This window comes from Anaerobutyricum hallii (assembly GCF_900209925.1).
Lineage (GTDB): Bacteria > Bacillota > Clostridia > Lachnospirales > Lachnospiraceae > Anaerobutyricum > Anaerobutyricum soehngenii.
This window is the reverse complement of the sequence record NZ_LT907978.1, coordinates 573,701-737,500: the sequence shown is the minus strand read 5'-3', so window position 1 is coordinate 737,500 and position 163,800 is coordinate 573,701. Positions and strand designations below refer to the sequence as shown.

Annotated in this window: 149 protein-coding genes, 2 tRNA genes, 2 pseudogenes and 2 riboswitches (2 of these 155 only partly in view); of the genes and pseudogenes, 16 read left to right on the top strand and 137 right to left on the bottom strand. The window is 38.4% G+C overall.

Annotation, left to right across the window (positions count from 1 at the left end; genetic code table 11):
• Both EHLA_RS03305 and EHLA_RS03300 read right to left on the bottom strand, forming a co-directional pair.
• Positions 1-1,469: the 5' portion of a ribulokinase gene (locus tag EHLA_RS03305; RefSeq protein ID WP_096239308.1), read on the bottom strand. Its footprint begins 196 nt before the window's first position; 1,469 of the gene's 1,665 nt are visible here — the first part of the coding sequence; its start codon is at positions 1,467-1,469; the stop codon falls past the left edge of the window.
• Positions 1,470-1,515: 46 nt separating this feature from the next.
• A complete protein-coding gene (locus tag EHLA_RS03300) occupies positions 1,516-2,571 on the bottom strand; it encodes an NAD(P)H-dependent glycerol-3-phosphate dehydrogenase (RefSeq protein WP_096239307.1) in 1,056 nt (351 codons plus the stop codon).
• 334 nt (positions 2,572-2,905) lie between these two features.
• Here EHLA_RS03300 and EHLA_RS03295 point away from each other — a divergent pair, with 334 nt between their 5' ends.
• The gene (locus EHLA_RS03295) at positions 2,906-3,982 is read left to right on the top strand and encodes a LacI family DNA-binding transcriptional regulator (RefSeq protein WP_096239306.1); all 1,077 of its coding nucleotides are present in this window, start codon (positions 2,906-2,908) and stop codon (positions 3,980-3,982) included.
• Between the two features lie 225 nt (positions 3,983-4,207).
• On the opposite strand, the gene EHLA_RS16760 is transcribed toward EHLA_RS03295, so the two are convergent.
• The 11 genes and pseudogenes from EHLA_RS16760 to EHLA_RS03240 form a co-directional block, all read right to left on the bottom strand.
• A complete protein-coding gene (locus tag EHLA_RS16760; protein ID WP_278277425.1) occupies positions 4,208-4,336 on the bottom strand; it encodes a hypothetical protein in 129 nt (42 codons plus the stop codon).
• Between the two features lie 165 nt (positions 4,337-4,501).
• Positions 4,502-5,242, bottom strand: a pseudogene (locus EHLA_RS03290) (substrate-binding domain-containing protein); the annotation flags it as partial.
• A gap of 59 nt (positions 5,243-5,301) precedes the next feature.
• Positions 5,302-5,532, bottom strand: coding sequence for a hypothetical protein (locus EHLA_RS03285; protein ID WP_096239305.1), 231 nt, complete (start codon positions 5,530-5,532; stop codon positions 5,302-5,304).
• Between the two features lie 357 nt (positions 5,533-5,889).
• On the bottom strand, positions 5,890-6,387 hold the full coding sequence (greA, locus tag EHLA_RS03275; protein WP_096239303.1) for a transcription elongation factor GreA: 498 nt from the start codon (positions 6,385-6,387) through the stop codon (positions 5,890-5,892).
• Between the two features lie 30 nt (positions 6,388-6,417).
• Complete coding sequence (locus EHLA_RS16550; protein WP_021906763.1) at positions 6,418-7,524, bottom strand: ABC transporter substrate-binding protein; 1,107 nt, start codon at positions 7,522-7,524, stop codon at positions 6,418-6,420.
• On the bottom strand, positions 7,521-8,321 hold the full coding sequence (locus EHLA_RS16545) for an ABC transporter permease (RefSeq protein ID WP_021906762.1): 801 nt from the start codon (positions 8,319-8,321) through the stop codon (positions 7,521-7,523). The genes EHLA_RS16550 and EHLA_RS16545 overlap by 4 nt, the downstream gene beginning before the upstream one ends.
• Entirely contained in the window at positions 8,315-9,130 is an 816-nt protein-coding gene (locus tag EHLA_RS03260; protein WP_096239302.1) for an ABC transporter permease, read from the bottom strand. The genes EHLA_RS16545 and EHLA_RS03260 overlap by 7 nt, the downstream gene beginning before the upstream one ends.
• Positions 9,123-10,196: an ABC transporter ATP-binding protein gene (locus EHLA_RS03255; RefSeq protein WP_096241544.1), complete on the bottom strand. Its 1,074-nt coding sequence runs from the start codon at positions 10,194-10,196 to the stop codon at positions 9,123-9,125. The genes EHLA_RS03260 and EHLA_RS03255 overlap by 8 nt, the downstream gene beginning before the upstream one ends.
• A gap of 59 nt (positions 10,197-10,255) precedes the next feature.
• On the bottom strand, positions 10,256-10,792 hold the full coding sequence (locus tag EHLA_RS03250; RefSeq protein WP_096239301.1) for a helix-turn-helix domain-containing protein: 537 nt from the start codon (positions 10,790-10,792) through the stop codon (positions 10,256-10,258).
• A gap of 757 nt (positions 10,793-11,549) precedes the next feature.
• Positions 11,550-12,785: a serine/threonine transporter SstT gene (gene sstT, locus EHLA_RS03245; protein WP_096239300.1), complete on the bottom strand. Its 1,236-nt coding sequence runs from the start codon at positions 12,783-12,785 to the stop codon at positions 11,550-11,552.
• A gap of 26 nt (positions 12,786-12,811) precedes the next feature.
• Positions 12,812-13,606, bottom strand: coding sequence for a competence/damage-inducible protein A (locus EHLA_RS03240; protein ID WP_021906400.1), 795 nt, complete (start codon positions 13,604-13,606; stop codon positions 12,812-12,814).
• A gap of 244 nt (positions 13,607-13,850) precedes the next feature.
• Here EHLA_RS03240 and sigG point away from each other — a divergent pair, with 244 nt between their 5' ends.
• A complete protein-coding gene (gene sigG / locus EHLA_RS03235; RefSeq protein ID WP_021906401.1) occupies positions 13,851-14,633 on the top strand; it encodes an RNA polymerase sporulation sigma factor SigG in 783 nt (260 codons plus the stop codon).
• A gap of 671 nt (positions 14,634-15,304) precedes the next feature.
• Here the strand turns inward: sigG and sigE are convergent.
• The 15 genes from sigE to lgt form a co-directional block, all read right to left on the bottom strand.
• Positions 15,305-16,048, bottom strand: a complete 744-nt coding sequence (gene sigE / locus EHLA_RS03225; RefSeq protein WP_021907986.1) for an RNA polymerase sporulation sigma factor SigE — start codon at positions 16,046-16,048, stop codon at positions 15,305-15,307.
• 14 nt (positions 16,049-16,062) lie between these two features.
• Complete coding sequence (locus EHLA_RS16195) at positions 16,063-16,221, bottom strand: hypothetical protein (protein ID WP_157908540.1); 159 nt, start codon at positions 16,219-16,221, stop codon at positions 16,063-16,065.
• Complete coding sequence (locus tag EHLA_RS03220; RefSeq protein ID WP_096239298.1) at positions 16,197-16,979, bottom strand: sigma-E processing peptidase SpoIIGA; 783 nt, start codon at positions 16,977-16,979, stop codon at positions 16,197-16,199. The genes EHLA_RS16195 and EHLA_RS03220 overlap by 25 nt, the downstream gene beginning before the upstream one ends.
• 140 nt (positions 16,980-17,119) lie before the next feature.
• Positions 17,120-18,265 (bottom strand): cell division protein FtsZ, encoded by a 1,146-nt coding sequence (ftsZ, locus tag EHLA_RS03215; RefSeq protein ID WP_334293556.1) that lies wholly within the window; start codon positions 18,263-18,265, stop codon positions 17,120-17,122.
• A 302-nt stretch (positions 18,266-18,567) separates the two neighbouring features.
• Positions 18,568-19,341, bottom strand: coding sequence for a cell division protein FtsQ/DivIB (locus EHLA_RS03210; protein WP_096239297.1), 774 nt, complete (start codon positions 19,339-19,341; stop codon positions 18,568-18,570).
• A 31-nt stretch (positions 19,342-19,372) separates the two neighbouring features.
• Entirely contained in the window at positions 19,373-20,503 is a 1,131-nt protein-coding gene (locus EHLA_RS03205; protein ID WP_227082887.1) for an FtsW/RodA/SpoVE family cell cycle protein, read from the bottom strand.
• Positions 20,500-21,861 carry a UDP-N-acetylmuramoyl-L-alanine--D-glutamate ligase gene (murD, locus tag EHLA_RS03200; RefSeq protein WP_096239296.1) on the bottom strand — a complete coding sequence of 454 codons (1,362 nt, stop codon included), beginning with the start codon at positions 21,859-21,861 and terminating at the stop codon, positions 20,500-20,502. The genes EHLA_RS03205 and murD overlap by 4 nt, the downstream gene beginning before the upstream one ends.
• 79 nt (positions 21,862-21,940) lie before the next feature.
• The gene (gene mraY / locus EHLA_RS03195) at positions 21,941-22,894 is read right to left on the bottom strand and encodes a phospho-N-acetylmuramoyl-pentapeptide-transferase (protein ID WP_096239295.1); all 954 of its coding nucleotides are present in this window, start codon (positions 22,892-22,894) and stop codon (positions 21,941-21,943) included.
• Positions 22,895-22,955: 61 nt separating this feature from the next.
• Positions 22,956-24,674 carry a peptidoglycan D,D-transpeptidase FtsI family protein gene (locus tag EHLA_RS03190; RefSeq protein ID WP_096239294.1) on the bottom strand — a complete coding sequence of 573 codons (1,719 nt, stop codon included), beginning with the start codon at positions 24,672-24,674 and terminating at the stop codon, positions 22,956-22,958.
• A 36-nt stretch (positions 24,675-24,710) separates the two neighbouring features.
• On the bottom strand, positions 24,711-26,681 hold the full coding sequence (locus tag EHLA_RS03185) for a peptidoglycan D,D-transpeptidase FtsI family protein (protein WP_173854259.1): 1,971 nt from the start codon (positions 26,679-26,681) through the stop codon (positions 24,711-24,713).
• Between the two features lie 15 nt (positions 26,682-26,696).
• Positions 26,697-27,230, bottom strand: a complete 534-nt coding sequence (locus EHLA_RS03180) for a hypothetical protein (RefSeq protein WP_096239293.1) — start codon at positions 27,228-27,230, stop codon at positions 26,697-26,699.
• A gap of 72 nt (positions 27,231-27,302) precedes the next feature.
• Positions 27,303-28,250 (bottom strand): 16S rRNA (cytosine(1402)-N(4))-methyltransferase RsmH, encoded by a 948-nt coding sequence (gene rsmH, locus EHLA_RS03175; RefSeq protein ID WP_096239292.1) that lies wholly within the window; start codon positions 28,248-28,250, stop codon positions 27,303-27,305.
• 235 nt (positions 28,251-28,485) lie between these two features.
• Positions 28,486-29,223: an ABC transporter ATP-binding protein gene (locus EHLA_RS03170; protein ID WP_021907997.1), complete on the bottom strand. Its 738-nt coding sequence runs from the start codon at positions 29,221-29,223 to the stop codon at positions 28,486-28,488.
• Positions 29,223-30,005, bottom strand: a complete 783-nt coding sequence (locus tag EHLA_RS03165; protein WP_096239291.1) for an ABC transporter permease — start codon at positions 30,003-30,005, stop codon at positions 29,223-29,225. The genes EHLA_RS03170 and EHLA_RS03165 overlap by 1 nt, the downstream gene beginning before the upstream one ends.
• A gap of 74 nt (positions 30,006-30,079) precedes the next feature.
• Positions 30,080-30,967 (bottom strand): prolipoprotein diacylglyceryl transferase, encoded by an 888-nt coding sequence (gene lgt / locus EHLA_RS03160; protein ID WP_096239290.1) that lies wholly within the window; start codon positions 30,965-30,967, stop codon positions 30,080-30,082.
• Positions 30,968-31,331: 364 nt separating this feature from the next.
• Between lgt and ychF the strand changes: the two genes are divergently transcribed.
• Positions 31,332-32,429 (top strand): redox-regulated ATPase YchF, encoded by a 1,098-nt coding sequence (gene ychF, locus EHLA_RS03155; protein ID WP_021908005.1) that lies wholly within the window; start codon positions 31,332-31,334, stop codon positions 32,427-32,429.
• 90 nt (positions 32,430-32,519) lie between these two features.
• Here the strand turns inward: ychF and EHLA_RS03150 are convergent, their stop codons facing one another.
• From EHLA_RS03150 to EHLA_RS03030, 25 genes are all read right to left on the bottom strand, one after another.
• Positions 32,520-33,560 carry a leucine-rich repeat domain-containing protein gene (locus EHLA_RS03150; RefSeq protein ID WP_096239289.1) on the bottom strand — a complete coding sequence of 347 codons (1,041 nt, stop codon included), beginning with the start codon at positions 33,558-33,560 and terminating at the stop codon, positions 32,520-32,522.
• Between the two features lie 101 nt (positions 33,561-33,661).
• Positions 33,662-34,351 (bottom strand): thiamine diphosphokinase, encoded by a 690-nt coding sequence (locus tag EHLA_RS03145; RefSeq protein ID WP_096239288.1) that lies wholly within the window; start codon positions 34,349-34,351, stop codon positions 33,662-33,664.
• A gap of 124 nt (positions 34,352-34,475) precedes the next feature.
• A complete protein-coding gene (gene rsgA, locus EHLA_RS03140; RefSeq protein WP_096239287.1) occupies positions 34,476-35,354 on the bottom strand; it encodes a ribosome small subunit-dependent GTPase A in 879 nt (292 codons plus the stop codon).
• A gap of 27 nt (positions 35,355-35,381) precedes the next feature.
• Positions 35,382-37,487: a Stk1 family PASTA domain-containing Ser/Thr kinase gene (gene pknB, locus EHLA_RS03135; protein WP_096239286.1), complete on the bottom strand. Its 2,106-nt coding sequence runs from the start codon at positions 37,485-37,487 to the stop codon at positions 35,382-35,384.
• 5 nt (positions 37,488-37,492) lie between these two features.
• Entirely contained in the window at positions 37,493-38,224 is a 732-nt protein-coding gene (locus tag EHLA_RS03130; RefSeq protein WP_021908010.1) for a Stp1/IreP family PP2C-type Ser/Thr phosphatase, read from the bottom strand.
• Positions 38,221-39,258 (bottom strand): 23S rRNA (adenine(2503)-C(2))-methyltransferase RlmN, encoded by a 1,038-nt coding sequence (gene rlmN / locus EHLA_RS03125; RefSeq protein ID WP_096239285.1) that lies wholly within the window; start codon positions 39,256-39,258, stop codon positions 38,221-38,223. Before rlmN ends, EHLA_RS03130 begins: the two co-directional genes overlap by 4 nt.
• Entirely contained in the window at positions 39,259-40,614 is a 1,356-nt protein-coding gene (gene rsmB, locus EHLA_RS03120; RefSeq protein WP_173854257.1) for a 16S rRNA (cytosine(967)-C(5))-methyltransferase RsmB, read from the bottom strand. It lies immediately after the preceding gene.
• Positions 40,615-40,643: 29 nt separating this feature from the next.
• Positions 40,644-41,591, bottom strand: coding sequence for a methionyl-tRNA formyltransferase (fmt, locus tag EHLA_RS03115; RefSeq protein WP_096239284.1), 948 nt, complete (start codon positions 41,589-41,591; stop codon positions 40,644-40,646).
• A complete protein-coding gene (gene def / locus EHLA_RS03110; RefSeq protein ID WP_021908014.1) occupies positions 41,582-42,058 on the bottom strand; it encodes a peptide deformylase in 477 nt (158 codons plus the stop codon). The genes fmt and def overlap by 10 nt, the downstream gene beginning before the upstream one ends.
• Before the next feature lie 68 nt (positions 42,059-42,126).
• Positions 42,127-44,379, bottom strand: coding sequence for a replication restart helicase PriA (priA, locus tag EHLA_RS03105; RefSeq protein WP_096239283.1), 2,253 nt, complete (start codon positions 44,377-44,379; stop codon positions 42,127-42,129).
• Positions 44,380-44,394: 15 nt separating this feature from the next.
• Complete coding sequence (locus tag EHLA_RS03100; protein ID WP_096241539.1) at positions 44,395-45,855, bottom strand: UDP-N-acetylmuramoyl-L-alanyl-D-glutamate--2,6-diaminopimelate ligase; 1,461 nt, start codon at positions 45,853-45,855, stop codon at positions 44,395-44,397.
• A gap of 128 nt (positions 45,856-45,983) precedes the next feature.
• Complete coding sequence (locus EHLA_RS03095; protein ID WP_096239282.1) at positions 45,984-46,595, bottom strand: VanZ family protein; 612 nt, start codon at positions 46,593-46,595, stop codon at positions 45,984-45,986.
• Positions 46,585-46,905, bottom strand: a complete 321-nt coding sequence (gene rpoZ / locus EHLA_RS03090; protein ID WP_096239281.1) for a DNA-directed RNA polymerase subunit omega — start codon at positions 46,903-46,905, stop codon at positions 46,585-46,587. The genes EHLA_RS03095 and rpoZ overlap by 11 nt, the downstream gene beginning before the upstream one ends.
• Before the next feature lie 25 nt (positions 46,906-46,930).
• Positions 46,931-47,578, bottom strand: a complete 648-nt coding sequence (gmk, locus tag EHLA_RS03085) for a guanylate kinase (protein WP_096239280.1) — start codon at positions 47,576-47,578, stop codon at positions 46,931-46,933.
• On the bottom strand, positions 47,568-47,837 hold the full coding sequence (locus tag EHLA_RS03080; RefSeq protein ID WP_021908020.1) for a DUF370 domain-containing protein: 270 nt from the start codon (positions 47,835-47,837) through the stop codon (positions 47,568-47,570). Before EHLA_RS03080 ends, gmk begins: the two co-directional genes overlap by 11 nt.
• A gap of 11 nt (positions 47,838-47,848) precedes the next feature.
• Entirely contained in the window at positions 47,849-48,727 is an 879-nt protein-coding gene (locus EHLA_RS03075; protein WP_021908021.1) for a YicC/YloC family endoribonuclease, read from the bottom strand.
• Between the two features lie 86 nt (positions 48,728-48,813).
• Positions 48,814-49,353 (bottom strand): Holliday junction resolvase RecU, encoded by a 540-nt coding sequence (locus EHLA_RS03070; protein WP_096239279.1) that lies wholly within the window; start codon positions 49,351-49,353, stop codon positions 48,814-48,816.
• Positions 49,353-50,498 carry an RluA family pseudouridine synthase gene (locus EHLA_RS03065; protein WP_096239278.1) on the bottom strand — a complete coding sequence of 382 codons (1,146 nt, stop codon included), beginning with the start codon at positions 50,496-50,498 and terminating at the stop codon, positions 49,353-49,355. Before EHLA_RS03065 ends, EHLA_RS03070 begins: the two co-directional genes overlap by 1 nt.
• Before the next feature lie 5 nt (positions 50,499-50,503).
• Positions 50,504-51,265: an SDR family NAD(P)-dependent oxidoreductase gene (locus EHLA_RS03060; protein ID WP_096239277.1), complete on the bottom strand. Its 762-nt coding sequence runs from the start codon at positions 51,263-51,265 to the stop codon at positions 50,504-50,506.
• Positions 51,266-51,276: 11 nt separating this feature from the next.
• Positions 51,277-53,322 carry a YgiQ family radical SAM protein gene (locus EHLA_RS03055; protein WP_096239276.1) on the bottom strand — a complete coding sequence of 682 codons (2,046 nt, stop codon included), beginning with the start codon at positions 53,320-53,322 and terminating at the stop codon, positions 51,277-51,279.
• A gap of 30 nt (positions 53,323-53,352) precedes the next feature.
• Positions 53,353-54,069, bottom strand: a complete 717-nt coding sequence (locus tag EHLA_RS03050; protein WP_096239275.1) for a pseudouridine synthase — start codon at positions 54,067-54,069, stop codon at positions 53,353-53,355.
• A gap of 74 nt (positions 54,070-54,143) precedes the next feature.
• On the bottom strand, positions 54,144-55,544 hold the full coding sequence (locus EHLA_RS03045; RefSeq protein ID WP_096239274.1) for an RsmB/NOP family class I SAM-dependent RNA methyltransferase: 1,401 nt from the start codon (positions 55,542-55,544) through the stop codon (positions 54,144-54,146).
• Positions 55,545-55,589: 45 nt separating this feature from the next.
• On the bottom strand, positions 55,590-56,390 hold the full coding sequence (locus EHLA_RS03040; protein ID WP_005349093.1) for a GTP pyrophosphokinase: 801 nt from the start codon (positions 56,388-56,390) through the stop codon (positions 55,590-55,592).
• Between the two features lie 142 nt (positions 56,391-56,532).
• Positions 56,533-58,002, bottom strand: coding sequence for a stage IV sporulation protein A (spoIVA, locus tag EHLA_RS03035; protein WP_096239273.1), 1,470 nt, complete (start codon positions 58,000-58,002; stop codon positions 56,533-56,535).
• Between the two features lie 58 nt (positions 58,003-58,060).
• Positions 58,061-59,335 carry a M18 family aminopeptidase gene (locus EHLA_RS03030; protein WP_096239272.1) on the bottom strand — a complete coding sequence of 425 codons (1,275 nt, stop codon included), beginning with the start codon at positions 59,333-59,335 and terminating at the stop codon, positions 58,061-58,063.
• Between the two features lie 142 nt (positions 59,336-59,477).
• Between EHLA_RS03030 and EHLA_RS03025 the strand changes: the two genes are divergently transcribed.
• Entirely contained in the window at positions 59,478-59,960 is a 483-nt protein-coding gene (locus tag EHLA_RS03025) for a DUF5721 family protein (RefSeq protein WP_021908030.1), read from the top strand.
• 83 nt (positions 59,961-60,043) lie between these two features.
• Here the strand turns inward: EHLA_RS03025 and EHLA_RS03020 are convergent, their stop codons facing one another.
• The 5 genes from EHLA_RS03020 to EHLA_RS03000 form a co-directional block, all read right to left on the bottom strand.
• Positions 60,044-61,393 carry a S41 family peptidase gene (locus tag EHLA_RS03020; protein ID WP_096239271.1) on the bottom strand — a complete coding sequence of 450 codons (1,350 nt, stop codon included), beginning with the start codon at positions 61,391-61,393 and terminating at the stop codon, positions 60,044-60,046.
• A 78-nt stretch (positions 61,394-61,471) separates the two neighbouring features.
• Positions 61,472-62,560, bottom strand: coding sequence for a PucR family transcriptional regulator (locus EHLA_RS03015; RefSeq protein WP_055299508.1), 1,089 nt, complete (start codon positions 62,558-62,560; stop codon positions 61,472-61,474).
• A gap of 206 nt (positions 62,561-62,766) precedes the next feature.
• Positions 62,767-63,498: an ABC transporter ATP-binding protein gene (locus tag EHLA_RS03010; protein WP_096239270.1), complete on the bottom strand. Its 732-nt coding sequence runs from the start codon at positions 63,496-63,498 to the stop codon at positions 62,767-62,769.
• Positions 63,499-63,835: 337 nt separating this feature from the next.
• Positions 63,836-64,699, bottom strand: a complete 864-nt coding sequence (locus tag EHLA_RS03005; RefSeq protein ID WP_096239269.1) for a WecB/TagA/CpsF family glycosyltransferase — start codon at positions 64,697-64,699, stop codon at positions 63,836-63,838.
• Positions 64,700-64,792: 93 nt separating this feature from the next.
• Positions 64,793-66,253: an LCP family protein gene (locus tag EHLA_RS03000; RefSeq protein WP_162290849.1), complete on the bottom strand. Its 1,461-nt coding sequence runs from the start codon at positions 66,251-66,253 to the stop codon at positions 64,793-64,795.
• 290 nt (positions 66,254-66,543) lie between these two features.
• Here EHLA_RS03000 and EHLA_RS02995 point away from each other — a divergent pair, with 290 nt between their 5' ends.
• Positions 66,544-67,266: an SDR family NAD(P)-dependent oxidoreductase gene (locus tag EHLA_RS02995; RefSeq protein WP_096239267.1), complete on the top strand. Its 723-nt coding sequence runs from the start codon at positions 66,544-66,546 to the stop codon at positions 67,264-67,266.
• A gap of 165 nt (positions 67,267-67,431) precedes the next feature.
• Here EHLA_RS02995 and EHLA_RS02990 read toward each other — a convergent pair whose 3' ends face one another.
• The 17 genes and pseudogenes from EHLA_RS02990 to EHLA_RS02910 all read right to left on the bottom strand — a co-directional run.
• Positions 67,432-69,213 carry an aminopeptidase P family protein gene (locus EHLA_RS02990; protein WP_096239266.1) on the bottom strand — a complete coding sequence of 594 codons (1,782 nt, stop codon included), beginning with the start codon at positions 69,211-69,213 and terminating at the stop codon, positions 67,432-67,434.
• Between the two features lie 79 nt (positions 69,214-69,292).
• Positions 69,293-69,889, bottom strand: coding sequence for an AAA family ATPase (locus EHLA_RS02985; protein WP_096239265.1), 597 nt, complete (start codon positions 69,887-69,889; stop codon positions 69,293-69,295).
• Positions 69,890-70,534: 645 nt separating this feature from the next.
• A complete protein-coding gene (locus tag EHLA_RS02980) occupies positions 70,535-71,779 on the bottom strand; it encodes a nitrogenase component 1 (protein WP_096239264.1) in 1,245 nt (414 codons plus the stop codon).
• Positions 71,780-71,920: 141 nt separating this feature from the next.
• A complete protein-coding gene (locus EHLA_RS02975; protein ID WP_096241538.1) occupies positions 71,921-73,285 on the bottom strand; it encodes a nitrogenase component 1 in 1,365 nt (454 codons plus the stop codon).
• 101 nt (positions 73,286-73,386) lie between these two features.
• The gene (locus EHLA_RS02970; protein WP_021908040.1) at positions 73,387-74,142 is read right to left on the bottom strand and encodes an AAA family ATPase; all 756 of its coding nucleotides are present in this window, start codon (positions 74,140-74,142) and stop codon (positions 73,387-73,389) included.
• A 29-nt stretch (positions 74,143-74,171) separates the two neighbouring features.
• Positions 74,172-74,420, bottom strand: coding sequence for a TM1266 family iron-only hydrogenase system putative regulator (locus tag EHLA_RS02965; protein ID WP_021908041.1), 249 nt, complete (start codon positions 74,418-74,420; stop codon positions 74,172-74,174).
• Positions 74,421-74,438: 18 nt separating this feature from the next.
• The gene (hypE, locus tag EHLA_RS02960; protein WP_096239263.1) at positions 74,439-75,455 is read right to left on the bottom strand and encodes a hydrogenase expression/formation protein HypE; all 1,017 of its coding nucleotides are present in this window, start codon (positions 75,453-75,455) and stop codon (positions 74,439-74,441) included.
• Positions 75,456-75,542: 87 nt separating this feature from the next.
• Positions 75,543-76,598, bottom strand: a complete 1,056-nt coding sequence (gene hypD, locus EHLA_RS02955; protein ID WP_096239262.1) for a hydrogenase formation protein HypD — start codon at positions 76,596-76,598, stop codon at positions 75,543-75,545.
• Positions 76,595-76,804, bottom strand: coding sequence for a HypC/HybG/HupF family hydrogenase formation chaperone (locus EHLA_RS02950; RefSeq protein WP_021908044.1), 210 nt, complete (start codon positions 76,802-76,804; stop codon positions 76,595-76,597). Before EHLA_RS02950 ends, hypD begins: the two co-directional genes overlap by 4 nt.
• Before the next feature lie 3 nt (positions 76,805-76,807).
• Positions 76,808-79,243, bottom strand: coding sequence for a carbamoyltransferase HypF (hypF, locus tag EHLA_RS02945; RefSeq protein WP_096239261.1), 2,436 nt, complete (start codon positions 79,241-79,243; stop codon positions 76,808-76,810).
• The gene (locus EHLA_RS02940; protein WP_096239260.1) at positions 79,240-80,352 is read right to left on the bottom strand and encodes a nitrogenase component 1; all 1,113 of its coding nucleotides are present in this window, start codon (positions 80,350-80,352) and stop codon (positions 79,240-79,242) included. The genes hypF and EHLA_RS02940 overlap by 4 nt, the downstream gene beginning before the upstream one ends.
• Positions 80,353-81,750 (bottom strand): nitrogenase component 1, encoded by a 1,398-nt coding sequence (locus tag EHLA_RS02935; RefSeq protein ID WP_242970663.1) that lies wholly within the window; start codon positions 81,748-81,750, stop codon positions 80,353-80,355.
• A complete protein-coding gene (locus tag EHLA_RS02930; protein WP_096239259.1) occupies positions 81,744-82,523 on the bottom strand; it encodes a P-loop NTPase in 780 nt (259 codons plus the stop codon). The genes EHLA_RS02935 and EHLA_RS02930 overlap by 7 nt, the downstream gene beginning before the upstream one ends.
• A 136-nt stretch (positions 82,524-82,659) precedes the next feature.
• Positions 82,660-83,886: a 6-phosphofructokinase gene (locus tag EHLA_RS02925; protein ID WP_096239258.1), complete on the bottom strand. Its 1,227-nt coding sequence runs from the start codon at positions 83,884-83,886 to the stop codon at positions 82,660-82,662.
• Positions 83,887-83,888: 2 nt separating this feature from the next.
• On the bottom strand, positions 83,889-84,425 hold the full coding sequence (locus EHLA_RS02920) for a GNAT family N-acetyltransferase (protein ID WP_096239257.1): 537 nt from the start codon (positions 84,423-84,425) through the stop codon (positions 83,889-83,891).
• 70 nt (positions 84,426-84,495) lie between these two features.
• Positions 84,496-85,053 (bottom strand): M48 family metallopeptidase, encoded by a 558-nt coding sequence (locus EHLA_RS02915; protein ID WP_096239256.1) that lies wholly within the window; start codon positions 85,051-85,053, stop codon positions 84,496-84,498.
• 31 nt (positions 85,054-85,084) lie between these two features.
• Positions 85,085-85,411: pseudogene (locus EHLA_RS02910) on the bottom strand ((deoxy)nucleoside triphosphate pyrophosphohydrolase); the annotation flags it as partial.
• 90 nt (positions 85,412-85,501) lie between these two features.
• Between EHLA_RS02910 and EHLA_RS16540 the strand changes: the two are divergent.
• Together EHLA_RS16540 and EHLA_RS02905 are read left to right on the top strand one after the other, a co-directional pair.
• Positions 85,502-85,849 (top strand): transposase, encoded by a 348-nt coding sequence (locus tag EHLA_RS16540; RefSeq protein ID WP_229097941.1) that lies wholly within the window; start codon positions 85,502-85,504, stop codon positions 85,847-85,849.
• Positions 85,839-86,657, top strand: a complete 819-nt coding sequence (locus EHLA_RS02905) for an IS3 family transposase (RefSeq protein ID WP_242970654.1) — start codon at positions 85,839-85,841, stop codon at positions 86,655-86,657. Before EHLA_RS16540 ends, EHLA_RS02905 begins: the two co-directional genes overlap by 11 nt.
• Positions 86,658-86,895: 238 nt before the next feature.
• On the opposite strand, the gene drt2 is transcribed toward EHLA_RS02905, so the two are convergent.
• Complete coding sequence (gene drt2 / locus EHLA_RS02900) at positions 86,896-88,188, bottom strand: antiviral reverse transcriptase Drt2 (protein WP_096239254.1); 1,293 nt, start codon at positions 88,186-88,188, stop codon at positions 86,896-86,898.
• Between the two features lie 419 nt (positions 88,189-88,607).
• Positions 88,608-91,742 (bottom strand): DUF3427 domain-containing protein, encoded by a 3,135-nt coding sequence (locus tag EHLA_RS02895; protein ID WP_096239253.1) that lies wholly within the window; start codon positions 91,740-91,742, stop codon positions 88,608-88,610.
• Positions 91,743-92,411: 669 nt separating this feature from the next.
• Here EHLA_RS02895 and EHLA_RS16010 point away from each other — a divergent pair.
• Positions 92,412-92,594: a hypothetical protein gene (locus tag EHLA_RS16010; protein WP_123864832.1), complete on the top strand. Its 183-nt coding sequence runs from the start codon at positions 92,412-92,414 to the stop codon at positions 92,592-92,594.
• Positions 92,595-92,896: 302 nt separating this feature from the next.
• Here EHLA_RS16010 and EHLA_RS02880 read toward each other — a convergent pair whose 3' ends face one another.
• From EHLA_RS02880 to EHLA_RS02860, 5 genes are all read right to left on the bottom strand, one after another.
• The gene (locus EHLA_RS02880; RefSeq protein ID WP_123864831.1) at positions 92,897-93,466 is read right to left on the bottom strand and encodes a hypothetical protein; all 570 of its coding nucleotides are present in this window, start codon (positions 93,464-93,466) and stop codon (positions 92,897-92,899) included.
• Between the two features lie 210 nt (positions 93,467-93,676).
• A complete protein-coding gene (locus EHLA_RS02875) occupies positions 93,677-94,018 on the bottom strand; it encodes a hypothetical protein (protein ID WP_096239250.1) in 342 nt (113 codons plus the stop codon).
• Between the two features lie 132 nt (positions 94,019-94,150).
• Complete coding sequence (locus EHLA_RS02870) at positions 94,151-94,672, bottom strand: hypothetical protein (protein WP_096239249.1); 522 nt, start codon at positions 94,670-94,672, stop codon at positions 94,151-94,153.
• A gap of 90 nt (positions 94,673-94,762) precedes the next feature.
• Complete coding sequence (locus EHLA_RS02865) at positions 94,763-94,990, bottom strand: helix-turn-helix domain-containing protein (RefSeq protein WP_021908055.1); 228 nt, start codon at positions 94,988-94,990, stop codon at positions 94,763-94,765.
• A gap of 62 nt (positions 94,991-95,052) precedes the next feature.
• Positions 95,053-96,021, bottom strand: a complete 969-nt coding sequence (locus EHLA_RS02860) for a ketopantoate reductase family protein (RefSeq protein WP_096239248.1) — start codon at positions 96,019-96,021, stop codon at positions 95,053-95,055.
• Between the two features lie 1,081 nt (positions 96,022-97,102).
• Here EHLA_RS02860 and EHLA_RS02855 point away from each other — a divergent pair.
• A tRNA-Thr gene (locus tag EHLA_RS02855) sits at positions 97,103-97,175 on the top strand.
• Between the two features lie 329 nt (positions 97,176-97,504).
• On the opposite strand, the gene EHLA_RS02845 is transcribed toward EHLA_RS02855, so the two are convergent.
• The 5 genes from EHLA_RS02845 to EHLA_RS02825 form a co-directional block, all read right to left on the bottom strand.
• Positions 97,505-98,035 (bottom strand): EutP/PduV family microcompartment system protein, encoded by a 531-nt coding sequence (locus tag EHLA_RS02845; protein WP_021907302.1) that lies wholly within the window; start codon positions 98,033-98,035, stop codon positions 97,505-97,507.
• 68 nt (positions 98,036-98,103) lie between these two features.
• A complete protein-coding gene (locus EHLA_RS02840; RefSeq protein WP_096239246.1) occupies positions 98,104-98,787 on the bottom strand; it encodes a phosphatase PAP2 family protein in 684 nt (227 codons plus the stop codon).
• A gap of 192 nt (positions 98,788-98,979) precedes the next feature.
• On the bottom strand, positions 98,980-99,912 hold the full coding sequence (locus EHLA_RS02835; protein ID WP_096239245.1) for a putative ABC transporter permease: 933 nt from the start codon (positions 99,910-99,912) through the stop codon (positions 98,980-98,982).
• Positions 99,913-100,075: 163 nt separating this feature from the next.
• Positions 100,076-100,516, bottom strand: a complete 441-nt coding sequence (locus EHLA_RS02830) for an RrF2 family transcriptional regulator (RefSeq protein ID WP_021907299.1) — start codon at positions 100,514-100,516, stop codon at positions 100,076-100,078.
• Positions 100,517-100,555: 39 nt separating this feature from the next.
• Positions 100,556-100,747: a hypothetical protein gene (locus EHLA_RS02825; RefSeq protein WP_096239244.1), complete on the bottom strand. Its 192-nt coding sequence runs from the start codon at positions 100,745-100,747 to the stop codon at positions 100,556-100,558.
• Positions 100,748-100,929: 182 nt separating this feature from the next.
• On the opposite strand from EHLA_RS02825, the gene EHLA_RS02820 reads away from it, so the two are divergent.
• A complete protein-coding gene (locus EHLA_RS02820) occupies positions 100,930-101,283 on the top strand; it encodes a hypothetical protein (RefSeq protein WP_096239243.1) in 354 nt (117 codons plus the stop codon).
• A 222-nt stretch (positions 101,284-101,505) separates the two neighbouring features.
• Positions 101,506-102,597 carry an adenosylcobinamide amidohydrolase gene (locus EHLA_RS02815; RefSeq protein ID WP_157908539.1) on the top strand — a complete coding sequence of 364 codons (1,092 nt, stop codon included), beginning with the start codon at positions 101,506-101,508 and terminating at the stop codon, positions 102,595-102,597.
• 195 nt (positions 102,598-102,792) lie between these two features.
• On the opposite strand, the gene EHLA_RS02810 is transcribed toward EHLA_RS02815, so the two are convergent.
• From EHLA_RS02810 to EHLA_RS02770, 9 genes are all read right to left on the bottom strand, one after another.
• Entirely contained in the window at positions 102,793-103,518 is a 726-nt protein-coding gene (locus EHLA_RS02810) for an MIP/aquaporin family protein (RefSeq protein WP_096239241.1), read from the bottom strand.
• 250 nt (positions 103,519-103,768) lie between these two features.
• Positions 103,769-104,317: a TetR family transcriptional regulator gene (locus EHLA_RS02805; protein ID WP_096239240.1), complete on the bottom strand. Its 549-nt coding sequence runs from the start codon at positions 104,315-104,317 to the stop codon at positions 103,769-103,771.
• 269 nt (positions 104,318-104,586) lie between these two features.
• The gene (locus EHLA_RS02800) at positions 104,587-104,793 is read right to left on the bottom strand and encodes a hypothetical protein (protein ID WP_021907293.1); all 207 of its coding nucleotides are present in this window, start codon (positions 104,791-104,793) and stop codon (positions 104,587-104,589) included.
• Between the two features lie 223 nt (positions 104,794-105,016).
• Positions 105,017-105,289, bottom strand: a complete 273-nt coding sequence (locus EHLA_RS02795) for a metal-sensing transcriptional repressor (RefSeq protein ID WP_096239239.1) — start codon at positions 105,287-105,289, stop codon at positions 105,017-105,019.
• Between the two features lie 144 nt (positions 105,290-105,433).
• Positions 105,434-106,351, bottom strand: coding sequence for a SufB/SufD family protein (locus EHLA_RS02790; RefSeq protein WP_096239238.1), 918 nt, complete (start codon positions 106,349-106,351; stop codon positions 105,434-105,436).
• A gap of 12 nt (positions 106,352-106,363) precedes the next feature.
• On the bottom strand, positions 106,364-107,074 hold the full coding sequence (locus EHLA_RS02785) for an ABC transporter ATP-binding protein (protein WP_096239237.1): 711 nt from the start codon (positions 107,072-107,074) through the stop codon (positions 106,364-106,366).
• A 184-nt stretch (positions 107,075-107,258) separates the two neighbouring features.
• Positions 107,259-109,958, bottom strand: coding sequence for a translation factor GTPase family protein (locus EHLA_RS02780; RefSeq protein WP_096239236.1), 2,700 nt, complete (start codon positions 109,956-109,958; stop codon positions 107,259-107,261).
• 146 nt (positions 109,959-110,104) lie between these two features.
• Positions 110,105-110,194, bottom strand: a tRNA-Ser gene (locus EHLA_RS02775).
• A gap of 237 nt (positions 110,195-110,431) precedes the next feature.
• Entirely contained in the window at positions 110,432-111,973 is a 1,542-nt protein-coding gene (locus EHLA_RS02770; RefSeq protein WP_096239235.1) for an FGGY-family carbohydrate kinase, read from the bottom strand.
• A gap of 323 nt (positions 111,974-112,296) precedes the next feature.
• A riboswitch (FMN riboswitch) is annotated at positions 112,297-112,459 on the bottom strand.
• Positions 112,460-112,675: 216 nt separating this feature from the next.
• On the opposite strand from EHLA_RS02770, the gene EHLA_RS02765 reads away from it, so the two are divergent.
• Together EHLA_RS02765 and EHLA_RS02760 are read left to right on the top strand one after the other, a co-directional pair.
• Entirely contained in the window at positions 112,676-113,479 is an 804-nt protein-coding gene (locus EHLA_RS02765; protein WP_021907287.1) for a DUF4866 domain-containing protein, read from the top strand.
• 36 nt (positions 113,480-113,515) lie between these two features.
• Positions 113,516-114,847 carry a threonine/serine ThrE exporter family protein gene (locus tag EHLA_RS02760; RefSeq protein ID WP_021907286.1) on the top strand — a complete coding sequence of 444 codons (1,332 nt, stop codon included), beginning with the start codon at positions 113,516-113,518 and terminating at the stop codon, positions 114,845-114,847.
• Between the two features lie 10 nt (positions 114,848-114,857).
• Here EHLA_RS02760 and EHLA_RS02755 read toward each other — a convergent pair whose 3' ends face one another.
• From EHLA_RS02755 to EHLA_RS02700, 12 genes are all read right to left on the bottom strand, one after another.
• The gene (locus EHLA_RS02755) at positions 114,858-116,201 is read right to left on the bottom strand and encodes an MATE family efflux transporter (RefSeq protein WP_157908538.1); all 1,344 of its coding nucleotides are present in this window, start codon (positions 116,199-116,201) and stop codon (positions 114,858-114,860) included.
• Positions 116,198-117,283, bottom strand: coding sequence for a M14 family metallopeptidase (locus EHLA_RS02750; RefSeq protein ID WP_021907284.1), 1,086 nt, complete (start codon positions 117,281-117,283; stop codon positions 116,198-116,200). The genes EHLA_RS02755 and EHLA_RS02750 overlap by 4 nt, the downstream gene beginning before the upstream one ends.
• 301 nt (positions 117,284-117,584) lie before the next feature.
• A riboswitch (cobalamin riboswitch) is annotated at positions 117,585-117,760 on the bottom strand.
• Between the two features lie 57 nt (positions 117,761-117,817).
• Positions 117,818-118,393 carry a pyridoxal 5'-phosphate synthase glutaminase subunit PdxT gene (pdxT, locus tag EHLA_RS02745; protein WP_096239234.1) on the bottom strand — a complete coding sequence of 192 codons (576 nt, stop codon included), beginning with the start codon at positions 118,391-118,393 and terminating at the stop codon, positions 117,818-117,820.
• A gap of 15 nt (positions 118,394-118,408) precedes the next feature.
• Positions 118,409-119,293, bottom strand: a complete 885-nt coding sequence (gene pdxS, locus EHLA_RS02740) for a pyridoxal 5'-phosphate synthase lyase subunit PdxS (protein ID WP_021907282.1) — start codon at positions 119,291-119,293, stop codon at positions 118,409-118,411.
• A 183-nt stretch (positions 119,294-119,476) separates the two neighbouring features.
• Positions 119,477-120,790, bottom strand: a complete 1,314-nt coding sequence (locus tag EHLA_RS02735) for a sensor histidine kinase (protein WP_096239233.1) — start codon at positions 120,788-120,790, stop codon at positions 119,477-119,479.
• 21 nt (positions 120,791-120,811) lie between these two features.
• On the bottom strand, positions 120,812-121,483 hold the full coding sequence (locus EHLA_RS02730; protein WP_096239232.1) for a response regulator transcription factor: 672 nt from the start codon (positions 121,481-121,483) through the stop codon (positions 120,812-120,814).
• 18 nt (positions 121,484-121,501) lie between these two features.
• Positions 121,502-123,355, bottom strand: coding sequence for a Na/Pi cotransporter family protein (locus EHLA_RS02725; RefSeq protein WP_096239231.1), 1,854 nt, complete (start codon positions 123,353-123,355; stop codon positions 121,502-121,504).
• Positions 123,356-123,528: 173 nt separating this feature from the next.
• Entirely contained in the window at positions 123,529-124,173 is a 645-nt protein-coding gene (gene phoU, locus EHLA_RS02720; protein ID WP_096239230.1) for a phosphate signaling complex protein PhoU, read from the bottom strand.
• A 1-nt stretch (position 124,174) separates the two neighbouring features.
• Positions 124,175-124,915 carry a phosphate ABC transporter ATP-binding protein PstB gene (pstB, locus tag EHLA_RS02715; protein ID WP_216412264.1) on the bottom strand — a complete coding sequence of 247 codons (741 nt, stop codon included), beginning with the start codon at positions 124,913-124,915 and terminating at the stop codon, positions 124,175-124,177.
• 36 nt (positions 124,916-124,951) lie between these two features.
• Positions 124,952-125,812: a phosphate ABC transporter permease PstA gene (gene pstA, locus EHLA_RS02710; protein ID WP_096241535.1), complete on the bottom strand. Its 861-nt coding sequence runs from the start codon at positions 125,810-125,812 to the stop codon at positions 124,952-124,954.
• A gap of 75 nt (positions 125,813-125,887) precedes the next feature.
• Positions 125,888-126,742: a phosphate ABC transporter permease subunit PstC gene (gene pstC, locus EHLA_RS02705; RefSeq protein ID WP_096239228.1), complete on the bottom strand. Its 855-nt coding sequence runs from the start codon at positions 126,740-126,742 to the stop codon at positions 125,888-125,890.
• Between the two features lie 14 nt (positions 126,743-126,756).
• Positions 126,757-127,638: a substrate-binding domain-containing protein gene (locus EHLA_RS02700; RefSeq protein ID WP_096239227.1), complete on the bottom strand. Its 882-nt coding sequence runs from the start codon at positions 127,636-127,638 to the stop codon at positions 126,757-126,759.
• 929 nt (positions 127,639-128,567) lie between these two features.
• Between EHLA_RS02700 and EHLA_RS02690 the strand changes: the two genes are divergently transcribed.
• The gene (locus EHLA_RS02690; RefSeq protein ID WP_096239226.1) at positions 128,568-129,500 is read left to right on the top strand and encodes an AEC family transporter; all 933 of its coding nucleotides are present in this window, start codon (positions 128,568-128,570) and stop codon (positions 129,498-129,500) included.
• Between the two features lie 203 nt (positions 129,501-129,703).
• Here EHLA_RS02690 and EHLA_RS02685 read toward each other — a convergent pair whose 3' ends face one another.
• The 9 genes from EHLA_RS02685 to EHLA_RS02645 form a co-directional block, all read right to left on the bottom strand.
• Positions 129,704-131,119: a sulfite exporter TauE/SafE family protein gene (locus EHLA_RS02685; protein ID WP_096239225.1), complete on the bottom strand. Its 1,416-nt coding sequence runs from the start codon at positions 131,117-131,119 to the stop codon at positions 129,704-129,706.
• A 303-nt stretch (positions 131,120-131,422) separates the two neighbouring features.
• Complete coding sequence (locus tag EHLA_RS02680; protein WP_162290848.1) at positions 131,423-134,635, bottom strand: leucine-rich repeat protein; 3,213 nt, start codon at positions 134,633-134,635, stop codon at positions 131,423-131,425.
• 691 nt (positions 134,636-135,326) lie between these two features.
• Positions 135,327-136,361, bottom strand: coding sequence for a TRAP transporter substrate-binding protein (locus tag EHLA_RS02675; RefSeq protein ID WP_096239223.1), 1,035 nt, complete (start codon positions 136,359-136,361; stop codon positions 135,327-135,329).
• Positions 136,362-136,381: 20 nt separating this feature from the next.
• On the bottom strand, positions 136,382-137,671 hold the full coding sequence (locus EHLA_RS02670) for a TRAP transporter large permease (protein WP_096239222.1): 1,290 nt from the start codon (positions 137,669-137,671) through the stop codon (positions 136,382-136,384).
• A 3-nt stretch (positions 137,672-137,674) separates the two neighbouring features.
• Entirely contained in the window at positions 137,675-138,172 is a 498-nt protein-coding gene (locus tag EHLA_RS02665; protein WP_096239221.1) for a TRAP transporter small permease, read from the bottom strand.
• A gap of 540 nt (positions 138,173-138,712) precedes the next feature.
• On the bottom strand, positions 138,713-140,008 hold the full coding sequence (locus EHLA_RS02660) for an MFS transporter (protein WP_096239220.1): 1,296 nt from the start codon (positions 140,006-140,008) through the stop codon (positions 138,713-138,715).
• A 111-nt stretch (positions 140,009-140,119) separates the two neighbouring features.
• Entirely contained in the window at positions 140,120-140,995 is an 876-nt protein-coding gene (locus tag EHLA_RS02655; RefSeq protein WP_096239219.1) for a shikimate dehydrogenase, read from the bottom strand.
• Between the two features lie 38 nt (positions 140,996-141,033).
• Positions 141,034-143,004 carry an FAD-dependent oxidoreductase gene (locus EHLA_RS02650; protein WP_096239218.1) on the bottom strand — a complete coding sequence of 657 codons (1,971 nt, stop codon included), beginning with the start codon at positions 143,002-143,004 and terminating at the stop codon, positions 141,034-141,036.
• A 122-nt stretch (positions 143,005-143,126) separates the two neighbouring features.
• On the bottom strand, positions 143,127-143,966 hold the full coding sequence (locus EHLA_RS02645) for a sugar phosphate isomerase/epimerase family protein (protein WP_005344706.1): 840 nt from the start codon (positions 143,964-143,966) through the stop codon (positions 143,127-143,129).
• A 281-nt stretch (positions 143,967-144,247) separates the two neighbouring features.
• Here EHLA_RS02645 and EHLA_RS02640 point away from each other — a divergent pair, with 281 nt between their 5' ends.
• Positions 144,248-145,156, top strand: a complete 909-nt coding sequence (locus EHLA_RS02640) for a LysR family transcriptional regulator (protein ID WP_021907315.1) — start codon at positions 144,248-144,250, stop codon at positions 145,154-145,156.
• Positions 145,157-146,185: 1,029 nt separating this feature from the next.
• On the opposite strand, the gene EHLA_RS02635 is transcribed toward EHLA_RS02640, so the two are convergent.
• From EHLA_RS02635 to EHLA_RS02590, 10 genes are all read right to left on the bottom strand, one after another.
• Positions 146,186-146,827, bottom strand: a complete 642-nt coding sequence (locus EHLA_RS02635; RefSeq protein ID WP_096239217.1) for a hypothetical protein — start codon at positions 146,825-146,827, stop codon at positions 146,186-146,188.
• Entirely contained in the window at positions 146,824-147,492 is a 669-nt protein-coding gene (locus EHLA_RS02630) for a DUF1700 domain-containing protein (protein WP_096239216.1), read from the bottom strand. The genes EHLA_RS02635 and EHLA_RS02630 overlap by 4 nt, the downstream gene beginning before the upstream one ends.
• A 3-nt stretch (positions 147,493-147,495) precedes the next feature.
• Positions 147,496-147,807 carry a PadR family transcriptional regulator gene (locus tag EHLA_RS02625; protein ID WP_021907492.1) on the bottom strand — a complete coding sequence of 104 codons (312 nt, stop codon included), beginning with the start codon at positions 147,805-147,807 and terminating at the stop codon, positions 147,496-147,498.
• Positions 147,808-148,571: 764 nt separating this feature from the next.
• Positions 148,572-149,333, bottom strand: a complete 762-nt coding sequence (aroD, locus tag EHLA_RS02620; protein WP_096239215.1) for a type I 3-dehydroquinate dehydratase — start codon at positions 149,331-149,333, stop codon at positions 148,572-148,574.
• Between the two features lie 19 nt (positions 149,334-149,352).
• Positions 149,353-150,213, bottom strand: coding sequence for a shikimate dehydrogenase family protein (locus EHLA_RS02615; RefSeq protein WP_096239214.1), 861 nt, complete (start codon positions 150,211-150,213; stop codon positions 149,353-149,355).
• Positions 150,214-150,256: 43 nt separating this feature from the next.
• Positions 150,257-151,048 (bottom strand): shikimate kinase, encoded by a 792-nt coding sequence (locus EHLA_RS02610; protein ID WP_096239213.1) that lies wholly within the window; start codon positions 151,046-151,048, stop codon positions 150,257-150,259.
• A gap of 624 nt (positions 151,049-151,672) precedes the next feature.
• Positions 151,673-152,011, bottom strand: coding sequence for a hypothetical protein (locus EHLA_RS16535; protein ID WP_242970662.1), 339 nt, complete (start codon positions 152,009-152,011; stop codon positions 151,673-151,675).
• A 442-nt stretch (positions 152,012-152,453) separates the two neighbouring features.
• On the bottom strand, positions 152,454-153,080 hold the full coding sequence (ttdB, locus tag EHLA_RS02600) for a L(+)-tartrate dehydratase subunit beta (protein WP_096239212.1): 627 nt from the start codon (positions 153,078-153,080) through the stop codon (positions 152,454-152,456).
• Positions 153,080-153,979 (bottom strand): L(+)-tartrate dehydratase subunit alpha, encoded by a 900-nt coding sequence (gene ttdA, locus EHLA_RS02595; RefSeq protein WP_005347024.1) that lies wholly within the window; start codon positions 153,977-153,979, stop codon positions 153,080-153,082. The genes ttdB and ttdA overlap by 1 nt, the downstream gene beginning before the upstream one ends.
• A gap of 143 nt (positions 153,980-154,122) precedes the next feature.
• Entirely contained in the window at positions 154,123-155,391 is a 1,269-nt protein-coding gene (locus EHLA_RS02590) for an SLC13 family permease (RefSeq protein WP_021907432.1), read from the bottom strand.
• Between the two features lie 383 nt (positions 155,392-155,774).
• Between EHLA_RS02590 and EHLA_RS02580 the strand changes: the two genes are divergently transcribed.
• Complete coding sequence (locus tag EHLA_RS02580; protein ID WP_021907433.1) at positions 155,775-156,071, top strand: DUF2442 domain-containing protein; 297 nt, start codon at positions 155,775-155,777, stop codon at positions 156,069-156,071.
• Positions 156,072-156,210: 139 nt separating this feature from the next.
• Here EHLA_RS02580 and EHLA_RS02575 read toward each other — a convergent pair whose 3' ends face one another.
• From EHLA_RS02575 to EHLA_RS02530, 10 genes are all read right to left on the bottom strand, one after another.
• The gene (locus EHLA_RS02575) at positions 156,211-156,855 is read right to left on the bottom strand and encodes a GntR family transcriptional regulator (protein ID WP_021907434.1); all 645 of its coding nucleotides are present in this window, start codon (positions 156,853-156,855) and stop codon (positions 156,211-156,213) included.
• Complete coding sequence (locus EHLA_RS02570; RefSeq protein WP_096239210.1) at positions 156,852-157,478, bottom strand: GntR family transcriptional regulator; 627 nt, start codon at positions 157,476-157,478, stop codon at positions 156,852-156,854. The genes EHLA_RS02575 and EHLA_RS02570 overlap by 4 nt, the downstream gene beginning before the upstream one ends.
• A gap of 550 nt (positions 157,479-158,028) precedes the next feature.
• Positions 158,029-158,442, bottom strand: a complete 414-nt coding sequence (locus EHLA_RS02565; RefSeq protein ID WP_096239209.1) for a M67 family metallopeptidase — start codon at positions 158,440-158,442, stop codon at positions 158,029-158,031.
• Positions 158,443-158,444: 2 nt separating this feature from the next.
• Entirely contained in the window at positions 158,445-159,251 is an 807-nt protein-coding gene (locus tag EHLA_RS02560) for a HesA/MoeB/ThiF family protein (protein ID WP_096239208.1), read from the bottom strand.
• Positions 159,248-159,451 (bottom strand): sulfur carrier protein ThiS, encoded by a 204-nt coding sequence (thiS, locus tag EHLA_RS02555; RefSeq protein ID WP_096239207.1) that lies wholly within the window; start codon positions 159,449-159,451, stop codon positions 159,248-159,250. Before thiS ends, EHLA_RS02560 begins: the two co-directional genes overlap by 4 nt.
• 209 nt (positions 159,452-159,660) lie before the next feature.
• On the bottom strand, positions 159,661-159,975 hold the full coding sequence (locus EHLA_RS02550; RefSeq protein ID WP_096239206.1) for a thioredoxin family protein: 315 nt from the start codon (positions 159,973-159,975) through the stop codon (positions 159,661-159,663).
• Between the two features lie 58 nt (positions 159,976-160,033).
• Positions 160,034-160,279 carry a sulfurtransferase TusA family protein gene (locus EHLA_RS02545; RefSeq protein WP_096239205.1) on the bottom strand — a complete coding sequence of 82 codons (246 nt, stop codon included), beginning with the start codon at positions 160,277-160,279 and terminating at the stop codon, positions 160,034-160,036.
• A complete protein-coding gene (locus tag EHLA_RS02540; RefSeq protein WP_096239204.1) occupies positions 160,272-161,135 on the bottom strand; it encodes a 4Fe-4S binding protein in 864 nt (287 codons plus the stop codon). The genes EHLA_RS02545 and EHLA_RS02540 overlap by 8 nt, the downstream gene beginning before the upstream one ends.
• A gap of 52 nt (positions 161,136-161,187) precedes the next feature.
• Complete coding sequence (locus EHLA_RS02535; protein ID WP_096239203.1) at positions 161,188-162,414, bottom strand: O-acetylhomoserine aminocarboxypropyltransferase/cysteine synthase family protein; 1,227 nt, start codon at positions 162,412-162,414, stop codon at positions 161,188-161,190.
• Between the two features lie 14 nt (positions 162,415-162,428).
• Positions 162,429-163,800, bottom strand: partial view of a sulfate adenylyltransferase subunit 1 gene (locus tag EHLA_RS02530; protein ID WP_096239202.1) — the 3' portion only. 278 nt of this gene lie beyond the right edge of the window; the window shows 1,372 of its 1,650 coding nt (coding positions 279-1,650); its start codon lies off the right edge, out of view; it ends in the stop codon at positions 162,429-162,431.

The window sequence follows — 163,800 nt, the reverse complement described above, 5'->3', positions numbered from 1 at the left end:
ATACGCTCCGGAGCCGCTGCTGCACCTAAAATTGCCGCACCAAGGGCACTTGATTGTGTGGAATCAACAACTTTAATTTTTCGATTACATACATCAGAATATACTTGTACAAGCATTTCATTTTTGATTGGAATACCACCACTTAATGTAATGTCTTTTACTTCTAAGCCAGCTTCCTCGAATCCTTCAATTATCATGCGGGTTCCATACGCAGTTGCTTCAATAAGAGACAGATATATTTCTTCTGGTTTTGTCAATAGATTCATTCCCATAATCAAACCATTTAAATTAAAATCCATTAAAGGAGTACGTACACCATTAAACCAATCTAGTGCTAACAAACCACTTGCCCCTGCTTTATAAGAAGATAACTTTTCAGAAAGAAGCTGATGAATAGAAATTCCTCTTACACGCGCCTCCTGCTCATAGCTTTCCGGTACACAATTTTCAACAAACCAAGCAAAATGATCTCCTACACAAGACTGTCCTGCTTCATATCCAAAATATCCTGGCATAATTCCATCTTTTACTGTACCTGATGACCCTTTGATCGCTGCTTCTTTATCCCCAAGCATCATATGTACGGAAGAAGTTCCTACGATAATCATCATTTTGCCCGGTTCACCAATTCCACAGCCTGGTAAAGAAGCATGCGCATCAATAATACAGGTAGCTACCGGAACGCCTTCCATAAGTCCCATTTCTCTTGCCATAGAAGCTGTTAAATGTCCTGCTTTTTCTCCAACGCCTTTAATCGGAGCATCAAGCTTCTCCTCTACGATGTTTTCCATTCTTGGGTCTACCGCTTTAAAGAAATCTTTTGATGGATATCCTTTTTCATGATGATAATATGCCTTATATCCTGCGCAGCAGGCACTTCTTGTTTCTTCTCCTGTCATCTGCCAGATAATCCAGTCTCCTGCCTCCATAAAACGATCAGCCGCATCATAAACTTCTGGTGCATGACGCAGTGTTTCATAAATTTTCGGATACATCCATTCACTGGAAATTTTACCACCATATGTCGGAAGCCATTCTTCTCCACGTGCTACAGCAACATCATTCATCAATTTTGCTTCTTCTTCCGCACCATGATGCTTCCATAATTTCACATAAGCATGTGGTTCCTCTTTAAATTCTGGAAGATGACATAGCGGTGTTTTATCTGCTTTCACCGGAATTACCGTAGAAGAGGTAAAATCCACTCCAATACCTACGACTTCTCCCGGAAGAATTTTATTTCTTGAAACAACATCTCTTACTGTAACAAGTAATCCTTCCAAATAATCTTGTGGATCCTGTAACGCCCATCCTACCGGAAGCTTTTTCCCTGACGGAATATGTTCTTCCATAACCCCATGTGGATATTCATAAATACTTGCAGCTACTTCCTTCCCTGTTTCTATATCTACAAGAAGTGCACGTACAGATAATGTACCATAATCAATCCCAATCGCATATTTGCTCATAAGTATTCTCCTTCTCTTTCCTAACCGTATTATCCCGATACCTTAATTATTCTGCTAATGAAAAGTCATTCCATGTAAAGTCTTTCCATGGGATATCTACTTCTGCTCCCTGATTGATAATTGCATCTACATGCATCAATAATGGGAAATCTTCTAAAGAAACTATTCCTCTTTCTGCAAGCTTTCTTACCGCTCTCGCTGTTCTTGTGGAAATAACGATGGACTCTAATGTCACTCCCTGTAACTCTGCCATTGCTTCCTCGAAAGAAAGACCTCTTCCTAATAAAGTTCCAATTTTACGAGTTCTTCCACCAAAGATTGTTACATATAAATCGCCTGCACCATGAATAATATTTTCCGGTTTGCCACCAATAAGCTCAAGTAATCTCGTCATTTCTTTTACACTCTGTCCAAATAATGCTGCCTGAGAATTATAATGCTGACTTCCAATCTTTCCATCTCTCTTTTCTGCAAGACCTACTGCAAGACTTACACCTAAAGCATAGGCATTTTTCATTGCAACTGCACACTCCACACCAACAACATCTGTAGAAAGAGAAATATGATAATAATCTGTCTCTAAAAGAGATTTGATATATTTTAATGTCTCTACGTCTTTTCCACAGAAAGCAACGTGGCTATCATCATGGTCTGCTAACTCATAGCTTGTACATGGTCCACCGATTGCATTTAAGTTAAGATGTTTGCCTTCCGGCTGTCTCTGTGCAAAAATATGTGGATACGGAACTAAAGTTCCATCTTCTAAATCAACCATTCCTTTTGTTACCGTAAGTACTGGAACGTCCTCTGGTAATACTGGAAGAATTTCATCGCAGAACCAGTCAAGTCCAAAACTGCTTACACCACCAAGAACTAAATCTGCACCTTTTAAAGCCTCTTCTAGTTCTTCAATCTGATAATATTTGATGCCATCATGAAGCGTTCTCTTTAATGTAATATGAAAATTATCTTTCTTTAATCCATCGATAATGTCTCTATCAAGAGGGGAACCAACTAATCTTACCTCATGACCATTTTCAAAAGCTGGAAAAGTAATTGCTGAATTCATCTGACCTGCACAAACAAAAGTAATAACACTCATTTTAAATCCTCCTGTGAAAAATCTTAAATAAAATCTTTGTTTTGGTTGTTTTGTTTCGTTATCTGATGGCTATATCTAACCATATTTATTTAACAAAGTCAAATGCTAAAAACCGCTTATTTACTAGATATTTTCGTGATTTTTATTAATCATTTCATTTGATTAATCCTCTGTTTTTTCGCTCCATTTTTCTTCCTGTCAAAAAAGGAAAATGCAAACATAAGGAAATACCTTGTAAAATGAATTAATCAATACTATAATATTATTAATCAAAAATGTACTAAGATTAATACGTAACCATTAATTAAAATAAATCAAAAAAGGAGTATTTTTTATGGGAAAAAGGAATCGAGTCACCACCAGAGACATCGCTGAAGAACTTGGTATCTCCCAATCCACCGTCTCTATGATCCTCAGCAATAAACCAAATGTATCCTTTACCGACGAGACCGTACAAAAAGTAAAGGCAAAGGCAAAAGAGCTTGGATACAAAAAACCTGTACCAAAAGAACTGGTACAGGAAAAATCTCTTGCAAATACAATTGTCGTGCTATGCCCGATGGTCACAAACGGCTATTACTCGATGATGATGCAGTCTATCACCGATCACGCAAAGAAATATAACTACACTGTTATGACAATTTCTACCGGAAGAGATGCTGCAACAGAAGAAATCTATCTCGATTTATTTTCCCGCGTACAACTTGCCGGCATCATCAGTCTTTATCCATTGTCAAAGATCCAGAAAATCAACGCTCTTGCAAAGCATTTCCCGGTTATTTCTGTAGGAGACAAACCGCTCTCCTGCCACTTTGATTCTGTTGAACTTGACAGCCGTAAACAGGGACATATTATGGCTAATTATCTACTTTCTTTAGGTCATACAAACATCACTTACATTTCTACTCCGATTCGCGGAAAAGAAATTGGAAGAATCCACCGTCTTGATGGTATCAAATCTAGTTTTCGTGAGTATGGTATCCCCTTAGGACACCTTACTGTTCTCTACCAAAACCAGCCTGCTTTTGATCGCTATCCTCTTGAAAATGCAGAATATCAAAACGGTTATGACCTTGCAACCCGCGCTTTAGAAGAAGAAACTTCCTCTACCGCCTTTATAGGAAATAATGACATGGCAGCCTTTGGAATCATGGCAGCAATTTCCGACCATGGTTATCGCATTCCGTCTGACTTTTCTGTCTGTGGCTTTGATAACATTACCTTATCTGCCATGCCACAGATTTCACTCACTACGATCGACCATGCTTCAGTGCGAAAAGGTGAAGAAGCGGTGGATATGATCCATCGAAAAAATACACAGAAAAAAGAAGACTCCTCTCGTTCTTATATTATGAGACTGGAATATGAACCACAGTTAATCGTACGCAAATCTACAGGAAGAAAATGCTGATCTGTAGATTTGGTATAGACGAAAAAAGAAAAACTACCCTATCCCATCTGCTCTGTAGTCGCTGTATTTAAGATGCTCACCCGCATCTTAAATACGCTCCCAAGCCGCATCTGGGATAGGGTAGTTTTTCTTTTTTCTGACTACTCCAACTCCACAGTTGGTGAGAATGGGGATTCTTCAGAAAATTGTGGCTTTCCATGAAATTAAATAGGGTAATTACAAGATTCACCAGTCCTTTTTCACAGGCTTTGAGAAGTCTCTGCGGATAATTTGTTCAACAGGTAAATGCCACTCTTCTGAAGCAAGCCGGATTAATCTTGTTTGCATGAAAGTAATCTCTGTTTTCTCACTCATAATGAATCCTCCTTAATTTCTTGGTCAATAAAACTGGAAGTTGTTAATTAAAATTGCTCAGTACCGCCATAGGCATAATCATCAACCACCTTTCTGCTGTTAATATATCAGCAAACAGCGGTACATACATAACACCTATTTTATATGATTATCCATAGCCTATGACTATGGATTAGCTGGAGCATATTTCCGTAATTCTTCCAGATAGCTTTTTCCAAGTTCACTTAATTCCTGATTTTCATTCAACACATATCCAATATGCATTGTTTCATTTTCTGCAAGCGGAACAGAGATGATATTTTCTCCGTTCAAATATTTCGGAAAAATGCCACTTGAAATAATATAGGCATTCAGTCCGAGCATGAAGTTGACAATAGCTCCTCTGTCATTGACCCGAATTTCCTTATCCACCGGGATGGAGCTGAATAGTTCCTCTGAAAAATAGACAGATTCATACTCTCCCTGTACAAAGTTTAGCCGCGGATAAGGTGCAAGGTCATGGACGGAAACTACTTTTTTCGATGCCAATGGGTGAGCTTTTTGCAAAAAAACATGAGGCTTTGCTAAAAATAGTTCGGTAAACACCAGATGGTTTTCCTCTATCGCTTTCCGCATGACAATTTCGTTTTCATGCGATAAATAAAGGATGCCTAAATCACAGACACGATTTTTCACATCATCCAATATCTGATGTGTTCCGGTTTCATTATAATAAAAAGCGTATCGTTCTTGTCCAAAACGCTTAACTAACTCCACAAAAGCGTTTTCCGTAAAAGTATAGTGCTGAGAAGATACTCCAAATGTCACTTTTCCCGGAAGATTTGTAACATACCGATCCTCCAGCAGTTCCATCTGCTGTATCACCTGACGAGCATAGCCGAGAAATTCAGCACCATCTTTTGTCAGGTAAAATGGAAAAGAGGATGCTCCGATAAAGGGCAGCCTCTCCAACCATTTACTCTGAATTAGTCAAATGGGATCTCACCATCTGGCCCCTCCATAGCATTTTTCGCTGAAATAATTCTGTCCAATGCCTGCCACATCTCCTGTCCGGCATCTCTGAGGACTGGTTCCAGTATTTCTATGTAATGATGAATTTCTGCTTCCAGAGAAAACATCTCTGGATCCGATTCAAGAAATCTTTCCAGTTCCCGCTGGTATTCTTCATAATAACTTTCAATCAATTCTCTTCTCATATCCGGAATCCCCCTTATTTCAAGAATGCCTCGGCATTTCTGACAGGCTGGTTAATGGTTACCACATGATTATCAAATACATAATTTAACATAAAAGTCAATAAGCATTTGAGACAACATACATCAATTTAAATGTCAATCCTTTAGAATTTATTTTTCTGGGAATCCATATCTTTCTGGAGAATTCCCATTCTCTCTAACTGTGGATTTAGTATAATCAGAAAAAAGAAAAAATGCTCTATCCCAGATGCGGCTTCGGAGCGTATTTAAGATGCGGAGAAGCATCTTAAATGCAGCGACTACAGAGCAGATGGGATAGGGCATTTTTTCTTTTTTCGTCTGTACCAAATTTACAAATCAGTATTGATTCAAAGGTATGTCTTCGTTAAAGGGTTCGATTTCTTTAATTTCGACATAGTATCCATACTGTGGATTTACAGGTATATAAACTCTTTCTCCTTTTTTGTGTCCCAGAAGAGCTTTTCCTAAAGGGGATTCAATGCTGACGCGATTTTGCATCGTATCTACGAGTACGGTAGTTACGAAGGAGAATTTATCGGTTTCGTCATCTTCTTCAAAGTAGAGTGTTACTGTTTTGTTTAAACCTACCTGATCGGCATCAGAGTGATCTTCTACTATTTCGCAGGTTCGAATCATTCTTTCAAGGTAACGGATTCGGCTTTCATTTCTGTTTTTTTCTTTTTTGGCAGCATGGTATTCAAAGTTTTCGCTTAAATCGCCATGTGCTCTGGCTTCTTTTACATGTTCGAGCAGTTCCGGTCTTACTTCGACTTTGCGGCGCTCGATTTCTGCCTTCATTTTGTCTACATCTTGCTGGGTTAATTTATGTTTCATAAGAATTCCCCTTTCTGATATATTTTTTAATTAATATGATTTTAATTCCTTCCACAGCCGATTGTAATACTGGTCGGTCTTTTCACCAAGGTATTTATATACTTCACATTTATTTAAAGTCGCTTCTTCCGGAAAAATCGTGTAATCTTCTTTGGTTTCATCATCTAAGGCATCGTATACGGCTTTATTTGGTGTTCCATAATAAATATAATCAAAGTTTTTCTGGGCAATGTCCTGACGGCTCATGTAGTCGATAAACTTTTCGGCGGCTTCTTTATGTTCAGCTGTTTTAGGAATTAGAAAGCAGTCAAACCATACGTTGGAACCTTCTTTAGGCACAACATAATCAAGATCTTCGTTTTCTTCCATGGCAACGGTGGCATCTCCGGAATAAATAACTGCCATGGAGGCATCTCCGGAAACCATCGCATCTCTTGCCTCATCAACAAGATATGCTTCCACAATTGGTTTTTGTTTTAATAAAAGACTTTGTGCCTGCACTAATTCTTTTGGATTCGTAGTATTTAAAGAAAGTCCTTTCCATTTAAGCGGAACCATAAATGCATCTCTCATACTATTTTGCATAATGATCTGATCATCATACTTTTTATTCCATAGAATGCTCCAGCTATCTACTTTTTCTTTTACTACTTTTGTATTATACAGGATTCCTACTGTTCCCCACAAATACGGAACGGCATATTCATTGGTTGGATCAAATACTTTACAAAAATCAAGATACTTCTTGTCAATGTTTTTATAATATTCCATAGAAGATGTATCAATTTTCTGTACTTCTCCTTCCTGCATCATTTTTTCCACCATATAGTCCGAAGTACAGATCACATCGTAATTGATCACTCCTGATTTATATTTGGTATACATATCTTCCGGCGTAACGTATTCTTCATATTTCACCTGAATTCCAGTTTCTTTCTCAAATGTTTTTAAGACATTTACATCAATGTAATCGCCATAATTAAATACAGTAACTGTATTTTCATTGTCATTTTTTTGATTCGAAGAGAAGCAGCCGGTAAACATTACCGTCGAAATAATGAAAAGAACGATCAATGCAAAAGTTCCAAGTATAATCTTGCCTTTTCCCTGCAGATAATATTTTTCCAGTATATTCATCGTTCTTCCCTCCTGTCTGCTTTTTTTTGTTTTGTTGCGGACATATGGTTAATGAGTCCGAGTAAAATAAGAATCGTCAAAAATAAAAGGGTCGAAAGTGCATACATCTGTGGATTGATTCCTCTTCGAAGCTGCTGATAAAGCATTGTAGAAATTGTATTGATTCCTGCCCCTTTTGTAAAATAAGTTACAACAAAGTCATCCATCGATACGGTAAAAGCAAAGAAAAATCCTGAGACAATTCCCGGGATAATTTCCGGCAGGACAACTTTGACAAAGGCATATACTGCAGATGCCCCTAAATCCTGCGCTGCCTCGTATACATTTTTATCAAGCTGCTGAAATCTCGGCATAACATTCAAAATAATATAAGGCAGCCCCAGCGTTACATGAGCTATCAACATGGAGGTAAATCCTAATGACATGAAATGCACAAACAAAAGCATGATAGCCACACCTGTTACAATATCTGCATTTAATAACGGGATATTCGCAAGTCCTTCCATTACCTTTTGAAATCGTAACTTCATTGCTGTCATTCCAATACAGGCAAGTGTCCCAATTAATGTTGCGATCAACGCTGCAAGTGTCGTAAGCAGCAGCGATGTTCTTACTGCTGAAAGTACTTCCTCATTCTGAAATAAGTCTGTGTACCAGTGAAGAGTAAACCCTCCCCATATTGTTCTTGCTTTTGAATCATTAAAGGAACATACAAAAAGTACAAGTAATGGTGCATAGAGAAGGAAACCTATGAATGCCACGTAAAACTTTTCAATAAAACTTTTTACTTTTACCATATCATACTATCTCCTTCCTCTGATGCATTCCGATTCATGATCGCCATACTGATGAAAATAAATATCATAAGTACGATAGACAGACCAGATCCTAAATTCCAGTTATTTGCCACATCAAATTCCTGGTCAATGACATTTCCAAAAAGAAGTACTTTTGAGCCTCCTAAAATATCTGCCACAACAAATTCAGAAATACTTGGAATAAATACCATAATAATTCCGCTGATAATTCCCGGCAAGGACAATGGGATTATTATTTTCTGAAATGTTACTCTGGCGCTGGCTCCTAAATCATGCGCTGCCTCAATTACATCTTTATCAATTTTACAAAGCGCATTATAGATTGGCAAAATCATAAATGGAATATAATCATAAACCATTCCAATCAGTACGGCTCCTTTCGTATACATTAACTTCTGCAAAGGTAGTCCGAAAAAGCCAAGGATTGCATTTAAAATTCCTGTTTTTGATAAAATAACCTGTAATGCCAGAACACGAAGAAGAAAGTTGATCCACATCGGCAAAACAAAAAGCATAATAACAACACCAGAACCTCTGTGCTTTCCTTTACTTAAAATATATGCTAAAGGGTAAGATATCACCAGACAGATCATTGTACTTGCCATCGCAATCCAGACAGAATTCCAGAATGCTTTGTAATGAACCGGATCTGCCATTGCTGTAATATTGGATAGCGTAAAACTTCCGTCACTTCCTGTACACCCATAGTATATCACCATAAATAATGGCAAAATAATAAATGCTGCTCCCCAGACAATATACGGAGATGTAAGAACCTTTCTACTCATCCACTACCACCGCCTTTTCATCTTCTGATTCCGGCTTATGCATGATCTGAATATTAAACGGAATTACAGAAATACTGACTCTAGAACCTACCGGATAACAATTTGTACTGTGAACAAGCCATTCATATCCGTTCGCCTCTACTTCCATCTCATAATGCACACCTTTGAAAATAAGAGAAGTTACAATTCCGTCAATGATTCCTTCTCCTTCTCCTTTAAGAACAACATCCTCTGGACGAATTACGACATCGACAGGACGATTTTTTCCAAATCCTTCATCCACGCATGGAAACTTCGTTCCAAGAATCTCCACGAGACGATCTTCTAACATAATTCCATCAATAATGTTGCTGTCACCGATAAAATCTGCTACAAAGGCATTTTCCGGCTCATTATAAATATCTTCTGGTGTTCCCATCTGTTGGATATATCCCTTATTCATAACGATGATCTTATCTGACATCGTAAGCGCTTCTTCCTGATCATGTGTAATATAAATAAATGTAATTCCCAGCTCTTCTTTTAAACGCATTAACTCATACTGCATATCCTGACGCAGCTTTAAATCAAGTGCACCTAACGGTTCATCTAATAAAAGAACTTTCGGTTCATTTACAATCGCTCTTGCAATTGCAATTCGCTGCTGCTGACCACCACTTAATGAAGTTGGTTTTCTCTTCTCAAACCCTTCCAGATTTACAAGCTTTAACGCATACTTAATCTTATCTTTAATATACACATCCGATTTATTTTTAATTTTTAATCCAAAGGCAATATTTTCTTCAATTGTCATATGACCAAACAATGCGTATTTCTGAAACACCGTATTTAAGTTTCTTTTATTTGCCGGAACGTTCGTAATATCTGTTCCATCAAACAGTACCTTTCCACTGTCCGGTCTCTCAAACCCACCGATAATCCGTAATGTTGTTGTCTTTCCACAACCTGACGGTCCAAGTAAAGTAAGGAATTCATTTTCCTTTACCTCTAAACACAACTCATCTAATACTTTGGTCGAACCAAAAGATTTTGAAATATTCACCAATTCAACTAATTTATTTTTCATTCCCTGTTCCTCAATAAATTTTATTAAATTTTTCAAGAATGTCTCAACATTCTTGCTGCTTAAAAACTCGGCGGAGAAGTCACCCATATTAATTCTGTCTGCTCAATACCCTTTAAATAATGTGTCTTATCCGCTTTATAATAAAATGCATCTCCCTTTTTCGCAATATAACTTTTCTTCCCAAGATGGATTTCCACTTTACCTTTTAATACATAGCCAAATTCTTCTCCTTCATGTGGATTATCCAGACAGGTCTCCCCACCTTTTTCTAAAATCAAATGTATTGGCTCCATGCAATTCTTCTGTGCATTCGGAATAATCCACTTAATCTGATTCTTATATTCCTCATCCTTCTTTACAAAAAAATCCTCCTCCGTAAACACAATCTGTTCCTCTTCCTGTTCCTCCATGAAAAATTCACCGAGAGTCGTTCCAAGACATTGAAGAAGGTCTTCTAATGTTGCGATGGAGGGAGAGGTCATATCTCTTTCCAACTGAGAAATAAAGCCCTTACTAAGCTCTGCCCGGTCAGCAAGTTCTTCCTGCGTAAGTCCCTGTTTATTCCTCAATTCTTTAATCTTCTCTCCTAGTTCCATGATTCATGACTTCACACCTTTCTATTTATGTAATATTCAAGTCGAGCAGCCGCGAGACTTGGCGCGTGATTCTGGTCAGCGTAAGCTGACATATTCTTTACAGAATCACTGCGCATCCTCGCGGAGCGTTTATCTCAGTCGAAGATTGGACTCCCACTGAGACAAATTTGCTGTCACTCACCACCTGAAAGATGTGAGAGCCTTCTCGACTGAGATAAACTTAAAGTTTAGTATAGTTAAACTTCCAAAGGCTATTATGGCAGAAAGAAGTGTGCTAGTCAAGAGGGAATTAATTTCGAATTTGCCGCAGGCAAAGAGACGCCTCCGAAGCGAGCCGATAGCCTATATTTGTGACTCTATCACTGCGGGTTGAATGTTCGCTTCCATGCTCACATTCAATCCTTGCTCTAAGGCCACAAATATAGGCTATCGGCTCGCTTCGGAGGCTGTCTTTGGCTGTTGGAGTGAAATCGAAATTTAAGTTTTGCTTCGATACTATATACTGACTAGACACTTGCGGAATGGGTTGGGAATGGGGACAGGAGAAATAGGAACTCTGATAAATTCTGCGTTTGCATAGACGGCCAACAAACAGAACCCAGAAAGAAAAATAAAACATATTTGTGACCTCGGAGCAAAGGATGAATGCGAGCGGTTAAGCGAACATTCAACCTGTAGCGACTAAAGCCACAAATATGCTTTATTTTTCTTTCTGGGTTCGTCTGTTTCGTCTACCTTGCCTGCGGCAATTCAAGCTTTAAAATGGTAATTCTTTTCCTGCTTTTCTCCACTGCATAAATTCTGCTGTTGCAGTAAGTAATACGTCAGAAGATGAATTCAGTGCTGTCTCACAGGAATCCTGAATTACACCGATGATAAATCCTACACCTACTACCTGCATAGCAATGTCATTGGAAATTCCGAAAAGGGAACATGCTACAGGGATTAAGAGGAGAGAACCTCCAGCGATTCCTGATGCTCCACATGCGGAAAGTGTTGCTAAAATACTTAACACGATTGCCGTTGGAATGCTTACGCTGATTCCCAGTGTATATGCGGCTGCTAAGGTCATTACTGTGATTGTGATTGCTGCTCCATCCATATTAATCGTAGAACCAAGCGGAATGGATACGGAATAATTATCTTTATCTAAGCCCATTTTTTCGCAAAGTTCCATATTTACAGGAATGTTTGCTGCAGAACTTCTTGTAAAGAATGCTGTTAATCCACTTTCTCTTGCACAGCGGGAAATTAACGGATATGGATTTTTCTTAAGACAAAATCCTACAATAATACCATTTGTGATGAATTCCTGAAATAACATACATCCTACGAGTAAAAGTATGAGCTTTCCATACTGTGTGAAAATCTGAATACCACTTGTCGATACCGCATTAAATACAAGTCCTAAAATACCAAATGGTGCAAGGTTTATAATCCATCGTACTGCCTGAGATACCGCATCAGATGCATCAGAAAGCATCTGCTTTGTTCCTGGTGTTGCCTTTTTTAATGCAATTCCAAGAATAACAGCCCAAGCAAGCACGCCAAGATAGTTTGCATTTACCAATGCATCAATTGGGTTTGCTACAATTTTTAAAAGGAGATTTTCAAGAACTTCTACAACTCCTTTTGGTGCTTCCTGCTGTACAGCATCTGCTAATGTAATTTTTAATGGGAATAAAAAGCTTCCTGCTACCGCTACGATCGCTCCCATTACGGTACTGAACATATAAAGGATTACTACAGTTTTCATGTTCCCGTTATGTCCTTCTTTTGTCTGAGCTAAAGAACTCATAATTAAAAGACATACAAGTAATGGAGCGATTGCCTTTAATGCTCCTACAAAAAGGTCTCCAAGAATCTTGATTCCTGTAAATTCAGGCACAGTAAGTGCCAGTACCACACCGATTGCCATACCGATTAAAATACGTAAAATCAGACTGGTCTGTGTGTATTTGTTTGCTATTCTTTTTAAACTAGATGTTTCCACTTTTTTCCTCTTTCAATTTAATATTTTTATACTTCTTCCTTTACCCACGCAATCTTTCCGGCAAGTATTTCCGCAATCTTTGTTACAACTGGCTGCATAGCTGTAAGAGCCTCTTCTCTTGTCTTTCCGGAAGCAGTTACACGTATTAACACTCCATCTTCTTTTGCATATGTTGCAACAGTAGGATTCTCATTATCAAGAATATCACCTAATAAATCAGCTACCGGTGCTTCCCCAATTTCTTTTAATGGAAGTTCATCCGGCCCCTTACACTTGATATTGATTGATACAAATACCTGATCTGAAAGGCGATTAATAAAAAGATGACAACACTCTGAAAGAACCGCTTTCATTTCTTTTGGAGGTCCCGGCAGCATAACAATCGCCTTATCTCCCTGTGCCATAATAATTCCCGGAGCAAGTCCTGCCGGATTCGTAACTATAAGGGCACCTTCCGGAACTAATGCCTGCTTTTTCTGACTTTCTGTCATCTCACTAATTCCATAAGATTCTAATCTTTTTCTCACATGTTCATATGTCTGCTCATGAAAAACTAACTTCTTCCCAAAAAAAGAAGCTGCCACTTCTTTTGTAAGATCATCCTTTGTCGGTCCTAATCCACCAGTCATAATAATGAGATCAGCACGCTTTAAAGCAGTGTCCAATACATTCCACACACGTTCTTTATTATCTCCCACTACCGTCTGATAATATAAGTCTATTCCTATATGAGCAAGTTCTTTTGATATATGCTGTGCATTCGTATTTACGATATCTCCCAGCAGAAGTTCAGTTCCCACACATACAATTTCTGCAACCATCCTGCATCCTCCTAACCAATCTAAAAACTAATCTAAAATTCAATCTGAACTTTTCCATAAAAATGTGCAGCCATTTTTCTTATTTTTTTCATTATAACAGATTTTCTAAATATATTCACCTTTTATATGAATATTTTTACTTTTTTAAGTTCATCCTTTTATACAGATGCATTTTATTATACTCTAAGAATCTTTCTCATTGATTTTATATGCTTTCAAATTTTTTCACCCTGGGAGGATAGCGATGTTTTTAAACAAAGTTGAAATCTGCGGAGTAAATACTTCAGAGCTGCCACTTCTGTCCAATGAAGAAAAAGAAAATCTTTTTCTACGAATTGAACGCGGCGATAAAGCGGCTCGCGAAAAATATGTAAAAGGGAACCTTCGCCTCGTTTTAAGTGTCATTCAACGTTTTTCTAATAACCATGAACATGCTGATGATCTGTTTCAAGTTGGCTGTATCGGTCTTATGAAAGCGGTGGATAATTTCGACCGTAGTTTAGATGTTAAATTTTCCACTTATGCTGTACCCATGATTCTTGGAGAAGTAAGACGCTATCTTCGAGATAATAACAGCATACGGGTCAGCCGTTCTTTGCGGGACACCGCTTACAAAGCGATTTATGCAAAAGAACAGCTCACAAAATCTATGAATCGTACACCTACGATAGAAGAAATTGCAAAAGAAACAGATATTTCTGAAGAAGATATCATTTACGCTCTTGATGCTATTGCCACACCCATGTCTTTATTTGAACCGGTCTATCAAGATGGAAACGATCCACTTTTTCTAATGGATCAAATCTGCGACAAAAAGAACAAAGAAGAAACCTGGGTAGAGCACCTCTCCCTCCAGGAAGCAATGAATCAACTTCCGGGTCGGGAATATCATATTATTAAAAAACGTTTTTTTGAAGGAAAAACCCAGACAGAAGTTGCAAACGAAATCAGTATATCGCAGGCGCAAGTCAGCCGCCTTGAAAAAAATGCACTGAAATCCATAAGAAATTTTATTGAAAAATACTAATTTGAAGGGCTAAAGAAACGAAAACCAGAAATTTGAGATAGAAGAAAAAGTGAAGATAGTCGCTTCGTAGAAAATGCCTGTTCGGCATTTTTACTCGCTCCGACATCACTTTTTCTTCTATCTCAAATTTCTGGTTTTCTGCTTTTTGGCTCCAGAAGGAAATTAGTATTTGGATTTGAGGAAGAATAAGGGGATTGCCCAGAAGGCTATGGTTTTCATTAGAAGGAACATCACCCAAAGAAGACACTTTCTTATTTGGGTGTATAAAAATTACATTTACCTACTCTTACCTTATGAAAAATTTTTCTCTGGTTAGCTCACATCATCTTTTGGAGAATCCCCCTCTCTTTCCAACATAAATTACTAATTTGTTATCAAAAATAGACAGCCGCTGAAACAAAATTTTATGCTGAATTGAAGGAAACCTAATGATAAAGAAAAAAGAATTGTTATAAGTATTGTATTTTGTGACTTTGCGCTGTGGAATTCTGACCATAGGAACTTGGGACTCGTTTTTCCCAAGTTCCTGTTTTTCTGGGCAGAATGGAATGCTTAGCGCAATGGAACAAAATCTAACTTATAACAATTCTTTTTTTCTTTAGAAGACTAACTACAATTCAGCTCAATATCTTCTACTAAAGCGGCGTCTGTGCCCCCAGCAAATTAGTATTTTATTCCATTTTTATTATTTCTCTTTTTAGTCGATGGATTATTTTCTTTTCCAGTCTGGATATGTAAGACTGGGAGATTCCCAGAAGATCTGCTACTTCTTTCTGTGTTTTTTCTTCATTTCCGTCTCCGCCTATACCGAAACGTAACCGAATAATCAGTTTTTCTCTTTCTGATAATATTTCCATTGCTTTATTCAGCATTTTTCTATCTATCTCGTCTTCAATATCTTTTGAAATCACATCGTTGTCTGTTCCTAAGATGTCTGATAGTAAAAGTTCGTTCCCATCCCAGTCTACGTTTAATGGCTCATCGATGGATACTTCTAGTTTTGTTTTATTTGTTCTTCTGAGATACATGAGAATTTCGTTTTCTATGCAGCGTGAGGCATAGGTTGCCAGTTTTATTTTTTTATCTAATTTAAAGGTATGGATTGCTTTGATCAGTCCGATCGTTCCAATTGAAATTAAATCTTCGACTCCGATTCCTGTATTTTCAAATTTCTTTGCTATGTAAACAACTAATCGTAAATTTCTTTCAATTAAAAGTGCTTTGGCTTCTTCACTTCGTTTTGTATCTAGCTGACTTAACACGTATGCTTCTTCTTCTGGTTCTAATGGCGGCGGAAGGATGTCTGTTCCTCCAATATAGTGTATTTCCCGCTGTGGATGAAATAGTGACTTCATATTATTTATCACTGTAAATCTTACTCTGTTTACTCCTGATGCATTTAATACAACTGCCATACTTTTACCCTCCATCAAATGATATTTCGATTTTTTTCTCTTTCAAAAATATCGGCCGGAAGTAATATAGAAAATGTATTCTGTTCTACGAATTTTTCCGAACTGATACCAAGCATTCCTTTTGTTTTTACAAGCACCTCCTCATTTTTCAACACAACAATCTGTTCTGCCATGACTCCGGGCATTTTTGCATTTTTTTGCCAACGGAGGAATACTGCAATATATACATCCCTTCCTGAAACTGTTTTGCCCACATTCTCCATGAAAGACTTTCCGATGAGTCTGTAAGAATTTTCTTTACTTCTTGCTGTTCTTTTGGCATTAATATTTCCCTTGCTTTTTCTTGTGTTATAATGCATACTCCCTGTCCGGTAATACGACTTGTTAAAAGATTTCCGGAATCATAAAACCCTCGACATGTTATTGTTTTTCCTTTTCTTGAAATCTGTATATCGTATATATTTTTCCAGGCTTCTTCTTCACGCTTTTCCTGTTTTTGTTTTCTTTTATATGCTAAAAGAATTCCTGATGATAAAAACAGTACAGCGATTGCTTTGTACGCTTCTTTTATTGCTTTTACCTGGTCAATCTGTATACATGTAAGAAAAAAAGTGACGCTTCCTCCCATCAAAAACAAGTAACAGAAGAATACTGTTATTGTTTTTCTAAAAAGTGAAACAGAAGTAATTTTAAAAAATCGACAAATTAAAGCAAGGATACTACACCATTTAAGAATCTCTCTTGTAACTGGGGACATTCCTGTTGTTGTCCATTCCCAGATTACATAAGTCATTGAGAAAATAGCGGCTGCCTTTATTATTTGAGATTGTTTCTTTTCTGGAAATAAATCTCTTTTTATAAAGAACAGTATAATATAGTCTGCCACAAAGTTGTAACAAACCTGCAATAGAATCGGATGAATTTGCTTCATAGCATCTTTTACTGTTATGTGGTTAATTTATTATATAAATTTGCATAAAAAAATGAGGTCGAAATAATAAAGAAAAATTCTTTATTATTCGACCTCTGGCGACATTGTCTGCCTAAAAGAGGAAAACTCTTACTTATGTATTATCTTCTTTTCTGTAAGAATTCCGGAATCTTAATCTCCATGTCTCTGTTATCATAAGTTCGTGTTGTCTCATGATTCTCTGAAGTTCTGCTACTCTGCGCTGACTTAATTGCCTGTCCGCTATAAGTAGGTCCATTCCCTTCTACATTCTTATCTGCTGCTGGTTTTCGGTTCACTCTTACAGCAGATGCTCCCTTTCCGGAAACATCGTGGAGTCCTGTCGCAATGATCGTAATACTTACTTCATCATCTGGTACATCTTCGCTCTCTACATTACCAAAGATAATGTTCGCTTCGTCACCGGCAACTTCTGTGAGATAAGATACTGCTTCATAAACTTCCTGAATTCCAATATCACCAGAGAAGTTGATAATAATGTCGGTAGCTCCACTAACTGTTGTCTCAAGAAGAGGACTTTCCATGGCGCTCTTAATCGCATCGACTGCCTTATCTTCACCACTTCCAACACCAATTCCGATATGAGCAATTCCTTTATCACGCATTACTGTCTGGATATCTGCAAAATCCAGGTTGATAAGACCTGGCTTAAAGATTAAGTCTGTAATGCCCTGTACACCTTGCTGGAGTACTTCATCTGCTTTACAAAAAGCATCTTTAATAGATGTTCTCTTATCACAAATCTGTAACAGCTTATCATTAGGAATAATAATTAATGTATCTACATTCTCTTTAAGACGTTCGATTCCGCTGAGTGCATTATTCATACGAGGTTTACCCTCAAAAATAAATGGCTTTGTTACGACACCGACCGTAAGGATTCCCATGTCCTTTGCAATCTTCGCTACAACAGGTGCAGCACCAGTTCCGGTTCCACCACCCATACCACAGGTAACGAATACCATATCTGCTTCTTTTACAAGTTCTGTGATCTCATCGCGGTTCTCATCTACTGCTGCTGCTCCGATTTCCGGCTTCGCACCAGCTCCCAGTCCCTTCGTCAGCTTCTCACCAATCTGTACTCTTGTAGGAGCTTTACATAAATCAAGAGCCTGTTTATCCGTATTAATTCCAATTAATTCCACACCCTCGATAGCTTCGTCAACCATTCGGTTAACTGCATTGTTACCGGCTCCACCAACACCGATAACTAGGATTTTAGCTTGTGCTAATTCTTCGTTTGACATAATTTCCAACAAGGTTTTACTCCTCCTTATTCTATGTAAATATATAAATTCGCAAATTTCAAGAATGCCCCGGCATTCTTGCTACGAGATGCGCATCATGCAATGCATGACATACTTCTTCTGTGCATCTCACATCTGATATAATTCACCCGATTTTAAAATGTATGTAGTTATATAATACGGTTTTTTATAGAAATAATCAACTAGAAAAATTGAATTTTTGCTTTTTTTTCTGACTTCTATCTAAATTTCCATAATTGCCTTGAGAAATCAGGAGAATGTTTACAGATACTTTGAATTATTTACTTCATATTCTTGAAAGTAATGATCGGCTTTTCATCTGTATACAACTGCATATCAATTGTTCCCTGTTTATAACTTGACGAAATTGTCTTTAATATAGATGGGATTTTTGATATTTTACCATCAAGATAGGAGGAACTTCCCAAATATATCTTGTACTTTGAGGAAATCAGCGTAATATCATCTTCTCCTTCAAAATGTATTTCAGAAACTGTCAGCTTGTACGTCGCAATCTTTTTCGTAATAGATACGATGGTATTAAAGTAACTTTCCTTTACCGGGACTTTATTTTCGAGTATTTTCTTTTTCAGTTTCATTTCATTAAACTTTACACCGGTAACAACCGGAACGCCGTTAAAAAGGGTATTCCCGCTCTCCATCGCAATTCCATTTTCGTTGAAGTAAACATATTGATTCATATATTGAAAAACGCCTGCCCGCAGCTTCTCTTTTACACGTACTTTAAGGATATGGCTGTCATCATAGTCCATAGATATCTTGTCGATAAACGGCAGGTAGGTTTGTCCAAATATCTGATTCTGCGCAATCATAAGAAGGGTGTTATTCACATACCCATCTTCTTTCATTGCATCCAGTATTTCTGTATTTGTATATGTATCATTCCCCTTTATTTCTACTTTTTGAATAGAAAAGTCTGTAAGCAGAAAATATATTCCCAATCCGATAATTACTACAAGAGCAACCAGAAGCAGGAGGAGATGTCTTTTTCTTGGATTATTGTCTGCAACCAGTTTTAAATTTCTCTCTTCCATCTTTCTATTTCTTTCCCCGTCTTTTTACTTTTTATTTTTTTATTTTTATATATCTGGATACAGAAAGTACCAAGCCCATCTCTAATAAAAGAAAGACCAGTGAACTTCCACCATAACTAATAAATGGAAGAGGAATTCCTGTATTTGGCATTGTATTTGTCGCAACAGCAATATTAATAAAAACCTGGATACCTATATGAGCAATCACACCTATCACAAGCATGGAGCCATAAAGATCCGGTGCATTAATCGCTATTACCATAAAACGCCAGAGCAAAGCAAAGAATAATGCCAGAACGCACAGCGCACCAAACAATCCCAGTTCTTCACAGATTACCGAAAAAATCATATCATTATTCGCTTCCGGAAGAAAACCAAGCTTTTGCATGCTCTGCCCAAGTCCTTTTCCAAAAAGGCCGCCAGACCCTATGGCATAAAGTCCCTGCATGGTCTGTTCCCCTTTATCAGAAGATGCCGGGTCCAGCCACACTGTAATACGTTCCATTCGATATCCCTGTGTAAGGATAAGTAAAACAGCTCCGGCTACACCAATTCCGATCAAACCAAGAAATGGCTTATATAATGGTGTTGCAACAAATATCATAATAAAGGAGATTGCAAGTAATATAATACAGGTACTTAAATTTTCAATACCTACGATGCCTACAATCGGAAGTACAAGAAGAAATGGCTCCAGAAGTCCCTTTCCTGTGCGCATCTGTCTCGCCCTGCTGCTTATATATGCAGCTAGAAACAAGTTCAACGTAATCTTTGCAAGCTCGGATGGCTGAAAACTGATCGGACCAAGTGGCAGCCATCGCTTTGAGCCATGACTTGCGGCTCCAATTACAAAAGTAAGAAGCAGTAAAGCAATTGTCCCACCGTAAACAGCCCATATAAACCACCATTTTTTCTTCCAGATATGATAATCCAGTCTGGAAATAATCATCATTCCTGCAATTCCGATCACTGCAAAAAATGCCTGTTTTTTCAACCAGTATGCTGTGTCATTATGTAGCAGACTTCCTTTGTAGGAACTGGTTGAATACAAGATGACCAGTCCAAACCCTACAAGAAAGAGTACCAGAAACAATATGGAATAATCTATGGCCTGCGCCCGCATCTTTTGACTTTCCCATGACTTTTTTTGCACAGCATTCACCCCTTAAACTTTCGGACGATCTCCTTAAATACTTTTCCTCTGACTTCATAGTTTTTAAACATGCCCCAGCTTGCACATGCCGGAGACAGTAATACTGCATCTCCCGGTCTTGCCTTTTCTCTTGCAATATCCATAGCTTCTTCAAAGGTCTCTGCAAAAATCACATTATGAAAACCATGTTTCTTTGCAGTATCCGCAATAGCCTGCGCTGTTGCCCCCATTACAATGAGATATCGTACTTTACCATGGAATGCATCAATCCATTCATCGTACGTAGACTTCTTATCATAACCGCCGCCTAATAAAATCGTTGGTTTTGTCATGGCAGAAATCCCCTTAATCGCAGCATCTGGGTTTGTTCCTTTGGAATCATTGTAATAATCTACTCCATCTACTGTATCGACATATTCTATACGATGTTCTACTGCAGTAAACTTCATAACTGCATCTCGGATTTTCTCTACTGGAACTCCCATATAATATGTTATGCCGATAGCTGCCAGAATATTTTCATGATTATGAGAACCAAGCAATTTAATTTCCGAAGTTGTACATACCGGCATTTCTTTGCCATTTTCTTTAATGATAAATGTATCATCTCTTAAAATAATACCTTCAGCAAGTTCCTCTAAACGACTAAACATTACCGGATGTGCCGTTGCTTTTTCTGCCATAGCTCTTGTAATCGGATCATCATAATTCAATACGATCACCTGATCTTTATTTTGTTTCTTAGAAATAGAAAACTTCGTATCTGCATACACTTCCATTGTTCCATGGCGATCAAGATGATCTGGCGTCACATTTAATACCGCACTGACTTCCGGCTGAAAATCAATTGTAGTCTCTAACTGGAAGCTGCTTATCTCTGCTGCGATCGCAGAATCTTCTGTTGTATCTAATGCTACAGAGGTAAATGGAATTCCGATATTTCCTACAACAAAAACAGATTGATAGTACTCACGTAAAATACTTCCTACTAAAGCCGTTGTTGTCGTCTTACCATTTGTTCCCGTAATCGCTGCAATCTTTCCTTTTGCAAAATGTGATGCTAACTCAATCTCTCCCCATACAGGTTTATTTTTTACATAAAATGCCTGTGCTACAGGCTGATGAATGGAAATTCCCGGACTTAAGATCAGCATATCATATTTGTCTGCTAATTCTTCTTTAAATTCGCCTAATTCAAAAGATACTTCCATTCCTTCCGGCAATTTTGCTGCAACTGCTGCCTGATCTAGTGCTTCATTCCCATCATAGATTGCCGCTGGAATTCCTGCTTTTCCTAAAAGAGCTGCCGCGCCAATTCCACTGATTCCAGCTCCGGCAATGAGTATTTTCTTACTTTTTAAATCCATGTTAAACCTCCAAGTTTCTCTGTGTCTTTTCACTTTTCTATTGTCATATCTCGTATTTTTCAGATGCTATCCTTCTAAATTAGTACGCGAGCATACCGATCAGACATAATACTGCTGTTACAATTGAGAAAATAGAAACAACCTTTGTCTCCGGCCATCCTGATAACTCAAAATGATGGTGAATCGGCGCCATCTTGAAAATACGCTTTTTGGTCTTTTTATAATAGGTTACCTGAATGATAACAGACAGTACCTCAATAAAATAAATAAATGCAACGATTGGAATAAACAGCGGAATCTTTAACATATATGCTGTAGATACAACAAAGCCACCAAGCGCCAGAGAACCGGTATCTCCCATAAATACTTTAGCCGGATGTGTATTGAAGCATAAGAATCCCAGCAAGGCACCGATAACCGCACAGATTACCGGATGGATTCCTGCATTTGTTCCTACAGCGATTACTGTTAAAAATACAGCGATTAAAGTTGTCACGCTTGCGGCAAGACCATCAAGTCCATCTGTAAAGTTCGCTCCGTTCACTGTTCCAAGCACAACAACGAATAATACTGGAATATATAAAATTCCGAGATGCCATTCTTTTCCTCCGGAAAACGGAATAATCACGTCTGTTCCTAATCCTGAATGGTTCACCATATAAAATGCAAAAACAGCAGTAATGACAATCTGTCCAAGCATTTTCTGTGCCGGTGTCAGCCCGAGATTTCTCTTCATTACTACTTTGATATAATCATCAAGGAATCCGATCAGTCCGAATCCAAGAGTAACGAATAAAACAGGAATGATTCTTTTATAATCCGGGATATAAAAAGCACATCCTACTAAAATTCCAACAAGAAATAAAATTCCACCCATTGTAGGTGTTCCGGACTTCTTCAGATGAGATTCCGGTCCCTCTTCTCTGATAAACTGACCAAACTTCAGCTTATGTAAAAAGCTGATGAGTCCCGGTCCTAATATTAATGTAATAAAAAATGCAACTAATGCTGGTATTGCAATTGAATGATCCATAATTTAACCTCCATTTTATCTATTGTAGTTTAAGACATTCTTACACAGTATAATCCTCTTTTCACAGATTATCAAGATAGGGCAGGACATTTTGAAAAATTTCTGCCATGACCGGAGCCGCAATTACACCACCATAATAGACTCCCTGCGGTTCATCGATCAATACAAGTCCCAGAATCTTTGGACAATCTGCTGGAGCAAATCCCAGAAAAGAGGAAATATACTTTCCGCTTCTTCTCGGAAGTTTTTCACTTGTTGCAGTCTTTCCTCCCACACGATATCCTGCAACCTGCCCATTCTTCCCTGTTCCCTCCGCCACTACTGCTTCTAAAAGTTCTCTTAATGTCTGTGAAGTTTCTTCTGAAACCGCACCCGGCTTTATAGGATATTCATACTGTGTTATTTCTTTCGTAATGCTGTCTTTCTTTTCCATTGCCAGATGCGGGGTTACAAGCTTTCCTCCATTAATTCCTGCGCTTACTGCCCGAAGCAGCTGCAAAGGTGTAATCTGTATCGACTGCCCAAATGACATTGTGGCAAGTTCTACCGCACCTATTTTACTAAGTTTATGCATAATGGAGTTTGCCTCTCCCGGAAGATCCACTCCTGTTCTTTCGTAAAGCCCCAGCTTCTGATAATACTTCAGCATGTCTTTTGCCCCGACTCTTGCTCCGATTTCCATAAAAACCGGATTACAGGAATTCATAAATCCCTGCTGAAATGTCTCCGCCCCATGCCCCTGCGTTTTATGGCAGCGTATTTTTCTATCCTCCACAAGCTTAAATCCTGAGCAGAAAAAAGAATCCTGTAAAGTTACTTTCTTCTCCTCTAATGCTGCCGTCGCTGTTACGATTTTGAATGTTGATCCAGGCTCATAGGAATCACTGATCACAGGATTTCTCCACATATTATTTAACTTATCATTCTGAGTCTTCCCTTGATCTTTATATTCTTCAATTAAAGTAAACGGTTCATTTAAATCATACTCCGGAAGGCTGACAAGCGCATAGATTTCTCCATTTTGTGGATTCATTAAAATAGCTGAGACTCTTTTCGCCTTTTTTGCTTTTAAAACTTTCTGCGCTGCCTGCTGTACATAACATTGTATATTATAATCAAGTGAAAGATACAGATCATCACCACTTACCGGCTCGATTCGATCCTCTGCAAGGTTCTCCACTTCAATTCCCTGATAATCTGTCATAGTAAGTATCTTGCCATCTGTTCCTTTTAATGTAGAATCATATCGGGACTCCAGCCCTAAAATACCCTGGTTATCTGCTCCTGCAAATCCCAATACTTTAGATGCCAGTGTGCCAAATGGATAGTAGCGCTTATAATCTTCATCTACTTTGACCCCGGAAAGTCCCGCTTCCCGAATCTCATCTGCTATCGCTTTTGGTACATTACTTTTTATTTTTTCTCTTGATGATATCTTCTCTACCTTTTTTCTTACTTCTTTTTCGGGAATCGCAAGCTTTTGTGATAAAAGCCGAATTACTTTTTCCGGTTCTTTTATCTGATAGTAAATGACAGAAACAGAACATACCGCTTGATTATCTGCTAGCACCACTCCATTCCTGTCATAAACTTTCCCTCTTGCTGCCTTTATCGTTCGTTCTCTTTGCTCAATGCTTAATGCTCTTTTACTTAATTCTTCTGAGCGAAAAACAGTTAGGTAGATCAATCGTCCAGTCAGAAGTAAAAATGCCAGGAAAAAGCATAAGAAAACAAGATTGTATTTTCTTTTCTGAAATAAATGAATCTCTATATCGCTCACCTCAGAAATAGTTTATTAATCAGTATACGCAAAAACTTATTCCTTAGTACTTGTTGCCGGTTTAATTCCAAGAACATTTACTATTTCTTCCATACAGGACTTCTCAAGTTCTACTGCTAAACCTGCATTCGCCTGGAATGATACATTCGGTTCATCAATCGTTACATAAACCAGTAACTCTGGCTTTTCTACCGGAGTAAATCCAATAAAAGAAACATAGTAATCTTTTTTATTTCTTGGTATCTTTTCAGCGGTACCAGTCTTTCCTCCGATTGTATATCCTTCAATCTTCGCTTTCGTACCGGTTCCGTTCTCTACCGTTTCCTGCATATAGGAACGGATCGATGCTGATGTTTCTTCGGAAACGGTCTTTCTTAATACTTCTTTTCCAACATCTTTTACGACATCTCCGCCATCACTCTGAATCTGTTTTACGATATGTGGCCGGTAATAATTCCCCCCATTAATGAGAGAACAAAAACCTGCTGCCATCTGCATCATCGTACAGTTGAAGTTCTGACCAAAAGCATTCGTTGCAAGCGTGACACTATTGGAATAATTCGAGGCATTATATACAAGATTCTTTGTTTCTGCCTCACCTGGAAGATCAATTCCTGTACTTCGTCCAAAGCCAAAAAGATTCTGATAATTATAAAATGTTTCTGCACCTTCATTAAATGCGATATTCATCATAGCAACATTACAGGACTTGGCAACTGCATCTTTTAAAGTGATATTTCCATGTATATGCGAACATCCAATGTTACGCTTTCCGACCATAAGAGAACCCGTACAAAAATAACTTTCATTTCCGGTAAGTACTCCACTTTCCAATCCTGTCGCTACAGTAAATGGCTTATAAGTAGATCCCGGCTCGTTTGTATCACTGATGATCGCATTTCTCCAGAGTTCATAGAACGCATCATAAATCGTCTTTTTCTTTTCTGTATCTTTATCTTCCTGTTCCGTTTCTGCTTCAGAGGATTCTTCTCCTGACTCCTCTTCTTCTGCTTCTTCTGCTTCTTTCTCTTTGGTGTATGCTTTCATTTCATCAATCTCACTCTGAGAATATAAAGATAGCAGCTTCTTTTCATCCATTGGTTCATTTAAATCATATGGATTTGAACTTGCCATTCCTAAAATCTCACCATTTTGTGGATCCATAACTAAAACATTTGTTATCTTACTTCCAATCTTACTGTCAAAATCATTTAACTTTTCTTCTATGATTTTCTGGATCTGCATATCAATCGTACTCACTACGGAGTTACCGTTCTTCGCTTCTTTTACAGTCTGTTCCTGATCTAACTCCTCATTAAAATAATAGTATGCACGTCCATTCACTCCATTAAGCTGTTCATTATAAGACTGTTCAATTCCCCAGTTTCCTACATTGCCTGAAGATGTAAAGCCTAAAATACGACAAGCAAGAGAATTATATGGATAAATTCTTTTATAATCTTCTTCAAAAGAAATTCCCTTTACTTGTTTAGCACTTTCAATCTTTGCCTTTTTAGCATCCGACACCCCTTTCGTTGAATCATCTGCCATATCAAGGAACTTCTGAAACTTTGCAACTTCATCATAGGTCATATTCTTTTTATAAACTACATAATAGGAATCTTTATTCCCTTCGATTACTTTTTTTAAGTTCTTTTTACTAAATCCAAAGTATTCATGTAAAGCGTTAATTGTTGCAGCTTCATATTTCTTCTTCCGAAGCAGAATATTCTTTGGTTCTAATACCAGCGTGTAAATCTTTTCATTTGTTGCCAGAATATTTCCATTCCTGTCATAAATCTTTCCACGCTCAAAAGGAATGACCGAGCTGTCATGTTTTTGTTGTCCGAGTACCTTTGTCTCAAATTCACTGCCTTTGTTTACTGTCCAATATGTAAGCCTTACTGCCAAAATGAAAAAGAGGCAGATGATACCTATAAATACCAATATCAGCTTACCTCTCATCTGGTCAGTCAGGCGTTTCATCTTCTTTACTTTCTTCGCCACTTTACCACCTGCTTTTTACTTTCCTGAATTTACACTCTCATATTGTCTGAAATAATCATCAGACTCTCCTTTATAGAGGAGTATGTTTGAATCTTCCGGGTAGATCATATGTAAATTCTTTTCTACATATTCTTTAATTTCATCTAAATTAATGGACTTATCAATCTCTGCTTTTATTGCATTCTGCTTGCTGAGTAATGTTGCCTTCTCTGTCTTTAAATCTGAAATCTGCTTTTCCATTACATTCAACTGTACGGTTCCATGCAGATAAAACATTGCCGCGGAAGCACATAAAACTACTGCGATTACAGCAATCAGCGTATACTTCCAGTCAAATGCCAGAAATCGGGCCGTATTCTTCTGAATTGCCGTTTCTGAATAAGCACTTGCTGCCTTACTTCGTTCCACTGCATATTCTGATTTACGAGCAGTATTCCCTGCACGCTTTGGACTGCCGGACTTTGTACTGCCTGCAGTTTCTCTATCTAACTTTTTAACGTTACTTCCGTAAATATACTCGTAACGTTCTGATGTATCACGAAACGCCATATTCTAACCTCCAACCTTCATTCTTCACTCATAAAAAAGGAGATTTCTTCTCCTGTGATTATGATGCATATTCTATTCCTTTGTAATTCTCCGCTCAAAAACACGAAGCTTTGCGCTTTTCGAGCGGCTGTTCTCCTCCAATTCTTCCCTTCCAGGCACAATCGGCTTTCTTGTGATTACCTTACCTTTTGATTCTCTTCCGCATACACATACCGGAAATTCCGGAGGACAGATACAAGGACGTTCACAGGTTCTAAAAATATTCTTTACAATGCGGTCTTCTAAAGAATGGAACGTAATGATCGCAATTCTTCCTTCATCGTCTAAAATGTCGATCATATCTTCTAAATTATTCTTCAACACATCCAGCTCATGATTCAGTTCAATACGAATTGCCTGAAAAGTCTTCTTTGCCGGATGTCCACCTGTAGCACGTACCTTTTTCGGTATAGCCGCCTTTATAATCTCGATAAGCTGTCCTGTGGTCTCCACCGGTGCCTCCTGTCTTGCTGCAACAATATGCTTGGCAATATTCTTGGCAAACTTATCTTCTCCGTAATTACGAATCATATGATACAGTTCCATCTCACTGTACTCATTCACAATGTCCCTTGCCGTCTTCGTCTGACGCTGATCCATACGCATATCCAGTGGAACATCTTCACGATATGTAAAACCACGCTCTGCATTATCAAGCTGATAAGAAGAAACTCCAAGATCAAGAAGAATCCCATCTACTTTGGAAATACCCAGTTCTTTAAGCACCTGACACATCTGTGCATAATTGCTTCTGACAATCGTTACTCGATCCTTATACGGTTCCAGCCGCTTTGTTGCCGCCGCAATCGCCTCTCCATCCTGGTCAATCCCAATCAGTCTGCCTTCCGGCCCCAGCCTTTTTGCAATTTCAGAAGAATGTCCTGCACCACCTAAAGTTCCATCTACATAAATTCCATTTGGCTTAATTGCCAGAGACTCAATGACTTCCTCTAGCATGATTGATTTATGAACAAATTCCATTTTTACCTCCGTATCCCATTTAAATTTTATTTTATATCATCAATGTCTGTAATGCAATATAAATATAGTGTTATTTTCAATGTTTTACCTGCAAAATTCTAAAGAAAAAGAACGATTGTCTATCAAAAAACAACCGTTCCCCTTTTTCTGTTATATGTACTCTCGGAATCTTTTTGTACTTGATTTTGTGAAAAAGACTCCGAGAGTACATTTATTTATTCTTATAACATTTAACTTATCTCATGAAATCTGTATAAACAGGAAGTACAATCTCCGGTTTATCATACATTACGATTTCTCCATCATGCATCCAGATAATCTGGTCACATAAATCTTCTAACGTAGACATACTGTGTGAAACAATAACTACCGTACGGTCTCTTTTAGAGATCAGCTCCTTCATCTTATTATAACTCTTCTTCTTAAACTTCTGGTCACCTACACTAAGCACCTCATCAATAAGCATAATCTCTGTTTCAAGAATCGCTGTAATTGAGAAAGCAAGCTTAGAATACATACCACTTGAATATGTTTTTACCGGCATATCAATAAAGTTGCCAATTCCAGCAAATTCTATGATTTCCGGCATCTTCTCCATAATGAAGTCTCTTGAGAATCCAAGGAGCATACCAGATAAAATAATATTCTCTCTTCCTGACAGTTCATTTTTAAAACCAACACCGATTGACAGAAGGGAAATGGTATGTCCATGAAGATCAATCTCTCCACTGTCTGCCGAAAAGATTCCGGCAATCGCCCGGAGCATCGTTGACTTTCCGCTACCGTTCTTTCCGGTAATTCCAAGAATCTGTCCTTCCGGAACTTCAAAAGAAACATTTCTTACTGCATGGAATATTTCCTGCTCAACTTTTTTTATTTTGAACAGATTTTCTTTAATTGAACCTGTCTTTAAACTCTTATAATCAATGCATACATTTCTTACGCTAATTGCACTGTTTCTATTCTCTTCCATTAAATCACCTTTACATAGCTGTTTTCGTTCTTATAAATCTTACGAATTCCCAACGCAGCAACAATTATACCGATAATAAACCATATAAAAAGCCACTTCACATCCGGTGCCTGACCATATAAAATGCACTTTCTAATACCACTTAACACAAGTGCCATCGGATTTCCTTTCATCAGGATTCCTGTATATTTCGCAGGTAATCTTTTCTCAATGTTATAAAAAATACCCGTCAAATAAAATACCATACGAAGAACAATATTCGTTACATTCGCTAAGTCCTGAATAAATACTCCGTAATGCATCAGATGTGTCATGCAGGCAAATGTCACTACAAACAACACGATAAATATCGGAATAACATATAATACATTCAACGTAATCGGTATCCTGAAATAAATAACCATGATCACGATAATCGCAAAAGAAAAAAGCATCTTATATCCATTAAAAAACATCTTGGATATGAGTAAAATAAACTTTGGTATATATACCTTCGTTACAATAGACTTATTATTCTTTAAAAGCTTTACACTCTGTGTCAGACATCGGTTGAAAAAATCCCAGGCGGTAATACCAAGGAAGATAAATACCGGGAAATACTGTTCGCTTGCATTAAACACAACGCCAAAAATAAACGCATAAATCAGCATAAAGCAGAATGGTTCTAACACCCACCAAATCCAGTTCAGGTAGGAATTGGCAACCTCTGATTTTAATTCTGACTTTGCAGAATAAATGGCGTAGCGATAGTGACTCTTTAAATCCTTCCAAAATCGCTTCATAACATCCTCCAGCCCATTGGCTTTTTGCTTATTTTTTGTAAAAACCTAAGGAATTATAGCATAAACAGGCGACTTTAGCAAGCCTTACTCTTTCTATGCCCAAGAACCATCCCAATCAGTCCTCCAACAAAAATACAAATACATACAACCTGTGTAACTGCTATTCCCGTATGACCGATAAGCAGCTGATCTACTCGAAGTCCCTCAATAAAGAAACGTCCTAATCCATATCCCATCAGATAAATACATAAAAGTTCTCCATCAAACTTCTTATGTTTCCGATAAATAAAGATAAAAAGCAACAGAAGAAGATTCCACATTCCTTCATAAAGAAAAGTAGGATGTACCTGAATATAAGACAGCTTCTCCCCATGAACAGTAAGTGTAACAAGATGCTTAAGGATTCCTGAACTCTCAAGTTCTGACACCCTGCCATACTGTTCAAAATACTTTAGCGGAATCTGCATAGCAAGTGGTCCGTTGGTATAACCTCCAAAAGCTTCTCTGTTGAAAAAGTTTCCCCATCGTCCCATAATTTGACCGATAAGCAGTCCCATTGTCAGCGTATCAAGCATTAAAAGCGCACTCTGCTTTTTTGCTTTTGCAAAGAGAAAAAGGACAAGAACCGCCATAGCCACGCCTCCTACAATTCCAAGTCCTCCATGTCTTAAATTAAATATCTCCGGAATATTGTCTTTATAAGAATCCCATGAAAATACAACATAATAAATTCTTGCACCAATAATCGCCGGAATCATCATAACAAGCAGGTAATCCATGTAAATTTCCGAATTCTGCCCTGTTCTTTTTGCCTCCTGTTGCGCCACCCACAAACCGACAAGAAATCCGCATGCAATGATAATTCCGTAAAACATAATCTGAAAATCCCCTATGGAGATATATCTTCCCACATGGGAAAGAACAATTCCAAGATGCGGAAATCGAATATCTGTGTACTGCATAACTTCCGTTCACTAACCTCCTGTTCTTATTAATGTACTCTCGGAGTCTTTCTTGGAGTACATATTATTTTATTTATTATATCCCTCCCAAAGAAATTTTTCAATTTAATTCACCGGAGAGAAAGGAAAAAAGAATTTCACCGAATTCTATAGTAAAACTTCTGTCTTTTTCTTGCTTTCTATGTTAGAATAATAGATTGAAATTATGAATTTAAGATGTACTCCTAAAGACTTCCATTCTTGATTTCCAGATTTTCTAAAATGTACTGGCAGAATTTTTGATGTGTACGTAATACTCACATTAATGGGATTTGAGAATAGGAAAAGCTACAGGAGTACATAAAACAACATAGGAGGAATTTTTATGAAATTAGGTATTGTTGGCCTTCCTAACGTTGGAAAGAGTACATTATTTAACTCTCTGACAAAGGCTGGAGCAGAGTCTGCCAATTATCCATTCTGTACTATAGATCCGAATATTGGTATTGTTGCCGTTCCGGATCAGCGTCTTAAAGTACTGTCTGATATGTATGATTCTGCAAAGATTGTTCCGGCTACAATTGAATTTGTTGATATCGCCGGACTTGTAAAAGGTGCTTCTAAAGGAGAGGGTCTTGGAAACCAGTTCCTTGCAAATATTCGTGAAGTAGATGCGATCGTTCATGTGGTACGTTGTTTTGAAGACAGTAATGTTATTCATGTTGATGGAAGTGTCGATCCTCTTCGTGATATCGAAACAATTAACTTTGAGTTGATTTTCTCTGATATCGAAGTATTAGACCGCCGTATTTCCAAGTCCGCACGAGCAGCTCATAATGATAAGAAGATTGCTGCAGAAGTAGAATTTTTAAAGAAAGTAAAAGCACATCTTGAAGATGGACAGCTTGCTAAAACATTTGTTACTGAAGATGAGGACGAGCAGGCATTATTAAGCGAATGTAATCTTCTTACAGATAAACCTGTTATCTTTGCGGCTAACGTTTCTGAAGATGACCTGGCAGATGATGGTGCAGAAAATCCTTTTGTACAAAAAGTCAGAGAATATGCGAAGGGCTGTGAAGCAGAAGTATTTGTTGTATGCGCTCAGATCGAGCAGGAGATCGCAGAACTTGACGATGATGAAAAAGCAATGTTCCTTGAAGATCTCGGCTTAAAAGAGTCTGGACTTGAAAAGCTCATCAAAGCAAGCTATTCTCTGCTTGGTCTTATCTCTTATCTTACTGCCGGTCCGATCGAATCAAAGGCATGGACAATCACTCGTGGCACAAAAGCTCCACAGGCAGCCGGAAAAATCCATTCTGATTTTGAACGTGGATTTATCAAAGCTGATGTTATCAGTTATCAGGATTTAATTGAAAATGGAAGCATGACTGCTGCAAGAGAAAAGGGTCTTGTACGTTCTGAGGGAAAAGAATATGTCATGCAAGACGGAGACGTTGTATTATTTAAATTTAATGTATAAAATGATAACAGGGTCAAAACAGCATTAAAAATAAAAAAAGGAAATCTTACTTGGACAAATACCTAAGTAAGATTTCCTTTTCTCTTTTCTTTACCGGATTATCACTTTTCCTTTAAATCCAGCTTTTTTGACCTGATTTTTTACATTTTTACTCTTTACATATACTTTGCATTTTTTCGGAAGACTTTTTAAATTACTCTTCTTTAAATTTACCGCATTGATATATATTTTTTTAAGATAGCAGTTTTTCTTTCCTCCAAAGTTTCCGCGAATCGTCTGAATTCTTTTTGGAAGCTTGACTGTTTTTAACTTTTTACACTTATTAAACATTGCATAGTCTAATTCACTGATTGATCTGCTAAAGCGGATTGACTGGAGGTTCTCCATGTCTCCAAACGCTTCTTCTCCGATTTCTTTTATAGAATCCGGAAGATAAATACTCTTAATGCTGTCATTTTTGTAAAAAGCACCATCTTCTATTTCTTTTACAGACTTCTTTACTTTATACTTTGTTTTTGTGCTTGCTACACTATAAAGAACTTTTCCATTCTTTGAGTAAATGTCATTATTGATTACTTTTAAATACGGATTAGCAGAAGATGCTGTAATCTTTACTTTTGGGCACTTTCTCACCGTTGGCCAGTATTTTACTTTTTTAGGAATGTAGAGGCTCTGAAGCTGTGGACAATCATAAAATTCTGTTCCGGAAACTCCTGCCGGGTCTTCAAAAATAATTGTTTTAAGCTTCTGATAGTGGCATGCTGGTTCAGAAACACGAACGCCTTTTGCAATAGTGATCTTTTCAAGTACGGCCTGATAAGAACCGGCTGCTGGTTTATATGTACGACTTGTCTCTTCTTTCCAGTCCTGCTCCCAGTCATCCCAGCTAAAGAAAGTTACTTTATAAGTATCTCCCTGATAGGAAACTTTATTTGGAATTGTTACCTCGCTCTTTCCCTGTGTTACATTCAGACTGGCTTCACATTCACCTGTCATTCGGTTTATTTCGTAATTGACTCCATTGATCTCAACCCATTTTGACTTTGCCTCTACTTTGGAAAAAGGGAAAGCTGTTGTTGCAAGTAATGCAGACAGCAGACAGGCAGAAATTGCTTTTAGTTGTTTTTTCATTATTTTTTTCCTCCTGTAAATATCATGTACTTTCAAAACTTTCACAGGGGTTATTATAGCACAATTTTTTCTAAAAACAACGCCTTTTTACACTGTCTTTTCTAATCTGTTGTTCTCATAACGATAAGATATCCACTTTGTAATCGTAAAGTAGCTTCCTTCTCCACAATTTCGTTGCTGACACCGATGCTTTCTTTGTTATAAAGGGCTGCCTGATGTAAAGGATAAGAAAATCCCTCTTCATCAATGCCTGTTACCTCTGGTGAAAATGCAATAATAGAGAAGTATTCTTTCTTTTGCTCTGTTTCGCTGCCTTTCCGATGATATTTTTTCTTATATTTTTTCTCGGCCGGACCACGAAGGATTTCTATTTCGTTATGGGCATCAACAATCTGTGCGTCGATTCCTTCATCACGTAATAATGCCAGCAGACTGATATTGGCAAGTGTATGATCATATCTCGTTCCCGTTGCTCCTAAAATGGTTACTTCTTCTGCTTTTAGGTCTATTGCATACTTCACTGCAAGATGTGTATCGGTATAATCTTTTCGTGTTGGAAATTCACGTAATGGTATTCCTTTTTGTCTGTAGTATTCTAACAATTCTAAATTTCTAAGGCTGTCAAAGTCTCCAAGGATATCTGTTGGTTCTATTCCAATCTCTTTGCAGTGTGCAAGACCAGAGTCTGCTGCAACAATATGGTCATACTGTCTTTCTCTTAAATATTCTTTGGCAAAATCCACATCTATGCTTCCGCCACTTACAATTAAAATACTCTTCTTTTTCTGCATTCCTCGATATTCCTTTCTGACTTTCTATCTTTCTGACTTTCTGTTCTTACAGAGTCACTGTTTTCCTCTTCTTTGAAATTCATATTGATAGATAGGAATCATTCATTAATTCATTACTAATTCATTACCATTTCTTCTGCTGTGCCAGTTCCTCATAAAACATACAGTAATCATCATAACGCATTTTGCTGATTTTTCCTTCTTCTAATGCTTTTTTTACTTCACATCCAGGTTCATGAATATGACAGCATCCGTTAAACTTGCATGTATTTTCATAAGGTGTAAATTCAGGAAAATAATACTTCAAATCTTCTTTTTCAATATTTTCAAGGAAAAGAGAACTAAAGCCCGGTGTGTCCATCAGGTAGGTATCTTCTCCAATATAAATTAATTCTGAATGTCTTGTCGTATGCTTTCCTCTTTTGATCTTCTCACTGACTTCCCCTGTCTCCATCTGCCTGTCCTTGCTGATGCAATTTAAAGTAGATGACTTTCCGACTCCGGAGGGTCCTGCCATAATGGTTGTCTTTCCTCGCAGAAGCTCTTCTACCTGGGTAATCCCCTCGCCTTTTGCTGCTGCCTGAAACACGACGATACAGCCGCTGTTTTCATAATCTTTTCTTAACTGTTCCTGCTGCTGTTCTGTAGAGAGGTCTGTCTTATTAAAACAGATAATTACCGGTATCTCCTGTTGCTCCATTGTGATTAAAAAGCGATTCAGCAAATGAAAGTTCGGTTCTGGTTCATGAATAGAGAAAATGACAAGCGCCTGATCCACATTCGATGCCATCGGACGAATCAACTGATTCTTTCTTTTATGAATCTTTACAAGGTTCCCTGTTTTTTCTTCTTCAGATAAAACATCAATATCTACAACGTCACCAACATTCGGTTTCATCTTTTTATTGCGGAAAATGCCTCTTGCACGACATTCATAAAGCCCTTGCTGTTCTACATATACATAATAGAATCCTCCGATTCCTTTCATAATCTTTCCTGTCATTCTTTCCTCCATAAAATATGCAAGCTTCTAATCTGAAATCGCACTTAAATTTACACTATATGTGTTATATTGTTTGCCATTTACATACATAATTACAGTTCCGCCACCTTCTCTGTCTCCCTCAAATGTAATGTTTAGCGGAAAATCATCATTGCTTACACTACTCTTTGAATAAATGGTACTTTCCCAGGAATCCTGCTTTAACACAAGCTTTATACTTCCGGAAGCCCCCTCATCAAATGGCTGTTCTTCAATATTTACGCTTCCTTCGTAACGATAACTTTCCTGTTCTCCAAGGCTTAGGACAACCGATACTTTTGTTCCTTTATCTACCGATGTTCCTGACTCAATTCCCTGAGAAATAACATCGCCTACGCCAACTTCTCCACTATAGTCATAGCTTACTGTACCAAGCTTTAATCCAACCTGATTCAGCTCTCTTTCTGCAACACTTTGTGAGACACCGATCAGCGACGGTACGGTTGTCTTTCCTACACCTTTACTGATCGTAATCGTTACAGCAAATCCTTTATTAACGATGGTTCCGCCTTTTGGACTCTGTTTGATCACATAACCTTCCTTTACGGTATCGCTTGTCGCATATGCTTTCTTTACTTTGAGTCCAGCCTTCGTTAATTCTTTTTCGGCCTTTTTCTCTGTATAATTCACCATAGCCGGTACTTCCACTTTTTCTGCAGTTGTTGTCGCATCTGCTGAATCTTTCTTACCAAGTGTAATCTTTACTGTAGAACCAATTGCAACCGCATCATCTTTATTATACTGTTGTTTTTTTACGATAAGATCACTGTCTGCACTGCTGCTTCCGTCTTCATACGCAAAGTCTGCTTTTAATCCCAGCGCTTTCATCTCATCTTCGGCCGCATTTTTCGTAAGTCCGATCAGATTTGGCATCTTTGTATATTTTGTATCCTCTGGCTTTGATTCAGTCGTTGCCTCCTTTGGTGCTTCTGTTGTTGTCTCAACCGCTGCCTGTGTCGTTCCTTTATTAGAAGATGTCCGGAATAAATGAAGAGAATTCCCAACAAGATAAAAGACGATACAGGCAACTAAAACACCGAAGGCTATCGTAATTACAAGAATCAGCTTTTCAAGCTTTGGATTCATGGATGCATCATCTTTATAATCTTCTTCCTCTTCTCCCTCTTCTTCCACTTGAGATTTCTTTTCTTCTACGTTTCTTTTTCTTTCTGTTCCTGTCAGGGATTTACGAATTTTCTCTATATCTTCTGTATTTCTCTGAATTGTCGGTGAATCATCTACTAATGGATCCACATATACATAATTACCGTCCGGAGACAAAAATACCTTCTGCAGATCAAGAATAAGTTCTGCTGCACTCTGATATCGCTGTTCCGGCTGTTTCATAGTACATTTTAAAATAATTTTTTCCAGACTGGATGGAATATCCGGGAAATAACAACGCGGCGGAGTAATTTCATCCCGCAAATGCATCAATGCGATCGCAACTGTATTTTCCCCATCAAAAGGAACCTTTCCCGTAGCCATCTCATAAATAGTGATACCAAGAGAATAAATATCACTTCTTTCATCGGCATAGCCGCCTCTTGCCTGTTCCGGTGAAAGATAACGTACCGATCCCATCGCACTTGATGAAATCGTATCATCTCCTGTTGCTGCTCTGGCAATTCCAAAGTCTGTAACTTTAATCGTTCCACTGTCTGACACCAGAATATTTTGTGGCTTAATGTCTCTGTGTATAATATGATGCTCATGTGCAGCCTGCAATCCACTTGCAATCTGAATCGCGAAATCTACGGTCTCTCTGGCACTTAACCGCCCATATCGTCTGATATAGCGTTTTAATGTCATTCCTTCCGCCAGTTCCATCACGATATAATGGATACCTTCTTCATTCCCGGCATCATAAATATTTACAATATTAGGATGAATCAATCCGGCTGTAGACTGCGCTTCCACTGTAAACTTTCGCACAAAGCTTTCATTATCACAATACTCCCGGCGCAGAACTTTGATTGCTACATAACGGTTTAATTTATGGCATCTGGCTTTGTATACATCTGCCATACCTCCGGAACCGATATGTTCGAGTATTTCATATCTTCCAGCTAAAATAGTCCCTTTTTGCAGCAATGTTTTCACCTCCCACTTCTATTCCGGGCGATGACAACCGCAATATTATCAAGGCCACCATAAAACAAAGCTTCTTCTATGCATTTACCTGCATATTCTTCTTCTGTACAATCCTCTGATAAAATCTCTTCTAGTTTTTCATCGTCTACCATATTTGTCAGTCCGTCAGAACATAATAAAAGCGAACTTCCTTCTTCCATATCAACAATGAAGAAATCCGGCTGAATATCTTCTGCCACACCTACTGCCTTTGTTATAATATTTTTCTGTGGATGATTCCGGCTTTCTGACCGGTCAATCTCGCCAGCTCGAACCAGTTCTTCCACGAGAGAATGGTCCATTGTTACCTGACGGATCTTGCCATCAAAATAATATAGCCGGCTATCTCCCACATTCATAATATATGCTGTTTTATCTACTACTGTCGCTGCTACAAATGTTGTACCCATTCCTGCATACTGTTCTTCTTTACAAGACAGTTCGTATACTGCTTCATTTACTTCATTTAAAAGTCGTTCCATAACGAGGAAGGGAAGTTCTTTCTTCTCTTTCTTCGCCAGCTCCACAAAACGGTTTACCGCATAAGAGGATGCTTTATCGCCAGCCTTATGTCCACCCATTCCGTCTGCTACAATGTAGAGATTGGGGAAACAGCCAATCGGCTCATCAGAAAAAAACAGATAATCCTGATTGACTTTTCGCTTTCTTCCAATGTCCGTCATGCCGAAAGATTTCATTCATTCCCACTCCTTTCTTTATAGCTTTTCCTTAACTGTCCGCACGCAGCCTGAATATCTCTTCCCATCTCCCTGCGGACCGTCACCTGAATATGCTGTCGTTCCAGTATATGTTTAAATGCCGTTACATTATTCTGTGTAGATTGTTCAAAATCTCTTTCTTTGATTGGATTTACCGGAATAAGATTAACATGGCAGTTCATGCCTTTCACTCTTGAAATGAGTTCTTCGGCATGTTCCTTTTTATCGTTAACTCCTTTTACAAGGCTGTATTCAAATGTAATTCTCCGGCCGGTTGTCTTCGTATAATACTTCGCAGCCTTCATCAGTTCATCCATAGAATATTTATTTGCGATCGGCATCAGTTCTTTTCGCATCGTATCATTTGGCGAATGTAAAGAAATCGCCAAGGTAACCTGCGGATTTCTATCTGCAAATTCATAAATCTTTGGTACGATTCCGCAGGTGGATACTGTAATATTTCTATGACTGATATTCAATCCTTCCGGTGAACAGAGCAGTTCAATCATACGGCATAATGATTCAAAATTATCAAATGGTTCTCCTGTTCCCATTACTACAAGATGCGATACTCTCTCCCCTGTAGCTTTCTGAATCGCATAGATCTGATCGAGCATTTCGGATGGATATAAGTTTCTTGACAATCCAAGTAACGTAGATGCACAGAAACGGCAGCCCATACGGCAGCCTGCCTGTGAAGAAATACAAACGGAGTTTCCATGTTTATACTTCATCAATACACTCTCTACCATATTTCCATCATGCAGAGAAAATAAAAACTTCTGTGTACCATCTATCTTTGATACATAATGTTCTACTTCTTCTACTCCATAAAAAGGATGCTCTTTTAAAAGCTTCTCCAGACACTTTGCCGGAACATTGCTCATCTCTTCCGGACTTCTTACCAGCTTCTGATGCAGCCATCCATAAATCTGCTTTGCCCGAAACTTCTTCTCGCCAAGTTCTACTATACAATCTGTCAGTTCTTCCATTGTCATGGATTTTAAATCCATCTATCTCGCCTCCGGTCTTTCAAATTTTGAAATGAAGAAGCCATCACAGCTATCCTTACCCGGTATCAGCTGTAAATATCCCTGACTTCCTGTTCTGCCTTTAAGGTTCTCTGGCAGATAGTCTTCTATCGATACCAGACGCATTGGTGTATTCTCTTCTATCCAGCGGATATTCTCTACATTCTCTCCCCGGTTCAGTGTACAGGTAGAGAAAATCATCTCTCCGCCTGGCTTTACATACTTCCAGATAACGGAAAGTATATTTCTTTGCAGCTGTGCAAGCTCAGAAAGCTGCTGTTGTGTCATCTGATATTTGATATCATTCTTCCTTCCCATAATGCCCAGTCCGCTACAGGGAAGATCTGCAAGAAGAACATCCACACTTTCTAAAAGACGTTCATCTTCTACAAGTGCATCCCATTGCTGTACTTCTACATTCTCATAACACATCCGGTCTTTATTCTCCTCGATCAGATCTGTCTTATATTCTGTTAAATCTCTTGAAAGAACCTTTCCGGTTCCATGAAGCCGGTCTGCCGCATGGAATGTCTTCCCGCCTGGTGCCGCACAGACATCAAGAACAAAATCGCCTTCGTTGATATCTGCAACTTCTACAGCAAGCTGTGAACTCTCATCCTGCACTGCAAACTTTCCCTGACGGAAAGCTGCAAGCTTCCCAAGATAATTCAAATGAGAAATCGTAAGGGCATAGGGAAGATAGCTTCCTCTTTCCACACTGACCCCCTCTTTTTTCAGTTCCTCTTCTAATGTCTCTGGTGTAATTACAGAAAGATTGGTACGGATCGTCAGTGGTCTTGCCTCTAAAAAAGAAGCAAACATCGTCTCTGCGGTTTGAGCACCATACTGATCGATCATGAGACGACTAAGCCATTCCGGTACAGAATATGTGATGCTCAGATACTTATCAAATTCTTTTTTGTCAGGAACAGGCAGACTATCTTTTTCTCTTACGATGGTTCGTAAAACTCCATTTACAAAACCACTGAGTCTGCCAAATCCTCTTTTTTTTGCAAGAGATACTGCCTCCGAACAGGCAGCCGCGTCTCTTACATCCATAAACAGGATCTGGTATGCTCCCATTCGCAGAAGAGAGCGTATGAGCGGCTTACACTTTCTCATTGGCGTTTTTGAATACGTATCAAGGATATAATCCAGATAAATCTTTCTCTCTGTTACTCCCTCACAAAGTCTGGTATAAAAAGCCCTGTCAGACTTTTTTTCAAACTGGTGGCGCATCAGTGTCTCTCCGATTGCAATATGAGAAAGCTTTTTATTTCTTTCAATATCAATCAGCGTATCGAGAGCTTCCGCTCTCATATCTGTCCGCTTCTCCATCTGCTTTTCCTTTCTTCTTCTCTGACCTGTCAACGATTGTTTTCATTATCTTGTCCAAGTAAAGTCCCGATTTCTACTTTATGTCCAAGTAAAAATGCCTTTACTGGCATTCTCTTTTTGCCCTGGATCTGTACTTCATTCAGTTTAAGAAGATTCTTTCCTGTCTGCACATAAAGGGCATCCGGTGTAACTTTTACAACGGTTCCCGGCTGTGCATCACTGCTTCCTTCTTCCACATCAGCATCCCAGATCTTAAGTGTCTTATCATGAAATGCAGTATACGCACTTGGCCAGGAATTCAGTCCTCTGATCAGACGTTCAATAGATACCGCATCTTTATTCCAGTCAATCTTACCTAAATCCTTTGTAAGCATTTTTGCATAGCAGCTATCTGCATCATTCTGCGGAGTCCGTACAGCTGTTCCATTCTCTAACTTTGCAAGAACATCTAATAACAGCGGACCTCCTGCCACTGCAAGCTTATCATGAAGAGATTCTCCGGTTTCTTTCGCATCAATCGGTACAACAACGTGTTCTATCATATCTCCGGTATCTAAGCCCTTTTCCATATACATAATCGTAACACCGGTTTCCTTTTCTCCGTCAATAACGGACCACTGAATCGGTGCTGCACCACGATACTTTGGAAGTAAGGAAGCATGTACATTAATACATCCATACTTCGGCATATTTAAAATGCTTTCCGGAAGAATCTGTCCAAAGGCAGCAACAACGATCACCTCTGGATCTAGTTCACGAAGGATCTGAACAAATGCTTCTTCTCTTACCTTTACCGGCTGATAAACCGGAATCTCATGTTCTAATGCCTTCTCCTTCACCGGTGAAAATGCCATCGCTTTACCGCGGCCTTTTCTCTTATCCGGCTGTGTCACGACACCGACAACTTCATGCTTCTCTATAAGAGCTTCTAATGTAGGAACCGCAAAATCCGGTGTTCCCATAAATACTACTCGCATTCTTCTTCCTCCACATCGTGATACGGCTCATTAGCTCTCTCTCCATAAAGGATACCATCAAGATGATCCATCTCATGTAAAAGAGCTCTTGCACGAAGTCCCTCTCCTTCAATAATTACAGGATTCAGATCCATATCAAAGGACTTAACCTTAACATAATCTGCTCGTGTCACACTAGCACACTTGCCTGGGATACTTAAGCATCCTTCTTCATCGGTCTGTTCTCCGGATGTTTCAATAATTTCTGGATTAATTAAAATAATTGGATCACCATCCATAACATCAATGACACAGATTCTTCTTAAAATTCCTATCTGTGGTGCTGCTAAACCAACCCCTCTTGCCTCATACATTGTATCGAACATATCCTCGATCAGTGTCTCGATTGAAGGGGTGATCTTCTGTACCGGTTTACATACTTTATTTAAACATGGATCGCCAATAAAGCGAATTTTACGAATTGCCATTTCTTTTCCTCCTCGTATTTTTAATGCACTCTCGATTATAACATCGTAAGCGCCTGTCGTAAAGTGAATTAGTAATGTGAGAGCGGGTCAAAATCAAACTGTATGGATATTCCCGCAAACATCGGATGCTTCTCTAAAACTGGCTCTAACCGTCTCTTTAAATCCAATAATCTCTCTTCTTCTTTATGTTTTAAGTAAAGAACCTGTCTATATACATCTTTAAGTTTTGAAAGACTCGCCTGTCCAGGATTTAAAATCTGTATCGGATCCATCTCTCCTGACTGACTTTGCTCTATTATCTTTTCAATACGGAGCATTGCGATGATCGACTGCGATTCATCACCGGATTGTATCAGAATGACCAGCATATGTGCACATGGCGGATAAGCCATTAATTTCCGGTATGTATATTCTTCCTTAAAGAAATTCTCATAAGAATGTCTGGCTGCAGCAACGATTGCATAATGTTCTGGAGAGTATGTCTGGATAATAACATTACCTGCCTTCTCTCCTCTTCCGGCTCTCCCGGCTGCCTGACATAAAAGCTGGAATGTTTTCTCACCACTTCGAAAATCCTGCTCGTGAAGAGACAGATCCGCTGCAAGGATTCCTACTAAAGTGACATTGGCATAATCATGCCCTTTTACGATCATCTGGGTTCCCAGAAGAATATCTGCCCTCCCGGCTGCAAAAGCAGCAAGCATTTCTTCGTGGGCATGCTTTCTTTTTGTCGTATCCATATCCATTCGGAGTACTCTGGCGGCTGGAAACTCCTGATGAAGCGCCGCTTCTACCTTTTCTGTGCCAAGACCAAATGCCGCCACATGTGGACTTTTACAAATCGGACACTGTTTTGTGAACACTTCTTCATGCCCACAATAATGACAACGCAGCTTTCCATTTCGATGATAGGTCAGTGTAACATCACAATGCGGGCACTTGATCACCTGGCCACAGGCCCGGCAGGAAACAAAACCTGCAAAACCGCGTCGATTTAAAAACAGCATGATCTGTTCTTTTCTTTCCAGACATTCCGTTATCTTTTTATGAAGTTCCTCGCTAAAAATCGAACGGTTGCCCTTTTTAAACTCTTCTCTAAGGTCAACAATCTGTGTATTAGGTAAGATTGCATTCCCAGCTCGCTTTTTTAAGGTCCATAACTGATATTCTCCGTTCAAAGCATGTGCATATGCCTCTACAGAGGGCGTAGCAGAACCCAGAACAACACTGGCTCCACAAAGCTTAGCCCGATAAATAGCGGTTTCCCTTGCATGATACTTTGGGGAAGTATCACTTTTGTAGGCGCCATCATGTTCCTCATCTATCACAATCAGCCCCAGCCGTTCTGTTGGAGCAAACAGAGCCGAACGTGCCCCGATGATAACATCCGCCTCGCCTGCCCGGATTCTCTCGCAGGCATCTGACTTCTCTCCCTTTGACATTCTGGAATTAATGACAGCAATTCGTTCTCCAAAGCGCTCATAAAAACGTCGTACTGTCTGATAAGTAAGAGAGATTTCCGGAATCAGCACGATAACCTGTCTGCCTGCCGCAAGAACTTCTTTGATTAAAGAAAGATAAACCTCTGTCTTGCCACTTCCTGTAATACCGTACAGCAGATAGGTTCTTCGCTCTCCCTTCCTGTATTCTTCTTTAAAATTATCTACGATTGCTCTTTGCTCATCATTTAAAGGCCAGCCTTGCTTTCTTGTTACAAGTTCTGGAAACGGATTTCTATACTTAATCCTTGACTCTAACTTTATAATCCCCTGTTCTGAAAGCTTTCTAAGCTCTTTCAAAGGAAAATTACACGCCTTCACCGCTTCTTCTTTTCGCATTCTTTCTTTTTTGAGCAGTGTTGATAAAAATCTTGCTCTGGCTGTAAAATGCTTACGTTCCCATTCGCAAAGTAATTGCTGTGCCGTATCTTTTTCCATAGAAAGTGTGATAAAAACTTCTTCTTTCGGTTTCATTTTTGTCTTTACCGGCAACACTGTCCTAAGTGCCTGTATCATTGTCGAACCATACTTTTCTTTTAAAAAAGACGCAACCTGGATCAATTCAGACTCTACAGAAATCCCCTCTGTATTTACCCGGAGAATTTCCTTAATCTTACTTTCCTCATAGTCTGCCTCTTGGCGAATCGCAATGACATATCCTTCCGTTTCCCGGTTTCCTCTTCCAAACGGAACGAAAACCCGACTACCTGGCTGCACTTCTTCCCATAAGGAAAGAGGCACTCTGTACTGGAATACCTTATCGAGTGCCTCATGGGAAATGTCTATAATTATGTCAGCATATCTTATATTACTGTCTCCCATAATATTTCCCTTGCTTTAATATTTACCGTCAAGAACATCCTGAACAATTTCTTCTTCGCTCATGTGATACTTCTTGCCTTCAATCTCCTGATATGTTTCATGACCTTTTCCGGCAAGAACTACAATATCGCCCGGCTGTGCGTGATGCATCGCATAGGAAATCGCTTCCCGGCGGTCAATAATAGAAATATATTCTCCGTCTGTCTTTTTCATTCCTGTTAAAATATCATCGATAATTGCCTGTGGCTCCTCAAATCTTGGATTATCCGATGTGATAATCGTAAAATCCGCAAGCTTGCCGGATACTTCTCCCATCTCATAACGACGAAGCTTGGAACGGTTTCCGCCACATCCAAATAAACTAATCAGTCTTGGAGGATCATATGCTCTTAATGTATTCAAAATACTCTCTAACGCTACTGCATTATGTGCATAATCAATAATCAATGTATAATCATATCCTGTAGGTACAATCTGTACTCTTCCCTTCACACTGAAATGACGAAGTGCTTTATTCATCTGTTCTACTGTTACACCCATATGGCCGGCAATGCAGATTGCTCCTAATGCATTATGCACATTAAATGTTCCCGGTACCCCGCAGGAAATTCTGCCTTCATATGTTCCCTTTAAATCAAAATCCACACCTAAGAAATCTCTGTCTCTCGTAAGTGCTACATCATATGCCACTAAATCTGCCTTTTCATTTAAGCCAAATGTCTCGATCTGGCAAGTGGCCTTCTTCGTAATCTCTGCAAAATGCTCATCATCAAGATTCGCATATCCATATTTACACTGTTGAAACAGCTTTGCTTTGCAAGAAAGATATTCCGCAAAATCCTTATGTTCATTCGGTCCGATATGATCGGGAGAAAGGTTTGTAAATAAGCCGTAATCAAACAGAATTCCGGCAGTTCTGTCTAACTTAAAGCCCTGTGAAGATGCCTCCATAACAACTACATCACAGTCTTCTTCTGCCATCTGTCTGAAATAGCTGTGAATATCATAAGATTCCGGTGTCGTATTATTGACAGGGATATGTTTCTCTCCAATAACAACCTCAATCGTTCCGATGACACCAACTTTATGTCCGGCTTCTTCTAATAACGCCTTTACCATATAGGTTGTTGTCGTCTTTCCCTTCGTTCCGGTAACAGCGATTGTTGTAAGTTCATTCGCCGGATAACCAAACCATGCTGCTGAAATCAATGCCATGGCATAACGAGTGTTATCTACTTTAATTACTGTTACGCTTTCCGGTACTTCTACTGCATCTTCTACAACTAAAACTGCTGCTCCCTTTTTGGCCGCCTCTGCCGCAAACGTATGTCCATCAAAAGAAGCTCCCTTAATACACAAGAAAAGACAGCCTTCTTCTATCTTTCTTGAATCATTCACTACCGCACTGACCTTTACATCTGTGCTTCCCTGTAAACATGTATACTCTATATGTTCTAATAACTGACTGCACTTCATTTCAAACGCTCCCTTCAAGTCCGGAAAATCCGCTTTTCTTCTTTCTTTTATCTTTAAATCGACATACATCGATTCTATTATCCATTATTTCATACGTATTTTTATTGTAGCTGTTTTATAAAAAAGCGTCAACATCCATCCACTCTAAAAATTTCCTGTCTTTTTCGTTTGCTCAAATAAAAATACATTCCCCAGAATAACAATGCTCCGAAAAATGCACCTGTACTGTCCACACAGACATCAAAAAAACGACAACTTCTTCCCGGCACAAAATACTGATGAAGTTCATCACTGCAGGCATACAAGGCACAAAAAACTTCTGCTCTTAAAAAAATCTTCCATTTCTTTGCTTCTAGCAATCGTTCCATGCGAAGGCAAACCCACAAATATAAATTTACAGTAATACTCAACACTGCATATTCTGAAAAATGTGCACATTTCCGAATCGGAAACTCTATGATCGCTGCGATTTCAAGCATTCTCTCTTTAGGAAACTGTTCCGGGAAAACCGAACTGACTTCACGAACAAGCCGAATGCATACTCCTTCACTTAAATGCGAGGAATGTGTGGCATCTGCTGCTGAAAAACAAAAAATCATGCATAACATAGCAATTACCAGGAATGCTGATAAAATATAGGCTGCTTTCCACTTGCCATCTGCTTTTAAAAACGTATCTTTTCTGATATAAAAAGGCAGACCCTGGATACTGGTGTCTGCCTTTTTCTTACTACTCCACATTTGTAAATGCCGGATCAACTTCTCCTAATTCTTCAAACTCTTCGTTAGAAAGATTCTCTTCATCTTCAACAACATCATCTTCTCCCGGAAGAATCTTAAGTTTAGAATCATATAATTCCTTAACAGCAATGGATAAAGGTTTCTCTCCTTCCATTCCACTTACTAAAGGTTCATCACCTGCAATAATCTCTCTTGCTCTTTTAGAAGTTGCAATAACAATAGAATAACGGCTGTTGATAACCGGTTCTTCTCCCTGTTCGCCTTCTTTATTAATCTTTTCCATTAACTCTGTATAAGATGGGTGTAACATAAAATAAGTCTCCTTTCTCTTTGTCTTATTTTTCTTTTTCGGTATTCTCTTTATATTCTTCCAAACCTTCTCGAAGGCTTGCCACAAATTCCTGTCTCTTTGTAATACGACAGGACTCGCTTTCAATAATAGAATGAATCGTATTCATACAATCTTCAAGCTTACCTTCTTCGTTGCTGACGATAAACTCATACTGTTCAATACTTTCTGCTTCTTCTGCTGCTCTTCGCATTCTCTTCTCTACGACTTCCGCTGTCTCCGTACCTCGTCCGATCAGACGGTTCTTAAGTACTTCGATTGATGGCGCTGTAATAAATAAAAGAATTGCATCCGGATACTGCTCCTTTATCTTCATCGCACCCTGTACTTCAATCTCAAGGATCACAACATGTCCTGCTTCAAGCTCGTCTTCTACAAACTTTCTTGGAGTTCCATAATAATGATCTACATACTGTGCGTATTCAATAAATCCATTATAATCGATCAGACGTAAGAAATCATCTTCTGATTTGAAGTAGTATTCTCTTCCGTCCTGTTCTCCTTCTCTCGGCTGACGGGTTGTTGCCGAAACCGAAAGACTGTATCCAAACTTTTCAACGAGAGCTTTTGATACTGTTCCTTTGCCTGCACCGGAAAATCCGGAAATTACAACTAATGTTCCCTTATCTTTCATTTTCCTCATCCTCATCACTGCGTTTATTATGGCATCTGGAAGATAACGTATCTGTCGTAAGGGCAGATAAAATAAGATGGTCACTTTCCATAACAAGCACTGTCCTTGTACGCCGTCCACAGGTGGCATCAACTGCCTTTCCTTCGTCTCTTGCATTCTGTATCATTCTTTTGACTGGCGCGGCATCTGTACTGACCATGGAAATAATCTTATCTCCATTCACCATATTTCCAAAACCTACATTAATAAAATCTGCCATTCTCTCTCCGTCTACTCTATATTCTGCACCTGTTCACGAATTTTTTCAATCTCTGTTTTTAAATCAATTGCATGATCTGACACTTCGATATCATTCGCCTTTGATAAAATAGTGTTTGCCTCTCGGTTCATCTCCTGTGCAATAAAGTCGAGCTTACGTCCGACATTACCGCCCTTTAAGAGTTCATCACGCATTCCATCAATGTGGCTCTTTAAGCGGACAGTCTCTTCATCTACACAGATCTTATCTGAATAGATAACAACTTCTGCTGCAATACGACTCTCATCTATATTAGAGTCCTCTAGAAGTTCTGCAACTTTATCTTCAAGCTTTTTACGGTATTCACTGACAATCGCCGGATACCTTTCTTCGATAAAGGTAACATTCTCTTTCATTTCATCAAGCTTTATAAGAATATCGTTTCTGAGATTCTCGCCTTCTTTTTCTCTGCTGGCAGAAAAGTGATTCGTGGCTTCTTTTAAAGCTTCCATGATCTGTTCTTTGATCGAATCCTGATTCACAGGCACATCTTCTAACGTAAGTACATCAGCAAATCTTCCAATCTGTAATGCGGTTACTTCGCTTGAAATTCCAAGCGTTTCGCCTAATCTTGTCAGTGCGGCATAATACTCTCTGCCCAGCTCTTCATTCAGGCGGACATTCACATCTTTTGCCGATAAATCTTCGTAATTTATAAAAACATCTACCTTACCACGCTGAATAGATTGTTTTAAAAAGTTCCGGATATCCGCTTCTAAATAATTAAGCTTTCTTGGAAGCTTCATATTCAGATCGCAATATCTATGGTTCACCGCTTTAATCTCCACAGTTACCTTACAGTCCTCTGACACACTCTCCCCGCGTCCGAATCCTGTCATGCTCTTAATCACTTTTCTCTCACCTCATATCTAAAAACATTATAATCCTCAAAATTTTACAAAGTCTTATTATATATGAAAAATGAAGGTTCGTCAATCTACCGAACACTTCTTTCTTTTAAATCTTCCTGCATTGCTACAAGGTAATGTAATGCAATCCCGCCGGCTGCCGGCACAAAAAAAGCCGGAGATAATTCTTCATATTTAAAATTTTTAGGACCTCCCTGTTCCATTCGCTCCCAATACTTCATCATTTCTGAGAATCTCAGATAATAACATTTTTGCCGATGTGTATAGTAGATTAACAAAAAACTGATTCCATTTTGTTTTTCAAAATTTTTCATAAACTCTACCTGGTGAGGATGTAAATTCTGTAAAGAAAACGTATCGGCAGCACATTCCTTTGCATCAAAGCAAACGGGAATTCCCTGCACTGCCCCAATATAATCCACTGTACTTTTCTTTTCAAAATAGGCAAGCGTGATATGCCTTGATTCTTTATCAAAACGAACTGGTGTAATGGGCGTAGGAATCTTCTGAATAAGAGCCAGGTCTTTGTCTTTATACTTTTGATTCGCATAATTGATCAGTTCCTCTAAGACAGAACCCCGAAGTCCTCTTGAATTCCAGGTTGCCATTACTTCCGTCCCTCTCTGTCATTTTTTCTCTTATCTAAACGAGAAGCAGTTTGATGGGAAGTCTTGGTATAAGAAAGCCCTGAAAATTCTAAATTCCAATTTTTCTGAACCTGATGAAAGGCTTCGGGCACCGGATCAATAATGTGTAATCCTGAAAGTTCTCCTGCTCCTTCCGGCACAATCAGTTCATAACTGTGCAAAAGCTGATAGTTAATTCCCTCTTTCCATTTGATCTGGTTATTAAACTCTCTATTACCATATTTATAATCACCGAACACCGGATGTCCCGTAGAAGCCAGATGTCCTCTGATCTGATGACTCTTTCCTGTAATAAGACGAATTTTTAAAAGACTCGCCCTTTCCGTACTTTTAAGAACCGTATACTCTGTCTCGATATACGATGCCCCTTCTACTTTTTCTTTATGAAGTGCAACTTTATTATTCCGTTCTTCCTTGGTCAGATACCCTGGGATACGGGCATCTTCTTTTACTCTTCCCTCTACAAGACAAAGATAATACTTTCCAAGAGTACGCTCTCTTAACATGGTAGATAAGGTCTGAAGTCCCCGGATTGAAATTCCTGCAAGAACAATCCCGCTTGTATTCCGGTCAAGACGATTTGCAACAGATGGACGAAAGGCTGCCAGCTCCTCTCGTGAAATAATTCCATTTTTTATACAGTAATCGATCAGATAATCATTTAAAGAATCATCGTCTGCTTTGGCTCTTTGTGAAAGCATTCCTGCCGGTTTGTGAAATACAAGAATATCTTCAGAAGAATAGAGAACTTTTACCTGTTCGCGAAGATTCATCTCTTCTTTTGTCAGTCTTTTCTTTTGTTTCGTTCTTTCTATCTGTTTCCCCGGCGTTCTCTGTACCATACTTTTACCATCTGTAAATGCATCCTGTTTTCCGCCTTCCTGCGGTTTTTGAAACTTCTCAAATGTCTCATCCGAAAAGAAAATCTGGATCACATCTCCGGCACTGAGCTTCTCCCGTCCTTCTGCCTTTTTCCCATTAAGCTTAATATTCTTCTTTCTGAGCATCTTATGAAGAAAACCGGAGGAAGCTCCCGGAAGATACTTTCCAAGAAATCGGTCAAAACGCTGTCCCTCTTCTCTTTTTGTAATTGTTATTTCTTTCATTTGTTTTATTTCCTTCCAATAAATTGCAGAAAAAGACTGTGTGGAAGTAATTTTGTTACCAGATGTGTAAGCTTCATCACTTTTCCGTATACGGAAACTTCTTTATTCTTCTCATTATCCTGCCAGGCCTTTTTTACCACTTTCTTCGGGTCTGCCATGACTAGCTTTTTATATGCTGGCAAATGTTTTTTCGTAAGTGCACGATTAAAAAATTCTGTTTTTACCGCTCCCGGACATACTGCCGTCACACGAAGCTGTTTTTCTCTGCTTTCTGCACGTAACGCCCGCACATAACTTAAAACAAATGCTTTACTTGCCGCATATACCGCAAAGCCCGGCTGAGGGAGAAAGGCTGCTGCTGATGCCATATAAATCATTCGTCCTCTGTATTTCATATAAGGAAGCACAAGTGAGGACACTTCAACAACACTTCGGCAGTTCACATCTACCATCTCAGCCTGCTCTTCCATAGAAATCTCCTGAATCCTTCCCATAATGCCAAATCCCGCACAGTGAATAAATAATTCTATATGTGGCTGTACTTCTTCCAATGTCTTTCCAAGATAGTCCATATCTTCTTTCTTTTGAAGATCAAGGGGAAGAATACGAAACTTCTGTTCTTTATAAAGATCTGACCAGGCTTCCAGACGTTCCTTTCTTCTGGCAATCACCCATATCTCATCTAATTCCAGGTGATTTTGCATCGTCAGTTTCACAAACTCTTTCCCCATTCCCGATGAAGCACCGGTAATGATTCCTATATTCATCTGGTTTCCTCCTATCCACGCTTCTTCTTTTTATGAACGTTACGGATCGTCTTCTTCTTTGCCTTTCCTCTGCCTTCTTCCTTCCCGGAAGCTCTGTCTGTTTTAAATCTGTCTGCTTTAGCTCTTTCTATTTTAGATTTTTCTGTTTTAGATTTTTCTGTTTTAAACCTGTCTGTTTTAAATTTGTCTGTCTTAAAAGCATTGTTTTTCTCCACAGAATGTTTCTGTGCTGGATGATAGTTCTTTCCCATCTTTCTTGGCGGAATCAGGCAATGCTCATCAAAACCGATCAGATCTTCTCTGCCACCTTGAATCAATGCTGCTTTTACAATATCATAATTTTCCGGATTCCGATACTGAATTAATGCCCTCTGCATCTGTTTTTCTTTTAAACTTACCGGAACATAGACTTTCTCCATCGTTCGTGGATCGAAACCTGTATAATACATGCATGTAGAAATTGTTCCCGGGGTCGGATAAAAATCCTGTACCTGTTCCGGCATATATCCAAGATCACGAATATATTCTGCTAAAGCAATCGCTTCTTTTAAATGAGATCCCGGATGGGAAGACATTAAATACGGAACCATATACTGCTTCTTTCCCAGCTTTTTATTCATATTTCGATATTCTCTTGCAAACTGTTCATACACGTGATTTGAAGGCTTGCCCATAAGTCGTAAAACACTGTCACAAATATGCTCCGGAGCAACTTTGAGCTGCCCGCTGACATGATATTTACAAAGTTCTTCTAAGAAATGATCCTTTTTATCTGCCAGCACATAATCAAAACGGATTCCTGAGCGAATAAATACTTTCTTTACTCCCGGCAGTGCCCTCAAACGACGAAGAAGTGTAATATAGTCTCCATGATCTGCGTTCATGTTCGCACACGGCTTTGGAAACAGACATTGTTTATTCGTACAGACTCCATATTTCAACTGTTTTTCACAAGCCGTATGACGAAAATCTGCCGTTGGTCCTCCTACATCATGAATATAACCTTTAAATTCCGGATCTTTAATCAAAATCTCTGCTTCTTTTAAAATAGATTCCTGGCTTCTTATCTGAATTCTTCTTCCCTGATGGAAAGTTAATGCACAAAAACTGCAGCCTCCAAAGCAGCCCCTGTTACTTGTAAGAGAGAACTTAATCTCCTTCAATGCGGGAACCCCGCCAAGCTTATCATACGAAGGATGCCACTTTCTCATATACGGCAGTTCGTATACATGATCCATCTCCTCTACCGTAAGAGGCAATGACGGCGGATTCTGCACAAGATATTCCTTTTTCTTGTAAGGTTCTACTAATGTCTTTGCAGTAATCGCATCTGTGTTAATATATTGCTGATAATAACTTCTGGCAAATGTTTCTTTTGATTCTGTGATTTCCTCATAAGATGGCAGCAATTCATATTCGCAGGAAAGTTCTTCTAAGTCTTTACATTTAAAAACAGTTCCTCTGACATACGTAATATCATGCACGTCTATTCCTGAATCCAATGCCTCCGCGATTTCAAGAATCGAATGCTCTCCCATTCCGTACATAAGCAGATCTGCACCAGAATCCAATAAAACAGAACGCTTTACTTTATCACTCCAATAATCATAATGCGCCATTCTTCTTAAGGACGCTTCAATTCCTCCCAGCAAAATCGGCGTCTTTTTATACGTCTTTCGAATCAGATTGCTGTATACAATGGTTGGCCGGTTCGGTCTTCCGGAAAAACCGCCTCCCGGTGTATACGCATCCTGATGCCTTCTCTTTTTAAACGAAGTATAATGATTCACCATGGAATCCATATTGCCGGCTGACACGATAAATGCCAGTCTTGGTTCTCCACAAACCGCAATACTGTTCTCATCGTTCCAATCTGGCTGTGCGATAAATGCGACCTTATATCCTGCATCTTCTAAAAGCCTCGTAATGATTGCTGCTCCAAAAGAAGGATGATCTACATAAGCATCTCCACAAACATAAACAAAATCTGCCTGCTTCCAGCCTCGTTCTCTCATTTCTTTTTTATTGATGGGCAAAAAGCCGTTTTCTTTTGCCATAAAGTAATTCCTTTCCGTTTATCTTTCCGTTTATTTTTTCTTTAAACTGGTAAGCTCTTTCTCGGTCAGTGATCTGTATTCCCCTTTTTTCAGGTTCGGATCAAGAACCAGATTTCCCATAGAAATCCTTTTTAAGTACGTAACATTTCTTCCTACTGCCTGCGCCATTCTCTTGACCTGATGAAAACGTCCTTCCTGTACAGTAATAAAAACCTCATTCTTATTCTCTGTCAATTCTAACTTCGCCGGAAGTGCCAGCTTCTCATCTCCGATATCAAGCCCCTGTAAAAATAGTTCCTGTTCCTTTGTTCCCACCGGACCATCAAGAATTGCAAAATATGTTTTATCTATATGCTTTTTTGGTGACAAAAGATTATGCGCCAGTACGCCATCATTCGTAAGCAGTAACAGTCCCTCGGTATCTTTATCCAACCTTCCAACCGGAAAAAGCCCCTTCTTTCCTTCTGCTATCAGGTCAAGAACCGTTCTGTCTTCAGCATCCTCTGTGGCACTGATCACTCCTGCTGGTTTATGCAGCATAATATAACGGTACTGTTCATATAGGACCTCTTCTCCATCAATGCATACACGATCCTGCAAAGAGATCTTTACTTCCGGTTTCTTAATAAATTCTTTGTTCACTGTCACACTGCCCTTTTTAATCTTTTGCTTTGCCTCGCTTCTGGTAAGCTCCGCAGCCTGTGTCAAAAACTTATCCAGTCTGACTTTCTTTGCATTTTCCGGCATATTCTTATTCCTTTCCTGTTATAGTCTCTGGCGGAGTACTTTATCTCTGCTTATATATAACTGTTCTTCTGTATTTATAATTTACGCCAGCCCGGATTATATTTATTCTTCAATCTTCCTCTGTTATACTTTCCCCATCCAAGTGGAAATTCATCTACACAAAAAAGTGTCCATCCAGAAAGTTCGCTATCATCCATATCCACTGTCTCGCCACGAAGGTACTTTTCCACACGAATATCTTCCGCTGGGAATGAAATACTTCTTTTATATCCAGATGGATGCAATGCTATTGCCAGTGCCTGGCTTGGTTCAAAACGCTTCTTTAGACAATCTCCAAGATAGAGTCCGGAACGCACGATACGTAACCCTCTAAGATCCGGACAATGTTCTGGCAGGATAAACGCTCTTTCTTTTATAAAAAATAACCGCTTCTTCCACTGTTTCCATTCCGGAATATCACGCATAAATTCTTCCATCGCATCCGGAATCTTTTCTTTCGATATCGTCTGTTCCTTTACTATCCGCTTTCTATCTGCCTTTTCAAAAGCCTTATCTAAGCACTCTGCTTCTTCACGCTTCTTAAACAATGCTGCAAAATGTCCTTCTCCTCTTACTTTATACGGTAAAAAACGTCGGCAGTTCTTTACATCTTCTCTTCCGCTTACCGTCCATTCTGGCCTGCCTTCTTCAATACCATCACAGATTGGAAGTTCCTGCAGAGAAAAATCATCATTCTGTTCTAAAAAAAATTCTACGGTTTGTTCATCCTCTTCCCTGGCAAAAGTGCAAGTCGAATACAACAGATATCCTCCTGGTTTTACCATCTGTGCTGCATGAGAAAGAATCTCTCTTTGTAATTCTGCATACCGATCCACTTCTTCAAGTGACCAGCTCTTTACCATCGATGATTCCCGTCGAAACATTCCTTCCCCGGAACATGGGGCATCCACAAGCACTTTGTCAAAATATCCAAAGAACCGGTCTGCAAGCTTTTCCGGTGATTCACAGGTTATCACCGCATTCGTAATGCCTGCCATCTCCATATTTTTAAGGAGCGGCTTACACCGGGAAGCACTGATATCATTCGATATCAAAATTCCTTCTCCCTGAAGCTTTGCCGCAAGTGCCGTAGACTTTCCCCCTGGTGCCGCACAAAGATCAAGCACCCTGTCTCCCGGTTCTACTGGTAAAAAAGCTGCCGGTGCCATCGCACTCGGCTCCTGCAAATAATAAACTCCTGCATAATAATACGGGTGTGCGGATAATTTCTGTTCTCCCTCATAATAAAATCCTGTATTACACCAGGAAACCTGTCCGCTTAAAAGGAACCGGCGGATAAAATCCGCCGGTTCCATCTTTAACTGATTCACCCGAAGCGTCTGTCCATAACTATGATTAAAACTATCTAGATACTGTAAATACTCCTCTCCAAGCATCTCCTGCATCTTACTTTGATAATCCTTTGGTAAATTCATCCACTTCCTCCTGTACTGAATCCATAATGTATACACCAAACCTCTTTACAAGCTCTGTGCACGATATCCTTCAGAAATGATATCAAGCTGTCTTGCAAAATGCTTTAGCTGCAGCATATCATCAAGCACATATACTTTATAAAACTCATCCTGAATCTTGGTTACTTCTCTCTGATTAGCAACCTTATATAAATTCTGAATATTATTCAAAATATCCTTAACTAATGTCTCTTTCTTTCTGTGAGAATTCTGCGCATCCATAATCTCATCTCTTACATCAGACATCTCATGATCTACCTCAATGATCGCCTCTGACGCATCTAAAAGCTTTTGCTGAATATATTCTGGAATATTCTCCTTATACTTATACTGCAAAGAATGCTCGATCGTTGCCCAGAAGTTCATCGCCATCGTCCGGATCTGAATCTCTGCACTCAGCTCCTTTGGACCATGGATCGTATTCACTGTATATAAAATAATCATATGGTAACTACGATATCCACTGGTCTTCATATGACTTACATAATCTTTCTCACACTTCACCTTCATATCTGTGCGATTCTTTATAAGATTCACAACCCGGTCTATATCCTCCACGAACTGACAGATAATACGAATTCCTGCCAGGTCTTCTATCTTCTTCTCAATATCATTCATCGATACATTCTTGCGCTGCATCTTATCTAAAATACTGACAATACTCTTCACTCGTCCATCGACAGACTCTATCGGTGAATATAAGCCCTGATTACGATGTTCTTCTATAATATGATGAAACTTAACAGTCAGTTCATCGACTGCCAGCTGGTATGGGTCAAGCAGTTCTCTCCAAAGCTGTATCTCCATGTGATCACCCCCAAATTATTATACCATATTTTTCCATTTTGTGCAAGTAAAATGTATGCTTTATTCCACCTTTTCAGGCTCGCGGCGGCTCGACTTGAATATCTATGATGATGTCAGGGTCAAAAGTATTTTGACCCTATTATTATATAATAATACAGATTAATCCGCCACTGCTTTCATTTACGATTTTTTCCATGGCATTTTGCAGTTTTTCCTGGCTGTCATCATTGATTTTTGTGACTTTTCCGGATATACCGTCATCCACTAATTGTTCTAATGTTTTTCCAAAAATATTTACATTCCAGATTTCGTCAGGTTCCTCACCGGCCTGCTCTTTTATATACGTAATCAGATCTTCTGCCTGAAGCTGTGTTCCAACAATCGGTGCTACTTCAGTTGTAAGATTTGCCCGGATCAGATGAATTGACGGTGCTTCTGCCCGGATTTTAACCCCGTATTTGTTTCCATGTTTCACAACTTCTGGCTCAGAAAGTGTAATTTCTGAAAGAACAGGTTTCATAACACCGTATCCTCGTTCTCTTGCATCTTTTAGTGCCTGCGATACTTCTTCAAATTCCTTCTTCTTTCCCGATAATTCCTTCATCAGACGGATCAAATGATATTCACTTTTTATCGGAAGTCCTGTCAAATCAGATAAAATATCATAATAATAAGAATCTCTAATCTGTATTTTAACATCGACTGTTCCGGTATCCATATGAATTTTTTCTATTTTACCAGACTCTATGTAATCGTTCGATGGAAAAACTTTCTGATAAAGATCTTTCATCTTCCCCTTATCTGCCATAAATTCTTTCACAAGATCAAGAATAGACTTCTTCATCCAATGATCATCTCTTAATGTTTCTACCCATTTCGGCAAATAAAATCCCACCGACGATAACGGAAACTCCAGCAATACATTTTTCAGTATTTCTAAAATATCTTCCTGTCTGAGCTGATCACAATTTACTGCCATAACACTTGTGCCGTATTCTTTGGCAAGCTTTTCTGTTAATGCCTGCGTTGCTTTTGAATACGGCCGCTCACTATTTACAAGAACTAAAAACGGTTTACCAATCTCATTTAACTCTGCTACTGTCTTTTTCTCTGCTTCTACATAGGAATCTCTCGGAATCTCCCCAAAGGAACCATCCGCCGTTACAAGAATTCCTATTGTTGAATGATCTCTGATTACTTTTCTCGTACCGTATTCTGCTGCTTTTGTAAACGGAACTTCATAATCAAACCATGGAGTTTTTACAAGGCGTTCCTGTCCGTTCTCCAGATTTCCTCCGGCTCCGGGAATCATAAATCCCACACAATCAATCAAACGGATTTTTATTTTCATATCTTCCATCGGCAGTTCCGCTGCTTCTTTTGGAATGAATTTTGGTTCCGTTGTCATAACAATCTTTCCGGTCCCACTTTGTGGAAGCTCATCCATCGTTCTTTTTCGTTCATTTTCATCTTTTATTGCAGGAAGTACGAGCAGTTCCATAAATCGCTTAATAAAAGTTGATTTGCCGCTTCGGACCGGTCCAACCACACCAAGGTAAATCTCTCCGCCTGTTCTGGCAGAAATATCCTGATATATATTTTGTTTTTCCATGAAAATCCCTCCCCAATACTATTCCAGTATATGCGAAGGATTAGAAAAATAGACTAATTTACTCTGTAAAAAAAGCCGTCACTAATCGACATAGGCTGATATAATCTTCCATTGCCATTGTCTCTCTCGCAGAATGCATCGCAAGCATCGGGATTCCGAGATCACATCCCATCATTGGCAAATGGGAACCAATCATCGGTCCTAATGTTGTCCCGCCACGAATCGTATTCCTGTCATTGATCTCCTGTAATAAAATGTCGTATTTTTCAGCAAGCCCAAGAAGTATCGCATACATACGGCAATCGGATGCATACTTTTGCGTACCACTTACTTTTATCGTTGCTCCCTGACCGATATATGCCCTCGTTGTTGTATCACAACGATCCGTATAATTTGGATGTGCTGCATGCGCGCCGTCCACAGAAAGATAATAACTTTGTGCAAGTGAAATCTCTATCTGTTCTTTCGAGCATCCCATTCCCGATAAAATCCGATTCAAAATGCATCCAAGCAAGGTCGAATCTGCACCTGACTTCGTGAAACTTCCCACTTCCTCATGGTTAAACAGTCCGATCAGATTGATTCCACTTTCTCTTTCTCCATCAGTAATTGACTCCAATAATGCGCTAACAGATGCCAGATTATCAATTCGAGGGCTGCATAAGATTTCTTCTTTTACTCCACAAAGCTGTGGCTGATCATAATTATATAAATTAAGATCATAACTTAAAATCTCACTTTCATCTACGGAAAGTTCCTCTGAAAGGAAATGTAAAAATGCACCTTCTGTCCAACGCCCATTCGCAATCCCCATCAACGGCATCAGTTCTTTTTGGCGATCGATCTTCCATCCATTATTTGCCTCACGCTGCATGTGAATCGCAAGTCCCGGAATAACAGCAATCGGTCTCTTACTGTCATAGAGTACTTCTTCCGGCTTAAAAACATCCTCTCCCCTTAACATGATTGTTCCTGCTATACCAAGAGGACGGTCAAACCACGTGTGATCCATCATTCCTCCGTATACTTCCACATTAAGCATCGCACATCCCATACTTTTAAAATCCGGCTTTCCCTTTACTTTAAAACAGGGCTGGTCTACATGGGCAAATGCCATCCGAAGAGACTGAATCTTTGCCTTTGCGTTTCCTGTAGTAAAGGCAAATAATACATCTGGAAATGGCGTAATAAAAAACTTTCCATTCTCCTTTGGTGAAAGCATCTTATCATAATATAATTCTTCAAAACCTTCCTGTTTTAAATATTCTTTTGCAAAAGAAATGACGCTTGCCGGCGATGTTCCCCGACTTAAACATTCTGTTAAAACATTCATTTTTATACTCCTTTTCAAAAAAAATAATCTATGCTATTATCTATTTCAAGACATGAAAAATCATCTTTTACTAAGTCAAGTATACCAAGGCATTTTATATTTTTATATTCTAAATCAAAATTCTATTTGGAGGGAGTCATTTATGCTATCAATACAAGTTTCCGATACCAAAAACTTTATGTCCCATCTCTTATCTGGAAATACATTCGATCACTTTTATTTTATCGAAGCATCCATCAAGATGGGGGTCAGTTACCAGATTCAGGGACGAATCAATGAAGGGTTCTATGATACAAGCGTAGAACAGACGCTAAATCGCGACTTTTGTTACTGGAAAGAAGTTCGTAACCGTATTTTTGATATTATCAAAGGAAAACGTCTTCCTCTTTCCTGTAAAATTGTTCTCGGTCTCCCAAAACAATCGGTTTCTTACCTGATCTCACATAGTAACAGCACATTTCGTGAAGATGATATTGAAGGCATTTATGTGAATATTTTATATGACCCAAAAACATTGCTCATAACCACCGGTATTTCCTATAAGAACTTTTCTCTCGACAAATCGTTAGAATATGCCTTTGATGAATATCTGGCAAAGTTTCTAAAAGAGAAAGCTGCGCTTTAACATCGCTGACTTTTCACTGTACATCTAACGACAGGAACTTCTGGATTCTTACCCAAAAGTTCCTGTTTTTATTTTTCTGTTTTTTATTTTTCAAGCAGTTCTATTGCCTTTTTCAGTTGTTTGTCTGCCTTTTCATCTGTCTGTGCTTTCTTCCACTGTGCATCGCTCATTTTTACTTTAACATCTGGTTTAATTCCCTTTTTATGAATATCCGTACCGTTTGGTGTATAATACTTTGCGATTGTAAACTTAATCGCTGAGCCATCCGTAAGCGGCATAATATTCTGGACGATTCCTTTTCCGTATGTTGTCGTTCCTACAACGGTTGCCTTGCCATAATCCTTCAGACATCCTGTCATAATCTCTGACGCGCTGGCTGTATTTCCATTGACTAAAATAATAATCGGAATATCTAATGTTTTACCAGAATCACTCTTGAATTCTTCTTTATTTCCTTCTTTGTCTTTCGTATACACAATCAATTTATCTTTATCTATCACACGTGACACCATCTGTGTACAAGTGTTTAACAGTCCTCCACCATTGTCTCGAAGATCAATGATCAGACTCTTCATTCCTTTTTTCTCAAGAGCAGTAACTGCTTTATCAAACTGATCACCAGTATTCTCAAGGAACTGGCTTACTGCAATATAACCAATCTTTTTCTCCTTCATTTTATAAGAGACGGTATCTAACTGTACAGAAGACTTCTTTACTGTATAATCTTTTGACTTTTTATCTCTGTAGATTGTAAGAACAACCTTTTTATTTTCTTTCTTTTTGATTTCTGAAACGACTTCCTGTAATTCCATATTCATTGTACTTTTTTTATTGACAGCAATGATCAGATCTCCCGTTTTAAGCCCTGCTTTATATGCCGGCTGGTCTTTAAATACCGATACGATCTCTGCATATCCGGTATCGGTATCTTTTGCTACAGAAATACCGATTCCTTCATATTCTCCGGAATCTTCTTCGGTTAACTGTTTGAATTCTTCCTTTGTATAGTATTCTGCATAAGGGTCCTGTAACCCTTTTGCAAATCCCTTATAAATATTTTGCTCCACATTATCTGCATCTATTTTATTAAGATAATATTTGCCTGTATAAGCTTCTAATAAACTTAGCTTTCTAAGAATCGTTCCATTATTAAGTCCAGTCCCAAATCCGGAAGATGTCATCACACTCTGTCTTCCTGCAAAAAAGCTGACTCCAACCACGATAACCATCGCAAACGCCAGCATTACCGTTTTAAAACAGCCGCCCTTTCGTTTATGCTGCTGTTTTTTATCAGAACTCTCCTCCGTCTGCTGTTTAGATTCTTCTTCTGAAACACTTTCTAATTCGATAGTCATTTCTTTGTCTTTTACGTCCATTTCATCTGCCTTTCTCTTCACCGCAACAATGTAGTGTACTGTATCAGTGTCTTGCATTCAACTTGTATTCTATAATACAGTACAAGCACTATTAATAACAAAGCCTCCTGACGATACCGACAGGAGGCTTTATTATTAATATTCGATACTTTCCATGTACTTCATGTATTTTACTACCATAAGAGCAATCTTAAAAGTAATTGCATCTTCAAATACTCTAAGATCAAGCCCTGTGCTCTTCTGAAGCTTATCCAGACGATATACTAATGTATTTCGATGAATATAAAGCTGTCTGGATGTCTCTGATACATTCAGATTATTCTCAAAGAACTTGTTGATCGTCTGCAATGTCTCTTCGTCAAACTCATCCGGAGAACGTCCATCAAAAATCTCTTTGATAAACATCTTACAGAGTGGTAACGGAAGCTGATAGATCAAACGTCCGATACCAAGACGGCTGTATGCGATAACATTCTTATCCGGATAGAAAATCTTTCCGACATCCATCGCCATCTTCGCTTCTTTATAAGAGCGGGATACTTCTTTAATCTCATTCACGATCGTACCAAAGGCAACATGAACCTTTGTCATTGCTTCTGTATTAAGCATATCTACAATAACCTGTGCGGTCTTCGTAAGCTCGTCGTATCCTTCTCCGTTCTTCACTTCTTTTACAAGAATAATGTTCTTCTCATCAACCGCAGTGATAAAGTCTCTTGTCTTAGCAGAAAAAATATTACGGACAGTTTCAAACGCATTATTATCTCTGTCATTCTTTGTCTCAACAATAAATACACATCTTCTTACATCGGTCTCAATATGAAGCTTCTTAGCCCGGTTATAAATATCAACCAGCAGTAAGTTATCTAATAACAAATTCTTGATAAAATTATCTTTATCAAAACGTTCCTTATAGGCAATTAACAGATTCTGTACCTGGAAAGCAGCCATCTTTCCAACCATATACACATCATCAGTCTCACCTTTGACGAGAATGATGTACTCTAACTGGTTCTCATCAAAAACTTTAAAAAACTGGTATCCCTGTAACGCCTGACTCTCTGCTAAAGACTCTGCAAATACCAGCACCGCCTCTTTATATTCTTCAACTGCATCTAATGTGGAGGCAAGCGGTTTTCCTTCCGTATCCATGACGCACAAGTCAATTCTTGTAATTGCCTTAATACCATCAATGGTATCCTGTAAAATCTGATTTGAAATCATCGTATCACTCCTGTCTTTCCCTCTCATCGCATCTTTTCTGTTATACGCAACAATCTTTCTTTATTTTAATACAAAATTGACAAAAAAAAAAGAGGAAATATACGAAAAATACATTCCCTCTTGTGAAAATTTATTATTTTTTATGTTCATTCATGTATAAAAGCTACAAAAGCCCGGTGTCTATGTAAAAAATCACCTATTATTTATTAACATACTTCTTCCACAGCAACTCCTAAAAACTCAGAAACATATGGTGTTGCCGGATTATCATAAAGTTCTCCGATTGTTCCAATCTGCTGTACACTTCCATCATTCATAACAGCGACTCTTGTATCTGTGTGTCGAATATCTTCACTATTATGTGTCACATAAACGACTGTGATCTGCATCTTCTCATAAAGACTCCATAACAGCTCCTGCATCTCCTTTTTCAGTTCCTTACTCAGACTTGAAAACGGTTCATCTAAAAGAAATACTTTTGGTTTCTTTACAATGGCACGACCAAGAACAACTAACGCACGTTCTTTTTCATCTAAATCTTCCGTCATCTTATCAAGAAGATGTCCAATATTAAGTACCTGTGTAACTTCTGCGATTCTCGCATCAATCTCTCCAATTGGCAATTCCTTTAACTTAAGCCCAAATGCAAGATTATCATAAATATTCATCTGCGGATATAACTTTCCATTCTTAAAAATCATTGCCATATCTCTGTCAATAGAAGGAGTCTCATTCATTCGTTCTCCGTCAACAAGAAGCTCCCCATCTGTAATATCTTCTACTCCTGCGATCATTCTTAATACCGTAGAAATGCCGCATCCCATCGAACCGGCAAGTACCATAAATTCTTTATCATCAACTTCAAGGGTAACGTCCTTGATTGCATTGACTCCGTTATCATATGTTTTGCTAAGATGTCTAAGTGATAAACTAGCCATAAATAACCTCCTAAAAATATGATGTACTCACAAAATCAAGTACAAGAAAGACTCCGAGAGTACATTATGCTATAAATATTTTGTCCCTATCTATCATACCTAAAATTTGTAAATAATTCTAGGAGAAAACTCACGAAAATATGCCTGCTATTTCATCTAAATTGTTAAGCATATTTTATTCATTAGACATTTTTACCATTTTTCCTACGCTCTGGGCAAAAAACAACTGAGATATTGTACATTTCTTAAAGCAATTTTTAAAAAAAGACACTTTTCCATTTTATTTTTGTGAAAAGTGTCCTTATTTCTTTCTTATTTTGTTATTCTTATGACAAATTCATTGTACGTTTTTATTATTTTTGCTCTCATCCGCTTTGTCATTACATAATTCTTCCTGTTTTTCCAAAATACTTTCCTTTGATGTTTCTTCCGGTTCCGTTAAAGAAATGTCTTCCGGCACTTCTCTCATTACCTTCTTTTTAAAAACAGAACCAACAATCGTATTCCGAATCTTCTGTTCCTTTTTAAACCAGGAATAAATTCCCTCCAGGTGGAGCTTCTGTACCCACAATGGAATCTCTTCTGTTTCCTTCCGAATCAATGGCTGTACAGATTCTATAAGAATACAAAGACGGGTATTCATCATCGCTGCATACTTTTCCATAAATTTAATCTGTCTTTCTGCCGGAAGGCAGACAAATACGATGTCTGGAATACAGGCATTGATCTCATTCACAATACGGTCTGCCTCACCTTTCACATTCTTTCCAATAATGCCTCCATGGACTTCTATACTGCGATAAGATTCCTCCATATATTCTTCTAAGGAAGTAAGATGTTCCTCCTGATCCATAATCGTATAAATGCTTCGTCCCTCTCGGTTTAGCTTTGCAAATAATCTCTTAAGATAATTATCTGCAAATTCTCCTATACCTTGCGGAACTTCCCCATCCTCTTGCTGATGGCGTACTGCAAGCTCCATATGACGATCTCCTGAAAGCACCAGATTACAGGAAGCAACATACTCTGCTGCTCCTGCATTATTCTGGCACAATAATGAACTGACTGCTGATAAAAAATAGATTACAGGAAGCCCCTTTCCACGCATCAGTTCCATTGATACATTGACCGCCTTGTCCACCCGCATCATTGATACATCTATACCGAGTACATTCGCTTTTTTGTGGTAACGATCTTTCATGTTAAGGTTCCTTTCTTTTATCCTATAAATATCTTTCTATTAAATATCTTTTAAATATCTTTCCGTCTATAATTCAAGCAACGTTTTTATTTGCTATTCTCCTGAGCTGAAATCATATCCGTCAGATGTATCTGTGTCTTCTGTATTGTCTGCAGATTGAGATTCCTCTGTATCATCATCAGAGGTACTGTCATCACTCTCATCATCAACATCTTCCTCTGCTGTTGTGGACTCTCCGCTTCCTTCTGGTACCTTTGTACTGTCTGTTCCGACATAGATCTGAATATCTCCACCTGTTGAAATGGAATCTACTACATTAATCTCTGCATCCGGGAAGTAATTCAGTAAATCTTCTCCCATTCCTTCTTCAGTAACATTAATTCTTGTCTGGGAAATCGGTCCCTCTTCCTGATAAGAATCGATAAGACTAATCGTGTATCCTTCGTCTTCAAGATACGTCTCCCATTCTTTTGCCAGACCGGAAACATACGCTGCATTATAAACTTCAATCGAATACTTCTTAGAACTTTCTGTGCTGCCAGAAGAAGCGGTACTTGAAGAAGCCTTTGATGAACCATTCTTTGTGTAAGATTCTGCTTTCTTTGTAAGCGCAGCAACCTGAAGTTTTACTTTCTGAGAATCTAAAGAAAATACTCCTTTTGTCTCGCTTCCCTGCATAATACGAAGAGTGAATCCATCCTCTGTCAGCCCTTTAAGAATATCTTCTGTTGATGTCAGATCATCTGTATCCTCCGCTTTTACAAGGCTGTCATACTTTTTAGCAAGTGCTGAATTATTATTCTTTGTAAAGATTTCTTCCATGTACTTTGTAAGATAATCATTCGCTCTCTCTAATCTTCTGGTCTCCTCATCATCTGTTCCATCCATATAAGTCATAAGAGCATAAGCGGTATCGCCATCAAGTTCTACATCTCCCGCCTCAATACTCTGTAATACATTATCTGCATCACGATAAGAAACTGCATTATCAAGATGATATGTTACTGTATTGCCCGCATTCAAAAGCTTCTTAAAATCATTAGAAGACATTACATCATAGCCGGAAATCTTCACACCACTGATATCTTCCATAATCTTTACATATGTCTCATACTTCTTATCACCAAAAGCACGTGCCACATCTGACATGCTTACTGTACTGCTTATATCTGATATCGTCTCACGAAGTTCCTTCACAAGACTCTCACTTACAGACACCTGTGCATTACATGGCATCAATAATACATCAAATGCCTTCGTCTTCTTATCATACATATTCAGGCTTGTATAATCTTTATTGGTATTCTCATCATGAACAAATACCAGTGTATTCTCCATATTCTTATTATTCTTAGCAATGTCTGTAGTGTCTTCCTGTACTTCCTGCTGATCTGTCTCTTCTTTTACGGCCTTCTTTACACTCGTAAAACTTCCTGTCAGATAATATGTTACTCCCTCAAAAGAACCAACGGCAATCACAGCCATCAAGGCGAGCACAACACATACTCTTAAAAGGAAGGAGAAAAATCTTTTTATAAAACTTGGCTTTTTCATCTTGCCCTCCTGTTTTACCTCATGTACTCCCGGAATCTTTTGTGCTTCATCTTGCGAAAAAATCTTCCTCTGAAAGTACATCCTGTTTTACTCCATATTGTCGTGATCTTACGGATTACTCCGTATTTCATCTGTTAAGTATATCAAAGTTCTTTTTCTATTGCAAGTTTTCGTTTCTGTGTTTTTGTCTGAATGGAAATAAATTCTAAATATTGAAATAAATTTTATCTTGTAGTTCTAGTTATCAGACTATATAATATTGCTACAAAATCATACGAGGAGTTTTATATATGAAATCAATACTCATTACAGGTGCCACCAGAGGAATTGGCCTTGCTCTTGCCCGTTTTTATGCAGATAAAGGCTATTGTCTTACATTAAACGGCGGTCATGATAAAGATGCCTTAGCCGCTGTAGAAAAAGAACTTTCCAAAAAAACAAGAGTCATTTCCTGTTTTGGCTCTGTCGCAGAAGAGAAAACAGCTATCACAATGACACAAAAAGCGATGGATACTTTTGGACAGATTGATCTTTTAATTAATAATGCCGGTATTTCCCATATCGGTCTTTTGTCAGATATGACTTCTGAGGAATGGCATACCCTTATGGGGACGAATCTTGACTCTGTATTTTATATGTCAAAAGCTGTAATCCCTCATATGCTTCACCGGCACAGCGGAAAAATTTTAAATATATCCTCTGTATGGGGAGAAGTCGGTGCTTCTTGTGAAGCTGCCTATTCTGCTTCAAAAGGTGCCATAAATGCCCTTACAAAAGCCCTTGCAAAAGAACTGGCTCCTTCTCATATTTCTGTTAACGGAATAAGCTTTGGTGTCATTGATACTGACATGAATCGCTGTTTTGACGAGGAGGAACGGGCTGCTCTTTCTGAAGAAATCCCTTACGGACGTTTTGCATCCCCGGAAGAAGCTGCTGCTTTCTGCTACCAGATTACCGAATCTCCTGAATATCTAACCGGACAGATCATAAGATTCGATGGTGGCTGGATTTAAAAAATGAAACGAAAAACAGCATAGCAGCGTATGTGTAACATCAGAGTAAATAAAAATACAACGAAGTATTTTCTACCTGCGACTGTCTTTACAAATGCGCTGTTATGCTGTTTTTTATTGTTTTTCCCAATAAAGCAAAATTTAAAGCAAAGTCTAAATTAAAGTTTAGATTAAAGTTTCTTTTAACCACTCTGTTTCTTCTTCTGTCAGATAGGGAGAAATTGTTTCAAATACTTTCTTATGATATTGTTCAAGCCATCTTCTTTCTTTTGTACTTAGTTCTTCAAGAATAATCGCAGAAAGATCAAATGGTACAAGGGTGAGGGAATCAAAACACAGAAAACTGCCATATTCGTTTTCTACATCTTTTTGGCATACGATCATGTTTTCCAGACGGATTCCAAACTTTCCTTCTAAATAAATTCCCGGTTCATCTGATGTTATCATTCCTTCTTCTAAAATACAGTCATTTCGTCCATTGACAGATGGACGATAGCGGAAGCTGTTCGGACCTTCATGAACACTTAAAAGATAACCTACTCCATGACCGGTTCCATGATTATAATCAAGTCCTTTTTCCCACAATGGAGCTCTTGCGAGTATATCCAGGCTCTGACCGCTGCAGCCCTGTAAAAAACGAGCGGTTTCCAGCTGAATATGTCCTTTTAATACAGTTGTGTACATTTCTTTTTCTTCCTGAGTCAATGTCCCCAGTGCGATTGTTCTTGTAATATCGGTCGTACCTTCCAGATAATGTCCGCCAGTATCTGCTAACACGAAGCTTTCCGGCTGTATCTCGATATCAGATTCTTTTGTTGCGCTGTAGTGTACGATAGCTCCATGTTCTTTATATGCAATGATCGGTGCAAAGCTTGGTTCTATATAATTCTCCTGTGCCATTCTGAACTCTTCTAACTTTGCAGCCGCAGTGCGCTCTGTTACTTTCTGTTTCCCTGCATTTTTCTTTAACCAGTAAATAAACTTTGTAACTGCGACACCGTCTTTTATATGAGCTTTTCGTTCATTTTCCACTTCTACAGGATTCTTTTTTGCTTTGAACAAAAGAGTCGGATTGACACCTTCTATCTTCTTCACTTTTTCTGGCAATGCAGAAACTAATGCTGTATTTACTGCCGCTTTATCATAATATACCGATGCTTCTTCCGGAAGCTTCTTCACATCCTCATAAATTTGTGCATACGGAGCATTTTTTATTCCCTGCATCTCTAGAAGGATCTTGATCTTTTCGGAAAGACATTCCTCCTGTACATACCAGATTATTTCCTGTTGTCCTAATAAAAGATAACTTAAAATAACCGGTGTAGATTCCACATCGTTACCTCGCATATTTAAAAGCCACGCGATATCTTCTAAAGAAGTTAACAGTAAGTACTGTGCCTTCTTTTCAGAAAGGAATTCCCGAACACGTTTGATCTTACTTTCACTGCTCTCCCCGGCATACTCCACAGGAAGCGGCCATACTGCCTGCGCTGATAACGGTGGACGCTTCTCCCACACAGCACCAGGCAGATCAATGTCTGTACGGACCGCCACTCCCTGTGCATTCAGCTGTGTGATCAGGGTATCTGCATACTCTGCCATAATGCATCTGCCATCAAAGCCTAAGGTCTCACCTTTCTTTAATGTTGTCTTTAAATATTCCTCTATTGAAGGAACTCCTGGCTGACGTTCTCTCATCAAAGTGATACCAGAACCAGATAACTGTTTTGCTGCCTGTAAAAAATATCTTCCATCTGTCCAAAGTCCCGCTTCATCCAAAGTAACAACTAAGGTGCCCGCAGAACCGGTAAATCCGGATATATATTCTCTGCACTTAAAATAATCCCCTACATATTCTGAACCATGAAAATCACTTGTAGGAATCAGGCAGGCATCTACACCTGTTTCTTTCATTTTCACTCTTAATAATTCCAGTTCCCGTTTCATTCTCAAATTACTCCCATACTATTTTTCTGTAATTTTTTGTAATCTGTGATCGAATCTCATAGATGTAACGTCTTTAATCCTATTCTCCTAATGCAGCTTCTACGATAAGTTGTGCACACTTCTCAACACCCAGGCTTCCTCTGTTAAGAGCCATATCGTAATTCTGTGCCTTACCCCAATCCTGACCTGTAAAATACTTATAATTCAGGCTTCTTCGAATATCCATATCTTTTACCCGGTTTTTAAGCTTTAACCCAACTTCGCCATAGATTTCCTGAATACGCTTTTCCTTCGTATCTGAATCCGCATATAAAAATACTTTCAGACAATCTTCCCTGTCTCTTAAAATATAGTCTGCACAGCTACCAACAATAACACATGGCTTTGCCGTTGCGAAATCTGTAATTACCTTTTCTCTTGTCTTCCATAGCTGAACAAGCGGGGAACTGGAATCTTCATCAAGACCTACAAAAGAATACGCAAAACGCTGATCAGAAGATGGAGCAAACTCTCCGTAATGCTCGACATACTTTCTTGTAAGACCTGACTCTTCTGCTACTTTTTTAATAATATCCTTATCATAAAATTCAATACCAAGTTTCTCTGCAACAAGCTTTCCGATCGTTCTTCCTCCACTACCAAACTCTCGGCTGATCGCGATAATATTCTTCTTCATTTTCATCCTCCTCATGCTCTAAATATTTCGAAATTCATCTCTCCCTAGTATATAATATTTTAAAGCTTTTTCCAAGTGATGATTTACTATTTAATTCATTAGGGAACAGACGAAAATAAAAAGAATAGACCATTGCAACTGTAAAGATATCACTGCGTAGAAAATGCCTGTTCGGCATTTTTACTTGCTCTCACATTACAGTTGCAATGGTCTATTCTTTTTATTTTCTGTTTGTTGGCTCCACGTGAATGAATTCAATAGTCTTTGGGGAGATAAGGGGAAGAAGTCAGAAGACTACTACTTGCTCGGAAGATATCTCTGTCATGGAATTTTATTTACCCGCTCTCACATTACAGTTGCGATGCTCTCTCCACTATGCTGACTTTTTTCAAGTTTCACTGATGATAAGCCCTTTTTCTTTTCTACTCGTTAAAGAAAGAACATAATCGTCTGGACGATACATCTTCCGAGCAAGTAGAAGACTTCTGACTTCTCCCCCTTATCCTGCCAAAAAACAGAAAAAAGAAATATTGCCATATCCCAGATGCGGCTTCGGAGCGTGTCTAAGATGCGGACAAGCATCTTAAACACAGCGACTACAGAGCAGATGGGATATGGCAATATTTCTTTTTTCGTCTGTTTCTCTCAATGAATAAAATCACAAACTTCTTTTCTGTAGATTCTTCCTGAGTATGCTTCGTGTGGCATTGCCACAAAATTTACTTTTTCGGAACAGATTGTTTTATAGATTGGGTCGGCAATTACGGTGTCGGCATCCATTATTGCTTCTTTGATGTCTTCCTCGGAAGAAAGGAGTAAGACATCTTTCTCTGTATATTCCGGTTCTGTCTCAAGCGGACAGATTACAGTGGCTTCTATTCCGTATCGTAATGCCAGTGCCGCTTTTAATGACTGGGATATAACAGATTCACCGATAATATAAACGTTACCGCTGACTTTATTTTTTTCTATTGTTTCTGTTAGTCTTTTTATTTTATTTAAATTAGAAACAGCTTCTGTATTTTGTATTGTTGTAAAATTAGCTGTATCTTTTTTGTGTGCTTTTTGTAAAACACTAAAATAGGCTGTCTGTGACTTTTTTGTCCAGGCGGATTCTATTAATTTTTCAGCTAATACATTTTCAAACCCAATGATTGGTGTACCAATAACATATGGGGTATGAAAACGTTCTTCTAATGCTTTTGCCGCCAAAACTCCAACAGATGAGATGACAAGATTTATGTCTGCTTCTCCTGCTCTTTGTATGTCTTCTATAGAGCTTCCCATAGCAAAAGTACTGATAATCTCAAAATGTCGGCTTAGAAATTCTTTTATAGAATCTAAGGTAGAGTTTATGGAAAAATCAAGCGGAGTTGCTCCTAGAATATTGATTTTCAATGGATTCTCCTGCTTGTTTTTTCTTTCTTTTACAGATTTCCTACCTGCTGGCACAAGTTCTCTTGCGATTGTTTCCATTGCCATTCCTGCTCCCTTTACATAGGTATGCATTCCACTTGTCGGAAAGTAGAATACAGGAATTCCTGTTTGTTTTTCTATGACACGTGATATCCCCTCAAAATCTGTTCCTGTCATCAGAGGAATCGGTGTTCGCACTAAGGCAATAAAGCGAGGCTGAAGTTCTTTTGCCGCCCGCACGATATCGTGAATAAATTTATCATCATTCCCCATAATGGCATCCATCTGTGAAAGACCGGAGATAAATACAAGGCTGTCCATCTCATACCATCGTGGCTCATCGTGAGTATTATAAGTAGAATTACAGCCGGACGGATCATGGATCACTACCATGCCCCCAAGCTCATAGAGGGCAGAACATACTCCGGAGACGTCTGCCGTATAAGTTGATAATGTTACTGATACTTGTTTCATAACTACATCCTTTCCGGCAAAAATGTTTTGTTTATCTCAGTCGAGAAGACTCCCATCTCTTTCAGGTGGTGAGTAACAGGAACTGCTCGACTTGAAATGTCTTTTGTTATATAGGTGTTAGTTAATATACAATAGGACAGTTTAGACACAGCTTTCACATCCTAATCCTTTACGGACAATCAGATCTCTTGTATCTTTTTTTGTCTGATAGGCCTCCTGTATTTTTAAACAAAGCTCGCAGATTCCATCATAACCATGCAAACCTCCGCCTTCTACCATATTTACGAAATGCTCTGTCCCGGAAAAATAAGCGGCTTTTTGTCCGATTGCAAGTACTTTTTCCTGTGAATTTCTTGGATACACTCTCATGTTCGGATGTATTGTTGCACCTATTTTAAGATCAGGAGCATTTTTCTTTAACCACAAGTAATCTGCTTTTTCCTCTGCCAAAAATCCATCCGCAAATACTTTTACGACAGAAAACCCATGTGTGATCAGCAGCTTCGTCAGCCCTAAAAACCGGGGAACTGCTGTAGCATCTATTGTAATCGGCATATTACCGACAAGTTTTTTCGTTTCTTTTAACATACGCTCACATCTTTTCTGAAGTAAACTGGTATCTGGCATCTCACATCCCTGCATTTCTTTTACCAGACTTTTTAGCTGGGTATCTATCTCATTGTAATCAAAGGAAAACGGAAGATAGAGAAACTTCATTCCAAGTCGTTTGGATAACTGCTCTGCTCCATACTTTGCCGGTGGATAACAGGCAATATTTAAATAACTTTCTGCCATGGATAAATATTCATCATAGGTTTTACATTCTGTAATGTCTTTTACTGTATAACCTGCCTCTTTTACAATCTGTTTTAATTCTGTTTCCTCTCTTGTCGGAAAATCATTGCCAATAATATTTATCTGTTTTAAATTCTTTTCACGCATTGGAAGCGGCTTATATAAACCGGCTCTTAACTTCTGATCCGGGGTCAGCCCTTCTTTTTGCATAATCGGATCCATGTAACAATCTACAAAACACTGCTCGGGGAATCGTCCTCTTAATGTATCATAAATATACGTGAGATCACATCCCATAAAATGATGAACACAAACAGTGAATAAAAGAACTACCGATGGTTTTTCCGGTAATTTATGAAGAATATCACTTACTCCTTCGATAACAAGTTCTTCCATTTGTCCGTTAAATAAATCTTCTTCTTTTATTTCTACAAAGGAAAATCTATCTCCAGCATTCATTTCTGCCGCAGTAAGGATTACACCTCTGTTACAGTTTGCACCACATACATAAATCTGATGGGCACCTGGTAAAAGCATTCCCATATGTACGATATTCCATGGTCCATGTGCCGGACTGTTATATTCTAATCCCGGAACAAAGGGCGATGGCCAGGCTGCATCTTTAAAAGAAACTTCTTCCTGCAATGCTGGAGATAATTTTTCTTTTACCTGATTATTCCATGCTTCATCCTTTGCTTTTCCATGTAACATTTCAAGCAAAATCCGCACCTCCTCTGTAAAATGTTCTACAGCTTGTATCACTTTTTCAAAAAATCCCAAAAAATTTATTTTAGCTTACTCTTATCTTCTCATCAGATTCCACACAGCTTCCTGATCTGTTTTGCAAGTACCCGGTATTCTTCTGCCATCGGCGAATTCGGATATGCTTCCATTACTGTCTTCTGCTGTTCTTCTGCATCTGTAACAAGTTCACTTCTTGATAATGTTCCAATTACCTTACTGTGAATATCTTCTGCAAGTTCCGCAACTTTTTCCTCTTCATTTTTTACATTTCTGCGATTTAAAATAAGGCCTCCCAGCTGTGCGTATCCTCTATCCTTAAAGTTTTCTACTGCCATGGCGATATTCGCCGCTGCATGAATTGCCATATTCTCACCAGAAGTAATGACAAATACTTTATCGGCATATCCACGACGCATCGGCATGGAAAATCCGCCACAGACAACATCGCCAAGAACATCGTAAATTACAACATCCGGACAGTATTTCTCGTAAGCTCCCTTTTTTTCTAATGTTTCTAACGCCGCAATAATTCCTCTTCCGGCACAGCCCAGTCCGGGAGATGGTCCGCCGGCTTCTACACAACAGACACCGGCAAAGCCTTCTTTAACGATATCTTCTAATGTAAAATTATCTTTTTTCGTTCGTACAAGGTCAAGAACCGTCTCTACTTTCTCACCATGACGCAGTAACACCGTTGAATCTGCCTTTGGATCACAGCCAATCTGCATCACTCGAAGTCCCTCGCTGGCAAATACTGCTGCTATATTAGAAACTGTTGTAGACTTTCCGATTCCACCCTTTCCATATACCGCTATCTTAATCATATCTTCTTTTCCTTTTATCCGTACACTGATTACACTTTTGCGTAAGCAGCTTTTGCTGTCACACCGGAAAGGCGCCCTATTTTTCCAGACAGCTCACTGATCTTTGTCTGCGGAGCATCGATTACCAAACTGATAATACTGATATTTTTCTCCCGATAAGGAATACCCATCCTGCCTACAACATACTCTGCATAATCGTGAATCATTTCATTTAACTTTGCCGTACTTTCACTGTCCTCTACGATAATGGAGAGAACAGCGATTCTTGTATTCTCCATGTTTTTCCTTTCTCTAACTTAACAGATTCTTGGTAAAAGTTCTCCCCCCGGCGGTGGCAGTAATGTTTCTGCTCCGATTTCTGTTGTCACTACAACTCTTCCCGGCATTTCTTCGGTAACTTCACCGATAATCGCTGCCTCTGTTGAATATTTTCCTTCACGTAACTTTGCAACGATCGCTTCTGCATTTTCTTTTGGCGCAAAAATGACAAGACGACCTTCACAGGCAAGATAAAGTGGCTCTAATCCAAGCATTCCGCACACACCTTTTACGCTTTCTTGTACTGGAATTTCCTCTGCATTCAGCCGTATTCCTGTATGGCTCTGCTCTGCGATCTCGTATAAAACTGTTCCTACACCACCTCGTGTTGCATCGCGGATTACGTGTACATCCTTCGTCACTGATAAAATATCCTGCACTGTTCCCCAAAGTGGTGCACAGTCACTTGTCACATCGGCATCAATTCCAAAATCCTCTCTTGCAAGAAGAATAGTACAACCATGTCTTCCGATATCTCCACTGACAATAACCGCATCACCTGGTTTTGCCATAAATCCAGAGGTCTCTACACCTTCCTGAATCTCACCGATACCTGTTGTTGTAATAAATACGCCATCAACCTGTCCCTTACCGGCAACCTTTGTATCACCTGCAACAATCTTTACACCGGCTTCCTTTGCTGTTTTTTCCATTGCGGCTGCAATTGCTTCGAGTTTTTCCATTGGAAATCCCTCTTCAATAACAAAGGCACAGGAAAGATACAGTGGTTTTGCTCCCATACAGGACAAATCATTCACCGTACCGCAAATGCTTAATTTTCCGATATTTCCTCCCGGAAATTCTGACGGAGATACGATGAATCCATCCGTTGTAAATGCAATCTTTCCTTCTTTCATTTTTAATACTGCCGCATCATCACTTGTCAGTTCCGGATTGGCAAAATGTGCTTTAAATACCTGGTCAATTAATTCGCTTGTCTGTTTTCCTCCTGCACCATGGGCAAGAGAAACTGTTTTTCCTTTTAAGTTATCCATTGTTTTTCCTCTTTCTTTTCAAGAATGCCCCGGCATTCTTGCTGCTCGCCACCTACAAAGGTGGGAGTCATCTCACATCTGATATATTTATTCTCCTCGGCTGTTATACTGGTAATATGCTGAACAGGCCCCTTCGTTCGACACCATACATGCCCCGATCGGATGAAGTGGTGTACATCCTTTTCCAAACACTTTACAATCTGTTGGAAGACATTTGCCCTGTAAAACATCTCCACAGCGACAGGCCGGACTTGTTCTTCCTTCCATCTTCGGAATCGAAAACTTCACTCTTGCATCAAAGTCCTGCGCTTCTTTTCTTAAACGAAGTCCGGAATTTTTAATCATACCAAGTCCTCTCCACTGAGAATCACATGGTTCCATCCATTCTTTGATCAGTTTCTGTGCCGGAATACTTCCCTCTTCCGTAACAACCCTTGGATAGGCATTAACAAAAAACGGTTTGCCTTCCGGGAACTTCTTTAATAATACAGCAAATGCAGTTAAAATCTCGCTGGCAGTAAAGCCGGTTACTATACCGCTGATTCCTTCTTCCTCACAAAGCTTTTTGTTTAATGCATTTCCGGTAATCGCATTGACGTGTCCCGGATACAGGAAAACATCCGCACTGTTTTTTAACATTTCATAGGCTCCTGGCATTGTTTTATTCGCAGTAAGAAGCGCATAATTCGTAAGACCTGCTTCTTTTGCCATCTTTACTGAAAGACAGCTTGCCGGAGTGGTTGTCTCAAATCCAACAGAAAGAAATACAACCTGCTCCTCTTTATGCTCTTTGGCATATTCAAACGCATCCATTGGAGAATAAACCATCTGAATCTTTCCGCCAAGGCTTCTGGCATCTGCAAGACTCTTTGTACTTCCCGGCACACGAACCAGATCCCCAAATGTACAGATTGTCACATTTTTTTCTAAAGCAAGCCACACCGCCTCATCAATGAAGTCTGCTGGTGTGACGCAGACCGGACAGCCCGGACCGGAAATCAGTTCTACTTGCTGCGGCAGAATCTTCCGCACACCAAGATGAAAGATCTCATGCGTGTGGGTTCCACACACTTCCATAACGCGGACCGGAGGTCCATCGTATCCCTCAATGATAGCTTTTGCTTTTTTTAACTGTTCTTTCATAGTAATCCCCCCAGAAGATCTTCTGCTTCATCCTCATCTTCTTCTGTAATCTTTGCAATCGCAATACCGGCATGGACCATTACATAATCGCCCGGCTCAAGATTCTCAATAAGCTCCGCTGAAACTTCTCTCTTTGCTCCGGATGCATCTACAACTGCCATTCCGTCTTTCATTGTCATAACTTTTGCTGGTAATCCTACGCACATAATTTATTCCCCTTTTTGTACACACATACTTCTCATTGCTGCCACCGCCTGTCCAAGACTGATTCCTCCGTCATTTGGCGGAAGTAAATGGTGGCGCAGCACATGAAATCCTCTTTTTTCTAACATGGTTACGCTATAATCAAGCAGTAATCTATTCTGGTAAACACCGCCACTTAGAGCAACGGTATCAATCCCGGTTTCTTCCCTTGCTTTTTCGCAGGCAGAAACAATCATACCGGCTAAACCTTTGTGAAAATGTAAGGCAAGCTGATTGCTGTTTTCTCCTAACAGTTTTCTCTCTACTACTTCTTTGACGAGAGCCAGGGTCGGTAAATAATATAACTCATCTTTTGTATTCTGATGACCCAGATTTTTCTCTTCTACAAGTATTTCTTTTTGTTCTTCTCTATATTCTGTAATTACTCCAGACTCTACAAAGTCCTCTTGTCCTGCTATTTTTTCTTCCTGACTATCCAGCCATTTTTCTGCTGCAAACTGTAAGGAAGTCGAAGCCTCGCCTTCAAATGTCGATGACTTTCTAATCCCCAGAATCGCGCTGACCGCATCAAACAGCCGCCCGCCACTCGTGGACTTTACGGTATTAATTCCGCGCTCTTCCATAGTAAACTGAAGCTTTGCCAGCTTTGACTCACAAAGTCCTAATGTTTCAATAATCGAAAGAGCGATTTCCTTTCCGTAAATCTTTCCAAGAAGAGAAACTGCAATTCTCCATCCTTCTTTAGCAGAAGCATCTCCACCGGTCTGAGCAAATGGCTCAATACAGCCCCAGCGTTTAAAAGAATCATAATCTGCCAGAAGGATTTCTCCTCCCCAGATTGTTCCATCCGTTCCGTACCCGGTCCCGTCAAAAGAAACCCCGATAACCTGCTTTTTCGTTGTCCACTCATTCTCCGCCATACAAGAAAGGATATGCGCATAATGATGCTGCACCAGAAATACCGGCAGCCCCATCTCTTCTGCGGCTGTCCTTGTATTATAAGACGGATGCATATCGCAGGCAACAATCTGTGGCTTTACCTCTAACAATTCTTCCATTCGCTTCACAGATTCTTTTAACGCCTTTACCGTTCGCACATCTCCCATATCTCCAATATACGGAGATGGATAAAATAACTGATTCTTTCCGATACAAAAGGCATTCTTCAGTTCACCGCCAACGGCAAGCACCTGCCCTTTAAATTCATTGCCCATCATAAATGGAAGCGGAGCATAGCCTCTGGAACGCCGAATCATATACGGCTCTCCCTGATAAAAATCCATGACGGTATCATCTGCCCGAATCCGTATTTTCCGGTCATGGGAAAGGATCACATCACAAAGCCCGGTAAGTTCACGCAGTGCATCTTCATCATCCCGGCAAATCGGCGCACCTGATGTATTCGCACTTGTCATTACGAGACAATCTGAAACTTCTACATCATCCTGATAATCAAATAGCAGAAGCTGTATCGGTGCATACGGAAGCATCACACCAATCTTTGGATTATCCGGTGCAACACTCTCACAGAGATGTCCTCCTGCCTTTTTCGGAAGCAAAATAATCGGCTTTTGGTGTCCATCAAGAATCTCTTCTACATACGGTGCTGCTTCACATTCCCTCTTTACTACTGACAAATCTTTCATCATCACCGCAAATGGCTTCATCGGTCTCTTTTTCCTGGCACGAAGTGCTGCAACCGTTTCTTCTTTTAACGCATCGCAGCAAAGATGAAATCCTCCGATGCCTTTTACCGCTACAATGCCGCCTTCGCTAATTACTTTTCTCGTGTAACGAATCGCATCCGCTCCCCGTTCCGGCCTGCCAAGCAAATATACCTCCGGTCCACATTCATTACAGCAAACCGGCTGGGCATCAAATCTTCTTGTCTTTGCATGCGTGTATTCCCATTCACACTTTTCACACATTGGAAACTCTCCCATGCTCGTTCGTACTCTGTCATACGGCATGGAATCTAAAATAGTAAGACGCGGTCCACAGCAGGTACAGTTAATAAATGGATGGAGATACCTTCTATCCTTCTTATCATAAAGCTCCTTCTTACATTCCGGACAAATCGCAATATCCGGGGAAACAAAAATCTCTCCCTCTTCTTTTTCACTCTCTATGATACGGAATCGTTCTTTACTATCTGATTCAGCATTTGCTTCCGATTTCACTTCAAATTTTGTGTCAGATTCTATTGCAGATTCCAGACTTTCCACATCCATCTTTAAGATAACTGCTCGTTTCGGCGGCTGCTCCTGAATCCTCTTAATAAAGTGATTCACACATTCTTCACTGCCCTGTGCAAAGATTTCCACATAAGGTCCTTTGTTACTCACACTGCCTTCAATCCTACAGACATCTGCATGGCGCTTTACAGTCGGCCGAAATCCAACGCCCTGAACAATCCCGAATACTCTGATACAGACTCTCATACAGTCTTCCTCTTCTTTCCTGAGATTGCAAAGTGCGACAGGTCATACCATTCTCCCTTATAAAATGGCACTGCTTTTTTCAGTAGTGGATCAGCAATAATGATGTCATATTCATTTTCTTTGATATAAGAAATCCAGTCATCTTCTTCCTTAAAAAGAATATCCCCTTCCTTCTTTAGTGCATTGTCTAACATAAACCAGGAAGCAACCGTAATCTTTGCAGAATCTGTTTCTACTTTCTGTTCCATAGCAAGTGTAAGTAATTCCTCTCTTAATGTGTTCGCCAATACCTGCTGATGTACGATCAAAACTTTCTTGTCTGAGCGTTCTTTCCTGTTTGGTGTTGCTGTATTTTGTTCTATTTGCTCTTTTCGTTCTTTCCATTCCGGAATAATCTCTGGTGGGCAAAACACTTCATACGGCGTTCCAAACTTCTGCTTTAAATACTTCGCTGCCGCAATTCCAGACGGTGATATAACGATATTCTTCTCTGCCGCTGCTGCCTCTTTCACTGCTTCTAAACCATCACCCATACCGTAACAAATCACTTTAGAAAAACCTTTTCCGCTAAAATACTCTTTTAAAAAGTCCTCTTCATAAATGCCACCAAATGAAAGCGGTGTCGCTCCGATAATACCTACACGCCCCGGCTCTACTTCCTGTTTTACAGCAAACTTTTTAAACAGCTCTTTCCATGTCTTTTTCTCTCCGATATCATAAAGCTTCGTTCCATCTGTATCAATTGTCAATGCCGGAATTCCTGTTTTCTTTTCAATCATTCGAGAAAGTGCTTTATAGTCTGTTCCAATAACTGCCGGAACCGGAGTCCCGATCACTGCAATAAAATCTGCGGAAAGCTTCTCACAAGCCTTTCCAATCTTCTCCACCAGACGATCATCTCTTCCAAGAATCGCATCCATATCACGAAGTCCCGCACTAAAAATCGCACTGCGGCTGTCAAACCATCTCGGCTCATCAAATCCACAGATATTTCCGGCACAGCCACCAGCATCTAAAATAATAATCAATCCATGAAATTCACAAAGTACCGCTGCTGCACCGGACTGATCCGGAGCAAACGGTGAGAGATACTTTCTAAGTCCCTTCATTTAAATCTGCCCCCTTTCCAATTCCAGTACACGTTCACATTCTTCGAAGAAATGCTTTACTCCCCGGTAACCAAATGGCTGTATATCATCACTCCACTCAAGCTTCGCCGCTTCCGGATGATAATAGGAAGCATCCTTTCCAATTACGATATCTACCGGATTCTCACCTGGTTCATAATAAATCATCGTTGGCTCTAAATTCGAATAAATCTTTGTCTTTGGACTTACCTTCGCCATCTTCTCAATATAAACAAAATCCTCTTTTGAAAGATTACCAAATACTTCCGCGACCTCAAATCCATAGCAAATCAGAGCAAATGCAAGTTCAAATGCATTGGCATTGCAGCCTTCTCCAATCGCAAACACTACATGCGGATACTTTTTCTTAAAAGCTTCCTTCGCCTCAAATGCCTCTTTAAAATATATCTCATCATCAAACTTACTTCCAAGTGCCGCCGCAAACAAGGCATATTGATTCTTTATTTTGTCAAGCTGATATAACCTTGTCAGCTCAATATACGGAATTCCTAAACGCTTCTGCATATCTGCCGCCGCAAAACGTGCCTCTGCATCTAACACAAGATTAAAATTCGCTTCCGCCATATCAAGATATTCTTCATAATTCTCACAGCGTGAAATCTCTCGAATCGTCTTAACTCCAAGCTGCTTTAAGAGATCATAAAGCTCACAGTCATCCTCTAACGGAGCAAAATGCCCTAATAGATTCACAGACGTACCCTTCTTCTTTCTTGGTTCTAACAAAGAATAAATCGACTGTCTGACATGTACCATCGGAGGCTTTCTTCCCTCTCTTGTAAGTGCATACATATAGCATGGTAAAACCGGAATACCTACACTCTTCTGCGCCTTCTTACAAATACGTTCCATATCCGTTCCCAACAAAGCATCCACACAGGTAAGACAGATCATAACAACCGATGGTTTCGTCTCCAGACAATCATAAATCTCTTCTACTGCCTGCGGCACCTTCTTTAAATGTCTCCCTGTTACGATATCTGTCTCATCCATCATCAGATAAAAAAATCGTTCACTGTACCCGCCAAGTTCACTTAAAATAGTCGTATTCCTTCCACAGCATCCCGGAGCTAAAAGAAGCATAACCGAACCCGGAATCGCCAGCCCCGCTCTCTTCACACCAAACCCCTGCGCTCCCGGTGAATTATACGCAAGAGTCGCCGGCGAACTATAGATCAGGTGCTTTGAAGAAATCAGCTCATCAGGAATATTGTCTCTCCCTGCTTGTGCAAGTTCTTTTGTTGTAATGAAATAGGCTTTTTCCGCTCTTTCTGTTTCTTTTATTGCGCTCTTTACATTCACGACATTCCTTATATTTTCTATTGCAGTATTATCTATTGTAGTTTTTTCATTCTCTACCATACTTCTTCCTCCGCAGTATCCTGTGCATTTTCAAGAAGTTCCTTTGCAAGCTTCAAAAATGCCTGTGCCGCCGAAGATTCTGGCTCTCCCTCAATAACAGTCATTCCCTTATCTTCACATCGGGTAATCTCATCACTTCTCGGAATCTTTCCCACAATCGGAAGACCGACTAAATCCGCAAATTCAGCAACCTTCTCTGTCTCCTTCTCGACATTCCTGTGATTTAACACAATACCATACACCTTCGCATAACTTCTGTCCTCAAAATTCTTCACTGCATTATTAATATTATTCGCTGCATAAAGAGCCATCTTCTCCCCGGAAGTCACGATCAGTACTTTACTCGCATACCCCTCACGAATCGGTGCTGCAAATCCACCACATACTACATCACCAAGCACATCATATAACACCACATCCGGCTCATATGTTTCAAATAACTCCAAATCCTCCAGCAAGCTAAACGTCGCTATAATACCTCTTCCTGCACAGCCAAGACCCGGTGTCGGTCCCCCTGTCTCAATACATAAAACCCCGCCATAACCAATCTTTGAAATATCCTCGATCCGTTCTGGGTCCTCATCATACTCACGCATATAATTCATCACTGGAATCGGCGTTGTTCCCCCAAGAAGATTAATCGTAGAATCCGCCTTAGGGTCACATCCAATCTGGATAACCTTCTTTCCCATACTGGCAAACGCCGCCGCTAAATTACTGGTCACTGTGGACTTTCCGATGCCACCCTTCCCATAAACCGCTATCTTTAACATAAAAAACTCCTCTACTCTACCCTTACCGATCAACTGACAGAAAGATAGAATAGAAGAGTTTTCTCCTGCTATTCTTACTATGATCCTAACTATTCCAGCGCGGAAAACCTTACTGTCAGAGTCGAATTTACATTTATTATTTTAAAACAATATAACTTGGCATACCATCCTCATAGATGCTGGAAACTTCTCCCTGAACCAATGGGGTTAAATAAGTAGTCAACTCTTCTTTCACACCATTGCCAGCCTCATTAATCCACTCTACAGGAATCTTCTTCTCTTTATTCGCAACCTCACGAATATCAACACCACTGTACTCTATCGTATATGGAGCATCAGACACTCTTGTAAGAGAAGACATTAATCCACTCTCTCCTGCTACTGCAAGCTTAACTGCATTCGCACCAAGATTACCGGACTCCTCAATATCCGTCTTACTTAAAATATGCCCTGCACAGCGCTGTAACAGATTCAATTCTATCGAACGAACCTTACAGCCAATCTTTGCACGAACCGCTTCCTCTAAAATCTTTCCAGTACCAGATAACTTCGTATGTCCAAATACATCTAACTCTCTAGATCCTTCCTGTTCACATAAGAAACGACCCTCTTTATCATGTACACCTTCACTAACCGCAACAAGCACTGCATTCGTTGATTCTAACTTTTCCTTCACATCATCAATAAAACGATCTAATGAAAATGGAGTTTCTTCTAAATAAACAAGATATGGTACATTACCATTCTTACCTTCCGCTAATGCAGCAGCCGCAGTAAGCCATCCGGCATGACGTCCCATCATCTCAACAATAATTACATTCTTCGGTTCATATACGGTAATCTCCTGTTCAAGCTCGCAGAAAACTGTAGAAATATACTTAGCTGCTGAACCAAATCCCGGACAATGATCTATTCCGCAAAGGTCATTATCAATCGTCTTTGGTCCACCAATAACCTTAATATCCTCTATACCCTTCTCCTTACAGTATGCAGAAAGCTTCGCTACCGTATCCATAGAATCATTCCCACCGATATAAACAAAATATCCAATATTCATCTTATGAAGAATATCAACGATCTCCTGATACTGACTGTCATCTTCCTTGATATCATTAAGCTTAAAACGACAAGAACCAAGCGCTGCCGCCGGAGTTCTCTTTAACTTCTCCAGCTTTTCCTCTGTGTCAACCTTCTCTGTAAGATTCACAAACTTCTGTTCCAACACACCCTGAATTCCATAACAGGCACCATAAACCTGATCAATCTGCTCTTCCTTCATTGCCTGTCCGATCACACCTGCTAACGTTGCATTAATCGCTGCTGTTGGTCCTCCTGACTGTGCCACTAACAAATTCTTCTTCATCTTTAAAATCCTCCTGTAAATCTTTGAAAAGGTTCCGGCGCTTCATCATGCGGCGCAATTATCTTCTGCATCCACACAATATCCCACCACTGCCCCATCTTATATCCACATTTCTCAAAATGCGCTTTCCTCTCATATCCACGTGCTGCATGGAACACTTCACTCTCTGCATTCGGATGGGTAATGCATGCAAACAAATTCACGATATGCTGCTTTTTCAACAACTCTTCCATCTTCTCATAAAGAGCCGTACCAACACCTTTCCCATGAATCCCCTTCTGCACATAAACCGACATCTCCGCTGACCAGTCATATGCCCTTCTGTCATAAAAAATTCCTGCATACGCATATCCAAGAATCGCACGATCCTCTTCAGCCACCAAATAAGGATACCGCTCCAAGGTCTTCTTAATTCTTCCCTGAAACTCCTCCACCGATGGAACTTCCAATTCAAAAGTTATCGCTGTATGTTCTACATAATACCGATAAATACTCTGAATAGCAGAAGCATCCTCCGGCGTAGCGATTCGTATCTTCATCTTAGAACCTCCAAAAATTTTGTCAATGATATTATTATACAATAAGAGAAAGCATGCGACAAGACGGTAATTATAGAAATAATGTAATCATCTGGCTTCCTTCTTCTTTTAGCCACTTCCTTGCTTCTTTATAATCAGGAAGCACCTTCTCTACCTCTGACCAAAACGCCTTAGAATGATTCATTTGTTTTCTGTGACACAATTCATGAACCACAACATAATCTAACACTTCCGGAGGAGCCAGCATTAAAAGACAGTTAAAATTCAAATTTCCTTTACTACTGCAGCTTCCCCATCTTGTCTTCTGATTTCTAATAGTTATCTTTCCATAGGTAACTCCGATTACTCTTGCAAAATATTCTACTCTGGTCGGAATAACCTCAAGCGCCTCCTCCGCAAGCGCTATAACTTTCTCACGCGTCAACTTTTCTGTAGGTTCCGCTTCCAACCTTTCCTTGGTTTTCTTAATTTTTTCAATATGTTTACTTATCCAGGCTTCCTTCTTTTTAAGAATCTCTTCAATGTCTTTCTCTGAAGCACTACGCGGAGCCCTTACAGTGACACTTAGATCAGAATTCACCTGAATAGCCACTGTTTTCCTGTTTGATCTGATTACTGTAACTTTCATACTAAGTCCTTTGTCCTATTATTTCATACACTTATTTCATACACTTTCTAATTTGGTCTATCAACAGAATATCTGCCGGAAGCCAGGTAACGCTATCCAATTGATCTTTCGTAAGCCACTTTGCCGCTTCTGCTTCTTTCAGCTCCAGATGCCCCGCTTTAACTTCAGCCCAAAAACAATCCATAGAAAGATGGAAAGTTGGATAATCATATTCCACCGTATCAATCAGTTCTCCGACCTTGATTTCCGTATCCAGCTCTTCTATGATTTCTCTTATAAGTGCCTGTTGCGGTGTTTCTCCCGGCTCCACTTTTCCTCCTGGAAATTCCCAGCCACCTTTCAGTTCGCCATAGCCTCTATAATGGTCTCATAAATTAAGACACTTTTTCGGACAGTTTTTAATGAATCTGATATACTTAAACCAGTATGAAAGAAAGGATCCATTATCATGTCCAGACAAAGAAGAAATTTTAATGCCAAATTCAAATCAGACCTTGTAATTGAGCTGCTTAAGGGTGAGAAAGATCTCAATACCCTTGCAACTGAAAATAACATCCAACCAAATCTGCTCCGCAACTGGAAAAAAGAGTTCTTGAACAATGCTTCGGTTGTGTTCGACGACAAGCGTGAGGAAAACCTCAAAGAAAAGCTTGCCGAAGAGCGTAAGGAGAAAGCGGAGTATGCCAAAAAGGTTGGTCAGTTAACCATGCAGGTTGACTGGCTCAAAAAAAAATCTGAAGAAATTTGTGGACCTGACTACGAGAGTAAGTTTAGTCCAAAACCTTTTGACGACTAAGGAAATTCCGGCTTCTGTTGGCGCCAGGTTGCTTGACATCAACCGTACAAGCATTTATTACAAGGGTGCCCCTATTTCAGATGAGGAACTGGCCTGCAAAGAGATCATTGATCATCTCCATACAGATAATCCCACTTGGGGCGCAAGACAAATGTCTGCACAGTTAAAAACCCGTGGTTACCAGGTTGGACGCCGCAAGGCAAGACGCTACATGAATGAGATGGATATTTACCCGATTTATCCAAAGATGAATCTTTCCAAGCGAATGCAGCAGGCGAAAGTATGTCCATATCTTCTTCGTAATGCGGTCATAGACAAACCAAATCAGGCATGGTCTATTGACATTACATATATTCCGATCAAGCGCGGATTTCTGTATCTGACAGCCGTGATCGACTGGTATAGCCGTTGTATTGTCGGCTGGGAAGTGGATGACACACTTGATACCAGAATGGTTATCAGTGCCCTGAAAAAAGCTTTCAAAGTGGCAAAACCTCAGATCTTGAATTCAGATCAGGGTTGTCAGTTTACAAGTCAGCAATACATTGACTTTGTAAAGGAAAACGGTATCCGCCAGAGTATGGATGGAAAAAGCCGCTGGGCAGACAACATCATGATTGAGCGCTGGTTCCGCAGCTTCAAGTATGAGGAAGCCTATCTGACACAGTACAACAACATCAGGGAAGCAAGGGCTGCTATCAGACAGTATATCCACACCTACAACTTTGAGCGACGCCATTCTGCACTTGATTACCAAACACCGGCTGAATGCTACTATCCGGCAATGTTGATGCCATATGTAGCTTAGCATATATTGGATCTGGGGAGTGCTCCACTGTTCTCTCCATGTTCCTTGTAACTTGTCCACCATATCAGTTCATTATAAAAATCTTAGATTTTTGTCTTGACAACTGAGCCACTATACTCTCGCTGTTGCAAATATCTTATTTTTTTCTTTCATATCATTGCAGATAATTGCTGCAACTACTTTAATTATTTTCATCTTCGCAATAAGTATTTCTATTTTCAAAATCGAATATCATTTCTTATCTTTCTTTGAATTTTTTTAAAGCTTTTCTAATCTTAGGAATATGATTTTTCAAGTCACGACCAATCAATTCATTCTGCCCAAAAATTTCTTCTGCATGATTTATGTATGTAAAAAAATTACCTGGTTTTGCCGAAGCACCATGTTGAGAATATATTCTATATAAATTATCTGCACCCTCATTATTAGGATTATTTGCAATAGGCTTTGCTTTTCTGTACATTCTATAATAATATTTACTTATCGTCTTTGCTCTGACTGACACTTTCTTTCCATCGAAAACAAAACCAAGAAAATTAATTGTTGATTTACTAGTATTAGCATTATCTAACAAGCTATTTCCTATATTTTTTACAATATTATCTTCAACAGAAAACACTTGTGTTTTTTTTGGTTCTAACTGTAAATTAGGAATTCCTTTTATTATATCTATAATTCCCTGTAACACTGAAATGTCATTATTTCTTTTAGGAATTACAACAATAAAATCATCGCTATATCTTCTATATAATCCCTTTAATAAAGTCACATAATTATTAACCTCTTTATCTGCCTCTATCATATAAATATTGGCTAATACTGCACTAATTGGCGAACCCTGTGGAATCTGATATGATTTTTTATTTTTTTGAATGTGTTTACGGTATTTTCTATATTCTTCTTTATCTAGTGCTACTTTTCTTTTATTAAACTCTTTTAGATCCAATCCAGTTATTCTTAGCAAATCTTCTAATTCCCAAGTACTATATTTAGTTATATTTTTAAATACCGCATAATGATCTGCTGGAAGAGAATCAACCCCCATCACAGTGCACCAATTCTTTTTTAAATAGTTATGATCTAAATTGTCAAAAAAACCCGTAAAATCTCCAATCAGCACATACGCTTCACCCTGTTCTCGTATAAAATCAATAACTTCTTTTGCAATATGTATATTACTCTTTTGCAAATTTGTACGATATGCAACTGGAACCATGTTTAGTTCTTCTTTTTCTAAAAATAAATTATATTTTTCATTTAAAAGAGCACTATAATATTGATAAATACATCTATCTAAATGTGCTGCATAACATATTTCTCTTTTTTTTGTATCCTTCCCATCTTTTTTATTATATTTATCCATTTTCATAACATAATGAATAAAAGGATAAAAACCATGATGTTCAATTTTCTCCGGTCTAGTAATATATTCTGAAACTTTTGAAATATCGGTTCTTAAATCAAAATGAGCATATCCTTTTTTGCTTTTTTCAATAACTTTTGAATCAGAAATCCAAGATTTAACATCCATAAACCACCCCATAATTTGCAATACCCATCGACACGGAGGATAGCGTTCCTTAGTCGGTGGGTATACACGTAATCTTAGTAATCGTTATGATAGACACATGTCTATATTTGATTGCCAGCTATCCTGTAAATGCAATACTCAATTGTGTTACAATCAAGCAGGAGGACAACATTATGTTCTTAATCATCTTATTATTAGTCCTGACTGAATTGGTCATTCGTACTAACAGACAAGTTCCAACCTTCTCGTACGAGTTGGTTGCAGAACTGTTGACTACAATCTCCATCCCTTACAACTACTTGTAAGGCAATAGTATGATATCATATTTTTCAACCATTTTCAAATCTACATGATACCTTCCATTTTTATATTCTAGACAACGCTTCCTAGTTTCTGAACAACTTTTGAATATGTTTTTCTTATCCGATGCCCAGTTTATCTGTCACATCTATAAATTTAGCTGGTATTTTATTTTCCAATTTCCAAACAATACTCATTGGTTTATCTCCTTGATGACTAACATATTTTGCTTTACCTAAGAACATGAATGGTACAGATCCATAACTATCATCTTTCTGTTCTCGTACAAAAAGCAAGATATCTTCTTTTTGCTCTTCGTGATGAATATATCTCTGTCCAACTGATGTATTGGACGCAGTTGCATTTTGTGATTGCCAATGAAATAGTTCTTCGTTAATTGAATAATCATGATATGCCGTTGAAGGCGAATAATAACTGTTTCCTTTATTAAGTGTAACAAAAAGACATGTCGCTCTCTTGTCCTTTACTCTTGTCACGCCTTCTGAAGATGTTTTCCAATAATCTAATAAAGCCAACGCTTGTGCTCTTGTATACGTAGAATATACATATAAGGCATTCTCATATGGTAATCCCGAATCTTTTTCAAGAAAATCTACATGTTCGAAACTATACTGAAGAACATCTATGATCTCTGGTATATATTCAATATTATTATTTAAATAAGTTTTGAGCGTAATTAATATATCTTCATCGTTTTTAGGTACACAATTATCAATAAATGTTGCATATGCCAATTTCAAAAATGACCATTCCTTTTGTGTTATATCTGCGCCACGTAATTTCCCAATTGTTTCAATATTGTTAATTAAATATTGAAGACAGCTAGCTGAATCCACCGAAGATAATCTGAACAGCTTTTTCCACATTTCTTGATCGATGTTACTAGACATATTTTTGACTGTTCCAGTAACAGTAATTTTATGTGTATAAATCATCTTAGGTGTCATCGAATAATAATCTAGGAATCTCCTAAGTGATACTTTGGTTCCTGTATCTTCCTCAAATGTTGTTAACTTAGAAATTACACCTGCTTTTCCATTTAAGAAACTTCTGATATTAGAAAGAATTCTTTCTTTTGCTTTCTTTTCTAACTTGATATAGCATCCTCTTGGAAGATGCGGAAATTCTGCTTCGACTTCTTTTTTCATTCCCTGATTATTCTTTTGAAGAAGAGAAGCATATTTATTTTCAAAGCTATATCGTTTATTTGCCTGCCCTATAAAATCCAATACAGTTAAACAATCTTTTCCCTCTGAAAGTCGTAAACCACGACCTAACTGTTGAAGAAATACAGTCAAACTTTCTGTTGGACGTAAAAACAGCACTGTATTGATCTGCTTAATATCAACACCTTCGTTATATAAATCCACAACACAAATAAACTTCAACTCCCCATCTTGAAGTTTTTGTTTCGCTAACATTCTTTCTTTATCTGTAGATGATCCTGTCAAATACGTCGTCGCAATATCCACCTCATTAAGTTTCTCTGTCATGTATTTTGCGTGTTCTATTGAAACACAGAACACCAGCCCTTTAACAGCATCAATATCCGCAACATATTTGTGTATAGACTGGATTATCAGTTTTGCACGCTTATCTGCTATACCTCTACTTAATGCATAAACATTTTCAAGTTCACTTTTATCATAGCCACCACGAGTCCACTTCAAATTGCTTAGATCTATAGAATCAGCTACGCCAAAATACTGAAAAGGACATAACAATTTCCGGTTTATTGCTTCGGGAAGTCTAATCTCAGCTGCAAGCTTATTATTGAAATACGGAAGAATACTTTCTCCATCCATTCTCTCAGGCGTTGCAGTTAATCCTAGAAAAAATTCTGGTGTGAAATGGTCAAATAACATTCTATAAGATTTAGCTGCCAAATGATGACATTCATCTAAAACAATATAGTCATAGTAATCGCTATTCAATTCTGTAAATTTGCGACTATTAAGTATATCAACCGATGCAAAAAGATAATCTACTTGATCTGGTTCCTGGCCAGAGTAAAACACGTCGCCAAATTCAGAATCTTTCAACACTTCTCTATAACATTCTAAACTCTGCTCTAAGATTTCTCGTCTATGTGCAACAAACAACAGCTTTAATTTTTTCTTTTTAATTCCACACTGTTTTCTATAATCAAAAGCTGAAATTAGTGTCTTTCCAGTTCCAGTTGCAGCACAAATCAAATTTCTATAAGAATTACGTATATTTCTTTCAGCATCAAGTTTATCGAGAATGGCCTGTTGGTATGGATACGGGTATATATCAAAATAAAAACTACGCTTTACACCAACAGCCCTATCTCGTTTTCCAGATCTGCTTAATGCTTCCTTTAAAGCCTCTCTTTTGTCTTCAGAGTAATCTTCAAATTCTTTTGAATTCCAATAACCAGAATAACTAGCTTCAATTTTACTAAATATTTCCGGAAGATCGCTTTTTGTAACCTTAACATTCCATTCACATCCACTGGTCATAGCTGGTGCAGTTAAGTTTGAAGATCCTACATATGCAGTTGAATATCCAGATTCACGATGAAAAATATAGACCTTGGCATGTAATCGAGTTCTATCTCCATCAAACGAAACCTTTATTTCCGTATTGGGCAATTTAGATAACTCTTCAATTGCTCGTAATTCTGTCGCCCCCATATATGAAGTAGTAATAACTCTTAATTTTTTTCCACTTTCAACAAACTTTTTTAGTTCATCTAGAATCAAAACCACCCCACTCCATCTAATAAAAGAAACCATCATATCAATCCGATCACATGATGCAATTTCTTTATTGATTTCACTACTCATATTCGGTTCACGTCCTGCACCTGTGAACAAAGAACTATCCGCAATAGACGTTACTGGCCTTATTAAGTCACTCGCCTTCATCTTTGTAACTTTTGTTATTGGATTATTCTGCAACAATGCTTTGAGTTGTTCACCCGGATCTGCAACTTTCTCATTTTGATAATCCATAGTATTATCCGCTATAACATCTATCAATTTATTAACTAATCTTATTTGATCAGAAATTTTTCCTTCGTTCTCCTGAATCATTTGAAGTCTATGCTTTATAAGCTTTGCAGCATAATCTGCAAGGATAGCTGGTGCTTCATTAGAATCTAATTTCTCTGTGAATTTGTATTCTGGTTCTATATCAACTAATTTTTTTTGTAATTTTTGAGATATTATTTCTTCATAGATACCATCCGCTTTCTTATGAACAGCCATACAATCACCTCTCAATCATGTATGATTTTCTTGTTTAAAAATCTATTTTTTCCACAAGTGATCTTTATCTCCCACTTTAAACAAATAACTTGTCAATGTATCCATAGAAAGATTCCATTTCCTTTATTTGTAATTCATGAGATGGTAGATTCGTTTTCCCACTAATTATGTCGTAAAATAAGCTTTCTTGATGCCTAATTCTTGATAAAAGTCAGACTGAGAACAATCTGTATTTTTTGTCAATTCTTTTAGGAAATATCCAAATGTCATATTTTTATACTCGCATTCTATAATAGTCTGTATACATACTTACATATGTTATATCATATTTATAGTATCACATTCAATAATATTGAATGTTTAAAATTCTCCATTTATTAGATTTAATCCATGACTTTTTGCACACTCACTAGATACCTTCCGCCTCTCTTCTGTATATGGTGCTGTTATGCGGCTTGATAGTCTTCCTTTATCTATTTCAAAAATCATTACACCTTCATTATTCTGGCTCTCGAACCGGCAATTCTCTGGATGCTGTTCAGCAAAGGACAGCAATCCATCTTGCAATCCCTCGAAATAATTGTTTCCTTTTCATACTTCGTTAACCTTTGCCATTATATTATTCCTCCATTCTGTGCTGAAAAAGGCACTGATCCGGATGATATCTATATGCAAACAATCAAAGCTGCGCAATTTTCTGAAGAGGACTTCTTTGGTACGGCCATTAACAAAGACATGGTGAAAATCTTATCGTCCATTCGTGATGCACATAGGCATGACAGTACAACTGCTGATACTACCGGAGCCGATGTTGTTAAAAATGCTTTGGAGCAGGCCAATCATTTTAAATGATCTGCTAAAGAAGCCCAAGTTGCCATGTTCCTGAAACAATTAGGAATCAAATATAGTAAACTCACCAAAGATGAATTTGTCACTTTGATGGGCATTCTTCGTAAATCCGATATGCTGAAATCCCCCGGGAGCAAACGTGGCAAAGGTAACCAAAAGAAACGATAGCAACAAAAAACAGGTCCGGACGCACTGAGGCTAATCAGTGTATCTGAACCTGTCTTTTCTATGGTCTTTCCGATGAATAGCTAGACTGGCTTTTCATTGAGATTTCTTATGCTTTTTTCGTTGACATTTAATACTGTTCAATGTATCATATAATCAAGAAATGGGTTTGTTACCGTACAGCTATTGCTCAAGCGGGGTGCTCGTTTCTTTTTTATGTTCACCATGTCATACAGATATAAATTTCCGTCTGCAGCATGTCGTATCAACATTTCTATCCTGAATATATTAAATCGTTCAAGATCTCCAGTATCATTGTTATATACTGGGAGTGCAAACCTTGTCGTAAACCTATACCAGCCAAATTTTGCATCAACATTATGCTTTCCTTTAAAGTTTTCCTGCCATCGTCTATTCGTAGCACATTGAAGAAGCATAGGAATTCCTTGGGTAGCATTAGCCTTTGCTTTCGCATTCGCTCCATATAATCTTTTGGTATCTCCAGATCCTTTTAATTCTCCTGGAAAATCTGAACCAATATAGACTTGATCCGAGGTTTCGACTACTTCATAGCAATCTCCTATGTATTCTTTTAAATACTGCTCAACTTCTTCCCAATTGATATTCCTCTTTCCTTTAAAACGAATATCACTGATTACAACAATTTTCTTTCCATCCAAATCTGATATTACGCTTATTTTCTTATCCACTAAATAGCCTCCTTTCCAACCTGATGCATTGTGTTATGCTTATGATAAAAAAATATATAAAGAATACTATGATACCTGATAATCCTTCCTTGAACTAATTCTTGGACTAGAAATCATCTTATCTTGAACTAAATATAATTTTTTCTCGTTTCTTTTTTATACACTATTTCATTAGCTTTCATCAAGTACAATTATATCTCATCTGCTTTATCAAATCATATGCAAAATCCAATATTCTTCCTCTGAAGAATTCCCAATCATTTCAATAGACTCCTCACAAAAATGGTTTAGATTTAAATAATAGTCTTCCCTCTCACTACTAAAATCTAACTGTGCAGTATCTAATTCTACCATCTCATCTTCATCAAATATCAACTTTCTCACATAAATATAATCATCAAAGCCTCTTGTAATATCTTCCTTTAAAAGATTTTCTCCAGTTCCAAACTTTGCAGAAATAAATACCTCACTGACTGGAAGATAGAGTAAAACACCTTTTTCATCCGATGGATTCTCTATCCACTTTTTCTTAAATGCACCAATATTATTCATTATACTTCCTCATCCTAATTCTTACGCAACTATTACTCAAGCAGAATACTGACTTTTTATTTTTCTTGCATATATTGTTTTTATGATGTATTATATAAACAAGAAATGGGTTTTGTGTCGTGTACGATTTTATTATTCAAGCGAGTTGCTCATTTCTTTTTTTATGTCTATAATATCATATAAATATTTTTTTCTGTCTTCTGAATGTCTAATAATCATCGAAGCATGAAAAACATTATATCTTTCAATCTCCTCCTGTTCATTATATACAGGAAGAGCAAATCTTGAATCATATCTATACCAACCATATTTAGCATTACGATTATGCTTTTCTTTATGATTTTCTCTATAGCTCCCACCTTGTGCTGTTTCCAATAATTCTGGAATCCCCTGTGCTGCATTTGCCTTAGCTTTTGCAACCGTACCTTTTAATTTATATGTATATTTTGATCCAGTATATTCACTAGGCAAATCATTCCCTATATATATCATTTCATTATTGGCTACAATATTATAGAACTCTCCTACATAATTTTTCAGATACTCCTTAACCTCATTCCAATTCACCGCTCGTTTCCCTTTAAATTTAATATCATGGATAAAAACTATCTTTTTCCCATCCAAATCTTCAATTACACTTACTTTTCGATTCATAATACTATACCACCATTCGTCTTCAAATTATAACATTAAGCTCAAACAATTATAACGCATTGCGTTAATTAAGTGGTAAAAAAATAAGTCTTACGACTTATCTTTTTTCACCATTCCCTCCATCTTTGCTCGATATTTAATCAAACGTAACAGATAGTCTGGCAATTGGCGTTTTTCTGCTTCCCAGTCCTGAACCGTACGATATGGTATTCCATAGTAATCACTGAATTCTCTGCGGTTCATTCCCATTTTTTCTCGCAGTTCTTTTATTTCTCTTCCTCTACCCACAACCTCTCTCCATTCAATCACAAAACGCATTGCGTTAATTAATAATACTGTATATATTCCAATCTGTCAACTAAGCTATGTCATTTTCTATACTATTTCACCTCCATCTCCCGAAACTTTTCTGCCGCTCTCTCATACGCTGACACTTCTACCCCATACTTTTTGGCCATCCGTACAACCTCATATACCAGCCCATCAATTTCCGACTGTTTTCCTTCTATAACATCTCTTTGCATAGATGTTGTTGCCTCTTCTGGCAAATTAGAAAGGATTTTTAAGTTACGTTCTACAAGGTCTTCTTCAAAAGTGATTCCCATTGCGTTAGCTAGTGTAACAATTTCTCGAATTAATGTCTTAAAAAGTTCCCTGGCTTCTCCTTCTCGTTGGAAATCTCCTGCAATAGCGTGTAAATAAAGTCCTGCGGTTCCGATTGGAGACACATAGGAAAACTTAGTCAAGGCATCCCGTTTTATGTTATCTGATAAAATACCATCAATTCCACTGTCTTTAAAATCTTGTGCAATCTTTTTCAATAATCTTTCTGCTTTATATTCACCATCCAACTGTCCATTTAATTTCTTCAAATCTTCCTTTTCCCTTACACCGAAAAATACTCTTAATATTTCTCCATGCTGCAATAATACTCCTGCCTGTTTAATATTAGCAGAAACGTAGATGCATCCATCCGTCACAAGAACCTTTGGAAGTTTCTCCTGAAGATACGCACCTGTTCCATAAACATTTAATACTGGAACAACTATCGTATTTTTATGGGAAATGTTTTGAATAAATGGAATGCAGGAATCGAGAGAATATTTTTTAACACAAACGAGAATTACATCTGCTTTTTCTCCTTTTGCCTCATAAGATTCCATACTTTCTGCACCGACAGGTATGCTTTCCGTTTCGTTTATCCACATTTTTTCAACAGAAAGTCCCTGCTTTTGCATAGCTTCTAAATGTGCATTTCTTGCGATAAGTGTTACATCTTTTCCTGCCTTTGTCATGTAGAATCCAAGTATTCCTCCTGTTCCACCTGCTCCGATGATTATGTATTTCATGACTTGTCCTTCTTTCTTAAAATATACTATACTCTATAATACACTATTTTACTATTTAATTCATTGAGAGAAAACAGACGAAAATAAAAAGAATAGACCATAACAAATGTAAAGATATCACTGCGTAAAAAATGCCTGTTCGGCATTTTTACTTGCTCTCACATTACATTTGTTATGGTCTATTCTTTTTATTTTTCTGTGTTTTGGCTCCAGAAGGAATGAATGCAATAGTTTTTAGGAGAAATTAAGGGGGAGAGGTCAGAAGTCTACTGCTACCCAGAAAGTATGCCTGCCGGCATTTTTACTTGCTCTCGCATTACATTTTCTATAGTCTATTATTTTTATTTTCTGTGTATTGTACCCCATGGAATAAATGTAATAGTCTTTGGAAAAGAGATGGGGAAGGGGTCAGAAAGTTATGACTTATTCTGATACTGTCTCCGCGATGCTGTCAATGCTGATAAGATAATATCGTCAGCTATCATTGTATACGATAAATTCACTACTATATTGTGGCAATATATCATTTTTCTCTTCTGGATGGTGTACCTTTCGAGCAAGCAGGAGTCTTCTGATTTCTCCCCTTCTCTCCCCAAAGACTATTACGTTCATTCCTCCTGGAACCAAAACACAGAAAAAAGAAACAATGTCATATCCCAGATGCGGCTTCGGAGCGTGTTTTAGATGCGGATGAGCATCTTAAACACAGCGACTACAGAGTAGATGGGATATGACATTGTTTCTTTTTTTCGTCTGTTTTCTCCTAATGAATCTGACGATACATCTTCCGAGCAAACAGAAGTCTTCTGACCTCTCCCCCTTCTCTCCCCAAAGACTATTACATTCATTCCTTCTGGAGCCAACACACAGAAAAAAGAAATAATACCATATCCCAGATGCGGCTTCGGAGCGTGTTTATGATGCAGATGAGCATTTTAAACACAGCGACTACAGAGCAGATGGGATATGGTATTATTTCTTTTTTCGTCTGTTTCCCCTAAGAAATCAAATAGTAAATTAATATTTTTTTATTGCTTTTTTTCTAAAAGTATAGTAAAATGATTAGGTCAGTTTTTGACAAGCTTCCTTGGCTCAGTTGGTAGAGCGACGCATTCGTAATGCGTAGGTCGCCGGTTCAAGTCCGGCAGGGAGCTTTTTTTATTTTCCAGAAACTTTTCCTGGAATTTTTTTACAAACTATAATTAAAATAAGAATTATAATCAAAATAAGAAAACCAGAAGCTTTAATTAAAATTCATAAAAAAAGCAATCTATGCGTTATAAAGCACATGAATATGAGTTTTTTAATTCGCCCAAAAACAGAAAAACAGAAAAGCAGAAATTTACTATAAAAGAAAATGTGATGTCGGAGCAAGTAAAAATGCCAGTCAGGCATTTTCTGCGCCGCGATTATCTTCACATTTTCTTTTATAGTAAATTTCTGCTTTTCGTCTGTTTTCGTTTGTTTATAAATCATACATGAATTATACGATTACGCCGTTAAGATTAAGCTGTTGATCGCTTTCTCCTTTTCCATAGCCAAGATGGTCGTACTGTGCCTTGACTTCTTCCCATGGAAGCTTATCATGTTCCTCTTTCAGATAGGAAATTATATCTGCGATACCTTCGCCTGTAAATGAGCTTGTCATAAAGATTTTCTTACAACCGGCAAGTCTTAGCCAGTCAGCGGCCTGCTCTGGGTTCGCTGCCCAATGGTCACACTTCGTTACGATTCCAACTACTTCTCTATTAGATTGCGCTGTTACGTTTGGCGGATATAGGGAAAACGGTTCTGTTGCGCTGATCAAAAGACCTACTACGTCTGCTTCTGCACTATATACAGCGAGGGAACCGGCAAGTTCCTTTGTTTCGGCATATTCACCCGGTGTGTCTATAATCACATCATAGTGATTAATATACTGTGTTTTATGATAAACAATCTTCTTGCCTTTCATCGCCTGTGTGAGTGTTGTTTTCCCCGCCTCACTTCTTCCAATAAATATTATCTTTCGCATGTCTACACTTCCTCATCTGCAACATTTTGTTATATCTATTCTATCACATCAACCAATGCAGGAAAAGGTCAAAATTTGGAGAATTCTTTGCGTTTTCTGCGAAATTTTAGTTCTTCTAATCCTTCTTTTATCTTTTCTGTTCTTTCATTATAAATAATATCATAACTTACATAAGATAAAATCAATGCAGTAAGTACATCCACAACGGAATGCTGTTTTAAAAACATGGTGGACAGGATAATAGAAGTAGTCATAAAAAAAGCCGCTCCTCTTATCACTTTCTTTTCTTTCAGATACGGACTGTTTTTTACGGCAAAATACACTGCCATCGAGTTAAACACATGAATGCTCGGAAGTACATTTGTCGGCGTATCCATCGAGTAGATCTTTCTGGTAAGCTGTATAAAGATATTGTCTCTTGTAAATGTGTCTGGCCGAAGTTCTAAGCCATTCGGATATACATAAGAAACAATAATAAATATCGTCATTCCAATCATGCCAAAATACATTAACTTACAAAAGGATTCCTTTTCCTGGAAGAAAAAGTAAATACCTGCTATTGCAATATACGCAAACCATAAAAGATACGGTATGATAAATACTTCTATAAAGGGAATATACCGATCAATCGCACAGTCAATAATATGTAATTGATCCGGCACTCTTTTTTCTAAATAGGAAAATGCCGCTAAATAAAACGGAAAGTATAGCAGGAGTAAACCATGCTTATAATTCTTTAATTTTTCTGTCATAATATCACCTTTTTGCCCGATTGCTATATATTCAGGAATGTCCTGACATTTTTGCTGCGAGATGCGCGTCATGATGTATAAACTGTATAAATAATACAGATGCCTGCACAATTTATTATCTTAAAAATGTAACGCAACTTTCTTAATAAGTCAATGTATTTTCCCACTCTTCACAATATCTTAAAAAAATTGTTATTTTTTCCCTTTTCTTTTTTCTTCAAAATCCGCTAAGTATCCTTTTAACTGATTAAAGGCATCCGTATACTTTGGAGAGACCATAGTAGGGTTTCCTTTAATAAGCATTCGGACATTGCCGGTTCCCTTTCTTTTCAGGCGGAAATTACGTTCTTTTAACTTTCCGATTCTTTCTTTCATATCAAGCATTTCGAGTTTCTGATGTTCTGGAAGCCTTGGAAGCTCTGCCATTTCTCTCATCTTAGCCAGACGCAGTTCTATTTCTTTTCCTATTTCATCCATACGCTCTACTGCCGGATGGTTCTTAACATATTCTCTCCACTCCTGATCAAGAACAGCGATAACAACATCTGCTCTCTTTCTTAATATAACCACTTCTTTTCGTACATTTTCCATTCCAACAAGAATATTTCTAAGATCAATTGCATCACGTACAGAAATACACAGATCGACCGCAAGACCTGCACTTACTACCCACACAAAGATTTCATCTGTCATCTTTGGCACGACGGCAAGCACGTGTAAGATTGCCGGATGGAATACTTCGTTCATCAATATCGTCAAAAATCCCCAGGCAACCGAAGAGGACAGACAGATATATCCTTTGTAATTAAACTTTTGGTTGGAATAATCCCAGTATCTTACTTTAAGCAATGCTTCCATTGCTGCTCCGGTTACCAGCTCCAGCAGCGTTGCACCCACCACACCTGCAAAATAGGTGAGTATCAGATTATCTTTAAATGGTTCTGACACAAAGAGCATCATCACTGCTCCACTTCCGTAAATAGGTAAAAACGGTCCATGGAGAAATCCTCTGTTTACCCACTGTTTTTTTCTAAATGATACATAGCAGGATTCAAAAATCCACCCAAGAAAACAATACACATAAAAATATAAAAGCCACTGTTGTGTTGTATACTGTCCTATCATTTTATCCTTCCCTTCCAAAATACAAAAATGTCAATTTCAAGAACACCTCGATATTCTTCGTCAGATTCCTGCTTACTTTCCTGTTTTGTAAAAACTCATTCTGTTCTTCTTTATAGAAAAAAGCTTCTGAAATCATACTCTTCTATAATTCCAGAAGCTTTTTTTAAATCACATAATCATTTCCATTCTTCGCATAATGCCATTCAATCAAATCAGCTAATGTCGTATGGTCAAGCACCCCGCTGATTGCCTCGTTCAGCTTTCTCCAGAGAGGAATCGTTATGCATTCTTCCATTCTTTCGCAAACTTCACTTCCTTCTTCCAGACAAGGAACCGGCTCCATACTGCCTTCTGTAATTCGCAGAATCATACCTACCGTATACTCATCCGGATGCTTTGTGAGGAGATATCCACCCTGAGGGCCACGAATACTTCTCAAATATCCTGCCTTGGTCAGTACCGAAACAATCTGCTCCAGATACTTCCCGGACACTTCCTGCCGTTTGGCAATATCTTTCACTCTCACTGGCTTCCCTTCTGCATCATTCATAGCAATATCAAGCATTAAACGAAGAGCATATCTACCTTTTGTTGAAATCCTCATAATGCTCTCCTATTTCTCTTTTACTATATTATCCACTTATCAGCTTAAATACTTTACTCTAAAGAATGAAAAGGCGGTCATTACTCCAACCATGAGAAGTAACCACGCTATCATAGTAACCATACCTGCGTTTCGATTTCTCTTTGCCTGCATACTCAAGCCTACACGCCACATAACAAAGCCGATGATTGCAACAACAATTCCAAGCCCCATCCACATCTCAACTGTCATTATTCTTCCTCCTGATTCTAATATGTATTCTCGAAGTACAAAAATGTTCCGAGAGTACATTAACTGTCTCATTCTCTCAAACAGTTACTTTATCTTTATATGATAAGCCATTTTCCGTATTCTTGTCAAGTTATAATAAGCGTGTTATAATTCTAATAATTTAAAAAAAGAGGTGGTTCTATATGACAACGATTAAATGCCGTAAATGTGGTAAAGTTTATCCATTTGATGAAAAAATATGCCCCGTATGTGGGTACGATATTCGAAAAGATGAAACATTATCTTCGAGAGACCGGGCTGCGCTTGGATTAAAAAGCGATTCTGCTCTCTTTGAAGAAACAAGCAAAGAAAATATGGAACGCTGGAAGAACCAGACAAAGGAAGAGCGTTTAGAAGAAGCATGGGAAAACCGAAACAATTTTGAAATACGTCCGGACCAGGGTGGACTCCCACGTCTCAATGTTCCAATGAACACTATGTTTTTTCTAACGGTTATTTTAATCGTTGTTGTATTTTTAGCCAAATACTTAGGGTGACATCCTCCCCACCCGTAGAGGTGTGGGGCTTCCCAACCTCGGCAAGTTTGGTTCTCGTTCGATAGCACTACTGTGCTAAGCATATGCGAGCCATCCCCGTGTGTCCCACGGTTGTATTTGTTCTCTAAGGTCATGCAATTACCAGCCGCATTCCTTATGGAATGTATTATTACATTAGATAGAAGCTTCGAGGCACCAGAAAGCTAAAAAGGAGGCATTATTTTGAAACTTTATGAATTTCCAAATGGAGATACCATACATAAATACAAGAAGTCTATTGTTATTCTTTTTAAAGGACAACGAAATGTCCTGAGTACCGGTCCAAATAATGGAGGATTTACAACAGATTTATCTGCTGTTTTTAATAATGATGCCAATCCCGGTTCCGGTATGGGGATTAAACTTCGGGCAGATACTTATCGGGAGCACATGGATATTTTGGCAGAGGAAGACTTAGGACTTGATTCTTCTGCCTGTTCCGGTCTTCTGACTGCTGCAAGCATGGAGAACGCTGCTATTTCTACACTCTCCTATGAAGACTTTTCCGTCACAGCTATTACTACTGCAGGTGTACGAAGTAACGGAGGTCGTATCGGAGATCCGGCTTCCTGGCATGAAAAGTCAGAAAGTTCCTTTGACGATACTACTCCAACCGGCACCATCAATATTCTTCTTTACATTAATGCCGATCTGAAAAAAGAAGCGATGGCTTCTGCTCTCGTCTCCTGTGCAGAAGCGAAGGCTGCTGCTATGCAGGAGCTTTTAATTTCCAGCCGATATTCCTGCGGAATTGCTACCGGAACCGGTACAGACGGTGTCATCATTATAGCGAATGCCGAATCAAACACTCATCTTACGAATGCCGGAAAGCACAGTAAGCTTGGAGAATTAATTGGACGTACTGTAATTACCTCTATCAAAGAAGCACTCAGGCTCCAGCAGGGAATCACTACACACTCACAGCATGATATTATTCGACGTATGGAACGTTTCGGAGTGTCTGAAGATGCATTATGGGACTGTTACAAAGAGACCTATCGTAATCTGATCCGAGCGGAATTTACCGAAATACTTGACCATATCAGAACAGAAGACCGTCTTGTAACATATTCTTCACTTTATGCACATTTACTCGATCAGCTAAGCTGGGGGCTTCTCTCCTTTGCTGAATGTCGGATTGCCGCCGGCAACTTATTAAAGCTTGCTGATTTACATCCGAATCCTGATTATGGAAGTGAAAATATCGTACAAAATTACATTCTTGCAATAGCAGAACGAATCTATCATGAATCTGTTCGTCCAAAGCAAAAATAAGACACTACCATAAGATACTGTTCCACCAAAGAGAAGATGGTTGTCGTTAGCCATCTTTTTTCTTTTTATGGAAAAATTCCAGGGGCAGATCTGACTCACATGAATCAAATCTGCCCCTGTTTGGAACTATCTATTTTCCGACAGCCCTGTTTTTATTATTCATTATGTAGTAAACTAAATTACTATTATTATATTCTATAATGGTAATGCAGCGTAAAGAGCTACAGCTACTAATGCACCGATTACAGGTCCGATTAATGGAGCTGTTAAACCGTAAGCCCAGTCAGCATCACCTTTACCCTTAATAGGTAAGATAGAGAATGCTAAACGAGGAGCTGTATCTCTGGCTGCGTTCAGAGCGTATCCTGTAAGACCACCAAAAGATGTACCACAAGAAACGATTACTAAGAATACACCAAATGTTCCAAGATCAAATGCGCCACAAGCTGCTTTAATAGCGAATACTAACCAGAATGTTGCAATTGCTTCCTGAAGAATGTTGTAAGGGATATTTCTTACGCCAGGAGCTGTACAGAATATACCTCTAAGGCTATCACCTAAATCTGAAGATGCATCAAACTGAGGTTTAAATGCTACCCATACTAATACTGCACCGATGAAACCACCAGCCATCTCAGCGATAATCATTTCGATAATAACTGCGATTGTGTAGCCATCTGCTGCTGCTAATGTTCCGTCTGCGAACAAAGCGATTGTCAGTGCAGGGTTATAAGATGCTGGACAGATGCCGCTGAATGCTGCTGCTGGGAGACAAACTGCAAGACCCCAGCCAAGTGCTATAAACAGAGCGCCTGCTGCTTTAAATCCAGAATTGTTCAGTGTAACGTTGGCACAAACACCATCACCTAATAATACAAGTAAAATGGTTCCGACAAATTCACCAATAATTACGTTAGTCATATTAATTCCTCCTATTCAATTAATGTTTCCAATTAAGTACACTAGTGCTGATTTAAATATAACACTTATAGGGGTATTTGTCTTTTTACATTGTAAGAATTATGTGAGAATCTGTCATATTTCTTACGATATTTTTTCGTTTTTTTACCTTACAATTCCATTTTCATGGGCTATTTTGCACTATTTCAGTAATTATTCCTATCTTTCTTTTAGATATTTTATCTAATTATTATGTTTCTTGCTCGGTTACTTACTCTTTCGTAATTCTTACGGTTGAAAGAAATTTATCAAAGAGAAACTTTATTTCCATTTGGAGTAACTGAAGATTGATTTCCTCATGCTCCCTGATGTAATTGATATAAAATCCAAGAAAAGCCTCCGTAAAAAATGTTACTGTAAAATCTTCCTTCTCCTTACGTAGATTCCAGACGGAATCGTCCAGACACTCTTCGATCATAAGACGTACTCTGTGTTCAAATAGTTTGTATAAGTCACTGCGTACTTCCTCTACACTCAGATTCTTTATCAACTTTCTGTAATATTTGTAATCCTCACATGTGTTTATAAATAATGTATGAAACCATATTTCAAACGATTCCTCTTCTGACGGAAGTTTTTCTACGATCTCCTGTTCAAAAATCCAGTGCATGATGTCATATTTATCCCGGAAATGATAATAAAAGTTTTCTCTGGTCATGGCGCTCTCTTTTGCGATATCGCTTATCGTAATCTTCTGAAATGACTTCTTACACACAAGCTCCTTAAATGCCTCTGCCATTTTTCCTTTCGTTCCGTTCATTTTGTCTCCCTCCACTAGCAATCTGTTTATCTCAGTCGAGAAGACTCCCACCTCTTTCAGGTGGTGAGTGACAGCAAATTTGTCTCAGTGGGAGTCCAATCTCCGACTGAGATAAACGCTCCGCGAGGATGCGCAGTGATTCTGTAAAGAATATGTCAGCTTACGCTGACCAGAATCACGCGCCAAGTCTCGCGGCTGCTCGACTTGAATCTTTTATCAATGCAGCTATCACTGCAAACTTATATTCCTGCAGATCTATAATCAAAAACTTACCATAAACTTGGCTTTACCGCAGTAATCAGTCTTTCTTCCGCCTTCAGATACGCTTCATCTACCATTCGCTTTTCTTCTGTGCTTAAATTATGACTTTGTGCATAGCTCTGCCAGGAAGACATCGCTACCAGTAAATCTGTCATTGTCGTACAAGACTTCATCTTCGTTTCATATCTTTTGATTTCTTCGTCTGTTCTGCTCATATTAACACCTCACATTTTCTCATCTGATTCGGATATTTCCCAGCCTGATCTTATCCGCTTATAAAATTCCGAAAATATATTCTTATATTATAAGTTGATTTTATTTTTGTAGCAATAAAAATATCCATCCTGTAGCTATTTTGTTTTGCACTTTTTATAACAAAAAAGGACATAAAATTCTAAAAAAATTCTATGTCCTCTTTATTTCATTGATTCATCCGTTTTATAATCTTGAAAAATATTCTACAGCCTTTGCAAAATCTGCGATCGTTTTCTCTGCATCGCCATGTGCAATTCCGTCTTTTACACAATGATTTAAATGCCCTTCTAATACTACCTGCCCAATCTTATGCAGGGCAGTTTTCGCTGCATTAATCTGTATAATAATATCCTCGCATGGAACATCCTGCTCGATCATACGGTCAATTGCCTTGATCTGCCCCTCTACTCTTTTTAATCTTTTATGTAAATTATCCATATCCATACATTGTCTCATAAAAAGTCCCCCTTAGTATTCTTATATAGTCTCAGAATCTTTCGATACTTGCTTTTGGGGTTAAATTCCGCCAGTTGTACTCAAGTTTCCGCAATGTTACACTTCATTCACAAACGACTGTATATTATACGGTTTAGTATATCACTATTTTAAGAATCCGGAAATGATCATTTCTTCTGCTTCTTCTTCTGTCAGTCCTAATGTCATAAGTTTAATAAGCTGTTCTCCTGCAATCTTACCGATTGCTGCCTCATGGATCAGTTCTGCATCCAGATTATTCGCCTCTAATTCAGGAATCGCACGAACCTTTGCGTTATCCATGATGATCGCATCACATTCGCTATGTCCGGCACAGGCATTATTACCTGAGATCTTCGCGCGGAACATCTGATAAGAATCATTACGTGCAACGGAACGGGATACAACGTTCGCACTGCTTCCCTCACCGTCTAAGTCCACTGCAAACTGTGTTTCTGCTTTCTGCTCTCCATGTGTCATAAGCTTCTCGGAAATCTCAAGCTTTGCTCCGTCTTTTAAATCGGCTTCTGTCTCACGCATTGTGCTGTCAATTCCCTTAATCTGTACGGTATCCATATAAAAATATGCATTCTCGTCAAGATGAATGATCGTCTTTGGATTCATCACCTTACCGCCTTTGCCGTCACCATTACCATAATGCTTCTCCACATAACGAATCTTAGAATTCTTTCCAACAAAAAATTCATGAATACCATCATGCTGTGAAAGTCCGTCACCACTGTTATGAATTCCGCAGCCTGCTACGATCGTCACATCACAATCATCACCAATATGGAAATCATTATAAACAAGGTCGGTAAGCCCTGTCTGACTGATTACAACCGGAATATGCACGCTTTCCTTCTTTGTTCCCGGCTTGATGATAATGTCGATTCCCGGTTTATCTTCTTTAGAAACAATATCAATGTTCGCTGTCGTATTTCTTGCAGCAGCAGCTCCATTTGCACGAATATTATATGCTCCAGCCGGTACTCCATGAAGATCTGCAATCTCTTCTAATAATTCTTTCTGTATTAAATCCATGATTCTGTCCCCCTAATCTCTGTTTAATTTCTGACACATACTTGATTTGTAAAGGAGTTCCGGAATAACCTCTTCTCCTTTTCCACTCTTTTCTACAAGTCCGTCATTAATTACAATGATTCTGTCTGCAATTTCAAGAATTCTTTCCTGATGGGAAATGATCAGGATCGTACCGTCTGTCTTCTCATGAAGATCTTCAAATACATGAATAAGGCTGTTAAAGCTCCACAGATCAATTCCTGCTTCTGGTTCATCGAATACGGAAAGCTTTGTTGCTCTCGCCTTGATCATAGCAATCTCTATACGTTTAAGCTCACCGCCTGAAAGACTGCCATTCAGTTCTCTGTTAATATAATCTCTTGCACATAATCCTACCTGAGAAAGAATATCACAGATTCCGGCAATATCTAATGTCTTTCCAGAGGCAATGCTCATTAAATCTTTTACTTTTAATCCTTTAAACTTTACAGGCTGCTGGAAAGCATAGCTAATCCCTTTCTTTGCCCTTTCTGTAATATTCAGGTCTGTAATGTCCTCACCATCTAATAAAATCTTACCGGATGTTGGTTTTAAGATGCCGGCGATAATCTTTGCAAGAGTGGACTTTCCACTTCCGTTTGGTCCTGTAATCGCAACAAACTTCTCATCAAATGCAAGATTAATATCTCTTAAAATCTCTTTATCATCATCAACCATATAGCTGATATTTTGTAATTCAAGCATAGTTTCCTCCTATCATCTCCTATGTACTCTCGAGTCTTTTGTGCTTGATTTTATGAAAAGATTCCGAGCGTACATTCATCGTAACGTCTAAATTCCATATATAACATAGAGACTTTCAAAAGTCAATAAAACAGCCCCTTTTTCCCTTTGTTTTTTTGTGCATACTACACTGCTTTACTAGGATTTACTCAGGGTCGCTGACAGTGGTTTTGTCAAGTTTCTCTAACTTTTTCCCAAGCCTTACTTCTTCCATATGTTTTGCATCCTCTTCTTTTGCATAATCCAAAAGATAATTTCTTTTCTCACCATGCTGCTGCCCATTTATCTCCCGAATCTGCTTTTCTGTCCGTTCTACCTCTTCATAAAAATCTCTTGCAGAAATACGGTATGCGCCCTGCCCCATAACAATAACCTGCTCTAAAGCATCCGAAGTCGCTACTGTGACCTTATACTTTCTGCCAATTTCATGTGTCGTCTTTTCAATATACTGATCCGCCGTTTCTGCTTCTTTTGTATACACAACGTAAATATTATGGTATTTCTGCACTTCTCCCTGACTTCCTTTTACTTTATATGCATCAAAAACAAGAATCAATGTACAGCCTGTAAATCCCTGATAGTTACTTAAAATATCCATCAGCTTATTTCTTGCAGCATCAATGCTTGCTTTGGCAAGTTCATTTAATTCTTCCCAGGCAAAAATAACATTATATCCATCTACAAGTAAATATTCTTTTTTCGGTTCGGTATCTTTTATAACAGTTTTCCGGGGCATTGGTGCCGACACGGTCTGTTTACGATAACCGCTGTAACGATCTCTTTCTTTTTGTTTGGAGCCAAACTCTCTCTCCATGATTGCAAGGAGTTCTGGATCATCTCCATATCCTGAGGAATAACTACTATTTCCAAAATGGGTGTTTCCTGTTATCGTCTGCTCTTCTTCTGATATCTCATCAGATCCTTCTGATAAAAAATCTTCTTTTATATGCATATATTCCGGTACTTCGTCCCATTTTACAAGAAATCCGGCACCATGTGCGCAGAAAACAGAACCGGTTGGATTATCAATATCTCTCTCACTGTCATAGCCGATCTGTTCTATTACTTCTTCTGCATTATGACAAGGTTCATATCCTTTTAAAGTGAATGTGATTCGTCCACGTCCCTTCGTATAAGTCCAGACTTCCCGCTGATAATCACGCATTTCCGAAGCTGGTGCTGTTCCGGTAAGCCGCACCATTCCCTGCTTATCCTCCGCCTCCGGACCTTCAAAACTTCCATTCATCTGCCCGATATCTGACATCGCCCTGCCTACTTGATCAGACGGAACTTCTAAAACAAAAGAGTACCATGGTTCTAGCAATATACTTTCCGCAGACTTTAAGCCCTGTCTGACAGCCCGGTAAGTTGCCTGACGGAAGTCACCGCCCTCGGTATGTTTCAAATGTGCCCTTCCTGCTACAATCGTTATCTTCATGTCCGTAATCGGCGAACCGGTAAGCACTCCCGGATGTTCTCTTTCCTGCAAATGTGTCAGAATCAGGCGCTGCCAGTTTCTATCAAGAACATCCTCACTGCAATCTGCATCAAAAACAAGTCCGCCGCCGGCCTCAAGAGGCTCCATTTTAAGATGAACTTCTGCATAATGACGAAGTGGTTCGTAATGTCCGACTCCCACAACAGGATTCTTTATCGTTTCCTTATATACAATCTTTCCCGTACCAAACTCAACATCTAAATGAAAACGCTCCGCAATCATTGTCTTTAAGATTTCTGTCTGCACTTCTCCCATTAACTGTACATGAATTTCTTCTAATGCAGGATTCCATACAATATTAAGAAGTGGTTCTTCCTCCTCTAATTGTTTCAACTCCCGGAGAACCTTTGTCGTATCCGCTCCATCCGGCAAAATCATCTGATATGTTAAAACCGGTTCTAAAAATGGGGCAGCTGTACCTTTTTCCACACCAAATCCCTGTCCGATATAAGAAGAAACCAGTCCCGTAACCGCACAGACACCACCGGATTCTACCTCGCTTACTGTCTCATACTTTGCTCCGGAATAAATACGGATCTGATTCACCTTTTCTTCTTTATCCACCAGATTCACCGGCATCTTCACAACAAGCTTTCCACCAGTTACTTTTAAGAATGTGAGACGTTCTCCCTTATCATCTCTCGAAATCTTAAATACTTTCGCTCCGAATTCTTCTGTTCCCGTATATGGCTCCATATACCGTTCAAACCCATAAAGAAGTTCCTGTACTCCTTCTAACTTTAATGCTGAACCAAAATAACATGGAAATACTCTTCTTTCCTTTATCAAGCGACAAATATCTTCCTTCCGGACACTTTCATGCTCCATAAAATAGTCCAGTACCTTTTCATCGGTCATTGCCAGTTCTTCCAGGGTTTCTGTACTCTCTTCCTGATCAAAAGCAATGCATCCTTCATCAAGACGTTCCTTTAATTCTGAAAGCAGTGCCGCTTTATCTGTTCCCTGCTGATCCATCTTATTAATAAAAATAAATGTAGGGATATCATAAAGCTTTAACAGTTTCCATAAAGTTTCTGTATGTCCCTGTATACCATCTGCCCCGCTGATAACAAGTACCGCATAATCAAGAACTTGCAGTGTTCGTTCCATTTCCGCAGAAAAATCAACATGTCCCGGTGTATCTAAAAGGTTCACTTTTTTATTTCCTAGTGAAAAAACAGCCTGTTTTGAAAAAATCGTAATTCCTCTGTCTCTCTCTAATGCATACGTATCAAGAAAAGCATCTTTGTGATCCACTCGTCCAAGCTTACGTACCGTTCCTGATAAATACAACATACTTTCCGATAATGTTGTCTTTCCGGCATCTACATGCGCCAGTATTCCCATTACAATATTCTCCACCTTTTTCACCTCATTTCAAAAATCCAATGCACTGGCTGTTACACCACATAAGAAAAGCGACATGACTTCTATCTTCAAAGCCCTGCCGCTCTTATATTCCTTATCACCTGACCTCTGGTCAGTCATCTAAACGGAGATGGAGGGATTTGAACCCTCGCGCCGGTTATAGCCGACCTACCGCATTTCGAGTGCGGACCCTTCAGCCACTTGGGTACATCTCCAAAGCACAGTGACAATTATATCATATGGGAGACGAAAATGCAAACTCCTGTAATAGGAAAATGTGAAGATAATCGCGGCGTAGAAAATGCGTCACCGCATTTTTACTTGCTCCGACATCACATTTTCCTATTACAGGAGTTTGCATTTTCTGGCTTCTATAAATTGATGGTGTGGGTTTAGGTCAGGGAGTTTCTGCTATAGCTACCTCCTTCAACGGTCGTCTGTTTCCAAGCAGACTATCTCAGCTCCTTGAGGATTTCGAAAGCTTCCTTCATGGTATTTTTCACGAGGTGTGTTTTTTTCTCATATTGTTTACGGTAAAATTCTACATTTTCCCTGGAAGGTTCAAATACATTTTTCAGGTGAATATTCCCTGATAAAGCTTCGGTGATATTGTCTACATCTCCTACTGCATAGGCACCAAACATACAGTTTGTCATAACGGCACCGGCCGCATTCTCTAATGTGACTGTACGACTGTCTAACATATCTGCTTTCATCTGGTTCCACATATTATCACGACTTCCGCCTTCTGTGATCGTGATGCGGCTTAAGTCAATTCCCGCAGAACGATACAGATCTGTGATTTCCATGTAATCATAACCAATCGCTTCTAAAACAGCATGCCATAAGGTCGCCTGATCTGTATCCATTGTCATGTTTAAGAAGCATCCTACCGCATCCGGAATATCATTGATTCCACCTGTCAGATATGGAAGGAAAAGTACACCATCTGAACCTGCCGGAACTTTTCTGGCATCTTCTTCTAATACTCGATAATAATTATCGTCTTCTGCCTTTTTACAGATATTATCCTTGAACCAGCGTAATGCAAGACCGCCGGTACGGATATAGCCCCAGTAAAAATACGTATCTGGAAGAGAACCGCTGTTAAATACAAGACCGGCTCCTTTCTTGCTTAATTCCGGTATAATTCCCTTTGTGGATACACAGAACATCGAACAGGTTCCCGCAACATCAACGGCCTGTCCCGGCTTCATATTTCCACTTCCGATCATGGACTGCATAGTATCTCCTGCACCTCCACAAATAGGAATTCCTGCCGGAAGTCCTGTTTCCTGTGCAATTTCTTCTGTTAAATGTCCGATGATATCCCATGGCTTTACGATTCGTGGCATCATTTCTTCCGGAATACCAAGAAGATCAAGCTGTTCTTTCGACCAGCATTTCTCTTCTACTTTATATCCAAGTCCCCATCCAGACATTGTTCCCCAGTCAATAAACATATCTTTTGCAGAAAGACCTGCAAGATGTGCCAGTACATAAGGGGCATCATGAATAAACTTCGCGCCGTTTTCTTTAAATCCTTCTATATTCTTTAAAAACCAGCGGGCAAACATGGCAGGGAACATACAGTTTGCTTCCGGATTACCTGTTTCTTTTCCAAAAATGTCTAAATCCCAGCTATTTACGAGATCTACATCATCCTTTGTACGTGAATCAAGATAATTAATATATGGTGTGATCGCATTACCGTCTTTATCTACACCGCAGATACCACAGATAATACCATCTCCCATAATCGACTTAATCTTTGTCACATCCAGTCCTTTTTCCTTCATCAAAGAAGCACATTCCTTCATTCCTTTAATCGTGAGTGCCAGATACTCATCCACGTCCATACTTACCCATCCCGGCTCCGGATAAGTTAATGTTGTTGGTGCGGAAGAGGATACGATACAATTCATATTCTCATCATATACCGCTACTTTTACACTCTGCGTTCCTGCATCAAATCCAAGATAATACTGACTCATTTTTCAATTCCTCCATTCTTTTACTATGCACTCTCGGAATCTTTTTGTCCTTGATTTTACAAAAAGCTCTGAAAATACATTACGAAAAACACAATACATTCTCTCCAAATAATAAAGTTTGAACAGGGAAGGAAACTTTAGCTTTTTTAACCCATAAAAAATACCCCGATAGAAATATTATCGGGGTTAAGCTACACTTTTAAACGAACTGATATAATATTATGCGTCAGAGTCCACATCATGTAATTCTATCCTTTACTGATTCTATCCTTTACCTGATGCTTCATTCAATACAATAAAAATACTATAAAAACCGCTCTCTTCTCATTCTTCTCTCATCCAGACTGTACTGTCGGCTTCGGACTCTCACCGAATCATGCCAATGGCTCGCGGGCTTATGTTACCAGATTCGTTCGCTCATAAACAGATGCTTCATCTGAAACAAATACCGCCGGTAGGGAATTACACCCATCCCCGAAGATTCTGTATTTATTTACTCGTTTATTATAACGCATTATGAATATGGATTCAAGATAAAAATAATGGAAAAATTTTATATTTCTATTCAAGATATATCGTAGATGTGGGAGTCATCTTACATCCGATATATCCTACACATATTCAATATGTAAATAAAACATTTGATGTCAGAACTTTTCCTTTCTATACTTAAGCCATACGAAAGGAAAGCCAGGTGTTATTATGCAAACTGTTTTACCAAGAGAGGAAGAAGTTGAAGCTATTTTTTCCCAGATTCTTGCTTCTCCGGATTCCTGCAAAAAATTAATGGATGTTTTTTATGATGCAATGGATGATAATCATTTATTAGAATCGGATGATCCGAAACATTTTTCCAAAGTACTCTTTTATGCCTATCAAAACGGTGATGTCACCGCTCTTTTATTAAAACTTTGCGGAAAAAGTATGTTTGATCTTTTAAGAGATGCGTACCTGATTCCTAAAAAATTTCATGGAAAAGCCGGAATGAATCCTGTTCTTTTAACAAATCCTGACGGAGAGCTTTTGCCTACAGCAAAGAAAATCGTTTCCAGTAGAGAGTATAGTAAATTTAAAGAAATTTATAAGAATCATGAATGTGCGCCTCGTTCTAAACTTTATCTTGCCGATGGATATGATATCGTTCGTTCCTATGTTGGCGGCAGCGAGATGAATATTACGGAGAAAAAAGAAAATAAACGACGTGGTATTATGATTCTCTATGCACTTCCTGATACGAAAAAGTTAGGTTTAACTGAAGCACAGGCTTACGCTGTTGTATGGAATACCTTCCATAATATCCAAAAAGAAGCTCCCCATGCAATCGTTTATTACGGACAGGAAACCGGATTAAAGAAAGAACAGACTTTTGATGAAATCGGTATTCTTCTTCCTATTCGTGAATTTGAAAAGAAAATGTTACACCATTTGAGTGAGGTAGACGGACTTGTTTTAACCTGTCGTGAAAAAATGATTAAAAAAGCCGGGGTAAAAAGTCTTGAACTGTAACGAAATCTATAAAGAACTGTAAAGGGAAGTGTTAAAATGAGTCAGTCAACAATACGAAAAAATCACATGGATGTTCTCTGGCATGAATATACTGACAATAATGGAGAAAATATTCCGGTCACACAGGCAAGTCTTACAGAAAAGGCTTCTATTATCGGCAGAGTAGGTATCATGCTCTTATCCTGTGGAACCGGTGCATGGCGTGTACGAAGTTCTATGAATACGCTTGCTGAGACGATGGGTGTCACCTGTACAGCGGATATTGGGCTAATGTCAATTGAGTATACCTGTTTTGATGGAGAAGAAGGCTTTACACAATCTCTTTGTTTAACAAATACCGGAGTCAATACTTCAAAGTTAAATCGTTTGGAACATTTTATCCGAAACTTTGAAACAGAAGGAAAGACTATGTCTGGAAATCAACTGCACGATTTTCTTGATAGTATCGAAGAAATTCATGGTCTTTATTCTCCAGTTGCTCTTGGTATTGCTGCTGCTATCGCCTGTGGCGGATTTACTTTTTTGCTTGGCGGCGGACTGATTGAAATGTTCTGCGCTTTTATTGGTGCCGGTCTTGGAAACTTTTTAAGATGCAAATTAACCAAACATCATTATACTTTATTTCTTGGCATTGTTTTATCCGTATCTTTCGCCTGTCTTTCCTATGCTGGACTTTTAAAGCTTGGGGAAGTCTTTCTCCATCTTTCTGTGCGGCATGAAGCCGGATATATCTGTGCCATGTTATTTATCATTCCGGGATTTCCTTTTATCACCAGCGGTATTGACCTTGCAAAACTGGATATGCGTTCCGGTATTGAACGACTCGGTTATGCTCTGATCATTATTTTAGTTGCAACAATGTCTGCCTGGATCATGGCTTTGATTCTCCATCTTCAGCCGGTTGACTTTTTAAAAATCTCATTACCATTATCTGATTGGATCCTGTTCCGGCTTCTTGCAAGTTTTTGCGGTGTATTTGGTTTCTCTATTATGTTCAACAGTCCTGTTCCGCTGGCAGTAACCGCCGCATTGATCGGTGCTATTGCAAATACGCTGCGTCTTGAACTTGTTGATCTGATAAACTTTCCTCCTGCCGCCGCCGCATTTATCGGCGCTTTGACCGCAGGTCTTCTTGCCTCTTTGATAAAAAATAAAGCTGGGTATCCAAGAATCTCTGTCACAGTTCCTTCGATCGTTATTATGGTTCCGGGGCTTTATCTTTACAGAGGATTCTACAACCTTGGTATTATGTCCCTTGCTACTTCCGCAACCTGGTTTGCTTCTGCAATTTTAATCATTCTGGCTCTGCCGCTTGGATTGATCTTTGCCAGAATACTTACCGACAAAACCTTTCGGTATTGTACCTGATCGGATCGCACTATATTTTTCTGCTTCTATTTCTATTGTTCCTTACATAGAGTATCGCCATCGCTGCCGCTGCAATTCCCCAGGATATTGGATAAGATAATGCTACTTTATCCGGGGAAGGATTCTTTGCCATAAGCGCAAATAATGCAACGATCCGGAAGCCGCAGAAACTGATCACCGTTACGATCATTGGCAGAAAGGCCTTTCCAAAGCCTCTTAAATTACTGCTGAAGCATTCAAGAACGGTGTAAAAAAAGTAAAATGGAAAGGTTACTTTTACGATTTCTAATGTCTGCGCTGCTACTGCAGCATCTTTTGTAAATACATTTAAAATCACCGGCATCGCTATGATAAGCAGTATACAGGCAGCAAATGTAATGAGCGATCCTCCAAAAATACAAAGTCTGTTACCCTTTTTGATTCTTTCCCAGTTGCCGGCTCCATAGTTTTGTCCAATAAAGGAAACAACCGCCTGTCCAAGTGCGACAATTGGCAGGTAGATAATTAACTCCACTCTGAAATAGACTGTAAACGATGCTACTGAAGTAACACCTAATGTATTAATCTGTGACTGTATGATAATATTGGACAAGGTGATAATAATTGACTGCACCCCAGCCGGCACACCTACTTTTAGTATATCCGTAAATTCTTTCAGGCTGCAATCTGAAAAACGAATCCGCAGTGCATACGGTTTTCTTAATCGATATAAATGGATCATGACTCCGATAGCCGCAAATGTCTGGGAAAATAACGTTGCAAACGCTGTTCCTTCTACTCCCATATGAAAAACATATAAAAATATAAAATCCGCAAAAACATTGATGATCCCGCCAAAAAACTGATATAGCATCGGTGTTCTGGAATCGCCCAGTGCTCTTAGTACACCGCTTAAAAGATTATAACTGACTACAGATATCATACTGGCCATATAGATACGGAGGTATCGTACTGCGAGTGGAAAAATACTCTCCGGCGTACCCATCCAGGTTAAAAATACCGGAGATAAGACCAGACCGATCACTGTTAAAAAGAAGCCTCCGATTATTCCCGTCCAAAAGATCGTCTGTATCAGTTTCTTTAATTGTTCAAAGCGTCTTGCTCCATAATGTCTTGCCGCAAAGACATTCGTCCCTACAGCCATTCCGTTAAAAAATCCGATCATACAGGTTACGATCAGACCACTGGCTCCAATCGCCGCCGATGCTTTCGTCCCAAGAAGCTGTCCAACAAAAATAAGATCTACTGTACTGTAAAGCTGCTGAATAAGACTCGAACCCAAAAGGGGAAGAGCAAATAAAAGTATGCCCTTCCCTACGCTGCCTTTAGTTAAAGTATGGCTGTTATTTTTCAAATCATATCCTCCCACATCTCACGAGAATGAATTCCGGCATGATCGTCATAATGTTCTTTACGATGTTTATGAAGTTCATCATGTGTATGCTGGTGTGTATTTCCCATATCATCAATACAGATATCATAATGTCCATATGCAATTAATGGAGAATTCTCCGGAACAGAATAAGAAATTGTCTGATACAGAATGATTGCGTCTTCTTTTAAACGAAATTCTTCGATGACATTTCCAAAATAATCTTTTAATTCTCCTAAAAGCTCACCGGCTTTCACAATCTGGCCTGCCTTCTTTTTCGGGAACCAGCAGCCCGCCTTTTCTGAATCAACATAATGTGCATGATTCATATGTTTTGGTACACGCATCTGCATTTCTGCTAACGTTGGTCTTGTCTTTAACATACCGATACGGCGAAGAATATTCTTTACATCTTTCTGTGAGGCTGCTACTTCCTCTTCTGACCACATACCATTACATCCACGCTCAATCAGTACCGATGGAATTCCCAACGTTCCGGCATAATTATATGCTCCACCTTTTCCACTTTGTGACTTCACATAAAATGGCATATCTGCTGCCTGTGCCATTCTTTCTGCTTCCGCTACGGTCTCCTCCGGAGCGTTACCGACACAATAAATAAATGGTGTTAAATCCTCAAACCAATCTCCATTATGTACATCGATATAATAATCTATTTTTGAAAAAATCTCTTTTTCTATAAAATATGCCAGCTTATCCGTATACGTTCCATTCGCATCCCCCGGAAATACCCGGTTGAGATTCTTTCCGTCTTCTGCAGAAACACTGACCGTTCTTGCTTTAAATCCATTTACATTGACAATATGAAGCAGGATAAGAATTCCTTTAATGTCTTTAGGCTGAAGCTTTGCTGCCAGTCCTGTGACACACTCAATTCCTACATATTCTGCATTGTGAATTCCTCCGTCTACTAAAACCGTATGTCCCTCTTCCTGTCCATAGATTAATGTTACGGGTAATTCATCCTCTGTAAAAGGCAGCTTTAAAAATCCACATACCTTTTCACCCTTTTCTACATAAAGATTGCCTAACTGAAATCCCATAAACTTCTACATAACCTCCTTTAACAATACTGTATCTCAAAATGATTCCCATCCATAAAGAGTATTCCGTATATTCAAACAAAAAGTACTCCTAAATTGCCTCTTCTCCTATAGGATGGCTGCTTTTTATGATAAGAAAAAGAGACCTATACTCACTATAAGTCTCTTCATCTATCGTATTCTAAATTTTCAATCATAAATCACCTAATAAATTTGAAATAGATTGGAATCCCAATTCCATCGCAAATCATATAGTCGATTTATGTGCGAGATATACAGCTCTCTTAAAATTCCGTAAGATGAGTTGACTAAACATATAAGCAGTTCTCCTGACTTGGTTCTCCATCGGTACATCCTTCCCAAAATATAATATCTCAGTGGCTTATTGTACAGACTCCCCTTACAGTGACGGATTCGCTCCGGACTCTCACCGGATTCTCTTTTCATCCCTTCGGAACTTATATGCTGTGTATCTAATTCTCATCTATTGTAACATAGGCTTTTTCAGCTGGCAACTGTATCTTAGGGTAAAAGTTAGTTATTACTTACCTTAATTAGTTCTATAAATTTATCATGAATTCTGTCATTTCCAGTTAATTCCGGATGAAATGAGAATGCTAACTGATTTTTGTAAGCAACTCCCACAATTTTTTCCTCTACTTGTGCAAGGATTTCCACATTTTTTTCGACAGATTCAATATACGGAGCGCGGATAAATTCCATAGGAAATGTTCCGATTCCTTTAATCTCTCCCTCATAATAGAAGCTTCCAAGCTGCCTTCCGTATGCATTTCTCTTTACAGTAACCGGTAACGTAGCAAAGCAGCGATTCTCATCGTTTGAAATATTCTGTGCCAGTAAAATAAGACCGGCACAGGTAGCCAAAACCGGAAGACCTTCTTCTATTTTTTTCTTTAAAGGTTCAAACATAGAAAGTTCTTTTAAAAGTCTGCTCTGTACGGTACTTTCTCCGCCCGGCAGAACAAGGCCATCAAAATCCTGTTCTAAATCTTCTGCCTTTCTAAGCTCTACTGTCTCCACACCAAGTCTTTCTAATGCTTTTTCATGTTCTATAAAGGCCCCCTGGACCGCAAGTACCGCAACCTTCATTTTGTTTTCCTCTCTTTATTTTCCTCTCTCTGCCATTAATAACTGAATCTCACTCTCGTTAATGCCGACCATCGCTTCTCCTAAATCAGCAGAAAGCTCTGCAAGCATTTTGGCATCTTTATAATTTGTAACCGCTTTTACAATCGCATCTGCTCTCTTCTTTGGATTACCGGATTTAAAAATACCAGAACCAACGAATACTCCCTCTGCACCAAGCTGCATCATCAATGCCGCATCTGCCGGAGTTGCAACTCCACCGGCTGCGAAATTAACGACTGGGAGTCTTCCGGTATCGTGTACTTTTAACACTAATTCATAAGGAACTCTTAACTCTTTTGCTACTTCAAAAAGTTCATCCTGTCTCATAGAAGTAATGCGTGCAATCTCACGATTCATCATACGCATATGACGTACTGCCTGTACAACATCACCAGTTCCAGGCTCTCCTTTTGTACGGATCATAGAAGCACCTTCATTGATTCTTCTGAGTGCTTCTCCTAAATCTTTTGCTCCACATACAAATGGCACTTTAAACTGTTTTTTATCAATATGATAAACATCATCTGCCGGAGAAAGAACTTCACTCTCATCAATATAATCAATCTCGATTGCTTCAAGAATCTGTGCCTCTGCAAAATGTCCAATACGGCACTTTGCCATAACCGGAATAGAAACTGCTTCCTGAATGCCGCGGATCATCTTTGGATCGCTCATTCTTGAAACTCCACCGGCTGCACGAATATCCGCTGGAATTCTCTCTAACGCCATAACAGCACATGCACCAGCTTCTTCTGCAATCTTTGCCTGCTCCGGAGTAGTAACATCCATGATGACACCACCTTTTAACATCTGAGCAAGTTCTTTATTTAATTCATATTGTTTTTCTGCATTATTATTCATGATAAACTCCTTTCATTTTCCCGATAAAATATTGCCTTTTTCATTTGCATCTGCCCGTATAGTACAGCAAAAATGACCATATTGAAATATCCAATTTAGATATAGTCAATATGGTCACTTTGTTTCTTTTTGGAGTTTATTTTGCTTTTTATTCGCTTTTCCTATCGGTTTAATATAGTCAGTTTAAAATGTCACTGTAATTGTAGTCCCTTTTCCAACTTCGCTTTGAAGATCGAGTTTTGCATCATGAAGTGCAACGATATGTTTTACGATGGCAAGCCCTAAACCGGTTCCTCCAGTCTGTTTTGAACGGCTTTTATCTACGCGGTAGAATCGTTCAAAAATTCTTTTCTGATGTTCTTTTGGAATACCGATTCCAGTATCTTCTACTCTCAAATATGAATGACCTTGTTCACTGTCTACTCTGACCTTTACTGTTCCGTTCTTTTTATTATAGCGAATGGCATTGGCACAAAGATTATTGATCAGCTCGTTTATCATCTCCCGATTTGCAGTGATTTCCTGCGGACCACCTTCATATGTAATAGTCACATCATTTTTTTCCGCATAAATCTGCATATTTTCTACACAGAGTGCTGCTTCTTCAAAAAGGTCAAACTTTTCTACAATGAGCTGGGTATTCGCACTATCTAATTCAGAAAGACGGATAATATCATTGATGAGCGAAAGGAGACGGCGGGCGCTTTTTTCGATTTTCTGGCAGAAAGTTCCAATTTCTTCTGAAGGAACCATGCCATTTTCCATAAGTTCCGCATAACCGGATATCGCGGTAAGTGGCGTTTTTAATTCATGGGACACATTTGCCGTAAAGTCCTGCCGCATTCTGGCACTTTTTAAAATATCCGTATGTTGTGCCCGAATCGTTGCCGCAAATGGCTCTAATTCCTTATAAGCTGGAATAACAGAAAAATCGTCTAAATCTACTGCCATCTGCTCGATTGGTTTTATAATGTTTTTCGTCATAATGTGTGCCAGAATAATACATAAAATCATCATAATAAGAATCGTAGCCGCTACGATGGGAAGTATCTTTCCGCATACGCTCCATATATTGCTTGCTTCTCTGGCTACTCGAAGTATCGAACCATCATTTAACTTTATGGCATAATAAAAAGTATTTGTATCCATCGTCGCAGATTTCCGGACGGCATTTCCATCTCCATCTTTAAATGCATGTTTCACTTCAGGACGACTCATATGGTTATCCATTGTTCCTACATCTGCATCATTATCATAAAGGACTGTTCCTGTTGCAGAGATCCATGTAACTCGAAGTTTCCTGTAATCCATATGTAATGCATTTTCATTTCCAGAATGAAAAATTCCTGTATTTTTCAATACAATGGCATTGGCTCTTAAGTCATCCTGCACCTGTGTCTGAAATAAATCATAAAATACAAACAGCATGACCAGCATAGTAGCAACAATCGCAATGAGCGAAATACTTACCAGTTGTACATTAATCTTTCTTCTCATGATACTTCCCCTGTTTCTTTTTTATTCCATTACATATCCGACATTACGCACTGTCTTGATATGTTTACTGCTATCGCCCAGCTTTTTACGAAGAGTCTTGATATGCATATCAACGGTTCGGGATTCCCCTTCAAATTCTGTATCCCATACACGTTCCATAATCATTTCTCTTGACAAAACGATTCCCGCATTACGCATGAGCAGTTTTAAAAGTTCATATTCTTTATAAGTAAGCTCAATTCCTTTATTGTCTACATAAACCATATGACGCTCATTATCAAGGAAGATTTCTCCAATCGTCATATATTTGTCATCCGGCTGTTCTACAGTACGGCGAAGAACGGCCTTTATTCTTGTAATAAATTCAATAATGGAAAATGGTTTTTTTATGTAATCGTCTGCTCCGATATCTAATCCCTTTACCATATCAATTTCCGATGTCTTTGCAGTTACCATAATAATCGGCAGCTTTTTTGTTGCTGGATTTTTACGAAGCTTTTTTACAATTTCATATCCATTTTCATCTGGCAGCATAATATCAAGAATTGCCAGATCAGGAAGTTTTTCTTCTATTTTTTTATAAAAATGTTTGGCATCTTCAAACTGTTCCACGTTATGACCGCTGTTTTTTAATGCGATTGCTTCTATTTCCTGAATGTTTGTATCATCTTCTACTATATAAATATTTGCCATTCTTATTTTCCTCCATAATTATTTTCCACTATCTTTTCTTGCCTCCATCTTTTCTGTCTTTGCTATCTTTTCTTTCTTGCCAGTATGTTTACTTTCCGGTAAAGCATACCTTTCACTAAGCTCCATATATTCATGTTGAAATTCTTCGCTGTTTTCTTCTTTTAGTATATCAAGATATTCATGGGTGTCAAACCCACCCTCGTCAACCTGTAACAGGCATACTGCAATATTGGAACAATGGTCAGCGGCACGTTCAAAGTTTGTGGAAATATCCGACAAAATAAATCCAAGTTCAATCGTACATGTTCCGGTGCGAAGCCTGTTGATATGTCTTTGCTTTTCTTCTTTATTTAAGGCATCTACAACCTGTTCTAATGGTTCTACTTCTTTTGCCAGTTCCACATCGCCTGTCTCAAACGCCATCACTGCTCTGTCTAAAATATCTCGGATTGCATTAGAAAATACACGAAGTTCCTGTTTTGCTTTTTCAGAAAATTTCAGGTCCTTCTTATGCATTTCCACTGCGGCATCTCTGATATTTACGGCATGATCAGAAATCCGCTCAAAGTCACCGATACAGTGAAGCAGTACGGATAAAACCCGGCTGTCTTTTATCGAAAGCTCCCGCCCACTTAATTTTACAAGATAGGTACCAAGCGCATCTTCATACTGATCAATCTGATTTTCTAATTTTTCTACTCTGTCTGCCGTCTTGTCACTGTATTCTCCAAGCAGATCAATCGCAAGATTCATTGCTTTTTGTGATTTTCTTGCCATATTAATCGCAACACTACGACATTCTTCCATCGCAAATCCCGGTTTATCTAAGAAACGCTCGTCCAATCTGGCAAGATCTGGATTGATTTTTTCTTCTTCCATCTCTTCCATTTCAGATTCTTTATCCGGAATCACAAAAATTGCCATTTTTTCAAGCAGATTTGCAAATGGGAATAAAAGAATGGTTGCGCCGATATTAAATAAACTGTGGATAACTGCAATACCTGCCGGACTTGCAGCAGTATTTAAAAACTGAAAATGAACAAATACATTTAAAGTATAAAAAACAACCATAAAGATTATTGTTCCGGTAATATTAAAGAAAAGATGTACTGCGGCTGTTCTTTTTGCATTTTTACTTGTACCAATACTGGAAATAATCGCTGTTATACAAGTACCGATGTTTTGTCCCATAATAATTGGAAGAGCTGTACTGAAATTAACCGCTCCTGTGGCACAAAGTGCCTGTAAAATACCGACAGACGCAGAGGAACTCTGAATTACTGCCGTAAGAATCGTACCTGCTAACAGTCCAAGAAGTGGATTAGAAAACGTAGTAAGAATACCGGTAAACTTTTCATTATCTGCAAGAGGTGCTACTGCTCCGCTCATAGCTTCCATTCCATACATTAAAATGGCAAATCCAATAAAAATACTACCGATATCCTTCTTTTTCTCGTTTTTTGTGAACATGATAAGCCCTACACCTATCACAGCTAAGATAGGAGAAAATGAGGACGGCTTCAACATCTGTAATACAAAGCTACTTCCCTGAATCCCTGTAAGACTTAAGAGCCAGGATGTAATTGTCGTACCTATATTTGCTCCCATAATGATACCGACAGCCTGGTTCAGTTTCATGATTCCTGAATTTACAAAACCTACTACCATTACTGTCGTTGCAGATGAAGACTGGATTACTGCAGTAACGCCGGCTCCTAATAAAACTGCCATAATTCTTTTTGAAGTCAGTTTCTCAAGAAGACGTTCCATACGGCCGCCGGATAACTTTGAAAGTCCTGCACCCATTGCGTCCATACCATAAAGGAATAACGCCAGTCCCCCTATCATAGATAAAATACCAAAAATATTCATATTCTCTCCTCCGTTTTACATTTTACTTTTCTAATACGTAGTTTTTACGTTATCATATGTATGTAAAATCCAAAGAGAGAACTATGTAAAGTTTATGTAAAATTATTTCTTTTTTCGACATCCTATTAGAAACATAGATTCTAACAGGACGTATTACCAAATTATTGCTTTTATTATGCTACAATCTGTCCGGTAATAGAAAAGATAACCCATTCTGCAATATTTGTTGCATGATCTCCGATTCGCTCGAAATACTTTGTAACCATTAAAAGATCTACTGCCTGTTCCCCTTCATCAGCATGAACTCTAATCAGTGCAATCAGTTCTTTTTTTACTTTTTCAAAAAGGTCATCAACAACATCATCATGTGCAATGACTTTTTGTGCTTTATCTAGATCCTTTTCTACAAAGGCTTCCAGACTCTGAATCAGCATAACCATCGTCTCTTTTGCCATCTCTTCAATATGATCTAACTTTTTCACGTATGGTTTTTTAGAAAGAACTATCGCCAGTTCAGAAATATCTGTTGCATGATCTCCAATTCGTTCCATATCGGTTACCATTTTTAATGCAGAAGAAATATTTCTTAAATCTCTTGCTACAGGCTGCTGCTGTAATAAAAGTCTAAGACATAAGTCTTCGATTTTTCTTTCTGTACGGTCAATTTTCTCATCGCCTGCCATCGTTTTTTTTGCAAGTTCTTCATCTTGCTTCATCAATGCTTTTACCGCATTTCCAATAGATGCTTCGATCATATTTCCCATATTGATCATTTCTTCATTAAGTTGTTCTAACTGTTCATCAAAGCGGATACGCATATCAACCAAACCTCCCTGTAATATAATCCTCTGTACGTTTATCTTTTGGCATAGAGAATAATTCATCTGTCTTTCCTGTCTCAATAATTTCTCCTAACAGGAAGAATACTGTTTTGTCGGAAATTCGTGTTGCCTGCTGCATATTATGAGTTACCATTACGATCGTGTAATCCTTCTTTAATTCCTGTGCAAGCTCTTCGATTTTAATCGTAGATATCGGGTCAAGCGCGGAGGTCGGCTCATCCATAAGCAATACTTCTGGTTTTACTGCCAGCGCTCTTGCGATACAAAGTCTCTGCTGCTGTCCTCCAGATAGACCTAATGCACTCTTTTTCAAGCGGTCTTTTAATTCATCCCAGATAGCTGCTCCTCTTAATGCCTCTTCTACAATCTGGTCAAGCTTTGCTTTACTGCGGATACCATGTGTTCTTGGTCCGTAAGCTACGTTATCATATACACTCATTGGGAAAGGATTTGGTTTCTGGAATACCATACCTACTCTTTTTCTAAGAAGATTCACATCTAAATCTCTGTAGATATCTGTTTCATCTAAAGTTACCTGACCGGTAATCTTACATCCTTCCACTAAATCATTCATACGGTTTAATGATTTTAATAATGTAGATTTACCACAACCGGATGGTCCGATAAATGCGGTAATCTCTTTTTCCTGTATATTTAAAGATATATCCTTTAATGCGTGAAACTGACCATAATACAGGTTCAGGTCATCAATCATCATTTTATTTGCCAAGATATTGTCCTGCCTTTCTATAAATTACTGTGCTTTTGTAATCTTCTTTGCGATAAAGGAAGATAAAGCATTGATCGCAATAACAAGTATCAGTAATATTACCGCTGTTGCATATGCCTGATTTACATGTAAACCTTCATTTGCAAGTAAATACATATGCACTGCTAACGTTCTTCCTGAAGAAAATACACTGCTTGGAATTTTCGCTACGCTTCCTGCAGTATAAATCAATGCGGCTGTTTCTCCTACGATTCGTCCGGTTGCAAGGATAACACCGGAAAGGATTCCCGGTACTGCTGCCGGAAGAACAATTTTAAAAATCGTACGAAGCTTTCCTGCCCCAAGTCCAAAACTTCCTTCACGATAAGAATCTGGTACAGACAATAATGCTTCTTCTGTTGTTCTTAAAATAACTGGAAGAATCATGATCGCTAATGTAAATGCACCTGCAAGAATTGAGAATTTCCATTTTAATGCCGTTACGAAAAATAACATACCGAATAATCCATATACGATTGACGGAATACCTGTTAATGTTTCTGCGGTTACACGAATAACTTTTACTAATTTATTTCCTTTTTTAGCATACTCTACTAAATAAATTGCGGATCCGATTCCAAAAGGAACGGCAAGTAAAAGAGAAATCGCTGCCATAATTACCGTATTGATCGCTGCCGGAATTACGGAACAGTTTTCCGAAGTGTAATTCCATGAAAATAAATCAGCGTTGATATACGGAATACCATTTACAAGAATATATAAAATCAAAAATACAAGTGCCGCAATCGTTGCTACTGCGGATAAAACAACCAGCAACATAACGAGCAAAGAACCTGGTGTTCTTTTGTAAGATTTTAATCTGTCACTTAATGACAGACGATTCATAGGAGCTTCGTTTATCATTGTGGCTGCTTTCGCTGTCTGCTGCATCGTTCCCATCTTATTTACTCATCTCCTGTCTTACTCTTTGTTGGAACGCATTTTTACAATAGAAAATGCGAGGTTGATTACAAGGATAAATACAAATAATACAACGCCTGTGGCGATTAAGGCTTCTCTGTGAAGACCTTCTGCATATCCCATCTCAATTACGATATTTGCTGTCAGTGTACGAACACCTTTTAAAATGCCGCTTGGAACTCTTGCCTGGTTACCAGCTACCATGATAACTGCCATCGTCTCACCAATCGCACGACCTACACCAAGAATGATTCCTGCAAAAATTCCTGACTTTGCTGCCGGTAATACAGCTCTGAAAATACTTCTCTCATGTGTTGCCCCCAGTGCCAGAGAACCTTCATAATAACTTCCCGGTACTGCACGAATTGCACTTTCAGATACTCCGATGATTGTCGGGAGAATCATAATTCCCAAAAGAATGGATGCGGCTAAAATGCTGCTTCCTGTACCACCCATGTTATAACGGATCGTCGGTACGATCATCACCATACCAAAGAAACCATATACTACAGATGGAATACCTGCCAAAAGCTCTACTGCCGGTTTTACAACCTTATAAATCTTTTCCGGACAATACCATGCCAGAAAAACTGCGGTAAGTAATCCAATCGGAACACCGATGATAATCGCTCCTGCTGTAACATAAATACTTCCAAGAATCATTGGGAAGATTCCATAAATATCATTTCCCGGCTTCCAGGTTGTACCAAGAAGAAAATCGGCAAAGCCGATTTTCTTCATTGCAGGTATTCCGTTTGCGAAAAGGAATACACATATTAATGCTACAGCGAGAATGGAGACACAGGCAGCGAGCAGAAAAACGACTTCCATTATTTTTTCTTTAGATTTTGCCATGTCTGTTCTCTCCTTTATTTACTAACGTCACTCCATGATGTTGTCTCACCAGTGAAGATAGATTTTACCTGATCTGTGGATAATTCATCTACGGAATTGTCATTGTTTACGACAACTGCAATACCATCTTTTGCGATCGTCTTTCCTTCTACACCCTGTGATGTTTCATCATCTTTTAAATCTCTAGATGCCATACCGATGTCATAAGAACCTTCTACTGTAGAAGAAACACCTGTTGTACTATCTGTTGTCTGAACGTCTACCTGAATGTCTTTATTTGCTTTACTGTAAGCCTCTACTAATTTTTCCATAACAGGAGATACGGAAGAAGAACCACCTACAACAACTTTTCCTTTTGCACCAGTTGCTTTATAAGAAGCTGCTGCCTCATCAACAGGAATGTATCCGTTATCCTGTACAATCTTCTGTCCTTCTGCACTCATGATATAACTTACAAAATCATTTGCTGCATCACTTACTTTTTTACCTAATACAATGTTAAAAGGTCTTACTACTTTGTAGCTGCCATTCTTTACGTTATCTACAGAAGCTTCTGCACCATCAATCTTTACAGCCTTTACAGTATCATTTAAAGATCCAAGAGAAATGTAACCGATTGCGTTCGCATCATTTGCTACAGAAGACATCATTACGGAAGTACTGTTTGTAATACTTGCCTCATCTGTTGTCTTATCTACTTTTTCTCCGTTCTCTTCTTCTTCAATACCGAACAGTTCGATAAAAGCTCCTCTTGTTCCTGAACCATCTTCTCTTGACATTACAGTAATTGCTGCATCGGAACTTCCTCCTGCTGCATTACCACCTTTGTTTCCACATCCTACAAGAGTAGTTACTGCCATCGCTGCGATTAACGCGAAGCTGATAAATTTCTTCATGATTGTAATCCTTCTTTCTTACTTTCTTTTATTTTTTTCTTTCTTAAGCTTGCTTTCCTCAAGCTTCCTCTAAAGGATACGGGACTCATGTAAAGTTCAAAACCATAGTTTTGTAAAATAAAAGTAAAAATTTGTAGATTTCGTGGAGACGAAAAAAGAAATAATCCCCTATCCCATCTGCTCTGTCGTCGCTGTATTTAAGATGCTCATCCGCATCTTAAACACGCTCCCAAGCCACATCTGGGATAGGGGATTATTTCTTTTTTCTGACTATACTAAATCCACAATTGGTGGGAAGGGGATTCTCCAGCAGTCTATGGCTTCTCGGAAAATTAAAGTCTAAAGGATTGACACACTTCTTCTGGATATTTCCATTTGAATAGAAATCATAGACTTTTGAAAAATCTCTCTAAAAATAACTTCTGACTTTCCTCCACCAGCCAAAGACAGCACCCTAAAAAAGAAGAGAACCTATATTTGTGGCCTTAGAACGAGGATTGAATATGAGCCTTTAAGCGAATATTCAACCCACAGTGATAGAGTCACAAATATAGGTTCTCTTCTTTCTTAGGGTGCATCTCCTTTGCCTGATACATAACGATACCTTCTTCGCGGTTCATTACGGTTACTACTTTATCTTTAGAAATATCACATACCATTGTATGTAACTTGTATTCGATATTTAACTCAGCTACCTGATTGGCAATTTATCTCCCACCTTAGAGGTCGGAGTCTTCTTGCTGTAAGAGGATATAAAAATCATATTTTTTAGACAGACAAAATATAAAAATTGTTGTATAATTAATGCGGCTTATGGCAGGTGATGAATGTATTGAAACATTTAGAGCCAGCAACAATAATCATTCTATATATTTTATACATACCTATGTGCACTACATAATATTTAAATTTAACCAGGAGATGATTTTATGCACATCAGTTTACTTCTTATGAACCAAATTATTCAGCTTTTTATTATGATCTTTATGGGTTTTATCATTGTAAAAGCGAAGCTTCTAAAAGCAGAGGATAGTAAAATATTATCTGTCATTGTACTTTATCTTATTATTCCCTGTGTAATCATTAATGCTTTTCAGGTAGATTACACACCTCAGACAGTAAAAGGACTTCTTATTGCCCTTGCTGGTTCTGTTATGACACAGGTAATTCTTTTGATTGTTGTTTCTATTTTGGGAAGAATATTTCATTTGAATGAAGTGGAAGTTGCTTCAATCTATTATTCTAATTCCGGCAACTTAATTGTACCAATCGTGACGTTTATTTTAGGAAAAGAATGGATTCTTTATGGCTGTGTTTTTATGAGTGTACAGCTTGTATTTATATGGACACATTGCAAGAAAATTATTAGCCGGGAATCCTCTTATGACTGGAGAAAAATTGTATTAAATATTAATATGATCTCTATTGCAATTGGCATCATACTTTTCTTAACCAGAATTCATTTGCCAGCAATTATCAATAATACGTTAAGTGCTGTTGGCTCCATGATCGGTCCTGCAAGCATGATTGTTACTGGTATGCTTTTTGCCGGCATGGATTTCAAGCAGATTTTTGCAAATAAACGAGTATATTTCGTTTCATTTTTACGCTTAATTATCGTCCCTATAATTGCACTTTTTCTTATTAAATGCAGTCAGCTTTCCACATTTTCTTCAAATGGAAATAAGCTTATGCTGATTGTCTTTCTTGCAATTATCACACCATCTGCCTCTACCGTCACACAGATGTGTCAGGTTTATGGAAATGATTCACAGTACGCCAGTGCAATCAATGTTGTAACTACCCTGCTTGCTATTATTACCATGCCACTTATGGTAATGTTATTTCAGATTGCTATATAATTTTTTTACTTTATTGGAATCTAACAATGGCTGCACTCATATTGACATTAATATCTCTCACAACTCAGAAGCTAATTCGCTTTCCAGTTTTCAAAAATATCTGTGTCTCCATTTGCTTTTTCTTTTCCGCAACCTACAAGAGTTGCCACTGACAACATTATCATTGTTACAATTGTAATATATTTTTTCATAAATTATTCCTTTCAGCTTTTCACATATATTTTTCCTGTAATCATTCCCATCCAGCAGCTATAAGTATAGGTTCCTTCCTTATCGGGTGTGAATTTGATTACATTCTTGCCAGATTCAAAGGTATGCTCCTGATTAAAATCCTGTAAAAGTATTTTGTAATTACATCCATTAATATTTTTTTCAGAAGCCTTGATTGTCCACTCCACTGGTTCACCAGCTTTCACTATAATGTCTGGATAGTGACCAGATTCTAATGTACTTGAAACATACTGCACTCCATTTTTTTCTACCGCTACATTCGTATTATCTGCCTGCATCTGACTGCTTTCTTTTGTTGAAAAAACACTTGCAACTTTTATATCAAGTCCCGACAAAGAAGTTCCCTGCATCATCATAGATAAACCCATTACTACTACAAGAATCGCTCCGACTCTTAACACCTTTCTTGTAAAATGCTTTCCAAAAGCAGAAACCACTGAACCAAATCCTAACATCAGAGGTACCGTACCAAGGCTAAAACAGAACATAGAAAATGCTCCTGTAAACATATTCCCTGATGCAAGTGCCACAATCTGCATAGATTGAAGTGGTCCGCAAGGCATAAATCCGTTACATATTCCTATGATAAATGGTGTTTTTCTTCCTCCTGATATTTTTTTATGAACAAATGGAATCCGTTTTTTATGCAGAAATGAAGTCTGTATTTTATGCATCTTACTGATTTTTTGCAGCTTACTGGAATGATTTTTCAAACAGCCTCTAAGCCCTTGGAAAATCCCAAGCATATTTACTCCCATAATTATCATAATGATTCCTGCAAATAACTTTAAAATTCCCTGTAATAAAAACGAAGATTGCAAACCATCACCAATTCCAGCCAGACCTCCTACCGCACCAAGTATACTGCCGATAATTGTATAAGAAACAACACGTCCCATATTGTACATCAGGGTATTTTGGAACATTTTTCGGCTAATATCTTTTGATGTTTCTTTCTGCAATGTCTGCGATAAGTTAATCCCACCGCACATCGCGATACAATGCACCGAAGTAATCAGCCCTATCATAAAAAGCATTCCATAACCCATACTCGCATCTGCCAAAGAATCCGGTGCAAGCCGGTTAAGTATTCCAAAATGCTGTAAAAGCAAAAATACTGCTAAAATCACAACCAGTTCTTTCGCTGTTCGCAATACAATATCTTTCCGAGAGTTTGCTTCAGATTTCACATCATATCCTAAATCATTTATGATACGAATAATTTCCTGCAATGTAATTTTATTCGCATCATATAAAACTTTTGCTACTCCTGTTTCATAAGAAACAGAAGCTTCTTTAATCTCTACTCTTTTCCTTAAACAATTCTCTATTTTCTTCTGACAATTTATACAAGTCATCCCGTCAATATATAATTGCCTGCGTTCCATGATGTTCTCCTTTCTAGTAAAAAAATTTACAAAAATAATTTTTAAATTCTCTTAACCTAAGTGCTTGCTTTCTTCATGTTCGAAAGTAAAATCTGCAAAAATAAAATCAAAACTCTTTTAAGCAGAAAAAAACTGTTACAATAGACTTTTTCTATCATAACAGTTTTAACCTACTTTTTTGATAGGTTTATTATATCAAAAAACCTCTTTTGCTGTCAATATTTTTACTACAGTTCACAGAAACTTCATTTGTTACTTCAACATTATTTTTCTCCATCACAAAGTTTCTTTCTGTTATTATCGTTACTTAACTCTAACAGTCATTTTATTAAAGGTTCCACTTTGTGAATATACATATATTACACATCTTCCTTTTTTCTTTGCTTTCACTCTACCAGAAGCACTCACTGCAGCAATGGCAGGATTTGATGACTCGAAACAAAGATCCCTATGTCTTTTTACCTTTAGCTTCTTCTTTTCAGGTACCTGTTCTGCCTTTATCTTGAAGACTTTCCCACATTTTAACTTGACTATTTTCTTGTTAAGTTTCACTTTCTTATAGTTACCAACCTTGCCTCCAGCAGTTGCCACATGAATAGTCTTTGAAGATGCAATTACTTTCTGACCTGCCCCTGTCATTTTATAAGCAATAACTACATACTTATAATAGGTGCCTTTCTTCAGCTTCATAATTTTCTGACACATTTTTGCCGTACTTATAACTTTTCTAAGTGGATATACTTTTCCATTCGAATTACATCTATTACCATAGATAATATAACCAGAAGCACCTTTAACCTTTGTCCAAGACAGATTGATATAATTTTTTCCTGCCTTTTTAGCTCTTAACTGGAGACTGTTAAATGTTGAATCTTTAATATCTCCATCACTCCTATTTCCTGTAATTTTCTTTTCTACCCTATTAACAGAAGTCGGATTTTTAACATCTCCTTTAATATCCTTTTTAGGAATTACCTTCTGAGCAACGATAACTGTTCCACAGATAGAACACTTACTTCCTTCTGTTAAGCCATTCTCTGTATACGTTGCTGCTTTTCCAGCTATCTTTTCTGCTTTGTGACCTGTTGCCTTGATTACGGTATCTTCTTTGTTGATTTCTTTTCCAATGTCAGCATCGGCAAAAAGTTTCTTACAACTGGAACATACATAGTATTCCTTATTTCCGTCTTCTGTACATGTTGCTTTCTTTGCTTCTACCTTCATCAACTTATGCACATGAGCTAAAACAGGGATTACTTCTATCTCCATGTGAGTCGCATCATTCTCACAGACTCTTCTTCGACTTCCTTCCTCTGTCTCGCTTGCTTCTTTTGTCACTTCCCAAGCAGACCATTTATGTCCAGTTGCTTTGATTACTCCTACTCTATCTTGATTAATTGCATTACAAACATCACAATGAATACTCTGACTACCATTCTCTGTACAAGTAGGTTCTTTATCAATTGTATATTTCGACTGCCAATTATGTTGTACTTCCACCTGGACTGTCGTTTGCAGAGCATATTCATCAGCGCTATCTGCAGCATAAATTGTAATTGTTGCATTTCCCGCTTCCTTACCAGTAAGCTTACCATCTTTGGAAACTGTACATACCTTTTCATCAGAAGATACATAATGGACGGAATCAGGTAATAGAACCGCTCGCTTTAGGATACTTACGATAGAACTATTTCCTTTTTCCTTAATCTTGACCAATTCTTGTTCAGGATAAAAATTGTTTACAATATCTGTTGTATATTTAATCGTATTAATCTGATTCCCATTTTTATAAGAAGATTGCATCGCTTCTTCTGATACCTTAGATAAAAATTCTTGTGTCCAGTGTAGCTGACCGTTTGATTCGACAGCTCCAATGCCTATTGCAGTAAAATCTGATGAGAGAATAGGATATTTGTGTTCATCCGACATCCAAGCATCTACAACCTTCTGAGGAGTTTTCTGACCTAATGCACAATTTTCTGTTGTACCGATTGCTGTAAATCCCATAGGTGATTGATGACTAAAATACAGAGCAAGTTCAGAAGCTCTATACATGGCATTATCAAGTAAATCAACATCCATAGTCACCGGCTCAAGATTATTTTCTTTTCTAATCTTATTCACCAACTCAAGAACTTCATAGGCATAATCATAATTATAGTAAAAAGAGGCTTTAGCCTTATGAATTACTTTATATGTATTTCCTCCCATATTTGTCAATTTGTCATTGAGTAAAGTCAGCTTTGTACTATCCGGAAATGCTCTACTGCCTATAGCAGATACTGACTTAGGAATTACAGCTTCTTTAATAATAGAACCTGTAAAGGCTCCTTCATTAATTGTTTTCAAACCTTCTGTAAAAATTACATTTTTTAATTTGGGACAATGAGAAAAGGCATATATTTTAATAGACTGCATATTGGCTGGTAGCGTAACTTTTGTTAAGTTTGAGCAATATGAGAAAGCATAAGAATTAATATATGTCAATCCACTGCCAAACTCAATAGTTTCGATTGCTGTTTTGCCAAAGGCCCATGTTCCCATAAATGTTACACTGTCAGGAATTTTATCAATCTTAAAAGATGAACAACCAGAAAATGCACTGTTTCCAATAGACCAAACTTTATCACCGAAAGGATACGTTTCAAGAGATTTTGCACCATTAAAAGCCATCTCTCCCAGCACTTCTACACTCTTAGCTCCAGTTACCTGCCCAAGAGCAGTACACTCATAAAAAGCCGCTTTCTGAATCGCTGTAATATTATCAGGTATATAAATCTCTTTTAAAGACGAACACTCAGCAAATACCTGTTCACTTAATTCACTCAGTTTACTTCCAATATTAACCTTATCAATAGAACTACATCCACGAAAAGCCGCATACTCCAGTTGTTGAAGATCTGTTGATAAATGAATACCCGACAAATTAGAACAAATGTAGAAAGTCCTTCTACCAATGCTTTTTACGTGTTCAAGATTAATACTTTCAAGCTGTTTACAGCCATAAAATGTATCTGACTCAATATGTGTAATCCCTATAGGTAAAGAAACTTTTTTTAGGTTACTAACTGAAAAAGCCGCTTCCCCAATAGATGTCAGGCCGTTCCCCAATTCAATTTTTTCCAAAGATCCATTCCGAAAAAAACACATTTCTCCAATCGAACGAACACTATCTGCTAATTTAACAGATTGGATACTTGTACTTTTATAAAAAGATGATTTTCCTAAACCTGTAATTCCCTCTTCAACAACAACGCTTTTAATCTCATTAATGTGAGAATACCATGGAATATCACTAATATAATCGTAATCCGGTGTATCTCCACTACCACTTATACGAATAGTATATCCAGAATCAGAACTTCCTTCTAACGTCCATGTAATATTCTTCCCTAAAGATCCACTTAATGAATCATCAGCAGCACTGTCCTTAGCAAACGTTTTTACTGAAAACAGAATACCTAAACATATCAGCACAGTTATAAGCCAACTGCACCTGCTAAATAGTTTTTTCATAACTTTCCTCCTCCATCTAATTATTTTATTATACCATATAAAATACGAATTTGTAGATTTGGTGTAGACGAAAAAAGAAATAATACCATATCCCATCTGCTCTGTAGTCGCTGTGTTTAAAATGCTCATTCGCATCTTAAACACGCTCCGAAGCCGCATCTGGGATATGGTATTATTTCTTTTTTCTGACTATCCAAATCTACAGTTGGTGAGAATGGGGATTGCCCAGAAGACTATGGTTTTCATTAGAATGAACATCTCTAGAAGAAGATACTTTCTTACTTGATTGTATAAAAATTACATTTAACTACTCCTACCTCATGGAGAATTTTTCTCTGGTTAGCTCACATAATCTTTTGGAGAATCCCCTTCTCTTTTCAACAGAAATCACTAATTTGCTATTAAAAACAGACAGCCGCTGAAACAAAATTTCCTGCTGAATTGTAAGGAAACTATGGTAAAGAAAAAAGAATGGTTATAAGTATTGCATTTTGTGACTTTGCGCTATGGAATTCTGACCATAGGAACTTGGGACTCGTTTTTCCCAAGTTCCTGTTTTTCTGGGCAGAATGGAATGCTTAGCGCAACGGAACAAAATCAAACTTATAACCATTCTTCTTTTCTTTAGAAGACTACTACAATTCAACTCAATATCTTCTACTAAAGCGGCGTCTGTTTCCCCAGCAAATTACTATTTTCCCATATACAGGTCTACAAGTTTATCTCCTGCCTGTTTACGAATCGCATCGTATACTGGCTGGCATTTTTCCTGCATTTGTTTCCAGGTTTTCTGGTCTACATCTACAATCTGCATACCTTCGTCTTCAAGAACCTTCTGACGCTGTACGCGACGGTCATCGGCAGATTCACGAGCTTTTTCCTGTGCTGTTTTTGCAGCCTGATCGATAATCTTCTGCTGTTCTTTTGTCAGTCCCTGGTAGAATTCGTCACTGACAATCAATGTTGTATAATCCGGTACTGCATTCGTGCTGATTAAGTATTTCTGCTGTTCGTAAAGCTTCGCACTTACGATAATTTCGTAAGCGTTTTCCTGTGCATCGATCGTTCCCTGCTGGAGTCCGATGTATACTTCGGAGAAGCTCATTGGTGTAGGGTTTGCTCCCATCTGTTTCCAGAACTGAAGATGATATGCGTTCTCCATTGTACGGATTTTCTGACCTTTGAAGCTTTCGATTCCTGTAAATGGTTTGGCGCTGGTCATTACACGAAAACACTGGTCTGCGATTCCAAGTAGATCATAGCCTGCGCCTTTATAAATTTTCTGAATTTCTTTCTGGAAATCTGGATTATCGATTGCTTTTCGGGCATCATCAATATTTTCAAATAAACATGGTGTATCAAATACACAAAGCTGCGGCATGAAGCTTACCTGTGGTGCCGGAGACTGTACAACGAATGGGATGTCTCCATCTTTACAACTCTCCATAAGTTCTCGGTCACCACCTAATGTACTCTGTGGATATACATTAATCTTCATCTTGCCATCACTTAATTTCTCTACTTCTTTTGCAAACTGTGTTGCGAAGATGTGTGTGATCGTATCTTCTGTACTACAGGTTGCAAGTGGCCATGCGTATCTCTGTTCTTCTTCTGCACCTGACTTTGTTATCTTACCACTTGCCTTAGAATATCCAAAGAATATGGTTCCTGCAGTAATAGCGACAAGAACAACTGCAAGGATAACGCTTGTAAATTTTCCTTTCATTTTGATTCTCCTTTCCTAATCTAAAGCAAACACAGACTGATCTGTGGAATAAAGGTGATAAGTAACAATGCGATTAAGAAGAAACCAATGAGTGGCATTGCTCTTTTTGCGATATCTACAACCGGAATATCGGTAAGAGAGCTTGCTACGAAAAGGTTTACACCGATTGGTGGTGTAACAAAACCAATCGCTAAGTTTACAACCATCATGACACCAAAATGAATGGGATCCATTCCAAAGCCCTCTACGATTGGAAGAAGGATTGGTGTAAGGATGAGAATGGCAGGAGTAGTATCCATAACCATACCTACAAGTAATAATACAAGGTTGATTACGATCAATACAACAACCTTACTTGTAAAATGGGCAAGAATCCATCCACTGATAAGCTGTGGAACCTGCATCAGTGTAAGTACTCTGGAGAATGCTATGGATGCTGCTAAAATAAATAAGATTGGTGCATATGTTCTTACTGCTTCTACAAATACATCGTAAACTTTCTTAATCGGAAGTGATTTATAAATGAAAATACTGACGATCAGTGAGTAGAATACAGAGATAACGGCTGCTTCTGTAGGCGAGGCAACACCTGAGTAAATACATCCAAGGATGATGACTGGAGACAGCACTGCAAAGAAACTGCTCTTAAATACTTTCCATAATCCCTGTGCATGAAGATCATCGATCTTTGCATTAATCTTTTCTTTATCTTCTCCATGTTTCTTACAATAAAATACGGCATATACCATTAAAAGAAGTCCGATAAGAACTCCCGGAACAATTCCTGCAAGGAAAATGTCACTTACAGATGCCCCTGATGCCATACCATACATAATAAATGGAATACTTGGTGGAATAATAACACCAAGACTTCCTGCAACTGCAACTAAGGCAGTACAGAACTTTTTATCGTAGCCAAGCTCTACTAACAGAGGGATTGTCATACTGCCAACTGCAGCAACTGTGGCAATTCCCGAACCAGAGATTGCTCCATAAAACAGACAGGTTATTACTGCTGCACATGGCAGACCTGCTGTACGTTTTCCAATGAAATATGAAAAGAGATCAAATAACCTCTTAGAAATTCCACCTCTTGCCATAATAATACCGGATAAAATAAACATCGGTACTGCAAGGAGTGGGAAACTATCGATTCCACCAAACATAGAACGGATAACGTAGGAAGCACTTGCTGTAAAAGACGGATCAAATACTCCCGGTAATACTGCAACCAAACCAAGGGATACAGAGATTGGAATCGCTATTAATAAACATACAAAGAATAATATAAATACTACTAATGGTGACATTCTTTATTTCTCCTCCGCTTCTCTTTTTCCTGTAATGATCTCAACTCGCTGTATAAACTTCTGAATCAGACGGATACAGCATAAAACAAAACTGATTACTGTGAATGACTGAATCAGGTACATTGGAATTCCACAAGCTGGACTTAACTGTCCACTTGCCATTCCTGCTTTTACATATTTCCATGCAAAAGGAACCAGATAAGCAAAAAAGAGTAACTGTATAAGATAACTTACCAGTCGCATATAATGAACTCCTTTGCCCGGAAGCATACCTACTAACTGGTCAATCTTAACGGATAAACCGTTCTTAATACAATAACTGGCACTGATAAAACCAGAAATAATAAACATATATCTCGTGATCTCCTCAGACCAGGACAGGGAAGCTGAAAAAGCATATCTGGCAATAATCTGCCCTCCCATAACGATTGTCATTCCACACAATAACATCAGGAGTATGGCCTGTTCCAAATTATTATCCAGCCACTTTAATACCTTCATAAAAATATCTCCTCTTCTAATACTTGTGTACTAACACACCAAAAAACAAAAATATCCTTTGTTTCAATCTATTTCGGTCTACATCTGTTTTTCAGAAAATAAAATTAAAACAGCAGTGTATTACTACAACAGACTTACCATAGATATCTTCTAAAATACTTACAATTCAAGTCGAGCCGCCGCGAGACTTGGCGCGTGATTCTGGTCAGCGTAAGCTGACATATTCTTTACAGAATCACTGCGCATCCTCGCGGAGCGTTTATCTCAGACAAAGATTGGACTCCCCTTTTGTGCATCGGTTAGTATTTATAGATACATTCTATGAATTTGCAGGTTTTAATAGGTTTTTGTTTATTTTTTAACTAATGATATTAAAAAAATAAACAGCTAAAAACATGGTGAGCCTGTATATAGTATAAACTATATACAGGCTAATTACCATTTGCTTTTAGTTGTAATCATCTAAATTCCCATAACTATTTAAAACAACTTCACAAGGATTTAAAATAATTACTTTAAAATCGCTATTTATCTTAAACTTTATTCCGCTTTTGCTAATGGAGTAGTTCCAAATACCTTCTTGTATCTTAAGATGAGGTACAGTGTTGCTACTACCTGAACTACTGCTAAGATAAACATGAGAGTCATTAATGTGTATACTGCTTTACTTTCGCCGGAAATGACTGTTAATTTTGCTACAATTACAGGCATAAGATAAGAAGCAGCGCCCATAAATGTATAGTAGATACCTGTGTTACGTCCTTTTGGTCCAGGTACGAATTCCTGTAATACAGAAAGACCTGTCTGTAAAGCACCACCGGCACAACCAAATCCAAGAATTAAGATTGCGATATAAACGATTGCTACCTGATGTACTAAAAGTACTGCTAAAAGGGAGCCTGCTGTGATAACCGCGTCAACGATCAATACTTTTAACGGATGCCATTTTAATTTACTCATCATTACAGCCCAGAATGCTACGGCAACGATAGAACCAACCTGATACATTGTTGTCATAGATGCTGCCTGCATTTCGCTAAGTCCACAGTATGCAAGACCGAACGCTTTTGTATACTGCTGAGCACCATACATAACTGCCATTACTAAGAATGCATAGAAATATGTGAGGAATGCTGTAAACTTTCCAGGTGCAACAAGCTGTCTTGCTTTTGCTGCATCGATTTCAGCCTGGTCAGCTCTCTTGTCGCTTCCTGCGCCAGCGTTTGCTGCTTTTTCATCATCATAAACGAATCTTGCGATACATGCAAATACCAATACAACACAAGATAATACTAAAGGAATTACAATGTTAATCTTCCAGTTACCTGCTGCTGCTGTCTGTACGCAGATCAGTGGGTAGAAGATACTTGATAACGCTACGAAGAACTTAATCATAATTAATGCGGAACCTGGTGCTGCAGGATATGCTTCCTGTACTGCTGGATATCCGGATGCATCCCAGAAACCAGATGTAGCAATACCACCTAATAAGCCCATGATTGCAGCTACAGTTGCATTGTTCGTTACAAACATTGTTGCGAAGCAGATGATATAAAGAATTGCTCCACCAATCATTAACTTCTTACGGCCGACACGGTCAGAAATCTCTCCACCAATCCATACAGAAATGAATTTACCAAATCCAGTCCATGCGATTGCTGTAGAAACGGCTGCAACACCTGCTGCGTACGCTGCAGATTCCGGATTAGACATATCAAATCCCCATTTTGTTGCAAAGTTTACCTGATTCTGTGAAAAAATAAGTGCCTGCATACCATGTGTCAAATAAGCCATGTACACACAGATCATTGACCAGATATATTTTTTCGCTTTCATACATTTTCTCCTCTAAATTTAAATGTAATTTTAAAATGCTGCTATATTAACTCATCGTCAGTCATTCACTGTATCCAAACAGTGAATGACAACTGATGATTTAATTTTAAATTATTTTCCCTGTTCTGCCTGGAATTTCTGATATTCCTCGATTGGGAAATCTTTTCCTGTAAACAGACTGTAGTTAACAACACCCTGATATAAAAGCATTCCTTTTCCGCCGATTGCCTGACATCCAACTTCTTCCGCTTCAAGAATCATCTTTGTTTTTTCAGGATTGTAAACTGTATCAGCAACAACTAAGTCTTTGCGGAATAAAGATTTATCGATTAATGTTACGTCTTCATGAGGTTTCATTCCCATGATTGTAGCATTGATTACGATATCTGCATTGTTTACCGCTGCTGCAAGAGCTTCTTTGTCTTCAAGATGCTCCACTGTTACTTTACATTCAGGACAGCGTGCTGCAAGCTTTTCTTTAGTAGACTCTGCTCTGCTATAGAATTCATCATCAATGTTGAAGATTGCTACTTCAGAAGCTCCGTCTAATGCAAGCTGTACCTGAATTGCTGTAGCCGCTCCGCCAGCTCCAAGAACAACTGTTTTCTTACCCTTAACGTCTACACCATTTACTTCAAGGTTCTTTACGAAACCAACACCGTCTGTGATATGTCCTGTGATTACTCCGGCATCGTTAACAAATACGTTACATGCTCCAATGATCTCTGCTGCAGGAGATAATTTATCAACTAACTCTGCTGCAATGTTTTTACATGGCATTGTAAAGTTACCACCACGCATGTTGAATAAACGGATGCTGTCAAATACAGCAGGCATCTGTTCTACATTTACATCAAATGCCATATATGCATAGTCAAGTCCATCATGCTGGAAACTGAAGTTATACATTGCAGGTGATCCTGAATGTCCTACAGGTGTTCCAAACAGTGCTAAAAGTCCTGTGTGTCCGTTAATACGTCTTTCCATTTGTTATTCCCTCCATTATTGCCTGTTATATCTTAGGATTAGATATTTAATGCAACATCATAAGCTTCTTTTGTTGCGTCTAAAGCACGACGAGCTCTGATTGCATCACCAACTACATGTACTTCTGGGCAGATAGCTTTTAATTCGTCAACGAAATCATAAACAACTTCCTGACCTTCACGATGTGTATATTTAGAAACATATCCCATTGAAAGAACAACAGTGTCAAATCCTCTTAATTCATATACTGTCTCATCGGATTTATCGGCTGCATTCTTGTAGCTTACGCCATCAGGATAAATCTCAGATACCGCTGCATTTACATACTGATGAACATCATACTCTTTAAGACCTTCCATAAGGAATACTCTATGTTCGTGGATTACATCTGGTCCGATAGCATCTCTCATCTCGATGATAGAAACATCATGTCCTTTTTCCGCAAGGAACTCTGCTGTTTCAGCACCTACCATACCGCCACCTACAACAAGTACTTTATGTCCTACCGGACGTTTACCGGATAAGCAGTCTCCTCCATGAACGATTTCAGGAGCTGTGATACCTTTGATGAATGGAAGTACAAGTGTTTCAGAACCAGTTGCTACGATCACTGCATCTGGAGCATCTTTCTTAATAAGATCTGCTGTTACTTCTGTATTAAGAACAATCTTTACACCAGATTTTTCACATTTTGTAATGTAACTTCTGATCATGTTTGTGATATCACCTTTTCCAGGTGGGTAAGCAGCAAGTCTCATATTTCCACCGAGTACGTCGCTTGCTTCAAATAATGTAACGTCATGTCCTCTTCTTGCTGCAGTAAATGCTGCACACATACCAGCAGGGCCGCCACCAATTACATAAATTTTCTTCTTCGTTTCTGCTTCTTTCATTCCTTCGCTCTCACGACCAAGAACTGGGTTTGTTAAACAGCAGATTGGCTTTCCAGCATACATATTTGCAACACAACCCTGTAAACAAGCGATACATGGTGTCATGTCTTCTAATCTGTCTTCCAATGCTTTTTTAGGCATAGCAGGATCTGCAAGAGACTGACGTCCAAATGCAACTAAATCTGCTGTACCAGTACGAACCATTACCTCAGCGAACTGTGGCTCTGTGTAACGACCAACTGTGATAACAGGAATAGATACACATTTCTTGATATTTGCTACATATTCCGCGGAGAATCCACCATGAATACCTGTAGGAGCCCACATATATTCATCTTTTAAATGAACAGCACGAGATACATGAAGTGCATCTAATCCGCAAGACTCTAAATAAGTTGCGATTGCACACATATCATGGTTGTCAAGTCCACCGAACATATCCTCTGTACTGTTGATACGGGCGAGTACAGCGATTTTTCCCTGTGTTGCTTTTTTAACTTCATCAATGATGAGGGTTGAGAAACGCATTCTGTTCTCGAAAGAACCACCAAACTCATCGACACGTTTATTTGTTCTTGGAGACATGAAAGAATTTACAAGGTAACCATGTGCCATATGAATTTCTACAGCATCTGCACCAGCTTCCATTGCTCTTCTTGCAGCTTCTCCATATCCTCTTGCTAATTCATAAACCTGTTCTGTTGTAACTTCTTCCGGAATATCTCTTCCATCTGCTGATGATACTGCTGTAGCTGCCTGGATTGGTGCGCCAGCGTTCTTTGCGTTACCTTCTGGTCCGGCATTCTGTAACTGAATGGAAACTTTAGCTCCTTCTGCATGGCAGGCATCAATTACTTTCTTGAAGCTAGGAATTGATGCATCATCATATAAACAAGGTTTTCTAGGACCACCCTTTGCTCCTTTATGAACAACCGTAGCCTCAAGTGTAATTAAACCAAATCCACCCTTTGCACGTGCGCCGTAGTAAGCAACAGACTGATCACTCATTGTTCCGTCTGTGTTTGCAAAGTTGTTACCCATTGGAGGTACTACAAAACGGTTCTTTACTTCCATAGGTCCAATCTGAATTGGTGAAAACATATTTTCAAACTTCATAATTTACCCCTTCCTAATTATTCACATGACCGCGCCGCAGCCTCTAACCTGCGGACTGCGGTCTATTATTTCATTTTAGCTTTTGACAAGTTAATTATATAATTCAAGTAAATAATTGAAGATTAAAGTACTTCTGGCCAAACCTGCTCAAGAACTTTCTTTGTATTATCAAATGTATGTTTTGCAGCTTCTGCAACACCTTTAGCAAGGATAGCATCACTGATTACTTCAACACCGATTGCTTTTGGCTCAATACCTTTTTCACGTACCATCTTAACGAAGTCTGCTGTACATCCGATTCCTGTTCCAGGAGCGAGACGATCATGCATAGACTCATCTCTTAAGATGCTCTTAGCGTATGGACGATCCCAAACGTCGTTGATCTGAATAGAAACGATCTTATCTGCTGGGATATCTTTAATTACATCAAGATCGATTGGCTGGTTTGCTCTTACCCAGTGCCATGTATCCATGATTAACTTCGCATTGTCACATCCAGAACCTTTTACAACAGCCCATCCTTTTTCCATGTTAGGGATTCCGCTGTATGGCATTGGCTCAACACCGATCACTAATTTGCCTGCTCTCTGACATAACTCTTTTAATTTCTGAGCTGTATGTTCTACAGAGTAATCTTCCATTAATCCACAGTTGATGTGACCTACGTTGAAGAGTTCACACATATGGAAGCACATCTGCTCTTTGTATTTCTGCTCATAAGAACGAGCATCCTCAGCCCACTGTACGATGTATTCTACTTCAGTAACCTTCATATCATATTTTTCAAGAATTGCAAGGATGTCTTCGTCATGAAGTCCTTCATTTAATGCATCTACATAAGTTTCAGCACGAAGACCGATTCCATCGTATCCTGCTTCCTTAGCTGCTTTTACACGCTCCTCAAATTTGCACTGGTCTCCAAGTGTCCATGAACTAACGGTAATAGGAAATTCTTTTGACATGATATGTCCTCCTTCTCATTTGAAAAAATATAATTTTGCTTTAAAATTTTACTTGTTATTTTTTTAACTTTTTAAGTTACTTAGATTATAACTCGTTTTATTCAATAAAACCAATCGAGAATATTCGTAAATTCATAGATTTTTTTTATCATTTATGTTAAGGTAAAACGTAGGAATTTTTAAGGTAGATTTCTAAAAAATTTATGGCAACAATAAGCTATGATTGGGTTGTATAATACTAAGATTTTTAAACAATACTTTTTATTAAAGGGGGTTTTTCAATGAACTTATTTCACTTACGTTATTTTGAAACACTTGCCAGAACAGAACATTACAGCAAGGCCGCTGAAATTCTTTCTATCACACAGCCAAGCTTAAGCTACGCTATTTCTACATTGGAGAGCGAACTGGGCATACAGCTCTTTGAAAAGCGTGGACGTAACATTGTACTGACAAAATACGGTAAGGCATTTTATTCTAATGTAAAGGAAATTCTCGCAAGCTTAGATAACGCAGTAAGAGACATCAAATTAGTGGCAAACGGTGAAGGAGAAATTAATATCGGCTTTCTCCGTACACTCGGAACAGACTATGTTCCAACTACCGTAAAAAACTTTCTTGATCTTCACCCAGATAAAAATATCTGGTTTAATTTCAGTTGTGAACATGGTCTCTCTGTCGATCTGGTCCGCAGTCTTATAGACAGAGAATACGATATGGTTTTTTGTTCTAAATTAAATAATAGTCCAATGGTCGAATTTATCCCTATCGCAACTCAGGAACTCGTTGTCATCGTTCCAAAAGATCATCCACTTGCCGTCAAAGACAGTGTAAGCTTAAAGGAAACTCTTGATTATCCACAGATTATCTTCCGCCACAAAAGTGGATTACGCCACATTATTGATGACTTATTCAAAAGCATCAATGCTTATCCGGATATCCTCTGCGAGATTGAAGAAGATCTTGTCGGTGCCGGCTTTGTCTCCAAAGGATTTGGCATCATGATCGCTCCTAAGTTTGATGGGCTTAACTATGTCGATGTAAAAGTACTCAAATTAACACAGCCTTCTTATAAGCGCTATTTTTATATGGCAATCCTGAAAGACGTATACCATCCACCATTGATCGAAGAATTTAAAAAATATGTCATCGAACAAAGTAATCTAAATAAAGAATATCGCTTTGGATGATATCTTCTGATTTGCAGGGGTTGAGATAGACGCCGCTAAAGAAAATTACTTAACTGAATTGCATTGAAGTTTCTAAAGAAAAGAGAATTTTTATAAATTTGATTTTGTTCCGTTGCGCTAAACGCTCCATTTTGCCTCAAAAAACAAAAACTTCGGAAAAACGAGTCCGAAGTTTTTAGAGTCAAAATTCCACAGCACAAAGTCACAAAATACATTATTTATAAAAATTCTCTTTACTCGACCCTAGTTTTCTTACAATTCAGCCGGAAGTTCTATTATAGCGGCTGTCTAATCTCATTCCACAAATCAATAAAAAAACAAGGGGATTGCCCAGAAGTCTATAATTTTCATTTGAATAAGAATCTCCAAAGGGAAAAAATTTCTTACCGAATTGTATTTCGCCTTCTAAGAAAAGAGAATTTTTATAAATTTGATTTTGTTCCGTTGCTCTAAACGCTCCATTTTGCCTCAAAAAACGAAAACTTCGGAAAAACGAGTCCGAAGTTTTCAGAGTCAAAATTCCACAGCGCAAAGTCACAAAATGCATTATTTATAAAAATTCTCTTTTCTTTACCCTAGTTTTCTTACAATTTGGCCGGAAGTTCTATTGTAGCGGCTGCCTAACCTCATTCCACAAATCAGTTAAAAACAAAGGGAAGTTGTCCAGAAGTCTACAATTTCTATGTCAAATGGAAATCTCCAGAAGGGAACTCATAGCCTTCTCGACAATCCCCTTATTCCCATCCAAGCTTTAAATATTAATTTCCATCTGGAGCCAAAGGACAGAAAACCAGAAATTTAATAGAAAAGAAAATGTGATGTCGGAGCGAGTAAAAATGCCGAGCAGGCATTTTCTGCGAAGCGACTATCTTCACATTTTCTTTTCTATTAAATTTTGGGTTTTCGTTTCTTTAGTTCCTCAAATTCGTGTTTAAGATGCGGATGAGCATTTTAAACACAGCGACTACAGAGCAGATGGGATATGGTATTGTTTCTTTTTTCGTCTACACCAAATCTACAAATCAAAAGTTATATGTTCATTAAGTTTTTATTTTCTGGATTCACTGTAATTTCTACTGAAATTATTTGTGGATAAACGTAGTTATAAATTTTTCTTTCTTTGATATTTTTTAAAATCTCATCTTTATAGCTAAGAAAATATTCTACATCCGACATACGCCCCACTGCACTAATGAAAAATTCCTGATTTGTCAGGTTCTTTTTATCCGATAGTGCCATATTTTCATTTGCCTGTGTATCATTATCTACATTGTCTACATCACTTTCATCATATTCGTCATCATCCATATATATATCGTCTGATGTATACTCATCATCACAGTACAGGTTTTTATCGATATGTATAGACTTTACATTATCTGAATCATAGCGTACTTTGATCTGAATTTTATCTTTAGGAATAGACTTTGATGTTTTTACCTCTATATCACCATTTTCATTATTGTATGTTGTAAATGACGTATTTAACTTCTTCGTTTTGTCTGTATATAAATTCTCCATGAATGTTTTTTCCGCTATTTTATTACTTCCAATTCTTTTTTCTCCCATATATTGAAAGGAAGAATATTCCTGAAACATTACTCCTGCTCCGATTCCGCAGCAAAGAAATCCCGCCATAAAAATTCCTACCAAAACTTTTCTATAACTCATACATTTACACCTTTCCCTTTCAATATGTAGCTAAATAAAAAAAGAATATATGCTGTCATACTAAGAACAGCTCCCAGCGCAACGATAACACATCCGATAACCGGATAGCCCTGAAATGCCATAACACTTAAGGTTCCCAGACCAACTAATCCCGCCACATCAAAAAAGGCTGCCGGGACTACCAGACAAATTAATACCACTTTTACAAAAATCAAGAAAATCTTCTTTGCCTTATCCCAGCTCCATGAAATAGCACTGCCACTCGTTTTCCTTGCTTTATCTGCTATATTTTCTATTGTTTCTCCTCGATTTTTCTTAAATCGTTCCATAGTCTCTACTTTTTTATTCTTTTTAAGATCACGTTCTTTACTTTTCTTCTTTCTTTTCTCAAAAAAATCTTTGGGCAGTAAATCTGCAACTCCCGTCTTCCCATTCCTTCCTTTGTTCTTTACTTCATATTCCGGATCTAAATGATAAGCATCAAGAATCTCTGCAATCAAATCATCAATATTCCCGAAATCATCGATTGCCTCTTCCTCCTTCATTCCACTTTCCATACGCATACTGATATGTTGTGAATACTCTTCTATCATATCTTTCCGCTCTTTTTCATTAAGCATCTGAAGCCGGTCTTCCAGCTCTTTTAAAAACTCCTTCTTTAACATCCACTATCTCTCCTTTAAAAATCGATTCACATTCTGGGAAAATTCTTCCCACTCTTTTTCTAATTCTCTTAAATGAAGAATCCCCGCAGCAGTCAAATGATAATACTTCCTTGGTGGGCCTTCCGTTGATTCTCTTAAATATGTCTCAAAATAATGCTCATTGGTCAGTCGTTTTAAAATAGGATAAATGGTTCCTTCCTTTACATTCACTACTTTAGAAACTTCTGCAACCAGCTCATATCCGTACATATCCTTTTGTTCTACCGCTGCAAGAACAATCAGTTCCAGAACCCCTTTCTTAAACTGTGCATTCATTTATTTTTGCCTCCTTGTTGATACTATATTATCTTAGGTACTATGTAATGTCAAATAGCTGATTTACAAAGATTTACGGACAATACAAATTTGCCGGGGACACAGACGCCGCTTTAGTAGAAGATATTGAGCTGAATTGTATGGAGTCTTCTAAAGAAAAAAGAATGTTTATAAGTTTGATTTTGTTCCGTTGCGCTAAGCACTCCATTCTGCCCAGAAAAACAGGAACTTGGGAAAAACGAGCCCCAAGTTCCTATGGTCAGAATTCCATAGCGCAAAGTCACAAAATGCAATACTTATAAACATTCTTTTTTCTTTACCATATTTTCCTTACAATTCAGCAGGAAATTTTGTTTCAGCGGCTGTCTGGTTTTGATAACAAATAGCAAATTAGTGATTTCTGTTGGAAAGAGAAGGGGATTCTCCAGAAGATTATGAGAGTTAACCAGAGAAAAATTTTTCATAAGGTAAGAGTAGGTAACTGTAATTTTTATACAACCAAATAAGAAAGTGTCTTCTTTGGGCGATGTTCATTCTAATGAAAACCATAGCCTTCTGGGCAATCCCCTTATTCTTCCTCAAATCCAAATACTAATTTCCTTCTGGAGCCAAAAAACAGAAAAGCAGAAATTTGATATAAAAGAAAATGTGATGTCGGAGCTAGTAAAAATGCCGGTCAGGCATTTTCTACGAAGTGACTATCTTCACATTTTCTTTTATATCAAATTTCTGCTTTTCGTCTCTTTAGTCCAGCAAATTAGTATTTATAATGATTCATGTAATGTTGTGAGCATTTCTTTTAACTCACCTGCGCCCATCTGTCCCGGTGCGGAAGCTTTTCCTACGGCACCAAATGTAAGTGCAGATCCGAATACTTCACCGCATACACGACTGATTACACCTGTTGCGGCCATAGACATTGTGATGATCGGACGGTCAGCATAGTTGTCTACCATCTCTTCTGTTGCTGCAAGAAGAGTGAGTACATCCTTTTTGTTCTGAGGCATTACAGCAATTTTAGGGATGTCTGCTCCAAGCTCCTGCATTTTGCGGAGTCTGTAGATAATATCAGATTTTGCTGGTGTCTTGTCGAAGTCATGATTGGAAGCAACAACTTTTACTCCATGTTTGTGTGCTTCTTCTACAACAGCTTTTACAGCATCATCGCCGGTAAATGCTTCCATATCTACAAGGTCAACATAGCCTGTTGCACTGATCTTCTGGTTTAATTCTACATAAACCGATGTTTCGATTGCCTTTTCTCCACCTTCTTTAGAAGTACGGAAAGTGAAGAGGATTGGCATTTCGCCAAGGACTTCTCTTAACTGTTTTGCTGTTTCTTCTACTTTTTCAAAATCAAAAATATCTTCGTACCAGTCTACACGCCACTCTACAACATCTGCTCCGATTGGAAGGATCTTCTTTGCAGCGTCTAAGATTTCTTCTCTTGTTTTTCCAACGATAGGTACACAAATTTTAGGGATTCCTTCTCCGATTGCTACATTTCTTACTACTACAGGGTTCATAACAAAATCCTTTCTCAAATTATTTCTCAGAAATAATGTCTAATAATTTCTGACGCATTGCTTCGATTGGAGGTTCCTGACCTGTCCAATATTCAATCTGGGCAGCTCCCTGGTAGAGAGACATTCCAAGACCGTTTAAGATAGTTGCTCCAGCTTCTTCAGCATCTAATAAGAACTGAGTTTTTGCCGGGTTGTAGCAAGCATCAAAATAGAACTGATCTTTGCTGATAAATTCTTTTGGAAGTGGGTTTTCTCCGATATGGCTTCCCATTCCGATTCCGCTGGCATTTAATACTACGGTAGCTTCTTTTACTTTAGAAAAATCACCTGCCGGGCAGAATTCTGCTACTGGTGCAAAGTTCTTATTGATATCTTCTACTAAAGCCTTACTGGATTCTTCAAATACATCTGTAATGTAGATTTTCTTTGCGCCGTAGTAAGCAAGTGCTGAACACATAGCACGACCTGCTCCACCACTACCAATACAGAAGTAAGTGTTCTCATCGATCTTAACATTTCCATCTCTTTCCATGGATCTGATGAAACCAATTCCGTCTGTATTATATCCAACTAATTTACCTTCCGGAGTTTTTACAACTGTGTTACTGGCTCCCATTTTCTTGCATAATGGATCTAACTCATCAAGGTACTCAAGAACCTTTACTTTATTTGGCTTTGTTACTGCAAAACCTGCAAAGTTCATGTAACGGATACCGTTAACTACGTCTGCAAGATGTTCGTTATTTACTTCTGTGTAGAAATAAATCATATTTAAACCTGCTGCTTCATAACCGCAATTCTGCATCTGTGCTGCAAATGACTGCTTTAATGGGTCACCAAGTAAAGTAATCATCTTTGTATTAATGTCAACTTTTGCCATGATACATACCCTCTTTCTTTTTCTTTAAATATTTATTATGTGATTATTTATCATTCTCATCCATTGCTAATAACTTCTGAACAAGTTCTTCGCATACTTCAATAAGACTCTTGCCATCTGTATTGATAACGATATCTGCCGCTGCCTCATATTTTACACGTCTTTTTTCCATCAGATCAGCAATGAATGGAACATTTTTATTATTCTCGATAACCGGACGGTCATGACTGTCCTTTACTCTGTCGAAAATCGTTTCCGGTGAAGCGGTAAGTAATACAACACGTCCATTCTTCTTCATCTCGACAACGTTACATTCACGAAGTGGGGTTCCTCCGCCACAGGAGATTACAACATTCTTTCTTGCCTGCATCTCGATAAGAAGATTGGTCTCTAAATCACGAAAATACTGTTCTCCATGAACCTCAAAGATATCTGGAATACTCATTCCTTCTCTCTCTGCGATAATCTGATCCATCTCAATAACGTCCATTGCAAACAATGTTTTTAAATATTCGGAAATACTTGTTTTTCCGGCACCCATAAATCCAATAAGTACGATATTGTAATCGAAAAGCTTTCTTGCCTGCATCTGCTTACTTGCTTTACCGATCGCATGGAAAATATCCCATACTTCACTTGCATTGCTCTCGTCCTCTAAACGACCGTCGAGCCATTCTTTCTGTCTCTCTTCCTGTTCCGGGTCAAGAATATTAAGGCCATTCTCTTCTTTGTAAGCCATAATATCTTTAATAATATGATGTCTCATCAGTATGGCATCTAAAAGTATCTCGTCACACTGACCCAGTCTCTTTCTTAACTTTTCTAAACGAGTCATGTTGCTGCTCTCCTTCTTTCGTCTAGTTTATCAGTTTCGGACTGTACGATGTGCTTTTACTAACTTTCACACATTAAACAGCTAAGTTATTATACCACAGGAAAAAAGCTACAACAAGTAAATGGAACAAAATAAATCTATAGGAAAATTCTATTAAATTTTAGATTTTTTCTATAAATAATCATTTTAATACATTTTAATAATTTCAAAATACTAGGTTTCGTATTTCCCAATTTGTTCCATGTAAAATTTTGTATATTCTTTATATATATTATATATGCTGTCGCCCCTCCAGCAGAAAGGAGGTGAAGTCTCATGTGCGAAATAGGCACCACATTTTTTGTTTCTGTTACGGCGAATGTAGTTAGCTACTACATTTGCAAATGGTTGGACAGTAGCGACAAACAGTAACAGCCTAAAGGCATAAGCCACTTTACATAAACGGAATAGAAAACCCCGGAAGTCACACACACTTCCGGGGTTTTCATTTTGCTCATGCTTGAAATTCACCACATTTCTTAGCTTGTTTTATTATATGCTATAATGGATGAGAAATCAACTAAAAATTTTATTTTTGGGAAATTATTACTTTAGTTATTTTAAGTTTCTAATAAAACGGAAACATCATAGGCATGGTGCAGCCATTGGTGTCATAATGGAGATACAGCTTGCAGTAAGTACACCGACAACCACTGCTCTTGGATCAATGCCTATCTTGAGACATGCGGATGTAACTAGAGGAATAAAAATAGTCAGGGTTGCCAGGTTTGACATTGCCTGTGTCAAAAGGAAAAGGATTGTAAAAAATACCGCCATTATAATATATGGATATAGAAAATCCTTACGAGGCTGAGCTTTCTTTATGAGCGGATGATTTTTTTCTACTGCAAGCACCGTTTCGCAGGTTTTGATAAGGAGGTATTCGTAATCGGAATTACGGTTATCGGTTGTAGCCAGAATCACATCAACTTTCTGCTCTTGCAGCATGTCCATGAGATTTGTAGAAGAATGCTCATACAAAACAAAGCTATCTAATTTAAGTACAAATTAAAGATCCCCTTCGGAATAATTATCGTATTATGTCCAAAGGGGGCTTTTTATAATATTAATTTCTAAACTTAGGGGAATTTTTACTTGTGGTTTTTACGTTATTTGGAATTAGTTATTTTTTTGTTATTTGATTGTAAATCTTGATTATCTTGTATCATCTTTATATGCCGGCAGGTTTGGGCCTGCCTGCCGACATATATTCAAATTTCCAGATTTCGGATTCTTTGCACAATATCCTATAATTCATTAAAATGTATTTGAAAAATGTTTTCTGTAAATATATTATAAATCGAGGTGTTCATATCACAGTAATAATTTTCCAAATATATTCTGGTTTGTTGATAGTTTATTGAATTTATTTAATGAATCCTACCTGTGCGGAGATTTTCTCAATCTGTTCATCTTTACGTTTGTTATATTCTACTTTCTGCTGCTCAAAGAAGTTGTTTCCTTCTGGATCGATGGATACGATTAAAGGGCCAAATTCTTTTACGCGGCAGTTCCATAAGGTTTCTGGCATTCCAAGATCACGCCATTCTGCTCTTACGATTTCTTCTACTTCTGTTGCGGCTACTACAGCGTTTCCTGCTGGGAATACACAGTGGATTGCTCCAAAGTCTTTGCAGGCACGTTCTGTATTTTCTTTCATACCACCTTTTCCGATGATCACACGTACACCAGTTTCTTTCACGAATTCATATTCAAATTTTTCCATACGCATACTGGTTGTTGGTCCTACGGATACCATCTGAAACTTATCATTTTCTAAAGGACGGATAATTGGTCCTGCATGGAAAATAGCATTATTTCTTACATCTACAGGAAGTTCTCTTCCTTCTTCTACTAAACGACGGTGAGCTACATCACGACAGGTTGTCATGCTTCCATTTAAATAAATGATATCTCCGATTTTAATGCCTTTTAAATCTTCTGCTGAAATTGGTGTTGTTAAAATCTTTTTTCCATCTTTTACTTCTACCATTATAACTCTACCCCCGTATGTGTTGTAATTTTATAATTTAAATCCTTGTCAAATACAATGTGTCCTCTTCTGTGACTCCAGCATCCTACGTTTACGGCTACACCGATTGCGGATGGATGACGGGCTGTATTTTCGATATTTACTCCCATTACGGAGTATTTTCCACCCATACCCTGAGGTCCTAATCCGATAGCATTAATTCCGTCTTCTAATAATGCTTCCATCTTAGCTGCTCTCTCATTATCATTGTGAGAACCGATTGGACGCATTAAAGCCTTTTTAGAAAGAAGGGCTGCTGTTTCTACAGAAGTTGCTACACCTACACCTACTAATAATGGAGGACAGGCATTTAATCCGTATGTTGTCATAACATCCATAACGAACTTTGTTACTCCTTCGTATCCTTCACCTGGCATAAGAACCATTGCTTTTCCTGGAAGGGTGCATCCGCCACCAGCCATGTATGTGTAAATTTCACATTCGTCTGAGTCAGGAACGATGTCCCAGAATACAGTTGGTGTTCCTTTTCCAACATTCTTACCTGTATTGTACTCATCAAATGTTTCTACACTGTTATGACGAAGTGGTGCTTCAAATGTTGCTTTTACAACAGCATCTTTTAATAGTGCTTCAAGCTCTCCGATTAATGGGAACTTTGTACCACATTTTACCCAGAACTGTAATACTCCGGTATCCTGACAACTTGGACGATTCAGCTTTACCGCCAGTTCCTGATTTTTAAACATAGTATCATAGATTGTTTTGGAAAGAGGGCTGTCTTCTTTATCACGAAGCTCCTCCAGTTTTGCAATAACATCATCTGGAAGTTTCTTTGCAACATGAGCAATAAACTTAGCCATATGTTCCGTAAGTTGTGTTACCTGTTCTTCTTTAGACATTTAGAAATCCTCCTGTTAATTTACCCGACGGTCAGCGGGATTTAAATATGTGAATGAATGAAAGATTAACCGTATACATTTTCATTAATAAGTTCTGCTTTAATTTATTCGGCCGGAGCAACCCGGCCTGCTTAACCGACTCTCTATCCTGGGAAAAATGGATAGAAAATCGGAAGAAGTATCATACTTACTACCGTTGCCACTAAAATCATTGGCACACCAGCTTTGGCATAATCTTTAAATGTATAGCCACCTGCTGTTACAACCATTGTGTTAGCCGGCATTCCGATTGGTGTTGCATATGCACAGGAACCACCAATGACACATGCCATCAATACGGCACTTGGATCTGCACCCATTCCCTGTGCAATGGAAATTCCAATTGGAACCATCAGGGCTGTTGTCGCTGTGTTGGACATGAAGTTCGTCATTACACAGCAGAGCATAAAGATTACAAATGTAAGTACATATGGAGATGGGTTATCGCCAAGCATTCCGATTACCTTTTCTGCAATAAGTTCTCCTGCTCCTGTTTGCTCTAATGCAGCTGCTAAAGAAAGCGTTCCTCCAAAAAGGAAAATTGTTTTTAAATCAATAGATGCCAGTGCATCTTTCTCACTGATTACTCCTGTAACCATTAAAGCTAACGCTCCAATACATCCGATGACACAAAGCTTGATACCAAGCTGTTCCTCAAATATCATTCCTACTAAGGTGAGTAGCAGAATTACTAAGGAAAGGTACTGTTTCCACTTTGGTACATGGCTAAAATCCTTTGACTCATCAAAGATTCCTTCGTCGCTTCCTTCTTTATTCGGAAGAAACTTGTATCCGATAAATGCAAAGTAAATAATTCCTACAATTAAAATCGGAACACCAACTTTGGCATAATCAAAGAATCCAAACTTAAGACCAATTCCTTCCATACCTGACTGCGCAATCATATTTCCAGGAGCACCAATCAATGTGAGGTTACCTCCCATCGCTGCTGCAAAAACCAAAGGCATTAACAGTCTTGAACGGGAATACCCTGACTTCGCTGCGATTCCGATAACTACTGGAATCAGGATTGCTGCTGTTCCTGTGTTTGAAAGAAATCCACTCATCACACCTACGATAACCATGATAGCTACGATAAGCTGTCTTTCTGTCTTTGCAAAATGAGTAACAATTCCGCCAATCTTGTTGGCCATTCCTGTTTCAAACAATGCCCCTCCTACGATAAACATTGCTACAAACAAGATAACGTTGCTGTCGATAAATCCTGCGAACGCTGTCTGCCATTCAAGTACACCGGTAACTACCAGTCCGACACATACAATCATGGATGTCAGTCCCAGTGGAATCTTCTCCCACATAAACATGACAATCGCGAACAGCAAGAAAAGTAACGTGATTGTTATCTGACTCATCTCTTTACCTCCTCATTTGTTAGATTCGTCTTACGTTTTGCTTTTATCATAAATCCTCTTACCCTTTCCAGCCTCCCATACCCAGCAAATGAAAATCCCAATTTCTTTACTTGATGTTTTGCTTTTACATTTCTGATTTATGATTTTTGATATTTGATTTTGTATCCAAATCCTGATTTCAAGATATACCTTTATTGAGAAAAAGTCAACTGTTTTTTGCTCCTTTTGCATCATTTCGGCAAATACAATAAAGTTGTGACTATTTTTTTGTGCAGAATGCACTGAAGAAAATATCTTAGTTAATGCTTGTATTGCCGAATAAAGAACTGATATAATATTTATACAAATAAAAATATAATCTAAAAGATTGGAGAAGAAACCATATGTATATTATGGACGGAATTGTATATGCTGGAGAACCAACAGAAAGTCTGGAAATAACAAAAGTAAAACCCTTAGATGACATGATAATGTTAATTACATTTTCTAACGGCGAAACAAAGTTATTTGATGCCACTATATTAACAGGACCAGTATATGAACCATTAAAAGATGATAAGATTTTCAAAAATCCGGTAATAGAATATGGCGTTATTACATGGAATAATGGAAATATTGACTGCTCTCCTGAATATAGTTACAAAAATAGTTATGATTATCCAGAAGTTTCAAGTTTCTAAGTTAATTCACTAAATAGATTTGTAGGATTGAAATATAATTAGCCTCCCAAACCAGTCAAAGACAGCTCCCTGAAAGATAAATAGACCATATTTGTGGTCTATTTATCTTTCAGGGAGCTGTCTACTTGCCTGTGGCAAACTAATTATAATAAGTCAGCATATCATCTCTGCTTCGCATTATATGTTCCTTCATAGCTGCTTCTGCTGCATCTCCATCATGTGCTTTGATTGCTTCTAAAATTTCTCCATGTTCTTTTACAGAAACTTTGGCATAGTCTTCTTCAGAAACCATATTACCCATAGAAAGTCCATTCCAAAGTTCGGAGATCATGTTTTTCATTTTTCCATTTCCTGCAGCTGTCCAGATTTCATTATGAAATTCCCTATTAATATCTGTGTAGCGTGAAAAGTCTTTATTCTCTAATACCTTACAGGAATCTTGATATATTTCTTCAAGTTCCGAAATATCTGTTTCTGGTGCTGCACAAAGGCGAGCTGCCGCTCCCTCTAAGATTGCACGAAGCTGATAATGTTCTTTAATATAAGTTTCTGTTACACCAAGAACAACTGCTGCTTTATTTTTCCGAAGCTGAATCAATCCATCGCGGGCAAGAATCTGAAAAGCTTCTCTTACCGGCATCGCAGATACATTAAGCTGCGATGCCACGCTTTCAAGTGAAAGCACTTCGCCTTCTTTCATCTGCCTTGACAATATCGCCTTTCTAAGTTCTGCCGCTACTCGCTCTTTTGCTGACGGCATCTTAATTGGTCTTAATCCCATCATTTATTCTTTCCCCTCTCTGCATTTACGTTATCTGCAAGCGCCTTCATCCATGCATCTATTTTTTTGAATATTTTCTTTCTTCCAGAAATACTGTCGAGATTCGCACCATTTTCTTCTAAAATAATCTGTTTCATCTCTTCTCTGCATTTGCTTTCCTGCTCATTGGCTCCACAGGATACGGCAAAACGAATATAGCACTCCGAAGCAGTATAGAGCAATTTAGAAAAATAGGCATTATCCGTACATTCTAATACTACCTCATCAAAACGTTTCGATGTAGATAAAGATGAAGAAAGAATCATTATTGCTTCTTTTACTTTATCTTCATTCTCCAAATTCTTTACCGCTTTCTTTAAAATATCCCCTATCATTTCATAAATAATCTGAATCTGCTCTTCCGATAATTCTACTGCATAAATTCTTCTTGTAGCCAGACGGACAATCAGCCCCTGTCCCTCTAATACCTGAAATGCTTCTCTGATTGGAATTCTCGAAGTTCCAAACATTTCTGCCAGTTCTTCCTGCTTTAACTGCGTCCCTCCAGCAATCCGACCGGAAAGAATCTCATCAGCAATCTGTTGTGCCATGTAATCACTGAGGCGTTTTTCTGATAATGCCCTCATTCAAATATTCCTCCTCCAATTTTTTCTTACTTAACAATACTTCTATCTTATAATGCCGCAATACTTAACTTAAGATAGATAGGTTAAGATGGTATCTCTATTAATAATGTATCCAAAATCACATAAAAAGTAAAGAACTTTTTTACTATTTGATTCATTTGAGGAAACAGACGAAAATAAAAAGAAATACTGCCCTATCCCAGATGCGGCTTCGGAGCGTGTTTAAGATGCGGATGAGCATCTTAAACACAGCGATTACAGAGCAGATGGGATATGACATTGTTTCTTTTTTTCGTCTGTTTTCTCCTAATGAATCTGACGATACATCTTCCGAACAAGCAGTAGTCTTCTGACCTCTCCCCCTTCTCTCTCCCAAAGACGATTGTATTCATTCCTTCTGGAGCCAAAACACAGAAAAAAGAAATACTGCCCTATCCCAGATGCGGCTTCGGAGTGGGTTTAAGATGCGGATGAGCATCTTAAACCCAGCGACTACAGAGCAGATGGGATAGGGCAGTATTTCTTTTTTCGTCTGTTTTCTCTAAATGAATTAAATAGTTACAATCTCATCCTTAGATACCTGTCCCTCTCTTACTCGGAAAGCATGGATTACAGGATTTTCCTGATCCATCAGGGACATAATAAGATAACTTGCTTCAGAATCAAAGGCAAGGCGGATATCTTCCTGTGACGGTCTTGCTGGTGTTTCTGGATGGGAGTGCCAGTTTCCAAGTGGTTCTAAGCCGTTCTTTCTCATGTCTTTGATCGCTGCAAGCTGCTCTTTTGGATCTAAAGAGAAATGTTCATTTGTATGGTCAATATTTGTAAGGTAATATACTTTTTTTATTACTCGTTCTGTGTCGGATTTTTCGCCGGCGATGAGTCCGCAGGCTTCTTCCGGCAGGTGGGCAATGGCATGGGCTGCCATTGCCTGAAAGTCTTCTTTTTTAAGCTTTACCTGCATGATTAGATTCCCTCACATTCTGTCTGTTCATAATCGATAAGCTCTGTGATTGTCGGATGTTCACCACATACAGCGCAATCTTTTGTATGTGATGGAAGTTTAATCTTTCTAAATTCCATCTTTAATGCATCATAAGTTAAGAGATATCCTGTCAGTAAGTCTCCAACTCCAAGAATGTATTTGATTGCTTCCATTGCCTGAAGACTTCCGATCACTCCACCCATTGCACCGATCACACCGGCCTGTTTACAGGTTGGTACTGCATCCTTTGGCAGCGGATTTTTGAATACACAACGATAACATGGACCTTCTCCCGGCACGTAAGTCATGAGCTGACCTTTGAAACGAATGATTCCGGCATGGGAAAATGGTTTCTTTGCCATTACGCAGGCATCGTTAATCAGGAATTTTGCAGGGAAATTGTCTGTTCCATCGATGATAAAATCATAGTCTTTGATTAAGTCCATGATGGATTCTGAATCAACGAATGTACGATATGTAATTACTTTTACATCTGGATTAATGGCTTCCATTGTTTCTTTTGCAGACTGTACTTTTGCCTTACCTACGTCCTGTGTTGAATGAATGATCTGTCTTTGTAAGTTAGATAAATCTACTTCGTCTGCATCTGCGATTCCGATTGTTCCAACACCGGCTGCTGCTAAATACATTGCGGCTGGTGCGCCAAGTCCACCGGCTCCGATAATTAAGACTTTGGCATTTAATAATTTCTTCTGTCCTTTTGCGCCAACTTCCTTCAGGATAATATGACGGGAGTAGCGTTCAAGCTGCTCGTTTGATAGCATTATCTTCCACCTCCCATGAAATACAGGAATTCAACTTCGTCACCATCTTTTAAAGCTTTGTCAAAATCTGCTTTTTCAATGAATTCATCATTTACAGACACGGTAACGTATTCCGGTGTCTCTACATTTTCCTTTTCAATAAGCTGTGTGACATTTAATCCGTCTTCATATTCTTTTACTTTTCCGGCAACTGTGATTTTCACGATTCTATCCTCCATTTATGTCTGTTTTATATTTCTAAAATCATATCTGTCTTATTATATCGGCCTTACCTTAAACTTTTATATTCAATTTATTATATATGTCTTTACAATCACTTTGTAAATATATGCAAATTGCTATACATGACTTTATATCTAATTTTATAAATATGTTTTGTTCTGCCTTTTATCAGTTTTTGTTATATGCTTTACTACTTATTCTTTTCAATCGCTTCTTCGATTTTATATTTACTTACAGCCCCTGTAATTCGATCTACCTCTTCTCCGTTTTTGAAGAAAATAAGTACTGGAGAGGACATAACGCTGTACTCTTCGATGAGTTCCTGCTCATAAACAATATTTACTTTTCCGATGTATACGTCTGGATATTTTTCGTCCAAATCTGCAAGTATCGGAGATAACTTTTTGCATGGAATACAACTGTCAGAGTAGAAGTCTGCGATTGCGAGTCCCGGTGCATTTAACACCTTTTCCTGAAAGCTGTCCTTATTTAATCTTTCTGCCATAACTGTTCTCCTGCTTGGGATTTTCCTGTTTTATTCTTTTAACTTCCTATATGTAACTTTATTCTCCAACTTTCTTTACGAATAAAGTATATGTTCCGTCATCATTTGTATTTAATTTTAAAATCTGATGTCCTTCTTCTTTGATACTTCTTGGAACATTCTGTACTGGCTCGCCATCATTCATTTTTACGGCTAAAACCTGTCCTTCATCCATTTCTTCTAATGCTACTTTTGCTTTTACAAAGGTAACAGGACATACAACATCTGTAATATCCACCTGTTCATCAAAATGCATTTCACTCATTTTCATAGGCCTCCTTAATTGCTTTTTCAAACGCCTCTTTTCCTGTACGGTCAATCGTGAATTTAAGTCGCTCTCCTGCTTTTCCATTCTGTTCAAAGAATTTTAATGCGGCATCACATACTTTTAATAATTTTTCGTGGCTTTCGATAAATGGAATAATTGTCTCGCCTTTGCTGATATGATTTCCAAATGTTCCACCGAAAGAAACAATATATCCTGGCTGTGCATCGTATGCATCTACCGGACAAGACTTTACACATCGTCCACAGTAGTTACATTTTCCTGTGTTGATACTGATTTTTCCATCTTCTAAAGTAATTGCCTCATTTCGACATGCTTTTACACAGACACCACACTGGATACATTTATCTTCTACCCATGCAACCTGCATTCCACCTTTGATTCCTACATCATTTTCCTCTGCTTTTAAGCAGTTATTCTGGCATCCTGTAATACCAAATTTAAACTTATGCGGAAGTTCATATCCAAAGTATCTTTCATCCAGTTCTTTTGCCAGTGTGTAGGTATCAATACATCCGCTCTGACAGATTGCCGCTCCTTGACAGGCAGTAACGGTTCTTACACGAGGTCCGCATACACCCGGAACAACATCGCCTTCTGCTAATGCATTTTTTACTTCTTCAATCTGATCTAGTTTAATAAAAGGAATCTCCACACCCTGTCTGGATGTTAAATGTACATATCCTTCCCCGTATTTTTCTGCCACTTCGGCAACTTTTGCAAGCTGCTCTGCACTCATATGTCCGCCGACTGTACGAAGTCTTAAAGAAAAATTATTTTTCTGTTTCTGACGCATAAATCCGCCCTTTTTCAAGGTTGCATAATCTACTGCCATGTTATCCTCCTGTAATTAAATGAAATACCCTGTTTTTTGTTTCTAATGATTATTATATATTTTTTACAGCCTGTGTAAAGTCTTCAATCAAATCTTCGACATCTTCAAGTCCGACACTAATACGGATCGTATCATCATACACACCTGCATGTTCCTGTTCTTCCTGTGTGCTATGTAAATAAATAGTCGATGCCGGATGAATGACGAGTGTTCTTAAATCACCGATATTAGTGGCTATCAAGGCATACTTTAAAGAATTAATTAATTTAAATGCATTTTCTCTGGAACCTGCCCGGATTGTGAGGATGGCACCTCCAAGTCCTCCGAACTGTTCATCGACAAGTGTTTTATACGGACTGCTCTCTAATCCTGGGTAGTTTACTGTAATTCCCGGAAGTTTTTCTAATGTCTTTGCAAGTGTCAATGCATTGTTACAAAGTGCTTTCATTCGAATACCAAGTGTTTCAAGCCCTAAAATATTAAGGTAAGCGTTCATTGGCGCGAGACACCCACCCATATTTCTCCACACATCGTTTCGAAGTCTTGCTGTGTAGGCAAACTTTCCGTATTTGCTATATTCTTTCATCGCAGGATATCTCTCTTTATCCCATTGAAACTTTCCACCGTCCACAATAATTCCACTGATTGCATTTCCGCTTCCATTGATATATTTGGAACTGGAATGTATGACAATATCGGCTCCGGCTGCTAATGCATTTATAAGATAAGGGGTCGCTGTCGTTGCATCCACAATAAATGGTACGCCATTTTCATGAAGGAAATCAGATACTTCTTTAATATTTACAACATCAAGCCCCGGATTACCTATAATCTCTCCAAAAACTGCTTTGATGTTTTGATTTAAAACCGGTTTGATGTCTTCCACGGTAATATGTGGAATGAAATGTGTCGTAATACCAAACGCTTCTAAATCCTTGAATAAGTCGATGGTTCCTCCGAATAATCCGCTTCCTGCAATGATTTCATCTCCAGCACTTAATACATTTAACAGTGCTACGGTGATGGCTGCCATTCCGGAAGCACAGGCAACAGCGCCTGTACCTCCTTCCACTTCATTGATTCTCTGTTCAAATGCTGCAACTGTCGGATTACCGATTCTTGTATAGGCAAATCCTGGTGCTTTGTTTCCAAATACTTTTTCAAGATGCTCTGCAGAATCATAATAAAAAGCACTTACCTGACTGATTCCCGGAAGCGTTGCTCCATCCAGCGTATTTCTTCCTGCTTTGCCATGAAGAAGCTTTGTATTAAACTTCATTTTCGTCTCTCCTTTTAGATATGGCTCGCAACACCGTAGACATCTTCCGCATATTCTGTAAGTTTACGGATTGTCTGTACTGTACTGTCCACATCTCCTTTTTCTCCTTCTTCCCAGTGCTTGATATACTTGCTGTATTTTGCTAAGGAGCCTTTTATTTCTTCTTTATTTTTTAAGTCTTTGTTCAGAACAAGTAATACGATAATACCAGCTCTGTTTAAGTGTCTTACGACAAGTCCTACCGGCTCATCATCCTTTGGTGCATAGAGGTATGTATGTCTTCCACCTAATGTCAGTTCTTTTTCTACCTGTTCTACAAAGCTTCTTGTGATATTCTCATCTGAAAGATCAAATGGAATTGTTGCTGCTCTTTGTCCTTTAATTACAGCACGAAGCTGATCTGCTTTCTTTCCTGCTTCCTGGCCATCTTCTTTTACTTCCGTTACAACACCGCAGGCAGAAGTCATGTTTGTTACTCGGTCGATCAGGATTAATTCTCCTAATGTCTTATGTTTGCTAAACTCATCAGCCACAACACGATCGACAAATGTAATCTCACATTCTGCAATCTCATTCTTTCCTAAAGAATCGGCTGGTTTCTGTTCGCCTGTATTTACATCGATAGAGTAAAGGATTTTTGAAACGATACCAGGTACTAATCTGGTTCCTAATTTTACAAAATAATTTTTTCCACTTTCCAGTTTATCATCATCCATCCAAAGCAACGTTGCTTCTACGGAAGAAGTTACTTTTTCTCCTGCACCTGCGGATAATACACACCCTCTTGATACATCTACTTCTCTGTCAAGCTGAATCGTTACTGGCTGTCCTTTTTCTGCAGATTGTACCTCTTTGTCTGTTACGTGAATGGACTTAACGTGTGCTTTTTCCATACTTGGCAATGCAGTAATTTCATCGCCTACCTTGATGCTTCCACTTTCAATCTGTCCTTGGAATCCGCGGAACTGATGATTTGGACGACATACTCTCTGTACCGGAAGATAGAAACCTTCTTCCTGATTCTCATCAATATCAACCTGCTCTAAAATAGAGAGGATTGGTTTTCCTTCATACCAGTTCATGTTGTCAGACGCTTTTGTTACGTTATCACCTTCTGTAGCGGATACCGGAACGATATATACATTTTCCAGTCCAAGTTCTGCTTTTAATGCTTCAATCTGTTTTTCAATTTCACGGAATCTCTCTTCACTGTATTTCGCAAGATCCATCTTGTTTACAGCAAAAATAAAATATTTAATTCCCATTAATGCACAGATTCTTGCGTGACGTCTTGTCTGTACGAGCACACCCTGCGTTGCATCAAGAAGAATAACGGCTAAGTCTGCAAAAGATGCACCTACTGCCATGTTTCTTGTATATTCTTCA

Bases quoted from the DNA above. Each gene is read 5' to 3' on its own strand.
- EHLA_RS03300 (WP_096239307.1), bottom strand. From the start codon at position 2,571: ATGAGTGTTATTACTTTTGTTTGTGCAGGTCAGATGAATTCAGCAATT.
- EHLA_RS03295 (WP_096239306.1), top strand. From the start codon at position 2,906: ATGGGAAAAAGGAATCGAGTCACCACCAGAGACATCGCTGAAGAACTT.
- EHLA_RS16760 (WP_278277425.1), bottom strand. From the start codon at position 4,336: ATGAGTGAGAAAACAGAGATTACTTTCATGCAAACAAGATTAATCCGG.
- EHLA_RS03285 (WP_096239305.1), bottom strand. From the start codon at position 5,532: ATGAGAAGAGAATTGATTGAAAGTTATTATGAAGAATACCAGCGGGAA.
- greA (WP_096239303.1), bottom strand. From the start codon at position 6,387: ATGAAACATAAATTAACCCAGCAAGATGTAGACAAAATGAAGGCAGAA.
- EHLA_RS16550 (WP_021906763.1), bottom strand. From the start codon at position 7,524: ATGAATATACTGGAAAAATATTATCTGCAGGGAAAAGGCAAGATTATA.
- EHLA_RS16545 (WP_021906762.1), bottom strand. From the start codon at position 8,321: ATGGTAAAAGTAAAAAGTTTTATTGAAAAGTTTTACGTGGCATTCATA.
- EHLA_RS03260 (WP_096239302.1), bottom strand. From the start codon at position 9,130: ATGAGTAGAAAGGTTCTTACATCTCCGTATATTGTCTGGGGAGCAGCA.
- EHLA_RS03255 (WP_096241544.1), bottom strand. From the start codon at position 10,196: ATGAAAAATAAATTAGTTGAATTGGTGAATATTTCAAAATCTTTTGGT.
- EHLA_RS03250 (WP_096239301.1), bottom strand. From the start codon at position 10,792: ATGGAACTAGGAGAGAAGATTAAAGAATTGAGGAATAAACAGGGACTT.
- EHLA_RS03240 (WP_021906400.1), bottom strand. From the start codon at position 13,606: ATGGTTGCAGAAATTGTATGTGTGGGAACTGAACTTCTGCTGGGAGAT.
- sigG (WP_021906401.1), top strand. From the start codon at position 13,851: ATGTTTTTAAACAAAGTTGAAATCTGCGGAGTAAATACTTCAGAGCTG.
- sigE (WP_021907986.1), bottom strand. From the start codon at position 16,048: ATGGCAGTTGTATTAAATGCATCAGGAGTAAACAGAGTAAGATTTACA.
- EHLA_RS16195 (WP_157908540.1), bottom strand. From the start codon at position 16,221: ATGGCAGAACAGATTGTTGTGTTGAAAAATGAGGAGGTGCTTGTAAAA.
- EHLA_RS03220 (WP_096239298.1), bottom strand. From the start codon at position 16,979: ATGAAGCAAATTCATCCGATTCTATTGCAGGTTTGTTACAACTTTGTG.
- ftsZ (WP_334293556.1), bottom strand. From the start codon at position 18,265: ATGTCAAACGAAGAATTAGCACAAGCTAAAATCCTAGTTATCGGTGTT.
- EHLA_RS03210 (WP_096239297.1), bottom strand. From the start codon at position 19,341: ATGGAAGAGAGAAATTTAAAACTGGTTGCAGACAATAATCCAAGAAAA.
- murD (WP_096239296.1), bottom strand. From the start codon at position 21,861: ATGGATTTAAAAAGTAAGAAAATACTCATTGCCGGAGCTGGAATCAGT.
- mraY (WP_096239295.1), bottom strand. From the start codon at position 22,894: ATGGATCATTCAATTGCAATACCAGCATTAGTTGCATTTTTTATTACA.
- EHLA_RS03180 (WP_096239293.1), bottom strand. From the start codon at position 27,230: ATGGCGTTTCGTGATACATCAGAACGTTACGAGTATATTTACGGAAGT.
- rsmH (WP_096239292.1), bottom strand. From the start codon at position 28,250: ATGGAATTTGTTCATAAATCAATCATGCTAGAGGAAGTCATTGAGTCT.
- EHLA_RS03170 (WP_021907997.1), bottom strand. From the start codon at position 29,223: ATGGAAGAGAATAGAAACAGTGCAATTAGCGTAAGAAATGTATGCATT.
- EHLA_RS03165 (WP_096239291.1), bottom strand. From the start codon at position 30,005: ATGAAGCGATTTTGGAAGGATTTAAAGAGTCACTATCGCTACGCCATT.
- lgt (WP_096239290.1), bottom strand. From the start codon at position 30,967: ATGCAGTACACAGATATTCGATTTCCGCATCTTGGAATTGTTCTTTCC.
- ychF (WP_021908005.1), top strand. From the start codon at position 31,332: ATGAAATTAGGTATTGTTGGCCTTCCTAACGTTGGAAAGAGTACATTA.
- EHLA_RS03150 (WP_096239289.1), bottom strand. From the start codon at position 33,560: ATGAAAAAACAACTAAAAGCAATTTCTGCCTGTCTGCTGTCTGCATTA.
- EHLA_RS03145 (WP_096239288.1), bottom strand. From the start codon at position 34,351: ATGCAGAAAAAGAAGAGTATTTTAATTGTAAGTGGCGGAAGCATAGAT.
- rsgA (WP_096239287.1), bottom strand. From the start codon at position 35,354: ATGACAGGAAAGATTATGAAAGGAATCGGAGGATTCTATTATGTATAT.
- EHLA_RS03130 (WP_021908010.1), bottom strand. From the start codon at position 38,224: ATGAAATCTTTCGGCATGACGGACATTGGAAGAAAGCGAAAAGTCAAT.
- rlmN (WP_096239285.1), bottom strand. From the start codon at position 39,258: ATGGATTTAAAATCCATGACAATGGAAGAACTGACAGATTGTATAGTA.
- rsmB (WP_173854257.1), bottom strand. From the start codon at position 40,614: ATGGAGAAGCGGACAGATATGAGAGCGGAAGCTCTCGATACGCTGATT.
- fmt (WP_096239284.1), bottom strand. From the start codon at position 41,591: ATGCGAGTAGTATTTATGGGAACACCGGATTTTGCGGTTCCTACATTA.
- def (WP_021908014.1), bottom strand. From the start codon at position 42,058: ATGGCAATTCGTAAAATTCGCTTTATTGGCGATCCATGTTTAAATAAA.
- priA (WP_096239283.1), bottom strand. From the start codon at position 44,379: ATGGGAGACAGTAATATAAGATATGCTGACATAATTATAGACATTTCC.
- EHLA_RS03100 (WP_096241539.1), bottom strand. From the start codon at position 45,855: ATGAAGTGCAGTCAGTTATTAGAACATATAGAGTATACATGTTTACAG.
- EHLA_RS03095 (WP_096239282.1), bottom strand. From the start codon at position 46,595: ATGTGGAGTAGTAAGAAAAAGGCAGACACCAGTATCCAGGGTCTGCCT.
- rpoZ (WP_096239281.1), bottom strand. From the start codon at position 46,905: ATGTTACACCCATCTTATACAGAGTTAATGGAAAAGATTAATAAAGAA.
- gmk (WP_096239280.1), bottom strand. From the start codon at position 47,578: ATGAAAGATAAGGGAACATTAGTTGTAATTTCCGGATTTTCCGGTGCA.
- EHLA_RS03080 (WP_021908020.1), bottom strand. From the start codon at position 47,837: ATGGCAGATTTTATTAATGTAGGTTTTGGAAATATGGTGAATGGAGAT.
- EHLA_RS03070 (WP_096239279.1), bottom strand. From the start codon at position 49,353: ATGGCAACCTGGAATTCAAGAGGACTTCGGGGTTCTGTCTTAGAGGAA.
- EHLA_RS03065 (WP_096239278.1), bottom strand. From the start codon at position 50,498: ATGAAAGAAATAACAATTACAAAAAGAGAAGAGGGACAGCGTTTTGAC.
- EHLA_RS03060 (WP_096239277.1), bottom strand. From the start codon at position 51,265: ATGAATATAGGAATCATTACCGGTGCTTCATCGGGAATGGGGAAAGAG.
- EHLA_RS03055 (WP_096239276.1), bottom strand. From the start codon at position 53,322: ATGGCAAAAGAAAACGGCTTTTTGCCCATCAATAAAAAAGAAATGAGA.
- EHLA_RS03050 (WP_096239275.1), bottom strand. From the start codon at position 54,069: ATGCCGGAAAATGCAAAGAAAGTCAGACTGGATAAGTTTTTGACACAG.
- EHLA_RS03045 (WP_096239274.1), bottom strand. From the start codon at position 55,544: ATGAATTTACCAAAGGATTATCAAAGTAAGATGCAGGAGATGCTTGGA.
- EHLA_RS03040 (WP_005349093.1), bottom strand. From the start codon at position 56,390: ATGGAGATACAGCTTTGGAGAGAACTGCTTGACCCATACCAGCTGGCA.
- spoIVA (WP_096239273.1), bottom strand. From the start codon at position 58,002: ATGGAAAAACAAAATATATATCAGGATATTTCTGCCAGAACAGGCGGA.
- EHLA_RS03030 (WP_096239272.1), bottom strand. From the start codon at position 59,335: ATGAATGTTTTAACAGAATGTTTAAGTCGGGGAACATCGCCGGCAAGC.
- EHLA_RS03025 (WP_021908030.1), top strand. From the start codon at position 59,478: ATGCTATCAATACAAGTTTCCGATACCAAAAACTTTATGTCCCATCTC.
- EHLA_RS03020 (WP_096239271.1), bottom strand. From the start codon at position 61,393: ATGCAAGACACTGATACAGTACACTACATTGTTGCGGTGAAGAGAAAG.
- EHLA_RS03015 (WP_055299508.1), bottom strand. From the start codon at position 62,560: ATGATTTCAAATCAGATTTTACAGGATACCATTGATGGTATTAAGGCA.
- EHLA_RS03010 (WP_096239270.1), bottom strand. From the start codon at position 63,498: ATGGCTAGTTTATCACTTAGACATCTTAGCAAAACATATGATAACGGA.
- EHLA_RS03005 (WP_096239269.1), bottom strand. From the start codon at position 64,699: ATGAAAGATCGTTACCACAAAAAAGCGAATGTACTCGGTATAGATGTA.
- EHLA_RS03000 (WP_162290849.1), bottom strand. From the start codon at position 66,253: ATGAAAAAGCCAAGTTTTATAAAAAGATTTTTCTCCTTCCTTTTAAGA.
- EHLA_RS02995 (WP_096239267.1), top strand. From the start codon at position 66,544: ATGAAATCAATACTCATTACAGGTGCCACCAGAGGAATTGGCCTTGCT.
- EHLA_RS02990 (WP_096239266.1), bottom strand. From the start codon at position 69,213: ATGAAACGGGAACTGGAATTATTAAGAGTGAAAATGAAAGAAACAGGT.
- EHLA_RS02985 (WP_096239265.1), bottom strand. From the start codon at position 69,889: ATGAAGAAGAATATTATCGCGATCAGCCGAGAGTTTGGTAGTGGAGGA.
- EHLA_RS02980 (WP_096239264.1), bottom strand. From the start codon at position 71,779: ATGAAACAAGTATCAGTAACATTATCAACTTATACGGCAGACGTCTCC.
- EHLA_RS02975 (WP_096241538.1), bottom strand. From the start codon at position 73,285: ATGTTACATGGAAAAGCAAAGGATGAAGCATGGAATAATCAGGTAAAA.
- EHLA_RS02970 (WP_021908040.1), bottom strand. From the start codon at position 74,142: ATGATTAAGATAGCGGTATATGGAAAGGGTGGAATCGGAAAGTCTACA.
- EHLA_RS02965 (WP_021908041.1), bottom strand. From the start codon at position 74,420: ATGGAGAATACAAGAATCGCTGTTCTCTCCATTATCGTAGAGGACAGT.
- hypE (WP_096239263.1), bottom strand. From the start codon at position 75,455: ATGGATAACTTAAAAGGAAAAACAGTTTCTCTTGCCCATGGTGCAGGA.
- hypD (WP_096239262.1), bottom strand. From the start codon at position 76,598: ATGAAAGAACAGTTAAAAAAAGCAAAAGCTATCATTGAGGGATACGAT.
- EHLA_RS02950 (WP_021908044.1), bottom strand. From the start codon at position 76,804: ATGTGCGTAGGATTACCAGCAAAAGTTATGACAATGAAAGACGGAATG.
- hypF (WP_096239261.1), bottom strand. From the start codon at position 79,243: ATGAGAGTCTGTATCAGAGTATTCGGGATTGTTCAGGGCGTTGGATTT.
- EHLA_RS02940 (WP_096239260.1), bottom strand. From the start codon at position 80,352: ATGAAGGGACTTAGAAAGTATCTCTCACCGTTTGCTCCGGATCAGTCC.
- EHLA_RS02935 (WP_242970663.1), bottom strand. From the start codon at position 81,750: ATGGTAGAGAATGAAAAAACTACAATAGATAATACTGCAATAGAAAAT.
- EHLA_RS02930 (WP_096239259.1), bottom strand. From the start codon at position 82,523: ATGTTAAAGATAGCGGTTTATGGGAAGGGTGGCATCGGAAAGTCCACA.
- EHLA_RS02925 (WP_096239258.1), bottom strand. From the start codon at position 83,886: ATGAAGAAGAATTTGTTAGTGGCACAGTCAGGAGGACCAACAGCAGCG.
- EHLA_RS02920 (WP_096239257.1), bottom strand. From the start codon at position 84,425: ATGAAGATACGAATCGCTACGCCGGAGGATGCTTCTGCTATTCAGAGT.
- EHLA_RS02915 (WP_096239256.1), bottom strand. From the start codon at position 85,053: ATGAAAGTTACAGTAATCAGATCAAACAGGAAAACAGTGGCTATTCAG.
- EHLA_RS16540 (WP_229097941.1), top strand. From the start codon at position 85,502: ATGTCCAGACAAAGAAGAAATTTTAATGCCAAATTCAAATCAGACCTT.
- drt2 (WP_096239254.1), bottom strand. From the start codon at position 88,188: ATGGATGTTAAATCTTGGATTTCTGATTCAAAAGTTATTGAAAAAAGC.
- EHLA_RS02895 (WP_096239253.1), bottom strand. From the start codon at position 91,742: ATGGCTGTTCATAAGAAAGCGGATGGTATCTATGAAGAAATAATATCT.
- EHLA_RS16010 (WP_123864832.1), top strand. From the start codon at position 92,412: ATGCAAACAATCAAAGCTGCGCAATTTTCTGAAGAGGACTTCTTTGGT.
- EHLA_RS02875 (WP_096239250.1), bottom strand. From the start codon at position 94,018: ATGAATAATATTGGTGCATTTAAGAAAAAGTGGATAGAGAATCCATCG.
- EHLA_RS02870 (WP_096239249.1), bottom strand. From the start codon at position 94,672: ATGAATCGAAAAGTAAGTGTAATTGAAGATTTGGATGGGAAAAAGATA.
- EHLA_RS02865 (WP_021908055.1), bottom strand. From the start codon at position 94,990: ATGCGTTTTGTGATTGAATGGAGAGAGGTTGTGGGTAGAGGAAGAGAA.
- EHLA_RS02860 (WP_096239248.1), bottom strand. From the start codon at position 96,021: ATGAAATACATAATCATCGGAGCAGGTGGAACAGGAGGAATACTTGGA.
- EHLA_RS02845 (WP_021907302.1), bottom strand. From the start codon at position 98,035: ATGCGAAAGATAATATTTATTGGAAGAAGTGAGGCGGGGAAAACAACA.
- EHLA_RS02840 (WP_096239246.1), bottom strand. From the start codon at position 98,787: ATGACAGAAAAATTAAAGAATTATAAGCATGGTTTACTCCTGCTATAC.
- EHLA_RS02835 (WP_096239245.1), bottom strand. From the start codon at position 99,912: ATGATAGGACAGTATACAACACAACAGTGGCTTTTATATTTTTATGTG.
- EHLA_RS02830 (WP_021907299.1), bottom strand. From the start codon at position 100,516: ATGAGGATTTCAACAAAAGGTAGATATGCTCTTCGTTTAATGCTTGAT.
- EHLA_RS02825 (WP_096239244.1), bottom strand. From the start codon at position 100,747: ATGACAGTTGAGATGTGGATGGGGCTTGGAATTGTTGTTGCAATCATC.
- EHLA_RS02820 (WP_096239243.1), top strand. From the start codon at position 100,930: ATGACAACGATTAAATGCCGTAAATGTGGTAAAGTTTATCCATTTGAT.
- EHLA_RS02810 (WP_096239241.1), bottom strand. From the start codon at position 103,518: ATGACTAACGTAATTATTGGTGAATTTGTCGGAACCATTTTACTTGTA.
- EHLA_RS02805 (WP_096239240.1), bottom strand. From the start codon at position 104,317: ATGAACGGAACGAAAGGAAAAATGGCAGAGGCATTTAAGGAGCTTGTG.
- EHLA_RS02800 (WP_021907293.1), bottom strand. From the start codon at position 104,793: ATGAGCAGAACAGACGAAGAAATCAAAAGATATGAAACGAAGATGAAG.
- EHLA_RS02795 (WP_096239239.1), bottom strand. From the start codon at position 105,289: ATGAGACAATGTATGGATATGGATAATTTACATAAAAGATTAAAAAGA.
- EHLA_RS02790 (WP_096239238.1), bottom strand. From the start codon at position 106,351: ATGGATTTAATACAGAAAGAATTATTAGAAGAGATTGCAGATCTTCAT.
- EHLA_RS02785 (WP_096239237.1), bottom strand. From the start codon at position 107,074: ATGCTTGAATTACAAAATATCAGCTATATGGTTGATGATGATAAAGAG.
- EHLA_RS02780 (WP_096239236.1), bottom strand. From the start codon at position 109,958: ATGGGAATACTGGCGCATGTAGATGCCGGAAAGACAACATTATCGGAA.
- EHLA_RS02770 (WP_096239235.1), bottom strand. From the start codon at position 111,973: ATGAGTCAGTATTATCTTGGATTTGATGCAGGAACGCAGAGTGTAAAA.
- EHLA_RS02765 (WP_021907287.1), top strand. From the start codon at position 112,676: ATGCAAACTGTTTTACCAAGAGAGGAAGAAGTTGAAGCTATTTTTTCC.
- EHLA_RS02760 (WP_021907286.1), top strand. From the start codon at position 113,516: ATGAGTCAGTCAACAATACGAAAAAATCACATGGATGTTCTCTGGCAT.
- EHLA_RS02750 (WP_021907284.1), bottom strand. From the start codon at position 117,283: ATGGGATTTCAGTTAGGCAATCTTTATGTAGAAAAGGGTGAAAAGGTA.
- pdxT (WP_096239234.1), bottom strand. From the start codon at position 118,393: ATGAAGGTTGCGGTACTTGCGGTCCAGGGGGCCTTTATAGAACATGAA.
- pdxS (WP_021907282.1), bottom strand. From the start codon at position 119,293: ATGAATAATAATGCAGAAAAACAATATGAATTAAATAAAGAACTTGCT.
- EHLA_RS02735 (WP_096239233.1), bottom strand. From the start codon at position 120,790: ATGAGAAGAAAGATTAATGTACAACTGGTAAGTATTTCGCTCATTGCG.
- EHLA_RS02730 (WP_096239232.1), bottom strand. From the start codon at position 121,483: ATGGCAAATATTTATATAGTAGAAGATGATACAAACATTCAGGAAATA.
- EHLA_RS02725 (WP_096239231.1), bottom strand. From the start codon at position 123,355: ATGAATATTTTTGGTATTTTATCTATGATAGGGGGACTGGCGTTATTC.
- phoU (WP_096239230.1), bottom strand. From the start codon at position 124,173: ATGCGTATCCGCTTTGATGAACAGTTAGAACAACTTAATGAAGAAATG.
- pstB (WP_216412264.1), bottom strand. From the start codon at position 124,915: ATGATGATTGATGACCTGAACCTGTATTATGGTCAGTTTCACGCATTA.
- pstA (WP_096241535.1), bottom strand. From the start codon at position 125,812: ATGAATCGTCTGTCATTAAGTGACAGATTAAAATCTTACAAAAGAACA.
- pstC (WP_096239228.1), bottom strand. From the start codon at position 126,742: ATGGCAAAATCTAAAGAAAAAATAATGGAAGTCGTTTTTCTGCTCGCT.
- EHLA_RS02700 (WP_096239227.1), bottom strand. From the start codon at position 127,638: ATGAAGAAATTTATCAGCTTCGCGTTAATCGCAGCGATGGCAGTAACT.
- EHLA_RS02690 (WP_096239226.1), top strand. From the start codon at position 128,568: ATGCACATCAGTTTACTTCTTATGAACCAAATTATTCAGCTTTTTATT.
- EHLA_RS02685 (WP_096239225.1), bottom strand. From the start codon at position 131,119: ATGGAACGCAGGCAATTATATATTGACGGGATGACTTGTATAAATTGT.
- EHLA_RS02680 (WP_162290848.1), bottom strand. From the start codon at position 134,635: ATGAAAAAACTATTTAGCAGGTGCAGTTGGCTTATAACTGTGCTGATA.
- EHLA_RS02675 (WP_096239223.1), bottom strand. From the start codon at position 136,361: ATGAAAGGAAAATTTACAAGCGTTATCCTTGCAGTTGTTCTTGTCGCT.
- EHLA_RS02670 (WP_096239222.1), bottom strand. From the start codon at position 137,671: ATGTCACCATTAGTAGTATTTATATTATTCTTTGTATGTTTATTAATA.
- EHLA_RS02665 (WP_096239221.1), bottom strand. From the start codon at position 138,172: ATGAAGGTATTAAAGTGGCTGGATAATAATTTGGAACAGGCCATACTC.
- EHLA_RS02660 (WP_096239220.1), bottom strand. From the start codon at position 140,008: ATGAAAGCGAAAAAATATATCTGGTCAATGATCTGTGTGTACATGGCT.
- EHLA_RS02655 (WP_096239219.1), bottom strand. From the start codon at position 140,995: ATGGAAAGACGTATTAACGGACACACAGGACTTTTAGCACTGTTTGGA.
- EHLA_RS02650 (WP_096239218.1), bottom strand. From the start codon at position 143,004: ATGAAGTTTGAAAATATGTTTTCACCAATTCAGATTGGACCTATGGAA.
- EHLA_RS02645 (WP_005344706.1), bottom strand. From the start codon at position 143,966: ATGTCAAAAGAATTTCCTATTACCGTTAGTTCATGGACACTTGGAGAC.
- EHLA_RS02640 (WP_021907315.1), top strand. From the start codon at position 144,248: ATGAACTTATTTCACTTACGTTATTTTGAAACACTTGCCAGAACAGAA.
- EHLA_RS02635 (WP_096239217.1), bottom strand. From the start codon at position 146,827: ATGAGTTATAGAAAAGTTTTGGTAGGAATTTTTATGGCGGGATTTCTT.
- EHLA_RS02630 (WP_096239216.1), bottom strand. From the start codon at position 147,492: ATGTTAAAGAAGGAGTTTTTAAAAGAGCTGGAAGACCGGCTTCAGATG.
- EHLA_RS02625 (WP_021907492.1), bottom strand. From the start codon at position 147,807: ATGAATGCACAGTTTAAGAAAGGGGTTCTGGAACTGATTGTTCTTGCA.
- aroD (WP_096239215.1), bottom strand. From the start codon at position 149,333: ATGAACCCTGTAGTAGTAAGAAATGTAGCAATCGGAGAAGGAATCCCT.
- EHLA_RS02615 (WP_096239214.1), bottom strand. From the start codon at position 150,213: ATGGCAAAAGTTGACATTAATACAAAGATGATTACTTTACTTGGTGAC.
- EHLA_RS02610 (WP_096239213.1), bottom strand. From the start codon at position 151,048: ATGACTCGTTTAGAAAAGTTAAGAAAGAGACTGGGTCAGTGTGACGAG.
- ttdB (WP_096239212.1), bottom strand. From the start codon at position 153,080: ATGGTAGAAGTAAAAGATGGAAAAAAGATTTTAACAACACCAATTTCA.
- ttdA (WP_005347024.1), bottom strand. From the start codon at position 153,979: ATGTCTAAAGAAGAACAGGTAACACAACTTACGGAACATATGGCTAAG.
- EHLA_RS02590 (WP_021907432.1), bottom strand. From the start codon at position 155,391: ATGAGTCAGATAACAATCACGTTACTTTTCTTGCTGTTCGCGATTGTC.
- EHLA_RS02580 (WP_021907433.1), top strand. From the start codon at position 155,775: ATGTATATTATGGACGGAATTGTATATGCTGGAGAACCAACAGAAAGT.
- EHLA_RS02575 (WP_021907434.1), bottom strand. From the start codon at position 156,855: ATGATGGGATTAAGACCAATTAAGATGCCGTCAGCAAAAGAGCGAGTA.
- EHLA_RS02570 (WP_096239210.1), bottom strand. From the start codon at position 157,478: ATGAGGGCATTATCAGAAAAACGCCTCAGTGATTACATGGCACAACAG.
- EHLA_RS02565 (WP_096239209.1), bottom strand. From the start codon at position 158,442: ATGCAGGTAAAGCTTAAAAAAGAAGACTTTCAGGCAATGGCAGCCCAT.
- EHLA_RS02550 (WP_096239206.1), bottom strand. From the start codon at position 159,975: ATGGCAGAAAGATTAAATAAGGACAGCTTTCAGGAAAAGGTGTTAAAT.
- EHLA_RS02545 (WP_096239205.1), bottom strand. From the start codon at position 160,279: ATGAGTGAAATGCATTTTGATGAACAGGTGGATATTACAGATGTTGTA.
- EHLA_RS02540 (WP_096239204.1), bottom strand. From the start codon at position 161,135: ATGGCAGTAGATTATGCAACCTTGAAAAAGGGCGGATTTATGCGTCAG.
- EHLA_RS02535 (WP_096239203.1), bottom strand. From the start codon at position 162,414: ATGAAGTTTAATACAAAGCTTCTTCATGGCAAAGCAGGAAGAAATACG.